The sequence below is a fragment of the Microbacterium sp. NPDC087665 genome (assembly GCF_044743285.1).
Lineage (GTDB): Bacteria > Actinomycetota > Actinomycetes > Actinomycetales > Microbacteriaceae > Microbacterium.
Window position 1 is genome coordinate 237,814 of record NZ_JBIUWD010000003.1, and the last position, 221,764, is coordinate 459,577.

At 69.5% G+C, this 221,764-nt stretch carries 224 protein-coding genes and 2 pseudogenes (1 of these 226 cut by a window edge); 132 read left to right on the top strand and 94 right to left on the bottom strand.

Going from position 1 to position 221,764, the window contains the following annotated elements; translation table 11 throughout:
- The 3 genes and pseudogenes from ACIOSY_RS07830 to ACIOSY_RS07840 all read left to right on the top strand — a co-directional run.
- A pseudogene (locus tag ACIOSY_RS07830) lies at positions 1–403 on the top strand (hypothetical protein); the annotation flags it as partial.
- Positions 404–487: 84 nt separating this feature from the next.
- Positions 488–1,930, top strand: a complete 1,443-nt coding sequence (locus tag ACIOSY_RS07835) for a phytoene desaturase family protein (RefSeq protein WP_400851632.1) — start codon at positions 488–490, stop codon at positions 1,928–1,930.
- A 537-nt stretch (positions 1,931–2,467) separates the two neighbouring features.
- Positions 2,468–2,956: a GNAT family N-acetyltransferase gene (locus ACIOSY_RS07840; protein ID WP_400851635.1), complete on the top strand. Its 489-nt coding sequence runs from the start codon at positions 2,468–2,470 to the stop codon at positions 2,954–2,956.
- Here the strand turns inward: ACIOSY_RS07840 and ACIOSY_RS07845 are convergent.
- On the bottom strand, positions 2,928–3,500 hold the full coding sequence (locus tag ACIOSY_RS07845; protein WP_400851638.1) for a GNAT family N-acetyltransferase: 573 nt from the start codon (positions 3,498–3,500) through the stop codon (positions 2,928–2,930). The two genes, ACIOSY_RS07840 and ACIOSY_RS07845, sit on opposite strands and share 29 nt — an antisense overlap.
- A 122-nt stretch (positions 3,501–3,622) precedes the next feature.
- Between ACIOSY_RS07845 and ACIOSY_RS07850 the strand changes: the two genes are divergently transcribed.
- From ACIOSY_RS07850 to ACIOSY_RS07860, 3 genes are all read left to right on the top strand, one after another.
- A complete protein-coding gene (locus ACIOSY_RS07850; protein WP_400851642.1) occupies positions 3,623–4,378 on the top strand; it encodes an SDR family NAD(P)-dependent oxidoreductase in 756 nt (251 codons plus the stop codon).
- Between the two features lie 159 nt (positions 4,379–4,537).
- Positions 4,538–4,972 carry a hypothetical protein gene (locus ACIOSY_RS07855; RefSeq protein ID WP_400851645.1) on the top strand — a complete coding sequence of 145 codons (435 nt, stop codon included), beginning with the start codon at positions 4,538–4,540 and terminating at the stop codon, positions 4,970–4,972.
- Positions 4,973–4,977: 5 nt separating this feature from the next.
- A complete protein-coding gene (locus ACIOSY_RS07860) occupies positions 4,978–5,286 on the top strand; it encodes a transcriptional regulator (protein WP_400851648.1) in 309 nt (102 codons plus the stop codon).
- Between the two features lie 6 nt (positions 5,287–5,292).
- On the opposite strand, the gene ACIOSY_RS07865 is transcribed toward ACIOSY_RS07860, so the two are convergent.
- A complete protein-coding gene (locus ACIOSY_RS07865; RefSeq protein WP_400851651.1) occupies positions 5,293–5,949 on the bottom strand; it encodes a hypothetical protein in 657 nt (218 codons plus the stop codon).
- A gap of 165 nt (positions 5,950–6,114) precedes the next feature.
- On the opposite strand from ACIOSY_RS07865, the gene ACIOSY_RS07870 reads away from it, so the two are divergent.
- Complete coding sequence (locus tag ACIOSY_RS07870; RefSeq protein ID WP_400851654.1) at positions 6,115–7,245, top strand: VanZ family protein; 1,131 nt, start codon at positions 6,115–6,117, stop codon at positions 7,243–7,245.
- 44 nt (positions 7,246–7,289) lie between these two features.
- Here ACIOSY_RS07870 and ACIOSY_RS07875 read toward each other — a convergent pair whose 3' ends face one another.
- Positions 7,290–7,874 carry a 2'-5' RNA ligase family protein gene (locus tag ACIOSY_RS07875; RefSeq protein WP_400851657.1) on the bottom strand — a complete coding sequence of 195 codons (585 nt, stop codon included), beginning with the start codon at positions 7,872–7,874 and terminating at the stop codon, positions 7,290–7,292.
- A 292-nt stretch (positions 7,875–8,166) separates the two neighbouring features.
- The gene (locus ACIOSY_RS07880) at positions 8,167–9,558 is read right to left on the bottom strand and encodes a PucR family transcriptional regulator (protein ID WP_400851660.1); all 1,392 of its coding nucleotides are present in this window, start codon (positions 9,556–9,558) and stop codon (positions 8,167–8,169) included.
- A 115-nt stretch (positions 9,559–9,673) separates the two neighbouring features.
- On the opposite strand from ACIOSY_RS07880, the gene ACIOSY_RS07885 reads away from it, so the two are divergent.
- From ACIOSY_RS07885 to ACIOSY_RS07900, 4 genes are all read left to right on the top strand, one after another.
- On the top strand, positions 9,674–10,771 hold the full coding sequence (locus tag ACIOSY_RS07885; protein ID WP_400851663.1) for an alcohol dehydrogenase catalytic domain-containing protein: 1,098 nt from the start codon (positions 9,674–9,676) through the stop codon (positions 10,769–10,771).
- Positions 10,772–10,924: 153 nt separating this feature from the next.
- Positions 10,925–12,298 carry an APC family permease gene (locus ACIOSY_RS07890; RefSeq protein ID WP_400852630.1) on the top strand — a complete coding sequence of 458 codons (1,374 nt, stop codon included), beginning with the start codon at positions 10,925–10,927 and terminating at the stop codon, positions 12,296–12,298.
- A gap of 196 nt (positions 12,299–12,494) precedes the next feature.
- Positions 12,495–13,076: a phosphatase PAP2 family protein gene (locus ACIOSY_RS07895; RefSeq protein WP_400851666.1), complete on the top strand. Its 582-nt coding sequence runs from the start codon at positions 12,495–12,497 to the stop codon at positions 13,074–13,076.
- Positions 13,076–13,579 (top strand): ClbS/DfsB family four-helix bundle protein, encoded by a 504-nt coding sequence (locus tag ACIOSY_RS07900; protein ID WP_400851669.1) that lies wholly within the window; start codon positions 13,076–13,078, stop codon positions 13,577–13,579. The genes ACIOSY_RS07895 and ACIOSY_RS07900 overlap by 1 nt, the downstream gene beginning before the upstream one ends.
- Positions 13,580–13,609: 30 nt before the next feature.
- On the opposite strand, the gene ACIOSY_RS07905 is transcribed toward ACIOSY_RS07900, so the two are convergent.
- The 6 genes from ACIOSY_RS07905 to ACIOSY_RS07930 all read right to left on the bottom strand — a co-directional run bounded on the left by ACIOSY_RS07905 (position 13,610) and on the right by ACIOSY_RS07930 (position 20,103).
- Positions 13,610–14,326, bottom strand: a complete 717-nt coding sequence (locus ACIOSY_RS07905) for an ABC transporter ATP-binding protein (RefSeq protein ID WP_400851672.1) — start codon at positions 14,324–14,326, stop codon at positions 13,610–13,612.
- 4 nt (positions 14,327–14,330) lie between these two features.
- Positions 14,331–16,664, bottom strand: a complete 2,334-nt coding sequence (locus tag ACIOSY_RS07910) for an ABC transporter permease (RefSeq protein ID WP_400851675.1) — start codon at positions 16,662–16,664, stop codon at positions 14,331–14,333.
- A complete protein-coding gene (locus ACIOSY_RS07915) occupies positions 16,661–17,353 on the bottom strand; it encodes a TetR/AcrR family transcriptional regulator (RefSeq protein WP_400851678.1) in 693 nt (230 codons plus the stop codon). The genes ACIOSY_RS07910 and ACIOSY_RS07915 overlap by 4 nt, the downstream gene beginning before the upstream one ends.
- Positions 17,350–18,117: an ABC transporter permease gene (locus ACIOSY_RS07920; RefSeq protein WP_400851681.1), complete on the bottom strand. Its 768-nt coding sequence runs from the start codon at positions 18,115–18,117 to the stop codon at positions 17,350–17,352. Before ACIOSY_RS07920 ends, ACIOSY_RS07915 begins: the two co-directional genes overlap by 4 nt.
- Positions 18,104–19,054, bottom strand: a complete 951-nt coding sequence (locus tag ACIOSY_RS07925; protein WP_400851684.1) for an ABC transporter ATP-binding protein — start codon at positions 19,052–19,054, stop codon at positions 18,104–18,106. The genes ACIOSY_RS07920 and ACIOSY_RS07925 overlap by 14 nt, the downstream gene beginning before the upstream one ends.
- 107 nt (positions 19,055–19,161) lie before the next feature.
- Positions 19,162–20,103 carry a LysR family transcriptional regulator gene (locus ACIOSY_RS07930; protein ID WP_400851687.1) on the bottom strand — a complete coding sequence of 314 codons (942 nt, stop codon included), beginning with the start codon at positions 20,101–20,103 and terminating at the stop codon, positions 19,162–19,164.
- Between the two features lie 123 nt (positions 20,104–20,226).
- Here ACIOSY_RS07930 and ACIOSY_RS07935 point away from each other — a divergent pair, with 123 nt between their 5' ends.
- Together ACIOSY_RS07935 and ACIOSY_RS07940 are read left to right on the top strand one after the other, a co-directional pair.
- Positions 20,227–21,219, top strand: a complete 993-nt coding sequence (locus ACIOSY_RS07935; RefSeq protein ID WP_400851690.1) for a putative oxygenase MesX — start codon at positions 20,227–20,229, stop codon at positions 21,217–21,219.
- A gap of 20 nt (positions 21,220–21,239) precedes the next feature.
- A complete protein-coding gene (locus ACIOSY_RS07940; protein ID WP_400851692.1) occupies positions 21,240–22,277 on the top strand; it encodes a methionine synthase in 1,038 nt (345 codons plus the stop codon).
- A gap of 25 nt (positions 22,278–22,302) precedes the next feature.
- On the opposite strand, the gene ACIOSY_RS07945 is transcribed toward ACIOSY_RS07940, so the two are convergent.
- Entirely contained in the window at positions 22,303–23,166 is an 864-nt protein-coding gene (locus tag ACIOSY_RS07945) for a DUF2510 domain-containing protein (protein ID WP_400851695.1), read from the bottom strand.
- A gap of 146 nt (positions 23,167–23,312) precedes the next feature.
- On the opposite strand from ACIOSY_RS07945, the gene ACIOSY_RS07950 reads away from it, so the two are divergent.
- The 12 genes from ACIOSY_RS07950 to ACIOSY_RS08005 all read left to right on the top strand — a co-directional run bounded on the left by ACIOSY_RS07950 (position 23,313) and on the right by ACIOSY_RS08005 (position 37,788).
- Positions 23,313–25,031: an MDR family MFS transporter gene (locus ACIOSY_RS07950; RefSeq protein ID WP_400851698.1), complete on the top strand. Its 1,719-nt coding sequence runs from the start codon at positions 23,313–23,315 to the stop codon at positions 25,029–25,031.
- 1 nt (position 25,032) lies between these two features.
- Positions 25,033–25,488 carry a MarR family winged helix-turn-helix transcriptional regulator gene (locus ACIOSY_RS07955; protein WP_400851702.1) on the top strand — a complete coding sequence of 152 codons (456 nt, stop codon included), beginning with the start codon at positions 25,033–25,035 and terminating at the stop codon, positions 25,486–25,488.
- Positions 25,489–25,558: 70 nt separating this feature from the next.
- Positions 25,559–26,044, top strand: coding sequence for a MarR family winged helix-turn-helix transcriptional regulator (locus tag ACIOSY_RS07960; RefSeq protein WP_400851705.1), 486 nt, complete (start codon positions 25,559–25,561; stop codon positions 26,042–26,044).
- Positions 26,045–26,224: 180 nt separating this feature from the next.
- On the top strand, positions 26,225–26,851 hold the full coding sequence (locus ACIOSY_RS07965) for an MSMEG_1061 family FMN-dependent PPOX-type flavoprotein (protein WP_400851708.1): 627 nt from the start codon (positions 26,225–26,227) through the stop codon (positions 26,849–26,851).
- A gap of 18 nt (positions 26,852–26,869) precedes the next feature.
- The gene (locus ACIOSY_RS07970; protein WP_400851711.1) at positions 26,870–27,796 is read left to right on the top strand and encodes a PDR/VanB family oxidoreductase; all 927 of its coding nucleotides are present in this window, start codon (positions 26,870–26,872) and stop codon (positions 27,794–27,796) included.
- 101 nt (positions 27,797–27,897) lie between these two features.
- Positions 27,898–28,503, top strand: a complete 606-nt coding sequence (locus ACIOSY_RS07975) for a hypothetical protein (protein ID WP_400851714.1) — start codon at positions 27,898–27,900, stop codon at positions 28,501–28,503.
- A gap of 145 nt (positions 28,504–28,648) precedes the next feature.
- The gene (locus tag ACIOSY_RS07980; protein ID WP_400851717.1) at positions 28,649–31,558 is read left to right on the top strand and encodes a glycoside hydrolase family 3 N-terminal domain-containing protein; all 2,910 of its coding nucleotides are present in this window, start codon (positions 28,649–28,651) and stop codon (positions 31,556–31,558) included.
- Positions 31,559–31,613: 55 nt separating this feature from the next.
- The gene (locus ACIOSY_RS07985; RefSeq protein WP_400851720.1) at positions 31,614–34,058 is read left to right on the top strand and encodes a glycoside hydrolase family 3 C-terminal domain-containing protein; all 2,445 of its coding nucleotides are present in this window, start codon (positions 31,614–31,616) and stop codon (positions 34,056–34,058) included.
- Entirely contained in the window at positions 34,058–34,675 is a 618-nt protein-coding gene (locus ACIOSY_RS07990) for a hypothetical protein (protein ID WP_400851723.1), read from the top strand. Before ACIOSY_RS07985 ends, ACIOSY_RS07990 begins: the two co-directional genes overlap by 1 nt.
- Positions 34,672–35,718 carry a glycosyltransferase family 2 protein gene (locus ACIOSY_RS07995; RefSeq protein ID WP_400851726.1) on the top strand — a complete coding sequence of 349 codons (1,047 nt, stop codon included), beginning with the start codon at positions 34,672–34,674 and terminating at the stop codon, positions 35,716–35,718. Before ACIOSY_RS07990 ends, ACIOSY_RS07995 begins: the two co-directional genes overlap by 4 nt.
- A gap of 31 nt (positions 35,719–35,749) precedes the next feature.
- Positions 35,750–36,472 (top strand): LytR/AlgR family response regulator transcription factor, encoded by a 723-nt coding sequence (locus ACIOSY_RS08000; protein WP_400851729.1) that lies wholly within the window; start codon positions 35,750–35,752, stop codon positions 36,470–36,472.
- Positions 36,469–37,788: an ATP-binding protein gene (locus tag ACIOSY_RS08005; RefSeq protein WP_400851732.1), complete on the top strand. Its 1,320-nt coding sequence runs from the start codon at positions 36,469–36,471 to the stop codon at positions 37,786–37,788. Before ACIOSY_RS08000 ends, ACIOSY_RS08005 begins: the two co-directional genes overlap by 4 nt.
- 53 nt (positions 37,789–37,841) lie before the next feature.
- Here ACIOSY_RS08005 and ACIOSY_RS08010 read toward each other — a convergent pair whose 3' ends face one another.
- A complete protein-coding gene (locus ACIOSY_RS08010; RefSeq protein WP_400851735.1) occupies positions 37,842–38,048 on the bottom strand; it encodes a hypothetical protein in 207 nt (68 codons plus the stop codon).
- Between the two features lie 76 nt (positions 38,049–38,124).
- On the opposite strand from ACIOSY_RS08010, the gene ACIOSY_RS08015 reads away from it, so the two are divergent.
- Positions 38,125–38,514, top strand: a complete 390-nt coding sequence (locus tag ACIOSY_RS08015) for a thiol-disulfide oxidoreductase DCC family protein (RefSeq protein WP_400851738.1) — start codon at positions 38,125–38,127, stop codon at positions 38,512–38,514.
- A gap of 105 nt (positions 38,515–38,619) precedes the next feature.
- Here the strand turns inward: ACIOSY_RS08015 and ACIOSY_RS08020 are convergent, their stop codons facing one another.
- Positions 38,620–39,633: a LacI family DNA-binding transcriptional regulator gene (locus ACIOSY_RS08020; RefSeq protein ID WP_400851741.1), complete on the bottom strand. Its 1,014-nt coding sequence runs from the start codon at positions 39,631–39,633 to the stop codon at positions 38,620–38,622.
- A 125-nt stretch (positions 39,634–39,758) separates the two neighbouring features.
- On the opposite strand from ACIOSY_RS08020, the gene ACIOSY_RS08025 reads away from it, so the two are divergent.
- From ACIOSY_RS08025 to ACIOSY_RS08065, 9 genes are all read left to right on the top strand, one after another.
- Entirely contained in the window at positions 39,759–40,994 is a 1,236-nt protein-coding gene (locus tag ACIOSY_RS08025; protein WP_400851744.1) for an amino acid ABC transporter substrate-binding protein, read from the top strand.
- A 10-nt stretch (positions 40,995–41,004) separates the two neighbouring features.
- A complete protein-coding gene (locus ACIOSY_RS08030; RefSeq protein WP_400851747.1) occupies positions 41,005–41,889 on the top strand; it encodes a branched-chain amino acid ABC transporter permease in 885 nt (294 codons plus the stop codon).
- Positions 41,873–43,006: a branched-chain amino acid ABC transporter permease gene (locus ACIOSY_RS08035; RefSeq protein ID WP_400851750.1), complete on the top strand. Its 1,134-nt coding sequence runs from the start codon at positions 41,873–41,875 to the stop codon at positions 43,004–43,006. Before ACIOSY_RS08030 ends, ACIOSY_RS08035 begins: the two co-directional genes overlap by 17 nt.
- Complete coding sequence (locus ACIOSY_RS08040; protein ID WP_400851753.1) at positions 43,003–43,767, top strand: ABC transporter ATP-binding protein; 765 nt, start codon at positions 43,003–43,005, stop codon at positions 43,765–43,767. Before ACIOSY_RS08035 ends, ACIOSY_RS08040 begins: the two co-directional genes overlap by 4 nt.
- Complete coding sequence (locus tag ACIOSY_RS08045) at positions 43,757–44,506, top strand: ABC transporter ATP-binding protein (protein WP_400851756.1); 750 nt, start codon at positions 43,757–43,759, stop codon at positions 44,504–44,506. The genes ACIOSY_RS08040 and ACIOSY_RS08045 overlap by 11 nt, the downstream gene beginning before the upstream one ends.
- Positions 44,507–44,625: 119 nt before the next feature.
- On the top strand, positions 44,626–45,753 hold the full coding sequence (locus ACIOSY_RS08050; RefSeq protein WP_400852632.1) for a Gfo/Idh/MocA family protein: 1,128 nt from the start codon (positions 44,626–44,628) through the stop codon (positions 45,751–45,753).
- A gap of 4 nt (positions 45,754–45,757) precedes the next feature.
- On the top strand, positions 45,758–46,960 hold the full coding sequence (locus tag ACIOSY_RS08055; RefSeq protein WP_400851759.1) for a dihydrodipicolinate synthase family protein: 1,203 nt from the start codon (positions 45,758–45,760) through the stop codon (positions 46,958–46,960).
- 47 nt (positions 46,961–47,007) lie between these two features.
- Positions 47,008–47,904 (top strand): sugar phosphate isomerase/epimerase family protein, encoded by an 897-nt coding sequence (locus ACIOSY_RS08060; RefSeq protein ID WP_400851762.1) that lies wholly within the window; start codon positions 47,008–47,010, stop codon positions 47,902–47,904.
- Between the two features lie 82 nt (positions 47,905–47,986).
- Positions 47,987–49,105, top strand: coding sequence for a glycerate kinase (locus ACIOSY_RS08065; protein WP_400851765.1), 1,119 nt, complete (start codon positions 47,987–47,989; stop codon positions 49,103–49,105).
- 10 nt (positions 49,106–49,115) lie between these two features.
- Here ACIOSY_RS08065 and ACIOSY_RS08070 read toward each other — a convergent pair whose 3' ends face one another.
- Positions 49,116–49,766 (bottom strand): hypothetical protein, encoded by a 651-nt coding sequence (locus tag ACIOSY_RS08070; RefSeq protein ID WP_400851768.1) that lies wholly within the window; start codon positions 49,764–49,766, stop codon positions 49,116–49,118.
- 149 nt (positions 49,767–49,915) lie between these two features.
- Between ACIOSY_RS08070 and ACIOSY_RS08075 the strand changes: the two genes are divergently transcribed.
- A complete protein-coding gene (locus ACIOSY_RS08075) occupies positions 49,916–50,374 on the top strand; it encodes a prevent-host-death protein (protein WP_400851771.1) in 459 nt (152 codons plus the stop codon).
- Positions 50,375–50,376: 2 nt separating this feature from the next.
- The gene (locus ACIOSY_RS08080) at positions 50,377–50,721 is read left to right on the top strand and encodes a hypothetical protein (RefSeq protein WP_400851774.1); all 345 of its coding nucleotides are present in this window, start codon (positions 50,377–50,379) and stop codon (positions 50,719–50,721) included.
- A 45-nt stretch (positions 50,722–50,766) separates the two neighbouring features.
- Here ACIOSY_RS08080 and ACIOSY_RS08085 read toward each other — a convergent pair whose 3' ends face one another.
- Both ACIOSY_RS08085 and ACIOSY_RS08090 read right to left on the bottom strand, forming a co-directional pair.
- Complete coding sequence (locus tag ACIOSY_RS08085; RefSeq protein ID WP_400851777.1) at positions 50,767–51,087, bottom strand: type II toxin-antitoxin system RelE/ParE family toxin; 321 nt, start codon at positions 51,085–51,087, stop codon at positions 50,767–50,769.
- A complete protein-coding gene (locus ACIOSY_RS08090; RefSeq protein WP_400851780.1) occupies positions 51,084–51,329 on the bottom strand; it encodes a type II toxin-antitoxin system ParD family antitoxin in 246 nt (81 codons plus the stop codon). The genes ACIOSY_RS08085 and ACIOSY_RS08090 overlap by 4 nt, the downstream gene beginning before the upstream one ends.
- Positions 51,330–51,551: 222 nt before the next feature.
- Between ACIOSY_RS08090 and ACIOSY_RS08095 the strand changes: the two genes are divergently transcribed.
- Positions 51,552–55,718: a PQQ-dependent sugar dehydrogenase gene (locus ACIOSY_RS08095; RefSeq protein ID WP_400851783.1), complete on the top strand. Its 4,167-nt coding sequence runs from the start codon at positions 51,552–51,554 to the stop codon at positions 55,716–55,718.
- Here ACIOSY_RS08095 and ACIOSY_RS08100 read toward each other — a convergent pair.
- A complete protein-coding gene (locus ACIOSY_RS08100) occupies positions 55,699–56,643 on the bottom strand; it encodes an SDR family NAD(P)-dependent oxidoreductase (protein ID WP_400851786.1) in 945 nt (314 codons plus the stop codon). The two genes, ACIOSY_RS08095 and ACIOSY_RS08100, sit on opposite strands and share 20 nt — an antisense overlap.
- 90 nt (positions 56,644–56,733) lie before the next feature.
- Here ACIOSY_RS08100 and ACIOSY_RS08105 point away from each other — a divergent pair, with 90 nt between their 5' ends.
- The 3 genes from ACIOSY_RS08105 (at position 56,734) to ACIOSY_RS08115 (ending at position 59,843) form a co-directional block, all read left to right on the top strand.
- Entirely contained in the window at positions 56,734–57,291 is a 558-nt protein-coding gene (locus ACIOSY_RS08105; RefSeq protein ID WP_400851788.1) for a TetR/AcrR family transcriptional regulator, read from the top strand.
- Positions 57,292–57,443: 152 nt separating this feature from the next.
- Positions 57,444–59,639, top strand: a complete 2,196-nt coding sequence (locus tag ACIOSY_RS08110) for a hypothetical protein (RefSeq protein WP_400851791.1) — start codon at positions 57,444–57,446, stop codon at positions 59,637–59,639.
- 12 nt (positions 59,640–59,651) lie between these two features.
- Positions 59,652–59,843 carry a hypothetical protein gene (locus ACIOSY_RS08115; RefSeq protein ID WP_400851794.1) on the top strand — a complete coding sequence of 64 codons (192 nt, stop codon included), beginning with the start codon at positions 59,652–59,654 and terminating at the stop codon, positions 59,841–59,843.
- 84 nt (positions 59,844–59,927) lie between these two features.
- Here the strand turns inward: ACIOSY_RS08115 and hxlA are convergent, their stop codons facing one another.
- Together hxlA and hxlB are read right to left on the bottom strand one after the other, a co-directional pair.
- The gene (gene hxlA / locus ACIOSY_RS08120; protein WP_400851797.1) at positions 59,928–60,551 is read right to left on the bottom strand and encodes a 3-hexulose-6-phosphate synthase; all 624 of its coding nucleotides are present in this window, start codon (positions 60,549–60,551) and stop codon (positions 59,928–59,930) included.
- Between the two features lie 56 nt (positions 60,552–60,607).
- Positions 60,608–61,189: a 6-phospho-3-hexuloisomerase gene (hxlB, locus tag ACIOSY_RS08125; protein WP_400851800.1), complete on the bottom strand. Its 582-nt coding sequence runs from the start codon at positions 61,187–61,189 to the stop codon at positions 60,608–60,610.
- A 94-nt stretch (positions 61,190–61,283) separates the two neighbouring features.
- Between hxlB and ACIOSY_RS08130 the strand changes: the two genes are divergently transcribed.
- Positions 61,284–62,111, top strand: coding sequence for a LuxR C-terminal-related transcriptional regulator (locus ACIOSY_RS08130; RefSeq protein WP_400851803.1), 828 nt, complete (start codon positions 61,284–61,286; stop codon positions 62,109–62,111).
- Between the two features lie 84 nt (positions 62,112–62,195).
- Here ACIOSY_RS08130 and ACIOSY_RS08135 read toward each other — a convergent pair whose 3' ends face one another.
- Positions 62,196–62,777 (bottom strand): helix-turn-helix domain-containing protein, encoded by a 582-nt coding sequence (locus ACIOSY_RS08135; RefSeq protein ID WP_400851806.1) that lies wholly within the window; start codon positions 62,775–62,777, stop codon positions 62,196–62,198.
- A gap of 81 nt (positions 62,778–62,858) precedes the next feature.
- Here ACIOSY_RS08135 and ACIOSY_RS08140 point away from each other — a divergent pair, with 81 nt between their 5' ends.
- Positions 62,859–63,863, top strand: a complete 1,005-nt coding sequence (locus ACIOSY_RS08140; protein ID WP_400851809.1) for an NAD(P)/FAD-dependent oxidoreductase — start codon at positions 62,859–62,861, stop codon at positions 63,861–63,863.
- On the top strand, positions 63,860–64,570 hold the full coding sequence (locus ACIOSY_RS08145; RefSeq protein ID WP_400851812.1) for an SAM-dependent methyltransferase: 711 nt from the start codon (positions 63,860–63,862) through the stop codon (positions 64,568–64,570). The genes ACIOSY_RS08140 and ACIOSY_RS08145 overlap by 4 nt, the downstream gene beginning before the upstream one ends.
- A 7-nt stretch (positions 64,571–64,577) precedes the next feature.
- On the opposite strand, the gene ACIOSY_RS08150 is transcribed toward ACIOSY_RS08145, so the two are convergent.
- From ACIOSY_RS08150 to ACIOSY_RS08165, 4 genes are all read right to left on the bottom strand, one after another.
- A complete protein-coding gene (locus ACIOSY_RS08150; protein ID WP_400851815.1) occupies positions 64,578–65,201 on the bottom strand; it encodes a hypothetical protein in 624 nt (207 codons plus the stop codon).
- Entirely contained in the window at positions 65,198–66,031 is an 834-nt protein-coding gene (locus ACIOSY_RS08155; protein ID WP_400851818.1) for an endonuclease/exonuclease/phosphatase family protein, read from the bottom strand. Before ACIOSY_RS08155 ends, ACIOSY_RS08150 begins: the two co-directional genes overlap by 4 nt.
- Positions 66,028–66,876 (bottom strand): glycosyltransferase, encoded by an 849-nt coding sequence (locus tag ACIOSY_RS08160; RefSeq protein ID WP_400851821.1) that lies wholly within the window; start codon positions 66,874–66,876, stop codon positions 66,028–66,030. The genes ACIOSY_RS08155 and ACIOSY_RS08160 overlap by 4 nt, the downstream gene beginning before the upstream one ends.
- A gap of 91 nt (positions 66,877–66,967) precedes the next feature.
- Positions 66,968–68,368, bottom strand: a complete 1,401-nt coding sequence (locus tag ACIOSY_RS08165; protein ID WP_400851824.1) for a threonine/serine exporter ThrE family protein — start codon at positions 68,366–68,368, stop codon at positions 66,968–66,970.
- 148 nt (positions 68,369–68,516) lie between these two features.
- Between ACIOSY_RS08165 and ACIOSY_RS08170 the strand changes: the two genes are divergently transcribed.
- The 10 genes from ACIOSY_RS08170 (at position 68,517) to ACIOSY_RS08215 (ending at position 73,705) form a co-directional block, all read left to right on the top strand.
- On the top strand, positions 68,517–69,005 hold the full coding sequence (locus ACIOSY_RS08170; protein WP_400851827.1) for a pyridoxamine 5'-phosphate oxidase family protein: 489 nt from the start codon (positions 68,517–68,519) through the stop codon (positions 69,003–69,005).
- A 46-nt stretch (positions 69,006–69,051) separates the two neighbouring features.
- Positions 69,052–69,366: a hypothetical protein gene (locus ACIOSY_RS08175; protein WP_400851830.1), complete on the top strand. Its 315-nt coding sequence runs from the start codon at positions 69,052–69,054 to the stop codon at positions 69,364–69,366.
- Between the two features lie 46 nt (positions 69,367–69,412).
- The gene (locus tag ACIOSY_RS08180) at positions 69,413–70,501 is read left to right on the top strand and encodes an alkene reductase (RefSeq protein ID WP_400851833.1); all 1,089 of its coding nucleotides are present in this window, start codon (positions 69,413–69,415) and stop codon (positions 70,499–70,501) included.
- A gap of 182 nt (positions 70,502–70,683) precedes the next feature.
- The gene (locus ACIOSY_RS08185) at positions 70,684–71,211 is read left to right on the top strand and encodes an Asp23/Gls24 family envelope stress response protein (RefSeq protein WP_400851836.1); all 528 of its coding nucleotides are present in this window, start codon (positions 70,684–70,686) and stop codon (positions 71,209–71,211) included.
- Positions 71,208–71,396 (top strand): DUF2273 domain-containing protein, encoded by a 189-nt coding sequence (locus ACIOSY_RS08190; RefSeq protein ID WP_400851839.1) that lies wholly within the window; start codon positions 71,208–71,210, stop codon positions 71,394–71,396. Before ACIOSY_RS08185 ends, ACIOSY_RS08190 begins: the two co-directional genes overlap by 4 nt.
- Positions 71,396–71,788 carry a hypothetical protein gene (locus ACIOSY_RS08195; RefSeq protein WP_400851842.1) on the top strand — a complete coding sequence of 131 codons (393 nt, stop codon included), beginning with the start codon at positions 71,396–71,398 and terminating at the stop codon, positions 71,786–71,788. The genes ACIOSY_RS08190 and ACIOSY_RS08195 overlap by 1 nt, the downstream gene beginning before the upstream one ends.
- The gene (locus tag ACIOSY_RS08200) at positions 71,785–72,369 is read left to right on the top strand and encodes a DUF6286 domain-containing protein (RefSeq protein WP_400851845.1); all 585 of its coding nucleotides are present in this window, start codon (positions 71,785–71,787) and stop codon (positions 72,367–72,369) included. The genes ACIOSY_RS08195 and ACIOSY_RS08200 overlap by 4 nt, the downstream gene beginning before the upstream one ends.
- Positions 72,366–72,980 (top strand): hypothetical protein, encoded by a 615-nt coding sequence (locus ACIOSY_RS08205; protein WP_400851848.1) that lies wholly within the window; start codon positions 72,366–72,368, stop codon positions 72,978–72,980. Before ACIOSY_RS08200 ends, ACIOSY_RS08205 begins: the two co-directional genes overlap by 4 nt.
- Positions 72,981–73,083: 103 nt before the next feature.
- Positions 73,084–73,257, top strand: a complete 174-nt coding sequence (locus ACIOSY_RS08210) for a CsbD family protein (protein WP_400851851.1) — start codon at positions 73,084–73,086, stop codon at positions 73,255–73,257.
- Positions 73,258–73,387: 130 nt separating this feature from the next.
- Entirely contained in the window at positions 73,388–73,705 is a 318-nt protein-coding gene (locus tag ACIOSY_RS08215) for a DUF2277 domain-containing protein (RefSeq protein WP_400851853.1), read from the top strand.
- 104 nt (positions 73,706–73,809) lie between these two features.
- On the opposite strand, the gene ACIOSY_RS08220 is transcribed toward ACIOSY_RS08215, so the two are convergent.
- Positions 73,810–74,121, bottom strand: a complete 312-nt coding sequence (locus ACIOSY_RS08220; protein WP_400851856.1) for an NIPSNAP family protein — start codon at positions 74,119–74,121, stop codon at positions 73,810–73,812.
- 120 nt (positions 74,122–74,241) lie between these two features.
- Positions 74,242–74,931, bottom strand: coding sequence for a DedA family protein (locus ACIOSY_RS08225; protein ID WP_400851859.1), 690 nt, complete (start codon positions 74,929–74,931; stop codon positions 74,242–74,244).
- A gap of 185 nt (positions 74,932–75,116) precedes the next feature.
- Between ACIOSY_RS08225 and arr the strand changes: the two genes are divergently transcribed.
- Positions 75,117–75,527: an NAD(+)--rifampin ADP-ribosyltransferase gene (gene arr, locus ACIOSY_RS08230; RefSeq protein WP_400851862.1), complete on the top strand. Its 411-nt coding sequence runs from the start codon at positions 75,117–75,119 to the stop codon at positions 75,525–75,527.
- A gap of 22 nt (positions 75,528–75,549) precedes the next feature.
- On the opposite strand, the gene ACIOSY_RS08235 is transcribed toward arr, so the two are convergent.
- The 8 genes from ACIOSY_RS08235 to ACIOSY_RS08270 form a co-directional block, all read right to left on the bottom strand.
- Positions 75,550–76,188 carry a Pr6Pr family membrane protein gene (locus ACIOSY_RS08235; protein WP_400851865.1) on the bottom strand — a complete coding sequence of 213 codons (639 nt, stop codon included), beginning with the start codon at positions 76,186–76,188 and terminating at the stop codon, positions 75,550–75,552.
- 49 nt (positions 76,189–76,237) lie between these two features.
- The gene (locus ACIOSY_RS08240) at positions 76,238–76,675 is read right to left on the bottom strand and encodes a VOC family protein (protein ID WP_400851868.1); all 438 of its coding nucleotides are present in this window, start codon (positions 76,673–76,675) and stop codon (positions 76,238–76,240) included.
- 95 nt (positions 76,676–76,770) lie between these two features.
- Positions 76,771–77,730: a sugar kinase gene (locus ACIOSY_RS08245; RefSeq protein WP_400851871.1), complete on the bottom strand. Its 960-nt coding sequence runs from the start codon at positions 77,728–77,730 to the stop codon at positions 76,771–76,773.
- Positions 77,727–78,428, bottom strand: a complete 702-nt coding sequence (locus ACIOSY_RS08250) for a bifunctional 4-hydroxy-2-oxoglutarate aldolase/2-dehydro-3-deoxy-phosphogluconate aldolase (RefSeq protein WP_400851874.1) — start codon at positions 78,426–78,428, stop codon at positions 77,727–77,729. Before ACIOSY_RS08250 ends, ACIOSY_RS08245 begins: the two co-directional genes overlap by 4 nt.
- Entirely contained in the window at positions 78,418–79,644 is a 1,227-nt protein-coding gene (gene manD / locus ACIOSY_RS08255; protein ID WP_400851877.1) for a D-mannonate dehydratase ManD, read from the bottom strand. Before manD ends, ACIOSY_RS08250 begins: the two co-directional genes overlap by 11 nt.
- Before the next feature lie 79 nt (positions 79,645–79,723).
- Positions 79,724–81,124, bottom strand: coding sequence for an MFS transporter (locus tag ACIOSY_RS08260; protein WP_400851880.1), 1,401 nt, complete (start codon positions 81,122–81,124; stop codon positions 79,724–79,726).
- Between the two features lie 108 nt (positions 81,125–81,232).
- Complete coding sequence (locus ACIOSY_RS08265; protein ID WP_400851883.1) at positions 81,233–82,237, bottom strand: L-idonate 5-dehydrogenase; 1,005 nt, start codon at positions 82,235–82,237, stop codon at positions 81,233–81,235.
- A gap of 2 nt (positions 82,238–82,239) precedes the next feature.
- Complete coding sequence (locus tag ACIOSY_RS08270) at positions 82,240–83,799, bottom strand: mannitol dehydrogenase family protein (RefSeq protein WP_400851886.1); 1,560 nt, start codon at positions 83,797–83,799, stop codon at positions 82,240–82,242.
- 113 nt (positions 83,800–83,912) lie between these two features.
- Here ACIOSY_RS08270 and ACIOSY_RS08275 point away from each other — a divergent pair, with 113 nt between their 5' ends.
- On the top strand, positions 83,913–84,857 hold the full coding sequence (locus tag ACIOSY_RS08275; protein ID WP_400851889.1) for a LacI family DNA-binding transcriptional regulator: 945 nt from the start codon (positions 83,913–83,915) through the stop codon (positions 84,855–84,857).
- A 93-nt stretch (positions 84,858–84,950) separates the two neighbouring features.
- Positions 84,951–85,160, top strand: a complete 210-nt coding sequence (locus ACIOSY_RS08280) for a DUF6458 family protein (RefSeq protein ID WP_400851892.1) — start codon at positions 84,951–84,953, stop codon at positions 85,158–85,160.
- Between the two features lie 104 nt (positions 85,161–85,264).
- Here the strand turns inward: ACIOSY_RS08280 and ACIOSY_RS08285 are convergent, their stop codons facing one another.
- Both ACIOSY_RS08285 and ACIOSY_RS08290 read right to left on the bottom strand, forming a co-directional pair.
- Positions 85,265–85,459 (bottom strand): hypothetical protein, encoded by a 195-nt coding sequence (locus ACIOSY_RS08285; protein ID WP_400851894.1) that lies wholly within the window; start codon positions 85,457–85,459, stop codon positions 85,265–85,267.
- Between the two features lie 143 nt (positions 85,460–85,602).
- Entirely contained in the window at positions 85,603–86,727 is a 1,125-nt protein-coding gene (locus tag ACIOSY_RS08290; RefSeq protein WP_400851896.1) for an epoxide hydrolase family protein, read from the bottom strand.
- Positions 86,728–86,833: 106 nt separating this feature from the next.
- Here ACIOSY_RS08290 and ACIOSY_RS08295 point away from each other — a divergent pair, with 106 nt between their 5' ends.
- Complete coding sequence (locus ACIOSY_RS08295) at positions 86,834–87,142, top strand: chorismate mutase (RefSeq protein ID WP_400851899.1); 309 nt, start codon at positions 86,834–86,836, stop codon at positions 87,140–87,142.
- Positions 87,143–87,163: 21 nt separating this feature from the next.
- On the opposite strand, the gene ACIOSY_RS08300 is transcribed toward ACIOSY_RS08295, so the two are convergent.
- A complete protein-coding gene (locus ACIOSY_RS08300; protein ID WP_400851902.1) occupies positions 87,164–87,982 on the bottom strand; it encodes an endo alpha-1,4 polygalactosaminidase in 819 nt (272 codons plus the stop codon).
- Between the two features lie 114 nt (positions 87,983–88,096).
- Here ACIOSY_RS08300 and ACIOSY_RS08305 point away from each other — a divergent pair, with 114 nt between their 5' ends.
- Positions 88,097–88,666: an NADPH-dependent FMN reductase gene (locus tag ACIOSY_RS08305; protein ID WP_400851905.1), complete on the top strand. Its 570-nt coding sequence runs from the start codon at positions 88,097–88,099 to the stop codon at positions 88,664–88,666.
- 135 nt (positions 88,667–88,801) lie between these two features.
- Positions 88,802–90,925, top strand: coding sequence for a glycoside hydrolase family 10 protein (locus ACIOSY_RS08310; protein WP_400851908.1), 2,124 nt, complete (start codon positions 88,802–88,804; stop codon positions 90,923–90,925).
- Positions 90,926–91,017: 92 nt separating this feature from the next.
- On the opposite strand, the gene ACIOSY_RS08315 is transcribed toward ACIOSY_RS08310, so the two are convergent.
- The 3 genes from ACIOSY_RS08315 to ACIOSY_RS08325 are packed head-to-tail and all read right to left on the bottom strand — an operon-like array spanning position 91,018 to position 93,897.
- A complete protein-coding gene (locus ACIOSY_RS08315; RefSeq protein ID WP_400851911.1) occupies positions 91,018–92,433 on the bottom strand; it encodes an MFS transporter in 1,416 nt (471 codons plus the stop codon).
- A gap of 48 nt (positions 92,434–92,481) precedes the next feature.
- Positions 92,482–93,621 carry a YbdK family carboxylate-amine ligase gene (locus ACIOSY_RS08320; protein ID WP_400851914.1) on the bottom strand — a complete coding sequence of 380 codons (1,140 nt, stop codon included), beginning with the start codon at positions 93,619–93,621 and terminating at the stop codon, positions 92,482–92,484.
- Between the two features lie 9 nt (positions 93,622–93,630).
- Positions 93,631–93,897, bottom strand: coding sequence for a Rho termination factor N-terminal domain-containing protein (locus ACIOSY_RS08325; protein WP_400851917.1), 267 nt, complete (start codon positions 93,895–93,897; stop codon positions 93,631–93,633).
- A 125-nt stretch (positions 93,898–94,022) separates the two neighbouring features.
- Here ACIOSY_RS08325 and ACIOSY_RS08330 point away from each other — a divergent pair, with 125 nt between their 5' ends.
- The gene (locus ACIOSY_RS08330; protein WP_400851920.1) at positions 94,023–94,187 is read left to right on the top strand and encodes a hypothetical protein; all 165 of its coding nucleotides are present in this window, start codon (positions 94,023–94,025) and stop codon (positions 94,185–94,187) included.
- A gap of 92 nt (positions 94,188–94,279) precedes the next feature.
- Here the strand turns inward: ACIOSY_RS08330 and ACIOSY_RS08335 are convergent, their stop codons facing one another.
- The gene (locus ACIOSY_RS08335) at positions 94,280–94,486 is read right to left on the bottom strand and encodes a CsbD family protein (RefSeq protein WP_400851923.1); all 207 of its coding nucleotides are present in this window, start codon (positions 94,484–94,486) and stop codon (positions 94,280–94,282) included.
- Positions 94,487–94,758: 272 nt separating this feature from the next.
- Here ACIOSY_RS08335 and solA point away from each other — a divergent pair, with 272 nt between their 5' ends.
- From solA to ACIOSY_RS08370, 7 genes are read left to right on the top strand one after another with little or no spacing between them, the layout of a single operon-like run.
- On the top strand, positions 94,759–95,919 hold the full coding sequence (solA, locus tag ACIOSY_RS08340) for an N-methyl-L-tryptophan oxidase (protein WP_400851926.1): 1,161 nt from the start codon (positions 94,759–94,761) through the stop codon (positions 95,917–95,919).
- Positions 95,920–95,935: 16 nt separating this feature from the next.
- A complete protein-coding gene (locus tag ACIOSY_RS08345; RefSeq protein WP_400851929.1) occupies positions 95,936–96,109 on the top strand; it encodes a hypothetical protein in 174 nt (57 codons plus the stop codon).
- The gene (locus ACIOSY_RS08350) at positions 96,110–97,060 is read left to right on the top strand and encodes an ABC transporter permease (protein WP_400851932.1); all 951 of its coding nucleotides are present in this window, start codon (positions 96,110–96,112) and stop codon (positions 97,058–97,060) included.
- On the top strand, positions 97,057–98,070 hold the full coding sequence (locus ACIOSY_RS08355; protein WP_400851935.1) for an ABC transporter permease: 1,014 nt from the start codon (positions 97,057–97,059) through the stop codon (positions 98,068–98,070). The genes ACIOSY_RS08350 and ACIOSY_RS08355 overlap by 4 nt, the downstream gene beginning before the upstream one ends.
- Positions 98,067–99,638 carry an ABC transporter substrate-binding protein gene (locus tag ACIOSY_RS08360; protein ID WP_400851938.1) on the top strand — a complete coding sequence of 524 codons (1,572 nt, stop codon included), beginning with the start codon at positions 98,067–98,069 and terminating at the stop codon, positions 99,636–99,638. Before ACIOSY_RS08355 ends, ACIOSY_RS08360 begins: the two co-directional genes overlap by 4 nt.
- The gene (locus ACIOSY_RS08365) at positions 99,635–100,504 is read left to right on the top strand and encodes an ABC transporter ATP-binding protein (RefSeq protein WP_400851941.1); all 870 of its coding nucleotides are present in this window, start codon (positions 99,635–99,637) and stop codon (positions 100,502–100,504) included. Before ACIOSY_RS08360 ends, ACIOSY_RS08365 begins: the two co-directional genes overlap by 4 nt.
- Entirely contained in the window at positions 100,501–101,346 is an 846-nt protein-coding gene (locus ACIOSY_RS08370) for an ATP-binding cassette domain-containing protein (RefSeq protein ID WP_400851944.1), read from the top strand. Before ACIOSY_RS08365 ends, ACIOSY_RS08370 begins: the two co-directional genes overlap by 4 nt.
- 50 nt (positions 101,347–101,396) lie before the next feature.
- Here the strand turns inward: ACIOSY_RS08370 and ACIOSY_RS08375 are convergent, their stop codons facing one another.
- Positions 101,397–101,759, bottom strand: a complete 363-nt coding sequence (locus tag ACIOSY_RS08375; RefSeq protein ID WP_400851947.1) for a VOC family protein — start codon at positions 101,757–101,759, stop codon at positions 101,397–101,399.
- 63 nt (positions 101,760–101,822) lie between these two features.
- On the opposite strand from ACIOSY_RS08375, the gene ACIOSY_RS08380 reads away from it, so the two are divergent.
- Complete coding sequence (locus tag ACIOSY_RS08380; protein WP_400851950.1) at positions 101,823–102,269, top strand: MarR family winged helix-turn-helix transcriptional regulator; 447 nt, start codon at positions 101,823–101,825, stop codon at positions 102,267–102,269.
- 156 nt (positions 102,270–102,425) lie between these two features.
- Positions 102,426–102,800, top strand: a complete 375-nt coding sequence (locus ACIOSY_RS08385; RefSeq protein WP_400851953.1) for a hypothetical protein — start codon at positions 102,426–102,428, stop codon at positions 102,798–102,800.
- Between the two features lie 63 nt (positions 102,801–102,863).
- Here the strand turns inward: ACIOSY_RS08385 and ACIOSY_RS08390 are convergent, their stop codons facing one another.
- Together ACIOSY_RS08390 and ACIOSY_RS08395 are read right to left on the bottom strand one after the other, a co-directional pair.
- On the bottom strand, positions 102,864–104,486 hold the full coding sequence (locus ACIOSY_RS08390) for a DUF222 domain-containing protein (protein ID WP_400851956.1): 1,623 nt from the start codon (positions 104,484–104,486) through the stop codon (positions 102,864–102,866).
- A 199-nt stretch (positions 104,487–104,685) separates the two neighbouring features.
- Entirely contained in the window at positions 104,686–106,692 is a 2,007-nt protein-coding gene (locus ACIOSY_RS08395) for a helix-turn-helix domain-containing protein (protein ID WP_400851959.1), read from the bottom strand.
- A gap of 194 nt (positions 106,693–106,886) precedes the next feature.
- On the opposite strand from ACIOSY_RS08395, the gene ACIOSY_RS08400 reads away from it, so the two are divergent.
- The 4 genes from ACIOSY_RS08400 to ACIOSY_RS08415 are packed head-to-tail and all read left to right on the top strand — an operon-like array spanning position 106,887 to position 111,248.
- The gene (locus ACIOSY_RS08400) at positions 106,887–108,167 is read left to right on the top strand and encodes a hydroxymethylglutaryl-CoA reductase, degradative (protein WP_400851962.1); all 1,281 of its coding nucleotides are present in this window, start codon (positions 106,887–106,889) and stop codon (positions 108,165–108,167) included.
- A complete protein-coding gene (locus ACIOSY_RS08405) occupies positions 108,164–109,147 on the top strand; it encodes a hydroxymethylglutaryl-CoA lyase (protein WP_400851965.1) in 984 nt (327 codons plus the stop codon). The genes ACIOSY_RS08400 and ACIOSY_RS08405 overlap by 4 nt, the downstream gene beginning before the upstream one ends.
- Complete coding sequence (locus ACIOSY_RS08410; RefSeq protein ID WP_400851968.1) at positions 109,144–110,397, top strand: CaiB/BaiF CoA transferase family protein; 1,254 nt, start codon at positions 109,144–109,146, stop codon at positions 110,395–110,397. The genes ACIOSY_RS08405 and ACIOSY_RS08410 overlap by 4 nt, the downstream gene beginning before the upstream one ends.
- Complete coding sequence (locus ACIOSY_RS08415) at positions 110,394–111,248, top strand: MaoC family dehydratase N-terminal domain-containing protein (RefSeq protein ID WP_400851971.1); 855 nt, start codon at positions 110,394–110,396, stop codon at positions 111,246–111,248. Before ACIOSY_RS08410 ends, ACIOSY_RS08415 begins: the two co-directional genes overlap by 4 nt.
- Positions 111,249–111,264: 16 nt before the next feature.
- On the opposite strand, the gene ACIOSY_RS08420 is transcribed toward ACIOSY_RS08415, so the two are convergent.
- The gene (locus ACIOSY_RS08420) at positions 111,265–112,155 is read right to left on the bottom strand and encodes a LysR family transcriptional regulator (RefSeq protein WP_400851974.1); all 891 of its coding nucleotides are present in this window, start codon (positions 112,153–112,155) and stop codon (positions 111,265–111,267) included.
- Positions 112,156–112,289: 134 nt separating this feature from the next.
- Here ACIOSY_RS08420 and ACIOSY_RS08425 point away from each other — a divergent pair, with 134 nt between their 5' ends.
- The 7 genes from ACIOSY_RS08425 to ACIOSY_RS08455 all read left to right on the top strand — a co-directional run bounded on the left by ACIOSY_RS08425 (position 112,290) and on the right by ACIOSY_RS08455 (position 122,500).
- On the top strand, positions 112,290–115,766 hold the full coding sequence (locus ACIOSY_RS08425; protein WP_400852634.1) for a bifunctional proline dehydrogenase/L-glutamate gamma-semialdehyde dehydrogenase: 3,477 nt from the start codon (positions 112,290–112,292) through the stop codon (positions 115,764–115,766).
- Between the two features lie 9 nt (positions 115,767–115,775).
- Complete coding sequence (locus tag ACIOSY_RS08430) at positions 115,776–116,420, top strand: FMN-binding negative transcriptional regulator (protein WP_400851977.1); 645 nt, start codon at positions 115,776–115,778, stop codon at positions 116,418–116,420.
- On the top strand, positions 116,417–117,445 hold the full coding sequence (locus tag ACIOSY_RS08435) for an ornithine cyclodeaminase (protein ID WP_400851980.1): 1,029 nt from the start codon (positions 116,417–116,419) through the stop codon (positions 117,443–117,445). Before ACIOSY_RS08430 ends, ACIOSY_RS08435 begins: the two co-directional genes overlap by 4 nt.
- A gap of 69 nt (positions 117,446–117,514) precedes the next feature.
- A complete protein-coding gene (locus tag ACIOSY_RS08440) occupies positions 117,515–118,987 on the top strand; it encodes an amidohydrolase (protein WP_400851984.1) in 1,473 nt (490 codons plus the stop codon).
- An 8-nt stretch (positions 118,988–118,995) separates the two neighbouring features.
- Positions 118,996–120,573: an amidohydrolase gene (locus ACIOSY_RS08445; RefSeq protein ID WP_400851987.1), complete on the top strand. Its 1,578-nt coding sequence runs from the start codon at positions 118,996–118,998 to the stop codon at positions 120,571–120,573.
- A complete protein-coding gene (locus ACIOSY_RS08450) occupies positions 120,573–121,757 on the top strand; it encodes a M20 family metallopeptidase (RefSeq protein WP_400851990.1) in 1,185 nt (394 codons plus the stop codon). Before ACIOSY_RS08445 ends, ACIOSY_RS08450 begins: the two co-directional genes overlap by 1 nt.
- 257 nt (positions 121,758–122,014) lie before the next feature.
- A complete protein-coding gene (locus tag ACIOSY_RS08455; RefSeq protein ID WP_400851993.1) occupies positions 122,015–122,500 on the top strand; it encodes an FBP domain-containing protein in 486 nt (161 codons plus the stop codon).
- Positions 122,501–122,517: 17 nt separating this feature from the next.
- On the opposite strand, the gene ACIOSY_RS08460 is transcribed toward ACIOSY_RS08455, so the two are convergent.
- Genes ACIOSY_RS08460 through ACIOSY_RS08475 form a run of 4 tightly spaced genes read right to left on the bottom strand, consistent with a single transcriptional unit; the run spans position 122,518 to position 126,437 of the window.
- Positions 122,518–123,363, bottom strand: a complete 846-nt coding sequence (locus ACIOSY_RS08460; protein ID WP_400851996.1) for a PaaX family transcriptional regulator C-terminal domain-containing protein — start codon at positions 123,361–123,363, stop codon at positions 122,518–122,520.
- Positions 123,360–124,574, bottom strand: coding sequence for a kynureninase (locus ACIOSY_RS08465; RefSeq protein WP_400851999.1), 1,215 nt, complete (start codon positions 124,572–124,574; stop codon positions 123,360–123,362). Before ACIOSY_RS08465 ends, ACIOSY_RS08460 begins: the two co-directional genes overlap by 4 nt.
- A gap of 1 nt (position 124,575) precedes the next feature.
- Positions 124,576–125,577 (bottom strand): hydrolase, encoded by a 1,002-nt coding sequence (locus tag ACIOSY_RS08470; protein WP_400852002.1) that lies wholly within the window; start codon positions 125,575–125,577, stop codon positions 124,576–124,578.
- Positions 125,577–126,437 (bottom strand): tryptophan 2,3-dioxygenase, encoded by an 861-nt coding sequence (locus tag ACIOSY_RS08475; RefSeq protein WP_400852005.1) that lies wholly within the window; start codon positions 126,435–126,437, stop codon positions 125,577–125,579. Before ACIOSY_RS08475 ends, ACIOSY_RS08470 begins: the two co-directional genes overlap by 1 nt.
- Before the next feature lie 190 nt (positions 126,438–126,627).
- Here ACIOSY_RS08475 and ACIOSY_RS08480 point away from each other — a divergent pair, with 190 nt between their 5' ends.
- Entirely contained in the window at positions 126,628–128,124 is a 1,497-nt protein-coding gene (locus ACIOSY_RS08480) for a glutamate-cysteine ligase family protein (RefSeq protein WP_400852008.1), read from the top strand.
- 42 nt (positions 128,125–128,166) lie between these two features.
- Here the strand turns inward: ACIOSY_RS08480 and ACIOSY_RS08485 are convergent, their stop codons facing one another.
- Together ACIOSY_RS08485 and ACIOSY_RS08490 are read right to left on the bottom strand one after the other, a co-directional pair.
- Complete coding sequence (locus ACIOSY_RS08485) at positions 128,167–129,891, bottom strand: amidase (protein ID WP_400852011.1); 1,725 nt, start codon at positions 129,889–129,891, stop codon at positions 128,167–128,169.
- On the bottom strand, positions 129,888–130,946 hold the full coding sequence (locus ACIOSY_RS08490) for an agmatine/peptidylarginine deiminase (protein ID WP_400852014.1): 1,059 nt from the start codon (positions 130,944–130,946) through the stop codon (positions 129,888–129,890). Before ACIOSY_RS08490 ends, ACIOSY_RS08485 begins: the two co-directional genes overlap by 4 nt.
- Positions 130,947–131,010: 64 nt before the next feature.
- Between ACIOSY_RS08490 and ACIOSY_RS08495 the strand changes: the two genes are divergently transcribed.
- Both ACIOSY_RS08495 and ACIOSY_RS08500 read left to right on the top strand, forming a co-directional pair.
- Complete coding sequence (locus ACIOSY_RS08495; protein WP_400852017.1) at positions 131,011–131,661, top strand: TetR/AcrR family transcriptional regulator; 651 nt, start codon at positions 131,011–131,013, stop codon at positions 131,659–131,661.
- 24 nt (positions 131,662–131,685) lie between these two features.
- Complete coding sequence (locus tag ACIOSY_RS08500; protein ID WP_400852019.1) at positions 131,686–133,062, top strand: pyridoxal phosphate-dependent decarboxylase family protein; 1,377 nt, start codon at positions 131,686–131,688, stop codon at positions 133,060–133,062.
- 36 nt (positions 133,063–133,098) lie between these two features.
- Here the strand turns inward: ACIOSY_RS08500 and ACIOSY_RS08505 are convergent, their stop codons facing one another.
- Together ACIOSY_RS08505 and ACIOSY_RS08510 are read right to left on the bottom strand one after the other, a co-directional pair.
- The gene (locus ACIOSY_RS08505; protein ID WP_400852022.1) at positions 133,099–134,154 is read right to left on the bottom strand and encodes an alpha/beta hydrolase; all 1,056 of its coding nucleotides are present in this window, start codon (positions 134,152–134,154) and stop codon (positions 133,099–133,101) included.
- Between the two features lie 118 nt (positions 134,155–134,272).
- Positions 134,273–134,797 carry a TetR/AcrR family transcriptional regulator gene (locus tag ACIOSY_RS08510; RefSeq protein WP_400852025.1) on the bottom strand — a complete coding sequence of 175 codons (525 nt, stop codon included), beginning with the start codon at positions 134,795–134,797 and terminating at the stop codon, positions 134,273–134,275.
- 94 nt (positions 134,798–134,891) lie between these two features.
- Between ACIOSY_RS08510 and ACIOSY_RS08515 the strand changes: the two genes are divergently transcribed.
- Positions 134,892–135,602, top strand: a complete 711-nt coding sequence (locus ACIOSY_RS08515) for an MBL fold metallo-hydrolase (protein WP_400852028.1) — start codon at positions 134,892–134,894, stop codon at positions 135,600–135,602.
- A gap of 17 nt (positions 135,603–135,619) precedes the next feature.
- On the opposite strand, the gene ACIOSY_RS08520 is transcribed toward ACIOSY_RS08515, so the two are convergent.
- The 4 genes from ACIOSY_RS08520 to ACIOSY_RS08535 all read right to left on the bottom strand — a co-directional run bounded on the left by ACIOSY_RS08520 (position 135,620) and on the right by ACIOSY_RS08535 (position 139,287).
- Positions 135,620–136,150 carry a cysteine hydrolase family protein gene (locus tag ACIOSY_RS08520; protein ID WP_400852636.1) on the bottom strand — a complete coding sequence of 177 codons (531 nt, stop codon included), beginning with the start codon at positions 136,148–136,150 and terminating at the stop codon, positions 135,620–135,622.
- Between the two features lie 71 nt (positions 136,151–136,221).
- Entirely contained in the window at positions 136,222–137,685 is a 1,464-nt protein-coding gene (locus ACIOSY_RS08525) for a purine-cytosine permease family protein (RefSeq protein WP_400852031.1), read from the bottom strand.
- Positions 137,686–137,733: 48 nt separating this feature from the next.
- On the bottom strand, positions 137,734–139,017 hold the full coding sequence (locus ACIOSY_RS08530; protein ID WP_400852034.1) for a M18 family aminopeptidase: 1,284 nt from the start codon (positions 139,015–139,017) through the stop codon (positions 137,734–137,736).
- 51 nt (positions 139,018–139,068) lie between these two features.
- Positions 139,069–139,287 (bottom strand): hypothetical protein, encoded by a 219-nt coding sequence (locus ACIOSY_RS08535; RefSeq protein ID WP_400852037.1) that lies wholly within the window; start codon positions 139,285–139,287, stop codon positions 139,069–139,071.
- Positions 139,288–139,529: 242 nt separating this feature from the next.
- Here ACIOSY_RS08535 and ACIOSY_RS08540 point away from each other — a divergent pair, with 242 nt between their 5' ends.
- Both ACIOSY_RS08540 and ACIOSY_RS08545 read left to right on the top strand, forming a co-directional pair.
- Positions 139,530–140,426 carry an EamA family transporter gene (locus tag ACIOSY_RS08540; protein ID WP_400852040.1) on the top strand — a complete coding sequence of 299 codons (897 nt, stop codon included), beginning with the start codon at positions 139,530–139,532 and terminating at the stop codon, positions 140,424–140,426.
- A 137-nt stretch (positions 140,427–140,563) separates the two neighbouring features.
- The gene (locus ACIOSY_RS08545; RefSeq protein WP_400852043.1) at positions 140,564–142,117 is read left to right on the top strand and encodes a DUF222 domain-containing protein; all 1,554 of its coding nucleotides are present in this window, start codon (positions 140,564–140,566) and stop codon (positions 142,115–142,117) included.
- 58 nt (positions 142,118–142,175) lie between these two features.
- Here the strand turns inward: ACIOSY_RS08545 and ACIOSY_RS08550 are convergent, their stop codons facing one another.
- Complete coding sequence (locus ACIOSY_RS08550; RefSeq protein WP_400852046.1) at positions 142,176–142,667, bottom strand: YfbM family protein; 492 nt, start codon at positions 142,665–142,667, stop codon at positions 142,176–142,178.
- Positions 142,668–142,880: 213 nt separating this feature from the next.
- On the opposite strand from ACIOSY_RS08550, the gene ACIOSY_RS08555 reads away from it, so the two are divergent.
- The gene (locus tag ACIOSY_RS08555) at positions 142,881–144,011 is read left to right on the top strand and encodes an alcohol dehydrogenase catalytic domain-containing protein (protein WP_400852049.1); all 1,131 of its coding nucleotides are present in this window, start codon (positions 142,881–142,883) and stop codon (positions 144,009–144,011) included.
- 27 nt (positions 144,012–144,038) lie between these two features.
- On the opposite strand, the gene ACIOSY_RS08560 is transcribed toward ACIOSY_RS08555, so the two are convergent.
- From ACIOSY_RS08560 to ACIOSY_RS08570, 3 genes are read right to left on the bottom strand one after another with little or no spacing between them, the layout of a single operon-like run.
- On the bottom strand, positions 144,039–144,539 hold the full coding sequence (locus tag ACIOSY_RS08560; protein ID WP_400852638.1) for a CinA family protein: 501 nt from the start codon (positions 144,537–144,539) through the stop codon (positions 144,039–144,041).
- A 5-nt stretch (positions 144,540–144,544) separates the two neighbouring features.
- Positions 144,545–144,955 carry a CBS domain-containing protein gene (locus tag ACIOSY_RS08565; RefSeq protein WP_400852052.1) on the bottom strand — a complete coding sequence of 137 codons (411 nt, stop codon included), beginning with the start codon at positions 144,953–144,955 and terminating at the stop codon, positions 144,545–144,547.
- Positions 144,952–145,527: an FHA domain-containing protein gene (locus tag ACIOSY_RS08570; protein WP_400852055.1), complete on the bottom strand. Its 576-nt coding sequence runs from the start codon at positions 145,525–145,527 to the stop codon at positions 144,952–144,954. The genes ACIOSY_RS08565 and ACIOSY_RS08570 overlap by 4 nt, the downstream gene beginning before the upstream one ends.
- A 180-nt stretch (positions 145,528–145,707) precedes the next feature.
- On the opposite strand from ACIOSY_RS08570, the gene ACIOSY_RS08575 reads away from it, so the two are divergent.
- The 3 genes from ACIOSY_RS08575 to ACIOSY_RS08585 all read left to right on the top strand — a co-directional run bounded on the left by ACIOSY_RS08575 (position 145,708) and on the right by ACIOSY_RS08585 (position 148,206).
- Positions 145,708–146,055, top strand: a complete 348-nt coding sequence (locus tag ACIOSY_RS08575) for an ATP-dependent DNA ligase (protein WP_400852058.1) — start codon at positions 145,708–145,710, stop codon at positions 146,053–146,055.
- A 217-nt stretch (positions 146,056–146,272) separates the two neighbouring features.
- Positions 146,273–147,169, top strand: a complete 897-nt coding sequence (locus ACIOSY_RS08580) for an SDR family oxidoreductase (protein WP_400852061.1) — start codon at positions 146,273–146,275, stop codon at positions 147,167–147,169.
- A gap of 77 nt (positions 147,170–147,246) precedes the next feature.
- Positions 147,247–148,206, top strand: a complete 960-nt coding sequence (locus ACIOSY_RS08585) for an EamA family transporter (protein ID WP_400852064.1) — start codon at positions 147,247–147,249, stop codon at positions 148,204–148,206.
- Here ACIOSY_RS08585 and ACIOSY_RS08590 read toward each other — a convergent pair.
- Both ACIOSY_RS08590 and ACIOSY_RS08595 read right to left on the bottom strand, forming a co-directional pair.
- On the bottom strand, positions 148,178–149,029 hold the full coding sequence (locus tag ACIOSY_RS08590; RefSeq protein WP_400852067.1) for a YidC/Oxa1 family membrane protein insertase: 852 nt from the start codon (positions 149,027–149,029) through the stop codon (positions 148,178–148,180). The two genes, ACIOSY_RS08585 and ACIOSY_RS08590, sit on opposite strands and share 29 nt — an antisense overlap.
- Positions 149,030–149,092: 63 nt before the next feature.
- Positions 149,093–149,365, bottom strand: coding sequence for a DUF6412 domain-containing protein (locus tag ACIOSY_RS08595; protein WP_400852070.1), 273 nt, complete (start codon positions 149,363–149,365; stop codon positions 149,093–149,095).
- Between the two features lie 74 nt (positions 149,366–149,439).
- Between ACIOSY_RS08595 and ACIOSY_RS08600 the strand changes: the two genes are divergently transcribed.
- Complete coding sequence (locus ACIOSY_RS08600) at positions 149,440–150,492, top strand: NAD(P)H-dependent flavin oxidoreductase (RefSeq protein ID WP_400852073.1); 1,053 nt, start codon at positions 149,440–149,442, stop codon at positions 150,490–150,492.
- 17 nt (positions 150,493–150,509) lie between these two features.
- Here the strand turns inward: ACIOSY_RS08600 and purU are convergent, their stop codons facing one another.
- Entirely contained in the window at positions 150,510–151,361 is an 852-nt protein-coding gene (gene purU / locus ACIOSY_RS08605; RefSeq protein WP_400852076.1) for a formyltetrahydrofolate deformylase, read from the bottom strand.
- A gap of 97 nt (positions 151,362–151,458) precedes the next feature.
- Here purU and ACIOSY_RS08610 point away from each other — a divergent pair, with 97 nt between their 5' ends.
- Positions 151,459–151,929: a glutaminase gene (locus ACIOSY_RS08610; RefSeq protein ID WP_400852079.1), complete on the top strand. Its 471-nt coding sequence runs from the start codon at positions 151,459–151,461 to the stop codon at positions 151,927–151,929.
- 18 nt (positions 151,930–151,947) lie between these two features.
- Here the strand turns inward: ACIOSY_RS08610 and ACIOSY_RS08615 are convergent, their stop codons facing one another.
- Complete coding sequence (locus tag ACIOSY_RS08615; protein WP_400852082.1) at positions 151,948–152,664, bottom strand: GMP synthase; 717 nt, start codon at positions 152,662–152,664, stop codon at positions 151,948–151,950.
- Positions 152,665–152,775: 111 nt separating this feature from the next.
- A complete protein-coding gene (locus ACIOSY_RS08620; RefSeq protein ID WP_400852085.1) occupies positions 152,776–153,528 on the bottom strand; it encodes a LysR family substrate-binding domain-containing protein in 753 nt (250 codons plus the stop codon).
- Positions 153,529–153,626: 98 nt separating this feature from the next.
- Between ACIOSY_RS08620 and ACIOSY_RS08625 the strand changes: the two genes are divergently transcribed.
- Positions 153,627–154,250, top strand: coding sequence for a hypothetical protein (locus ACIOSY_RS08625; RefSeq protein WP_400852088.1), 624 nt, complete (start codon positions 153,627–153,629; stop codon positions 154,248–154,250).
- 21 nt (positions 154,251–154,271) lie between these two features.
- Here the strand turns inward: ACIOSY_RS08625 and ACIOSY_RS08630 are convergent, their stop codons facing one another.
- Both ACIOSY_RS08630 and ACIOSY_RS08635 read right to left on the bottom strand, forming a co-directional pair.
- Complete coding sequence (locus ACIOSY_RS08630) at positions 154,272–154,658, bottom strand: hypothetical protein (protein WP_400852091.1); 387 nt, start codon at positions 154,656–154,658, stop codon at positions 154,272–154,274.
- Complete coding sequence (locus tag ACIOSY_RS08635; RefSeq protein ID WP_400852094.1) at positions 154,655–156,295, bottom strand: PspC domain-containing protein; 1,641 nt, start codon at positions 156,293–156,295, stop codon at positions 154,655–154,657. The genes ACIOSY_RS08630 and ACIOSY_RS08635 overlap by 4 nt, the downstream gene beginning before the upstream one ends.
- Before the next feature lie 113 nt (positions 156,296–156,408).
- Here ACIOSY_RS08635 and ACIOSY_RS08640 point away from each other — a divergent pair, with 113 nt between their 5' ends.
- Together ACIOSY_RS08640 and ACIOSY_RS08645 are read left to right on the top strand one after the other, a co-directional pair.
- Positions 156,409–157,641 (top strand): PspC domain-containing protein, encoded by a 1,233-nt coding sequence (locus tag ACIOSY_RS08640; RefSeq protein ID WP_400852097.1) that lies wholly within the window; start codon positions 156,409–156,411, stop codon positions 157,639–157,641.
- Positions 157,634–158,293: a LuxR C-terminal-related transcriptional regulator gene (locus tag ACIOSY_RS08645; protein WP_400852100.1), complete on the top strand. Its 660-nt coding sequence runs from the start codon at positions 157,634–157,636 to the stop codon at positions 158,291–158,293. Before ACIOSY_RS08640 ends, ACIOSY_RS08645 begins: the two co-directional genes overlap by 8 nt.
- Positions 158,294–158,321: 28 nt before the next feature.
- On the opposite strand, the gene ACIOSY_RS08650 is transcribed toward ACIOSY_RS08645, so the two are convergent.
- From ACIOSY_RS08650 to ACIOSY_RS08665, 4 genes are all read right to left on the bottom strand, one after another.
- Positions 158,322–158,729: a DapH/DapD/GlmU-related protein gene (locus tag ACIOSY_RS08650; protein WP_400852103.1), complete on the bottom strand. Its 408-nt coding sequence runs from the start codon at positions 158,727–158,729 to the stop codon at positions 158,322–158,324.
- An 81-nt stretch (positions 158,730–158,810) separates the two neighbouring features.
- Complete coding sequence (locus tag ACIOSY_RS08655) at positions 158,811–159,584, bottom strand: DNA-formamidopyrimidine glycosylase family protein (RefSeq protein WP_400852106.1); 774 nt, start codon at positions 159,582–159,584, stop codon at positions 158,811–158,813.
- The gene (locus ACIOSY_RS08660) at positions 159,571–160,329 is read right to left on the bottom strand and encodes an EI24 domain-containing protein (RefSeq protein WP_400852109.1); all 759 of its coding nucleotides are present in this window, start codon (positions 160,327–160,329) and stop codon (positions 159,571–159,573) included. The genes ACIOSY_RS08655 and ACIOSY_RS08660 overlap by 14 nt, the downstream gene beginning before the upstream one ends.
- Positions 160,330–160,430: 101 nt before the next feature.
- Complete coding sequence (locus ACIOSY_RS08665; RefSeq protein WP_400852112.1) at positions 160,431–165,098, bottom strand: ATP-dependent helicase; 4,668 nt, start codon at positions 165,096–165,098, stop codon at positions 160,431–160,433.
- Between the two features lie 94 nt (positions 165,099–165,192).
- Between ACIOSY_RS08665 and ACIOSY_RS08670 the strand changes: the two genes are divergently transcribed.
- Positions 165,193–165,603, top strand: a complete 411-nt coding sequence (locus tag ACIOSY_RS08670) for a DUF6157 family protein (RefSeq protein WP_400852115.1) — start codon at positions 165,193–165,195, stop codon at positions 165,601–165,603.
- 45 nt (positions 165,604–165,648) lie between these two features.
- On the top strand, positions 165,649–166,716 hold the full coding sequence (locus ACIOSY_RS08675) for a hypothetical protein (RefSeq protein ID WP_400852118.1): 1,068 nt from the start codon (positions 165,649–165,651) through the stop codon (positions 166,714–166,716).
- Positions 166,717–166,731: 15 nt separating this feature from the next.
- Here ACIOSY_RS08675 and ACIOSY_RS08680 read toward each other — a convergent pair whose 3' ends face one another.
- Both ACIOSY_RS08680 and ACIOSY_RS08685 read right to left on the bottom strand, forming a co-directional pair.
- The gene (locus tag ACIOSY_RS08680; RefSeq protein WP_400852121.1) at positions 166,732–168,408 is read right to left on the bottom strand and encodes an ABC-F family ATP-binding cassette domain-containing protein; all 1,677 of its coding nucleotides are present in this window, start codon (positions 168,406–168,408) and stop codon (positions 166,732–166,734) included.
- Between the two features lie 271 nt (positions 168,409–168,679).
- Positions 168,680–169,336 (bottom strand): alpha/beta hydrolase, encoded by a 657-nt coding sequence (locus ACIOSY_RS08685; RefSeq protein WP_400852124.1) that lies wholly within the window; start codon positions 169,334–169,336, stop codon positions 168,680–168,682.
- Positions 169,337–169,423: 87 nt separating this feature from the next.
- On the opposite strand from ACIOSY_RS08685, the gene ACIOSY_RS08690 reads away from it, so the two are divergent.
- On the top strand, positions 169,424–170,026 hold the full coding sequence (locus tag ACIOSY_RS08690) for a DUF4916 domain-containing protein (RefSeq protein WP_400852127.1): 603 nt from the start codon (positions 169,424–169,426) through the stop codon (positions 170,024–170,026).
- Between the two features lie 40 nt (positions 170,027–170,066).
- On the opposite strand, the gene ACIOSY_RS08695 is transcribed toward ACIOSY_RS08690, so the two are convergent.
- A complete protein-coding gene (locus tag ACIOSY_RS08695) occupies positions 170,067–171,131 on the bottom strand; it encodes a threonine aldolase family protein (RefSeq protein WP_400852130.1) in 1,065 nt (354 codons plus the stop codon).
- Positions 171,132–171,179: 48 nt separating this feature from the next.
- Between ACIOSY_RS08695 and ACIOSY_RS08700 the strand changes: the two genes are divergently transcribed.
- Positions 171,180–172,589, top strand: a complete 1,410-nt coding sequence (locus ACIOSY_RS08700) for an MFS transporter (RefSeq protein WP_400852133.1) — start codon at positions 171,180–171,182, stop codon at positions 172,587–172,589.
- A 53-nt stretch (positions 172,590–172,642) separates the two neighbouring features.
- Here the strand turns inward: ACIOSY_RS08700 and ACIOSY_RS08705 are convergent, their stop codons facing one another.
- Both ACIOSY_RS08705 and ACIOSY_RS08710 read right to left on the bottom strand, forming a co-directional pair.
- A complete protein-coding gene (locus ACIOSY_RS08705; protein WP_400852135.1) occupies positions 172,643–173,311 on the bottom strand; it encodes an SDR family NAD(P)-dependent oxidoreductase in 669 nt (222 codons plus the stop codon).
- A 7-nt stretch (positions 173,312–173,318) separates the two neighbouring features.
- Positions 173,319–174,758: a DUF6421 family protein gene (locus ACIOSY_RS08710; protein WP_400852138.1), complete on the bottom strand. Its 1,440-nt coding sequence runs from the start codon at positions 174,756–174,758 to the stop codon at positions 173,319–173,321.
- Between the two features lie 72 nt (positions 174,759–174,830).
- Between ACIOSY_RS08710 and ACIOSY_RS08715 the strand changes: the two genes are divergently transcribed.
- The 3 genes from ACIOSY_RS08715 (at position 174,831) to ACIOSY_RS08725 (ending at position 176,680) form a co-directional block, all read left to right on the top strand.
- A complete protein-coding gene (locus ACIOSY_RS08715; protein WP_400852141.1) occupies positions 174,831–175,280 on the top strand; it encodes an Lrp/AsnC family transcriptional regulator in 450 nt (149 codons plus the stop codon).
- 100 nt (positions 175,281–175,380) lie between these two features.
- Positions 175,381–175,671, top strand: a complete 291-nt coding sequence (locus ACIOSY_RS08720) for a DUF4287 domain-containing protein (protein ID WP_350351424.1) — start codon at positions 175,381–175,383, stop codon at positions 175,669–175,671.
- Between the two features lie 31 nt (positions 175,672–175,702).
- Positions 175,703–176,680 carry a 1,4-dihydroxy-2-naphthoate polyprenyltransferase gene (locus ACIOSY_RS08725; protein WP_400852145.1) on the top strand — a complete coding sequence of 326 codons (978 nt, stop codon included), beginning with the start codon at positions 175,703–175,705 and terminating at the stop codon, positions 176,678–176,680.
- Positions 176,681–176,726: 46 nt separating this feature from the next.
- On the opposite strand, the gene ACIOSY_RS08730 is transcribed toward ACIOSY_RS08725, so the two are convergent.
- From ACIOSY_RS08730 to ACIOSY_RS08775, 10 genes are all read right to left on the bottom strand, one after another.
- A complete protein-coding gene (locus ACIOSY_RS08730; protein ID WP_400852148.1) occupies positions 176,727–177,614 on the bottom strand; it encodes a siderophore-interacting protein in 888 nt (295 codons plus the stop codon).
- The gene (locus tag ACIOSY_RS08735) at positions 177,611–179,440 is read right to left on the bottom strand and encodes an ABC transporter ATP-binding protein (RefSeq protein ID WP_400852151.1); all 1,830 of its coding nucleotides are present in this window, start codon (positions 179,438–179,440) and stop codon (positions 177,611–177,613) included. The genes ACIOSY_RS08730 and ACIOSY_RS08735 overlap by 4 nt, the downstream gene beginning before the upstream one ends.
- Positions 179,433–181,199, bottom strand: coding sequence for an ABC transporter transmembrane domain-containing protein (locus tag ACIOSY_RS08740; RefSeq protein WP_400852154.1), 1,767 nt, complete (start codon positions 181,197–181,199; stop codon positions 179,433–179,435). Before ACIOSY_RS08740 ends, ACIOSY_RS08735 begins: the two co-directional genes overlap by 8 nt.
- Entirely contained in the window at positions 181,196–181,984 is a 789-nt protein-coding gene (locus ACIOSY_RS08745) for an ABC transporter ATP-binding protein (protein ID WP_400852157.1), read from the bottom strand. The genes ACIOSY_RS08740 and ACIOSY_RS08745 overlap by 4 nt, the downstream gene beginning before the upstream one ends.
- Before the next feature lie 11 nt (positions 181,985–181,995).
- Positions 181,996–183,126, bottom strand: coding sequence for a FecCD family ABC transporter permease (locus tag ACIOSY_RS08750; RefSeq protein WP_400852160.1), 1,131 nt, complete (start codon positions 183,124–183,126; stop codon positions 181,996–181,998).
- Complete coding sequence (locus ACIOSY_RS08755; protein ID WP_400852163.1) at positions 183,123–184,226, bottom strand: FecCD family ABC transporter permease; 1,104 nt, start codon at positions 184,224–184,226, stop codon at positions 183,123–183,125. The genes ACIOSY_RS08750 and ACIOSY_RS08755 overlap by 4 nt, the downstream gene beginning before the upstream one ends.
- Positions 184,227–184,234: 8 nt before the next feature.
- Positions 184,235–185,296, bottom strand: a complete 1,062-nt coding sequence (locus tag ACIOSY_RS08760; protein WP_400852166.1) for an ABC transporter substrate-binding protein — start codon at positions 185,294–185,296, stop codon at positions 184,235–184,237.
- Positions 185,297–185,462: 166 nt separating this feature from the next.
- Positions 185,463–186,305, bottom strand: coding sequence for a helix-turn-helix domain-containing protein (locus tag ACIOSY_RS08765; protein ID WP_400852169.1), 843 nt, complete (start codon positions 186,303–186,305; stop codon positions 185,463–185,465).
- Between the two features lie 34 nt (positions 186,306–186,339).
- Positions 186,340–186,678 (bottom strand): DUF4229 domain-containing protein, encoded by a 339-nt coding sequence (locus ACIOSY_RS08770; protein WP_400852172.1) that lies wholly within the window; start codon positions 186,676–186,678, stop codon positions 186,340–186,342.
- Between the two features lie 50 nt (positions 186,679–186,728).
- Positions 186,729–187,592 (bottom strand): hypothetical protein, encoded by an 864-nt coding sequence (locus ACIOSY_RS08775; protein ID WP_400852175.1) that lies wholly within the window; start codon positions 187,590–187,592, stop codon positions 186,729–186,731.
- A 154-nt stretch (positions 187,593–187,746) separates the two neighbouring features.
- On the opposite strand from ACIOSY_RS08775, the gene ACIOSY_RS08780 reads away from it, so the two are divergent.
- From ACIOSY_RS08780 to ACIOSY_RS08805, 6 genes and pseudogenes are all read left to right on the top strand, one after another.
- Positions 187,747–188,727: a glycosyltransferase family 2 protein gene (locus ACIOSY_RS08780; RefSeq protein WP_400852178.1), complete on the top strand. Its 981-nt coding sequence runs from the start codon at positions 187,747–187,749 to the stop codon at positions 188,725–188,727.
- Positions 188,724–190,085, top strand: a complete 1,362-nt coding sequence (locus tag ACIOSY_RS08785) for a polysialyltransferase family glycosyltransferase (RefSeq protein ID WP_400852181.1) — start codon at positions 188,724–188,726, stop codon at positions 190,083–190,085. The genes ACIOSY_RS08780 and ACIOSY_RS08785 overlap by 4 nt, the downstream gene beginning before the upstream one ends.
- Positions 190,086–190,138: 53 nt before the next feature.
- Entirely contained in the window at positions 190,139–191,350 is a 1,212-nt protein-coding gene (locus ACIOSY_RS08790) for a cytidylyltransferase domain-containing protein (RefSeq protein WP_400852184.1), read from the top strand.
- 95 nt (positions 191,351–191,445) lie between these two features.
- A complete protein-coding gene (locus tag ACIOSY_RS08795; protein WP_400852187.1) occupies positions 191,446–192,318 on the top strand; it encodes an N-acetylneuraminate synthase family protein in 873 nt (290 codons plus the stop codon).
- On the top strand, positions 192,315–193,760 hold the full coding sequence (locus tag ACIOSY_RS08800; RefSeq protein ID WP_400852190.1) for a DUF6716 putative glycosyltransferase: 1,446 nt from the start codon (positions 192,315–192,317) through the stop codon (positions 193,758–193,760). Before ACIOSY_RS08795 ends, ACIOSY_RS08800 begins: the two co-directional genes overlap by 4 nt.
- A gap of 109 nt (positions 193,761–193,869) precedes the next feature.
- Positions 193,870–193,945: pseudogene (locus ACIOSY_RS08805) on the top strand.
- A gap of 3 nt (positions 193,946–193,948) precedes the next feature.
- Here ACIOSY_RS08805 and ACIOSY_RS08810 read toward each other — a convergent pair.
- Positions 193,949–194,563: a TetR/AcrR family transcriptional regulator gene (locus ACIOSY_RS08810; protein WP_400852193.1), complete on the bottom strand. Its 615-nt coding sequence runs from the start codon at positions 194,561–194,563 to the stop codon at positions 193,949–193,951.
- Between the two features lie 70 nt (positions 194,564–194,633).
- Between ACIOSY_RS08810 and ACIOSY_RS08815 the strand changes: the two genes are divergently transcribed.
- Both ACIOSY_RS08815 and arfB read left to right on the top strand, forming a co-directional pair.
- Complete coding sequence (locus ACIOSY_RS08815; RefSeq protein WP_400852196.1) at positions 194,634–195,911, top strand: MFS transporter; 1,278 nt, start codon at positions 194,634–194,636, stop codon at positions 195,909–195,911.
- Between the two features lie 7 nt (positions 195,912–195,918).
- Positions 195,919–196,359, top strand: coding sequence for an alternative ribosome rescue aminoacyl-tRNA hydrolase ArfB (gene arfB / locus ACIOSY_RS08820; RefSeq protein ID WP_400852199.1), 441 nt, complete (start codon positions 195,919–195,921; stop codon positions 196,357–196,359).
- A gap of 629 nt (positions 196,360–196,988) precedes the next feature.
- On the opposite strand, the gene ACIOSY_RS08825 is transcribed toward arfB, so the two are convergent.
- The 3 genes from ACIOSY_RS08825 to ACIOSY_RS08835 form a co-directional block, all read right to left on the bottom strand.
- Positions 196,989–199,352 carry a bifunctional lysylphosphatidylglycerol flippase/synthetase MprF gene (locus ACIOSY_RS08825; RefSeq protein ID WP_400852202.1) on the bottom strand — a complete coding sequence of 788 codons (2,364 nt, stop codon included), beginning with the start codon at positions 199,350–199,352 and terminating at the stop codon, positions 196,989–196,991.
- A 63-nt stretch (positions 199,353–199,415) separates the two neighbouring features.
- Positions 199,416–200,069 carry a DsbA family protein gene (locus tag ACIOSY_RS08830; protein WP_400852205.1) on the bottom strand — a complete coding sequence of 218 codons (654 nt, stop codon included), beginning with the start codon at positions 200,067–200,069 and terminating at the stop codon, positions 199,416–199,418.
- A 74-nt stretch (positions 200,070–200,143) separates the two neighbouring features.
- Complete coding sequence (locus ACIOSY_RS08835; protein WP_400852208.1) at positions 200,144–200,515, bottom strand: hypothetical protein; 372 nt, start codon at positions 200,513–200,515, stop codon at positions 200,144–200,146.
- A gap of 128 nt (positions 200,516–200,643) precedes the next feature.
- Between ACIOSY_RS08835 and ACIOSY_RS08840 the strand changes: the two genes are divergently transcribed.
- The 3 genes from ACIOSY_RS08840 to ACIOSY_RS08850 are packed head-to-tail and all read left to right on the top strand — an operon-like array spanning position 200,644 to position 203,558.
- Positions 200,644–201,006 carry a PLD nuclease N-terminal domain-containing protein gene (locus tag ACIOSY_RS08840; RefSeq protein ID WP_400852211.1) on the top strand — a complete coding sequence of 121 codons (363 nt, stop codon included), beginning with the start codon at positions 200,644–200,646 and terminating at the stop codon, positions 201,004–201,006.
- Positions 201,003–202,667, top strand: a complete 1,665-nt coding sequence (gene menD, locus ACIOSY_RS08845; protein ID WP_400852214.1) for a 2-succinyl-5-enolpyruvyl-6-hydroxy-3-cyclohexene-1-carboxylic-acid synthase — start codon at positions 201,003–201,005, stop codon at positions 202,665–202,667. Before ACIOSY_RS08840 ends, menD begins: the two co-directional genes overlap by 4 nt.
- 48 nt (positions 202,668–202,715) lie before the next feature.
- Positions 202,716–203,558, top strand: coding sequence for a PPK2 family polyphosphate kinase (locus tag ACIOSY_RS08850; protein WP_400852217.1), 843 nt, complete (start codon positions 202,716–202,718; stop codon positions 203,556–203,558).
- Between the two features lie 24 nt (positions 203,559–203,582).
- Here ACIOSY_RS08850 and ACIOSY_RS08855 read toward each other — a convergent pair whose 3' ends face one another.
- On the bottom strand, positions 203,583–204,884 hold the full coding sequence (locus tag ACIOSY_RS08855; protein ID WP_400852220.1) for an isochorismate synthase MenF: 1,302 nt from the start codon (positions 204,882–204,884) through the stop codon (positions 203,583–203,585).
- A gap of 71 nt (positions 204,885–204,955) precedes the next feature.
- On the opposite strand from ACIOSY_RS08855, the gene ACIOSY_RS08860 reads away from it, so the two are divergent.
- From ACIOSY_RS08860 to ACIOSY_RS08885, 6 genes are all read left to right on the top strand, one after another.
- On the top strand, positions 204,956–205,525 hold the full coding sequence (locus tag ACIOSY_RS08860; RefSeq protein ID WP_400852223.1) for a hypothetical protein: 570 nt from the start codon (positions 204,956–204,958) through the stop codon (positions 205,523–205,525).
- Between the two features lie 4 nt (positions 205,526–205,529).
- Positions 205,530–206,249, top strand: coding sequence for a class I SAM-dependent methyltransferase (locus tag ACIOSY_RS08865; RefSeq protein ID WP_400852226.1), 720 nt, complete (start codon positions 205,530–205,532; stop codon positions 206,247–206,249).
- 46 nt (positions 206,250–206,295) lie between these two features.
- Positions 206,296–207,357: a polyprenyl synthetase family protein gene (locus ACIOSY_RS08870; RefSeq protein WP_400852229.1), complete on the top strand. Its 1,062-nt coding sequence runs from the start codon at positions 206,296–206,298 to the stop codon at positions 207,355–207,357.
- 63 nt (positions 207,358–207,420) lie between these two features.
- Positions 207,421–208,794, top strand: coding sequence for an FAD-dependent oxidoreductase (locus ACIOSY_RS08875; RefSeq protein ID WP_400852232.1), 1,374 nt, complete (start codon positions 207,421–207,423; stop codon positions 208,792–208,794).
- A gap of 92 nt (positions 208,795–208,886) precedes the next feature.
- Complete coding sequence (locus tag ACIOSY_RS08880; protein WP_400852235.1) at positions 208,887–209,918, top strand: hypothetical protein; 1,032 nt, start codon at positions 208,887–208,889, stop codon at positions 209,916–209,918.
- Positions 209,919–209,958: 40 nt separating this feature from the next.
- Positions 209,959–211,026, top strand: a complete 1,068-nt coding sequence (locus ACIOSY_RS08885) for an alpha/beta hydrolase (protein WP_400852238.1) — start codon at positions 209,959–209,961, stop codon at positions 211,024–211,026.
- A 4-nt stretch (positions 211,027–211,030) separates the two neighbouring features.
- Here ACIOSY_RS08885 and ACIOSY_RS08890 read toward each other — a convergent pair whose 3' ends face one another.
- Positions 211,031–211,663, bottom strand: coding sequence for a GntR family transcriptional regulator (locus tag ACIOSY_RS08890; RefSeq protein WP_400852241.1), 633 nt, complete (start codon positions 211,661–211,663; stop codon positions 211,031–211,033).
- Between the two features lie 181 nt (positions 211,664–211,844).
- Between ACIOSY_RS08890 and ACIOSY_RS08895 the strand changes: the two genes are divergently transcribed.
- Both ACIOSY_RS08895 and ACIOSY_RS08900 read left to right on the top strand, forming a co-directional pair.
- Positions 211,845–212,357, top strand: a complete 513-nt coding sequence (locus tag ACIOSY_RS08895; protein ID WP_400852244.1) for a GNAT family N-acetyltransferase — start codon at positions 211,845–211,847, stop codon at positions 212,355–212,357.
- 35 nt (positions 212,358–212,392) lie between these two features.
- Positions 212,393–213,064, top strand: coding sequence for a hypothetical protein (locus tag ACIOSY_RS08900; protein WP_400852247.1), 672 nt, complete (start codon positions 212,393–212,395; stop codon positions 213,062–213,064).
- On the opposite strand, the gene ACIOSY_RS08905 is transcribed toward ACIOSY_RS08900, so the two are convergent.
- Positions 213,051–213,539: a YajQ family cyclic di-GMP-binding protein gene (locus tag ACIOSY_RS08905; protein WP_400852250.1), complete on the bottom strand. Its 489-nt coding sequence runs from the start codon at positions 213,537–213,539 to the stop codon at positions 213,051–213,053. The two genes, ACIOSY_RS08900 and ACIOSY_RS08905, sit on opposite strands and share 14 nt — an antisense overlap.
- A gap of 70 nt (positions 213,540–213,609) precedes the next feature.
- Here ACIOSY_RS08905 and ACIOSY_RS08910 point away from each other — a divergent pair, with 70 nt between their 5' ends.
- The 10 genes from ACIOSY_RS08910 to tuf form a co-directional block, all read left to right on the top strand.
- Entirely contained in the window at positions 213,610–213,942 is a 333-nt protein-coding gene (locus ACIOSY_RS08910) for a PadR family transcriptional regulator (protein ID WP_400852253.1), read from the top strand.
- On the top strand, positions 213,939–214,604 hold the full coding sequence (locus ACIOSY_RS08915) for an HAAS signaling domain-containing protein (protein WP_400852256.1): 666 nt from the start codon (positions 213,939–213,941) through the stop codon (positions 214,602–214,604). The genes ACIOSY_RS08910 and ACIOSY_RS08915 overlap by 4 nt, the downstream gene beginning before the upstream one ends.
- A 68-nt stretch (positions 214,605–214,672) precedes the next feature.
- Entirely contained in the window at positions 214,673–214,825 is a 153-nt protein-coding gene (locus ACIOSY_RS08920) for a hypothetical protein (protein ID WP_400852259.1), read from the top strand.
- Positions 214,826–214,947: 122 nt separating this feature from the next.
- Positions 214,948–215,964 carry an ABC transporter gene (locus ACIOSY_RS08925; RefSeq protein ID WP_400852261.1) on the top strand — a complete coding sequence of 339 codons (1,017 nt, stop codon included), beginning with the start codon at positions 214,948–214,950 and terminating at the stop codon, positions 215,962–215,964.
- A gap of 65 nt (positions 215,965–216,029) precedes the next feature.
- On the top strand, positions 216,030–216,464 hold the full coding sequence (locus ACIOSY_RS08930) for a hypothetical protein (RefSeq protein ID WP_400852264.1): 435 nt from the start codon (positions 216,030–216,032) through the stop codon (positions 216,462–216,464).
- A gap of 58 nt (positions 216,465–216,522) precedes the next feature.
- Positions 216,523–217,170 (top strand): spermidine/putrescine ABC transporter substrate-binding protein, encoded by a 648-nt coding sequence (locus ACIOSY_RS08935; protein ID WP_400852267.1) that lies wholly within the window; start codon positions 216,523–216,525, stop codon positions 217,168–217,170.
- 210 nt (positions 217,171–217,380) lie between these two features.
- Entirely contained in the window at positions 217,381–217,749 is a 369-nt protein-coding gene (gene rpsL, locus ACIOSY_RS08940; protein WP_046013400.1) for a 30S ribosomal protein S12, read from the top strand.
- Between the two features lie 5 nt (positions 217,750–217,754).
- Positions 217,755–218,225, top strand: coding sequence for a 30S ribosomal protein S7 (rpsG, locus tag ACIOSY_RS08945; protein WP_400852270.1), 471 nt, complete (start codon positions 217,755–217,757; stop codon positions 218,223–218,225).
- Between the two features lie 85 nt (positions 218,226–218,310).
- Complete coding sequence (fusA, locus tag ACIOSY_RS08950; protein ID WP_400852273.1) at positions 218,311–220,425, top strand: elongation factor G; 2,115 nt, start codon at positions 218,311–218,313, stop codon at positions 220,423–220,425.
- A 167-nt stretch (positions 220,426–220,592) separates the two neighbouring features.
- A protein-coding gene (tuf, locus tag ACIOSY_RS08955) for an elongation factor Tu (RefSeq protein WP_400852276.1) crosses the window boundary here: on the top strand, positions 220,593–221,764 show its 5' portion. 19 nt of this gene lie beyond the right edge of the window; the window shows 1,172 of its 1,191 coding nt (coding positions 1–1,172); it begins with the start codon at positions 220,593–220,595; its stop codon lies off the right edge, out of view.

The following is a 221,764-nucleotide window of genomic DNA, read 5'->3' on the forward strand; positions in this document are numbered from 1 at the left end:
GGACTCGACGAACGCTGACGCCTCGGTGGCAGCAGACGCCGATGCTTCGACCGCTGCCCAGGCCGCCGCAACCGCGGACTCGTCTGTGGACGCATCGATGAATGTGAGCGCGGATGCGAACGTGAGCGCTGCGGCGTCGGCTTCGGCCGATCCTGCCGCGAACACGGATGCATCGGCCAACCCTGGTTCGAGCGCTTCGGCTTCCGCCGGCAGTGACGAGAACCCGGCGGCGCAGACGTCGAGCAACGGTGGTTCGAGCAAGTCTGACGGCTCGCTCGCCATCACCGGAGGCGACGCTGCGATGGCCACGGGTCTCGGCATCGGTGCAACGATGCTGACCCTGCTCGGACTGCTCGCCGCAGTTCTCGGGCGTCGCAAGAAGCGGGAGGTCGAGGCGGAGTAATCCCCTCGCACCATCCCACGGTAGGGCGGGAGTCTTCGGGCTCCCGCCCTACCCCTCTTTTCTTTCTCAGAAAGGTCTAGCCGAATGATCACCGTGACGGAGGGCGTCGCCATCGTGGTCGGCAGTGGCCCCAACGGGCTCGCCGCTGCACACGTGCTCAATGCTGCGGGCTACGACGTGACCGTCTACGAGGCGAACGACGTTCTCGGCGGGGGAGCACGCGCCTCTGAGCCACTTATCCCCGGAGTCGTGCAGGACCACTGTGCGGCGGTGCATCCGCTGGCTCTGGTCTCGCCGTACCTCGCGGAGATGGCTCCTGCCGTGCAATGGGGCCGCGCTCCGATCGAGTGCGCCCATCCGCTCGATCACGGACGCGCCGCGTTCCTCCATCAGTCGGTAGAGATGACAGCACATGGCTTGGGCGCCGGCGGTGGCGCATGGCGTCGTATGTTCGGCGGCCCGTCACGTCGATTCGATGATCTTGCGCAGGACCTGTTCGCGCCGCCAGTGCACATGCCGAAGCGTCCGTTCCTCTTCGCCCGCTTCGGCATGGTCGCTGCCGCTCCGCCGAACGCGATCGCGCGTCTCCTGCGATCCGAGTCAGCCGGAGCCCTCTACGCGGGAATCGCCGCGCACGCCTTCCAGCCGTTCTCCCGCCCCTTCGCCGGCGCCGTGGCCGCCGCGCTGCTGACCGCTGCCCACGGCGTCGGATGGCCCGTGGTCGTCGGTGGCACATCGGAGCTCACCGATGCGATCGTCGACTCGCTCCGTTCGAGAGGGGTGCGATTCGTCGCGGGGCATCGTGTGACGAATCGGGCGGATCTCCCGCCCCACGATCTCCTCCTGCTCGATGTGCACCCCGCGCAGGTGAGGGGCATCGTCGGGAAGGCTCTCCCTCGGCGCAACAGACGGCGCCTCCGTCGGTTCCGCAGCGGACCCTCCGCCTTCAAAGTGGACTTCGTCGTGGACGGTGGCGTTCCGTGGGAGCATCCGATGGTGTCCCGCGCCGGCACCGTGCATGTCGGCGGCTCGGCCTCCGAGATCGCGAGCGCGGAGGCGGAGATCGCGCGCGGCCGGATGCCCGAGCGCCCGTTCGTGCTCGTCGGCCAGCAGGATGTCGCCGACCCGACTCGCCGCGCCGGCGACTTGGCGCCCGTCTATGCGTACGCGCATGTCCCTCACGGCCACACGGGAGATGCCACGGAGGCGATCATCCAGCAGATCGAGCGGTTCGCTCCGGGGTTCCGGGAGCGCATCGTGGCGCAGCGGAGCTATTCCACCGCGGATGTCGCGAGCGAGAATCCCAACTTCGTCGGCGGTGACATCCTCACCGGGGCCAAGACCATGCAGCAGCTCCTGCTCGGCCCGGCCGCGAGAATGTCACCCTACGACGTCGGCGTCGCCGGTGTGTACCTCTGCTCCGCGGCGACGCCACCGGGGCCAGGGGTGCACGGCATGTGCGGGTACAACGCCGCACAGCATGCACTGGCGGTCGTCGCCCGCTCTCGTCCGCGTGCGTCTGCGTAGTTCTGAGTGCCGAACTGCCGGGCGGGGCAGCGACTGCAGTGGGAGAACGGGGAGGAGCGCGAGGGGTGCGCCCCTCCCCGCATGCCCGGCGACGGGGAGGACACCGGGCGCGACCTGGGAGATCGCAACGGCCGAACCGTCACTATGTATACCCGCGATGCGGCGATTCGTGACGTGCTCCTGCCGGAGGATTCCGGAATGGGCCCGAGTCGCGCGGTGACGGACGGCCTCCGCACGGCCCTGCTGAGCTGTCGTGAGGAGACGAAAGGGGGAGCAGCTGTGCTGCTCCCCCTTTCGATGGGAGGGTTTCCCTGCCGGGATGGGGCCCGCAGAGGCCCGGCGGGGAGCGCCGGACGGGTCTTGACGACTTACTTATTACACTCGGTGCTCGGACGATCGTGACGCGGATACGGAAGATTTCGGTCGCGCACCTGCGACCACGAAGGGGCTGCTTCCATCGCCGTATACCTACATTGTAGAATAATGGAGCTGGTCGTGAAGGAAAGTCGGTCGCAGTGAGCGCGGGAGGATCAACGGATGCCAGGGCAGGGGAATCGGCGCGATGGTGACTGTGCGCGCAGGATCGTGCGGCACGACTGGTCCTGGCTGAAAGTCTGGGCGCAGGACCCAGTGGTGGACCTGCGTCTCGGCCCCGTGGATGCCGAGTGGTTCGAGCACGTTCTGGGCGAGGATCAGGGGGTGGAGCTCGTCGTTGAGGACGGGCGGGGTCGGCCCATCGGACTGGTCGGCTGCGTGTGGGATCCGACTGGGGATGCACATGTGATCAGCGATCTTTGCGTTGACCCGGCGCGTCGGCGGGCCGGGCTCGGGCGCCGATCCCTGAAGGCCGCCCTGTCCTGGGCCGGGCACCCGGAGCCAAGACGGTGGATCGCCTTCATCGACGAGAAGAACGCTCCAGCCAGAGAGTTCTTTCACAGCATGGGGTGGGAAGACCAAGGAATGGATGCGTGGCTGATCCGCGTATCACTCCCTCTCGTCAGTGGCCCGGACGATCATCGGTGCTGAGAATCGACATGAGGATGGAATCCACCCAGTCGCCTTCCCAGAAGAGGGTGTGCCGTTGGCGTCCCTCGTAGCGGAAGCCCGCCTTCTCGTACGATCTCGCCGCTCGTGGATTGAACGAATACACGTCGAGCGCGACGCGGTGCAGATCGATCTCGTCGAACGCGTGATCGAGCACGGCCCCGGTGGCCTCGGTGCCGTAGCCCTGCCCGGTCCATCGCGGCATCAGAGCGATCCGGAAATTCATCGAGGCGTTCTCCTCCTCGAGTTCGTTCAGCACGATTTCGCCGACGTAGCTTCCCGTCTCGAGGTCGATGATGGCCCAGTCCAGGCGATCGTCGCGCATGGGCAACGTCGTGAGGTGCTGCGCAACGTCTGCGCGGGTGAATTCCTGGCGTGTTCCGGTCAATCGCACCGTCTCAGGATCGGCGAGTCCCGCCAGTACTTCGTCGAGGTGCTCGGGGCCCAGCGGCTCCAGCCTCAACCGTGTGGTCGTGAGAGTGGCCACGTCCAAGAAGGGCGATTCGTTGATGCTCGGCGATGTCATGATGTCTCAAAGGTACGGGGCGCGGAAGTGGTCCGCGTCGGCCCAGCGATGTATAGCGGGATCTCTGTCGTTGGTCTGGCTGCCCGTCCCAGAGCTGGCTATCGGCAGGGAGGATGTGTCGGATGAATGACCGCGTGATGTTCGTCTTTGGGGGAGCTTCAGGCATCGGTGCCGCGACGGCGGAGGCCCTTCGCGACCGCGGAAACCGCGTCGTGATCTTCGATGCCGTGGACCCGGTCCGCAGCCTCGACGGTGTGGAATACCGGATAGCGGATGTTCGAGATCCAGCAGTGGGCGCCATTATCGAGGAGGTTGCGCAGCGCACCGGTCCGCCAGCCGGACTGGTGTATGCCGTCGGCGTGATGGACAACCACGCGTTTCTCGAAGAGACGACCGACGAGCTGCTCGACGTCGTGCTCGACATCAATGTCAAAGGGGCGGTGAGGGTGGCCAGGGCGGTGGCTCCAGCGATGCGTGCCGTGCGGTACGGGCGGATCGTGTTCATCGGCTCGATCGCCGGAGTTGTGGCGGGTGCCGGCGGCCTGGCGTACACCATCTCCAAACATGCGCTGGGGGGAGTGGTGCGCAGCCTTGCCGTCGAGATGGCGCCGGACGGCGTGACGGTCAACTGCGTCGCACCTGGGGCCATCAGTGGAACGAGCATTTCGACTCGGGTCGTCGACCAGGCCAAGGCCGCGGTTCCGACAGCGCGGGGCACAGCCGACTTGTTCGGACAGTCCGCCGAGCAACTGCATCCGGTCGGTCGAATCGGCACGCCGGGCGCGGTCGTAGCGAGCATTCTCCATCTTCTGACGCCGGAATCCTGGTTCGTCACCGGATCGACGATCACTGTGGATGGCGGCTACACCGCCCGATGAGCGACGAGAACGATCCCTCCGTTGGGCGGTGATCGCGGCAGCAGCGCGAGGCGGCGGCCGTGGGACGCCGGATCGGCGTGTCGTCGGCCGCCCTAACTGGTTGCCCTTGAAGAAACTATCTGTTAGTTTCTACTCAGGAAACAAAACGAAGGAGGAGCTATGGACAGCAACGAAGCAGCGAGTCGCCTCGCCGAGGTGCATCGGATCAACCACCTGTCGGCCAGGAAGGGCGCGTGGGGTACGTCTCTCGTCGTCTCCGTCGCCGCGCTGGTGATCGGCGGGGCGCTCGATCTCGACATGGTCTATCTCTCGGGTCTCGTCGTGCTGGCGACGGTGGGGCTGTTGTCGATCCGGTCGATCCGTCCGCGGTTGACCTGGACCGACCGGGTGGGTGCGTGGATGGTCGTCGGCGGCATCGTGCTGGCCATCGCGGCATACATCGCGGTGCAGTTTCCCGTGCGCGCAGCGGGATGGATCGCCCCCAATACGATCGGAGCCCTCGCCGCAGCGGTCGTGATTCTCGTACTCTGCCGAGCCGGACTGCAGCGCCTTGCGGGCGCCTCTGCGGCGGGTGACTCCGGGAAGACCCGATGAGCGAAATGCCAGAAAGAGACGCAGCATCCCTGCGCCTCGACCCGTTGCTGCATGAGCCGGTGCGGCTGACTCTGCTGGCGGCTCTGGCGACCTCGGACTACGTCGAGTTCTCGGCTCTCCTCAGCCTCATCGGCGTGAGCAAATCGGCGTTGTCGAAGCACGTATCCGCGCTCACGGATGCCGGCATCGTCACCGTCACCAGCAGTCCTGCCGACAAGCGTGCCCGTCGCATCGCACTCAGCGATGCGGGGCGGGAGTCCTTCGACGCCTACCTTCGGCGGCTCGAAGAGATCGTTCGGTCGGCGAGAGGGTGATGCGTCTCACTCCACCGGTACCGGCCAGCGCACCCCGTCGGTCTTGTAGGCCGCTTCGCCGCCCCATTGCACGCTGACGGCGTCGAGTCCGTCGGGGATGAGGAACGTCTTGCAGCCCTGGTAGACGTCGCCGACCTCTTGGGGGAAGTCGGATGCTGCGGGCTCCCGCGGGCAGAGCTCGTCGGTCTGCGAGGGCCCCATCCCGCCGACGATGATCGGGATGTCGGCGATGGAGCCGTCGGAGAGGATCAGCTGCACGGCGCTCGCGGTCGGGTAGACGCGCTCGCCCTCGAGGAGAGCGAACTGGTAGTCAACGTAGATCGGCGTGACGGCGCCCAGCTTCGCCCGCTCCTCGTCGGGGAGATACGCGAAGTCCACCTCGAGGTCGCCGCGAGTCGCTGAGACGGGCGCGACGCCGACCGTCATCGTGGTCTGATCGGAGGGCCATTCGCGGCCGACCACGGCCCATTCGCCAGCGCCTAGAGTGCTGCCGGCGGGTGTCGTCGGTGTGGCTGCCGGAAGCGGAGAGATCGGGTCGACGAGCGACTCCAGGCGCTGCTCGGCCTGTTGCTCCTGATACCGCTCTTCCACGCTCGCCGTGGGTGTCGCCTCGGGGGGAGGGCGCAGAAGGGGAGCATCCTGCCAGAAGCGCCGCGACCGCAATCGCGGCAGCTCCCGTTCGCACGCGTTTCGTCATGACACCAGTCGTCTTCGTCGGCTCGATCATGACTCCACGCTATCCAACCCGGCGACCGCGTCCGGGCGCCCACCACCCTGACCCGCGACCCGCGCAGCTCACGTCGGCCCGACTCTCCTAGGATTGTTCGGATGACGGGGTGGACGTGGCAGGCGTGGATCGGGCTCGTCGGAGGCTCCCTGCTGTTCTTCGCGGTGCTCGGTCCGATGCTGCTCGTGCAGACGCGTCGATACGGGCGGATGTCGTTCCGCCGCCTGCTCGGCGCAGCCGCGGTCAGCGTCTATGCCGTGGCCCTCGTCGCGTACACCCTGCTGCCGCTGCCCGACATGCGGGCGAACTGCGGCGTGAGCATCGCCGGGGTGGAGTTGATCCCCGGCCATTCGATCGCCGACATCCTGGGCGAGACGCAGGGCCTTTCCCTGGTGGGCACGCTCACGAGCCGGGCGACTCTCCAGGTCGTGCTGAACGTCGCGCTCTTCGTGCCGTTCGGCATGATCGCCCGGCGCTACTGGAACCGGGGACCGGTGGTGTCGATCCTGCTCGGGGCCGGGCTGTCGCTGCTGATCGAAGCGACGCAGTTCACGGCGGTCTGGGGCCTCTACGAGTGTTCGTATCGCGTCGCCGACGTCGACGATCTGATCGCCAACACCGCGGGCGCGGCCATCGGGGTTCTGCTGGCTCCGCTTCTGCTCTCGTGGATGCCGAGTGCGCACAGCCTGCGCGCGACACGCTCGGTCGCCCGGCCGGTCACCGTGTGGCGTCGGTGGTTCGGCATGATCCTCGATGCGATCGCCGTGCAGGTGGCCATCAGCGCACTGTCGTTGGTCGTCCTGGTGCCGCGACTGATCGTCTCGGGCGGTCGGGGACCGGCAGGAGCGCAAAGCCTCGTCGAGGTCGGTCTGATCAGTGCAGGAACGGTCGTGCTCGTCATCGTGATCCCCGCGCTGCGGTCGAGTGGTGCCTCGATCGGCCAGCGGCTCGTCTGGCTCGCACCGCGGTGGCCAAACGGGCGGGCTTCTGCGGCACGTCGACTGTTCCGAGCATCCATCGTCGCGCTTCCGTACACGGTGGCGACGGTCGCACAGGAACTGCCCGGCGCCGATGTCGGGATGACGCAGACGATCGTCGGGGTGATCGGGATCGTCAGCGCGTTGATCGTGTTCATTGCGATCGTCTCGGTGCCCTTCACCCGGGGGCGCCGGGGTCTTTCGCTGCTCGTGTCCGGCGGTGACCTGCGCGACTCCCGCGACGCGAGCGCCTGACCGCAGCACCGCACCGCCTCGTCGGGTCGTGATCGGGCGGCGCCTCAGGTGCCGAGCCGGATGATTTCGGCGTGCTCCTCACCGTGCGAGTAGGACACCAGTTCCGCGTCGAGAACGATCTCGTGGGGCGGTTCGACGAGGTCCCTGGTACGCGCGGACTCGATGTCGTTCCAGGCTTCGCCCGTGAGGGTCTTCCCGTAGACGACGGACAGGTGGAACGTCCAGTCGTCGAGGTCCAGTTCGCCGAGCCGGCGGAAGTCGGAGGCGGCCAGCAACTCGGTCAGGGTCGCGTAGGCGGCCACGAGGGAAGGTGTGCGGGCGAGCCGCAGAATCAGGATCTGCCACGGCGCCGGGAATGCGTCGACGGCTTCGGCGATGATCTCGATCGGCTGCTGAGCGGCCGCCCAGGCGCGAACGAGAGAGGCGAGATCTTCCTGTCGCGTCGGTTCGTAGAAGCCGCGGAGAGTGACGTGGCCCGTATGCGGGCGCGGGAGTTCGGCCACTTCGAGCGCCGCAGGTTGCTCTGCCGTGTAGAGATCTGCGACCGCGAGCCTCGGCCGTAGCACGAGATACTGCTGGCCATCGAGAGAGGCGAGCTGTTCCGGAGTGTGCATGAACGGTCTGCGCATGTGTCGACGATACGCGGCGTCGCTCGCCCCGCTCGCCCCACTCGGCTACGGAGTCGGCTCCGGGTCAGAGCCGGAGGTAGCGCGTGCCTCGAGTTCTCGCAGCCGTTTCAGCTGTGTCCACGGCCAGAATGCGATCCAGGCGATGGAAACGATGGACGCCCCCATGATCATCGACGCGATATCCATGCTGCCCACGCTAGGGACTCATCCTGGCCGTCCGCATCCCCCATGCGACGGACCTGGCTTTCGGGTGCACGTCACAGGGGCTTCGTTCGCCTGGGGAGCCAGCCCCCTAGGCGCTCGCCCGCAACGCCAACCAGGCGGCGGCGCGGTCGTCGGCGCTCGACATCGAGAGGTCGGTGAGGTGCTCGATGCGTCTGACGCGCGCGGCGAGTGTCTGACGATGGATGCCGAGACGAGCGGATGCCGCGCCCCACGCGCCGTTCTCCGCCAGGAATCCGCGCAGGGTGTCGACGAGATCTTCGCTGCGGAGCGGCTCGAGCAGCGCGGCGAGTCTTCGCGTATCGGAGGGGGCGAGCCGGTCGAGCACGAGGTCGATGCTGGGCATGCCGCGGTAGCGGACCACGGGGCGCACCTCGGCGACCGCGACGTCGAGGGCTCGGCGCGCCTCCTCCGCCGAACCGGCGAGCGCGTCGATCGGCGCGGGCGAGCCGAGGCCGAGGTGCAGTGGAACCGAGAAGGCCGCGGTGCGCCGGGCTATCTCGTCGATGTGCTCATCGCGCGCGAAGCCGGTGACGACGCCGTGCGCGGCCGACACCAGGTGCGGGGCTCCGAGGTCTTGCAGCCAGTGGATCACCACGCGCTCGGCGTCGACGCTCGATGACCGGGGCGAGAGGGTGAACGCGGTCAGGGTGCGGTCGCGCACACCCCACTCCTTCGCCAGGGCGAGAGCGTGCGACCCGCCTTCTTCGAGGACGCGCATCATCGTGGCGCGACCGAGTCGCTCGGTGCGGCTGCCGTCGTGGGTGCGCAGCAGCAGGTCAAGGAGCGCCGCCGCCTGCGAGCTCAGGTCGCGCGCTCGACTCGTCGATCCGCTGCGGGCCGTCACGACCAGGAAGGCGGACATGTCTTCGTCGGTGCCGACCGGATGCACCTGCAGCGCGCGGCTGCGCACGCGAACGGGACGGTTGAACGCGACGGCGACGGCATCGCCGATGTGCAGCGCACCGGCCCCGGCGGAGGCGATGGGTTGCGCGTCGCGGTCGAGCAGCACCGCCCACCCGTCGAGCCGTCGGGCGAGCTCGGCGACCACACCGGCCACGCCGCTGCGGCGCGCGGCGAGCGCCAACACCTTCGTCGCGGCGAGCACGGCGCGGTCTTCGGCCGCTGCATCGGTCGCGAGCAGCGCCTGGAGCGTCGGCAGCACCACCGCAGCATCCATGTCGGGATCGATGATCGCGGTGACGCCGTCGGGTATGGGGTCGAGCCCACCCGTCACGACGGCGACGGCGTGACGCAGAGGGGTGCTTCGGTCGGAATCGTCGAGAGCGGACGCGATCTCGGCCGGGTCGCCGACGACGAGCGTCGCGAAATCCGGATGCGGCACGACCGCGAAGTCGGCGAGGGGGACGACGCTCGCGACGGGGGATCGGGCGCCCAACGGGCCGCCCTCGATCAACGTGCCGCCGATCACGCGCGCGATCGATGCCAGGTCTCGGGTCATATCCGCAGTATAAGGAATGTCGGTCTCGCGCCTCATAAATCATCAATTCGGTGAATGACACCGGAGTGCGCGCGTTCCTACGATGGGGCCGACCTACACGAACGAAGGGGGCCACATGCGGGCCATCGTATTCCGCGACACCGAGAGCCAGATCGAGCACACCGAGGTGCAGCTCGCACCGCCGGCTGCCGGAGAGGTGCGCGTGAAGATCGCCGCTGCGGGCGTCTGCCACTCCGACCTGCACGTGAAGCGCGGGGAGTGGGCGGCCCCGACGCCCATGGTGATGGGCCACGAAGGCTCCGGCGTGGTCGTGGAACTGGGCGAGGGCGTCACGTCGCTCGCCGTCGGTGACCACGTCGTGCTCAGCTGGGTGCCGCCGTGCGGCGAGTGCCGGTACTGCCGATCGGGTCACGAGGCCCGCTGCCAGAAGGTGGCGACGGTCGTCGCCCCGTTGGGTGTGCTGTTCGACGGCACCTCGCGCCTGAGCAAGGACGGCGAGACCCTGCACCACTACCTGGGCGTCTCGTCGTTCGCGGAAGAGGTCGTGGTTCCCGCCTCGGGCGCCATCAAGGTGCGCGACGACGCGCCGCTCGACGTCATCGCCGTGGTCGGATGCGCGGTCGCCACCGGCGTCGGTGCCGTGATGAACACGGCCGGCGTCGAACCCGGTGCGCTCGTGGCCGTGATCGGATGCGGCGGCGTCGGACTCAACGTGATCCAGGGCGCGCGCCTCGCCGGCGCCGAGCGGATCGTCGCCATCGACGTGCGCGAGGACAAGACCCGCCTCGCCGCGCAGTTCGGCGCCACCGACCAGATCGTCGCCCCCGACGGCGACGCCGTTGCACAGCTGCGCGCCCTCCTCCCCGACGGCGTCGACTACGCCTTCGACGCGATCGGCCGCACCATCACCACCGAGCAGTCGATCGAGATGCTCGGACTCGGCGGCGCCGCCGTGATCGTCGGCCTGCCGCCGACGGGTGCGCGTGCATCGTTCGAACCGCTCGTGCTCGCGGAAGCCGACCAGCGCATCCTCGGCTCGAACTACGGCTCGGTGCGACCCGCCATCGACATCCCGGCGCTCGTCGACCGGTACATGGACGGCCAGCTGATCCTCGATCCGCTGATCTCCTCGCGCCGCCCGCTCGCCGAGGCCGCCGAGGCCTTCGCCGAGCTCGAGTCCGGCCAGGCGCTGCGCACACTCCTCATTCCCTGATCGACCTCCCTGATCGACCTTCCTGCCCGACCCTCCCTGCCCGACTCCGACCAACCCGATGCGAAGGAGCACCCCTTGACCACGACATCCCGACAGCATCCGCCCGGCACCCCCGCGGCGCCTCTCACCGACGCCGGCCTGCGCCGGGGAGTGATGAGCGGACCCGAGCTGGCCGCCCAGGCGATCGCGAACATCGCCCCCAGCGCGGTGATCGCCTTCACCGCCGCCGCGATCTTCCTCGGCGCCGGCAACGGCACCCTCTACGCCTTCGGCCTCGCGACGATCGTGATCCTCTGCGTCGGCTACTGCGTGGTCGTCTTCGCGCGCAAGCACGCCTCGGCCGGCTCCCTGTACACGTACGTATCGAAGGGCCTCGGCCCGGCAGGTGCGTACCTCGCCGGGGCGGCACTGCTGATCGGATGCTTCGGCATCGCCGCCGCATCCCTCATGGGGTCGGTGTCGTACATGAGCCAGTTCCTGACGCTGCTCGGGGTGCCCGCTTCGAGTGTCGGCTGGAGCATCGCTCTCGCGATCGTGCTCGGCGGCCTCGCGACGCTGTTCACGATCCGCGGCATCCGCCTCTCCGCCCGCGTCTCGCTGGTGCTCGAGCTGCTGTCGGTCGCGATCATCCTCGTGCTGCTGATCTCGGCTCTCGTCTGGGCCGGCCCGGCCGCGTGGGATCCCGCGCAGCTCATCGCCGAGGGGTCGTCGTTCCAGGGCATCGCCGCCGGCATGGTGCTCGGCATCCTCGGCTTCGTCGGCTTCTCATCGGCGGACGCCCTCGGTCGTGAAGCGAAGAACCCGTACAAGGCCATCCCCCGGGCCATCATGTGGAGCGCGCTCACCGTCGGCATCCTCTACGTCTTCGCGGCCTACACGCAGATCGCCGTTCTCGGCGACGACCTGGCCACCTCGGCGAGCCCGCTGGAGAGCATGTCCGAACTCATCGGCATGCCGGCCTGGTTCGCTCCCGTGCTCACGTTCGGCGTCGCCGCGTCGTTCTTCGCTGTGGTCGTCGCGCCGCTGAACGTCATCGGCCGCATCGTCTACGTGATGGGCAAGGAGGGCGTGGTCCACGAGCGGTTCGGACGCACCCACGAGCGCCACCTCACCCCGCACCGCGTGCTGCTCGCCGCCGGCGCGCTCGCCGTGGTCGTCGACATCGTCTTCCTCGTGGCGGGTGCCGACCCCATGGAGATCCTGGTGTGGGTGAACACCTGGGGCACCTACGGCTACATGGTCGCGTACGCGCTCGTCGCGATCGCCTGCGTCGTCTACACGCAGCGGGCCGGCATGCGCAACGGTCTCGTCTGGGTCTGCGCGACGATCGCGGTGGCGACGATGGCCTACGTGTTCTTCGCGAACGTGTTCCCGGTGCCGGCGTTCCCGTTCAACGTGATCCCGTACGTGTTCGTCGTGTGCGTGCTCGCGGCCCTCAGTCGCTACTGGTACCTGAAGGCGCGTCGCCCCGAGGTGATCGCGCGCATCGGCAACACCGAGACGTCGGCGATGGATGGCGTCGGCTGATCACCAAGCCCTGCAGAGGAGCCCCCTGGGAGGACCAGGGGGCTCTTCAGTGTTCGTCGTCGGGCGACCTCGCGGCGTACGTCGCCCGGATGACGCGGTCTCGGTCTCGAGGTCGATGCGCCGGCCGGATCGGTGGCGATAGCGTCGAAGGCGTGCCCTCTCGTCTTCGTCGCGCCTTCCGTTGCTCCCCATCGCTGTGGCGAGCATCCTTGCCGTCATCCTGCTGATCGTTCCGGCCCCGGGCAGCGTCAGCGTCGTCGGAACCCGCGCGCTGTCGGCATTCGGCACCGGCATCCCGAACGTCGATCTCGTCTCCGAGATCGGGCTCGTGCTTCTGGCCGGCGCCACTCTCGCCAGCATCGTCTACGCCTGGCGCCGGCATCCCGAGCGTCGGGTGCACGTGGTGGCGGGCGCCGTCGGCGTCGTCGTCGCCTATGGCGCGAGCGAACTCGCGAAGCTCGTGTTCCTGCAACCGCGCCCGTGCACGCGGTGGCCGAGCGCATCGGACTGCCCACCGGCAGGAGACTGGTCGCTGCCGTCGAACCACGCGACGCTCGCCTTCGGCGCTGCGATCGTCATCGCCGTCGCGGCGGGGCGGACCTGGGTGGCTGCGGCCGCTCTCGTGGTTGCCGCAGGTGTCGCGATCGGGCGAGTCCTGCAGGGGGTGCACTACGTGCACGACGTCGCATTCGGTGCCGTCGTCGGAATGGCCGCGACCCTTGCGGTCATCGGCCTCGCGCGTGCGTGGCAGTCGCGCCGGTCACCGGGGAGGGTGTGATGGCGATCCCGGCGTCGAAGGAACAGCTGCTCGCGGCGATCGACGAGGAGTACGCGCGTCTGCAGAGGGAGCTCGACCGGGTGCCCTCGCATGCCGCGCGCGAGCCCGTGCTACCGGGGCACGTGCGAGGAACGATGATGAGTCCCGCGGATCTCGTCGCGTACCTGATCGGGTGGAACCAGCAGGTGCTGCGCTGGCACGAGAGCAGGGCGGCCGGGCAACCCGGCGAGTTCCCAGCCGCCGATGCCAGCTGGAGCGATCTCGGTGCGCTCGCCCAGCGCTTCTACCGTGAGCGCGAGGGCGAATCCTGGGCCGCATTGCGCGCGCACCTCGATGACGTCGAGCGAGGCATCGTAGAGCTCGTGAGCGCGCGCACCGATGAAGAACTGTACGGATCGCCCTGGTACCGCACGTGGACGCTGGGGCGCATGATCTCGCTCAACACCTCCTCGCCCTACCGGAACGCCAGCGGGCGCATCCGCCGGTGGCTCCGCGCGCTCTGAGAACGCACGACCTCGCGCACCGACGGATGCTCAATCGGCGGCGGCGGCGGTGGTCAGCTCGGGCGAGGGCGCCAGGCGGCCGTCGACGAGATGGCAGCGCGTGCGTGCGCGCCGAGCCACGGCGGGATCATGCGTGACGACGACGAGAGTCGTGCCCGCGGCGTTCAGCTCGTCGAACACGGAGAGCACCTCGTGAACGGATTCGCTGTGGAGTGCGCCTGTCGGCTCATCGGCGAAGAGGATGCGCGGCCGATTGACCAGCGCGCGGCAGATGCCGACGCGCTGTCGCTGCCCACCGGACAGTTCGTGCGGCCGGCGGCCCGCGAGGTGCGCGATATCCAGGCGCTCCATGAGGCGCATCGTGTGCGCGCGGACGTCGGCGGGGACCCGTCCTCGCCGCCCGTGGGCGGGGAGGAGGATGTTGTCGAGCACGAGCAGCTCGTCGAGGAGATCGGTGCGCTGGAAGACGAACCCCACCGTCGTGCGTCGCAGGTGCGCGAGCCGCCTGTCATCGAGCAGGGAGAGGTCTTCGCCGGCGAGACGGATGGTGCCGGACGACGGGTGGTCGAGACCGCTCAGACACGAGAGCAGCGTGGTCTTTCCGGAGCCGCTGGGGCCAGTGAGCGCGACGTAGTCGCCTTCGGCGATCTCGAGGTCGATGCCACCCAGCACGGTGGAATCTCCGGCGTCGGCCGCGAATCGTCGCACGACGCCGCGTGCGTCGAGGAGGAGTGGGGGAGGGGTCATCGGGTCAGCTTTCGTTGCGGAGCGGAGGTGCGGCGGCGGTGGCGAGGAGGGCGCCCACGACCGCGGCGATCGCCACGGCGGCACCGGGGACGACGAACGACGCGTTCGGAGCGACGAGGGCGGTGGCGCCGCCGCCGAACGAGGAGAGCGTGGCACCGAGCACGGCCGGGCCGAGAGCCTCGGTCGCGATCCATCCGAGCAGCAACCCGATCGTGGCGACGCCGGCAGCGCGCAGCAGTGCGATTCGGCGGAGCGCGGCGACGGGCCATCCGAGCAGCCGCAGCAGGCGCAGAGACGACTCATCACGCGCTGATTCGAGACGCCCCCGCAGCGCGAACACCAGGAACATCACCGTCACGGCGGCGGCCCACGCGATCAGCGAAGCCGTCCGCAGGCGATCGACGGTGTCACCGAGCGTGTAGTGCACGAAGCGATCCAGCTCGGTGAACGTCGCCGCGCTGTGCTGCTGCGCCCACGTCGAGGCCTTGGTGTTCGGATCCACCCCGCCGCGCACATCGATCATGACCGTGTGCCACAGCGCGGACCCGGCATCCTGATCGAACGAAACGGTCTTCCCCGATCGTCCGCCGTTGGTGATGTCGTGATAGATGCCGGTGACGCGGTAACGCTGCGCGGCCCCACCCGCGTTCAGCTCGACCGAGTTCCCGACGTCGACTCCGGCGCTCTGGGCGGCGAGGGTCGACAGTGTGACATCGCCGGGACGCATCGGCCCCGATCCTCGCGCGTACGTGAGAGGGAAGAGCGAGGCGTCACCGACTTCCAAGGCGATGCTCTCGGTGCTCTCGCTGCGCTCGCTTCCGACGAGGTCGACCCGGAAACTGGTCGCACGCGCGAACCGCTCGACATCCGGATCCGCCTGCAGAGACCGCTCGAGGCGCACGCTCGCGTCGTCATCGGCGCCACCGCGAATGAACGCCCGGATGTCGCTCTGGCCGACACCCATCGCCGTCACGAACTCCGGCGCCGCGATGGTCTGGGTCACGCGCCCGGGCATCGACGACAGCACCACCCCGCACGCGACCATCACGATCAGCAGTGCTGCGGTCGTGCGTCGGGTCGTCAGACCGCGGACGGCGAGACGGGCGGAGACCGGAAAAGAACGATCCCACCGGAGCCCTCGCGGTCGCCGGGTCGTCGGCGACACGCGTGGCTGAACCAGTGCGGTCAGGGGGCTGATCCCGCGCACGCGGCGGAGCAGCTGAGCGGCGAGCGCGAGCGGAAGCGCCGACGTGACGATGACGGTGAGCAGCGCGGCGAGATCGGCCGGCATCGCGTGACCGCCCGTGAGGGGCGCGCGTCCATCGCCGGCCAGGATCATCGTGATGGGGCCGACGAGGACGAGAGCGATCAGGAGGCCGGCTGCCGCATGAAGGCCGTACCCGAGAAGCAGCATCCTGGTCACCTGCCGGTGGGAGAAACCGAGCGCGCGGAGAAGGCCGATCCTGCGGACGTCTTCTTCCAGTGCGGTCAGCACCATGATGCGCAGACAGAGCATCGTGATCGCCAGGAACACGATGCTCACCAGGATGCTGAGGATCGAGACGAGCCCGTCGGTCAGAGCGCCGATCAGGCGCAGCAGTTCGCCGTCGACGGCTGCTCCGTTCGCGGGGAGATCGCCGAGACGATACGCCTCGGCGAACCGCTCACCCGCGCCGTCGGAGAGTCGGAACGTGAGGACGTGCTCCTGCGGGAGGGTGGCCGCGAGATGATTCCAGTCGGCCGCCGAGACGACGAAGCGTTTGGAATTGACCAGGCTCGGTCCCATCTGAGCATCTCGCACGATGTGCGAGACCGTGTACTCCTCGACCCCGTCTCCCACGGTGAGTTCGATCCGATCGCCGCGTTCCAGCGCGTAGGCCTGCGCGTAGTAATCCGGGACGGCGATCTCGCCCTCATCGACGACCACGGGGCGTCCGTCCGACCCGACGAGGAAGTCGAAGCGGGGGTTCTGCGTGACCAGGAGCAGATCCATGACCCCTGCGCGGGCCACGTCGGAGTCGCCGTCGATGCGGAGATCGAGATTGTCGAGCTGGAGAGCCACCTGATCCTGGTGGTCGTCGATGAGGGCGTGGTGCTCTGCGGCGAAGGCGTCGAGCTCCCGTGCATCGACCGCGCCCACGTGCATCTGCACGGCGTCGGGTGCCTTCGCCAGCGTGAAGAGCCGTTCCGTCGCGCCGACCGTCTCGACGAGGGTGGCGACACCGGCGCCCGCTGTCGCGGAACCGATTCCCATCAGCAGCATCAGCGCGATGCTGCTGAGAGGATTTCTGCGGATGCGGGCGAGGGCCATCCGCCCGGCGCTCGAGAGTGCTGTCACGGTGCGGGGCGATGTTCGAAGGGCCAGCCACGGAGGAGGGCGGTGATAGCCGTCTCGAACTGGCGTTCCGGAGACGGCACCCACCCGGCCCCGATGACGCGTCCGAGATGGGGCATCGTCGCGAGGAGGTGCTCCGCCGAGTCGTTCGCGGATTCCGGGGTCGAGTCCGCACCCGCCTCCCCAGCCGACAAATCCGCCGTCGTCTCCGAGCCCGCGGGCGCGGAGTACTCGCCCATCGCCGAGGCGACGGTGATCATGACGAGCGCATTGACGAGGTCGCCCAGGGAGGGATCGACCGGTGCGCCCAGATCGATCAGGATGCCGATGGCCTCGTCAGCCACCGCCAGCCCGGCCGGAGATGCGATCGGATGCGTCGCGACGATGGGGATGAGTCCGGAGTGCGCGGCGAGCTCTGCGCGGACGGCTCTCATCAGAAGGTGCGCATACGTGCGCCAGTCCGGCACGCCGGTGGGGGAAGGGAGCGAGAGTCCCGCCCAGAACCCATCGGCCAGCGCGGCCGCCAACTCGGCCTTTCCCGAGAAGTGACGGTAGGCGGTCATCGGATCCGCTCCCAGCGCCGTGCCGAGACGGCGCATCGTGAGATGCTCCACCCCACTCGCGTCGAGGAGTTCGCGGGCAGCCGACAGCACATCGAGTCGGGAGAACCGCTCGGGTCGGGGAGTCATCATGAGGTGCCTTTCCGTTGGCGGGCAGCGAGAACGAGCAGGGCGAGCAGGCTGAAGGCCACGGTAAACCCGAGCAGGAGCAGGATGTCTCCGAACACATCGGAGAGTTCGGCGCGGTCGAGGGTGATCGCGCTCATCGCACGCAGAGCCCAGTACGCCGGCGAGGCGGGCGCGACCGCCTGCATCCACCCGGGAAGGGTGTCGGTGGGGCCGAATGCACCGCCGATGCCGGCCATCAGCATCGCCACGACGTTGCCGATCACCAAGGCCAATTCGAGGGAGCGGGATGCCGCAACGAGGAGAAGGCCGAAGGCGACCATCGTGCCGGAGAAGGCGATGAGCACGAGGGCGAGGCCGACGATCGAGCCGGTGGGGCGGTAACCGAACAGCAGAGCGCCGCCGAGAACCACCGCCGCCACCTGCGCGAGCTGCGCGGCGAACGCCGTCAGCGACTTTCCCGCGAGAAGCTCGGAGCCCCGTGCCGGCGAGGCGCGCAGCCGCTCCCAGGTGCCCCATTGTCGTTCCCGGAAGAAGGCCGTCACCACCTGCTGCACGCAGAGCAGGGCGAACAGCACGGCGAGGCCGGGAACCGCGTACTCGATGCCCGTGGCGTTCGGGTAGCCCGCGGCGATGAGCTGTGCCCGGGCGCCCGGGGCGAAGAAGGGGACGAAGACGAGCGGTATGACCGTCATGACGAGAACCGGTGACGGATCGCGCCGCAGAATGCGCGCGTCGATGGCCGCGATCGCGAGGCTACGCCGCAGCAACGTCGGCCTCCGTGCCGGCATCGATGCGCAGGCTGTCTTCGTGGAGCAGCCGCACGTACTCGCTCTCGAGGGTGGGGCGGCGGAACTGCACATCGCAGATGCGCGACGCGCGATCGCCGAGCCCTACGACGAGACCGACGAGCATCTCGCCGGCGCTCTCGCCGGTCGCTGCGCTCACGAGCCAGTCGCCGTCACGTATCCATCCTTCGGGCGGCGCGCCCGTGTCGAGCATCCGCGCCCGCACGGCGCCGTCGCCCGTTGTCTTCATCAGGGTCGCGACGTCGCCGAGGTCGCGCAGCGTGCCGTGGTGGAGAAGCGCGATGCGCGCCGGCAACTGCTCGAGTTCGTTGAGGTAGTGCGTGGTGTAGAGCACGGCGGTACCGTCGCCGGCGATGCGTCGCACGAGGTCGAGGATCTGCTGCCGGGACTCGACATCGGCGCCGACGGTGGGCTCGTCGAGGAACAGCAGGCGAGGGGAGTGCGTGAGGGCCATCGCGAGATGCAGCCGTCGTTTCTGTCCTCCGCTCAGCTGTTCCGCGGGCACGCCCGCGGACGGTGCGAGCCCCACGCTCTCGATGACGTCGTCGCTGCGGCGCCGCAGGGCGGCTCCACGGAGGCCGTGGAGTTTGGCGAAGGCGCGCACGTTCTCTCGCAGGGTCAGCGAGGGATAGATGCCGAGGTGTTGCGGGGCATTGCCGATCAGCGCCGCGGCGACTGCGCGGTGCGTCCGCACGTCGACGCCGTCGACGGTGACCGATCCGGAATCGGGATGCAGCGACCCGCTGGCGATGGAGATGAGCGTCGACTTTCCGGCGCCGTTCGGCCCGAGAAGCCCGACGATCTCGCCGGGTTCCAGGCGCAGGCTGACGTCGGACAGCACTTCGCGCTGCCCGAATGCTCGACGGACGTTGCGCAACTCCAGACGTGCGATCTGCATGTCCACCTCCAATATCTACACTGTAGAGTATTGGAAGAGGGGCGCAAAATGCGAATGCGTGCGAGGGCTCTCAGACTCGACCGGATGGGCGACCGGCGACCTCGGTGCTAGTCGATCAGCTCGACCCCGAAGTCCGAGACCACGGCCCGCAGCTCTTCGAGATACCGCTGTGCCTGTTCGGTGAGCGGGATGGCCGAGTGGCCGATCCATCCGATCTCGATGCGCTCGTCGACGTCGAGCGGGATCGCGGCGATCTCGGGGTCGAGGTCGTCGCTGATGATGCCCGTCGAGATCGTGTAGCCGTCGAGTCCGATCATGAGGTTGAAGATGGTGGCGCGGTCCGAGACGCGGATCTCCTGCGGGGTCGACAGGGTGGAGAGGATCTCCTCTGCGAAGTAGAAGGAGTTGTTGGCGCCCTGGTCGAAGGTGAGCCGCGGGAAGCCGGCGAGATCGTCGAGGGTGACGCGGTCCCGTGCGGCGAGGGGGTTCTTGCGCGAGATGAAGATGTGCGGCTCGGCGAGGAAGAGCGGGCGGAACGCGAGCCCCGAGTCCCGGAGCAGCTTGTCGATGACGCTGCGGTTGAAGTCGTTGCGATACAGGATGCCGAGTTCGCTGCGCAGTGTGCGCACGTCTTCGATGATGTCCCACGTGCGCGTCTCGCGCAGCGAGAACTCGTACTCCGCGGCGCCGCTGGTCTTCACCATCCGCACGAACGCGTCGATCACGAACGAGTAGTGCTGCGCCGAGACGCCGAGCAGGCGCCGCGACGGGGGCCGGCCGAGGTAGCGCTGCTCGAGTAGCTCGACCTGCTCGGTGACCTGCCGTGCGTAGCCGAGGAACTCCGCGCCGTCGGCGGTGAGCGTCACCCCGCGCGCCGATCGCAGCAGCAGCGTGCGCCCCGCTCGCGACTCGAGGTCTTTCATCGCCGCCGACATGGTGGGCTGCGACACGTAGAGAAGGTCGGCGGCCGCGCTGATCGACCCCTCCGCCGCGACCTCGACGAAGTAGTGCAGCTGCTGGAGGGTGATACCGCTGGAAGACCGAGCCATAGGGAGAGCCTATATGGATGCATAGGCCTGGCGAGTTACCTGATAACTCTCGTCTGGTTGCACGATGGACGTACCGACTTCCCCGCGGCCCTCCCGGCCGATCATCCAGCAGATGGGCCGCTCATGGCGAACGACTTCACGTTCCACATCACCACCACGCGCTTCGACGAGGGCTACTCGCCGTCGAGCGACTCGCGCATCACGACGAACTTCGCGAACCTCGCGCGCGGCGAGCACCGTCAGCAGAACCTGCGCAACGCGCTGACGATGATCGACCGCCGCTTCAACGACCTCGCGCACTGGGACAACCCGACTCGCGATCGCTACACGCTCGAGCTCGACATCATCTCGGCCGGGCTGGAGTTCGAAGCGGAGGGGGAGGACAAGCGGTTCCCGCTGCTCGAGGTGCTCGACATCCAGATCGTCGACCGCGTGAGCGGCCGTCGGCACCACGGGATCGTCGGCAACAACTTCTCCTCCTACGTGCGCGACTTCGACTTCAGCGTGCTGTTGCCGGCCACCACCGAGGCCGCGGGCAAGTTCACGCTCCCCGACGACTTCGGCGGGCTGCACGGCAAGCTGTTCCGGCGCTTCCTCGCCTCGGATGCCTACCGGGAGCGCTTCACGACCTCTCCGGTCATCTGCATCAGCGTCTCGACGAGCAAGGAGTACGTCCGCTCGGAGAACCACCACCCGGTCCTCGGCGTCGAGTACCTGCAGGACGACCACTCCCTCACCGACGAGTACTTCGGGCGGATGGGTCTGCAGGTGCGGTACTTCATGCCTCCCGGGAGCGTGGCACCGCTGGCGTTCTACTTCGAGGGCGACCTGCTGAACGACTACTCGAACCTGCAGCTGATCGGCACGATCGCCACGATGGAGACGTTCCAGAAGATCTACCGTCCGGAGGTCTACAACGCGAACTCGGCGGCGGCGAGCATCTACCGTCCGAGCCTCGGCCAGAACGACTACTCGTCGACCCAGATCGCCTACGACCGCGAGGAGCGCAGCCAGCTCGCGCTCGCCCAGGGCAAGCACACGGCGGAGCACTTCATGAAGCCGCACGGCGAGGCGCTGGCCCAGTGGGCCGCCGGCTACCCGGTCGCGGCCGCATGACCGGCGGAGCATCCCCGACTATGAACACGCTTCTCCCCACGTCGATCGTCGGCAGCCTGCCGAAGCCCTCCTGGCTCGCGCAGCCCGAGACCCTCTGGTCGCCGTGGAAGCTCGAGGGCGATGAACTCGCCGAGGGCAAGCGCGATGCCCTGCGCAGCGCCGTGCAGGAGCAGAGCCGACGCGGCATCGACGTGATCAGCGACGGCGAGCAGACCCGTCAGCACTTCGTCACGACGTTCATCGAGCACCTCAGCGGTGTCGACTTCGATCAGCGCGAGACGGTCCGCATCCGTGACCGGTACGACGCGAGCGTGCCGACCGTCGTCGGTGCCGTGAGTCGCGAGAAGTCGGTGTTCGTCGACGACGCGCGATTCCTCCGCCAGCAGACCGATCAGCCGATCAAGTGGGCCCTGCCCGGCCCGATGACGATGATCGACACGCTGTCGGACCGCCACTACCGGAGCCGCGAGAAGCTGGCCTGGGAGTTCGCGACGATCCTCAACCAGGAGGCGCGCGAGCTCGAGGCCGCAGGCGTCGACGTTATCCAGTTCGACGAGCCCGCCTTCAACGTCTTCTTCGACGAGCTCAAGGACTGGGGAGTCGCGACGCTGGAGCGGGCCGCCGAGGGGCTGCGCGCCGAGACCGTCGTGCACATCTGTTACGGCTACGGCATCAAGGCGAACAACGACTGGAAGGCGACGCTCGGATCGGAGTGGCGGCAGTACGAGGAGTCGTTCCCGCTCCTGCAGCAGTCGATCATCGACACCGTCTCGCTGGAGCGAGCGAACTCGCACGTGCCGCTCGATCTCATCGAGCTGATCCGCGGCAAGAAGGTCATGCTCGGAGCGATCGATGTGTCGAGCACGACGGTCGAGACGCCGGAGCAGGTGGCCGACACCCTGCGGGATGCGCTCGCCTTCGTCGACGCCGACAAGCTGGTGCCGAGCACGAACTGCGGCATGGCGCCCGTTCCGCGTGATGTCGCCCTCGGCAAGCTGAGCGCGCTCAGCGCTGGCGCGGCCCTGCTCCGCGAGGAACTCTCCACGAACACGCGCTGATCGCGGAGCACGCCACGGGCGGGATTCAGACTCGCGGCGGCTCCGTCGGCGGGAAGAGCAGGCGGGTCTGGTGCTTGGTCATCGCGAGGACGAGGGCGCCCAGTCCGGCGAACGCTGCGCCGCCGATGGCCATGACCCAGCCGATAATCGATGCGACGTAATTCTCGGGGTTGTTCGTGCCGACGATGATGAACACGATGCCGATGATCGCGACGATCGCGGCGAGGGCGAACACGCCGATCGCGAGCCGACGGAGCGTGATCTTGGTCTGCGGGCCATGGAAGGTGGGGCGAATGCCGAACTTCGAGTTCGTGTATTGAGTCCAGCGCGCGCCGGTCCACCACCGGCTCGCGGTCGCGGAGATCGGGTACCAGCCCGCCCCGGGACCCTCCTGCTCTCCGGGCAGGGGGCGGAAGATCTCGAGCATCAGCGGGGCCGAGGTCGGGGTCGGGATCCGCAGCACGATCGAGGTCTGGATGCCGATGCTGAACCACAGCGCGGCGAGCAAGAGCGTCGGAGCTCCCACGAACGCTACCCCCGGTGAGAGGATGCCGAGCACCAGCTGCACGCAGCCCAATGCGGCGAACATCGTACCCATCGCGAAGGTCATGGGGACCGATTCGGTGGTGGACCAGTCGATCCCGGGCGTGCCGTTCTTGGTGCGCGATCCGGTCCACTTCTTCCCGTCCCACCACCGCGCCGACTCGGCACTCGTGACGTACCAGCCGGGCAGCGGTGCAGCGGCCTGGGCGAAGGGCGTCTGGGCGGGAGATGTCTGAGCGGGTGCCGGCACGGGCGCCTCACTCTCATGCTCCGTCCACTGCGTGCCGTCCCACCAGCGCACGCGCCCCGGCGTCCCCGCCTCGTACCATCCCGGTGCTGTCGTCATGACGTGTCTTCCCCTCCGCCGTCGAGGTTCGAGCGTATCCCGACGGGGGGCCATCGCCGATCGTTGAACCCGGTCAACAGTTGCACTTCCGCAACTATCGGCGTATAGTTGACGCTTATCAACTTTCTACGCTGGAGCATCCACCTGTGACAAACCCTTCCTCTTCTCTCGCACTCGAGGCGACGCGTTCGCCCCGCGAGATCTTCACCGCGATCTCCGGCCTCGTCGTCGGCATGTTCGTCGCCGTGCTCTCGGGCACCGTGGTGTCGACCTCGATGCCGGTCATCATCGCCGACCTCGGCGGCACGCAGTCCCAGTACACCTGGGTCATCACCGCGAGCCTGCTGGCCACCGCCGTCTCCACCCCGATCTGGGGCAAGCTCGCCGACCTCGTCGACCGCAAGATCCTGGTGCAGCTCTCGCTCATCATCTTCACCGTCGGCACCGTGATCGCCGGCTTCTCGACCGACACGAACATGCTCATCGCCGTTCGCGTCGTGCAGGGAATCGGCGTCGGTGGCCTCATGTCGCTGGTCATGATCGCCGTCGCCCTCATCATCTCCCCGCGTGAGCGCGGCAAGTACATGGGCGTCGTCGGCGGCATCATGGCCCTCGGCACCATCGGCGGCCCGCTGCTCGGTGGAGTCCTCACCGACGCGTGGGGCTGGCGTGCCAACTTCTTCGTCGGCGTGCCGTTCGCGCTCCTCGCGCTCGTGCTGTTGCAGTTCACCCTGCACCTGCCCAAGCCGCAGCGCGACTCGAAGGTGTCGATCGACTACTTCGGCATCGTGCTGCTCGCCGTCGGCGTCTCGACCCTGCTCATCTGGGTCTCGATGGGTGGCAGCGAGTTCGAGTGGGACTCCTCGACGAGCATCATGCTCGCCGTCATCGCCGGCGTCGCGATCGCCGGATTCATCACCGTCGAGTTCTTCGTCAAGGAACCGATCGTGCCGATGTCGCTGTTCCGCAACCGCACCTTCACGCTCTCGGTCGTCGCCTCGATCGCCATCGGCGTCTCGATGTTCGCCACGTCGGTGTTCCTCGCCCAGTACTTCCAGCTCGCCCGCGGCGCCACACCCACCGAGTCCGGCCTCATGACCATCCCGATGATCATCGGCCAGATGGGTGCGTCGATCATCATTGGCCAGCTCGTCAGCCGCTTCGGCAAGTGGAAGGGCTGGATGGTCACCGGCTCCATCCTCACCACCATCGGCGTCAGCCTGATGTCGACGCTGCGCTACGACACCCCGTTCCCGCTCGTGGCCGTCTACATGTTCGTGCTCGGCGCGGGCCTCGGCATGGTCATGCAGAACCTCACGCTCATCGTGCAGAACGACACCGCGCCGCAGCAGCTGGGCGCCGCTTCGTCGAACGTCAACTTCTTCCGCACGATCGCCGGAACCATCGGCGTCACCGTCATGGGCTCGCTGCTGTCGACCAGCGTCGCCACCTACATCACCGATGGACTCGACGGCTTCGTGCCGTCGACCCCCGAGGAGATCAGCGCGCTCGAGCACCTCGCCTCCGGTGACGTGCCGAAGGTCGGGCAGCTGCCCGACACGCTCCGCGCGATCGTTGAGGGTGCGTACGGCAACGGAATCGCGGATGCCTTCATCGTCGCGATCCCGCTCGCGGTCATCGCCATCATCGCCATCGCGTTCATCAAGAACAAGCCGTTGTCGACGAAGAACGCCGCCGAGCAGCTGCGCGACCAGGCCGAGGAGTCGATGATCGAGGTCGCCGAGGCCGAGGTGGGCGCCACGCTCTCCACCGGCACGATCCGTCTCACCGGTACCGCGTCGACGTCTCCGACCACCGGGTCGGTGACCGTGCTCGAACGCGAAGACAGGGAGTCGAGGGGCTGACATGGCTGCCTCGGAAGCGCTGGCATCCGCCGACGTCGACGGCGCGCTCGCCGACCTGCAGACGCATCTGAACCTCATCTTCGCGAGGACCCGGACGCTCTGGAAGGAGTCGGCGGCGCGCATCGACCCGGAACTGCAGGTGGGCGGCTACAAGCTGCTGACCTTCATCGACCGGGCCGGTACCGCGAATGCCCATGAGCTGGCGGAACGATTCGAGATCGACAAGTCGGTCATCAGCCGGCAGGTGCGGATGCTCGAAGAGCTTGAGCTCATCGAATCGCGGCCCGACGAACGCGACGGCCGCCTGCGGGTGCTGACGGCGACGCCGGCCGCGCGGGCGGCGCTCGCCGAGTTGCGGCGGGATCACAGCATCCGCCTGCGCACGGTCGTGCAGGAACTCACGCCCGATGAGATCCACGCCGCCTCGAAGGTCTTCCGGCTGCTCGCCGAGATCTGAACGCTCGGATGCCTGAACGAAGCCCCCGCCGTCGCTCTGACGGCGGGGGCTTCGCCGTAAGCTGGCGACCATGAGCGCCTCGACCGACGAACCCGCCCGCACGGGCGCGCCCGCCGCAGAGCCCGATGCCATCGACATCGATCAGGCCGTCTCGCGCGTCGAGCACGAGCTCGGTCGCCTGTTCGCCCGCATCCGCGTGAGCTGGCGCGAAGCGGCGACCACCGTGCATCCCGATCTGCAGCCCCTCGGCTACCAGGTGCTCACGTCGATCGCGTCGGGCACGGCAACATCGGCGGGCGCGATCATCGAGCGCCTGCAGACCGACAAGACGGCGGTGAGCCGTCACGTGCGGCAGCTGCAGGAGCTGGGGCTCGTCGAGAGCGTGCCCGATCCGGACGACCGTCGGGCCCGAGTGCTCGTCGCGACCGATCTCGCGCAGGAACGCGTGGCGCTGGCCCGCTCGCGCTACGAGGCGCGGCTCGCAGAGCGCCTGCGTCGCTGGTCGGCCGACGATCTCGATCGGTTCTCGGAGCTGCTCGCCGCCTTCGGCGACTGACGCGCATCGGGCGGAGAACTCGCCGTCGGGCGGAGAAATCGACCGCAGAGTTCCTCCCAACACCGAGAATTCCGCCCCACGGAGACGCGGGCCCCGGGTGGACTCTGAGCACAGTCGCGACCGCCGATGCTGTGCCTGCGCGACGATGACGGTGAATCGGCCGCGCAATAGCCTGAAGTGATGGAGACCTTCGACTTCCCCTCCGTCGATCTCGCGTACCTCAGATCGACACTCGGCGAGCCAGAGGCGCCCACGACGCAGAAGATCATCGATCACCTCGACGAGAACTGCCTCGCCTTCCTCGCCCACTCGCCCTTCTGCTGCCTCTCGACGGCCGACTCGGCGGGCAACTGCGATTGCTCGCCCCGCGGCGACTATCCCGGCTTCGTGCGCGCTCTCGACCCGCGCACGCTCGTGATCCCCGACCGGCTCGGCAACAAGATCGCCGACTCGATGACGAACATCCTCGACAACGGTCGCGTCGGCATGCTCTGCTTCGTACCGGGGATGACTGAGACGCTGCGCGTCAACGGAACAGCGACGGTCACCAACGATCCCTCGCTCATGGCGATGCTCGAGCAGGACCATTCCGTGCCCGATCTCGCGATCGTCGTGCGCACCGAGCAGGTGTACCTGCACTGCGGGCGCGCACTGCTGCGCGCAGGGCTCTGGGACCCCGAGATGCAGGACCTCGCCGCCGAGGTGCCCAGCTCCGGGCAGATCTGGGCGAGCACCTCGGGCTGGGACCCGACGGTCGGCGACGTGATCGACGATGCGATGGCCGGCGCCTACCGGTCGCTCTACTGAATGCGCTCCCGTGCGGGGATGCTCCCGCTCGTGGTGAGCGAGGTCATCCGACAGACACCATCGATCGTCAGTGTGCGGCTCGCGTCGCCCGACGGTGAGCCGCTGCCGCTGTGGCAACCCGGTGCGCACATCGACGTGCAGCTGATCACCCGGCACGAACGCCAGTACTCGCTGTGCGGCGACCCCGCCGATGTGCACGGCTACCGGATCGCCGTGCTGCGCGAGGAGTTCTCGCGGGGTGGTTCGCACTACATCCACTCATTCCTGCGCGTGGGCAGCCGCGTGTGGGTGCGGCCGCCGCGCAACCTCTTCACTCTGGCGGATGCCCCCGCGTATCACCTGCTCGCCGCCGGCATCGGCATCACCCCGATCCTGGCGATGGCGCGCCACCTGGCCGCCGAGGGCGTCGACTGGCAGATGACATATCTCGTGCGCCGGCGGGAAGACATCGCGTTCGCGAGTGAGCTCGCCGCCCTCGGCGACCGCGTGACCACGCACGTTGGAGCGGAGTCGGGCCGACTCGATCTCGCCGCGCTCTACGCGGGGCTCGACCCCGCGGCCGCCGTCTACGCGTGCGGTCCGCAGCGGTTCGTCGACGCGCTCGACGACCTGGCCGCGGCTCTGCCCGGTGGTGCCGCGGTGCACGTCGAGCGCTTCGAGCCCAAGCCGCGGGAGCACCGCCCCAATGAGGCGTTCACGGTGGCGTGCACGCGATCCGACGTCGTCGTTGAGGTGCCCGCCCAGCGCCCGATGCTCGAAGCGCTGCAGGGCGCAGGCGTTCCCGTCGATGGATCGTGCCTGCGGGGGATCTGCGGCTCGTGCGCGGTGACGGTTCTCGAGGGCATCCCCGAGCATCGCGACTCGCTCACCGGTGACGACGCCTCGATGACGATGTACCCGTGCGTATCGCGGTCGATCTCACCCGGGCTCGTCATCGACGCCTGAGCGACGACGCCGAGAGCGCAACAAGCGGCAGTTCGTGGGCGCAGATCGACAGATCATGCCCGGAGCGATCGAGATCATCGGGTTCTTGCTTGACTTGCGGGATGTTCCGCGCGCTCGCTCGTACCTGGAGCGACTTCGCCGTCGCCCGCCCCACTCTCGCCCAACTCGTCGTCTTCTGCCTGTTGAACGTCGGGATGACGGTGCTGCAGCTGGTGATGATGCCAGTGGTGCGGCTGTGGCTCGGTGCGACGGCGCTCGAGGATGTCTCGTTCCGCGCGGTACAGCTCGGCGACTACTTCGTCTTCGACTACCCTGCCGGCCCGGTGTCGGAGGGTGGGGGAGGGCTCGCCTACTTCCTCGCCGTGCAGATCACGCTCGCCGTCGCGCAGATCGTGAACTTCTTCGCCCAGCGAAACATCACCTTCAAGTCCAACAGCAACCCGTGGTGGGCGGGGTTCTGGTATCTGATCGCGTACGTCGTGATCACGTTCGGGGCTGCGGCGTTGCAGGGGCTGTACAAAGTGCCGATCTACGATCTGTTCATCACGGTGTGGGGGATGGGCTCGACGGGCGAAGCCATGGCGGATGGCGTCACGATGCTCATCAACGCCCTCATCTCGTGCGCGGTGTTCTTCCCGATCTTCAAGCTCATCTTCCGCCGCGACGACCTCGTTCCGGCACCGGCCGAGCACGCCCTCGCCTCGTGAGATGACAGATTGCACGCCCAAATCGACAGGTTGCGCATCCACGAAGCGGCACTCCATTCGCGCATATACAAAGGAATGAGAAGCGTGGCGTGGTGCCCGCTGAACGCATCCACCGTCGGACGCGTTGCACACAGAGGAGACAGCAGTGAACTCTCACGCGGCTAAGGCGCCGATGTCGAACAAGAAGTTCCTCGCGATCTGGATTCCCATCATCGCGGTCGTGGCCATCGTGGCCATCGGCGCGAACGTGGCGGTCGGATTGTTCCGAGGAGCGATCGAGTCCTACATGGGCGCGGGCACGTACACGATCAACAAGGCGGAGGGAACCGCCGACCTCGACACGGACTATTACACCGCCGACTACGAGTCGGGCGAAGAGGCGAAGGCTGCGTCGTCGCAGCTCGTCGAAGACATCGCCGACGAAGGCATGGTGCTGGTCAAGAACAATGGCACGCTGCCGCTCGACGCGGGTGCCATCACGCTGCTCGGTCGCGGCGCGGCCGACCCCGTGTACGGCGGCTCCGGCTCCGGTACGGCAGACACCCGCACCGCGGTCAACATCCGGCAGGGAATCGAAGGCGCCGGTTTCACGGTCAACGACACCGTGTATGCACAGCTCGCCGACTTCGCTGCGGCGAACCCGGCGTCCGAGGGCGGTCGCACCAACATCGTGATGGACAAGCCCGAGGAGTCGAACTACAACATCGGCGAGATGCCGGTGGCGGAATACTCCGCGGCGTCGCTCGACAGTTTCGCATCGTTCTCGGATGCGGCGGTGATCGTCATCGGTCGCGGCGGTGGCGAGGGCGGCGACCTGGCCACCAACATGGAGGCCTGGGACGAGAACGCCGAGTCCGGCCAGCACCAGCTCGAGCTGAACAAGGATGAGAAGGACCTGCTGGCCCTCGCCAAGCAGAACTTCGACAACGTCGTCGTCGTCGTCAACGCGTCGACCTCGATGGAACTCGGCATCCTCGAGGACGACGCCGACGTCGATGGTGTGCTGCTGGCGGGTTCGCCGGGCAACTCGGGGTTCAGCGCCCTGGGACGCATCCTCTCGGGCGAGGTCAACCCCTCGGGCAAGACGGTCGATATCTTCTCGTCCGACTTCACCGCCGACCCGAGCTTCGTCAACTTCGGCGACTTCGCGTACTCGAACATCGACGGCGGCTACTTCGTCGACTACGAGGAGGGCATCTACTCGGGCTACCGCTACTACGAGACGGCAGCCGAAGAGGGCTTCCTGGACTACGACGAAGCGGTCGTCTACCCCTTCGGCTACGGACTCAGCTACACGACGTTCGATTGGGCTCTCGCGGGCCAGGACCTCGGCGGCGTCGACGGTGAGATATCCGTCGACGTCGAGGTGACCAACACGGGAGATGTCGCGGGCAAGGACGTCGTGCAGGTGTACTACACGGCTCCCTACACCGATGGCGGCATCGAGAAGGCACACGTCGTGCTGTCCGGCTTCGCCAAGACCGGTCTGCTCGAACCCGGAGCATCCGAGACCGTGACGCTCTCGTTCGCCGTCGAGGACATGGCCTCCTACGACAGCGCCGGTGAGGGCGCGTACGTGCTCGAAGAGGGCGAGTACCAGATCAAGGTGCAGACCGACTCGCACACGCCTTCGGCGGATATCGCTCCGATCTCCTACGAGGTGGGCTCGACGGTGACCTACACCGACGGTCGAGCGAGCGACGACGTCGCCGCCACGAACCAGTTCGCCGATGTCACCGCCGAGTTCTCCGACGGAAAGCGCACCGCGTTCTCTCGCGCTGACTTCGCGGGCACGTTCCCGACGGCGCCCGAGGGCGACGACCTGGTGGCGGATGACGAGACCGTCGCGTCGTACGAGGCATGGGATGCGAAGGCCGCCGCAGACGAGTCGGATGCCGAAGCTCCCACGTGGGGCGCCGACAACGGTCTGTCTCTCATCGATCTGCGCGGTCTCCCCTGGGAGCACCCCGCGTGGCAGCAACTGCTCGACGAACTCGACCAGGACGAGGTGCTCGCGCTGTTGAACTCCGGCGCCTACAACACCGCCGCGATCGAGGACATCGGAAAGATCCGTACGAACGACCTCGATGGACCCGCCGGATTCAGCTCGTTCATCAACCCCGACCTCTGGACGGGCACGGCCTTCCCCTCGGAGTACCTGATCGCACAGACGTGGAACACCGACCTCGCCCACGACATGGGTGTCGCGATCGGCAACGAAGCGCTGACGACGGGAGCGAACGGATGGTACGCCCCGGCCGTCAATCTGCACCGATCGCCGTTCGCCGGACGCAACTTCGAGTACTACTCGGAGGATCCGTTGCTCTCCGGACGGCTCGGCACCGCGGTTGTGGATGGAGCGCTCACGAAGGGCGTCTACTCCTTCACGAAGCACTTCGCCATGAACGACCAGGAGACCAACCGCGTCAACGGCGAGGGTCTCGCCACCTGGGCGACCGAGCAGACGATCCGCGAGCTGTACCTGAAGCCGTTCGAGATCGTGATCAAGGACGCCAGTGGTGAGCTGAGCTACTTCGATGCCGACGGCGTCGAGCAGACGACCGAGATCGGGAGCACTGCGGTCATGAGCTCCTTCAACCGGATCGGGGCGACCTGGGCCGGCGGATCCGAGGCCCTCATGAACTCGGTCCTGCGGGGTGAGTGGGGCTTCCAGGGCATGGTGATCACCGACTTCAACCTCTACGGCTACATGTACCCGGATCAGGCGTGGGCTGCGCAGGGCACCGACCTGATGCTCACCTTCGAGGGGTCCAAGACCATCGAGGATTCGAAGAGCGCCTTCGCACAGCAGAACCTGCGTTTCGCGATCCACAACATCCTCTACACGGTGGTCAACTCGAACGCCGTCAACGGGATCGCACCGGGGGCATCGCTCACCTACAACCCGGCTCCCTGGGAGACCGGCGTGCTGATCGGCACGATCGTGCTGTGGGTGCTGATCGCGGCCGGCATCGCCTGGATCATCGTCCGGGTGCTGCGGCACCGTCGGCGTACCGAGACGCCCGTCGTCGTCGACGCCGATCCGGTCGACTGAACCGAACCGAGCAGTGAGTGGCCCGGGCGACCCGGCCACTCACGAAGGAGTTGAAGTGAAAGACATCGAGGCCCTGGTCGCCGACCTCAGCCTGATCGAGAAGGCCGCCCTGCTGAGTGGTGACAACGTGTGGCAGACCCGTGCCATCGAGCGGCTCGCGGTGCCTGCCGTATGGATGTCGGACGGACCGCACGGCGTGCGCAAGCAGGTCGGCTCAGCCGATCACCTCGGCCTGCACGGCTCGGAAGAGGCCACCTGCTTTCCCACCGCGGCGACGATCGCCTCGAGCTGGGACGAGGATCTCGCCGAGGAGATCGGCCACGCCCTCGGGCGCGAGGCATCCGCTCAGGGCGTCGGCGTGCTTCTCGGCCCGGGGTTGAACATCAAGCGCAGCCCGCTCGGCGGTCGCGGCTTCGAGTACTTCTCCGAAGACCCCGAGGTGGCGGGGCGTCTCGCTGCCGCCTACGTCCGCGGAATCCAGAGCGAAGGCGTGGCCGCGACACCGAAGCACTTCGCCGTGAACAGCCAGGAGCTGCGGCGCATGGTCAGCGATTCGGTGATCGATGAGCGCACCCTGCGCGAGATCTACCTCACCGCCTTCGAGATCACGGTCCGCGAGGCGCAGCCCTGGGCGATCATGTCGTCGTACAACCTGATCAATGGCGTCTACGCTCATGAGAACGCGCACTTGCTCACCGATATCCTGCGCGGCGAATGGGGCTTCGACGGAGCGGTCGTGAGCGACTGGGGTGGCGGAAACGACGCCGTCGCAGCGGTCGCGGCCGGCGGCACGATCGAGATGCCGTCTCCCGGCTGGGATTCCGTGCGCGAGATCGTCGCGGCGGTCGAGCAGGGCCGACTCGAGGTCGCCGATCTCGATGCGCGGGCTGCCGAGGTGCTCACCCTCGTGCGGCGCGTGCACGACCGCGTCGACACCGCGATCGCAGACCTCGAGGCTCATCACGCCCTCGCCAGACGGGCTGCGGCCGAATCTGCCGTGCTCCTCAAGAACGACGACGCCCTGCTGCCCCTCGCGGCGGGCACGTCCGTTGCTCTGGTCGGCGACTTCGTTCGTCGCCCGCGCTATCAGGGCGCCGGATCCTCCCTCGTCAACCCGACTCGCCTCGTGACTCTGTCCGATGCCGCTGAGGCCTCGGCGCTCACGGTCGTCGGCATCGCCGATGGGTTCCGTCGGGACGGCGCGTCCGACGCACGGTTGCAGGACGAAGCGGTCGCCCTCGCCACCCGTGCCGACGTGGTGGTCTTGGCTCTCGGTCTGCCCGAGATCGCCGAATCGGAGGGCCTCGATCGATCCTCCCTCGAGCTGCCGTCCGCACAGGTCGACCTCGTGCGCGCGGTGCACCGGGCGAACCCGCGGACGGTCGTTCTCCTGAGCGCCGGCGGTGCCGTCGAGACAGCGACCTGGGCGGATGCCGCGAACGCTCTGATCCACGGCCACCTCGGTGGGCAGGCCGGCGCCGAGGCGATGATCGATGTGATCACCGGTGCCGTCGATCCTGGAGGGCGCCTCGCGGAGACTGCGCCGATCCGCCTGGCGGACACCCCGACGGCTGGACGCTTCCCCAGCGCCCAGCGCACGGCCGAATACCGCGAGGGACCGTTCGTCGGCTATCGGTACTACGAGACGGCCGGCGTGCCCGTCGCCTTCCCGTTCGGCTTCGGACTCAGCTACACCTCGTTCGTGCTGTCCGCGGTCGAGGTCGACGAGACGGGCGTCTCCGTCACGGTCACCAACACCGGTGATCGCGCGGGCAGCGACGTCGTGCAGGTCTACATCGGACGTGTCGGCGAGAGTCGCGTGGTGCGACCGGCGAAGGAGCTCAAGGCCTTCGCGAAGGTGAGGCTCGAGGCCGGTGCGTCCGAACGCGTGCATCTGCCGTTCGGGGAGCGCGCCTTTCGGTACTTCGATGTCGCGACGGATGCGTGGCAGGTCGAGACCGGTCGTTACCGCGTCACCGTCGGTCGCCACGTGCAGGACGAGGGTCAGTCGGCCGAACTCGATATCGAGGGAACGGTCGAGGCCGGGGCGTTGCCTGCCGAGGGGGAAGCCCCGCGGTCCGCGCGGCTCTCCGAGGCGACAGACGCCGCCTTCGAACGGATGCTCGGTCGCGCCATCCCTGACTCGGAATGGAGCAACGGCCCCCTGGGGTTCAACGACCCGATCGACCGCCTCGAGGTCGCTCGGAGCGGGCTGGCGCGGTTCGCCTTCGGCATCCTCGATCGCAGACGCCGCAAATCCGAGGCGGCGGGCACACCGGACCTCAACATCCTCTTCATCGCCAACGGCCCGTTCCGGGTGATCTCGAAGATGAGTGGGGGCCTGGCGACCAGCCGTCTGACCGCTGCCGTGCTCACGCTCGTCAACGGGCAGACTCTTCGCGGGCTCGGCCGGGTCGTCTCGGCGTTCTTCGCCGGCCGGCGCGCTGAGAAGAAGACGGGCGCCGACTTCCGCGCGGCCGCCATGGAGGGGAGCAAGTGATGTTCACCTCGATCAGGAAGTGGTGGGCGAGGTTCCAGGTCAGCCGTCCGGAGCTGTCGAAGTTCGTCATGTTCTTGCTGCTGTCCAACGGTGTCACGGTACTGCAGCTGGCGCTCATGCCGCTGTCGCGCTGGTTCTTCGACACCTTCACCGACCTGACCGGCGTGGGGTTCCAGGTGCTTCCGGTCGGATCGAACGTCGACGGCGGCCAGTACTACACGTTCGACTATGCGGCCGGAGCCCTGCCCGAAGGCGGCGGGGGACTGTCGTACTTCCTCGCCGTGCAGCTGTCGCTGCTCGTGGCGCAGGTGATCAACTTCTTCCTCCAGCGCAACATCACCTTCAAATCGAACACCTCGGTGTGGGTGGCAGCGGGATGGTACGCCGCGGCGTACATCGTCATCACGTTCGTCGCGGCTGCCGCGCAGGGTTTCTACAAGGCGCCTATATACGATCTATTCATGAACATATGGGGCTGGGGTGCGACCGGCCAGGTCGCCGCCGACGTGTTGACGATGATCATCAACTCCGCGATCTCGTTCTGGGTGTTCTATCCGATCTTCAAGCTGATCTTCCGCCAGCAGGCGCCCGCGCCCGCTGAAGTGACAGCGCGATGACCTCGGCCGTGGGGTCGAACCCGGCACTCCTCACGATCGTGGTCCCCGCGTACAACGCACAGGACTATCTCCGCCGCGCCCTCGAGCCTCTTCGTGCCGCGGAGGGCGTGGAGGTCATCGTCGTCGATGACGGGTCCACCGATGCCACCGCTCGGATCGCCGACGAGTACGTCGCCCGTTGGCCGGGTCGGTACCGGGTCATCCATCAGGAGAACGCCGGCCACGGGGGTGCGATCAATGCCGGCGTCCGCGCCGCCCGCGGCACTTATCTGAAGGTGCTCGACGCCGACGACTGGCTCGACGCCAGCGCGCTCGATCGCACGCTCGGGCATTTGCGCACGGTGGAGCGCGCCGGCGGAGTGGATGTGCTCTTCACCGACTACGTGCACGAACGTCTGGGCAAGTCGACGAAGGCGATGAGGTTCGGCTCGGTGTTCCCCACCGGGCGTGTGTTCTCCTGGCAGGAGGTCGAGCGGTTCAGCCGCCGGCAGGTCCTGATGATGCACGCGATCACCTACCGCACCGAGGTGCTCCGCACGTGCGAGCTGCAGCTGCCGGAACGCACGTTCTATGTCGACAACCTGTTCGTGCTGGTTCCGCTCGTGCACGTGCGCCGGATGTCTTATCTGCCGGTCGATCTGTACCGGTACTTCATCGGTCGCGTGGACCAGTCGGTCAACCCCTCGGTGATGCTGCGGCGCGCCGATCAGCAGCTCCGGGTGAACCGCCTCGCCCTCCGTGCGCTCCCTGCGGAAGACGCCGTCGCGGCGGGCACCGTACCGCGCGAGCTCTACGCCACCCTGGTGCACTACTTCGAGGCGGTGACGGCGGTGACATCCGCCACCTTGGCCCGTGGCGGCACCCCGGAGCACCTCGCTGCACGAGACGCGTTCTGGCAGAGCATCCGGGAAGAGCGCCCACTGCTCCACGCTCGGATGCGCCGCTCGCTCATGGCCGCGAGTTCCAATCTTCCCGGGCACGCGGGCCGGCGGGTGACGACCCTCGCCTATCATGTTGCTCGGCGGGTGGTCGGGTTCAGCTGATCGCCGGTCCTGGAATCTCGGAGGTGTCGGCGTGATCCGTGTGGGCGTGGTCGAAGACGATCCGCACAGCATCGACCGTCTGCTGTCGCACCTCGATCAGTTCCAGCGCGAAGAGAGCGAGCGCTTCCATGTGGCCGCTTTCCAGGACGGCGGCGACATCATCGCCGATTACCGGCCCGACTGGGACGTGCTCTTCCTCGACATCGAGATGCCGCATGTCGATGGGATGACGGCGGCCCGGCGCATCCGTGAGGTCGACGCGCAGGTCATCATCGTCTTCGTCACCAGTTCTCCGCACTACGCCGTGAGCGGGTATCAGGTCGACGCGCTGAGCTATCTGCTCAAACCGGTGACCTACGTCGCATTCGCACAGGAGATGCGCCGCGTGCTCGTGCGGCTGCAGCAGCGGGTGCGCAGAGATCTGCTCTTCACCGCAGTGGATGGCGCGCTCCACCGTGTCGCGGTCGCGGACATCCGCTACATCGAGAGCGTGAAGCATCGCATCGAGGTGCACACCCTCGACGACGACTTCGCGGTGGTCTCGACGCTCAAGTCCGTGGAGGCCGACCTCGACGGCGAGGGCTTCATGCGCTGCCACAGCGGTCTGCTGGTCAATCTGAGGCATGTCACCGGCACGGAGGGCAACGACTGTCGGGTGCGTGGGGGCACGCGGTTGCCGATCAGTCGGCCGCGCAAGAAGGAGTTCCTCTCGGCGCTCGCCGCCCATATCGGCTCCCGCGGGATATCGACGTGAACGGCGCGGAAGACGTCATCGCCGACATCCCCCGTCACCTCACGGCGATCGCCGAATGGGGGGCCTGCCTCGTCTACATCCTGATCGTCGGTCGTCGCGCCCGCGTGCTGGGGACCATCGCGGCGGCCGTCGGCGCACTGGTCGCACTGCTCCTCGTGCAGGCATGGGCGGGAACGCTGCCGCTGGCGCTGTGGATCCCGGGGATGCTGGTCGCCGCAGCGGTCATGTACGCCGTGCTCTTCGCCGTGTTGAAAGTCAGCCCGCTCGCGGCCGGGTACCTCGCCGCGAGGGCTTTCGTGCTCGGCGAGTTCGCGGCATCCGTCTACTGGCAGCTCGATCGTTTCTACGCGGCGGAACTCTCGCCGATCATCCAGACGCTGCTCTGCCTCGGCACCTACGCCATTGTGCTCACGATCGCCTGGTGGGCGGAGCGAGGCTCTTTCTCACGGGTGGATGTGCTGCGGATCGAGCCGCGCGAGCTCGTCGGCGCCGTCGCCATCACGGTCGCCACCTTCGCGATCTCGAACCTCAGCTTCATCAGTGCCAGCACCCCCTTCAGTGCGCGGTTCGGTACGGAGGTCTTCTACATCCGCACGCTCGTGGACTTCGCGGGTTTCATCGCCCTCTACGTGCAGCACCGCGTGCACAACGAGGCGGTCGTGCGGCGCGACGCCGATGCGATGACGCATCTGCTGCGCAGCCAGCACGAGCAGTACGAGCTCACGCGGCGATCGATCGACGACGTCAACCGCAAGTACCACGATATGAAGCATCACCTCGATGCCCTGCGCGCCGAGCAGGATGCCCCTACGCGGGCCCGCATGGTCGATGAGCTCGAGGACTCGATCCGCGGATACGGCACGGTCGTCTACACCGGCAATCATGTGCTCGACGCGGTGCTGACGGCGAAGCGCGCATACGCCGCCGAGAACCAGGTCGAACTCTCTCACGTCGCCGATGGCTCGCTGCTGGACTTTCTGCGTCCGCTGGATCTGACGGCGATCGTCGGAAATGCGCTCGACAACGCCGTGCAGGCGGCTGCGCGTCTCTCGTCACCGGATCAACGACTGGTGCGATTCGCGCTCTTCGCCCAGGACGACTTCGTGATGCTGCGCGTGGAGAACGCCTACGACGGTGTTCTCCTTCGCGAGGGCGAGCGCATCGTGTCGCGACAGAACGCGGAGGGCCATGGCTATGGTCTGCGCAATATCGACACGGCGGCGACGGCCTATGACGGCGCTGTGTCGATCTCCTCGGATGAGGCGTGGTTCTCGCTACGCATCCTGTTCCCCAAGAACGCCTCGCGCGCGGAGTGAAGTGACGCGCCCGTGCGCGTCACCGTTCCGGTAGCGAGACGTCGGAACGAACGTCAGCGCGACGTCGGCGGGAGCTTGTCGACGCCGTGCCGGTTCGGCTTGCCGGGCTCGGCCGCCGTTTCGGGGGAGACGTTGCCGTGCTCGGTCGGCGCTTCGGAGGTCGGGTAGCTGGGCTCCTCGACCTCGACGGCCTTGTCGCGCTCGTCGAGCGGAGGCAGGTGGTCGAGGGGCTGTTTGATGTCGTCGGGGTTGTGACTCATGCCCTCAGGCTGCAACGTCGGCGGCCGCGAGGCCAGGGGGTTGAGAACTCGTCGCGCCTGTGGTGGGGTCGGGTTCATGCGTCCTCAGCCCCTGCTCGTCTTCGATGGTGACTGCGCCTTCTGCACCACCTGGGTGCGTCGGCTCGAGAGGGTGCTCGACCGTTTCCCCAACGCTCAGCCGTGGCAGTGGCTCGATCTCGACGAACTCGACCTGAGCGCCCACGACGCGACGCACTACGTGTGGCTTCTCGCGGGAGACCACCGTTTCCGCGGTCATGCCGCCTTCGCCGCGTTGCTGCAGATGCAGCCGCAGTACGGCACTCGCGTGATCGGACGGATGCTGGTGACCCCGCCGTTCTCGTGGGCAGCGGCCCTCGGCTACGCCCTGATCGCGCGGTTCCGGCACCGCCTGCCGGGTGGCACGGCGGCGTGCGCGATGCCGAGCGGCACCGCCCCCACGGGCTGAGAGCGACGCGTTGGGCGGAAAACTCCGTGATGGGCGGAAGGAATGCGGCGAAGCATCCGCCCATCGCCGAGAATTCCGCCCGACGAGGGTCGGCAGACCCCGAAATCAGCCCTTCGGCGGGCCCGACGACGCGCGCACGATCAGCTCGTGCGTGGTCGTGATCGTGCGGGCCTCGTCGCTCGCCGGGCGCAGGATGAGCGCGACGGCGTGCTGGCCCATCTCGAACATGGGGATGCGGGCGGTCGTGAGCGCGGGGGCGACGTCGGCGGCGACGGCGATGTCGTCGAAGCCGACGACCGAGATGTCGTCGGGAACGCGGATGCCGTGCTGGCGCAGTTCGCTCAGGATGCCGATCGCCATCGCGTCGTTCAGACCGACGATGGCGGTGAGGTCGCGGCCGATCAGCTCGCGCGCACCGGCGATGCCGCCCTCGCGCGTGAACTCCTTCGACACGATGGTCAGCTCGATGTCGGCGTCGTGCGTTCCCTCCCGGAGGCCGGCGATGCGGTCGGCGACGGTGTTGAGCTCGAGGGGTCCGGCGACCACGCCGATGCGACGGTGTCCGAGGTCGGCGAGGTGCTTTCCGACCGAGACGCCCGCGAGGTGGTTGTCGGGGAGCACGGCATCGATGGGGAGATAGTGCCGCCCGATCACGGCCGCGCGCCCGCCGGCGAGGGCGAAGTCTGCGAGCGCCTGCGTCATCTTCTGCTCATGCCCGGGATCGGAGTACCCCGAGCCCGCGATGATGATCGAGCCGACGCGCTGGCGCAGCAGCGCCTGCACCTGGGCGAGTTCGCTGTCGGGGGTGCGATCGGCCTGGGCGATCTGCACCGAGCGGTTCTCGAGGGTGGCGCTGCGGATCACCCCGCTGGCGATCTCGGAGAAGTACGGGTCGCCGATCTCGTGCACGACGAGACCGATCGTGGGCACGAGTCCACCGGCCAACCCGCGCGCGTGCAGGTTGGGTTCGTAGCCGAGTTCCAGCGCGATGCGGCGCACGTGCGCCGCGACCTCGGGCGATATTCCGCTGCCGCCGCTCATGGCGCGCGAGGCGCTCGCCAAGGAGACACCCGCGGCCTCGGCCACGTCAACGAGTCGTGGCGTACCGGTACGCTTCACGAAAACCTCCCCCTGGAGCAAAATCGACGCTGATCGCGCTGTGGGTTGCTCTCGTTCTTCTCCGCAAGTATAGTGGCGGAAGCGCTTACGAAAGCGCTTTCGCTACGATGACGTAGGAGACTCGGATGACTGCACGCCGACAAGGTCGACGGATTGCTGCAGCGATCGGAACGTTGACGATCGCCGCCCTCACGGTTTCGGCCTGTTCCGGAACCGGAGATCAGCCGGAAGGGGGTGGCTCCGACGATCCGATCGTCATCGGCATCTCGCTGCCGCTCACGGGCGACTTCTCAGAGCCGGGTAAGGGTGTCGAGCGGGGCTATGAAGCCTGGCGCGACATCATCAACGAGAACGGCGGCCTGCTGGGTCGCCAGGTCGAACTCAAGATCCTCGACGACCAGTCCAATGCCGACCGCGTCGTCTCGGACTACGAGTCGCTGATCGCGCAGGACCAGGTCGACCTCGTGTTCGGCCCGTTCTCCACCCGCCTGGTCGTGCCCTCCGCACGCGTGGCGCAGGAGTACGGGATGCTGTTCGTCGAACCGGCCGGTGCTGCCGAAGAGGTCTTCGAACAGGGCTTCGACAACCTCTTCTACGCCGCCCCCGCGATCGCGAACGATCACTACAACAACCTCGCGGACTACCTTCTCGCACTGCCGGAGGGTGAGCGTCCGGAGACGGCCGCCGTCGCCGCCATGGACGACCCGTTCGCCCAGGGCACCGCCTACGGCCTGCGCGACAAGCTCGAAGAGGCCGGCGTCGAGATCCTCGTCGACGAGGTCTACCCGCCGAACACCACGGACTTCTCGACCATCGCGGCGAAGATCGCGCAGTCGGATGCCGACATCGTGATCGGTGGAACGCAGTATCAGGATGCCGTCAACCTGATCATCGCCCTGCAGCAGCTCAACTACCAGCCCGAGCTGGCCGCCTTCTCGACCGCCCCGACCAACCCGGAGTTCGCCGCGGCGATCGGGGGAGCGACCGAAGGCATCCTGGCCCCCACGGGCTACTCGCCGAAGTCGCAGTTCCCCAGCAACATCGAGTTCGTCGAGAAGTACACCGAGATGCACGGCAACCCGCCCTCGGAAGACGAGGCGAACGCCTACACGACCGGCCAGGTCGTGGCCGCCGCCGTCGAAGCCGTCGGCTGCGCCGAGCAGGGCGAATGCCAGCAGAAGCTCATCGACTGGCTGCGCGACAACGAGGTCGAGACCGTGGTCGGGCCCCTCAGCTGGGACGAGACGGGCAAGCCCACCGGCGCCCACCTCATCCAGCAGTGGATCGACGGCGAGATCCTGATCGTCCTCCCCGAGGACGTCAAGGAGAGCGACTTCCTCTTCCCGAAGCCGGCCTGGTGATCTGCACATCGTGAGTGGAGCACTTCTTCTTCAAAGTCTGATTCTCGGCGTGCTGCTGGGAGGGCTCTACGCCCTCCTGGCAGCGGGCCTCACCCTCTACTTCGGCATCATGCGCGTCGTCATGATCGCGCACTCCGCCTTCCTGATCCTCGCCGCGTACCTCGCGTGGTGGTTCAACAAGGAGACGGGACTCGACCCCCTGCTGTCGCTCGTGGTCACCGTGCCCCTGTTCTTCCTGACCGGCGTCGTGATGCAGCGGCTGCTCGTCTCGCGACTCAAGCCGCTCACGCTGACCATGATGTCGGTGCTGCTCACCTTCGCGGTGGCACTCGTCATCGAGGGGGCGCTCGGGTTCTTCTTCACCGGAACCCAACGCCGCATCCCGCTGCCGTATGCGAGTGCCAGCCTCGAGTTCTTCGGCGCGCAGGTGCCCGTCGTGAAGCTGATCGCCTTCGGGCTCGCCGCTCTCGCGCTCGCCCTGCTGTTCGTGCTGCTGAAGTACACGAAGTTCGGGCAGGCGCTGCGAGCGACCATCCAGCATCCCGAAGCCGCACGCCTGGTCGGCATCAACACCGACCGCGTCGCGGGATACGGATTCGGTCTGGGCCTCGCCACGGCGGCGATCGGCGGTACCGCGCTCTCGCTGGATGCCACGATCTACCCGTCGTTGCACTGGCACTGGATCGGCCCGCTCATGGCGATCATCGTCGTCGGCGGCCTCGGCAGCATCCCCGGCGCGGCCATCGCCGCACTCGTGCTCGGGGTCGCGCAGAGCCTGCTCCAACTCCCCCTCGGAGCGACGTGGGCGCAGACGGTGTTCTACGTCGCGCTGTTCGCCACGCTCATGTTCCGCCCGCAAGGATTCTTCGGAGGTCGTCTTGCCCAGCGTTTCTAGCAGAGAGCCGATCGCCACCGAGACGGTGGTGATCGCGCCGCCCGCCCCTCGCAGACGGCCCGCAGCGAAGTGGGTGAGCCTCGTGCTCATCGTCGTCGGCGCCGCCCTCATCCTGTCGTTCCCCCTCATCGCGCCGAACCCGTACATCCTGTCGGCGGGCGTGGTCATCCTCAACTACGCCGTGCTGTCGACGGGGTGGAACTTCATGGGCGGGTTCACGGGATACATCTCCCTCGGCCACGCCGCCTACTTCGGGCTCGGCGCCTACGGCACCGCGCTCCTGATCAAGTACCTGGCGCTTCCCGGCTTCGTCGCCTGGATCGTCGCGGCGATCCTCGTCTCGATCATCGCCATCCCGATCGGCATCGCCGCCCTCCGGGTGCGCGGGGCCTCGTTCGTGATCGTCTCGATCGCCTTCGTGCTGATCATGCTGCTGGTGTTCCAGAGCTGGCGCGACGTCACGGGCGGGTCGGAGGGACTCAACGTCCCGCGTCCGTTCCCCGACATGCTGCGCCCGGAGCACCACCGTGTGTTCTTCTACCTGTTCGCGGGGCTGCTCGCCTTCGCGCTGCTGGTGTGGTGGATCATCGACCGGTCGAAGTTCGGCACCGCGCTGAAGTCGGTCCGTGAAGACGAGGACAAGGCGCAGGCGCTCGGCGTGCCGACCACCCGGTACAAGCTCATCGCCTACATCCTGTCGGCGCTGTTCGTCTCGCTCGGCGGCGGCCTGTACGCCCTCTGGTTCGGCGACCTCGACCCGATCTTCCAGTTCTCGATCCTCATCGGCTCGTACATGGTGCTCATGGCCCTGCTCGGCGGCGTGCGCAACCTCTTCGGTCCGCTGCTGGGAGCCGTGGTGGTGGGCGTCGCGCTGGAGTACTTCAAGCTCGAGTTCGGCGACACGCAGTTCCACCTCATCGCCACCGGCATCCTGCTCGGCATCGTCGTGCTGTTCATGCCCGACGGCATCATCCCGGCGGTGAAGGGACTCTTCACCCGTTCGTCGAACGCGGCATCGATCCGCGAGGTCACCGCCGGCGAACTGCTGGAGGAGAACGAAAAGCGAACAGCGGATGCCTCGACGAAGGATGCCTCGACGAAGGAGACGTCATCATGAACGCCCGCTCCGCACACGCCACAGACACCCTCGAGAGTCTGAGCACCATCGAGATGACGAAGTCGTTCGGCGGAGTCACCGCCGTCGACGCCGCCTCGGTGACGTTCCAGGCGGGTAAGGTGAACGGTCTGATCGGACCCAACGGTTCCGGCAAGACCACCTTCTTCAACTGCGTCACCGGCATGATCAAGCCGGACTCCGGCCAGGTCATGTACCAGGGGCGCGCCATCACCCGGCAGTCTCCCGATCGCATCGCCCGCACCGGCATCGGCCGCAGCTTCCAGCTGTGCCGGGTCTTCCCGCGGATGACGGTGATCGAGAACCTGCTCGTGGCGGTGCGCAGCACGAGCATCCGCCAGCAGCTGCGTTCGGCGAACGATCCCAGCGAGCTCGAACGGGCGCGCGGATGGCTGCGCCGTGTCGGCATCGATCACCTCGAGCACGCCGAGGCGCGCAACCTCAGCTACGGGCAGCAGAAGCTGCTGGAGCTTGCGGGCGTGCTGATGGGCGAGCCCGACACGATCATGCTCGACGAGCCAGCGGGCGGGGTGAACCCTGCGCTCATCGGGCGCATCGCCACCCTCGTGCGCGAACTCAACGCCGAGGGCAAGACCTTCATCATCGTCGAGCACAACATGGAGATGGTCATGAGCCTGTGCGACCACGTCGTCGTCTTCGACCGCGGCCGTCCGATCGCCGAGGGCACTCCCGAGATCATCCAGCAAGACCCGCGAGTCCTGGAGGCCTACCTTGGAGTCTGAATCGAAGAACCTGCTCGAGCTGAACGACATCGAGGCGGGCTACGGGCGCGCGGCTCTCGTGCTGCGCGGGCTCACGGTCGTGGTGCCACCGGCATCCGTCGTCTGCCTCGTCGGCCCCAACGGCGCCGGCAAGTCGACGGTGCTGAAGGTCGCGAGCGGCATGCTGAAACCGCGATCGGGCAGCATCCGCATCGACGGCAAGGACGTCACCGGTGACGGGCCGCAGCGGATGCTGGAGAACGGCCTCGCGCACGTGCTCCAGGGGCACAGTGTGTTCCGGGAGATGACCGTCGGTGAGAACGTGATGCTCGGCGCCTTCACCCTCAAAGACCAGAAGGTCATCCAGGAGCGGGTCGAGTTCGTGCAGAACCTGTTCCCGATCGTGGGGGAGCGGTGGAAGCAGCTCGCGGGTCTCCTCTCCGGAGGCCAGCAGAAGCAGGTCGAGTTCGCGCGCTCGCTGATGGTGAGCCCGAAGGTCGTGCTGCTCGACGAGCCGTCGATGGGACTCGATCCCAAGACGACGGCGAAGGTCTTCGAGCAGGTCGCCCGCATGCGGGATGCCGGCACGGCGGTGCTGCTCGTCGAGCAGAATGCCCGACGAGCGCTCGAGACCGCCGACATCGGCTGCGTGCTCGACCTCGGCCGCGTGCACATCTCGGGTCCCGCGCCCGAACTGCTCGCCGACCCCACCCTGGCGGCGCTCTACCTGGGCGGCAAGCCCGCAGCGGCCGGAAACTGACGGCCATGACCAGCACTGTGACGGAAGAACGGAACGAGATGTCCCTCACCACCACCGCCTCGACCGAGGCTCCCTCTCCCGCATCATCTTCGGCGAAGACGCGCGAGATCGGCATCATCATGAACGGCGTCTCCGGGCGCATGGGTTACCGTCAGCACCTCGTGCGCTCGATCCTCGCGATCCGCGACCAGGGCGGCATCGAGCTCTCCGACGGCACGAAGGTGACCGTCAAGCCGCTGCTCGTCGGACGCAGCGAGGCCAAGCTCGCCGAGCTCGCCGAGCGCCACGGCATCGCCGACTACACGACCGACCTCGACGCCGCGCTGGCCGACCCGCAGTGGGAGATCTACGCGGACTTCCTCGTGACGAAGGCCCGCGCGAGCGCGCTGCGCAAGGCGATCGCGGCAGGCAAGACCATCTACACCGAGAAGCCGACCGCCGAGTCGGTCGAGGAGTCGCTGGAACTCGCCCGCCTCGCCCGCGAAGCCGGGGTGAAGACCGGCGTGGTGCACGACAAGCTGTACCTGCCGGGGCTGCAGAAGCTCAAGCGGCTCATCGACTCCGGCTTCTTCGGCCGCATCCTCTCGGTGCGCGGCGAGTTCGGGTACTGGGTGTTCGAGGGCGACTGGCAGCCGGCGCAGCGCCCGAGCTGGAACTACCGCACCGCCGACGGCGGCGGCATCATCGTCGACATGTTCCCGCACTGGAACTACGTGCTCGAGAACCTCTTCGGCACGGTCGAGACCGTGTACGCGCAGGCCTCGGTGCACATCGCCGACCGGTGGGACGAGAACGGCGAGCCCTACACGGCCACCGCCGAAGACGCCGCCTACGGCATTTTCGAGCTGGAGGGCGGAGTGGTCGCGCAGATCAACTCCTCGTGGACCGTGCGCGTGAACCGCGACGAACTCGTCGAGTTCCACGTCGACGGCACCCTCGGCTCGGCCGTGGTCGGGCTGTTCGGCGCGAAGATCCAGCACCGCAACGCCACCCCGAAGCCGGTGTGGAACCCCGACCTCGCCGACGATCACGACTACGACGCCGACTGGGCGGATGTTCCCACGAACGACGTGTTCCAGAACGGCTTCCGTCAGCAGTGGGAGGAGTTCCTCGAGTCGTACGTGCTCGGCACCGACTACGCGTTCGATCTGCTCGCGGGCGCCCGCGGCGTGCAGCTGGCCGAGGCCGGACTCGAGTCGGCGCGCGAGGGACGCAAGATCGCGCTGACCCCGCTCGCGCTGGAGTGACGGCATGGCCGGTCTGATACTGCTCGCTCCCGACGGCACGACGTCGTCGGCGGAGCTCGCCGAGACGCCGGGGTACACCCGGCCCGCCGGGGCGCTGCGCAGCAGGGTGGCCTATGCCGCCGCGCACGTCGTGCCGAAAGCATCCGGAGACAACACCCCCGGCCGCCCCGCCGACGTGGATTGGGATGCGACCCTCGCCTTCCGTCGCCACGCCTACGCGTGGGGTCTGGGCGTCGCCGATGCGATGGACACCGCGCAGCGCAACATGGGACTCGACGCCGCCGCCACCCGCGAACTCATCACCCGCTCGGCGCAGGTCGCGCGGGAAGAGGGCGGGTCGGTCGTGGTCGGGGTGAACACCGACCACGTCGACGACGAGCAGATCACGGTGGATGCCGTCATCGACGCCTACAAGACGCAGCTGCACTTCACCGAGGAGCAGGGGGCAGGTCCGGTGCTGATGGCGTCGCGCCATCTGGCCCGCGCGGCGCGGTCGGCCGACGACTACCGTCGCGTGTATGGCGAGGTGCTGGGCTCTGCCACGACCCCGGTCGTGCTGCACTGGCTCGGCACCGCCTTCGACCCGCAGCTGCAGGGGTACTTCGGCTCGGACGACTGGCGTGCCGCCTCCGACGTGCTGCTCGAGATCATCGGCGAGAACCCCGACCGCGTGGCCGGGGTGAAGATGAGCCTGCTCGATGCGGCATCCGAGGTCGCGGTGCGCGACCGCCTGCCCGACGGCGTGCGCATGTTCACCGGCGACGACTTCAACTACGTGGGACTCATCGGCGGGGCGGATGTTCCGGATGCCGCGCAGCCGGTGAGCGAGTCCGCGCAGCCGCGTCGGCACTCCGATGCGCTGCTCGGCGCGTTCGCGGCGCTGACGACGTCGGCCTCCGCCGCGATCCAGGCGCTGGATGCCGGTGACCCCGACCGCTACCTCGAGATCCTCGGACCGACCGAAGCGCTGAGTCGTCAGATCTTCGCCGCGCCCACCTTCTACTACAAGACCGGTGTCGCCTTCGTGTCGTGGCTGAACGGTCACCAGTCGGCCTTCCAGATGGTCGGCGGCCTGCACTCCGCGCGCAGCCTGCCGCACCTCTCGCGCATCGTCGAGCTCGCCAACGCGGCCCGAGCCCTGGAACAGCCCGAGCTGGCGGCGGAGCGCTGGCACGGGATGCTGCGCCTGAACGGAGTCGTTTCATGAACGGAGTCGTTTCATGAACGGAGTCGTCTCATGAACGGAGTGATCTCATGACCGCCCCCGATCCGCGCCTGTCGATCAACCAGGCGACGATCAAGTACGCCGATCTCCGCACCGCGCTCGATGTGACCCGCGATGCCGGCATCGAGGCGATCGGCCTGTGGCGCGAACCCGTGCAGGCGGTGGGCCTCGCCACCGCGGCGTCGATGCTCACCGACTCGGGTCTGCGCTTCACCACGCACTGCCGGGGCGGGTTCTTCACCCTGCCCGACGGCGCGGCGCGGCAGGCGTCGCTCGACGACAACCGCGTCGCGATCGACGAGACCGCGGCGCTCGCCGCGGCGGGCGCGCACGGCTCGACCGCCGTGCTCGTGCTCGTGGCCGGCGGGCTCCCCGAGGGCTCGCGCGACATCGCCGGCGCCCGCGAGCGCGTGCGCGACGCGATCGGCGACCTGGCGCCCTACGCCGCGGCCGCGGGAGTGACGCTCGCGATCGAGCCGCTGCATCCGATGTTCGCGACTGACCGCTGCGTCGTCTCGACTCTGGGGCAGGCGCTCGACATCGCCGCCGACTTCGACGCCGACGTCGTGGGCGCCGCCGTCGACACGTTCCACATCTTCTGGGACCCCGATGTGCTCACCCAGATCGCCCGAGCCGGGCGCGAAGGGCGCATCGCCACCTATCAGGTGTGCGACTGGAAGACGCCTCTCCCGGCCGACGTGCTGCTCAGCCGGCACTATCCGGGTGAGGGCGTGATCGACCTGCGCACCCTCACCGAGGCGGTGGTCGCCACCGGGTACGACCGCGACGTCGAGGTCGAGATCTTCCACGCCGACATCTGGGCCGACGACCCCGCGAACGTCGTGCGCCGCACGGCCGAGACGTTCGGTGCGAGCGTGTCGCCGTTCCTCGCGCCCGAGACGGCGCCCGCCACGGCCCGCGCATGACCGATGCCGTGGCGGGCCGAGCGCGTGCGAGCCCTCGCTGCGCCGGGGCGCGCAGCATCCGGCCCCGCGTAGTGTCGTGAGCGTGACCCCTGTCGTCTTCGCCCCCGACAGCTTCAAGGGCTCGATCGGGGCCGCCGACGCCGCCGCGGCGCTCGCCGCGGGGTGGGCCTCGGTGCGTCCGGATGACCGCGCGGTGCTGCGGCCCATGGCCGACGGGGGCGAGGGCACGGTCGATGCATTCGCCGCGGCGATCGACGGGGCCGTGCGCGTGCCCGTCACGGTCACGGGTCCCGATGGGGCGGCGGCGGATGCTTCCTGGCTGCGGTTGCCGGCGACCGCCGATGCCCCACGGGGCACGGGTGTGGTCGAGCTGGCGTCGACCAGCGGCATCGAGCTTCTCGGCGAGCGGCGCGTGGGGGAGGACGCCCACACGCTCGGATTCGGAGAGGCCATCGCTGCCGCGCTCGACGCGGGCGTCTCTCGCCTGGTGCTCGGCATCGGGTCGAGCGCGTCGACCGACGGCGGCACGGGGCTCCTCACGGCGCTCGGCGCGCGCTTCCTCGATGCCTCCGGCTCGCCGATCGCGCGCGGAGCGCGAGGGCTGGCCGCCCTGGCTGCCGTCGACCTGAGCGCTCTGCGTGCGCTACCCGAGGGTGGCGTGATCGTGCTCAGCGACGTCACCCATCCGCTGCTCGGCGCCCGGGGTGCGGCGGCGGTGTTCGGCCCGCAGAAGGGCCTCGATGCGCAGGCCGTGGCGCGCGCAGACGCCGGTCTCGCCCGCCTCGCCGCCCTGCTGCCCGCTGATCCCGCCACCGAGGGTGCCGGTGCCGCCGGCGGCACCGGGTTCGGGCTGCTGGCCTGGGGTGCACGGCTCGTGGCCGGGTCGAGCGAGGTCGGCGAGCTCGTGGGTCTCGCCGAGGCGCTCGCCGGCGCATCCGTCGTCGTGACCGGGGAGGGTTCGTTCGACGGGCAGTCCGCGGCAGGCAAGGTGCCGACGTACGTCGCCGCTTCTGCCGCCACCGCCGGCGTCGCCGCTCTCCTCGTCGCGGGCCGCATCTCGGAGGATGCCGACGTCTCGGCGTTCGCCGCGTGCGCGTCGCTCTCGGAGCTCGCAGGCTCGGGCGAGGCGGCGATGGGTGATCCCGCCCGCTGGCTGCACGCCGCCGGGGCCGCGCTCGCGCGAGAAATCGGCGGGCTCTGACAGCCTCGACTCAACTGCTCCGAAGGAAGTCCTCGACCATCGAAGAAAAGTCTTCGTGGTCCTGAGGACGATGGTCGTGGCCGCGAAGATGACGATGAATCGCTCCCTGCCGGGAGAGTACCCCGGCGATGACTTCGTACTCGGCGTTCCAGTCGCCGGTCACTACGAGGGTCGGAATAGCGCCGATCGCGGATGCATCGACCGAGAAGCCCCACGGGGGTTGCTTCGCTTCGAAGCGTGCCGCTGTCTCGCGCTCCTGGCTCCAGTTCGAAAGCTCAGCCGCGCCTCCGAACATCAGTGGCCGAACGACTGACCAATAGCCGAAGAGATCGCCTGACGACGACAAAGCGCGCGCCCTCTCTATCGCTTCGATGTGGCGCTCGATCGCGGCGTCACCCCGTGCGAGGTCGTAGAGACCCGGCTCGACAAGGACGAGTGACCGAGGGGCGATCGACCCCGCTTGCACACAAAGAGCAACGGGCACGGCGCCCGCAGAATGGGCGAAAACCACGGAGTCGGCGGGGACACCCGCGCCGAGCTGCGCGACGTTCTCACGCATTGGCAATGAGAGATCGAAACCTACGTAGACCGCGTCTTCATCCGAGAGTCCAGGCCACGCATCACGGCCATCTCGTCCTGCTCCATGAACGTGAACGTGCATCGGGTCATCTTAGCGAGGCGACAGAACGCCCCTTTGGTGGCGCTCGCCGCCTCCGAGGCGGCGATGGGCGACCCGACCCGGTGGCTGCACGATGCCGGAGCCGCGCTTGCGCGGTCGACTTCCGAACACATTCCGAATACAGTGGAGGAATGACCCTTCTTCGAGACGTCCGCACGACGACACGGCGCTCATCTGATTTGAGCAAGCACTCGGCAGACGTCTTCGCCGAGGCGGAAGACCACCCGGTTCAGGTGACCCGTCGTGACGGAGAGCCGCTGGTCTTGATGTCGCAGCGAGAGGCCGACGAGAGAGCCCAGCTGCTGCAGCTCGCCGCTGATCTCATCACCGTCGCTCTCGATGAGCAGGGCGCCCTGGCCTCCCGAATGGCCCGCAAGTTCGAGTGGATGCATGCCCTGAGCGCGGCTGATCAGGCCGCGTGCGCTCAGGAACTCGTCGACGCCGCTCGGGCTTCGTTCTCGACGGGGCAAGCTCATCTCGCCGTGGTCGAGCTCACGTCCTGGCGTGAGACGGCCACCGCGATTGCGGCTGGTCTCGCATCGTCCCCGGTCGACTGGATCGAGTCGACCGTGACCGTCGAGCGCCCCTGACTGTGGCGAAGGACGACCTGGTATCCAGGCCGACGAAGAAGGCGGAGTACTCGATTCGATTCGCGACGGTCGGCGCGCAGAAGGGGTGGCGTGATCTTCGCGCGATGATTCTCGGACCGCTCGCGGATACGTGGGATTTCCTCACGCGAACGCCGACGGAGCGCACTGCGACCAACTATCCGCTCAAGGGCGAAGTGCTGGGCGTGATCATGCGCGGGGGCAAGAACCACGTGCGCTGGCAGCACAAGCCGACGGCTCAGGGTGACGCCCGTATCTGGTTCTACGTCGAGGGGCAGACGGTGTACCTCGAGCAGGTTCACACCCGGCATCCAAACCAGACGAAGTAGGCGGACGGGGCTTCTCACAGTCAGGTCGAATCTGCCGTCTGCATCTCAGCGGCCGGAGAGTGTCGCGGGGATGTCTCTGCTGGTGTGCAGCAGCCGGTGAACCCGAACAGCGTCATCGTCGTCGGTATAGAACATGACGTAGTCGAACCGCTTCATTGCGATGTCGCGCAGTCCGGGGATGTGGGTTTCGAGTGCGAAGCGGGATGAGCCGATCGAGGGGAATTCGGCAAGTAGGTCGCGGAGGAGCTGCAGCTCGTCGATGAATGCCCGAACCGTCTCAGGGCGCCCTGCGAGGAGGAGGTACTCCAGCGCTGACTCGATGTCGTCGTCCGCCTGGCGCGAGGTGACGACCCGACGGGCGGTCACTCCGAGGGTGATTCGTTCGAGCGAGCTCGCTCTCGCAGGCGCTCGAAGTAGGCATCATCCAGTTCCGAGCCCGGTCCCGAACTCACCCCGGCGATGATCAGCGACCGCAGACGGGTCCGATCCTGCTCGCTGCGGATCAGGTCGCGGACGAACTCGCTGCTCGTGCCGAAACCGCGCTCGACCACCTGCTCTTCGACGAAGTCCTTCAGAGGAGCGGGGAGCGAGATGTTCATGGTGGTCATGCATCCACGGTACGACTGTTGACAAACTTTGCCAACCCTTGCCCCTCCTCAAGTCACACGATACATTGCTACGAAAGCGGTTGCGAAAGCGCTTACGTGTGCGCGGATGCTCCGCCGATCGCCCTCCCCTCTGCAGTGCCGCCCCGGGGAGGAGCGCGACACCACACCGGCACGACACCACACGACGATGACGTTGAGAGGTCTCTGATGCAGAAGCGAAGCATGCGGTCCCCGAGTGCGAACGGACGGATGGATGCCGTTCCGCCCGGAGCGCGACGACACCGGAAAGCGACGGCCGCCGTCATCGCGACGACCATGATCGGGGCGCTGTTCGCTGCGGCTCCCGCGGTCGCCGACGAGCCGTTCACCGAGGTGCTCGACATCGAGCAGTACGAGCGCACGGCGCTGAACGGGCAAGACGGCTGGACGGCATCCGCCGCCGTGAAGGTGGTCGCCGATCCGCTCAACGGCAACAACCAGGTGATCGAATCTGTCGGTGGGGGCCAGCAGGCCTACCGCGAGATTCCGGCCATCGCCGAGGGCACCACCGGCACCCTCTTCTTCCGGTTCCTGCGCGCGGGCAGCGTCGACACGTCGTTCGGTCTCACCGATGTGGATGCCCCGAACGACTACGCGAACAGCCGCGCCTACGTGAACAACCAGAACGACGACGTGCTGCGCGTGCGCGACGGCGGGGCATTCAAGCCCGCGGGCGTCTGGTCGAAGGATGCCTGGCAGTGCGTGTGGATCGTCGCCGACAACGCCACCGACAAGGTCACCGTCTACAGCCAGGGCGGGGCGTACGACGAGATCACGCGCCTTCCCGAGGGGACCGAGCAGCAGTTCGGCTTCCGCCAGGCGGTGAACGGATCGCTCGACCGCTTCTTCTGGAAGAACGGCGCGACGAGCACCGGGCGCCTGCTGCTCGACGACGTCGCCGTCGACACCACCGGCGAGAACCTCGCGATCGCCACGGGCAACGCGGGCGACTGCGCGCCGGGTGGCACCTCCAGCGAACCGCTGCTCAACCCGCTGCCCGACCCCGAGCTCGCAACCCTCGGCATCGAGGTGACCGAGCTCGCGCAGCTGCCGGAGTCGCAGACCACGCCGGCAACGCAGGACCAGCGCCTCGTGCGGCACAACCGCATCACGCACCTCGACGAGGTGCCCGACGACTCGGGTCGGCTGATGGTGCCCGACAACAACGACATCCTCTACCTCGTCGACAAGGAGTCGGGGGAGTACGTGCCGTACCTGAACGTGCGCAACGAGTTCATCGACAACTTCCACAACAGCGCCGGTCTCGGAACCGGCCTGGGCGCGGCCGAGTTCCATCCCGACTTCGCCGAGAACGGCCTGTTCTATACGGTCCACACCGAGGGTGGCACGGCTCTGACCGAGGACACCCCCGATTTCCCGGCCTACGGGAACACGCAGTTCCACAGCGTGATCACCGAGTGGAAAGCATCCGATCCGTCGGCCGAGACCTTCTCGGGCACGCACCGCGAGGTCATGCGCATCCCGTTCGGCGGGCGCGTGCACACGGTGCAGCAGATCGCGTTCAACCCGACGGCCGCAGAGGGCAGTGCCGAGCACGGCATCCTGTACGTGCTCGTGGGCGACGGCGGCAACGGCGTCGGCAACGGCAACCCGCAGGATCTGGCAACGCCGCAGGGCAAGATCCTGCGCATCGATCCGACCGGCGACGACAGCGAGAACGGCGCGTACGGCGTACCCGCCGACAACCCCTTCGTCGACGAGGCGGGCGCACTGCCCGAGATCTACGCCGTCGGCATGCGCGACCCGCACCGCATCAGCTGGGACCCCGAGGGCGACCACACCATGTACCTCGCGCACATCGGCGAGTGGCAGGTCGAGTCGATCTACGCGGTCGAAGCCGGAGACAACTTCGGCTGGTCGGTGCGCGAAGGATCGTTCCTGGCCGACAACCGTCAGATCTTCCCGCTGCCGGCCGACGACGCCGACAACGGCTTCACGTATCCGGTGGCGGCCTACGACCACAACCGCGACCCCGGTCAGACCGGAGACGCGGGGGTCGCGGTCAACGGCGGCTTCGTCTACCGCGGCGAGATCGAGGCGCTGCAGGGACGCTATCTGTTCACCGATCTGGTGCGCGGCTGGGTGCTGTCGACCGACGCCGAGGAGATGGTCCGCAACGCGGGTGCCGTCGCCGACCTCGCCACGATCGAGGAGCTGCGGGTGTTCCACGACGGCGTCGAGACGACGTTCCAGGAGCTGGTCGGCGACACGCGCGTCGACCTGCGATTCGGATCGGATGCCGACGGCGAGCTGTATCTCGTGTCGAAGGCGAACGGGAAGATCTGGAAGGTCACCGGTGCTCGTGAGGCGGGCGCCGCCTCGCCGTTCGTGCTCCCGGAGCTCGCACCGAACCTCGTCACGCACTACGACTTCGACCACGCCGATGCGGCCGACGCGACGATCGAGTCCGACCAGGGGCTGTCGGGCACGGACATCGGGCTCGTCAACGGCGGCGTCGAGATGCGTGTCGCCGACCGTGCCTACCCGGGTGCCGGCACGGCGCTGCAGACGCAGCAGATGAGCCCGCTCACCGCCTCGAACGACGACTGGAAGGCCGGTGTCTACGACGCGGGCGGGGTCGAGTCGCTCGATGCGCTGCGCGGCGCCGACGAGGTCTCGGTCATGGGCTGGTTCAAACCGACCGGCGATCATCCGGCGCTGAACTCGGGCACCGCCAACCCCGACGACCGGTACAACGCGATCGGTCTGGCCGGTGTGCTCACCGGCACCTCCGACGGGCACGCGGTGCGCGCCCTGCTCGAGGTCATCACGGTCGACGGCGAGCTCAAGCTGGTCGCCCTCGGGCGGCGTCTCGACGGTGCGGGGTCGTGGACGTTCGCGGCCGACCTGCCGTGGGACGAGATCCTGAAGAAGGGGCAGTGGGTGCATCTCGCCGCCACCTTCGACTTCACCGCGGGCGAGATGAAGCTGTTCATGAACGGCGAGGAGCTGGCGGGCGAGTACACCGCAGCCAACCCGTGGGGCGAGGGGCCGACGTCGGACTCGACGCCGGCCGGCATCAAGATCGGCGGCAGCTTTCCGCAGAACACCCGCGAGGCCAACCCGTTCAACGGACGGATGGACGACGTGATGCTGCTCGACACGGTTCCCACCCCCGAGCAGATCGCCGCGCAGTACGCACTGTTCGCCGCCCCGCCGGTGGAGCCGCCGGCACCCGCCGCCTGCACCCCCGACGGTGAGGTGATCACCGACGTGAACGGCGGCGAGAACTGGGCACCGCGCACGCCCGCCAAGTGGGACTTCCCCGGCAGCGAGGTCGTGCTCACCGAGGCGGGCACCAACCCGAACGACGGCATCCGCCGACCGTTCGAGTACGCCGTACTCACCGCGGGGCCGGAGCTCGGGTCGTTCGACCTCGAGGCGCAGGTGCGGCTCGATGAGAAGGCGTCCGTGAACAACCGCGACGTCATCATCGTCTTCGGCTGGCAGTCCGACACGGAGTACTACTACGCGCACCTCTCGAAGGACAACACGATCTACCCGCACAACGGCATCTTCAAGGTGAACAACGCCGACCGCGAGCGGATCGACCTGCAGTGGGACGGCACCCTCGGCGCACCGCCGGCCGTGACCGACGAGGAGTGGCACGACGTGCGCGTCGTGCGGTGCGCCGACACCGGTGACATCGCCGTGTACGTCGACGGGCTCGATGCGCCGCTGATGACCGCGAAGGACACGACGTTCCCCGAGGGTCGGGTGGGCTTCGGCTCGTTCGACAACTTCGGGCGTCTGCGTGATCTCACGGTCACCGCCGCCGCGACCGACACCACGGCTCCGACCGTGACGGTCAAGACGGATGCCGGTGCGACGGTCGGTCGCGACGGCGTCTACTCGACCGTGTCGTTCAAGCTGAACGACGCCGAGAAGGTCAGCCGGCTCACGCTCAACGGCGTCGAGAAGGATCTGACGGATGCCGTCTGGTCGGATCTCAACGGTGTGGTTCCGGGGTCGTTCGGGGCCGTCGCCGGGGAGAACACGCTCGTCGTCTACGACGTGGCGGGCAACGCCACGACGGTGCGCTTCACCCTCGACGTCACCGCGCCGACGGTGACGGTGAAGGTGGGGCCCCAGCTCACGATCGGCGCCGACGGCACCTACAGCCGGGTGTCGTTCAAACTGAACGACACGGGCAAGGTCGACCGGGTGGCGGTCAACGGTGTCGTGACCGACCTGACCGACAACGTGTGGTCGGATCTCAACGGCGTGACACCGGGCTCGTTCGGCGCCGTGCTCGGTGAGAACACGCTGGTGGTCTACGACGTGGCGGGCAATGCCACCGCGCTGAGGTTCACGCTCGTGGCACCGTAACCGGCATCCGCACTCCGGCGAGCCGCTCCACCTGCTCCCACACCGATTCCGCGATTCCAGCGGCGGGCGTGTGGGTGTGGGGGAGCGGCTCGACGCGTACCGGCAGCCCGCGCACTCGGCCGGCGGGTCCGTAGTACTCGCCGCTCTGCGCCGTCGGATCGGTGAGCGCGCGCACCGCCGACCACGCCGCGGTGTCTTTGCCCTGCGCCCACGGCGTGTAGGGGTTGCGCTGGTAGGGCGTGGTGGCGTCGCGGATGCCGGCGCGCTCGGGTGTCTTCGCATCGACTCCGACGCCGGGGCGCACGACGAGCGAGGCGACGGGCAGGCCGCTCGCGCGCAGGCGGCGGTCGAGTTCGAAGGCGAACACCTCGGTGACGGTCTTGGCTTTCGTGTAGGCGCTGATCGCCAGGCGGGGCACGGCGCTGATGTCGTCGACGGCGAAGGGGAACAGCTTCACGAATCCGGTGGAGGTGTGCACGATGCGGCTCGGGGCCGCGTGCGCGTGGCCCGTCGCGACGAGGGCGGGCAGGATGCCGGCGAGCAGGCGCGCGTTCGCGACGACGTGGGTGCCGAGCAGCAGCGGCAGGCCATCGGTCGTCGGGGCGCCCCGCCACCCCGTCATCGCTCCGCCGTTGAGGAGCACGCCGTCGAGGCGGGGGAGCGCCGTCAATTCGTCGGCGGCGCGATCGACCGAGTCGAGCGAGGCGAGGTCGATCACGACGCGGCGCACGGAGGCGCCGGGAACGCGATCGCGGATGGATGCCTCGGCCACACGCAGCTTGCTCTCTGACCGTGAGGCGAGCACGACGTCGGCGCCGGCCGCGGCGAGCTGTTCGGCGGCGAAGTAGCCGATCCCGGCGGTGGCACCGGTGACGACGAGCGTGCGACCGGTCTGGTCGGGGAGGCGGGTGGGGTTCCAGGTCATGGTCGGGTCCTCGGGTATAAGCGGATGAGTTATCCGGTTGACCATAACACAAGCGGATGGGCTATCCGCTTACGGTGTTACGCTGGACCCATGCGACAGATACGTGCGGATGCCGCGCGCAGCCGGGCCCGGATCCTCGAGGTCGCGCGCGCGCAGGACGCGGGCGCCCTGAGCCTGAACGGCGTCGCACGCGACGCAGGCCTCGGGGTCGGCACCGTCTACCGGCACTTCCCCACCGTGCACGCGCTCGTCGAAGCTCTCTCCGTGGAGACCCTCGAGCGCATGCTGGGCATCGCCCGCGCGGCCGTTCAGAACTCCGACACGCAGGCCGCGCTCGTCGCCTTCCTCGACAACGCGCTGGCCCTGCAGCTGGAAGACGGCGGCCTCCAGGCGGTGCTGCTCTCACCCGACGACGAAGAGGAGTCGGTGCGGGCCATGAAGATCGAGATCTTCACTGCCTTCGAAGACGTGCTGCAGCGCGCTCGCCGCGCGGGCATCGTGCGCGACGACCTGTCGATCACACAGCTCGAACGCCTCATCTGCGGCATCGAGCACGCCGTGCGCATCGGCGAGGCGGGCGACCGGCAGCTGTTCCTCGACATCATGCTCGCCGGCATCCGTCCTCCCGTGCCCACCGTGGCGGTCTGACCCGGCCTCGACCGTGCTCCCGGGCGGAGGGTGGGTAGTTCTCACCGTCGCCCGGCTTCCGTGCCCTCGATAGGTTGGAGGGGCACCCCGCCGATCCGGCCGGGTGTGAACGAGCGGGGGGCGATGTGCAGGATTCGGTGAACACGCGACGGATGTTCGGGCCGCCAAGAGCCGTCTCGCTCGCGTTCGCGGAACCGGCGCCGCTGATCGCTTACGCGGTTCCGTTCTCGATCGCCTGGATCGTCGTCGGGGCCCCGCTGATGACGCTGCTCGCTCCCGAGCTCGTGATCGTGAACGGCGCCGTCTCCGCGCTCGGCACGAGCACGACCCAGCTGACGGCCATCGCGATCGGCACCGTCGTCATCGCGATCGCCCACGGCTTCGCGCTCACCGCCGCGACGCTGGCGATCGCCGCTCGGGTCGACGGGCGCCCACTGTGCGCGCGGGATGCCTGGGCGACAGCGCTGCGCCGCCCCGGCTCCGTCGCCCTCGCGACGATCGTGTCGCTCGCCGGTGCCGCGATCGGTCTGGTGATCGCCGTGTTCATCGGCGTGCAGCCGATCGCCGGCATCGCCGCCGCGATCGCTCTCGGCATCGGGGGGATCGTCCTCGCCCCGCTCCTGCTCGCGTGGCCGCTGGTCGTCGTGAGGCGGCAGTCGCTCGGCTCGGCGCTGGCTGCGGCCTGGCGCTCGCCGCGGGAGTTCCAGGGTCAGGGCGCCGAGCCTCTCGGCAGCCCGCGCTTCGCCGTGGTCTTCACGGTCATCGCGACCGGGATCATCGTCGTCGTGATCCGTCTGCTGGGCGCACTCGTTCCGCTCGGCTGGTGGACCCCGGTCGTCGGCGTCGCGCTCGTGCTCGTGCCGACCGCGCTGGTGCAGGTGCTCCTCGCCGCCGTCGCCGTGCGCGGTGCGGCGCTGCGGGTGAAGGGGCCGCTCGACGTGACGGTGGAGGGTGCGGCGGCCGAGGCATCCGATTCTGCCGTCTCGGAGCCCGCCGAATCCCGATCTGCGCGCGCCCCTCGCGGTGGTGCGCTCGCCGGAATCGCCGTGCTGCTCGTGCCGGCTCTCGCAGCCGGGGCGGTCCTCGCCGTCAACCCGTGGCACGTGCCGGCGTACGACGCGGCCGACCTGCCGCGGGTGTGGAGGTCGTCGCAGATCGTTCCGTGGCAGAACGGTGCCGTGCTGCTCTCGCGTCTGGGCGGTGAGGACGCGAGTGCGTCGCTGTGCGACGGAGCGACCTGCGGTCCGGCGCACGACATGCGCACGATCCTTCCGACGGCGGTGGCGCCCGCCGACGACGGTGGGATGCTCTCGGCATCCTGGTATCCGGTCGAGGGTGCCGATTCGAGTTCGGGGAGCTTCGAACTGCGCGTCACGCACAGCACACCCGACGCGCTCGCGCACTGGTCGGACCCGCGCGACGAGGATGCTCCCGACGAAGAGCCGGGCGACTGGGCCGGGTTCCCCGGCGAGGAGCGCGTGCTCGGCAGCGTCGACTCGGCCTTCGAGCGCGGCGACTCGGTGTTCGCGCGCATGCATGAATCGCGCATGGCCGTCGCCATCGACACGAGCGGGCCGGCCCCGGTGATCGCCTCGGTCATCGGGCCGAGGGGCACCGATGCGACACTCGCGATCGACTTCTGCGCGGATTCCGCCTGCACCGACAGTACGCGCACGACGCAGGAACTCGAGTGGGCCATCGGCCTCTCGAACGCGACCACGATCGACATCGTGTCCACGGACGACGGAGACTCGGCCGTGGTAACTCTGACGCAGAAGGAGTCCGACGGCTACGGCGCCCCGCTGCGTGTCTTCACCGCCACGGCCGACGGCGACTGGACGACCGAGACGCTCGACGCCGACGTGCCGGGCCCTGTGGCAGAAGACGACGGAGACTTCGCCTTCGGCGCGCAGGTCGAGCGGGGTGCCGACGGGATGCCCGTCATCCTCTTCCGCGCGGCCGACCGCTCCGGCCTCCGTCTGTTCTCGTGCGCCGACATCGCGTGCGCAGAGGGGGAGATCACCGACATCACCCCCGAGACCGACCTGCTCGCCGCCCCGGCGCTCGCGATCGACGAGAGCGGTCGACCGCTCATCGGCACGTTCGACCGGGCGCAGAACATCGCCCTGATCTCCTGCGACGATGCCGCGTGCACCGACCGCACCCTCGTGCCGATCGCCGCGGTCGCGCCGACCGAGGCCGGTTTCTCGAACGGCTACGCGCTCTCGGTCGACGACGAGGGCCGCCCGCTGATCGCGGTGGGGATGCGTCGTGCCGGATCGACGGCCAAGGCGACGTTCAACGGCACGGTCTTCAACTGCATCGCCGCGCGCTGCGGCGCGAACTGAGACGGGGTCGACATGGTCACGGAGCATCCGGAGAGTGAAGAGCGGCGGCTGCGCGCCCGACTGTCGGAGCTGGAACGTCAGCGCTCAGAACTCTGGCGACTGGGCATGAGTCTCGGCGGGAGCGCCGTCGTGCACCTGCAGCAGACGCAGATCGACGACGAGGAGCGCGCAATCCGCGCGCGCCTGGACGAGTTGGCTCCGTAGAGAACGCGCCGAGACCCACCACCCCGTGCGTCGGGGTGGTGGGTCTCGGCATCCGTCCGTCGCTCAAGACGGGGCGCGCGTGCGTCAGGCGATCGCGGCGCGCAGCTGCGCGGCGGCGTCACCGACGTTGTCGGCGCTGTAGATCGCGCTGCCGGCGACCGCGATCTGCGCGCCGGATGCCTGGACGGCGCCGATGCTCGACACATTCACGCCGCCGGCGACCGAGAACGCGACACCGGATGCCTCGCCGTCGCTGAGGAGGCTGTCGAGGGAGTATCCCTCCTGCGCCTGCTCGTCGAGACCGGCGTGCATCTCGACGAACTCCGCGCCGAGGCCGATGACCTGCTGGGCGCGTGCGGCCTTATCGGCGACGCCGATCAGGTCGACCACGATGCCCTTGCCGTGCTTCTTCGCGGCCTTCACCGCGCCCGCGATGGTGCTGTCGTCGGCGGCGCCGAGAACGGTGACGAGGTCGGCGCCGGCGCCGAAGGCGATGTCGGCTTCGAGCTCACCGGCATCCATCGTCTTGAGGTCGGCGAAGATCACCTTGTCGGGGTGGGCGTTCTTGAGGGCCGTGATCGCCGACAGGCCCTCGCTCTTGATGAGCGGGGTGCCGAGCTCGAGGATGTCGACGTGGGGCGCGGCGGCCGCGGCCAGCTCCAGCGCCTTCTCGGTGGTGAGGGTGTCGATGGCGAACTGCAGTTTCATTCGTGTTCCTTCGTGGTGAGGGGTCGTGTCGAGGGGTGGGGTGGGAGAGGGGCGGGTCACTCGAGGTTCGCGTGACGCGGCCAGAGGTCGTCGGCGCTGGTGCCCTGGCGCTGCCAGAGCGCGTGGAAGAGTCCGTCGCCGATGACGACGACGACCTGTTCGAAGAGGCTGGCGGCGTACTGGGCGGATGCTTCGGCCGATCGGTCGAGCTTCTGAGCGGCGGGAACCCGCACGCGCACATCGGCGATATCGGCGAGGGGCGACGAATCCGCGGTGGTGATCAGGCCCACGCGGGCGCCGAGCGACGCGGCGCGTTCGGCCGCGCGGACGATCGACTCCGTGGTTCCCGAGCCGCTGGCGGTGAGCAGAACGTCGCCGGCGGCGATCGCGGGTGCGGTGGTGTCGCCGACCACGTGCACGTCGAGGCCGAGGTGCATGAGGCGCATCGCCGTCATCCGCAGGGCGAGGCCCGACCGGCCGGCGCCGTAGACGAACACGCGCTCGGCATCGTCGAGCAGGTCGGCGAGCTGGTCGAGCTGGCGCGCGTTGGCGACGCTCGTGCGCTCGGCGGCGTGCAGCAGTTCGTTCGCGACGAGGGAGATGGCCGCTCCCGGGGAGATGGTGGCGGTGGTGGGCATGGTGCCAGTCTCGCCACGATCTCGGCCACGGGCGCTCCTGCCTCGGGACCGTTCCCCCTACCCGAAAGGAGGGGGCGGCATAGAGTAGGTGTCCATGAGTACGGATGACCACACCCCGACGACGCCGTCCCGACGAATGGCCGCCGATCACGCCCGTGCGCTCGCGGAACAGCGCGACCGCTACGCCCTGACGCTGGAGTCGTTGTTGGCGACGCTGCGCTCGCAGCGGCTCGACGATCGGGCGGCGCGCACGATCGCGGTCGACGTCGCCGCCGGGGCGCTCGTCGGGCTGCGCACGCTCAACGACGAACAGGGGGCGGGCCTCGAACCCGTGATCGGGGCATTCGAGCGATTGCGGGGCGACCTGCGTCCGTTGGTCCGGTACAGCGAGCTCGACGTGCAGTTCGTGGAGCCGCCGGCGAACGGCCGCGCCCTGCCCGGCGTCATCGCCCACTCGGCGCGCGCGATCGTGCGCAGCACGGTGCTCGCGATCGTCGACCGCGGCGAGACGCGCCGGGTGCGCATCCAGTGGGACTGCGACGGGCTGAATCTGCTGATCGCCATTCGCGACGACGGCAGCGGCGAGCTCACCACGCACGACGACGCCCTCCGCACGATCGCCGAGCAGGTGTCGGCGCTGGCCGGCGACCTCTCGGTGTCATCGACGCCCGGCTGGGGCTCCGAGGTCGGCATCCGTCTGCCGCTCGATCCGCCCGCCGACGCGGGCGGTCTGCCCGACGCGATCGACGCGAGTCCCCGCGAGCGCGACGTGCTGCGCCTCATCGCCGCCGGCCGTCGCAATCGCGAGATCGCGGAAGCGCTGAACGTGAGCGAGAACACCGTCAAGTTCCACGTCTCGAACCTGCTGCGCAAGTCGGGAGCGACGTCGCGGGTCGAGCTGGCCACCGTGACGCGCGGCTGACCCACCCGGACGGGGAGGGGCGGGCCTGTCCAAAAGGATGTGTGAGCGGTGTCGCTCCGCGTGTAGGTCGTGGCGCGCTGGGCGCTACGCGCGCCCCACCGGCCGGGCGCGCAGGTGGATGCGCTTGCCCTCCTTGCTGAAGATCGACAGGATCTCGGTCGGCTTGGCGCCCACGGCGCTCAGCCAGTGCGGGATGCGGGTGTCGAACTCGGCGGCCTCGCCGGCGCCGAGCGTCACGTCCTGCTCGCCGAGCACGAGCCGCAGTCGGCCCGACAGCACGTACAGCCACTCCTGGCCGTCGTGCACCTTGCGCTGAGGGATGGCGGTCGCGCCGGCCGGGTCCGCGGGGAACGTGACCTTGTAGGTCTGCACGGGGCTCGACTCGGGCGAGAGCGTCTCGTACCAGACATCATCGGTGCGCTTTGTCGTGCGCACCACGCGCGGGTCGGGCGCCTTGCGCGGCACGATGTCGTCGAGCTCCAGCCGGAGCGCGCGGGCGATCGGCACCACCAGCTCGAGGTTCGGAGCGCGCTTACCCGCCTCGAGGCGGGACAGGGTGCTCGAGGAGATGCCGGTGGCCTCCGACAGGTCGGCGAGCGTCATGCTGCGCTTCTCGCGCCAACTGCGCAGGCGGGGTCCGATGAGGGCCACGGATTCGTCGGGCATCGCATTCCTCGCACTCGGACGGCATTTGCCAATTCGGCATCGTTATTTGCCGCAACTGTATCAGTCGCACATCCTGGATCCATGACCCGCGCACCCGAAACCCGCACCGAAACCCGCACTGCACCCCTCGACCGCGAGACCTGGGACGTCATCATCCTCGGCGGTGGTGCCGCCGGCCTCAGCGCCGCCCTGATCCTCGCCCGTGCTCGCCGCCGGGTACTCGTGCTCGACGCGCAGCACCCTCGCAACCGCTTCGCGCCCCACATGCACGGCGTGCTGAGCCGCGACGGCTACTCGCCGCTCGACCTCGTCGCCGACGGACGCCGCGAGGTGCGGGCCGTTGACGGTGTGATCGCGGATGCTCGTGCCGTCGAAGCCCGCGCGACCGCCGACGGCTTCGAGGTCGTCACCGACGCCGGGGTGCGCGTGTCGGGCCGCCGTCTCATCGTCGCCACCGGCGCCCGCGACGCGCTTCCCGAGATTCCCGGGCTCGCCGAGCACTGGGGACGCGGAGTCGTGGCGTGCCCGTACTGCGACGGGTACGAAGCATCCGGACGCGCCATCGGCGTGCTGCTGGGGTCGGCCACCGGCGCGCACAAGGCGCACATGCTGCGGTCGTACTCGAGCGACATCACCGTCTTCACCGGCCTCGTCGGCCCGTTGCCGGAGGAGGAGCGCCGGGTGCTCGAACAGCGGGGGATCACGGTCGAGGATCGTGCGGTGACCGGCGTCGTCACCGACGGCGATCGGCTCACCGGGCTGACTCTCGCCGACGGCTCCACTGTCGACATCGACGTGGTGTTCGCAGAACCGCAGATCGTGCCACTGGACGACCCGCTCCAGCAGCTCGGCGCCGCCCTCGCGGAGGGCCCGATGGGCCGGTGGACCGCTGTGGATGCTTTCGGCCGCACGAGTGTTGCGGGCGTCTGGGCCGTGGGCAACTCCGCCAACCCGGGTGCGCTCGTGCCCATCGCCATGGGGTCGGGCGCCACCGCGGCCCTGACGATCAACGGCGAGATGATCGCCGAAGAGGTCGCTGCCGCGACCGCCGCGCTCACCGCAGGTGCGGCAGGGGCGACGGCATGACCCACGCGTCAGGGCACGCGTCAGGGCACGCGTCAGAACACGCGTCAGAACACGCGTCAGAGCACGGGGTCGCGGATGCCGCTGCATTCTGGGAGGAGCGGTACCTCACGCACCGAGACGAGAGCGGCCAGATGTGGAGCGGACGCGTGAACCCGGCGGTGGCTCGCGAGGTGGCGGAGTTGACGCCCGGCACCGCGCTGGAGCTCGGCAGCGGAGAGGGTGCAGACGCCCTCTGGATCGCGGCTCGGGGCTGGACGGTCACGGCGCTCGACATCTCGCCTGCGGCCCTCGCGGTGGGGGCGAAGGAGGCTGCCGCGCGCGGCCTCGCCGACCGGATCGCCTGGGTGCAGGAAGATCTCGTCGTCTGGCGCCCGACGGCCGAATACGACCTCGTCACGTCTGCCTTCTTCCACTCCCCGTTCGACTTCCCTCGGGAGCAGATCCTGCGCCGCGCGGCCGGCGCCGTCGCTCCGGGCGGACGGCTTCTCGTCGTCGGGCATGGCGCACCCCCGCCCGGCTCGAACCACGATCACGCCATGCAGGGGCCGCCGTTGCCGACATCCGACGAGGTGCTGGCATCGCTCGAACTCCCGACGGACTGGGTGGTCGAGACGAACACGCTCCTCGAGCGCGCGGTGATGCTTCCCGACGGCACGGAGACGGCGGTGACCGACACGGTGCTGAGAGTGCGCCGTCCGTCGCGATGAGTTCGGTTCAGCGGCGGTCCTGCGCGTGCGAGCGGGGCGGCGCAGCATCCGCCCCCACCCGCTCGCGCTCGACGCCCACGAACGCCAGCACCACCCCGGCGGCGATGCCGCCGAGCCCGCCGAACACCATGTCGCCGATCGTGTCCTGGTAGGTGACGAAGATCTTGTCGCTGACGTAGGTCTTTCCCAGCCACTCGATCATCTCCCACAGGGCACTGATGGCGAGGGCCATGATCGGCAGCAGCACGAGCGGTGCGCGTGCGGGGGCGCCGGCGTCGCGCGTCACGGCGACCACGCCGGTGCGGCTCAGTACGAGGGCGGCAACGACGGCCAGCACGCCGGTGCAGGCGAAGTGCAGCAGCAGATCCCATCCCGGAACCGAGGTGTAGAGATCGAAGACGTTGCTCCACGCGGCGGCGAGCACGATCAGGCAGGCCGTGACGTCGAACCACGGCCGCAGGCCGAGCATGCGCGGCAGCATGAGAGCCGGCAGCGCGAGCGCGGCGATCCCGGCATCCGTCGGCTGCAACCAGATGGCCGCGGCGACGACGCCGAGCACGCCGATCAGGCGCAGCGCATCGGCGGTCCACTCCGCGAGCGTGCGGGGTGGGCGCAGGAAGTCCTCTTTCACGACGGTTCCTTCCCGAGACGCAGGATGCTCTGCACCGCCAGGTGGTCGGACGGCCGGCGTCCTCCGAACCTCCGGGCGTTGAGGCCGATGGCGCGAACGCGCACGTCGGCGGTCACGACGATCCAGTCGATGCGTCGACCGCCTCGGCGCGGGCGCCCATAGCCCGGGTAGGTTCCCCACATCGGGGTCGCCGTGCGCTCGGCGATCCGCCAGGCATCGACGGGGTCGCCGTCGCCGAGCAGGCCGCGCACCGCGCCCGAGCCTTCGCCGGCATTCAGGTCGCCCATCACCACCGCGGGCAGCGCCCGCTCGCGCACCAGCTGGCGGATGCTCTCGACCGAGCGCCGTCGCGACCGCGCCGAGAGGTGGTCGAGGTGCGTGTTCACGGCGAGGAAGGGGCGGCCGGTCGCGCGGTCGACGAACTCTGCCCAGACCAGGATGCGGGGGATGAGGTTGCCCCAGCCGAGGGATCCCGGCCGATCGGGCGTCGGGGAGAGTGCGCGCTGGCCCGACTGCCGCAGCTCGAGGCGGGCGGAGTCGTACAGCAGCGGAGTGCCTTCGCCGGATCCCCGAGCCCCTCGCCCGTGACCCACTCGGCGGTAGCGGGAGCCGAGCGCTCGGTGCACCACCGGCAGCACCCGCGGGAGTGCTTCCTGCAACCCGAGCAGCGTCGGGCGCTCCGTGGCGAGCAGCGCGCTCACCGCGGGGGCGCGGGTGCTCCACCGGTCGCGGCGCGGTCGGAGGATTCCCTCCATCGCACGACGGATGTTGAGCGACATCACCGAGAGGTCGGGGGCGTCGACGGGGCCGAGGAGAGGAGCATCCATCATCGCGACGGCCTCTTCCCGACCGGCGAGTGAACACCGGGCGCGTGGTCGGAGATCGGGCGCCGACGGGTGCGCTGCGCGATCAGCCGCGTCCACCGCAGCGGCGGGAAGTCGCGCGGCCAGTGCACGAGCACACTGCGGAAGCCCCGGTGCACGCGCCGACCGAACCGCCCCGCGGTAAACGGACGCATCGACATGCCCATCGATGCCCCCGGGAGCAGGCGGATGCTGTGGGACTCGCCGAGATGGAACGAGAGGTCGAGGTCGTCGTGCACCTCGGGATCGCCCCGGTGCACCTCGTCGCGCACGGCCAGCCACGCGTCACGGCGGAAGGCGAGGTTCGACCCGAAGAGCGGTCGGTGGCCGAGCGTGAGCCCGGTGATCGCGGTGTAGGCGCCGAGGTAGAGCGAGGCGAGCGGCGCACGCAGCGCGGGCGGCCCGTCGGTGAAGTGCGCGCGGCCGGTGAAGGCGGCCACGCCGGTCGCACCCGCGAAGGCCGACACGACCTCGGCGATCCACTCCGCTTCCGGCACGCAGTCGGCGTCGAGCCGCAGGATCACATCGAATCGCGCCGCGTCGTAGCCGGTCGCGGCGGCCGCGCCGATGCCCGGCTCGGCGCAGTCGATCACGCGTGCGCCTGCGGCGCGGGCGATCGCCGCCGAATCATCCGAGGAGCCGTTGTCGACGACGATGATCTCGTCGGCGGGCAGACTCTGGCGGGCGAGCGCATCGAGGCAGAGCGCGAGCAGAGCGGCGTCGTCTTTGACCGGGATGACCACCGACGTCGTCGGCAGGGGGCGTGCGCGGTCGGCCGTGGTCGAGAGTCGGGCGCCGGTTCCGTCGTGCATTCTCCCACGCTAAGAGACGCAGCGAACCGCGACCACCCGGTTGACGGTGCTGCCCCGCGGCGCTAGCGGATGGGTGCCCCGCATCCGCGTCTCACCGCCGCACGCGCGCCCGTGTCTTCGTGACGCTGCCGAGCGTCGCGCGCACCGGGGTGCCGAGGTAGAGGCCGAGCGACGCACCCGAGGCGAGCCCGACGCCGATGACGGCGGCGAACACGAGCGAGCTGCCCGCTCCCACCACCGCGGTGGCGGATCCGTCGGTGTGCACCATCTCGAGCAGACCCTGGAACACCGCCACACCGGGCACGAGCGGCACGATGGCGGCGGTCGTCACGGCCACCGACGGCACGTGCAGGTTGTGGGCGATCAGCACGCCGATGAAGCTCGCGAGCAGCGCCCCGATGGCGCTCGCCGCCGCGGGGTGCAGGTGCAGGGCGATCGCGCCCGTGTAGGCCCCGATGGTGATGGCGCTGAGCAGCGCGCTCACGAGGATGATGCGGATGCCGGCGCCGTTGAAGACCGCGACGGCGACGGCGATGATGATCGCGCCCGCGAACTGGCTGGGGAGGGGGCCGAAGGGGGCGGGGTCGTCGGGAAGCTCCATCGTGAAACCGAGCACGCTGCCGAGCTCGAGACCGACGAGGATGCCGATCACCACGCCGAGGGTCTGCATCGTGAGGTCGAGGATGCGCCCGCCCGCGGTGAGCGCGAACCCGTCGATCGCGTCCTGCGCGGCGCCGACGACGGTGAGGCCGGCGAGCATGAGCACGATGCCCGAGGCGACGATGATCGACGGACGGATGCCCACGAACGGCTCGAGCCCTGCGGCGCCGAGCGCCGACACCACGACGGCGACGATCGTGGTCACGAACCCACCGGCGATCTGGCTGAAGAACAGGGGCACGCGCACACGCGCCAGCCCGGCCTGGGTGAGCGCCGCGCAGAGTGCGGCGATGAACGTGAGCCCGACGATGATCGGTGAGGCGCCGAGCATGATGCTCACGCCGACCGCGAGCAGGGCGCGGGCGACGATGACCACGGGTTGCTGGTAGCGGAAGGGCACGCGGCGGATCGCGCGGAAGGTGGTGCGCGCCGATTCCAGGTCGAGTCCGCTGCGGATGTCGGAGACGAGCGCCTGCACCCGCTGCAGCTTGGCGTGGTCGGGGGCGGTCACCCGCACCACGCGCACGAGGGTCTCGGGCCAGACCTCGCCGCTGAGGTGGAACGAGACGGTGATCGAGTTGTAGGTGACGTCGACCTGCACGCCGAGCAGGCCGTAGGCGTCGCAGACGCGGGTGATGGCGAGCGTGACCTCGTGGGCGGATGCTCCGACCGCGAACATCGCCTCACCGATACGGGTCGACAGATCGAGCACCCGCGGAACGGTGCGTTCGTCGATGACGGGCAGCGCCTCGGTGGGGGCGACGGTGGCGGGGTCGGTGTGCACGATCCTGCGCATGGAGGCGAGCAGTCGCCGGTGGGGGGTCGGGGACATGCCTCTATTCTCCCCGGCGCCGACGGTCGACACGCTCACGGCGCCCTCTAACCGGGCATCCTGCACATCGCAACCCCCTGGGCGCGACCGAATGATCGGGGGATGCTGTCACCGACGCCGCTCGACCGCGGCGAAGAAGGGATGACTCATGACTGACACCACTCCCGTGCAGCGGGTCGCAGAACTGATCAAGGACTTCCGCTTCGCGATGTTCACCACGCGCAACGCCGAGGACCGGCTCGTGGCGCATCCGCTGACCGTGCAGGAGGCCGAGTTCGACGGCGACCTCTGGTTCCTCGTCTCGCGCAGCGCGACGTTCGTCATCGACATCCGTCGCGATGACCGCGTGGGCGTCGCGCTCAGCTCGAACGACTCCTGGGTCTCGCTGTCGGGCAGGGCCGAACTCGTCGAGGACCCCGCGAAGGTCCGCGAGCTCTGGAGCCCCACGGTCGAGGCCTGGTTCACGAACGGCCCCGACGACCCCGACGTCGGACTGCTGAAGTTCTCGGCCGAGTCGGCGGAGTACTGGGACAGCCCCGGCGGCAAGATCGCCTCGATCTTCAGCTTCGTGAAGTCGAAGATCACCGGCGAGCCCCTCGACGCCGAGAACGAGAAGGTCGAACTCCCCGATCGTTGAACGTCGTCCGGCGCGGGGAAGACCCCGCGCCGGATATGGTTTCTCCATGGGAACCATTCAGTACGGCGCGGGCACCGAGCCGGTCCACATCGAGGACCGGGCGCTGGCGCACCTCAAGGTCGTCATCGCGACCAAGCTGCGCCGCAACGAGAGCTTCACGCTGTCGTGGAAGCACGCGGAGGGCGACCCGGTCGGTCGTTCGACGATCTGGCTGCACCCCTCGATCCCGCTGCGATTCACCTTCGACGATGTCGAAGCTCCGCAGTTGAACCTGAAGTGGATCGAGCAGTTGATGCACACGGCCGGGTCCACCGCCGGCATCCAACTCGTCGACGAGGTGCTCGAAACTCCGGCGGAGTGAGAAACCTGAGGGAATACGGCATCCGATCCGACGCTTACCCCTCACTGTGAGTCTTTACGAGCCCGCCGTCTTCGGCGCCCTGCAGCTGTCCAACCGTGTCGTCATGGCACCCCTCACCCGCACCCGGGCCGATGAGGCCGGCGTGCCCACCACGACGATGGTGGAGTACTACCGGCAGCGGGCGGGCCAGGGACTCATCATCTCGGAGGGCGTCTGGCCGGCGCCCGAGGGCAAGTCGTATCCCGGGCAGCCGGGCATCGTGACCCGCGCGCAGATCGCGGGATGGCGACGCGTCGCAGATGCCGTGCACGAGGCCGGCGGCACGATTGTGATGCAGCTCATGCACGGTGGCCGGGTGTCGCACCCGGCGATCTCGGGCCAGCCGCGGGTCGTCGCGCCGAGTGCTCTCGCCGCCCCCGGACAGACGCGCACCCCCGAGGGCAAAGCCGACCTGCCCGTGGCGCACGCCCTCACGCTCAACGAGATCCCGGCCGTGGTCGAGCAGTTCGCCCAGGCCGCGCGCAACGCCATCGCCGCCGGGTTCGACGGCGTCGAGGTGCACGGCGCGAACGGATACCTCGTGCACGAGTTCCTGTCGCCGGTGTCGAACATCCGCGAAGACCAGTACGGCGGGTCGCCCGAGAACCGTGCCCGTTTCGCGATCGAGGTCGCGGGTGCGGTCGCCGCGGCGGTGGGCGCCGATCGCACCGGCATCCGTCTGTCGCCGCAGCACGACATCCAGGGCGTGATCGAGTCGGACGACGCCGACGTGCTCGCCACCTACACGGCCATCGCCGAGGGTCTCGCTCCCCTCGGGCTCGCCTTCGTCGACGTGCTCAACGCGGCGCCGACGGGCGACCTCGTGCAGCACATCCGCCGCACGGCCGGTGCTCCGCTGATCATCAACTCGGGCTTCGCCGCTCCCACGAGCCGTGAGGAGGCCGAGTCGCTCGTCGCCGACGGATGGGCGGATGCCGTCGCCGCCGGGCGCCCCGTGATCGCGAACCCCGACCTCGTCGAGCGGTGGCAGCAGGGTGCCGAGCTCAACGAGCCGCGCCCGGAGCTGTTCTACGGCAGCACGGCCGAGGGGTACACCGACTACCCGTCGCTCGCGGAGGTTCGCGCCGGGGTCTGACTCCCGCGCACCTCGTTCTGTCCTCGCCGGAACACCCCGCGACCCCTCGGTCGCGGGGTGTTCTGTCTTTTTTGTGACGAATCCGTGCGCCGGCACGTCCTACCTGTGAGCGACCGAAACGCTCCCGGTCGAGACGGCACCGTCTCATCGCCGGCCATCGAGTTGAGACAAGAGGACGAGCCATGGCAAACCAGGATCAGAACACCCCCGCCACCCCCGCCGAGTCGGAGCTGGCGCAGGCCACCCCGAAGAAGGCCGCGGCGCAGGCATCCGCCTCCCGCGTCGACCGCTCGTCGGCGTTCTCCGCATCGAGCGTGCGCCCCGACGTGCACGCGGCGGGCAAGACCACCATCGCCGACGGTGTGGTCGCCAAGGTCGCCGGCATCGCCGCCCGTGAGATCCCCGGCGTCTACGCGCTCGGCGGCGGCGGAGCACGCGCCTTCGGCGCCATCCGCAACGTCGTGAACGCCACCGACCTCGCACAGGGTGTGAAGGTCGAGGTCGGCGAGACGCAGGCCGCCGCCGATCTGACCATCGTCGTCGAGTACCCGGCCCCCATCCAAGAGGTCGCCGATCGCGTCCGTGCGGCCGTCGCCGGTGCGATCACCCGCCTCGTGGGTCTCGAGGTCGTCGAGGTCAACGTCGAGGTCGACGACGTGCACGTGCCCGGCGACGACAGCGACCAGAACGAGGAGTCGCGCGTCTCATGACCCCCACCGCCACCGGCGCCCTGATCGGCGCCCTCCTCGCTCTCGCCGCCCTGCTGTTCGGGTTCTGGGGATTCCTCCTCATGGCCCTGTTCGCCGGCATCGGCGCGATCATCGGACGCATCGCGTCCGGCAAGCTCGACGTTCGCGGGCTCGCCGACGCCTTCACCGGGCGGCGTACCTCCTGATGCGCGCCGACCCGCACGTCACTGCCGGCGGCTCCCTCGCGGACGCCGCCGGCGGGACCCCCGTTCCCGGTCGCGTCGCTGTGAAAGAGCGCGTGTACCGCACGGTCACCGAGCAGGCATCCGCGACGTTGATCGGCGTGCCCCGCGGTGACGTGAAGGTCGAAGTCGCCGAGCACGCGGGCGGCCTCGTCGTCCGCATCGCCACCCCCCTCCCCGTTCCGTCGCTCGACGACTCCGCGGCGATCGCGCAGATCGTGCCGGTTCTCGAACGGGCAGGACAGCTGCAGCACGCGTTGCAGCAGCGTCTGACCGGGATCCTCGGCCGCGACGTCACCCGCATCAACCTGACCATCACCGGCGCCACCACGCCGGAAAGGAGACGAGTGCGATGAGTACTCCCGCGCTCCGCCGCGTCGTCCGTCGCGAGACCCACTCGCCGCGCACGGTCGCCGTGTTCGTCGCCGTGATCCTGCTCGTGCTCGCCCTGGCGTACATCGGGCTGGAGATCACGCTCAGCCTCGCTTCCCAGCCCGCGCTCCTGCTGGGGCCCGCGGCAGGGTGGGCCTGGCTGGTCGGTCTGCCCACCGCGCAACCGGCCGGACTCGTCATCGCCGGCAGCGTCGTGCTGGCGCTCATCGGACTCGTGTTCGTGTGGCAGGCGGTCGCCCCCGGGCGACTGCCCAAGCACGTGCTCGACGCCGGGGATCGCGCGGTCGTCGTCGACAACGGCGTTATCGCCAGCGCGCTCGCCCAGCATCTGACGGAAGAGACCGGCATCGCCCGCGAGAACATCACCGTCGGCGTCGGCCACCGCAGCGTCGACGTCACCGTGCGCCCCGGCGCCGGCATCCCGCTCGACCGGAGCGACGTGCAGGCGGCCGCCGAGGCCGAGCTCGCGACCTACCGACTGGCCCGACCCGTGCGCACCCGGGTGCGCATCGAAACCCCCACCGAAAAGGAGGGCGAGCTGTGAACAACACGAACCGTGCGCTCAACCGCATCCTGCTCCTGGTCATCGGACTCCTGTTCCTCGGACTCGGCGCAGTCGGCATCGCGATCATGGCGTGGCCCACCGCGACCGACACGTGGAAGACGGCGGGCGCGGGCGCAGAGTCCTGGCTCGACCAGGCCTTCGCCTCGACGCAGATCGCCGGCGGCCAGGCCACCTGGCTCGGGATCGCCGCCGTCGCCGCGATCGTGCTCGTGATCGTGCTGCTGATCCTCGCGCTCACCAGCGTCGCCGGTCGCCGCTCGAAGACCGTCCTGCGGTCCTCCGGTGCGCAGAACCCCCTCGGCCGCGTCACCGTGACGGAGTCGTTCGTGTCGGATGCCGTGAAGAAGTCGCTCGCCGACCGCGACGAGATCCTCACGGCGCACGTCACGGCCAACGACATCCGCCGGCACCCGGTGCTGCACGTCGCGGTCACCCCGCGCCAGAACACCGACCCGCGCCTGCTCGTCGACCACGTGGATCGACTGCTCGACAACCTCGCGACCCTGACCGGACGCGACACCGATGCCTACATCTCCCTCCACACCGGCCTGCGTGCTCGGTTGGCCCACGACCAGCGCCGACTGTCGTGAACGACCGGCGCGAACCACTTATCGACGGGTGCGCGAGCATCCGACGATGAGCCGGCGGGAGCATCCCGCCATCCCCCCATCACCACCACGAAAGGACACCGACATGGGACTCGACGACAAGATCAAGAACGCCGCTCAGGACGTCGCCGGCAAGGCGAAGGAAGCCATCGGCAACGCCACCGACAACGACAAGCTCGCAGCCGAGGGCAAGGCCGACCAGGCCAAGGCCGACGTCAAGAAGGCCGGCGAGAACGTCAAGGACGCCTTCAAGAACTGAGCGTCCGGGAGCCGGGTGGAGCGCAGACCGCGCCCACCCGGCTCTTTCGTGCGCGGGGGCGGGGCGGGGTCAGACGCAGGGTCTGCCGTAGGTCTGGAAGCGCGGCGTTCGGCGGTCTACCCTGGCAGGCATGTGCCGCAACATCGTGCCCCTGAACAACCTCGAGCCGCCGGCGACCGACGCGGAATGCCACGACGCCGCGCTGCAGTTCGTGCGCAAGATCTCCGGCGCCAACGCGCCGTCGCGGGCGAACCAGGCGGCGTTCGACGGCGCCGTCGACGAGATCGCGCTCGTCGTGCGACGACTGCTCGACGATCTCGTCACCTCGGCCCCGCCGAAGAACCGTCTGGAGCAGGCGCAGAAGCGCCAGGCGCGCTCGGCCGAGAGGTACGAGGCCATCCGGGCCTTCCAGGAGGCGAAGCGCGCGGCCCGCGCATCGGGCGACTAGGCGTGTGGACGGCGGGTTGATCGGTGCGAAATGTCTCTGAAGCGGGCTCGTAAACGACGTTTCGCACCGATCAACGCCCCGGCAACGCCGGCCGGCTGCGCGTGTCAGGCCCCGTCGAACACCGGTGTCAGGAAGCGGCGCTCGTACCGGCGGATGCACCCGGTGCGACGGGCGAGCTCGAACGCGGTCTGGCACTCGGGATCGGTCTTCGACGCCTCGCGGTATTTCTCGTACTCGGCCAGCGAGGGGAACGTGAAGAGCGCGAACGCCTCGTCGCTGTCGCCCTCGCTCGGCAGGAAGTACCCGTGGTGGGTGCCGCCGAGCCTGTTCACGAGCGTGATCCACGCCCGCCCGTACTCGGCGAACACGTCGAGCTGGTCGGCGTCGATCTCGTAGCGGAGGTGGATGGTGATCATCGGCGGTCGTTCCCTCAGGTAGCGATGTACGGGTTTTCCCGTACAGACATCATTCACTCATGCGCCTAGGCTTGCCGACCATGACTGACGCCACGGAAGCCGAAGAGGCCTCGTCGACCGTCAGTCGGCGTCGGGCTGCACCAGTCGGCGTGCCGATGACTCGCGCAGGCGCCGCAGCATCCGCGTGAAGATGAAGATCAACACGATCAGGGCGATGATCGCGACCGCGGCGTTCGAGATGAGCCCGCTCCACTCCTCGAGGATCGGCTTGATCGCGGGGCCGAAGGCGAAGCCGAGCCCGATCCAGATGCCGTTCCAGACGCCCGATCCGAGGGCGGTGAAGAACGTGAACTTCCACAGCGTCATGCGTTCGATGCCCGCGGGGATCGAGATGAACGAGCGCACCAGCGGCACGCAGCGCCCGAAGAGCACGGCGCCCGCACCCCAGCGCGCGAAGAAGGCCTCGGCCTTATCGAAGTCTTCGTAGTCGAGGAGCGGGATGCGTCCGACGACGCGTCGTGTGCGCTCGCGTCCGACGGCGGCCCCGATCGCGTACCAGATCCACGCGCCGATCAGCACGCCGCCCGTCGCCGCGGCCCACGCGCCCCAGGCGCTCATGCGGCCTTCGTAGGCGAGGAATCCGGCGACCGGGAGGATGGCCTCCGAGGGGATCGGGGGCACGAAGGTCTCGATGAGGATCGCGAGTCCGACGCCCACCTCCCCGAGCGATTCGATGAGGCTGAGCACCCAGCCGACGAATCCGTCGTACTCGGCGGGGGCGGTCTGGAGGGGCAGGCTGACGTGGCGCATCGTGTCCTCAGGAGTCGGGGATCGCGGTGGTCGGTCGGAGGGAATCGGCCCTGTGCGACGGACATGCCGCCGACGAGTCGATTCCCCCGCACCCTACCGTTCTGACCTGAGGTGATGCCGGGTGCTCACTCCATGCGGCCGAGCGAGAGCTTTCGGTGCCGGATGCTCCGTCCTAGGCTGTCGAGATGAGCGACGCACTCGACGACGGACCGTTCTTCCACGGCACGAAGGCCGACCTGCGGCCGGGTGATCTGCTCACGGCCGGGTTCTCCTCGAACTATCGCCCCGAGGTCGTGATGAACCACATCTACTTCACGGCGGTGGCCGATGGGGCCGGGCTCGCCGCCGAGCTCGCGCCCGGCGACCGCGAGCCGCGCGTGTACGAGGTCGAACCCACCGGCCCGTTCGAGAACGACCCGAACGTGACCGACAAGAAGTTCCCGGGCAACCCGACGCGCTCCTATCGCAGCGCCGCAGCGCTGCGCGTGGTGCGCGAAGTGTCCGACTGGACGCGGCTGACGCCCGAAGCGCTCGCCGCATGGCAGGAGCGCCTCGTCGCCCTGCGCGCCGACGAGCGCGGAGAGATCATCAACTGAGCCGGATGCTCGGCCCCACGTCTCAGGCGGTGCGAGCGTCGAGGCTGCGGTGGCGCAGGTTGCCCACCCAGCGCACGAGCACCGCGAGCACGAAGAACGCGAACACGAGGGCGAGGCACCACAGCGCCACTCCGCCGTATCCGCCCGACACGTTCGGGTTGAAGAACGGGTACGGGTAGAAGCCGTCGACGGCTCCGCGGGCCACCGAGAAGATCGCGTAGAACGCGGGCCAGATCATCCACCACAGCACCACCCGGAACGGGAGACGGCGGCGCGGGGCCCAGATGAGCCAGTCCAGCACGCCGGCGATGGGCACGATCATGTGCACGATGACGTTGACCCAGGGGATGAGCTCGCCCAGGTCGGTGTCGGCGAGGATCGTGTTGAACACGATGCCGACGAACGCGATGTAGACGACGATGCCGCCGCGGATCGCCACATCGGACTCGGAGGCATCTTTGCGGGCGGAGATCAGCCGCAGCGCACTCACGATGAACACGATCGAGATCATGATGTTCGACAGGTTCGTGAAGTAGCAGAAGAAGTTCAGGATGCTGTGGCCCTGGGGGATCGTCACCGCGAAGAACTGCACCGCGACCGCCGTGAGCGAGAGCGCGGCGAACACGAGCCGGAAGACGATGGCGGCAACCCGAGAATCCATGAGTTCAACTTAGCGGTGCGGGGCTCCCGGTCCCCAGATGCCGCGTCGCTCACTTCGGCTGCAGTGCCTGGGCGAACATCACGATGATGCCGCTGGGGCCGCGCAGGTACGTGAGCTTGTAGACGCCCTGGTAGTTCGCGACTCCCCGCAGGGGGAAGCATCCGTGTCGCGCCGCGATCGCGAGTGCCTCGTCGATGTCGTCGACCGAGAAGGCGACGCGGTGCATGCCGATCTCGTTCGGCAGGGTGGGCTCGGTCTCGATCGCCGCCGGGTGGATGTACTCGAAGAACTCCAGCTGGCCGTGGCCGTCGGGTGTCTGCAGCACGGCGATCTTGGCGTGGTTGCCGTCGAGGCCGACGGCGGTGTCGGCCCACTCACCGCTCACCTCGTCGCGGCCGACGACCGTGAGTCCGAGATCGGTGAAGAACGCGATGGTCGCGTCGAGGTCGCGCACAGCGATGCCGACGTTCTCGAGTGCGATGGCCATGTGTCGCATGTTACCCAGCGCGGTGCGCCCCCGATAGAGCGATCGCGTCAGCAGTGCATTGCGTCAGTGCTGCACAGGCTCAGTGCTGCACAGGCTCAGCGCTGCACCGGGTCGCCGCCGCCGTCGAGGAAGCGTTCGAGCTCGCGCCGCGTGGGAGCGGCCTCCCAGTCCCCGGGCACGAGGCAGGCCATCGCGCCGCAGGCGTTCGCGCGCCGCAGCGTGGCGTCGAGGTCGAGGCCGTCGAGTCGCGCGCTGAGGTATCCCGCCACGAAGGCATCCCCGGCGCCGACCGTGTCGACGACGTCGATCGTGAAGCCGGCCGCCTCGACCACATCGGCGTCGGCGAACACCGCCGCCCCGTCGGGACCCCGCTTGACGACCACCTCCGCGCAGCCGGCGACGCGCAGCGCGGCGGCGGCCTCGGCGGGCGACGCATCCGGATACAGCACCGCGAACTCGTCGGCGCCGCCGAACACGAGGTCTGCGCGCTCGGCGATCTCGCGCAGGATGGGTCCGGCCGAGGCAGGAGATGCCAGGGCCGACCGGTAGTTGATGTCGAAGCTCACGATGACGCCCGCGGCGGTGGCGCGATCGGCCGCGACCAGCACGGCTTCGCGGGCGGACGCCGACAGCAGCGGCGTGATGCCGGTGAGGTGCAGGATCGCGGCGCCCTCGACCCAGCCCTCCGGCAGGTCGGCGGCACTGAGCCGCGAGCCGGCGGATCCCGCGCGGTAGTAGTGCACGGCGGTGGAGGCGGCCGAAGGGCGCTCCTTCACCATGAGGCCGGTCGCGGCATCCGCATCGACGATGCCGTGCACGTCGACGCCCTCGCCACGGATCTCGCGCCGCACGCGCTCGCCGAGCGAGTCGTCGCCGACGCGACCGAGCCACGAGGCGGATGCTCCGAGCCGGCGCAGTCCGATCGCGACGTTGCTCTCGGCGCCGCCGATGCCGAACGCCAGGCTGTGCGCGTGGCGCAGCGAACCGATCTCGACCGTGCGCACGAGCGCCATGGTCTCGCCGAAGGTGACGACCGAGCCGTTCGGGCCGGTCACGCGGCGTTCCGGGCGCAGACCTCGACGAAGGCGGCGGCGCGGTCGCGCAGCGCGCCGAGGTCTCCACCGCGGAACGCATCGCCGAGCAGGGGGCCGCCGACGCTCACCGCGACGGCGCCCGCCGCGAGCCAGGCTTCGGCTTCGGCGAGGTCGACGCCGCCCGAGGGCACGGCGACGAGGTCGGGGAACGGTCCGCGCAGGTCCTTCAGGTACGCCGGGCCGACCTGGCCCGCGGGGAAGATCTTCACGGCGGATGCTCCGGCCGACCACGATGCGAACAGTTCGGTCGGCGTGAGGCCGCCCGGCACGATCGGCACACCGGCATCCGTCGCCTGCGCGACGAAGGCGGTCGACGTGATCGGCGTGACGAGGTAGCGGGCTCCCGCGTCGACCGCGCGCGCCAGGTCGACGCCGTTCGTCACGGTGCCCACGCCCAGATCGGCGACGCCGTCGTAGCGGGCGAGCAGGTCGGGCAGGTGATCGAACGTGCCCGGGGTCGTGAGCGTGAGCTCGACGCTGCGGATGCCCGCCTCGATCAGCACGTCGAGCACGGGCGCGTAGTCCTCGGCGCGCTGCGCGCGGGCGACGACGATCAGGCGGGACTCGACGGTGCGGGCGGGAAGAGCGACGCGCTCACCAGTCAGTGCCGTTTCACCAGTCAGTGCCGTCTCACCAGGCAGTGTCTTCTCACCAGTCATGGACGGTCCCGTCGAGCAGGCGGTTCACCGGCAGGTAGGCCTTGGTGTAGTCGTAGCCGGCCGCGGCATCCTCGTCGAGCTCGACACCGAGACCCGGCTTGTCGCCCGGGTGCAGGAAGCCCTTGTCGAAGGTGAACGACGTCTGGAAGACCTCGAGCGTCTGCTCGTTGTGCGGCATGTACTCCTGGATCCCGAAGTTGTGGATCGCGAGGTCGAGGTGCAGGGCAGCGGCCATGCCGACGGGCGAGATGTCGGTGGGGCCGTGGATGCCCGACTTGATGCCGTAGATCGCGGCGAAGTCGAGCAACTTCTTCATCGCGGTGATGCCGCCCGTGTGGGTGACGGCCGAGCGCACGTAGTCGATCAGGCGTTCGGTGATGAGGGTCTGGTAGTCGTAGACCGAGTTGAAGACCTCGCCGATCGCGAGGGGTGTCGTGGAGTGCTGGCGCACGAGACGCAGCGCCGACTGGTCTTCACCGGGGGTGCAGTCCTCGAGCCAGAACAGGTCGTAGGGCTCGATGTCCTTCGCGAAGCGGGCTGCTTCGATCGGCGACATGCGGTGGTGGCCGTCGTGCAGGATGCGCAGGTCGGTGCCGAAGTCCTCGCGGATGCTCGCGAACACCCCGGGCATGTGGTTCAGGTAGGTGCGGGTGTCCCACCGCTCCTCGCTGGGGCGGTCGCCCGAACGCTTGGCGGGCTCGTAGTCGTAGCGCACGCCGGGGCCGGCCGCCGAGACGCCGTAGATCTGGCCGAGTCCGGGCACGCCGGTCTGCACGCGCACGGCGGTGTAGCCGAGCTCTTCGTAGCCGGTGATCGCGTTCTTGAGCGCCGCGTAGTCGGTGCCCGAGGCGTGCGCGTAGACGCGGACGCCCTCGCGGCTGGCGCCACCGAGAAGCTGGTAGAGCGGCATCCCGGCCTTCTTGGCTTTGATGTCCCACAGCGCCATGTCGACCGCGGCGATCGCCGCCATCGTGACCGGGCCGCGGCGCCAGTACGGGCCGCGGTAGAGGTACTGCCAGGTGTCTTCGATGCGGTCCTCGTCGCGGCCGACGAGCATCGAGGCGACGTGGTCGGCGAGGTACGAGGCCACCGCGAGCTCGCGACCGTTGAGCGTGGCGTCCCCCCACCCGACGATGCCGTCGGAGGTCGTGATCTTGAGCGTGACGAAGTTGCGTCCGGGGCTGGTGATGTTGACGTCGACGAGATCGATGGTCATGTCGGGATTCCTCGTTCTGGTGGGTGCGGCCGCCGGTGGGGCGACCGCACCCGGATGGAGATGTGCGGATGGGGCCGTGTCACATGGCGGCGCGCGGATCGGTGAGATCGCGCCCCGTCCACTCGGGGGCCCAGATGGCGGCGGCGAGAGCGGATGCCGTGAAGACACCCATCAGGATCATCACCGGGACGATGCTGCCCGTGGTCGCCGAGACCCAGGCCGCGACGACGACCGGACCGACACCGGTGGCGATGATGGCGGCGATCTCGCGCACCATGGCGGTGAGCGTGTATCGGTTGCGGGCGCCGAAGATCTCGGGGATCGAGATGTTCTCCATCGACGCGAGGCCGAGCACCGAGATGTTGTGGATCAGCGCGTAGCCGACGAAGACCCAGACGAGCTCTCCGGTGTTGATCATGAGCAGCGTCGGGACGATGATCACGAGCGACAGCGACGTCATGATGATGTACATCCGGCGACGGCCGAACCGGTCACCGAGGAAGCCCATGAGCGGGATCGTGAGGAACCCGATCAGCGACGAGACGATGACGACCTCGGGGCCGACCTCCTTCGACATCGCGAGGGTGATCGTGATGAACGAGATGAGGTACGTCTGCACCATGCCCGAGTTGCCGGCCTGGCCGAAGCGCAGGAAGAACGACACGATGATCGCCTTGATCGGCTTGCGCTCGAGCGACTCGAGCGTGCGGATGTCGTTGGTCTCGGTGGCGAGCTTGACCATGTCGTCGCGCGAGAGGGCCTTGCCGTCGACGACGTCGGTGCGCTCCTCGAAGACCGGGCTCTCCTTGAGGTTGAGTCGCACCCACAGGGCGAAGAACATGATGACCGCGCTGCCGATGAACGGGATGCGCCAGCCCCACTCGATGACGTCGCTCTCGAGCATGACGGCGAGCAGGACGGCCCAGATCGCCGAGGCGAACAGGGTGCCGCAGTTCGTGCCGAGCGCGACCAGCGACGCGATGATGCCGCGACGGTTGGTCGGTGCGTACTCGGAGAGCATGACGCCCGCGCCCGAGATCTCGGCGCCGGCGCCGAAGCCCTGGGCGAGACGCAGTACGACGAGCAGGATCGGAGCCAGGATGCCGACCTGCGCGTAGGTCGGCAGGAAACCGATCAGCGTGGTCGCCGCACCCATGAGCAGGATCGTGTAGAACAGCACCTTGCGGCGGCCGACGCGGTCGCCGATGCGGGCGAACACGAACGCACCGATCGGGCGGGCGATGTAGCCGACGCCGTAGGTGGCCATCGCGAGCACGACTGCCATGGCGGGGTCGTCACCGGCGAAGAACAGCTGGCTGAAGACCAGGGCTGCCGCGAGCGAGTAGAGCTGGAAGTCCATGAACTCGAGGGCGGTGCCGAGCCAGCCGGAGACGGCGGCGCGCACGAGGTCGCCCATCGAGCGCTTGGCGGTGGGGGGCGGCGCGGGTGCGTCCACTCCGGGGATGGCGGAACTGCTCATCGGAGTACTCCTTTGTAGTGATGTGCTTCGTGATGTGTTGTGTCGTGAGGTGCGTTGCGGTGATGCGCTGTGCGCGAAGGGGCGCGGGGCGGTGGGACGGGCGTCTGCTCAGAGGGAGAGCAGCACCTTCGCCGAGGCGGACGAGTCGCGAGCGAGCTCGAACGCCCGGACGGCGTCGGTGGCGGGGATGACGTGCGAGATGACGGGGTCGAGAGCATCCGACTCGGCGAGCATCGCGACGGCGTCGTCGATCTCGGTCGAGAAGCGGAAGGCGCCGCGGATCGTCAGCTCTTTGGCGAGCAGCGGGGCGAGGTTCACGCCGATCTCGGCGTTCGCGAGCATGCCGACCTGCACGATCGTGCCCGCACGGCGCGCCGCGCGCACCGCCTGGGTCAGGGCCACACCGACGCCGGAGCATTCGAAGACGACGTCGTACGACTCGTTCTCGATCGTGTCGCGGCCGACGAGGGCGAGCTCGGTGGCACCGAGGGACTGTGCGCGGTCGAGGGGTTCTGCGCGCACGTCGCTCGCGCCGACGACGGCGGCGCCCGCGTGCACGGCGGCCGCGACCACGAGCAGGCCGATGGGACCCGCGCCGATCACGAGAACCCGGCGGCCGGTGATGTCGCCCGCGAGGCTCACGGCGTGCAGCGCGACGGCGAGCGGCTCGGCGAGGGCAGCACGCTCGAGGGGCAGACCCTCGGGGAGCACGCGCACCATATGGTCTTCGACGATGAGCAGTTCGGATGCTCCGCCCTGACGATGCGGGTCGGCGGCGGCGCTGCCGAGGTAGTCGCCGCCGGCGCGCAGGTGCGGGCGGTCTTCGAGGCCGGGCACGGAGGCGCCGTAGCGGGCCGGGTGCACGGTCACGGGGGTGCCCGGTGCCAGGCGGCCGGAGGGGTCGAGGTCGACGACGCCGGAGAGCTCGTGACCGGGGGTCAGCGGCTCGCGGATCGTGTATTCGCCGTTGGCGCCGTGGAAGTAGTAGTGCAGGTCGGATCCGCAGATGCCGACGAAGCCGACGCGCAGCCGCACCTCTCCGTCGCGGGGCTCGGGGGCCTCGCGGTCTTCCCAGCGGATGTCTTCCTTGCCGTGGATGGCGAGCGACTTCATGGTCAGCCCTCCTTCGTGTGTAGGGCGGTGGGTGTGGAGGTGGCTGTCGTGAGCTCGGACGAGCCCGCCTGCGCGGCCGAGACCGCGTCGGCGATGGCGGCGTCGACGCCGCGGCGCTGGATGATGTCTGCGAGTTCGCCCACTCGCACGATGAAAGCATCCTGATGCGCCAGGTCGGTGCCGAACAGCTGCAGGTCGGTGATGACGCGGCGGGCGAGTTCGCCGCCGTCGCGCACGGTGGCCGCGATCGTTGCGAGGCGCTCGCGCGCCGCGTCGGTCATCGCGGCGGCATGCGCGCCGGGGTCGAAGCCGGGGAGGGGCGCGAGGCACGAGAGGTATCCGGCGACGGTGAGGGCGATGAGGTGCGGCATCTGCCCGCGGCTCAGGGCCTGCATCGCGGGCTCGGGGATGCGCTGGCGCAGCTTCACCGACCCGTCGGTGCCGACCTGGCTGGTGCGGTGGCCGAGGGCGCTGTTGCCCCAGCGCTCGAACAGCTGCGTCTCGTAGTCGCGGATGTCGACGCCGGAGGGCACCTCGACCGACGGCTCGTATTCGCTGCGCATGACGGTGCGCGCAGCATCCTCGATCTCGCCCAGGCCGATGGCCTCGGGGATCGTCGCGACGCCGCGGAGCGCGCCCAGGTAGGCGATGAGCGAGTGCGTGCCGTTGAGCAGACGCACCTTCATCTGCTCGTAGCGGCCGACCTCGTTCGTGAAGACGGCGCCGCCGGCCTCCCAGGTGGGGCGTCCGCCGGCGAACCGGTCTTCGATGGCCCACATCGTGAACGGTTCGCCGGGAACGGGGATGCCGTCGCGGGCGCCGAGCAGCGTCGCGACCTCGTCGCGCAGCTGCGCGGTGGTCGACGGCACGATGCGATCGACCATGCTCGACGGGAAGGTCACCTCCCGGTCGAGGTAGGCGAGGGTGTCGGATGCTTCGCCGCCGGGCAGAGCCGAGAGGAACTCGCGCACGAGCTTCTCGGTGTGGGCGCCGTTGGCGGAGAGGTTGTCGCAGCTGAGGATCGAGAGGGGCTCTCCGCCGGCGGCGGAGCGCGCCTGCAGACCGCGGGCGAGCTGACCGATCGTCGAGCGCGGGGCGCCGCCCGCGAGGTCGGCGCGCACGATCGGGTCGTCGAGGTCGAGGTGCTGGGTGGCGGGGGAGTAGCTGTAGCCGTTCTCGGTGACGGTGAGGGTGACGATGCGGATGCCCGGGGCGGCGAGGTGGGTGACCACGCGTTCGGGCTGGTCGGCGGCGACGAAGGCGTCGGTGTGCACGCCGGGGATCGCGAGCGAGGTGCCGGCCGGGGAGATGGTGGCGACCGAGTAGAGGAAGTCCTGGGCGTGCATCGCGTCGACGACGGTGCGCGAGCGGGAGGCGACACCGATGATGCCCCAGTCTCCGCCGTTCTGCTCGATGGCGGCGGCGGTGTACATGGCCTGGTGCGCACGGTGGAAGCTGCCGAGTCCGAGGTGCAGGATGCCGGCACCAGAGGGGGTGACCTGCGGGGTCGTGGCTGCGGGGGTGGCGCGGCTCAGGATCCGGAGATCGGCGTTGATCGTCATGTAAAGCAGTGTGTATGAGTTGTACAAACTTGTCAAGCCACTTTCAGGTGGGGTGGGGTGTCATAGGATTGCGGCGAAGCGGGAGGGCGAACGTGGCAGCGACATTGACAGACGTGGCGAAGCGCGCAGGCGTGTCGATCGCCACGGCATCCCGCGCCTTCGGCGAACCCGACCGTCTCGCCCCCAGCACCCTCTCGCGCGTGCTCGAAGCGGCGACCGACATGGGCTACGCCAACCCGCAGGCCGGCACCGCCACCCGCACCATCGGCGTCATGGTGCCCGACGTCGCGAACCCCGTCTACGGCATGCTCCTCAAGGCGATCCAGGGGCAGGCCTGGCACGGACGCCACCGCATCGTGCTCTTCGACGCCGACGAAGATCTGCGCCGCGAGCGCGAGCAGATCGAACAGGCGCGCAAGCTCGACGGCATGCTGCTGTGCTCGCCCCGCCTGCCCGATGACGAGGTGATCGCCCTGATCGGCGGCACCCCCGCCGTCGTCGTCAACCGTCAGATCGACGGCGTGCCCTGCGTGCTCATGGATGCCGAGCACGGTCCGAGTCAGGCCATCGAGCACCTCGTCGCCCTCGGACACCAGCACATCGCCTACGCTTCCGGCCCCCGCGGCTCCTGGGCCGACGCGCGACGATTCGACACGATCGCTGCGGCGTGCGAGCGCCACGGCATCCGCCTCACCCGCCTCAGCCATCACGCGGCATCCATCCAGGGCGGGCGGGCCGCCGCCGCGCTCGCCGCAGCCAGTGGTGCCACGGCCGTCGTCGCCTACAACGACCTCGTCGCCCTCGGCCTCGAAGCCGGCATGCTCGAACTCGGACGCACCTGCCCCGACGACATCAGCCTCGTCGGCATCGACGACATCGACCTCGCAGGCGCCGTCACCCCCGGGCTCACCACCGTGCAGATGCCCATCGAACGCAGTGGAGCCCTCGGTGTCGACCTGCTGCTGCAGGCCATCTCGGGCGTGGTGATCGGCGAGGTCGCGACGCTCGGCTCGCAGCTGATCGTGCGCGCGTCGACCGCGGCGCCGCGCGCGAGCTGACGACGCCCGACGCTGTCAAGCCCTTCCCGCGCGCCCGTGTTTCCGGGATCATGAGGCGGGACGGCGTCATCGGATGCCGGAAGGAGCACACGCATGAGCATCGGAACCGGAATCTTCTTGTTCGTGGTCGGCGCGATCCTCACCTTCGCGCTCGAGGTGAAGCTCGACTGGATCGATCTCGACCTCGTCGGCTACATCCTCATGGCCGCGGGCGTCGTGATCTTCTTGATCGGCATCATCATGCTGATCACGCGCCGCAGCCGCGCGCGCAGCACGACGGTCGTCGAGGACGACCGGATCTGACCGCGCCGCGTTTCACGACGTTCACCTGCAGGGAGAGAACCCACCTGCAGGGAGGTCTCATCGAGAACTCCCTGCCCGTGGGTTTTCTCCCTGCAGGGTGAGGGTCAGTTCGAGATGCCCATATCGGGGTCGACGTTCGTCTCGTCGCCCTGCTCGAGCGGGTCGAGTTCTTCACCCTCGCGGTCGTCGGCGTCGTGGTCTTCGCCGTCGTCGGCGGTGAATACCTTCTCGCCGGGGGCCGTGGCGGCGGCCGCGTCGAAGGGGCCCGAGTCGTCGGGGTAGGTCTGGGGGTCGCTCATGGTGAGTCCTCTCGGTCGGATGCTCGGTTCACGAGCACTTCGGTCCAGGCGGATGCTCGGCCCGAGGGTTTCCAGCATCGCGCCGTTCGCCCGGAAGCGCCTGCCCATTGACAGGTGTGACGCTGGCAGGTCTGCGGGGCGGCCTACAGGGTCGCGAGAAACGCCGAGATGTCGTCGGCGAGCAGGGCTGGTTCCTCGTGTGGTGCGAAATGCCCGCCGCGCGGCATGACCGTGTAGCGCGTCACGGCATAGCTGCGCTCGGCCCAGCTTCGGGGTGGCGAGGCGAGGTCGTGCGGGAAGAGGGCGACCGCCGTCGGCACGGTCACCTGGGCGACGCGCGTCGTGAATCCGGCTGCGTACTCGTAGTACGGGCGGAACGACGTGCCGATCGCGTTCGTGAACCAGTAGACCGACGCGAGCGTCAGCAGGTAGTCGTCGCTGAATCGTGTCGAGACGTCGCCCTCGCAGTCGCTCCAGGCGCGATGCTTCTCGAAGATCCAGGACAGGAGGCCCGCGGGGGAATCGGATACCGCGGGAGCGAGCGTGAGGGGCCGGGTCTGCTGCTCGTGCTGGTAGCCTCCCTCTGCCGCGATCCATGTCTGCGTACGCTCGAGGTGAGCCTGCTCCTCCGGACTGAGCGTCGACGCGTCCAGGTGCAGCGGGGCCGCGACCGATAGCAGGTGGATGCCGGCGACGGAGTCCGGGTAGGCCTGCGCGAGCCGCGAGGTGATGCCTGCGCCGAGGTCGCCGCCGTGCGCGGCGAATCGCGAGAACCCCAGACGCTCGGTCATGAGTCGATGCCAGAGATCGTGCGTCTCGTCGGCGAGTGACGGACGCTGGGGTGAGAACGGCAGTCCCGGGAGGGCGGGAACGATCACGGTGGACCCCTGTGTCGCATCGCCGCCGAACATCGACGGCGTCGACAGCCGCCGCGCGACCTCGACCAGTTCGAGAGCGGTGCTCGGCCATCCGTTCGTCAGAACGATCGGCAGACCAGTACCCGAGGGTTCGGCGTCGAATCGCAGGTAGGCGAGCGGTGTGCCGTCGATATCGGCCCAGTGCCACGGAAGCGCCTCGATCTGCTCCTGCTGAGCTGCCCAATCGAAGTCATCGGCCCAGTAGTCGACGAGGCGCCGCAGCTCGGTGAGGTCGGTGCCGGCCTCCCAAGTCGTCTCCGGCCATGCCGCGGGCCAGCGTGTGTCGCGCAGCCGGCGCCGCAGGTCGGTGAGGTCGTCCGCGGTGACGGGGAAGGGGGAGTGGTCGGGCACGGTGTCGCCTCCGGAAGGATCGAGATGTCGTTTCGACGCTATCCGTGAATCGTCGGTCGTAGGCGGTGCTGCGCAGATTTGGAAGGAAGGGCCCTACGCTGAGGCGATGTCCGAGCAACCCGCCACCTCACCCGGCGCCTCGCCCACGCTGGACGACCTCCGCGAACGGATCGATTCCGTGGATCGACGAATGGTCGAACTCATCGCCGAGCGTCAGGATCTCGTCATCGCCGCCGGGGCGCTCAAGCGTGATGAGGACGCGGTGCGCGCGCCGGTTCGTGTCGAGCAGGTGATCGCGAAGGTCCGGTCGCTCGCGCAGGATGCGGGCGCGTCTCCGGATGTCGTGGAGCGCACGTACCGAGCGCTGATCGCGGCGTTCATCGATCTCGAACTCGAGCGCCATCGCGCCGGCTGAGTTCACCGGGCATACCGGTCGTCAGCCCGCGCACACCTCGAAGACGTACTCCTCGTCGTCGGGCGTGACCAGGTCGCGGTCGCGCAGCACCATCGACGCGGGCGAGTCGGGGTTGGCGCACATCTCGGCGAACGACCGCGGCAGCTCGTCGGCGTACTCGATGTCGATCACGGCGTCGCCGTAGACGTCGGTGAAGGCGGCGCACTCCTCGTAGGCCGCGCACTCCTCGGTGACGGCGAAGTCGAATCCGGCCTCGTCGCGCAGTACCGCGGCGTCCTCCGCGGCGTTCTTCTGGCCGGCGGCGATACCGGCGGTGTGCGCCGCGTCGACGAGCATCGCGGCGAGGGCGAGGTTGTCGTCGAGTGCGAGTGCTCCGTCGGATCGCGTGTACGAATCGAGGTTGTCGAACTCGATCGCGTCGAATCCGGCATCCGCGCATCCTTCGATCCAGGGTGTGACGAGCGCGGCGATGCGCTCCCGCCGATCCGCGGTCGAGGTGTCGACGAGGACTTCGTCGGGCCAGTCCGGGTCGAACACGGGCGCGCCGTCGCGCTGCAGCAGCAGGTCGTCGTCCCACAGGTCGAGTTCGCCCGGCTGCGTCTGGAATCCGTTCACGTAGCAGATCGAGTACACGCCCTCGGCGGGGTCGGCCGCGCGGTCGCGCCCGACGACCCCCACTGCGGATGCCGGGGCGTACGCGCCGCCCAGCTGATAGTCGGGCACGGCGCCGGCGGGCGGCGCGGTCCAGGAGACGGATGCCGGGGCATCCGTTCCTCCTGTCCCCGTGCATCCCGCGAGCAGCAGGGGGATCGCGAGGACGGAGAGGAGGCGAGCGCGCATTCCAGCAACCTACCCGCAGACCTCGCCCCGAAGAACTTCGGGGCGACGGGAATGCGGATGCCGCGTGCACGGTTCGTCTACATGCAATTGCATGTAACTCCGGAAGGATCACCCATGACCACCACCTATGACGTCGGCTTCCTCGTCGGCAGCATCTCGTCGACCTCGATCAACCGCCGCCTGTCGAAGGCCCTCGTGAAGCTCGCGCCGCAGGCCGGCCTGAACCTCACCGAGATCCCCCTCGCCGATCTGCCGTTCTACTCGGCCGACAACGACGGGGCGATCCCGGCCGAGGCCGCGACGTTCAAGAAGGCGATCGAGGCGTCCGACGCGATCATCGTGATCACGCCCGAGTACAACCGCTCGGTGCCCGGCGTGCTGAAGAACGCCCTCGACACGGCGAGCCGCCCCTGGGGGCAGAACAGCTTCGCCGGCAAGCCGTCGGCCGTCATCGGTGCCTCGGTCGGCGCCATCGGCACCGCCGTCGCCCAGCAGCACCTGCGCTCGATCCTCTCGTTCCTCGCGTCGCCCGAGCTCTCGCAGCCGGAGGCCTACGTGCACCTGCGCGAGGGCCTGATCACCGACGACGGCGAGGTCACCGACGAGTCGACGACCGAGTTCCTCCTGTCGTGGCTCACCGCCGTGCACACGCACATCGCGAAGACGCTCAGCCCCGTCAGCTGATCCCGTCGTCTCGAAAGGGCCTGTGACCGTCGGTCGCAGGCCCTTCCCTCATTCGGGGCTGGTCATCGCGCGGACGGTGTGGCACGCTGTTAGTTAGTTCCACTAACAATGCTCGTGGTGGAAATAGTTATCACCGTGAACGCCGAAGTGAACGAGGACTCGATGTTGAGAAGATCCACCGCCGCCGCGACCGCCGCCCTGTTGATGCTCGCCCTCCCGGCGACGGCCGCCGCGGCCGCTCCCGACGAGGAGCCCCTGTACAAGTTCGTCAAGGATGCGGCAGGAGCCTACGGCTACGGCACCGACGCGGTCGAGACCTACCCCGCCTCGGGGGAGCAGGTCTCGATCCCGACCACGCTGGAACCCGAGAACCGGCGCTTCTCGAGCGCCTGGGTGGGCACCATCGGCAACCTCAACTTCGGCAAGCCCGCGGATGCCGCCGACTTCGACGCGAAGTACGCCACCGTGCTCGACGACTTCGAGTCGTGGAACATGAACGCGGTGATCTTCCAGGTGCGCCCGCTGCTCGACTCCTACTACCCGTCGGCGCTCAACCCCTGGTCGGAGTTCCTCGGGGGTCCCCAGGGCACCGACCCCGGATACGACCCGCTGCAGAAGATGGTCGACGCGACGCACGAGCGCGGCATGGAGTTCCACGCGTGGCTCAACCCGTACCGCGTGACCAACACCAAGATGACGGCCGCCTCGACGCTCACCGCCCTCGGGCTCACGGCCGAGCAGGTGAAGGCGCTGACGATTCCCGAGTACATCGCGGCGCTCAACACGGCCGGCATCCTCGCCGACGACAACTTCGCGGTGCAGCACCCCGACTGGGTGCTCTCGTTCGAGGAGAAGCTCTTCCTCGACCCCGGCCAGCCCGAGGTGCCCGCGTACGTGGCCGCATCCGTCGCCGAGATCGTCGAGAACTATGACGTCGACGCGATCCACTTCGACGACTACTTCTACCCGTACCGGATCACGGTCGACGGCGTGAACGTCTTCTTCGGAGCGCAGGGAGAAGACCGCGCGACCTTCGAGGAGTTCGGCCTCACCGCCGGCTACCCCGACACCCAGGCCGGTATCGAGGCCTGGCGCCGTGACAACATCACGGGGCTCGTGACGCAGGTCGGCGATGTGATCGACACGCACAATGCGGATGCCGGCACCGCCGTGCAGCTGGGCATCAGCCCCTTCGGCATCTGGGAGCACAAGGCCCTCGACCCGGCCGGGTCGAACACCCCCATCGGGTCGTCGCAGACGTACAGCAACGCCGTGTTCGCCGACACCCGCGGCTGGGTGCAGGACGAGATCATCGACTACCTCACCCCGCAGATCTACTGGAGCTTCGACCAGGCCGCCGCGCCCTACGGTGAGCTCGCGCAGTGGTGGAGCGACACGGTCGCCGACAGCCGCACCCAGGTCTACGTGGGGCATGCGCTCTACAAGCACGTCAACAACGGCGGCTGGGAAGCCGCGTGGATGAACCCCGAAGAGGTGCCCAACCAGATCCGCTTCAACCAGAAGCTCGACGGCATCGACGGCAGCGTGCTCTTCAGCTACAACGACATGAAGGCGAGCGATCTCGCCGCACTGCCGGCCGATCAGCAGCCGCGCCACCAGGCGAAGAACACCGCGATCGACCTGTTGAAGGCCGAGGCGTTCGCGCACCCGACGATCGTCCCGGCGAAGCCGTGGCTGTCCGACGGCGAGGTTGCGGCGCCCATCGACCTGGCGGTCAAGGACGGACGCCTCACCTGGCAGGCGGGCGACACCGACGAGGCGCGTCAGTACGCGATCTACCGCGGCACCGGAACGGCTGACGAGATCGTGGCCGCACCCGGTTCGCTCGTCGACACGGTCTGGGCCGGCGGCTCTGCGGAGCTCGGGTACGACATTCCGGCGGCGGCGGATGCGCCGGCGGATGCCGCGGCTCGCGCCGCGGGTGACACCTGGGTCGTGACGGCGCTCGACGCCGCAGCGGTCGAGAGCTCCGCGGTCGCCGTCGCCGCACCGGTGGATCCGGTGGATCCGGTCGACCCCGTGGACCCGGTCGACCCGGGGACGCCCGGAACCGGCAACGGTTCGGGTTCGGGTTCGGGTTCGGGCGGAGCATCCGCCCCCAACGCCCAGGACGGGCTCGCGACGACCGGCGGGGACGTGCCGGCTGTCGCCCTGTTCCTGGCCGGCGGAATGCTCGCCGCCGGTGCCGCGATGGCGGGTGCAGCTGCACTGCGCCGCCGTCACCGCACCACGGACTGAGCGCTCCGCCCCGCTGCGGGATCGATATGTCACGCCCGGAGACCCGGGAACGTGACATATCGATCCCGCAGGATTCCTAGCCCGCGGGATTCTCAGGCGGCGGGGGGAGCGTCGGGCGCCGGAGCTGCGGCTTCGGGAGCGACGCCGTCTTCGACCTCGACCGGGTTGCGGCGGATGCCGATCCACGACACGACCGCACCGAGCACCAGGAGCGCCGCAGTGACCCAGGCCGCGCTGTGGAATCCGTCGAGGTCGAGTGCGCCGCCGACGATCGTCGACAGCATCGCGACGACCAGTAGCCCGGCCACGCGAGCGACCGCGTTGTTGACGGCCGAGGCGATGCCGGAGTGCTCCTGGTCGATCGCACCGAGGATCGCCGCGGTCAGCGGGGCGACCGTGAGCGAGAGGCCGAGGCCCATCACGATCATCGCCGGCAGCACCTGCCACCAGTAGTCGAAGTTCTCGCCCACCGACAGCAGCATGAGCGCACCGCCCGCCATGATCGCGGGCCCGATCGTCATGAAGATGCGGGGACCCCACTTGCCGGCCCAGGCACCCGCGCGGGAGCTGACCAGGATCATGAGGATCGTCATCGGCAGGCTCGCGAGCCCGGCCGCTGTGGCGGTGAGTCCGGCGCCCTGCTGCAGGTACACGCCCACGACGAAGCCGTTGAGCGAGAGCGCGGCGTAGACGAAGAGGGTGGCCAGGTTGCCCCAGGCGAAGTCGCGCGCCCGGAACAGCGACAGCGGCATGAGGGGTGCGGGTGAGGTGCGCTGCCGCAGCAGGAAGAACACGAACAGTGCGGCCCCCGCGATGCCGGGGATCCAGATGGCGGGCGATGCCCAGCCGAGGTTCGGCTGCTCGATGAGGGCGAAGACGACGGCGCCGAGGCCGATCGCGCACAGCGCCCCGCTGAACCAGTCGACACGGCGGCCGCTCGGATGCTCGGGCAGACGCAGCCGCGCCAGCAGGATGAGCGTCACCGCGATCGGGAAGACGTTGATGAGGAACACGAACCGCCACGACAGGTAGTCGACGAACAGACCGCCGAGAAGGGGCCCGACCAGCTGGGCGGCCGTGGTGAAGGCCGTCCACACGCCGATCGCCCGCGACTGCACGTCGGAGCGCATGGTCGCGGTGATGAGCGCGAGCGAACTGGGCACGAGCAGCGCTCCGGCGGCTCCCTGCGCGGCGCGGGCGATGATGAGCACGAGGGGGTCGGGCGCCGCCGCCACGGCGATCGACGCGATGCCGAAGGCGATGAGTCCCACGCGCATCACGAGCACACGGCCGTAAGCGTCGGACACCGATCCGGCCAGCAGGATCAGCGCGCTCAGCGTGATCAGGTAGGCGTCGACGACCCACTGCTGCGTGGTGATGCCCCCGCCGAGTTCGCGGCTGATCGCGGGCAGCGCCACGTTGACCACGGTGCCGTCGAGGAACGTGACGAACGACGCGAGCACCGCGATGGTGATGACGAGGCGTTGGAGCGGGGCGAAACGGGGCACAGGCTGACATTACTCCCGGCCACGGACGCGCGGGTCGGATGCCGGAACTCAGGCGAGAGCGTCGGTCTCCGGGGCCACCGCCGCAGCCACCGCCGCCGGATCCGTGCTCGTGCGATACAGCGCGCTCAGACCCGGCAGGCCGTGCTGCGCGTAGGCGCGCTCCTGCCGCTGCGCCCCGGTGCCCTCGGCCCGGATGCGTGCGAGACGATCGGCCACGAACTCCGCGTCGCCGTGCTGTTGCAGCACCGGTCCCGCGACGTCGAGCAGCCGCGCGACGACGGCCCAGGCATCCGCCACCTCTCCCGTCGTGGGGTCGAGGAGCCGAGCGTCCATCCCGCGTCGAGCGGCCGTCCACAGCGAGGCGTCGATCGCGTCGACAGTGCTCGCACCGGCACTGCGTGAGTCGACCCCGTCCGCGACCCCGAGCCCGTCGCCGAGTACCGCCGCGCGCACGAGCGCGGCCAGCAGAAGGATGTCGTCGACGTCGAGCTGCGCATCGCAGATGCGCACCTCGACCGTCGGGAAGCGCTCCGAGATGCGCACGCCCCACGACAGCGACGAGGGGTCGGTGATCGCGCCGACCGCGATCAGCTGCTCCACCTGCGCGCGGTAGTCGTCGAGGTCGTGGAAGTGCGGCGGGGTCCACGAGGCGGGCAGACGCCGGATCAGGATGCTCCGCCAGCTCGCGAAGCCCGAGGGCAGCCCCTCGGCGAACGGGCTGTTGCCCGAGAGGGCGAGGAGGGCGGGAAGCCAGCCGCGCACCCGGTTGAGCGCGCGCACCCGCTCTTCGGCGTCGGGAACCTCGACGTGCACGTGCAGGCCGTTCACGACGTGCCCGCGGGTGATGTGCGCGAGCTGCGCGGCGACGGCGTCGTAGTGCGCAGACGACGAGACGGCGAGGGAGCGGGTGGTGGCCAGCGGCGTGCCCGTCGACGCGACCACGGCGTGCAGCGGAGCGGCATGCGCGCCGAGAGAGGCCCGCAGATCGTGCAGTTGGGCGGCGGCATCCGCTCTCGTGTCGACCGGACCGGTCGCGCACTCGAGCTGGCACGTGAGGAACTCGGGCATCACCTGACCGATGCTGTGCGGCGCGGTGATGCGTGAGACGGTCTCTGCACTCATCGCGAGCGGAACCAGGGTGTCCTCGTCGAGCAGAACGAACTCCTCCTCGATCCCGATGCGCGCCACCGTCGTCGCCTAGTGGTTTCGCAACAGGGAGATGAGGTCGGCTTTGCGCTTGCCGCTGTAGCCGGTGAGTCCGAGTTCCTTCGCGCGGGCGCGCAGCTCGGCGACGGTCCAGTCCTCGTAGTCGCCGTGCTCTCCGCCCCGGCGTCCGACAGCGCTGCGTCCTTCTCTGGCCGCGGCGTTCGAGATGCGGGCGGCCTTCTCCTTCGAGGCGCCGTCGTCTCGCAGCTTCTCGTAGAGCGCGGGATCTTTCAGCGAATTATTAGCTCTTCCGGGCATGATTCTCTCCTCGCCATGGCATCACGGAGGTGTCCGCGTCAACCCCCTCCGGTGCAAACGCCCTGTTCGCTACGTTGGGTATACCGACAATGGGGCGCCCCAGCCCCGAACAGAAGGGAAGACGGATGAACATCCTCCTCATCATCGTCATCGTCATCGCCGTGATCCTCGCGATCACCGGTGGACTCGTTAACTCGTTGCAGTTCCTGCTCTGGGTGGGACTCGTCCTGCTCGCGATCGCCGTGATCGCCTGGTTGATCCGATCGATCACCGGCAGCCGCCGCAGCTGATCCAGTAGCTGAGATACAGAGAAGGCCCGCCCGAGTGGCGGGCCTTCTCTGTGTGCGGGAACCGCGCCCGAAAGCGTCAGCTTCCCGACGGATCAGTTCTTGCCGAACGCATCCTTGATGCTCTCGCCGGCCTTCTGGGCGGCATCCTTCACGTTCTCGCCCGCCTGCTTGGCGGAGGCCTTGACCTGGTCGGACTGGCCCTCTGCTTCGAGCTCTTCGTTGTCCGTGGCCTTGCCCAGGCCTTCCTTGACCTTCCCGGTCGCCTTCTCGGCGGAGTTGTTGATATCTGCGGCGCTCATAGCGTCATTCCTCTCGTCTGGGGGTCGATGAGGATGCCACCATCCCACCGCGCGCGGGGTACGGCCACGGGATTGACAACCGCCCCCGAACGTGGCATCTCCCGGGCCGGCCATCGCCGGTCCGAACCCGACGTCCGCGCCCCTCGGCCGAACGACCCGCCGTGCGCACCGCACATTCATGTCGTCCCGGCATGGACCGATGACACATGGTCGTGCCTCGTCCGCGCTGTCCACACTGAGCTATCGCACACAACACGACAGATCGGGTGGTCATGGAGAACTTCGAGGTGGCAGTGGTCGGAATGGGCGCGTTGGGCAGTGCTGCCGCGTACCACCTGGCCCGGCGCGGAGCGAACGTCGTGGCCTTCGAGCAGTACGAGCTCGGCCACGTGCGCGGCGCCTCGCACGACACCTCCCGCATCGTGCGCACCTCCTACGGCGCCCCCGAATATGTGCGCCTCGCGCAGTCCGCCTACCGCGACTGGGCCGACCTCGAGCAGGAGTCCGGCGAGCGCCTGCTGACCATCACCGGCGGCGTCATCTTCATCCCCACCGACGGTCCGTACTCGGCCTCCGACTTCACCGCCGCGCTCACCGAGTGCGACGTGCCCCACGAACTGCTCACCCCCGCCGAGGTGCACGCCCGCTGGCCGCAGTTCCGCCTGCCCGAGAACGTCGAGACCGTCTACACGCCCGACTCCGGCATCGCGCACGCCTCGCGCACCGTCGCGACGCTGCAGCTGCGTGCCCGCGCCCTGGGCGCCGACATCCGCGACCGCACCGCCGTCGAGGCGCTGATCCCCGATGGCGACGCCGTGATCGTGCGCACCGCGAACGGCGACGTGCGGGCGAAGAAGGTCGTGCTGGCGGCGGATGCCTGGGCCAACACGCTCCTCGAGCCGCTCGGCGCGGCGATCCCGCTCGACATCATGCAGGAGCAGGTCACCTACTTCCACCCCGAGGACCCCGCCCCGCTGGGCACCGACACCCTGCCGGTGTGGATCTGGGAGGACGACGAGTGCTACTACGGCTTCCCGACCTTCGGCGAACCGACGGTCAAGGCCGCGCGCGACGTCTCCGAGAACCGGATGACCCCCGAGAACCGCACGTTCGTGCCCTCGCGCAAGCTCGCCGACGAGCTCGGCGAGTTCGTGAACGGTCTGCTGCCGGGCGCCGGACCCGAGCTGCGCACCGTGACCTGCCAGTACGCGCTCACGCCCGACCGCCGCTTCGTGCTCGGACCCCTGCCGGAGCATCCTGACGTGATCGTGGCGCTCTCGGCCGGCCACGGCTTCAAGTTCACCCCCGCGTTCGGCCGCATCCTCGCCGAGCTCGCGCTCGACGGCGAGACGACCGACGACATCGCATCGTTCGCCGTACCCGGCTCGCGCGACGAGCCCCTCGTGGGCGCCGGGCCCATCCCGACGCACTGACCCGAGCCCCGCACGCATGATCCCGCTCGGCATCTCGCTCGACATGATCCCGCTCGACATCCCGCTCGACATCCCGCTCGACATGGAGGTTCCACCCATGACGCACCCGATTCCCTGGGTCGAAGCACCGTTATCGGTCGCGCGCCGCGTGGGTACCGTGACCCCTATGTCATCGAAGACGAGCTGCTGAATGGCGCGCTACATCCTCACGAGGGTGCTCTCCTCGCTCTTCGTCCTCTTCGTCCTCTCGGTCATCGTCTTCTCGATGGTCCGCATCATTCCCGGTGACCCGCTCGCGGCCTTCGCCGATCCGGCCAACCCCGACCCCGTGGCGCTCGAAGCCCTGCGCCACAAGCTGGGCCTCGACCAGCCGGCGATCACGCAGTACTTCGTGTGGCTCGGAGGCGTGCTCCGCGGCGACTTCGGCGCGGCGATCACGGTTCCCGGTCAGGTGTCGAACATGATCGCGACGCGCCTGCCCCTGAGCCTCTCGCTCGCGGTCATGGCGACGATCTTCGGCGTCGTGCTGGGCCTCCCCGCCGGTGTGCTCGCCGCGACCCGCTGGCGTCGACCGAGCGACCACATCGTGCGCGGCACCTCGTTCGTGCTGCTCGCCACCCCGCCCTTCGTGCTCGGTGCGGTGCTGATCCTGGTGAACTCCCTCACCCTCAAGCTCCCGCTCGTCGGATATGCGGGGGCAGCGGGCAACCCGCTCCGCGCCATCGGCGTGCTCATCCTGCCCTCGCTGCTCATCGGCGTCGTGCTCGCGGCGATCATCGCCCGCTACACGCGGGGCACGCTGCTCGACACGCTCGGTCAGGACTTCGTGCGCACCGCCCGCGCCAAGGGCGCCTCGCCCTCGCGTCTCGTCGGGCGGCATGCGCTGCGCAACGCGCTCATCCCCGTCACGACGGTGGTGGGCATCGAGCTCGCCGCTCTCGTCGGCGGCACCGTCGTGATCGAGCAGGTGTTCTCGCTCCCCGGCATGGGGCAGCTGCTGCTCACCGGCATCCGCAGTTCCGACTATCCGATCATCCAGGCGACCGTCCTGCTGATCGGTGCCGTCTACGTCGCCATCAACTTCATCGTCGATCTGATCTATCCGCTGATCGACCCCCGAGTGAGGGTACACACGCGATGACTGTCACCCGCGAACTCGCCCTGGCCGCCACGGCCGGCACCCGTCGTCGGCGCCCGAAGCTCGGCCCCTCGTTCTGGGCCGGAGCCGGCATCCTCGCCGGCATCCTCCTGCTCGCCGGGTGGATGAGCCTGTGGCCGCCGTACGATCCGCTGGCCACGGCCGGACCGCCCATGTCGGGGCCGACGGCCCAGAACTGGCTCGGCACCGACAACCTCGGTCGTGACACGTTCACGCGCCTCGCGCTCGCCGCCCGCACCAGCCTGCTGATCTCGGGAGCCGGCGCCCTGCTCGGCGCCGTGGTCGGAACCACGCTCGGCCTCATCGCCGGATACGTGGGCGGATGGGTGGATGCCGTCATCATGCGCATCGTCGACGCCCTGCTGGCGCTCCCCGCGATCCTCGTCGCCCTCGTCGTCGGCGTCGTGATCGGCAACGGCGCAGGCCCGCTGATCCTGGCGCTCGGTCTCGTCTTCGCCCCCGGATTCGCCCGGGTCATGCGGGCGCCGGTGATCGCGATGCGCGACCGCGATTTCGTGCTCGCCGCCCGCCTCTCGGGCGTGCGGGGCAGCCGCATCGTCGTGGAGCACCTGCTGCCGAACGTGCTCACCCCGCTGTTCGTGCAGTTCGCCTCGGTGGCCTCGCAGATCGTGCTGATCGAGGCGGCGCTCAGCTACCTCGGCCAGGGCGTGCAGGCCCCCGAGCCCTCGGCCGGTCGCATGATCAGCGAGTTCACCCGCTTCATGCAGATCCAGCCCCTCCTGATCATCCTGCCGTCGCTGGTCATCATCCTGCTCTCCGCCGCGTGGAACCTCCTCGCCGACGGCCTGCAGGACTGGCTCGCCCCGCGGCGGGAACCCGCCTTCTCGCTCGGTCGGCGCCCTGCCGATCGCGCGGCGAAGAACGCACCGAAGAACTCAGCACCGAAGAACTCAGCACCGAAGACAGCACTGCAATCAGACACGAACGTCACTACCCGAGGCACTATCCACACAGAAGAGAGTCAGCTATGAAGAAGCCAATTCTTATGGGCGCGGCGGTCATCGTCGCCGGCGCCCTGGCGCTCACCGGATGCTCCACCGGAGGCGATACCCCGAGCGACGTCGCCGAGGGCGAACCCGTCGCCGGTGGCACCCTGACCTGGGGTGTTCCCGCCGAACCCTCCGCCGGTGGCATCGACCCGATGGTCGCCTCCGCGATCGCAGCGGAGATCATCGACTCGATCGCCTACGACACGCTGCTCACCCGCGAGAATGACGGCACCGTGAACCCGGCGCTCGCCACCGAGTGGACGCAGACCGACGAGCTCACCTGGGTCTTCGAGCTGCGCGACGACGTCGAATTCGCCGACGGCAGCCCCTTCGACGCCTCCGACGTCGTCTACTCGTTCGAGACGCGCAAGGACGGCGGCACGAACGCCACCTACCTCGCCAACATGGAGAGCGTCGAGGCCACGGGAGACCACGAGGTCACGTTCCACTTCAGCCAGCCCGACGGCACGTTCCTCGACGCCGTCTCGGCGCGTCAGACCTTCTTCATCGTCAGCGAGGAGGGCTACGGCGCCGCCTCCGAAGAGGAGCGTCAGACGCAGACGTTCGGCACCGGTGCCTTCCAGGTGACCGAGTGGTCGCAGGGCGTCAGCGTCACGATGGACAAGAACGACAAGTACTGGGGCGAGGCGCCGAACCTCGACTCGATCGTCTTCGAGCTGTACCCCGACGAGAGCACCCTGCTCGCCGCCGTGCAGCAGGGCAGCGTGCAGGCCGCGTCGTTCATCGACGGCAGCCTCGCTGGCCAGGCCGAGTCGGCCGGATTCACCCTCGGTGACCCGCCCTTCCGTCAGAACCTCGCGATCTACATCAACCCGGAGACGGGCCCGCTGGCAGACGTCAACGTGCGTCGTGCGTTCTCGCTCGCGCTCGACCGCCAGGCGCTCGTCGACACCGCGATGCTCGGAAACGCCGGTATCTCGTTCGTGCCGCCGGCCGGTGACCCGGGTTCGCCCGACGCCGCCGACCTGCCGTACTACACGCGCGACGTCGACGAGGCCAAGAAGCTCCTCGCCGAGGCCGGTCAGCCCAACCCCGAGATCACGCTCAGCTACATGGGTGACGTGGCGCAGTCGCACCACCCGGTCTACGAGATGATGCAGCAGCAGCTGGCCGAGGCCGGCATCACGCTGAACCTCGAGGCGACGCCGCTGTCGGAGATCGCCCCGATCTTCACCACCGGTGAGTCGTGGACCGACCTGGTCGCCATCCCCGGCAGCCCGCGTGCATCCGCCGCGTTCTACATGCAGCCCGTGCTGCTCGAGGGTGGCGTCTACAACCACTGGGACGGCAACCCCGACGCCGACAAGGCCCGTGACCTGCTGAACCAGGCTCTGGCCGCTCCGTCGCCCGAGGAGTACAACGAGCTCATCGGTCAGCTGGCCGAGGAAGCCGCCTCGCAGGTTCTCGAGGTCGTGCCCGCCGCGGTGCCGGTGTACTTCGAAGTCTGGGACTCGAACAAGCTGCACGGTTACGAGAGCGACGCGTTCTACTCCCGTTACAAGCTCGACTCGGCCTGGTTGACCGAATGAGCACCGACGTCGACGCTCTCCGGGTCGAAGACCTGTCCATCGCCTACGGGGGTGCCGCACCCTCGGTGTCCGAGGTGTCGCTCCGCGTGCGCGCGGGGGAGATCGTCGGCGTCATCGGTGAGTCGGGCAGCGGTAAGTCCAGCATCGCCCTGGCGATGATGGGGCTGCTGCCCGACTCCGCGACGGTCACCGCGCAGGCGATGACCGTCGCGGGATCCGAGATGAAGGATGCTTCGGAGCGCGACTGGGGAACCGTGCGGGGCGTGCGCGCCTCGATGGTGTTCCAGGAGCCGATGTCGGCACTGAATCCGTGCATGCGGATCGGTGCGCAGATCGCCGAGGTGCTGCTCATCCACGGCCTCGCCGACAAGAAGGCGGCGCAGGCCAAGGCCCTCGACATCTTGAAACTCGTGCGGATGCCCGATCCCGAGCGCCGCATGAAGTACTACCCCCATCAGCTCTCGGGCGGGCAGCGGCAGCGCGTGGTCATCGCGATCGCCGTCGCCGCCGATCCGACGCTGCTGGTGGCCGACGAGCCCACCACGGCACTCGATGTCACCGTGCAGGCGCAGATCCTCGATCTGATCCGCACGCTGCGTGACGAGACCGGCATGGGGGTGCTGTTCATCAGCCACGACCTCGGTGTCATCGGTCAGCTCTGCGAACGCATCGCGGTGATGTACCGCGGCCGCATCGTCGAGTCGGGGACGACGCAGCGGGTGCTCGAGAATCCGCAGCATCCGTACACGCGAGCGCTGCTCGAGAGCATCCCTCGACCGTCTGTTCCGGCGCGCTCGGCGCTGGCGGTCATTCCGGCCGACAACGACTTCGACCGTGTTCCGGCAGTTCTGGAGGAGGCCTCGTGAGCGGTGTCGCAGGTTCTGGAGTGGACGGTTCTGGTGTCGACGGTTCTGGTGTCGACGGATCCGGTCGGTCGGGCGATGACGTGCTGCGCGTGACGAACCTCACGCAGCGCTTCGGTCATGGCGACAATGCGATGGTGGCGCTCGACGACGTGAGTCTGAACGTGCGTCGCGGCGAGACGCTGGGACTCGTGGGCGAGTCGGGGTCGGGCAAGAGCACGCTGGCTCGCGCCATCCTGCTCATGCGCAAGCCGACGGCGGGCAGCATCGAGTTCGACGGCGGCGACGTGACCGGGTTGCGCGGGTCCGCGCTGCGGCGGCATCGTCGGCGGGTGCAGATGGTCTTCCAGGACCCGAACGACTCGCTCGATCCGCGATTCGCGATCGGGCGGTCGGTGGCGGAGCCGCTGGTCGCCGCCGGGATGTCGGCGACGGATCGGCGGATGCGCGTGTTCGAGTCTCTCGAGCAGGTCGGCATTCCCGCGGATGCCGTGAACCGCTACCCCCATGAATTCTCGGGCGGACAGCGTCAGCGCATCGCGATCGCGCGGGCCATGGCGGCCGACCCCGAGTTCATCGTGCTCGACGAGCCCACGTCGGCGCTCGACGTGTCGGTTCAGGCGCAGGTGCTGAATCTGCTCGTGCGGCTGCAGGAGCGCACCGGAGTGACGTACCTCTTCATCACGCACAACCTCGCCGTCGTGCACCACATCGCGCATCGCGTGGCGGTGATGCACAACGGCAAGATCGTGGAAGAGGGCACCGGCGAGCAGGTCATGAATGCGCCGGAGCATCCGTACACGCGCACGCTGCTCGAGTCGATGCCGGTGCTGTACCGCACGTAGGCTGGCGCTCTTTCTCAGGCGGTCGGGGAGCTCAGGCGCGGTCGGGGAACTCAGGCGCGGTCGTGGAGCGTGATGAGGTATCCGTCGGGGTCGACGAGGGTGAACGTGTAGCCGAAGGGGCCCTGGACCGGGTCGACGGCGATGGTCACGCCGTCGGCGACCAGTGCGCTGTGGACGGTTTCGGCTTCAGGGGCGTGCATCCAGACGCCGATGCCGCGTCCGAGCGGGGCCTCGTCGAGGTCGACGCCGGGGAGCGGGCCGCGCACGGCGAAGGCGGCCGGCTTCGTGTCGAAGACGACGGCGTGCGGCGGGCCCGCCTGGCGGGTGAAGCCGAGGTGCTTCTCGTAGAACGCTGCCGCGCGGTCGATGTCGCGCACCTGCAGGGAGATGAAGCCGGGGCCGGAGACGGTCATGTGATCCTCCAAGATCTGTGTGTCAGTTAGCTGACATCGGAAACTGTATGTCAGACTACTGACATGAGTCAAGCCGCATCGGGAATCGAGTTGGCGACCTCGCCCGGATACCTGCTGAAGATGGCGTCGAGCGCCTTGAGGTCGGCGATGGAGGATGTGCTGCGCCCCCTCGGGATGACGATCACGCATTACTCGTGTCTCGAGTTGCTCGCGCAGCGGCCGGGACTCTCGAACTCGGAGCTCGCCCGCGGGACCTTCGTCACGCGGCAGTCCATGAACGTGCTGTTGCAGGCGTTGCAGCGCGAGGGGCTCGTGTCGCGGCCGGATCAGCCCGCCAGCGGTCGGGCGCTGCCCGCCGAACTCACTGACGCCGGGCGTCGCCAGCTTGCGACGGCCAGCGCCGCCGTTCGCGCCGTGGAGGTGCGGATGCTGTCGGGGATGGACGACGCCGACGCCGAGAGGCTCACCCATCTGCTGAGGAGTTGTGTGATGGCTCTCACCACGACCTGACCGCGGCATCTGCGCGATGCGCGGGCCGTCGGGTCGGGGCCGGCAGGTCTCAGCGGTCGCGGATGTAGGCAACGCGGTCGCCCTGCTTGCTTGCTTGCTTGCTCTGCGGCTCGTCGGTGTGATCCTCGCCGCTTTACGACTCCGTACGATGAGCCAATGGATGCGCCAGCGGTACTTACGAACCTCATGCTCGCGATCGACGAGCGCCGGTGGTCTGACCTCGTGCAGTTTCTGCACCCGGAGTTCGAGTGTCGCTACGTGCATACGGGGGAGATTTTCGATCGAGACCAATGGATTCGTCTGAACGCGGAGTATCCAGGATTCGATCGTCTCCTGTTGCAGGAAGTCGTCGGAGACGTGCGCGCGGCGGCCAGCCGGTCGCATGTCACGGGCGTCGGTGAGAACGGGCTCGAACACTTCGAATGTGCGACCTTCGTGCGTGTGAGAGATGATGGCCGCATCGACGTGATGACCGAAGTGCGGACTGGCACCGCGCAATCGGCACCCGCGGGAACGCGAGGCGAGGCATAGGCCACCTTCCTGCGGTCTCGTCTCGTCATCCTCAGATCCTCAGATCCTCAGATCCTCAGATCCTCAGATCCGCAGTTCCACTCCTTCATGCGCTCGTGCGCGATCACGATGCGGCGGGCGTTCACCTGACGGTCGGGGTTGTCGCCATTTTCGGTGGGGGTCCCACCAGGCGGGGCCACGCACTTGGGGTATCCCGTTCTGCATGCGGATCTCCCATCCGGAGGTGTCGAGGGTGCGGTGGTGGTGCCAACACAGGGCGACACCGTTGTCGGTGCTGGTGGGTCCGCCGCGGGCGTGCTCCTCGACGTGGTGTATCTCGCACCACGCGGCGGGAACGTGGCACCCGGGGATGAGGCACTCCCGGTCGCGGAGGGCGATGGCGCGGCGTTGGGGTGTGGTGAAGATGCGGTCGGTGGTGCCGATGCCGATGATCCTGCCCTCGGGGTCGAACAGCACCCGCTGGACGCTGCCACCGCAGGCGGAGTGCCGGGCGGTGGTGATCGGCACGGGTGTGTCGATTCCCTCTACGTGCGCCCACCCACGGCCGGTCGCATAATCCTCCGCCGTGACCGAGATCACGAGGGTGGGGGCCGCGCCACCGAGGCGGGGCATGTCGTCGTGGCGTGCGGCGATGTTGAGGGCTGCGGCGAGGGCGTCGTGTTGTTTCTGTGGGCGGGTGCGCGTATCGATCATCTGCCCGGGGTCACCGCTCGGGAGGAACGCGTGGTCGGCGCGGGACGCGGAATCATGCGCATCGCCCGCATCGCCAACGACGTGACGGTGCGCATCGAGCGCATCGCCAACGACCTGACGGTGCGCATCGAGCGCGTCGCCAACCGCACTACGGTGCCCATCGCCGTGACCATCAGAAGGCACGAAGTGCACGCCGGGCAACGGTGGCCCGTCGACTTTGGGGTTGAGGTACGCGTCGCAAATGCGCTGCAGCTGCCCAGCCGCCTCGGGAAGTAGCGCACCGCGGATCGGGATGACTCCGTCTTTCGCACGCCCGAGTGTGATCCCGCGGGCGCGCATCGCCCGCTCCTCGGCGGGCTCGGCGCCGTCGGGGTCGAGGTACGCGACGATCGCCTGCGCGAGGAAGCGGAGGTCGTCCGGTGTCGCCGGGGGTGCAGCCTCGTCGCCACCCGGGCCAGCCTCGTCGACCGCGGCCAGCCCGCGTGCGTACCCGGCGAGTTCCGCATCGGCCGCCCACCGGTCCGCTGCCCCGACCCGGGGTCCTGCCTGGTCGATCGGCGTCGTCGCGGCCAACAACCCCGCGATCCCGATCGCCCCGCCCAGCATCGCTTCCCGCAGCGCGGGCCACCGCGCAGGCAGCGGCGTCCCGGACGACAGCTCCACATCGCGGTGCACGATCTTCGCGGCCTTCACGATTCGCGCGGCCCCGGCGGCATCGGTGCGCAGTACGCGTTGGAGGAGTTCGTTCATCGTGCGGCATCCGAATCCTCCCGCGAACGTCACCTCTCCCGCCCCGACCGGACGCGAATCGACGGACGCGACCGTCTCGACGATCACCGCATCGACGCGCCGCTGCACCTCACCCGCGACGCGAAGAACCCGCATCGCCTCGGCATCCGACAACCCCACAAGTCCTGCGGAAACCCCGTCCGCGCACAGCAGCAGATCGAGGTCGGCGACGACCCGATCCAGCACATCCGCGGCGTTCTTCATACCCCGAAGTCAACCCGCAACCACCGACATTCCGATCCGCAAACCCCAGATCAGAAACGATATCCCCACAAACCGTGGACAACCCCGAAACGACCCCCACCCGTGCAGAAAGAGTGCTTCCCCAACAGGCCCGACCGAACGGACCCGCTCGAACTGCCCCGAACAGACTCGCCCCACAAGGCCGCCCTCACAGGCCACCTCAGGAAGAGCGCCCACCCGCACGCACAACCCGAGCGCCCCACCCTCGCCCCACCCGCAACCGGTCCCGCAGCTCGTCGAGCCGCACGGCGATGCCGATGCGGAACATGCGTTCGTCGTCGCGCCACGACGCCCCGAGCACGTGGTCGAGCCGGTCGAGGCGCTGCAGGATCGTGTTGGTGTGGAAGTTGAGCGCCCGCGCCGTGCGCGTGGGGCTGGCGTTGTTGCGCACGAACGCCCGCAGCGTGCCGAGCAGGTCGGCGTTGCGCTCCGCGTCGTACTGCCGCACCGCTCCGATCGTGTCGCGCAGGAATGCGCTGAGCGCCCGCACATCCGTGTCGAGGATCGCCGAGTAGGGGAGGAAGTCGTCGACGTGCGCGGTGACGTCGACCAGTTCGAGAGCCGTGATCAGCCGCGCCGTGCGCATCGCGGTCTGGAACACCTCGGGCAGCGCCCCGGACGCCGGGCGCGGCACGATCACCGACACCGGATGCTGGATCGCCGAGGTCACCTGCCGGCGCAGCCGTTCGACGTCGACCGATCCGCGGCTGGCGGCGAACGCGGCGACCACGAATCCGCGGTACTCGCCCACGAGCGCGCGGTCGTCGAGCTGACGACTCAGCTCTCGGGCGGCGGCGGTCTGCTGGTCGCCGGGCACCGAGAGCAGCAGCAACGAGTCGAGCACCTGCAGGTCGACGCCGAGGCGGCGGGCGCGGCGTTCGACGTCGGCACGGCGTTCGGGAACATCGTCGAGCAGGTCGGCCATGAGTTCGCTGCGGATGCGCAGGTCGGCTCCGGATGCCGCTTCCTGCTGCAGCTCGAGCAGCGCCCCGACCTGGGCGGCACGCTCGACGGTGCGGAAGTCGACGGCGCCGAGCTCGAATGCTCCGTCGCCGAGCAGCATCGCCCCGAAGTGCCGGCTGCCCGCGGTGAGGGCGGCGACGGCGCGCACCCCTCCTTCGGCAACCGCGACGCAGTGCCCGGATCGGCGGCTCTCGGCGATGGCTTCGCGCACCGGGTCGGCGAGAGCGAGCATCGCGGGGTCGAGGGGGAGTCCGGCCGCGGCGATGAGCTGATCCTGCGCGTCGACGATGGCGACGGCGCGGCCGAGGGCCGAGGCGAGGGTCTCGGCGACCGGGGCGAATCCGCCACCGGCGAGCACGGCCTGCACCAACTCCTGGTGCACCGTGTTGGCGCGGTCGCGCTCGACGAGGTGGGCGGTGAGGGTGGCGAGGTTGGTGCGGCTCTCGTCTTCGGACTCCTGCAGGTCGCGCAGTGTCTGCGTGGTCTGCAGGATGATCGAGGCGTGGTCGGCGACGGCCGTGAGCAGCGCGACCTGCTCGGGGGAGAAGCTCTTCTCCTCGCGGTTCGCGACGAACAGCACGCCCAGCACGTCGTCGTAGGTGACCATGGGCACGCCGAGCAGCGACACGAGTCCCTCGGCCGAGACGGCGTCGTCGATGCCGGAGTCGTGGCGCTCCATGGCGTAGGCGGAGTAGTTCGCGACCCAGTGCGGCATGCGCGACTCGACGACCACGCTGGCGAGACCCCGGCCGGGCGGCACGCGCAGCGTCTGGAACGAGGCGCTCACCGATCCGCTGGTCTCGCGCACGCGCAGCTCGCGGGTGTCGGGGTCGAACTCCGACAGGTAGGCGAGGTCGACGCCCATCATCTCGTGTGCGCGCTGCACGAGGCGGGCGAGCACGGCGTCGCTGTCGCGCAGTTCGGCGAGCTCGCGCGCGCTGGAGAACAGTGCCGACAGCTCGTGCTCGCGGCGGCGCAGGCGCGACAGTTCGCGCTGCGACCGGTGCACGCGCTCGGCGATCTCGCCGGCGTCGTGATCGGATGCTCCGAGCGCGGTGAGTGCGTCGCTGACGGCCGTCGGGCCGACGAGGTCGCTGTCGTGGGCGGCGTCGAGCAGGGTGGCGATCGCCTGAGCTTTGCGCTTCATCGGCGCTCCTTCCGCGGTCGGGGGTCCGGGGATGCTGCTGACCTCAGTGTCGAGCATGGGCGCATCCTCCACCAACTCGGGGCGCGCTGTGAGTCTACGTCCGGTGCCCCACCCGGCGGATGTGTCAATCGCATACACCGCGCCGTGTTCGCTGAGTGATCCGCCCATCGTCGGCGGCGGATGCCGCTTCTAGTGTCGTCGTAGAACCGCGGCGCCGAGGATCCGGCGACCGCCCGTAGGAAAGGTCGCCGATGCCGATCAACAGCCGAATCTCAGGTCTGCGCGACCACACCCCGGTCGAGCGCCTCGCCCTCGTCGCCGACGGTGCGGGTCTGGACCCCACCGCTCTCGCGGCGCTGCACCCCGAGTCCGGTCTCTCGCTCGCCCAGGCCGACCACATGGTCGAGAACGTCGTCGGGCTGATCAGCATCCCCGTCGGCGTCGCCACGAACTTCACGATCGACGGCATCGACCGTCTGATCCCGATGGCGACCGAGGAGCCGAGCGTCGTCGCCGCGGCCTCCAACGCCGCCCGCATGGCCCGCGGGCACGGCGGCTTCACCACCTCGTACACGGGCGACGTCATGATCGCCCAGATCCAGGTGCTGGATGCCGTCGACCCGCACGGCACCCGCTTCGCCGTGCTCGAGGCCCGCGACGAGCTGCTCGCCCTCGCCAACGAGCAGGATCCGATGCTCGTCTCTCTCGGCGGCGGCGCCTTCGACATCTCGGTGCGCGTGCTGCCGACCCGCGCCGGCACCCAGGTGATCGTGCACCTGCACGTCGATGTGCGCGACGCCATGGGAGCCAACGCGGTCAATACGATGGCCGAGGCGATCGCGCCGCGCATCGCCGAGGTCGCCGGCACCCGCACGCTGCTGCGCATCCTCACCAACAAGGCCGAGCTGCGCCTCACCCGTGCCCGGGCCGTGTTCGACGCCGAACTGCTCGGCGGCCCCCAGGTGGTCGCCGACATCGTCGCCGCGAGCGCCTTCGCCGAGGCCGACGCCTACCGCGCCGCCACCCACAACAAGGGCATCATGAACGGCATCACGGCCGTCGTGCTCGCGACCGGCAACGACACCCGCGCCGTCGAGTCGGGCTGCCACTCGCACGCGGCCCGCAGCGGTGGCTACACCGCGCTGTCGCAGTTCGAGCAGGATGCCGACGGCAACCTGGTCGGCACGCTCGAGGTGCCGCTCGCGGTCGGCCTCGTCGGTGGCGCGACCCGCGCGCATCCGACCGCGCAGGCCGGCGTCAAGATGCTCGGCGTCGAGACGGCGCGCGAGCTCGCCAGCGTGATCGCGGCGGTCGGTCTCGCCCAGAACCTCGCCGCCTGCCGTGCGCTCGCGGCCGAGGGCATCCAGCGCGGACACATGACGCTGCACGCCCGGACGATCGCGGCCAGCGCCGGGGCGGAGGTCGACGAGATCGGCGAGGTCGCGGCACGCATCGTGGCCGCCCGTCGCATCCGCGTCGAGTACGCCCGCGAGGTGCTCGCCGAGCTGCGCGCCGAGACCCCCGGCGCATGACCCTCTCGGCTCCCACCCCGCGCGTGCAGCCCGAGCCGGGGCTGCCCGCCCGTGTCACCGTCTACGAGGTCGGCCCCCGCGACGGGCTGCAGGCCGAGACCGACATCATCCCCAGCTCGATCAAGGCCGAGCTGTGCCGCCGCCTCTACGTCGCGGGGACGACGAACCTCGAGGTGACGAGCTTCGTGTCGCCGGCGTGGATCCCTCAGCTCGCCGACGCGGCCGAGGTCGTCGCCGCGGTCGAGGTGCCCTCAGGCGCCCGTGCGGTCGCGCTCGTCCCGAACCTGCGCGGCCTGCAGCGTGCGGTGGATGCCGGCATCCGCGAGGTCGCGGTCGTCGTCAGCGCCACCGAGTCGTTCGCCAAAGCCAACCTCAACAACACCCGCGCCGGTGCCATCGACCGAGCGGTCGAGGTGATCGCCGCGGCATCCGCCCAGGGCATCCCCGTGCGCGGCTACGTCTCGATGGCGTTCGGCGACCCGTGGGAGGGCGCGGTCGCGACCGACGCCGTGACCGCGGCCGCCGCCGAGCTGCACGCCGCCGGTGCCCGCACGATCGCGCTCGGCGACACGATCGGGGTCGCCACCCCCGGCCTCACCACCCGCGTCGTGACCGAGACGCTGGCGGCGGGCATCCCGCTCGACGCGGTCGCACTGCACCTGCACGACACGTACGGGCAGTCGCTCGCCAACGTGCACGCCGCCCTGCGCCTCGGGGTCGCCGAGTTCGATGCCGCGGTCGGCGGACTCGGTCGCTGCCCCTACGCCAAGGGCGCGACCGGTAACCTCGCGACAGAGGACTTGGTGTGGATGCTGCACGGTCTCGGCATAGAGACCGGCCTCGATCTCCGGGCCCTCGCGGCGACGACCGAGTGGCTCTCCCGGGCCCGCGGCATCCGCGCTCCGTCGAACGTGGCACGGGCGCTCGCCGCCGCAGGACTCGACACCCCCGACACCGCACTGGAGGCATCGCAGGCATGACCGACTCCCCGCTCCCCGGCACGATTCCCGGCACCCTCCCGGCCCCCGGCTCCCTCACCGGGGTCACCGTGCTCGACCTGTCGCGCGTGCTCGCCGGACCCTATGCCGCGCAGATGCTCGCCGACCTCGGGGCGACGGTCGTCAAGATCGAGAACCCGCGCGACCCCGATGTCTCGCGCGGCTTCCCGCCCTACCTGACCCACGGCGACGAGGAGTTCAGCGCCTACTACGCGCAGTACAACCGCGGAAAGCTCGGCGTCGGTCTCGACCTCTCGTCACCCGAGGGCGTCGAGGTGCTGAAGGATCTGGTGCGCTCGGCCGACGTGCTCGTCGAGAACTTCCGCCCCGGCACGATGACGAAGCTCGGCGTCGGGTGGGACGTGCTGCACGAGATCAACCCGAAGCTCGTGTACACCGCCATCTCGGGCTACGGCCACACCGGCGCGAACACGCGTCGCCCCGCCTTCGACAACACGGCGCAGGCGGCCGGCGGACTCTGGTCGATGAACGGCTACGCCGATCAGCCTCCCGTGCGCGTGGGCGTCACGATCGGTGACGTCTCGGCCACGCTGTTCGCCGTCATCGGCACCCTCGCGGCCCTGCGGCACGCCGAGTCCACGGGCGAGGGTCAGCTCGTCGATGTGGCCCAGGTCGACAGCATCCTGGCGCTCACCGAGACCGCCGTCGTCGACTACACCGTCACCGGCAAGGTCGCGACCCCCGCGGGCAACGAGCACGCCTGGGTGCGCCCCTACGAGCTGTTCGACTGCGCCGACGGGCAGGTGTTCTTCGGCGCGTACACCGACAAGCTCTGGAACGCGAGCTGCGACCTGTTCGGCACCCCCGAGTACAAGGCCGACCCCGAGATCGACACCATGCGCAAGCGGCTCGACCAGGAGGTGTACGAGCGGCGCGTGAAGCCGATCGTCGCCGCGTGGCTCGCCGACCGCACGAAGGCAGAGCTCGAAGCGCTCGCCGGAGACGTCGTGCCGCTGACCGCCGTGAAGACGATCGCCGAGGTGGTCGACGACCCCAACACGGCCGACCGCGACATGATCGTCAGCGCCGACTACGGCGACCTCGGCGTGCTGCGCATGTTCGGTCAGCCGATCAAGCTCTCGGCCACTCCCGCGAACCCCGGCCGCACGGCCAACCGACTCGGCGAGCACGCCGACCAGGTGCTCGCCGACCTCGCAGGCTACGACGCCGACCGCATCGCCGCCCTGCGCGCCGCGGGTGTGCTGCCGTGAGCGTCGTTCGCACGGAGCACCTCTCACCCGCGACGGTCGAGGCCTATCGGGGCACGTTCGCGGCCTCCGAACCCGTGGTGCCGGCGGATGCTCCGCTCCCCGCCGCCTGGGAGGGCGTGTTCTTCCCCTTCGATGCCCCCCTCGCCGACCTGCGCCCCGACGGCACGCCCGCGCGCGACGGCGTGATCCCCGAGATCGACCTTCCGCGGCGCATGTACGCGGGCGAGACGACCGAGTTCCTACGGCCGCTGCGGCTGGGCGACGAGGTCGTGCAGACCACGCGTCTCGGCTCGGTGCTCGAGAAGACCGGCTCCCGCGGACGCCTCGTGTTCGTCGACGTCGAGCGGGAGTACGCGGTCGCCGGTATCGACGGTGCAGCCGACGGCGAGGTCGCGATCCGCAGCGTGTGGCACGACGTGTTCCTCGAAGCGGGGGATCCGGATGCTCCGGCCCGCCCGCCCCGCCCGGATCCGGATGCCGCGGCCCGCGCCGACTGGATCGACGAGGTCGTGCTCGATGCGCGCCAGCTCTTCCGGTTCTCGGCCCTCACCTTCAACACCCACCTCATCCACTACGACCGCGCCTGGGCGCGTGACGTGGAGGGCCTTCCCGATCTGCTCGTGCACGGGCCGCTCACCCGCATCCTGCTCATGGATGCCGCGCGCCGTCACGCTCCCGACCGCGTCGTCACCCGCCTCGACGTGCGGGCGATCGCCCCCGTGCTCGTGGACCGGCCGGTTCGGCTGTGCGGGAGGACGGAGGGCGGGAAGACGGATAACGCAACGACCGTCGTGACCGCGCTGGACGCCGACGATGTCGTGCTCGCCACGGCGGAGATCGTCTGGGGCTGACGCGATGCTCGGGATGTCAGCGGGGCTCGTGCGCCGCGAGGGCTTCGGCCAGCGCGTCGCGCACGGCCGTGACGGCGGCGTTGTCCCGCGACGACGAGCGGGTGGCGGCGAAGATCTCGCGCACCGGCGAGCCCGGCAGCTGACGCAGGCTCACGGTCGAGCGTCCGCCCGTCCACACCAGATCCGGCAGCATCGCCACGGCGTGACCGGCGGCCACCAGCCGCGCATGCGACACGAGGTCGGTGGCTTCGAACCGCACATCGGGTTCGAAGCCCGCCGCCCGGCACTGCTGCACGGCCCAGCGCCGCACCGCCGCCCCCTGCGGCTCGAGCACCCAGGCGCGGTCGCGCAGATCGGCGAGCCCGGTCGCCGGGTCGTCTTTCGGCACCGCGAGGCGGATCGGGTCGCGGCCGAGCAGCGTGCGATCGATCCCGTCGCTGACCTCGCGCGTGTGACCGGGGTACTGCTCGGCGACGACCAGGTCGAACGCCCGGGTCTGCAGCTCGAACAGCGCCACCTCGGGGGCGAGTTCGACCATGTCGAGTCGGAGGTCGGGCATCCGCTCCGCGAGCAGCGTCAGCGCCGGAGGCACCAGCGCCTCGGCGGCGGTCGGCATCACGGCGATGCGCACGCGCGCCGGGGCATCCTGCGAATGCGACAGCTCGGCGCGAGCCGCCTCGTCGAGTTCGAGCGCCCGTGCGGCGTGCGCGGCGAGCAGGCGTCCCTGCGCGGTGAGGCGCACCCGGCGACCATCGGGTTCGAGGAGCGCGACGCCCGCATCGCGCTCCAGCTGGGCGAGCTGCTGCGAGACCGTCGAGGGGCTGAACGACAGCGCCGCGGCGACGTCGGCGATGGTGCCGCGCAGCCCGAGCTCGTGCAGCAGACGCAGTCGGCGGAGCTCGAACATGGCACCCTTCCCAAGCATCGACAGAACCGAACAGTATCCATCGTAAAGGTTCGCTTTTCACGAACGGTAATGGGGTCTCACACTGAGAGCAGGACGCGCGTCCCGCACGCGCTCGTGAGTGAGGACCCCCAGTGATGCAGACCACCCCGCAGAGCATGCCGCAGAGCACCCCCATCCCGACCGGCAACGCCGAGCTCGCAGAGCTCGCCGATGACGCGGTCGCCCTCGTGCAGCGCTGGCTCGTCGAGAGTCGCGAGGTGCCGGCCGACACCGCCGCCAAGCGCCTCGCCGGCGTACTGAGCGACCCGAACGGCCTCGACTTCACCGTCGGATTCGTCGACGGCGTCGTGCGCCCCGAAGACCTGAAGGTCGCAGCATCCAACCTGCACGACCTCGTGCCGCTGACCCCCGCGTTCCTGCCCGCGCCGCTGCGCGGCCTGATCAAGCTCGGCGGCGCACTCGCCCCCGCCTTCCCCGGCATCGTCGTGCCGATCAGCCGTCGCGTGCTGCGCGGCATGGTGCGCCACCTCATCGTCGACGCCACCGACGCGCGCCTGGGCAAGGCCATCCGCCGCATCAAGGCGACCGAGGGCGTGCACCTCAACGTGAACCTGCTCGGTGAGGCGATCCTCGGTGAGGAAGAGGCCACGCGTCGCCTCGCCGGCACCCGTCGCCTGCTCGAGCGCAGCGACGTCGACTACGTGTCGATCAAGGTCTCCTCGACCGTCGCCCCGCACAGCCCCTGGGCCTTCGATGACGCCGTCGCGCACGCCGTCGAAGCGCTCGCCCCGCTGTACCGCATCGCCGTGAAGCGCGGCAAGTTCATCAACCTCGACATGGAGGAGTACAAGGACCTCGACCTCACGATCGCCGTCTTCACGACGATCCTCGAGCGCGAGGAGTTCCGCTCGCTCGAGGGCGGCATCGTGCTGCAGGCCTACCTGCCCGATGCCCTGAGCGCCATGATCCGCCTGCAGGAGTGGGCCGCCGTGCGCGTCGCCGACGGCGGCGCCCCGATCAAGGTGCGTGTCGTCAAGGGCGCGAACCTGCCCATGGAGCGGGTCGACGCCGAGACCCACGACTGGCCGCTCGCCACCTGGCACAGCAAGGAAGCATCGGATGCTTCGTACAAGGCCGTGCTCGACTACGCCCTGCACCCCGACCGCATCGGCAACGTGCGCATCGGCATCGCCGGTCACAACCTGTTCGACATCGCCCTCGCCTGGCTGCTCGCGAACCGTCGCGGAACGACCGAGGGGATCGAGTTCGAGATGCTGCTCGGCATGGCGTCGGCGCAGGCCACGGTCGTGCGCCGCACCGTCGGCTCGCTGCTGCTCTACACGCCGGTCGTGCACCCGGCCGAGTTCGACGTCGCGATCGCCTACCTGATCCGCCGCCTCGAAGAGGGCGCCTCGGTCGACAACTTCATGTCGGCCGTGTTCGACCTCGACACGCACCCCGAGCTGTTCGCCCGTGAGCGCGACCGTTTCCTCGCGTCGATCGCGTCGATGCCCACCGATGTTCCCGCGTCGAACCGCGTGCAGGACCGCACGCAGGCGCCGGCCGCCGCCTCGCGCGACAGCTTCGTGAACACCCCCGACACCGACCCGAGCCTCGCGGCCAACCGCGCGTGGGGCGACGGCATCCGCTCGCGCATCGCGACGTCGACGCTGGGTGAGGAGACCGTGCGCACGCACACGCTGTCGGATGCCGCGGCCCTCGACACCGTGATCGCCGAAGCCACCGCGGCCGGCGAGGCCTGGCGCGCGCTCGGCGCCGCCGGGCGCGCCGAGATCCTGCACCGCGCGGGCGACGTGCTCGAAGCACGCCGCGCCGACCTGCTCGAGGTCATGGGCTCCGAGGCCGGCAAGGTGCTCGAACAGGGCGACCCCGAGGTCTCCGAGGCCATCGACTTCGCTCACTACTACGCCGAGAGCGCGAAGCGCGCCGAGCAGATCCCCGGCGCCGCGCACCGCCCGGTCGGGCTCACCGTGGTCACCCCGCCGTGGAACTTCCCCGTCGCGATCCCCGCAGGCTCCACGCTCGCGGCGCTCGCCGCCGGCTCCCCGGTCATCATCAAGCCCGCCCGTCAGGCCCGCCGCTCCGGCGCGGTCATGGTCGAGGCGCTGTGGGAGGCGGGCGTGCCCCGCGAGGTGCTGCAGTACGTGCAGCTCGACGGGCGCGAGCTCGGAAAGCAGCTCGTCAGCGACCCCGCCGTCGAGCGCGTCATCCTCACGGGCGGCTACGAGACGGCCGAGCTGTTCCGCAGCTTCCGCCCCGACCTGCCCCTGCTCGCCGAGACCAGCGGCAAGAACGCCATCATCGTCACGCCCAGCGCCGACCTCGATCTCGCCGCGAAGGACGTCGCCTACTCGGCGTTCGGCCACGCGGGGCAGAAGTGCTCTGCCGCCTCGCTCGTGATCCTCGTGGGCACGGTCGCCGACAGCGAGCGGTTCCGCCGCCAGCTCGTCGACGCCGTCGGCTCGTACAAGGTCGGCGAGCCCAGTGACGGCTCCAGCCGCATCGGACCGCTCATCGGACCGGCCGAGGGCAAGTTGCTCCACGCCCTCACCACGCTCGAGCCCGGCGAGAACTGGGTCATGAAGCCCCAGAAGCTCGACGACGAAGGAAAGTTCTGGCGTCCCGGCATCCGCGCAGGCGTCGCCGCCGGCAGCCCCTTCCACCTGACCGAGTACTTCGGACCGGTGCTCGGCATCATGACCGCCAAGACGCTGGAGGAGGCCACCGCCCTCGTCAACGCGATCGACTACGGCCTCACCTCGGGGCTGCACTCGCTCGATGAAGACGAGATCGCCCAGTGGCTCGCCACCGTGCAGGCCGGCAACCTCTACGTCAACCGCGGCACCACGGGTGCGATCGTGCAGCGTCAGCCGTTCGGCGGCTGGAAGAAGGCGGCCGTCGGCGCCGGCACCAAGGCCGGAGGCCCCAGCTACTTGATCGGCCTGTCCGACTGGGTCGACGCCCCCATCGCGGCGGATGCCCCCACCGACGCCGTGTCGAAGGCGGCGCTCGCCGCAGCCGCCGACCTCTCCGGCGCCGACGTGTCGTGGCTCGAAGGAGCACTCTCGACCGATGTCGCCGCCTGGGCCGCCGAGTTCGGTGCCGTCGCCGACGACACGGGTCTCGAGACCGAGCAGAACGTGCTGCGCTACCAGGCCGTGCCCGTCACGGTGCGCGTCGAGGGTTCGGCTCTCGACACCGGCGAGATCGTGCGTGCGATCCGCGTGCTCGCCGCCGGCATCCGCACCGGGTCGACCGTCACCGTCAGCGCGGCGCAGGAGCTGCCGGCATCCGTCGCCTCCTGGCTGCGTCGTGCCGGCGTCACCGTCGCTGTCGAGAACGACACCGCCTGGACCGCCCGTGCCGCACGCCTGGCCTCCACCGGCGGGCGCATCCGCCTCGTGGGAGGCAGCGCCACCGACACCGCCGCCCGCACCGGCGGCTCGCCGGCCGTCGCCATCTACAGCGGAGACGTCGTCACAGCGGGCAGGATCGAGATGCTGCCCTACCTGCGCGAGCAGGCCGTGTCGGTCTCGGCCCACCGCTTCGGCACCCCGCACCGCTACGAGATCGCCGCTCTGACGGCATAGGAGACACCGATGAGGCCCAACCCCGACTACGCGTTCGACGACGCCCCTGGCATTCGCGACCTGATCCGCGAGAACCCGTGGGGCACGATCGTCAGCTTCGTGCCGGGGAAGGGCCTCGTCGCCTCCCACTACCCACTGCTCCTCGAAGAGGACGGCGACGCCGACGGCATCGTGCTCGTCAGCCACGTGGGGCGCCCCGACGAGCGCCTGCACGAGCTCGGCGCGCACGAGGTCATGGTGATCGTCTACGGTCCGCAGGGCTACGTGTCGCCCGGATGGTACGAGACCTCGCCGGCCGTGCCCACCTGGAACTTCGCGGTCGCGCACCTGCACGGCACGCCCGAACTGCTGACGGATGCCGAGAACCTGCAGGTGCTCGACCGTCTCGTCGCGCACTTCGAGAAGCCGCTGCCCGAGCCGTTCCTCATGCACCAGTCGCTGGAGAACACCGCCTACGCCGAGCGCATCGTGCACGGCACGGTCGGCTTCCGCCTGCGCGTCGACCGGTTCGAGGCGAAAGAGAAGATGAGCCAGGACAAGCCCGCCGAGGTCGTCGACCGCGTGATCGCGCATCTCGGCCAGCCCGGTCCCTACAACAATCCCCCGCTCGCGGCCCGCATGGCCCAGGTACACGGAAGAGAGGTGGGCGCATGACCGCGTTCGTCGGAGTCGCAGACATGGTGACGTGGATCGCCCGGCACGGTGCCGAGAAGATCATGGCCGAGATGGCCGACACGATCGAGGCCGACTTCCGTCGGTGGGAGTCGTTCGACAAGAGCGAGCGGGTCGCCAACCACACCCCGTTCGGGGTGATCGAGCTCATGCCGATCAGCGACCCCGACCTGTACGCCTTCAAGTACGTCAACGGCCACCCGTTCAACCCGGTGCGCGGCTTCCAGACCGTCACCGCGTTCGGCGTGCTCGCCGACGTGCACAACGGCTACCCGGTGTTCCTCGCCGAGATGACGATGCTCACGGCGCTGCGCACCGCAGCGACCTCGGCCATGGTCGCCCGAAAGCTCGCCCGCCCCGACTCCGAGGTCATGGCGATGATCGGCGCGGGCAGCCAGGCCGAATTCCAGGCGCTCGCGTTCCGTGCGGTGCTCGGCATCTCCCGTCTGCGCGTGTTTGACGTCGACGAGGCCGCCTCGGCCAAGCTGCTGCGCAACCTCGCGCCGCTCGGATTCGATGTCACGGTGTGCGCCTCGGCATCCGACGCCGCATCCGGTGCCGACATCGTCACCACCTGCACGGCCGACAAGGCCGTGGCCCAGGTGCTCACCGATGCCGACGTCGCCCCCGGCATGCACATCAACACGATCGGCGGCGACTGCCCGGGCAAGACCGAGCTCGACCCGCGCATCCTCGAACGCGGCCCCGTGTTCGTGGAGTACCCGCCGCAGACGCGCATCGAGGGCGAGATCCAGAACGTCGCCGCCGACTTCCCCGTGGTCGAGTTCTGGCGTGTGCTCAACGGCCTCGCCGAGGGGCGCACCTCGCCCGAGCAGGTCACGATCTTCGACTCCGTGGGCTTCGCGATCGAGGACTACTCGGCGCTCCGTCACCTGCGCGACAGCGTGGCCGGCACCGACCTCGGCCGCGAGATCGACCTGGTCGCCGCCCCGCAGGACCCGAAGGACCTCTTCGGATTCGCGACCTCGCCGGTCCCCGTCGCCTGAATCGTCGCCTGAACCCGTTCACCGAACAGCCGCCTCTTATCGCCGCGTGATCCGACCACCGGGAGCACCATGAGCACCGTCGCCCTCACCCTCCAGAACGTCCGCCCGTACGACGGCGGCGCACCCGTCGACGTCGTCATCCGCGACGGGGTGATCGGCGAGATCGCGCCCGCCGGCACGGTCTCCGCCGAGGGGGAGACCGTCGACGGAGGCGGGCGCTGGATCGGCCCGGGGCTGTGGGACGCGCACGTGCACTTCACCCAGCACGTGGTGCGCCGCCGCCGCATCGACCTGACCGAGACGCACAGCGCCGCCGACGTGCTCGACGTGGTGCGTCGCGCGCGCGCCGAGGGCGCCCCGCTGATCGACGGGATGCTGATGGGCTACGGGTTCCGCGACGGCCTGTGGCCGGTGCCCGCCTCGCTCGAGGCGTTGGATGCGACGGTCTCCGACATTCCGGTCGTGCTCGTGAGCGGCGACCTGCACTGCGGATGGATGAACCGCGCCGCGGCCTCTCGCCTCGGCATCGAGCTCGACGAGACCGGGCTGCTGCGCGAGGGTCCGTGGATCGAGCTGCAGCACTCGTTCGACCAGAGCGGGGCGCTGCCCTTCGACGCCTATCAGGATGCCGCGAACGCCGCGGCCGCCCGTGGTGTGGTCGGCGTGGTCGAGTACGAGAAGACCGACAACATCACCGAGTGGTCGGAGCGCACGGCCCGCGGGCTCGACGCCCTCCGCGTCGACATCGCCGTGTGGCCCGACCTGCTCGAGAGCGTGATCGCCCGGGGCGTGCGCACGGGCGACATCGTCGACGAGCGCGGCCTCATCGAGTTCGGCCGCCTGAAGGTCGTCGTCGACGGTTCGCTGAACACACGCACCGCCTGGTGCTGGGACCCGTACCCCGGCATGGACCCCGGCCACCCGCACGCGTGCGGGCTCGAGAGCGTGCCGATCCCCGAACTGCGCCGCCTGCTCACGATCGCCCGCGCCGGCGGCATCGAGGCCGCCGTGCACGCGATCGGCGACCGCGCCAACACCGAGGTGCTCGACACCTTCGAGGCGCTCGACATGCGCGGTGTGATCGAGCACGCGCAGCTCGTGCGCGACGAGGACTTCGCCCGTTTCGCGCAGCTCGGACTCATCGCGAGCGTGCAGCCCGAGCACGCGATGGACGACCGCGACGTCGCCGACCACCACTGGGCGGGCCGCACCGGCCGCGCCTTCGCCTTCGGTTCCCTGCACCGTGCGGGTGCCGCCCTGCGGTTGGGATCGGATGCTCCGGTCGCCCCGCTCGACCCGTGGGTCTCGCTCAGCGCCGCCACCGCGCGCAGCCGGGGCGACCGCGACGCCTGGCACCCCGAGCAGCGCCTTCCGCTCGACGTCGCGCTCGCGGCATCCGCCCGCAGCACGCTCGCCGTCGGCCAGCCCGCCGATCTCGTCATCACCGACGGCGACCCCTATGCCGCCGACCGCGACGAGCTGCGCGAGATGCCGGTCGCGGCCACCCTGCTCGCCGGCCGGTTCACCTGGCGCCAGATCTGAGGAGCGACATGACGACCACCCTGTTCACGAACGCGAAGGTCTTCACGGGCGAGTCCGAGACGGCGTTCGCCTCGGCCTTCCGCATCACCGACGGCCTCATCGACTGGGTCGGCGACGCCGCCGACGTCGCGGGCGAGGCATCGACCGACCTCGGCGGACGCACCGTGCTGCCGGGACTGATCGACAGCCACACGCACCCCGCCCTGATCGCGGGAACCGCTGCGGCGGCCGAGTGCTTCCCGCCCGCGGTCACCTCGCCCGATGACCTCGTGGCGGTGCTGCGCGCGCACGCCGAGTCGGTCACGGCACCGGATGCCTGGATCCTCGGGCGCGGCTTCGACGACACGAAGTTCCCCGGCGGACTCATGCCGACCGCCGCCGACCTCGACCGGGTAAGCACCGACCGCCCCGTGCTCGTGTGGCGCTGCGACGCGCACTCCGCCGTCTGCAACACCAAGGCCCTGGAGATCGCCGGCATCACGGCGGCGACCATCGACCCCGACGGTGCGCGGTTCGAACGCGACGCCGACGGCACCCCGAACGGCGTGCTCACCGAGATCGCCGCGGTTGGCGAGGTCGCCGCGTTCATCCCGACGCCGACGCGCGACGACCAGATCGCCGCCATCCTCGCGATCGGCGACGAGCTCGCCTCGCGCGGCATCGTGGCGGTCTGCGACCTGCTCTCGACCCGCATCGACGACCCGCTCGGCACCTTCCGCGCGGCCGTCGAACGCGGACTCCGCACCCGGGTGGCCCTGTACCCGGGCTGGGATCCCGCCGCACCCCTCGCCGACCTCGGCCCGGGCGACCGCGACGGGCAGATCCGCGTCGGTGGCGTCAAGGTCGTGCTCGACGGCGCCTACTCCAACCGCACCGCGTGGGTGCACGAGCCCTACCCGGAATCGTGCGACCACGGCCTGCGCCTCGTCGACGACGCCGACGTGCTCGCGGCCGGCGACTGGGCGCGCCGCAACGGCGTGCAGCTGGCCGTGCACGCCATGGGCGACCGCGCGCTCGACTGGGTGGTCGAACTGTTCGCCGACCAGGAGCCCTGGCTCGACGGCGTCCCCTCGGTGCGCATCGAGCACGCGACGATCGTGAGCGACGACTACCTCGCGCGCCTGCGCACCGCACGCATGACGTTCGGCATCGCCACGCACACGGTGTTCTTCTTCGCCGAGTACGACGGGTACGAGAAGGCGCTGCGCGCCGAGCAGGTGACGGATGCCTATCCCATCGCGCGTCTGTACGCGGGGCTCGAACCGCTCGCGCTGTCGTCGGATCGCCCCGCGACCGCGTGGAGCGGCGCCGACGACGTGATGCTCTCGGTCGAGGCCGCCGTGCGCCGCCGCACCTACAACGGCATCGACTTCGGCCCCGAGGCGGCGATCACCGTCGCGCAGTCGCTGCTGCTGTACACCGGCCGCGCCCGCCTGCTCTCGCCGCTCGAGGGCGTCGGACTGCTCGCCCCCGGATTCGACGGCAGCTTCGCCGTGCTCGAACGCGACGTGTTCACGGTGCCGGCCGACGAGATCGCCGCCGTGCGCGTCGCCGAGACGTGGATCCGCGGCGAGCGGGTGCGGTGATGACTTCCCGATTCGACAGCGCTGCCGCAGCGCTCCAGAGCGACCTCGTCGCGGTGCGGCGCGAGCTGCACGGCGCCGTCGAGGTGGGGCTCGACCTGCCCGAGACGCAGCGCATCATCCTGCGCGAACTCGACGGCCTCGGGCTGGAGGTCACGCGCGGCACCGCCCTCTCGTCGGTCACCGCCGTGCTGCGTGGCGGTCGACCGGGGCCCGTCGTGCTGCTGCGCGGCGACATGGACGGGTTGCCCATCGCCGAAGCATCCGGCCTCGACTTCGCTGCCACCTCCGGAGCCATGCACGCCTGCGGCCACGACCTACACATGGCGGGGCTGCTCGGTGCCGCACGTCTGCTCGCGGCGCACCGCGACGAGCTCGCAGGCTCGGTCGTCTTCATGTTCCAGCCGGGCGAAGAGGGGCAGGGCGGCGCGCGCGTCATGATCGACGAGGGCGTGCTGGATGCCGCGGGCGAGCGCCCCGTGGCCGCCTACGCGATCCACATGGACAGCGCCGTACCGAGCGGGCAGCTCGTCGCGCGCGAGGGCGCGATGATGGCGAGTGCCAGCGGGCTGCAGATGGTGGTGCGCGGCACGGGCGGTCATGCCGCCTTCCCGCACCTGGCGATCGACCCGGTGCCCGTGGCGGCGCAGTTGATCCTCGCCGTGCAGACCTTCGCCGCCCGCCGGCTGCCCGCCACCGACCAGGCGGTGCTGTCGGTCACGACCCTGTCGAGCGACTCCGAAGCGAGCAACATCCTCGCCGCGACCGTGAGCCTCGGCGTGAACATCCGCACTCTCTCGATGGCCACGCTCGACACCGTGCGCACCGAACTGCCCGCCCTGCTGCGCGGCATCGCCGAGGCCAACGGCTGCACGCTCGACACCGACTTCATCGCCTCGTACCCGGTGACCTACAACGACCCCGCCGAGACGCGCGAGGTGCTCACGGTGCTCGACGACATCGTCGGCCCCGAGCGCGTCACCCGCCTCGAGGCGCCGTACATGGCCTCGGAGGACTTCTCGTACGTGCTGCACGAGGTGCCGGGCACGCTCGTCTTCGTGGGGGCGGCGCCCGAAGGCCGTCCGAAGCCGTTGCACTCCGACGACGCGATCTTCGACGACGGCGTGCTCGCGCTGCAGGCGACCGTGCTCGCCGAACTCGCCTGGCGCCGCCTCGCCCGCGCCTGAGCCCGCGAAGCTGCGGGCCGGAGCCGGCCGGCGCTGCCGGGTGTAGCCTTTCGAGGTGATGATTTCGAGGAGCGCCCGTGCGGCGCTGAAGGGAGCCGCAGGCGCGCACAGCGCCGGTGGCAGAGGCTGACGATCAGCCGGAGGCGGATGCCCGTCCCCGGTGTTGCGTCGTACCCGGTGTCCGCTCGGACCCCGCCTCACCTTCTTCTCCTCCGCTCGACCGTCGCGTCGAGCCCCTCACGAAAGCATCCATTCCCATGCGTCCCATCGACGAGCGCGCCATCCGCGCCTCCTTCCGCAACGCCTCCCGCAAAGAGGTCTCCGACCTGCGCCTGCCCGCAGACTTCGCCGACATCGACTTCGACCGGATCGACTACCTCGGCTGGTCAGACCCGAAGGCGCCGCGTCGCGCCTACGTGGTCACCGAGATCGACGACCAGCCGGTCGGCGCGATGCTGCAGCAGGCCGAGCAGCGCGTGATCGCACGCGCCCAGTGCTCGTGGTGCGACGACATCACCCTGCGCAACGACGTGCAGCTGTTCACCGCCCGCAAGGCGGGCGCGGCCGGCCGCAAGGGCGACACCATCGGCACGCTCGTGTGCGCGAACTTCGCCTGCTCCGCGAACGTGCGCCGGCTTCCTCCGCTCGCCTATGAGGGCTTCGACCGCGAACTCGCGCGAGAGATGCGCATCGTTCGCCTCGGCGAGCAGGTGCGGGCGTTCCTCGGTGCGCTCGAAGCCTGACGCTCGAGACCTGAGGCTCAGTCCTCGACGTTCCCCGTCACCGTCCGCACATGGGCGGTGGCGGGGCCGGCGAGCGTGTCGGAGAGCCAGGCGAACTCGGTGAAGCTGCGGTGGCCCGGCCAATCGGCGGGCAGCATCGCCGGCGGCAGCCCCGGGTCGAGATACGGCAGGGTGCGCCAGCGGTCGATGAGCTGCACGTAGGCGGCGAACGGCTCCGCGGGCAGCGCGGTCAGCGACTCCTGGAATCGCCGGTGCTCGTCGGCGAGAGCATCCAGATCCCACCACTCGGCCGCGGCGGCGTCGAGGGTGCCCGAGGTCACCGGCATCCCCGCGGGGAACAGCGTGACCCAGCGCCGGGCGTCGACCTCGTCGATGATCTGCTCGACCTCGCCCTGCAGGTGTCCGGGGCAGATCCAGAGCGCGGGCGAGACGACTCCCGCGCCGATCCAGTGCAGACGTCGGCGCAGCTGGTGGCGCACGCTGCGCTCGGACTCGGGCATCGAGAACGAGATGAGGCACCAGGGGTCGGTGTCGTCCATCTGCCGCATCGCGAAGATGCGGCGGTCACCGCGCTGCAGCATCGGGAGGGCGGCCGGATTCAGCCGGTACCCGATCGCTCCCTCGCGTTCGGCGAGCAGCAGTCCCTTCTGCTTGAGGCGGGCGATGCCGGTCCGCGCCTGCGCGGGTGCGATGCCCAGATCGCCCGCGAGGGCGACCAGGTCGGCGGCGGAGATCCATCCGCCGAGCGGCCGCAGGAACAGTCCGACGACCGTGCGCAGCAGCGAGGCGGTGCTGCCGGGCCGCGCATCGATGTCGTCGAGCACGGCACCATCGAGCACGGCGCTCTGAGCGGCGGCAGTCATCCGCGCAGTGCGTCGCGCACCGCGATCACACCGGTGAGCGTCTCGACGTGCGAGGTGCTCAGCGGCGACAGACCCAGGCGGATGCCGTCGGGGAACCGGAAGTCGGGAATGACGCCCTCCGCCCACAGCCGCTGCGTGACGGCGCGGAAGTCGGGGTGACCGATCGTGACGTGCCCGCCGCGCAGATCCGCGTCGCGCGGGCTCAGCAGGCGCACACCGAGCGGGGCGAGTTCCTCGTCGAACGCCCGCACCGCGAAGTCGGTCAGCGTCTGCGACTTCGCCCGCACGGCGTCGATGCCCGACTGCTCGATGAGGTCGAGCATCCCCTGCATCGCCAGCATCGAGGTGACCGGCGGAGTACCGCTGAGCAGCTGACGGATGTCGGCGGACGGCACGTACTCGGGTCCCATCGCGAAGATGTCCGCGGCGCTCCACCACCCCTGGATCGGCTGGCGCAGTGTGCCCTGGTGGGCGTGGTTGAGGTACGCGAACGCGGGGGATCCCGGCCCGCCGTTGAGGTACTTGTACGTGCAACCGACGGCCATGTCGACGCCCCACGCGTCGAGCTGCATCGGGATCACGCCCGCCGAGTGGCAGAGATCCCACATCATCAGCGCACCCGAGGCGTGCACGGCATCCGTGATCGCGGGCATGTCGGCCAGCGCGCCGGAGCGGTAGTCGACGTGGCTCAACGACACGAGGGCGGTGCGCTCCGAGACGACCGCGACGACATCGGCGACGCTCACCCCGAGCACGGGGTCGGGCTCGATCCAGCGCAGCGTCATCCCGGTCTCGGCGGCGACGCCCTCGGCCAGGAAGCGGTCGGTGGGGAAATTGCCCGCCTCGATGACCAGCTCGGTGCGGGTGGCATCCGCCGCGGCGGCCGCGCGCATGAGCTTGTAGATCAGCACGCTCGTCGAGTCGGCGACGACGGTCTGACCGGATGCCGCGCCCAGCGCGACTCGACCGATGCGGTCGCCGAGCTCCATGGGCAGAGCCATCCACTGCTCGTCCCACGAGCGGATGAGGCGCGTGCCCCAGTCGTCGCGCACGAACGCCGCGAGCTTCTCGGGGATGTCGCGCAGCGGTCGGCCGAGCGAGTTGCCGTCGAGGTAGGCGTCGACGCCCGGCGCCTCGGCGAAGGCATCGAGGTGGGCGCGCAGCGGGTCGGCGGCGTCGAGGGCGCGGGCGGCTTCGAGGAGGTCGGACATGTCACACCTTCAGATCGGTCGGGGCGAGGCGGCGGGCGCGCAGGGGCTGCGCGGTCGCCGGGGATTCGCCGGGGAAGAACAGCAGCGAGGTGGCGGGATCGAGCGGATCGGCGGGGGCGAGAGCCCGCAGCACGGCGTCGTCGTCGAGTCCGGCCGCGTGCAGTGCCGCGACCTCGCTCGGGTTGAGGCCGACCGGGGTCGGGCCGTTGCCCATGTCCGTGCCGTAGAGCACGGTGCCCCCGGCCGCGTGAAAGCGCCGGACGTTGTCGAGCGCGATGGCGCGGGTATCGCCGTCGTGGATCGCGAGCGTCGAGATCCACGCGACGGATGCCGCCTGCTCGACGATCTCGTCATCGCTCAGCCGTTCGGTGAACGGCGCGTGGGCGAGGCGGGCGGCACCGAGGCGGGCGGCGCGCTGCGCCTCGCCCGGCCCCTCGGCATGTGCCACCACGCTCAGCCCGCGGGAGGCGGCGAGGGTGACGATCGTGCGGAACAGGTCGTCACCGAACACCGGCCCCGCGGTCGTGTTGGTGGCGATCTTGATGCTGTGCGCACCGGCATCCGCCATCTCGTCGACCGCGCGGGCGGCCTGCGCGGTGTCGCCGATCTCGCGGAACGACCCGTCGGGAGCCCACGTGCGGTCGGCCGGGTAGCCGCCGGGCGCCGTGAGGAAGGCACCGGCGAAATCGACGGCGATACCGGCGCCGGCGCCGGCACCGTCGGCGGCGTCGTCGGCGTCGGCGGCGAGAGCCTCGGCGAGCCGGGAGATCGCGGTGACGTTCGCGCCGAGGTCGACCACCCGGCCGAGCGTCGAGGCCGCGAGGCCCGCGACGTCGACCAGCTGCAGGTGCACGTGGTGATCGGTGAAACCGCCCGTGACGACACCGTCGAGGCGGGGGAGGCCGTCGGCCGGGGGTTCGTCGCGCAGGAGCATCCGTCCGTCGACGAGGTCGACCACGCCCTCGCGCCACTCCTCGCCGTCGAAGAAGGTCGCGGAGTTCATCAGCTGCCGAGCTCGGTGCGCACCGTGTACAGCTCGGGGAAGAACGTCAGGTCGAGGGCCCGCTGCAGGAAGCCGACGCCGCTCGAACCGCCGGTGCCGACCTTCATGCCGATCGTGCGGGCGACGGTCTTGAGGTGGCGGAAGCGCCAGAACTGGAAGTTGTCCTCGAGGTCGACGAGGTCTTCGCACGCCTCGTAGAGATCCCAGTAGCGGCTCGGGTCGACGTAGATCTCGCGGATCGCGGGCACCAGTGCGGCGGTCTCGCGGTAGGGCTCGCGCACGTCGCGGTCGAGGATCTCGACCGGGATCGGCAGGCCGCGGCGCGAGGCGTAGCGCAGGAACTCGTCGTAGAGGGTCGGCTTCTCCCACTCGGCGGTGAGGAGGGCGAGGTTCGCGGGGTGGTCGCGGAAGACGCTGAGCATCTTCTCGTTCTTGTTGCCGAGGGCGAACTCGACCGCGCGGTACTGCACCGACTGGAAGCCGGACGAGTTGCCCAGCGCACCGCGGAACTGCGCGTACTCGGTGGGGGTGAGGGTGGCGAGCACCGACCACTGCTGGGTCATGACGTCTTGGATGCGCTTGACGCGCGCGACCCGCTTGAGGGCTTCGCGCAGGTCGTCGCTGGCGAGCAGCTCGCGCGCCGACGAGAGCTCGTGCAGCAGCTGCTTGAGCCAGAGCTCGGTGGTCTGGTGCTGGATGATGAACAGCAGCTCGTCGTGGTGCTCGGGGACGCTCACCGGATTCTGCGCCGTGAGCAGCTGGTCGAGCGACAGGTACGACCCGTAGGTCATGCGCCCGGACAGGTCGGTGACGATGCCCGCTTCGAGTGCGCGCTCGTTCTCGGTGTGATCCGTGCTCATGGCGGGGTGTCCTCTGGCCTCGGGTGATTCGGTTCGTGCTCGGGTGCTCGCCTCGTGCTCGGTGGGTTCCGATGTCTTCCGATGCGTGCGGCGAGTCCGATAAATATATAACAATCGTGCCGCCCGTCACAATGGTGAAATGTTCGCGCGTGCGTTCGGTGGGGGAGCCGGGCGCCGGTACCGTCGGGGTATGGGTGACAGCATCGATGCGCGTTCTTTCACGCGCCAGGACCGCACGCAATTCCGAGCCAAGACTCAGCGCTGCCTCGATGCTCTCGGAGTGATGCTCGCCGACGGCGACTTCGAGGTCGAGGCCCCGCAGCTCGGTCTCGAGATCGAACTCAACGTCGTCGATGAGCGCGGCGACCCCGCCATGGCGAACGACGCCGTGCTCGAGGCCATCGCATCGCCGGCGTTCCAGACCGAGCTCGGCCGGTTCAACGTCGAGATCAACGTCGCTCCGCGGCCGATCGACGGCATGCACATGCAGGAACTCGAGGCGTCGTTGCGCTCCGCGTTCGCTGCGGCCGACGAGCGCACACGCACGACCGGATGCCGTCTCGCGATGATCGGGATGCTGTCGACGCTGAACGAGCACCACTTCACCGAGCGGTGGTTCTCGGAGGACCCCCGCTACAGCCTGTTGGGGCAGCAGATCCTCGCCGCACGCGGGGAGGACATCGAGCTGCGGCTCGAGGGGGCGCCCCTCGCCGAGGGGATGAGTGCGGAGAATCTCGACATGGTGTGCGAGACGATCCTTCCGGAGGCGGCGTGCACCTCGGTGCAGCTGCACCTGCAGGTGGCGCCGGAGTCGTTCTCCTCCTACTGGAATGCGGCCCAGGCGATCGCCGGCGTGCAGGTGGCGCTCGCCGCGAACTCGCCGTTCTTCGCGGGCAAGGCGCTCTGGCACGAGACGCGCATTCCGATGTTCGAGCAGGCGACCGACACGCGGCCGCTCGAGCTGAAGAACCAGGGCGTGCGCCCGCGGGTGTGGTTCGGCGAGCGCTGGGTGACGTCGATCTTCGACCTGTTCGAGGAGAACTCGCGGTACTTCCCGGCCCTGCTGCCGGCCGTGTCCGACGAAGACCCGTTCGAGGCGCTGGCTGCGGGGGTCGCGCCGTCGCTGTCGGAGCTGCGCATGCACAACGGCACCGTGTACCGCTGGAACCGCCCGATCTACGACACGGTCGGCGATCGCCCGCACCTGCGGTTGGAGAACCGGGTGCTCCCCGCGGGGCCGAGCATGATCGACGTGCTCGCGGATGCGGCGTTCTACTACGGGCTCGTCCGCACGCTCGCCGAGGCCGAGCGGCCGCTGTGGACGCAGATGTCGTTCGATGCCGCGCGCGAGAACCTCTCCGTTGCTGCCCGCGACGGCATCGAAGCGCGGCTGTACTGGCCGGAGCTCGGGTGGATCAGCCCGCGCGAGCTCGTGCTGCGCCGGTTGCTTCCGGCCGCGGCCGAGGGGTTGGATGCGTACGGCGTCGATCCGTCGGTGCGCGACCGGTACCTCGGCATCATCGAGCAGCGTTGCCTGACCGGCCGCAACGGCGCGGTCTGGCAGCGCGAAGACGTCGTGGCGCGCGAGCGGGCGGGCGCGACGCGCACGGAGGCGCTGCACGGCATGCTCGAGGCCTATCTCGAACGGATGCACGCGGGCGAACCCGTGCACACCTGGGAGCACTGACCCCGGCGGTGCCCACCGGCGCGGTGCTCAGAGTCGTCGCGCTCACAGGCGTGGTGCGCGCGGCGGGGGAGTGCGGCGGGTGCCGGGGGTGCCGGATGCCTCGAACGCCGCCGCGAGCTGCAGCAGCCGGGTGTCGTCGTAGGCGCGACCGGCGAAGGTGAGCCCGATGGGCATGCCGATGTCGGAGAGGAGCCCCATCGGCACGGTGACGGTCGGGATGCCGAGGTGCCGGATGGCGAGGTTGCCGTTGGCGATCCACGTGCCGTTGCGCCAGCCCAGGTCGGCCGAGGCCGGGTTCACGTCCATGTCGGCGGGCCCGATGTCGGCGACCGCGGGGAAGACGATCGCGTCGAGGCCGAGCACGTCCATCCACTGCTCCAGGTCGACGTGCCGCGTCTGTTCGAGGCCACGGAGTCCCTCGGGCAGTTCGGGCATGCCGTCGATTCGCGCGTCGGGGTGCGCGCGCACCCAGTCGGGGTATTCGGCGATGTCGTCGTCGAAGCCGGTGTAGCGGTCGGGCAGCGCCCCGTCGGGGTGGGGGAAGATCGTCGCCCCATCGATATCGGCCAGCGTGTGCAGGGCCGGGTCGCCGTTCGCCTGCAGGAAGTCCTCCCACGCCCAGGCCGACAGATCGACGATCTCGCGACGCAGGTAGTCGGGCGAGACGATTCCGCGGGTGGCGATCGTCGGGGCGCCCGGACGATCGCCCTCGTAGTTCGAGACGACGGGGAAGGGCACCTCGAAGACGGTTGCCCCCGATGCTTCGAGGTCGCGCCGCGCCGCCTCCCACCGCTCGATGACCGATGCGCGAGTCTCGATGCGCTGCCCGGTCGGCCCCCCGACGCCCGGGTGCTCACCGGTGCCGGCGTCGGGGTCGGCGTTGATGTACATGCGCGGGATGCCGATGCGGGCGCCCGCGAGCGCCCCCGGGCTCGCACCGGACGTGCGGACGAGGGTCGGATACGACGGCGGGCGCACGGCGGATACCGCGGGGAGTTCGACCCACGGCTGGGTGCGCCAGAAGTCGCCGCGGGTCTCGGGGTCGTCGGCGACGATCACGTCGAGCACTTCGAGCAGGTCGGCCATCGTGCGCGTGTGGGGCACGACGACGTCCATCGTGGGCACGAGGGGCCAGTTGCCGCGCACCGAGATCACGCCGCGCGAGGGGGTGTAGGCGCACAGCGCGTTGTTGGTCGCGGGGCCCCGGCCGCTCGACCAGGTCTCTTCGCCGAGGCCGAAGGCGGCGAAGCTCGCGGCGGTGGCGGTGCCCGAGCCGTTCGACGACCCGGAAGCGAAGGGTGCGGTCAGCCAGTCGGCGTCGTACGGACTCTCAGCGCGGCCGTACACCCCGCGCTGCATCCCCCCGTTCGCCATCGGGGGCATGTTGGTGAGTCCGAGGCAGATCGCCCCTCCCGCGCGCAGGCGCTCGATCGTGAAGGCGTCGCGCTGTGCGGTGAGATCGGCGAAGGCCGGGCTGCCCGCCGCGGCGGTGAGGCTGCGCACGAGGTAGCTGTCCTTCGCGGTGTAGGGGATGCCGTCGAGCGGTCCCCGCACCGCGCCGCGGGCGCGGCGCTCGTCGGATGCAGCGGCTTCGGCGCGAGCATCCGGATTCGCCACGACGATCGCGTGGAGCGCCGTCGCCGTGCCGGGAGCGTCGTAGGCGGCGATACGGGCGAGGTAGGCGTCGACGAGTTCGACGGCCGTGGCCGTTCCGTTCTCGAGCGCCCGCCGCAGCTCGGCGATCGACGCCTCGACGACGTCGATCATGCGCGCGTGCCGGTCGCGCTCGCCGTCGGGAGAGCGGGCTGCTGCTGCGTGATGCAGTGGATGCCGCCGCCCCGGTCGAACAGCGGACGCGCGTCGACCGTGACCACGCGGCGCCCGGGATAGGCCTCGGCGAGGATCTCCCGGGCCGCGGCGTCTGCGCTGTCGTCGCCGAACCCGCACGCGACGACGCCGTCGTTGGTGACGAGGTGGTTGACGTAGCTCCAGTCGACGAAGCCCTCGTCGTCGCGCAGGGTGGAGGGCGCGGGCAGGCCGATGACCTCGAAGCGACGGCCCGCGGCATCGGTCTGCTGCTCGAGGAGAGCGCGGAGGTCACGCGTCACCGCGTGATCGGGGTGCTCGGGGTTCTGCTGGTCGTGCAGCAGCAGCCGGCCGGGGGAGACGATCGTCGCGACGATGTCGACGTGCCCGTTGGTGCCGAAGTCGTCGTAGTCGCGCGTGAGTCCGCGCGGCAGCCAGACGGCTTTCGTCGCGCCGATCGTGCGCAGCATCTCGGCCTCGACGCGCTGCCGGTCGGCGTAGGGGTTGCGTCGCGGATCGAGCTGCACGGTCTCGGTGAGCAGCACCGTGCCCTCGCCATCGACGTGGATGCCGCCGCCCTCGTTCACCAGGGCGGAGCTGACGAGCTCGGCGCCGACCGCTCCGGCCACCAGGCGAGCGTGCTGGCCGGCGTGCGTCCACTCCGACCACGCGGGGGCGCCCCAGCCGTTGAAGATCCAGTCGACCGCGCCGAGGACTCCCGGGCGCTCGTCGTCGATCACGAACGTGGGGCCGGAGTCGCGCATCCAGAACTCGTCGACCGGCGCCTCGACGATCTCGACCGCGCTGCCGAGCATGCGGCGGGCGCGCTCGCGCTCGGAGGGATCGACGACCATCGTGACCGGCTCGAACTCGGCGACGGCGTGCGCGACGGCCGTCCAGGTGGCGTAGCCTTCCTCGCGTTCGGCCGCGCTCTCGCCGAGAGTCTGCCCCTCGACGGGGAACGCCATCCAGGTGCGGTCGTGGCGGGCGGTCTCAGCAGGCATGCGCCAGGTCATCGAGATCTCCTTGCGGTGGATCGGTTATTGAACATGCGATCAATAGGTGTTACGGTAACTCCTGATGAACACCACGTCAAGAGCCACGAGTCCCCGACGCATGTCGCCGGAGCAGCGCGATCGCTCGATCCTCGAGGGGGCGATCGGCCTGGCCCGCGAGAGCGGCCTCGAGAGCCTCAGCGTGCGCGCGGTGGCCGCCAAGGTGGGGGTTACTCCGGCTCTCGTTGCCCACTACCGCCCGGGCATGGACACGTTCCTCGCCGAGGTCTTCGGCGTGATCGTCGCGGCCGAGCGCGACGAGGTGCTCGCCGACTTCGATCCCGCGCTCGGGGTGCGCGCCAATCTGCTCCGCATGGTCGAGACGCTCCTCGACGGCGAACGGCACGACGTCACGCTCGTGTGGGTGCAGGCGTGGGCGCTGGGCACCCGCAACGAGGCGCTCGCCGCGCGCGTGCGCTCCGAGATGGACCTCTGGCAGAGCGCCATCGAAGAGCACCTCGCCCGCGCGGTCGCCGCGGGTGAGCTCGCCTCCTCGCGCACCGACACGGCGGCCTGGCTCCTGCTCGCGATGATCGACGGCATGAACGCCCATTCGCTCGTCAAATGGGCACCGCACGACCGGGTCGAGCTCGCACGCCGCACGCTCTCCGCGGCGCTCGACCTGCCCACCGAAGCATCCGAAGCATCCGAATCCTCCTCCCTCTCCCACACATAAGCCTCCCGAAAGTTAGGAACGCCCATGGATGCTGTGCGCATGCACGCGGCTTCGCCCGAATCCTCCGCGATCGTCGATGCGGTGCTCGAATACTCGCGTCGGCGCATGCTCGCCGCCGACGTGCCGCTCGACAAGCCGCAGACCGAGGCCGAGCTCAAGCGTCTCCTGGGCGGCGCGACGATCACCGACGCCGGGCTCGGCGCTCCGCGTGCGCTGAGCGTGTTCGAGCACATCCTGGCGCCGGCGTGCCTCACCACCAGCCATCCGCTGTATCTGTCGTTCATCCCGACGGCGCCGACCACCGCGGCGATCGCGTTCGATCTGGTCGTCTCGGCATCCGGCCTCTACGGCGGCAGCTGGCTCGAAGGCGCGGGAGCCGTGCACGCCGAGAACGAGGTGCTTTCGTTCCTCGCCGCCGAATTCGGCATGCCGGCCAGTGCGGGTGGCGTGTTCGTGCAGGGCGGCACGATCGGCAACCTGTCGGCACTGGTGGCCGCCCGCGAAGCTGCGAAGGCGCGCCTGCTCGACGCGGGCAAAGAGCTGCCGCGGCGCTGGAAGATCGTCTGCAGCGTCGAGGCGCACTCGTCGAACAAGTCCGCCGCGAAGGTCATGGATGCCGACGTGCTCCTGGTGCCCGCGGGTGACGACGGGGTGCTGCGGGCCGATGCGGTGCGCGAAGCCCTGGCCGAGCACGGCGACGAGATCTGCGCGGTCGTGGCGACGGGCGGGTCGACGAACTTCGGCATCGTTGACGACATCGCCGGCATCGCGGCGCTGAAAGACGAGTTCGAGTTCTGGCTGCACATCGACGGCGCCTACGGTCTCACCGCAATGCTGTCGCCCGAGGCCCGGTCGATCTTCGCGGGCGTCGAGCGTGCCGACTCCGTGATCGTCGACCCGCACAAGTGGCTGTTCGCCCCGTTCGACTGCTGCGCCCTGATCTACCGCGAGCCCGAGGCCGGGCGACGCGCGCACACGCAGCACGCCGAATACCTCGACACGCTCACCGACGGCGACGACTTCAGCCCGTCGGACTACTCGATCCAGCTCACGCGGCGCCCGCGCGGCCTGCCGCTGTGGTTCTCGCTCGCCACCTACGGCGTCACCGCCTACCGCGAGGCCGTCGGTGCCACCATGGCGCTCACGCAGCGCATCGCCGAAGAGATCCGCTCCCGCCCCGAGCTCACCCTCGTGCGCGATCCGCAGCTGTCGGTCGTCGTGTTCGAGCGCGACGGCTGGGAGCGCGCCGATTACGACCGCTGGTCGGCAGCCCTTCTCGATACGCAGCAGGCCTTCGTGGTGCCGAGTTCGCATCGGGGCCGCCCGAACACGCGCTTCGCGATCCTCAACCCGCTCACGACGTTCGAAGACCTCGTCGGCATCCTCGACACGATGGTGTGAGTCAGGACTGCTCGCGGTCGCGCCGGCCACCAACCCTCAGCGCGTGGTGTGCGCGTCCAAGAACTCGATGGTCTTCTGCAGCGCGGTCTGAGCATCCGGCAGGTCGAGGTGGAACTGATACTCGTGCGGCAGCTGGGGTTCGTGCGGTGCCGGCCAGAACTGGGTCGTCACGTCGACGCCGAGTTCGTCGAGGCGCTGTGCCATCGGGATCGACTGCAGCCAGGTGAGGCCGTCGCCGTTGCCGCCCGAGATGTACGTCGTCGGGAAGTCGGCCGTCACCCAGTCGACGGTCGACATGGTCGCGCCGGTCGAATCCTCGGCCCACGTCTTGGTGCCCGAGTACGCCCACATGGCCGACTTGAATCCCCAGCCGGCGATGCCGTCGAGCTGGGCGAGAGCGGCCAGGTCGTAGACGCCGCAGTTGAGCACGGTCGCGATCAGCTGGTCCGCCTTCAGCGAGGGCGTGATGTCCATGATCTCGGCGTAGTCGGAGCTGGAGATGAGGGTGGCCATCTGGCTGGCGAGCTGCGCTCCGGCCGAGTCGCCCGCGAGCACGATCTGCGTGGGATCGACGCCCAGTTCATCGGCGTGCTCGTCGATGTAGGCGAGGGCGTCGTTGAGCTGGTTCACGGCCAGGGGGTACACGCCCTCCGGGCCGATCGTGTAGTTCACGCCGATGGTGGTGTAGCCCTCGGCGGCGAGGATGCGCAGGTACGGGTCGACGTTCTCCTTTGACCCCGAGATCCAGGCGCCGCCGTGGATCCAGACGATGGTCGGCAGGGGGGCGGTGGCGGATGCCGGCGAGAAGACGTCCATCGTGGTGTCGGCTCCGCTGTCGCCGTACGCGACATCGAGCTGCTCGGTGAGCTTCGTGTCGGTGACGTACTTGTCCATCTCGGCGGCAGTCTCGTCACCGCCCTTGGTGAACACCGCGCGGATGAGCATCGCCGAGGGCCAGGGGGTGATCGATCCGATGATCGCGACGATCGCGGCCACCCCCACGACGCAGGCGACGGCGACCTTCGTGCGGTGCCACGGACGTCGGGCCTTCTTGGTGCGGTGCAGCTCGGCCTCTGGTTCGCGCGCGGTCATATCGCCCCTCTCTCTGCGCACCAGTGTGGCAGTATTCCGGTCGCCGCCGCACGCGGGGGACATCATCGAGTGGTTCGCGCGCACCGGTGCGGCACTCCGCCGTCTGCATGGCCTGGACTCAGTCCGACAGCCCGGCGATGAGACGGCGCAGGCCGTAGTCGAACGCCTGACCGACGTCTCCGCCCAGGCGGAACGCTCCCGCGAGTTCCATCTGCAGGAATCCGGTGGCCCAGGCGGTGAAAAGGCGGGCGGCGTCGAGCGCGTGATCCTCACCGACGAGCTCGGCCGTGGCGCGCAGGATCGGCGCCGACGAGCGGTTCAGCGATTCCTGCGAGACGGATGCCGTGAACAGCAGTCGGAAGCCGTGCGGATGCTCGTGCGCGAAGGCGCGATACACCGCGGCGAGCTCTGCGAGGTCGGTACCCGCGGCGCCGAGTCGGGCGGTGAGGTCGTCGACCGATGCCTCCGCGACGGCGGAGAGGAGTGCGTCGCGGTCGCGGACGCGCTTGTAGAGCGACGGGGCGCGCACGCCGACCCGGGTGGCGACGGCCTGCATGGTGAGGCCCGCGGGGCCGGCGGTCTCGAGGATCTCGCGCCCTGCGGCGACGATCTCCTCGGTCGAGGTGCGCTCGGGTGTCGGCATGCCGTCTCCTTGATAGCTATTGACAATAGCCATGATAGCTACGTATCGTAGCCAACGCAAGGCTAGCCAATGCAACGCCTCGAAAGGACATCCCATGAAGCTCGCGCCGCACCTGCACCGCCTGGGCAACGACATCGTCGCCTCGTATCTCGTCGACCTGCCCGAGGGCATCACGCTCGTCGACGCCGGGCTGCCGGGCCACTGGCGCGACCTGCACCGCACGCTCGATGAGATCGGCCGGCCGCTGTCCGACGTGCGCGGGCTCGTGCTCACCCACGGCGACGGCGACCACATCGGCTTCGCCGAGCGGCTGCGGCGCGAGACCGGCGTACCGGTGTTCATCCACGCGGCCGATGCCCACCGGGTGCGCACGGGAGAGAAGCCGAAGACCCCGATGGGGCCGGCCCGCGTGGGGCCCACCCTCGGCTTCTTCGCCTACGGCATCCGCAAGAACGCCCTGCGGACCCCGCACGTGGCCGAGGTGCGCGAGGTCGCAGACGGCGATGTTCTCGACCTGCCCGGCGCACCCGTCGTGATCGCGATGCCGGGGCATTCGCCGGGCAGTATCGCCGTGCACATCCCCGCGGCCGACGCCGTGTTCGTCGGCGACGCCCTCACCACCCGCCATGTGCTCACCGGTCGTGTCGGCGCGCAGCCGGCTCCGTTCACCGACGAGCCGGCCGAGGCGCTCGCATCGCTCGACAGGCTCGCCGCCGTCACCGCGTCGTGGGTGCTGCCCGGGCACGGCGCACCCTGGCACGGGTCTCCCGCCGACATCGCGGCGGCTGTCCGGGCATCCGCCTGACGACTCAGGCTCGACCCTCAGCGCCCCGCCAGCACCGTGGCCGTGTCGCTGATCGTGATCTGGGGCGGATAGAGCCCCATCACCTGGATCGCCGCGGCATGATTCTCGGCCGTCGATCCCGCGCAGGCGTCGGCGGCGACGGTCACGTGCGCCCCGGCATCCGCGGCGGCCAGGGCGGTCGAGATCACGCAGCAGTCGGTCGAGACTCCGGCGAGCACGACGTGCGCGCCGCGTCCGACGGTCCGCTCGATCTCGGCGCCCCACTTGCCGAACGTGGGCAGATCGAGGGTCGGATGCGGCGACAGGTCAACCGCGCCGGGCGCCAGGTCGAACAGCGGATCGCTCGGTGGCTGGTCGGCGAACGGCCACGCGGCGAAGTAGGCGCCCCACGATGTCGAGCGATCGGCGGTCGGCATCCAGCGGGTGACGAGCACGCGCTCGCCGAACGCCTCGGCGAGAGTGCGGATGTGCGGCATCGCGTCATCGAAGAACGGCGAGCCCCAGGCCGAGTCGGGCGAAGCGAAGATCGCCTGCGGGTCGATCACCACCAGCCACGGCTCGGTCCCGGAGTCGTCCTCGGTCCCTGAGCCGTCCTCGGTCCCTGAGCTTGCCGAAGGGCTCACGCCTGCTCCTGCCGCCGGATCTTGCCCGCCCGCGCGAAGTACGTCACCACGAACGACAGCACGAGGGCGAAGAAGACGCCGAGGTTGGCGTAGGCCCAGTCGCCGTCGGTGCCGCCGACGAGGAACAGCAGGTAGCCCTGCCAGTTGTTCCACGGGGCGGCGTCGGCGAAGCCGTTGAGCACGAGGCCCCAGCCGATGACGCTGGTGACGACCATTGTTGCGATCGAGATCCAGTCCCAGGAGCCGTAGCGTCCGTTCGCGTCGAACAGCGCCTCTTCGTCGTAGTCCTTCTTGCGGCGTAGGATGTCGGCGATCAGGATGCCCGCCCACGACGCCAGCGGCACGCCCAGGGTGATCAGGAAGCTCTGGAACGGGCCGAGGAAGTCGGTCGCGAAGAACACAACGAAGATCGTGCCGATGGTGAGGATGACCCCGTCGATCGCGGCCGCCGACGGGCGGGGGATGCGGATGCCGAGGCTGAGCAGGGTGAGACCCGACGAGTAGATGCCGAGCACGGCGCCCGAGACGAGGGCGAGCACCGCGGTCAGCAGGAACGGCACCAGCACCCACCCCGGGAGGATGGTGGCGAGCGCGCCGATCGGGTCGGCCTGAACGGCGGCGAAGAGGTCGTCGTTGGAACCTGCGAGCAGCAGGCCGAACACCACGAGGATGACGGGGGCGACCGAGCCGCCGATCGTGTTCCAGGCGACGATCGCTCCGTCGGATGCCGTGCGCTTCTGATAGCGCGACCAGTCGGCGGCGATGTTGATCCAGCCGAGGCCGAATCCTGTCATCACCATCACGAGGGCGCCGATCACCTGGCCGATGCCGCCGTCGGGGCGGGCCAGCACGGCGGCGATGTCGATGCTGGGGGCGGCGAGTATCACGTAGAGGATCGTCACGGCGCCGGTGAGCCAGGTGAGCACCGACTGCATCTTCATGATCGTGTGATAGCCGAGCACGGACGCGGCGACGATGAGCACCGCGACGATGATGGTCGCGATGATCTTGAGCGCGATGCTGTCGCCGTCGCCGCCGAGCTGCGTGATGACGGTGGCCGTGGCCAGCACCGCCATGATCGCCAGGAACGTCTCCCAGCCGATCGACGTCAGCCACGAGACGATGCCCGGGACCTTCTGCCCGTGCACGCCGAACGCCGCTCGTGAGAGCACCATGGTCGGTGCGGATCCGCGCTTGCCAGCGATCGCGATGAGGCCGCAGAGCAGGAACGACACGACGATGCCGATGACCGAGACGAGAGTCGCCTGCCAGAACGAGATGCCGAAGCCCAGCACGAACGACCCGTACGACATGCCGAACACCGACACGTTCGCCGCGAACCACGGCCAGAACAGGTCTCGCGGCTTGGCGGTGCGGTCGGATTCGGGGATGATCTCGATGCCAGCGCGCTCGATGAGACCCGGCTTGTGCTCGACGAGATCGGTCTTGCTCTGTGTCATTCCCTCATCCTGGCACCAGCGGCCGCCGGACGGGCGGAAAAAGACGCCTCAGGCGCGGAAGAACGCCTCCGCCGTGCGGGTCAGGTCGTGCAGGTCCGAGACGCCGGCGAGCTCGCGTGCGGAGTGCATCGACAGGATCGGGATGCCGACATCGACCGTGCGGATGCCGAGGCGGGTCGCCGTGATCGGCCCGATCGTCGAGCCGCACGGCACGGTGTTGTTCGACACGAACTCCTGCGTGCGCACGCCGGCCCGCTCGCACCAGGCGTGCCAGGCGGCGGTGCCGAGAGCATCCGTGGCGTAGCGCTGGTTGGCGTTGAGCTTGAGGATCGGGCCCGAACCGAGCACCGGCTGAACGACCGGATCGTGCTTGGCCGCGTAGTTCGGGTGCACGGAGTGGCCGACGTCGCTCGAGAGGCACCACGACGAGGCGAACGCCCGGCGGCGCTCGGAGGCGTCGGCGCCCAGGCCGTCGGAGATGCGGCCGAGGATGTCTTCGAGGAAGGGGCCACCGGCGCCGGATCGCGAGTTCGAGCCGAGTTCCTCGTGGTCGAAGGCGGCGAGCACCGCGATCGGGGCGCCGGCTTCGGGCTGGTGCGCGGCGAGGGCCACGACGCCCGCGTGCACCGAGGCGAGGTCGTCGAGACGGCCCGAGGCGAAGAACGCGTCGTCCTTGCCGAAGACGGCGCCGCGCGCGGTGTCGGCGATCACGACGTCGTAGCCGCGGATGTCGGCGGCATCGACGTCGGCGGATGCTGCGAGCTCGCCGAGCACGTCGGCCTCGCTCGGATCGCCGAGACCCCAGACCGGCTGCGTCTCGACCTGCTTGTCGAGGGCGAGGCCGCTGTTGGCGTTGCGGTCGAGGTGGATCGCCAGTTGGGGGAGCCGCAGGAGTGCGCCGGTGTCGGCGAGGACGACGCGGCCCTCGGTCAACGCCAGGCGACCGGCGAGACGCAGCTCGCGGTCGAGCCACGAGTTCAGCAGGGGTCCGCCGTAGACCTCCACGGCCGCCTGCAGCCAGCCGCGCGAACCGGTGGTCGGCTGCGGCTTGAGCTTGAATCCGGGGGAGTCGGTGTGTGCGCCGAAGATGTGCGCGGGAGTGGTGGGCGAAGCATCCGCCGGCACGATCCATGCGATCGCGGCGCCGTCGCGCACCACGACGTAGCGGCCACCGGGCTGCGCAGGCCACGCGTCTTCCTCGTTCAGGCGCGTGAAACCGGAGTCTTCGAGGCGGCGGGCGATCTCGGCAGCGGCGTGGTAGCTCGAGGGGGAGACGGCGACGAAATCAGCGAGGTCCTCGGCGTGAGCGAGTGCGACCGGAGTGACGGGCATGGGGGCCTTCCTGCAGACGGGCGTCCTTCGAGCGTACCCGCGCCGCGGGGCTCAGCCTGCCGGAGGGGCGCCGTGCGGCGTCTGGTTGTCGTGTTGGCTGTGGTCTTCGTGTTGGCTGTGGTCTTCGGTGTCGGGTTCCGCCCGCGCGAGGTCGGCGGCCTCTTCCTCCGGGCGCGGCGGGATGGTCTCGTCGACCTCGAGTTCGGGGATCGTGGGGTCGTCGGCGCTCGGCTGGTAGTCGTGAGCGGCCTGCTGATCGGATGAAGACACGGAGGCTCCTTCTGTCGGATGCTTTCTCTGTCGGATGCTGTCGCCAGCCTAGGCCGGGCGTGGTGGCCAATCGTTCACATCGTGGGGGTAGGGTGCGAGGCGATAGCGCCTAGGGTTCCGGGGTTCGCCCGACTGGTCCGAGCGGCGCCACGGTCCGCCTCCGCAGGCGAGCCGTCATCTGACAGGACAAAAGCCCGGAGGAACCCGTTCGACGCGCCCGCGTCGGACCGAAGGGTTCCCGCATGTCCACTCTCGCCTTCGCCCTCGTCATGGGGGCCGCCCTCGCGCACGCCGGGTGGAACATCATCGCCCACGGCATCAGTCGCGCGGGCATGCCGTTCCTGTGGTGGGGCGCGGTGAGCAGCACGGTCGTGTGGGTGGGGGTGATTCCCTTCACCGGGGGGGGGGGGGGGGGGCTGGGCCGGGCGGACGTGGGGTCGTTCCTGCTCGGGGTCGGAGTCTCGGCGGTGCTGCACGTCGTCTACATGTTCGTGCTGCAGCGCGGATATCAAGAGGGCAACCTCTCGACCGTCTACGCGACGGCCCGTGGCACGGGGCCGTTCCTGTCAGTGCTGATCGCCGTGCTGCTGCTCGGCGAGCGGCCGTCGATGCTGGCCCTGATCGGCGTCGCCGCGGTGATCGCGGGTGTCGTCGCGATCGGGTTGGTGGATCGGGGGCGGGGCGGTTCGTCGCGGCGACGTCTCGACCCCGGACTGGTCTTCGGAGTGCTGACGGGCATCGCGATCGCGATCTACACGATCTGGGACCCCCATGCGGTGCGCACCTGGGGTCTGTCGCCGGTGGCGTTCATGGTCGGGACGACTCTGCTGCAGGTGCCGTTCTACTCGGCGGCCGTCGGGTTCGGTGCCGGTGCCTCGGATCGTTGGGCGGCGGTGCGGATGCTCGGGCGCACCCAATGGCGCAGGATTCTGGCATTCGGGGTGCTGTCGCCGCTGTCGTACATCCTCGTGCTCACGGCGATCCAGCTCGCGCCCGTTGCTCTCGTCGCGCCGTTGCGCGAGGTGAGCGTGGTGCTCGTGAGCCTATTCGGGGTGGTGGTGCTGCGGGAATCGCGTCCGGGGTGGCGGGTGGCGGCATCGTTGGTCGTCGTGGGCGGGATCGTGCTGCTGGCTGTGTGAGGGGGCTTGCGGCGTGGGCTGGACTGTTTCTGCACGGGTGGGGGTCGTTTCGGGGTTGTCCACTGTTTGTGGGGATATCGTTTCTGACCTGGGGTTTGCAGGTCGGAATGTCGGTGGTTGCGTGTTGACTTCGGGGTATGAAGAACGTCGCGGATGTGCTGGGTCGGATCGTCGCCGACCTCGATCTGCTGCTGCGCGCGGATGCTTCGTCGGCGGGGTTTTCGGATGCCGAGGCGATGCGGGTTCTTCGTGTCGCGGGTGAGGTGCAGCGGCGCGTCGATGCGGTGATCGTCGAGACGGTCGCATCCGTCGATTCGCGTCCGGTCGGGGCGGGAGAGGTGACGTTCGCGGGAGGATTCGGATGCCGCACGATGAACGAACTCCTCCAACGCGTGCTGCGGACCGATGCCGCCGGGGCCGCGCGAGTCGTGAAGGCCGCGAAGATCGTGCACCGCGATGTGGAGCTGTCGTCGGGCGCGCATCTGCCGGCGCGGTGGCCCGCGCTGCGGGAAGCGATGCTGGGCGGGGCGATCGGGGTGGCGGGGTTGTTGGCCGCGACCGGGCCGATCGACCAGGCGGGGCCACGGGTGGTGGCCGCGGACCGGCTACGGGCGGATGCGGAACTGGCCGGGTATGCGCGCGGCTGCGTCGCCGTTGATGATGATGCGGATGCGGATGCGGATGCGGATGCGGATGCGGATGATGGTGTCGCGCCCCCGGCGACACCGGAGGATCTCCGATTCCTCGCGCAGGCGATCGTCGCGTATCTCGATCCCGACGGTGCGGAACCGGCGGAGGAGAGGGCGATGCGGGCGCGCGGGATCACCCTCGGGCGTGCGAAGGACGGGGTCATCCCGATCCGCGGTGCGCTACTTCCCGAGGCGGCTGGGCAGCTGCAGCGCATTTGCGACGCGTACCTCAACCCCAAAGTCGACGGGCCACCGTTGCCCGGCGTTCGATTCGTGCCCTCCGAGCGCTCCAGCAATGCGGTCGATGCGGTCGATGACAGTGTTTCCGCGTCTCGCGCCGACCACGCGTTCTTGCCCAGCGGTGACCCCGGGCAGATGATCGATACGCGCACCCGTCCACAGAAGCAGCACGACGCCCTCGCCGCCGCGCTAAACATCGCCGCACGCCACGACGACATGCCCCGCCTCGGTGGCGCGGCCCCCACCCTCGTGATCTCGGTCACGGCGGAGGATTATGCGACCGGCCGTGGGTGGGCGCACGTAGAGGGAATCGACACACCCGTGCCGATCACCACCGCCCGGCACTCCGCCTGCGGTGGCAGCGTCCAGCGGGTGCTGTTCGACCCCGAGGGCGGGATCATCGGCATCGGCACCACCGACCGCATCTTCACCACCCACCAACGCCGCGCCATCGCCCTCCGCGATGCCGAGTGCCTCATCCCCGGGTGCCACGTTCCCGCCGCGTGGTGCGAGATACACCACGTCGAGGAGCACGCCCGCGGCGGACCCACCAGCACCGACAACGGTGTCGCCCTGTGTTGGCACCACCACCGCACCCTCGACACCTCCGGATGGGAGATCCGCATGCAGAACGGGATACCCCAAGTGCGTGGCCCCGCCTGGTGGGACCCCCACCGAAAATGGCGACAACCCCGACCGATGAGGCGTGGGAACTCTCACGCGGCCGCGGGTGCGCGCGGGTCAGCGAGTCCTGGTCGGTGAGTCCTGGTCGGTAGTGCCGGTCAGCAGGCGCGGGTGCGCGTCGGTCAGTGAGCGCCGGTCAGTAGATGCTGATCAGCAGGTGCTGCCCGGCCTCGACGGCGCGCTCGTGCACGGCGCGCACTTCGGCGAAAGCATCCGCGAGTTCCGTGCGCAGCTGTGCCGGATCGTCGGCCCAGATATTCGGGTAGATGCCGGCATCCGTGAACGTCGTGAAGTCCGCGCGATCCAACGCCGCTCGCAGATCGACCGCATCGAGGGCGTCGATGATCGCGGGCAGCTCGTCGTGCTCGGTGCATCCGACGAAGTCGTCCCCGCCGAACACATGCACGCCGACGACGGCTTCACTCAGCGGATCGTCCTCGCGCGGTGCCTCCGCCGAGACGCCGGTGAGCAGGAAGTGCAGCCCGTCCCACATCTTCTCGATGTGCGTCGTCGGGGCACCCGACGATTCGAGCTCCTCCAGCGTCGAGACGAGAACCTCGGGCGACAAAGAAACCAGCCGATCCAGAGTCGACTCATCCACGAACATGTACGCCGCACTCACACCCATCCGAACCCTCCCCGTCCGTCGCGGTACCGCTCCCAGCCTAGACGGACGGCGCCCGACGACCGGTTCGTCGCATTCGGTCCGGCGGCATGCACTCGAGGTGAACACACGCTGAACACTCGCGCGGGCGAACATCGCGTCCGTGGCTGCCTGACAGAGTCGTCAGTGGAAGAGCATCCCGACGAGGGATCCCGATCTCCTGAGGATGTGAGCGACATGGGGACGATGCTGACCCGCCCGCCCGGTCATCGACGAGACGTCGCGCTGCGCCCTGCCGCCACGGCGATGGTGTTCATCGGCGAAGGCCAGGCGCACGAGATGATCGCCGTCCCGGGCGTCTCGCTCGCCGACGGCGACGTGCTTGTCGCGATCGAGCTTTCGACCGTCTGCGGCTCCGACGTGCACACCGTGCAGGGGCGGCGTCCGGCTCCGGTGCCGCTCGTGCTCGGGCATGAGAGCGTCGGTCGCGTCATCGCGATCGGTGACGCGGGAGCGCTCGCCGTCGACGGGAGCGCTCTGCGCATCGGCGACCGCGTCGTGTGGTCGATCACCGTGTCGTGCGCGAGCTGCGACCGCTGCCTGTGCGGCATGCCGCAGAAGTGCCGCACCCTCACGAAGTACGGTCACGACCGCATCGGCGCGCACGGTGAACTCACCGGCGCCTTCGGCAGCCACATGCAGCTGCGTCAGGGCACAGCGATCGTGCGGGTGCCCGAGACGCTCCCGGCATCCGTGCTCGCGCCGGCCTCGTGCGCGACCGCGACCGCCTGGGCGGCCGTCGCCCGCGCCGCACGTCATCGCGATCTCGAGGGCGCGCGCGTTCGTGTCCACGGCGCAGGGCTGGTCGGTCTCTCCGCCGCGGCCATCGCCGCCGAACAGGGCGCGCACGTCGAGGTGCTCGACCCGAACCCGCAGCGACGAGCGCTCGCCGCACGCTGGCTCGGACACGGCAGGGGCGACGCGCCCGCGCCCGCATCCGCACCCGCATCCGCCCCCGCATCCGAGCCGGATGTCGTGATCGAGGCATCCGGCCATGCCGTCGCCGATGCTCTCGACGGCGTCGCGACCGGGGGCATCGTCGTGCTCGTGGGCAGCGTGTTCCCGGCCGATCGTGTCCCCCTCGACGCGGAGAGCATCGTACGGCGACTCGTGACCGTCGCGGGCGTGCACAACTACACCGGCATCGAGCTGGCCGAGGCGGTCGGCTTCCTCGCCGGGCGCGGGCGCGCCTATCCGTTCGCGGATGCCGTGGGCGGCGTGCGCCCGTTGGCCGCAGTCGATGAGGCGCTCGCCGAGGCATCCGCTCCGGGGGCACCGCTGCGCATCGGACTCCAGCCCGGGACGTGACGCCCCGGGCGAGCCGAACGGATGCCGTCAGGCGCTGACGCTCGTGCGGCGCGGCCCCGCGGGCTGCGCTTCTTCGGCATGCAGCGAGAGCATGCGCACCGCAGCGGCGACCGTCGCCTCCATGACCTCGATCGGGTCTCCGGTGAGAGACAGCATCCGATGTCCCACGCCATCGGCCGTCGCCCAGCCCAGATAGACGGTTCCGGGCGGGTGGCCGTTGTCGTCGGGGCCCGGTCCGCCGACCCCCGTCGTGGCGACGCAGAGGTCGGCGTCGAACAGGCGGCGGCCGCCCTCGGCGAGTTGCTCCGCGCACTCCGCGGAGCACGGATCGAGGCCGGGTGTGACGCCGAGGATGCGTTCCTTCTCCGCCGACTGGTAGGCGACCACGCCGCCACCGAACCAGCTTCCCGCATCGTCACCGCCGCCGACCGCGCTCGCCAGGCGTCCCGACGTCAACGATTCGACGACGCTGAGACGCAGGCCGCGTTCGCGGGCGATCTCGCTGAGGCGCTGCAGACCGTCGCTCATCGCCGTCACAGCGAGATGCTGGGCACGGGACGCGCGGCCTGCAGAGCCAGTGCGCGCACGATGTCGCCCTGACTGATGATGCCCACGAGCATGCGCTTGGCCATCACGGGCAGACGACGCACGTTGTGCTTCTGCATCCGATCCAGCGCGACGCTGATCTCCTCGTCGGCCTTCACCGTCACGGGCTTGCCCTGCGCGAGCCTGCTCGCCGGCGTCGTCTCCAGATCCATGCCCGCAGCGACCGCTCCGACCACGATGTCGCGATCGGTGAGCATGCCCTTGAGCTTGCTGTCCTCGCCGCAGATCGGCAGCACCCCGATATCGAGGTCGGCCATCAGCGACGCCGCGATGCGCAGGGAGTCGTTGACTCCGATGCACCGGGGGTCGTGCGTCATGATCTCCCCGGCGGTCGTCATGACTCGCTCCGGGTGTCCTCCTGGGCGGAGTCGTCCGGACCAGGGGTGCCCGCTGCGGGCCCCGACGGTGCGGGCGCGACGTGAGGATCGGGCGCCGCATCGGTGCCGGCCGCGTCATCGGAGTAGTCGGGGCGCGGCGGCTGCAGCTCCTGATCGTCGTACTCGCCGCCCTTGCGCCCGCCGAAGGGGCGGCCGTGATCGGCGAACTCCTCACGGGCGAACACCAGGGTCCACGGACCGGCCGTGAAGTGCGCGCCGGTGCGCAGCGTCTCCATGTTCTCGCCGGGGTGGGTGCCGTCGGCGCCCGAGCTGGCGTTCATCTCACCCTCGCCGTGCAGCGTGAGAACGTACTCGTCGCGCTCGTCGTGGGTGATCGTGGCGTGCACGGGATCGGTGTCGCTCAGGCGCAGTTCATTGCCCTCGGCCGAGCCGACGCGCACGACATCGGCCTCGAGCCGGAACTCGGTGCGCTCGTCATCGCGGCTGATGCGCAGACGCGGTTCTCCCGCGCCCCATTCCGCGTGGGTGGTGGTGGGGGTGTATCCCTGCTCCGGGGTCTGCTGATCGTCCATTCCTCATCGCCTCCTCGGCTGCTCAGATCCCCGACACTAGGTCCGGCGGGGGCGTGCGGCAGAGGGGGTTGACTTCACTCTCGTGCGTTGTAGTGAATCGCCCGAAGACGGAATACGATACGAAGGGTGCGACGGTGATGGGCCGATCGCGCCATGGGCGATGAAAGAGGGGAGACTCGCATGGGCAAGTTCATCTACGAAGGTGGAGTGAAGACCGAGATCGAGGACCGCGCACTCACGCACCTCCAGCTCGTCATCACCGCGAAGCTGCGTCGAGGGGAGCCGTTCCCGTTCAGCTGGCGTGAAGACGCCAGCGTCGGCGGTGGCCGCACGACCGTGTGGATCCACCCCGGAAGCTCGCTGGTCTTCAAGTACTTCGGCAGCCGTCAGCCGTCGATCAACCGCGCGTGGATCGAAGCGCTCGCTTTCACCTCGAACGCCCCCAGCGGTCTCTACCTCGCACCCGAGCCGGCCGAGGGCACCGACCCGGTCGGCGTTCCCGACGTGCCGGTCTCCGCGCCGGCCTGACCGTCTCGCCGGCACTGACCGTCTCGCCGGCACTGACCGTCTCGCCGGCACTGACCGTCTCGGCCGCACTGATCGTCTCGGTCGCACCGGCCTGACGCGGGCATCCGCCTGTCAACCCCCTGGGGAAGCGCAGTCTCCTGCGGCACCATCGACATCTCGCCATACGAGCGCGATCCGATCGCGGTACGAGACAGCGACACGAGACAGAGGTGGACAGATGACCGACCACACCAGCGACCCCACGACCGATCCCCGTCACGCGCACCGCGACGAGGGCTTCCCCGACCAGCAGCAGGACCAGCCCGGGCTCACCGACCGCACGACGCCCACGCCCGACCACGGCGAGGAGAGCTATGTCGGCCACGGCCGACTCGAGGGGCGCCGCGCGCTGATCACCGGGGGCGACTCCGGCATCGGGCGTGCGGCGGCGATCGCCTTCGCCCGCGAGGGCGCCGACGTCGCGATCGCGCACCTGCCGGAGGAACAGGCGGATGCCGATGACACGATCTCCCTCGTCCGCGAGGCGGGACGGCAGGGCCTGAGCCTCGCGGGCGATCTGCGCAACGAGGAGTTCGCGACGGCCATCGTCGCCGAGACCCGGCGCACGCTCGGCGGACTCGACATCCTCGTGCTCAACGCCGCGTATCAGCATGACATCGAGAGCTTCGACGCCCTCAGCACCGAGCGGTTCAAGCGGGTCTTCGAGACGAACCTCGACGGGATGCTGTACACGGCGCGCGCCGCGTACCCCGACCTGGAACCCGGTGCGAGCATCATCGTCACCGCATCCGTCCAGGCGTACAACCCGTCGCCGGGGCTCATCGACTACGCGATGACGAAGGCTGCGCAGGTGGCTTTCGTGCAGGCGCTCGCCGAAGAGGCCGGAGCTCGTGGCATCCGTGTGAACGCCGTCGCCCCCGGTCCCATCTGGACGCCGCTGATCCCCGCCACGGGGTGGGATGCGGAGCGGCTCGCGACCTTCGGGCAGGACACCCCGCTGGAGCGCGCCGGGCAGCCGGCGGAGCTCGCCGGTGCCTACGTGTACCTCGCCTCGGACGAGTCGTCGTACACCTCGGGCACCGTTCTCGCGGTCACCGGGGGCAAGCACCTCTGAGCCGGGGAACGACGCAGGGCGACGCGCGGTGCGCGCCGAGTGGACGCGGCAGGTGCTGATGCCCCACGCTGGATGACGTGCAGCAATCCGCGTCGTCCCGGCCCCTCGTGGGCGTCGCCCTCGTCATCGGCTCGTGCCTGTCGTTGCCCTTCGGCGCGGCCGTCGCGGCGCAGCTGTTCCCGGTGCTCGGGCCGTGGGGTGTGACATCGCTGCGCGTCGCCATCGCCGCCCTGCTGCTCGTCGTGATCGTACGTCCGCGTCCGCGGCGATGGACGCGCGAGCAATGGGTGGCCGCCCTCCTGTTCGGGCTCTCGCTGGCGGCGATGAACGGGTTCTTCTACGCCGCGATCGACCGCATCCCGTTGGGCCCGGCCGTCGCGATCGAGTTCCTCGGTCCGCTCGTGCTCGCCGCGATCCTCACCCGGCGCCTCTCCGATGCCGTGTGGGTGGGCGTCGCCGTGCTCGGCATGGCGCTGCTGTTCGTCGACGGCATCGTCGGCTCCGAGCCGCTCGATCCGCTCGGCGTCGTGTTCATCCTGATCGCGGCCGGGTTCTGGGCCATGTACATCCGCACCAGTGCGCGCGTCGGGGCGATGATCCCCGGCAGCGGCGGCCTGGCCATGGGTCTCGTCGTCGCCGCCGTGCTGCTGCTGCCCGTCGGCATCCCGACCGCCACGGTCGTCGCCGCTGATCCGCAGCTGCTACTGCTCGCGGGGATCACCGCCGTGCTGTCGTCGGTGATCCCCTACAGCTTCGAACTGGCGGCCCTCCGGCGCTTGCCGCAGCGCGTCTTCGGGGTGCTGCTCAGCCTCGAGCCCGCGTTCGCGACGCTCGCGGGTTGGCTCGTGCTCGGCCAGAACGCGACGCCGCTGCGCATGCTCGCGATCGCCCTGGTCGTCACCGCCAGCGTCGGAACGACCCTCGGCATCCGCCGTCAGCGGCGCCGTGACAACGAGCGCGACAGCCGGCGCGAGCGCGACGACCGGCGCGACGAACCCGACGGCGTGTTCACCGGGCCGATCCCGCTGCCGGACTGACCGCGCCCTTCTTCGAGGGCTTCGCCGCGGGCGTCGTCGTCGTGGCGGGGCTCTTCGTCGCCGTCACTGCCGCACCCGTCGGCGCGGGCAGCGGGTAACGGCGGCGCAGCAGCACCCGCTGCACGAGCGTCCAGACGACCGTGACCGTCAGATACAGCGCGGCGGCCAGCGGCACGAACACCGCGAACACCGCGGTCAGGTAGTGCAGTACCCCGAACGCCCGCTGCATGCCCGCGGAGTTCAGGGGGGAGTCGCCCTCGACCGGAGCAGGGCGGAAGACCCGCCGGGTGACCTCGGCCGTGACGATGATCACGAGCAGCAGGGCGCCGAACACCCACCACGTCGATGCCGTCGCGGTGCCGCCGAACACCGCCGAGACCAGGCTGGTGCCCAACGGCGCCCCGAACAGGTCGTGCGTCAGCAGGTCGTTGGGATGACCGGCGATCTCCGGGCGGATGAACAGCGTGTAGAGCAGGCCGACGACCGGCGCCTGCGCGAGCACCGGCAGCATGCCCGCGAACGGCGACGTGTTCTCGTCGCGGTACAGCGCGAGCATCTCGCGCTGCAGCTTCTCGGGGTTCTTCTTGTACCGGCGCTGCAGTTCGCGCAGCTTCGGGGCGAGTCGCGCTCTGGTCTGCTCGGCCTTGGCCTGCGAGAAGCCGACGGGGATGAGCAGGGAGCGCACGAGCAGGGTGACCAGCACCACCGCGAGGGCGGCGGCGGATGCCCCGGCGAGGGGGTCGAGCAGGGTGGAGAGTCCGGCGAGGGCGCCGTAGGCGGCGTCGAGGAGTGCGGCGAGGGGTGGGAAGGCGAAGATGTCCATGAGGGTCCGTTCAAGAGGTCGGGAAGGGTCGGCGAAAGCCGCGCAGTCCCGTACTCGGACGGACTACGCGGGGATCGCGACTCCCGGCGCTCGCGGACGCGGGTGACCCGCCGCATCCGGATCGCTCTGCGCGAGCAGTGCAGACGCATCGATGGCCCGCAACGGATGCGGGGAACCGGCATCGGCCAGCGGTCGCACGCTGAGAACCACGGCGACGACCAGCGTGGCGACCGCGACGAGGGCGATCGCGAGACCGAGGGCCGCGGCATCCGGCACCGAGACGAGTCCGAGCGCGGCGAGCATCACGCTCAGCACCTGCCCGAACCACTCGCCCATCGCACCGTTCCTCTCGGTCTTCTGCCGAGATTACCACCGGAGCCCAGGGCCGCGGGCGCGCGTAGGGTCGGAGGATGAGTGAACTGCGTGGCCTTCTCGGTGTCGAGCATCCGATCGTGCAGGGGCCGTTCGGCGGCCTGTCATTCGTTGCTCTCGCGGCCGCGGTGAGCGAGGCCGGGGGCCTCGGGTCGTTCGGCCTGTACGGCTACGACGCCGAGCGCATCCGCGCGGTCGGCGCGCAGCTGCATGCCGCCACCTCGCAGCCGTTCGCCCTCAACATCTGGCTGCCGACGGGCGACGAGGTCGAGCCGAACGCGCAGCACATGATCTTCGCGCAGGCGCTCGCGCCCTTCTACGGGGCGGTCGGCGTCGAGATGCCCGCCCGCCCCGACCGCTACATCCCGCCGCTCGACGAGCAGCTCGATGCGGTGTGGGAGGTCGCGCCCGCCGTGCTCAGCGTCGTGTTCGGCGTGCCGAGCGCCGCGGTGATCGACGAGGCGCATCGCCGGGGCATCCGCGTGGTGGGCACCGCCACCACTGTCGCCGAGGCCGTCGCGCTCGCCGAGGGCGGCGTCGACGCGATCGTCGCGACCGGGATGGAGGCCGCGGGGCACCGGGTGTCGTTCCTGCGACCCGCCGAGGACTCGCTCGTGGGAACCTTCGCGCTGATCCCGCAGGTCGTCGACGCGGTGTCGGTACCGGTGATCGCCGCCGGGGGCATCGCCGACCGCCGTGGAGTCGCAGCCGCCTTCGCACTGGGAGCCTCGGGCGTGCAGGTCGGTACCGCGTTCCTCGCTACGACCGAGTCGGCCGCGACATCGGCGCACCGGGAGGCGATCCGCACCACCGCCGCCGACGAGACGGTGCTGACCCGGGCCATGAGCGGCAGGCTCGCGCGCGGCGCCCGCAACCGCGCCGTGCGGGCCATCGAGGCCAGCGGCACCATCGCCCCGTTCCCGATGCAGAACTGGCTCACGGGGAAGTTCCGCACTCCTGCCGGTGAGCAGGATCTCGGCGCGTTGCAGTCGCTGTGGATGGGGCAGGCCGCTCCGCTCGCGCGGTACGACACCGCGGCCGAGGTGTTCGCCGAACTGGCGGCCGGAGTGCCCGGGGCGCCCGCTGCCTGACTAGAGGATCACCGTCGTCAGAGGATCACCGTCGAGCGCCCGTGCACGATGACGCGGTCTTCGGCATGCCACTTCACCGCCCGCGCCAGCACCAGGCGTTCGACGTCGGCGCCGCGGCTCTGCAGGTCGGCCGCGGACTCGCCGTGCGTGACGCGCGTGACGTCCTGCTCGATGATCGGTCCCTCGTCGAGGTCGGCCGTCGCATAGTGCGCGGTCGCGCCGATCAGCTTCACGCCGCGGTCCTTCGCGCGGGCGTAGGGGTTCGCCCCGATGAACGCGGGCAGGAACGAGTGGTGGATGTTGATGACCGGGGCGCCGAGGCGGCCGATGAAGTCGTCGGTGAGGATCTGCATGTAGCGCGCGAGCACGACCAGGTCGACGTTGCCCTGCAGCAGGTCGAGCTGGCGGGCCTCCATCGTCGCCTTGTCGCCGGAGGGGATGTGCACGAACGGCACGCCGAACGATCGCACCGACTCGGCGAGATCGGGGTGGTTGGAGATGACCATCGTGATGTCGATCTCGAGCTGTCCGCGCTGTGTGCGCCACAGCAGCTCCATCAGGCAGTGGTCGTACTTCGAGACGAAGATCGCCACCCGCTTGCGGCGGGCCACGTCGTGCAGCGACCACTCCATCGAGAAGCGTTCGGCGACGGCGGCGATGCTCGCCTCCAGCGCGGGGCGTGCCGCGGCCAGGCCCTCGAGGTGGATGACGGTGCGCTGGAAGAAGCGCCCGCCCTCGGCATCCGTCGAGTGCTGATCGAGGGAGATGATGTTCGCACCGTGCTCGGCCAGCACGTTCGCGACCGCCGCGACGATGCCGGGCTGGTCGTCGCACGCGATCAGAAGGCGAGCGGTATCGGGCTGTGACATGGAGTCTCCTCGGGGGTGTGCATCGATTCTGCCGTGCGACCGGCCCCGGCGGCGAATCGCCCGCGCCCGGTCTGCTGCGGGTCGATAGCCTGGAGGGATGCAGACGACGGCGGCGGATCTCCTGAACCGGGCGGTCAGCGACCTCGCCGGGGCCCCGAAGGAGGGACTCGGAGAAGAGCGCGACTCGCGCTGGCGCGGGCGCCGCATCGTGCGCGTGGGCGAAGCCTGGCACCTGGGTGTGCTGCTGCTCACCGAGACGCATGCGCTGGCGACGGCCGAAGTTCTGCGCGCCGCCGACCCCGGGCGACGCGGGTACACCGCAGAATCCGCCCGCGAACGGGCGACCCGGCGCGAAGAGGCTCTGCGCGGCGGATTCGGCGAGGGCGAAGTCGCGCACGTCGGCTGGAGCGAGATCGACGTGCGGGCGGTCGATGCGGGCGGAGCATCCGGTCCGCTGGCGCTGATCGACGGTGTCCCCTCGGTGCGATGGAGTGCCGCCGGAGGCTACATGCCGTTGGAGGCATACCTGCGCGAGCGGGTTGATCTGCTGCGCGGGCTGTCGGCCTGAGCGGGCCGGAACTGTCGCTCAGCCGAAGTTCTCGGCGAAGCGGTGCAGCAGCGCCGCACCCTCGGTGACGGATGCCGACAGCACCTGCCCCTGCACGAGGTCGAACTCTTCCGGATCGAAGTAGCCGGTCGTGCGGTAGAACGTCATGCGGTCGGCGAAGTCCCGCGGCGTGGGCTCGGGGTGGAACTGCGCCGTGTACAGGTGCGTGCCGACGCGGTACGCCTGCACCGGGCAGACATCGTTCGTGGCCAGCAGTGTCGCGCCGGTCGGAAGGGCGAGCGCGCTCTCCTTATGGGCGGTGAAGACGGTGAGCGCGGGAGCGCTCGGGCCGAAGATCGGGTCGGATGCTCCGGCCTCGGTCGTGCGGATCACCGTCGCGCTCGCGGACTCCGGCGTCTGGGTGGTGACCGCGCCGCCCAGCATGCGTGTGACGACGCCGATGCTGAAGCAGGTGAAGAACACGGCGATGCGGGCATCGATCGCGCGGTGCGCGAGGTACTCGAGGTCGGCCTCGACACGCAACTGCGCGGGGGACTTCTCGGTGTCGGTCACGTTGAACGGCGAGCCGCCCACGACCACGCCCCGGTAGCCGGCGAGGCGTGCGGGGTCGAGCGGCTCGTCGAGCAGATCGAGGCGGTCCACGACGTCGACGCCGAGCGCCCGGCGGAACGAGGCGTGCTCGGCATCCGCCGCCCCCACCTCGGGCCGCACGCAGACGTAGAGAAGCGAGGACATCAGGAAATTCTAACGAGAACGCGGGGGTGCTCTGTGCGGGGTGGTTTGGGTGGGGTGGTTTGGGTGGGGGGTCTGTGCGGCCCGTCGGTGACGTCGCGGCCGGCCGAGAGGTCAGCGTGAGGAGTTGGCGGTGCGACCGCGCACGATGCCGACGAACGTCTCGATGTCGGGTGTGGTGCGCTCGCGCGGCCAGACGAGGGCGACCGTCGAGGTCGGGCCGTCGGTCAGCGGGCGGTAGTCGGCGTCTTTGCGGTGGTGCGCACGGGCGAGGGACATCGGGACGATGACGATGCCGACACCGGATGCCGCGGTCTGGATGGCGTCGGCGGTCGACAGGGGCTTGATCGTCGCCGCGACCGTGCCGGGGAGATCGAAAGCGGGGAGGGCGCCGTCGGTGAGGGACAGCACGACCTCGCCGGCGAGGTCGTCGATCTTGAGCTCTTCGACCGCGAGGAGGGGGGAGTCGATCGCCGCGACGACCACGGGCACCTCGTCGTAGAGGGGGATGACGTGGAGCGCGGAATCATCGAGCGGCAGGCGGACGAGCGCAGCGTCGACCCCGTCGAGAGCGCTGCTCTGGTCGGTGACGTCGACGGGGATGATCTCGAGCGGAACCTTCGGCATCCGCTGCTTCCAGGCATCGATCCATCGTCCGGGCGTCGCGCCGGCGACCACACCGAGCCGGAAGGTGCGCGGCTCATCGGATTCGGGAGTCGCCGCATCGAAGACGACGGGTGCCGCGTTCTTCTTCTTGCCCTGGCCGGTCTTGTTCTGGCCGGTCTTCTTGCCGGCGGCCGATGTGTTCCGGCGCACGGGCCCGCCCGCGCTGGCACGTCGCTGTGGTCGTCGCCCGGGGGTAGCCATGGGATCCAGAGTATCGCTCGCCTCTCGCCCGATACTGCGCGGAGGTGCGAACATGGCCACGGACGCTCATTGGGGCGTGGTCGTCAAGGGAGGCCTCTGTGAAGCGCTACGTCGGCTTCGGCATCATGTTGCTGATCCTGGCCGGTGTCTTCCTGCTGTTCGCGGCGATCGCGTTCGGACTCGCCGGGGGCGACCTCTTCGCGGACGTCGAGTACACGATTCCCCGCAAGCGTCGGCGGGGGGATCCGAGCGTGGTCGTTTATCCCGCCTTCGTGACGATCTCGGCGGCGCTGTCGTACGCCGTCGCGATCGCTCTCTCCGGCATTGCGCACATCCGCGGATCGAAGGCGATTCTCGTCCTGTCGTCGGTGGTCGGCGTCGTGGCGGCGGTAGCGGCGATCGTGACCGCCTTCGTCGCCGGGGTCGACACCGGATCCCGCACATTCGCCGTCTTCTTCGCGGTCGTGGCGATTGCCCTTGCGCTCTACGTGAGCATCAAGACGCTGCGCGACGCGCGAAAGGACGTCGTCCCGGCCGCGGGGGATCATCGCCTGGGACCGTTTCTTTCCGGGCCCCGGTCGCCGCGACGGATGCCTCCGGGACCGGTGCCTCCGGGACCGGTGCCTCCGGGACGGGTGCCTCCGGGACGGATGCCTCCGGGATCGGTGCTTCCGGGACGGATGCCTCCGGGACCGGTGCCTCCCGGACCGATGCCTCGCTGACAGCGGCCCCGGTCGGTGCTGTCACGTGCGGCTGGCGGCGTACCGGCGTTGCGCATGGCGGATGAGCCCGACGGCGCCCGTCGCGAGCACGAGTACTCCTGCCACCAGTACCGCGAGGCCCCCGAGCGTCGATGGTGTCAGCTCCATCACCCAGTCGGCGATGCCGGACTGGCGTTGCGCGTCGGTGAGAAGCCAGATCCCGGCGCCGGCGATCGCGGCGAACAGCAGCCCCCAGATGACCGCCGCCCAGCGTGTGCGCGGAGGGGTGGCGACCAGAGGCGTGGCGACCAGAGGGGTGGCGACCAGAGGGGCTCCGGTCGCCGCAGGGTCGACGGATTCATCGAGTGCCGAGGCCAATGTCGAGGTGACGGCTGCCGGTAGGGCTGCGGGATTCTGCTCGGTGCTCATTCCTGCTCCTCGCGTGCTTCGTAGATGGTGATTTCGACGTCGCCGTCGTCTTGCGTGAGCGTGACGGTCTGGCGAGTGATGATGGGCGTACCTTCCGCCGTGGCGGTCTCGGCGACCGAGCGCCCGCCGTCTGGCGTGGTGGTGCCGGACCAGGTGCCCGAATCGATGAGTCGTTGGGACGACTGGTCGCGACGCTCCCAGGTGATCGTGCCCGAGCCGACGGTCGCCTGCAGGTCGAGTTCGACGCCCGGTTGCACCGTGATCGAGGTGTCTCCCTGACCCTTCTCGATCACGAAGGGCGGGGGAGAGCCATCCTGGGTCCTCATATCGACCGCGAGTGATCCGAACGGCTGCCGCACGTGCTCGGGCGCATCGTTCGACAGGTAGGTCCACCCGAAGGTGAGATCGTCGACGGCCGAGAAGCCGCCGGCTGTGACGCCCCCGGCGAGGACGAGAGCGGTGACGAAGGCGAGGAACCCGCTGCGACGTCGCAGCAGCCCCGCCATGATCATGCCGACGGCGAGCACCAGGGCGGCGACGAGCAGGCCCAGCGCACCTGCGGAGGTGCCGCCCGCGAGGGCGACGAACGCGCCGAGGGCGAGTGCGAGTCCGATGACCGAGGCGACGTAGGCGAAGCTCGCCCGAGGGTTCGATGCCCGACGGATGCGCCGTCGCTCGGCAGCCTCGGCGGAGAAGGCGGCGGCGACCTCCTGACGTTCCCGACGCAACTGGTCGCGGGCGGCCCGCTCTGCGTCTTGCTGCTGTCGACGCCAGGCCTGGTCCTGTTCCTTCCACGCCGCATGCTGAGCGCGCCAGGCGGCGAGGTCTTCCGGTGTGTGCGGCCCCTCGGCGAGGGGGGCGGGCGGTGCGGGCGGCGCCGAGTGCGGCGCGACGGCGTTCGGGTCGGCGGCGTTCGGATCGAGGGCGTTCGGGTCGAGGGAGTTCGGATCGAGGGAGTTCGGGTCGGTGACCGCGTCGTGCGGAGCCGCGGCGGACGCGGCATCCGAAGAGTTCACGTCCGCACCCTCGGCGGTACCCGAACCGCCGAGGGTGTCGGACGCGCCCGGGGCGGCGGAGTCGACGGAAGCCACCGTCGTCCTCGACGCGGAGGCGCCCGGGGTGCGGCGTGCAGCGCGCACGATCAGGAAGAGCAGGATGCCGGCGAGCACCAGTCCGACGATCCAGCTCAGCGCCGACAGCGTCGACCAGCTGTCGTAGCCGAGGCCGAACAGACGACCTGCCAGCGGTGCGGTCGGGATCAGACCCACGATCGCCGTTCCGAGGATGCCGAGTTGCACGGGATCGAAGGCGCGGTTCAGCAGGTCGCGGGCATGGACGCGCCCCTCGGAGTCGGGGAGCAGGGCCCAGGCGACCGCGTAGAGGAAGATCACCGGCAGGCCGAACAGTGCGGCCACCACGAGAACGCCCCGCACGATCAAGGGATCGATGCGCAGGCGAGCGGCGACGCCGGCCGCCACCCCGCCGAGCCAGCCGTCGGATCGCGCGACGCCGAGGCCGGCGACCCAGAGGAAGAAGCGCTCGGCGCGGAGCGAAGCGGTCGTCGGCGTGGTCGCCGCACCTGCGGCAGGCGGAGGTGCCGTCGGGGGCACCGAGGGAGGCGCTGTCGGAATCGTCATATGTCGATCCTGTCGACCGCGCGGCGGAGCGGCCATGGGGTGATCCCCTGAGTGAACCCTGATCTTCGTCGGGGGAGTCCCCTCGGCACGCCACCGGATGATTGGATGGCGACATGCCTTCTTCGGCCCCCTCCGTTCCCGTGCCTGCGCGCCCCGCTCCCGCGGCCGCGCTCGCCGGGTCGTCGGTGCGCCCGGCCATCGTCCGTGATCGCGACTGCCTGGTCTCCGGCGTGAGCGCGGGCCTCGCGCGTCATCTCGGTGCGCCGGTGTGGATGGTGCGGGCGCTGTTCATCGTGCTGACGCTGTGCGGGGGCGCGGGCGTGCTCCTCTACGCCTGGTGCTGGGTCTTCACGCCGTGGGCCGAGGGCGAGGTCGCACCGTCGCGCCGGGTTCCCGTCGCCTGGATCCTGCTCGTCCCCGCCGCGATCGGCACCCTGTTCGTGTGGTCGTGGGTGGTGAGCAACGCCGGGTGGGGCACGGGCACGATCGCGCTCGAGGGCCCGGGCGCCCTGGTGCTCGCCGTGACCGCGGTCTGCGCGACCGAGGCCGGACTCTGGGCGACGCTCATCGATCGCACCGACACGGCGCGGGGGCCGCGTCATACGACCGTCATCCGCATCCTCTCGGTGGCGCTGCTCGCGCTGCTGTTCGCGGTGCTGCTGTCGTTCGGAGCCGGGCCGTCGGGGCTCGTGCTGGCGCTCCTGCCGCTCGCAGGCGCGCTGGCCGTGGCCGCCTCGACGTTCGTGCATCGTTGGCGAGAACTCGCGGGCGAGCGCATCCGGCGCATCCGTGAGGAGCAGCGCAGCGAGATGGCCGCGCACCTGCACGACTCGGTGCTGCAGACCCTCGCGCTCATCCAGAACCGGGCCGGGGCGTCGAGTGAAGCAGCTCGTCTGGCCCGCGCCCAGGAGCGCGAGCTGCGCGCCTGGCTGTACGACGGAGATGCTCCGGCCGACAGCGACCTGCCCACCGACCTGCGCGACTTCGCCGGGGCGCTCGAGCTCGACTACGCGGTGCGCATCGAGGTCGTCTCGGCGGGCTTGTCGACCGAGCGCGCGAGCGGAGACCTGGCCGCGGCGGCACGGGAGGCGATGCTGAATGCTGCTCGCCATGCCGGCGGCGAGATCGCGGTGTACATCGAGGGTCGGGTGTCGGGCGTCGACGTGTTCATCCGCGATCGCGGACCGGGCTTCGACCTCGACGACGTTCCGAGCGACCGCCTCGGCGTGCGGGAGTCGATCATCGGCCGCATGCGCCGGGCGGGCGGCACCGGCGCCGTGCGCAGCGACGGAAACGGCACCGAGGTGCGGCTGAGCATCGAGACGACAGGAGATACCCGTGGCTGACGGCATCCGCGTGGTGGTCGTCGACGACCACTCGATCTTCCGCTCCGGCTTGCGCGCCGACCTCGACGCGAGCGTCGATGTGGTCGGCGAAGCGGCCGACGTACCCTCGGCGATCGCGATGATCCGCGAGACCCAGCCCGATGTCGTCCTGCTCGATGTACATCTGCCGGGCGGATCGGGCGAGGATGCGACGGGCGGGGAATCGGTGATCCGAGGCTGCGCGCCCACGTCATCGCGATTCCTCGCGCTGAGCGTGTCGGATGCCGCCGCCGATGTCGTACGGGTGATCCGCGCGGGCGCCCGCGGCTACATCACCAAGGGGTCGTCGGGCACCGAGGTGAGCCGCGCCGTGCATGCCGTGGCCGACGGTGACGCCGTGTTCTCGCCCCGCCTCGCCGGATTCGTGCTCGATGCGTTCGGCGCGGTGTCGGGGGAGACCGCGACCGCGAGCGACGAGCTCGACCGGCTGTCGACGCGCGAGCAGGAGGTCATGCGTCTGATCGCGCGCGGCTACGCGTACAAAGAGGTCGCGGCCGAGCTGTTCATCTCGATCAAGACGGTCGAGACGCATGTCTCCGCCGTGCTGCGCAAGCTGCAGCTCTCGTCGCGCCACGAACTCACGGTCTGGGCCACGGAGCGGCGGCTGCTCTAGCCTTCACCCGCCGCGCGGCCCGCGCGCATCAGGCTGCGAGCCAGAGCCCCTTGGGGTTGGTCGACACCGTGAGGCCCGCGGCGACGGTCTCGTCGTCGCCGATGCGAGCGCCGCGGACGATGCGCGCCCCGGCTCCGACATCCGTACGAACACCGACGTGCGCGTTGTCGCCGACTGCGGCACCCTGTCCGATGTGTGCGTGGGCATCGATGTGCGCGCCGTCGCCGATCACGGCATCCGGTTCGATCCAGGCGCCGCGTGCGATCGTCGCACCGGCGCCGATGCGCGCACCGGGTTCGATGTACGCACCTGCCTCGATGTGCGCTTTGGGGTGGACCTTCGCGCCGTGCGCGACGAGGCCCCGACCATTGGCGTGTTTGCGATACCGCAGCGTCGCGCCCTGGTCGTTCTCGATGTCGACGTAGTTCTTACCCACGATTCCTCCCGTGCTCCGGAGTTCCCCGGATATAGCAATAACCACGGGGGTACGGGATTCATTCCCGCGCGGGGATGGGCCTCATCGCTGGCACGACGGACACCAGAAAGTGATGCGCTCGCGGGTCGGATCCGCGCCCTGCGTGTCACGTCGGATCAGCGTTCCACAGCGCCGGCACGGACGCCCGGCGCGGCCGTAGACCCAGGTTCCCTGCCCCGGGCGATCGATGCCGGTGAAGGTGCGGTGGCGGCGGTCGCGGTTCGCGCGGATCGTGCGCGTGCCCAGCTCGAGAAGGGCGGCGACATCGACCTCCGGTGTCGGTGTCGTGGGCAGGATTCCGCGCAGGAACAGGAGTTCTGCCGCGTACTCGTTGCCGAAGCCGGCGACGTTGCGCTGGTCGAGGAGGGCGACGTGGATGCTGCGGGCATCCGCTTCGAGTCGTCGCACCGCTTCGGCGGGATCCCACTCCGCGGCGAGCGGATCGGGTCCGAGGTAGCCGACGAGTTCGTCTTCGTCGCGGGTGGGAACGACCTCGATCTCGGCGAGGTCGACGCCGACGGCTTCGTGCTGCGCGGTACCGACGATCGCCCGCACCTTGAACGCCGGATGCCGCCATTTCTCGCCCGGTCGATAGATGAACCAGGCGCCGTCCATGCGCAGGTGCGAATGCAGCGTGCTGTCGCCGATGCGCAGCAGGAGATGTTTGCCGCGCGGCGCGGCGCCGTGGATCGGCTGACCGGTGAGATCGACGGTGGCGAAGCGGGGAACCCGCAGGTCGAAGCGGGTGACTGTCGCCCCGGCCAGCGCCTCGTCGAGACGCCGGGCCGTGCGGAAGACGGTGTCACCCTCGGGCATCGGGGGTCCGCATCAGAACACGTTCCTGCATGCTGCGTGCGAGCAGGGTCGACCCGGCGACGGCGGCCGGCATCACGGCGACGGCACCGCCGGGGATCAGGAAGAACAGCTGGGTGGCGACGCCGAATCCGAGCACGCGTGCCCGGCTGCCCCCGAACAGGGCGGCGCGGTCGAGGGGACTCAGGTCGCGCGCGTCGAACGCGCGACCGGTCAGTTCGCGGGCCAGGAGACGGCCCGAAAGGGCCACGCCCAGCACCGGGCCGACGAATCCACCGACGAGCGGCAGGAATCCGGCGAGGAGGACGAGGAGGGCGATCAGGATGCCGAGCACGATGAGGCGAATGCCCTCGCCGAGCGTCGTCCAGAAGCTGCCGCCGTCGGCCGGGGGAGCGTCGCCGAGATCGAGTTCCACCGCATGCCAGATGCGCTGGTAGAACGGGTCGCCGATCGTGAGGGTGAGAGCGCTGAAAACCGAACTCGCGAGCGCGAGAGCGGCGGCGACGATCACGAACCCGATCGCGGTGCGGAACAGCCCGCGCCAGGGCTCGATCCATCCGTCGGCGAACGGCGTCGCCCATGTCGAGATCGGACCCATGTTGAGCACGAGCGGGATCAGCGCCATGCCGAGCACCAGCAGGGTGATCAGAGCGGGGATGAGCCCGAGGTTCATGAGCCCGGGGCGGGTGCGCCAGAGCGCGAAGCCGCGGAAGAGGAGCCGGACGCCGGCGCTGAACTCTCGGATCATGGCTTCAGCGTACGGGGAGCGGGAGGAGGTGAGCAGGCGGACGGCGGGCGGCCAGGTGGCGGACGGGCAGGCGGGGGGACAAGCGGTGCGAGGGCATCCGGTCAGACCGCCTTGCGCAGGGTGTAGCCCCGCGGGGTGGCCACGAAGCCCGCCTCTTGCAGCGCGATGGCGAGCGGGGTGCCGTAGACGCCGTCGCCGTTGACCTTCTCGACCGTGAGAGTGTCGAGGCGCCGTGCGCGGGCGGTCGACGACAGGTCGGATGCCGCGGCCTTCAGCAGCTCGGGCTCATCGCTGAAGGCGAGGACGGTGCGACCGCCGCGTTCCAGATAGAGCACGAGGGCGCCGTCGACCAGCACGACGAGTCCGCCGGCCTTGCGGCCCGGGCGATGCGAGACGCCGTCGCGTTTCGGCCACCCGAGCGCCGCGCCGTAGGGGTTCGCGGGGTCGGTCGCCGCGAGAGTCACGGCGGCGAGCGGGGGCGGGTCGGCGAGCCCGGCGAAAGTGCGCAGGCGATCGACCGTGCCGGATGCGGCGAACTGCGCCGCCCCCAGTTTCTCGATCACGTAGCCGCGGCGGCAGTGCCCCGCCTCTTCGAAGCCGGCGAGAACGCGATACGCCTGCGCGAAACCGCCCGGCACACCCTCGGCCTGCACAGCACCGCGGGTGACGACGCCGTAGCGGTCGAGCAGGAGGCCCGCGGTGACGGTGGCGCGTCGGGCGGCGTCGGTCTCGGCCGTCGGCAGCAGCGACCAGCGTCCGCCGATCGCGGTGGGTCGCGGAGCGGTGCGGGCGAGCGACATGCCCCGGTAGGTGCGGGTGCGCGGTGCCCGACGCGTGACCCGGTGCGCCTGCGAACCCCCGCCGAGCAGCGATCGGATCGGGGCGAACGTGTCATTGGTGACGTACCCCGACCAGGTCAGCGACCACAGGGCTTCGAGCACGGACTGCTCGTTCTCGGCCGATGCCATCTCTTTCAGCTGCGCCGCGAAATACGCGCCTCCGGGTTGCAGCGCGGCGAGGAGGCGGGCCTCGAGGGAGTCGGCGCCGATCTCGGCATCCGGCTCGGGCAGCGTGAAGGGCGCGAGGTCGGCGGGATGCAGCGACACCCAGCCGTCGCGTCCGGGGAGCGTGCCGTGACCCGACCAGACGACCTCGCCGGACGAAGTGAGCTCGTCGAGCATCCCCGGGGTATAATCGCGCACCCGGGAGGGGAGCACGAGCGACTCCCAGGCGCTCGCGGGGATCGGCACCCCGGCGAACTGCTCGATGACCGCGACCACCCCGTCGAGCCCTTCGAGCGGACGCTGCACGTGCTGCCACTCCGGCAGGAACCGGGCGTACGCCTCGGGCGAGACCGGTTCGACGCTGCCGCGGATCGCGGCGAGCGACCGCATGCGCAGCCGCCGCAGCACCTCGGTGTCGCACCATTCGAGGTCACCGCCGGGGTGATTGCCCGCCCCGGTCGACGGGTCGGGCAGGAAGTAGCCGCTGGTGAGACGCCCGGCGGTGTCGAGCCGTTGCAGGGTGTGCCGGGCGACGGCGGCGCCGAGCCCGAAGCGCGTGGCGACGGCATCTGTCGTGAAGGGTCCGTGCGTGCGTGCGAAGCGCGCGACGAGATCTCCGAGCGGATCGGCGAGGGGCTCGAGGAACGCGACCGGGATGCCGGTGGGAAGCGCGGCGCCGAGGGCGTCGCGCAGGCGGCCGGCGTCTTCGATCGCAGCGATGCGGGGCGTGCCGGCGATGGTCACCGGGATCGCGCGGCGCGCGAGCACCAGCGCATCGAGATGGGCGGATGCCGTGGCCACGAGATCGGCGTCGGGAACGTCGTCGTCGGGCTGCAGTCGTTCGGCGACCTCGGCGGCGTCGAGCGGTCCGAGGAGCCGGAGCAGGTCGGCGACGCCCTCGAGGCCGCGCGCGCGGCGCTCGGGGTCGAGCCGCTGTGCTTCGCGTTCGAACTGCGCGATGACCTCGGGATCGAGCAGTTCGCGCAGCTCGACCGTGCCCAGCAGTTCGCCGAGCAGCGCCGGATCGACCGACAGCGCGGCCGCGCGCCGCTCGGCGAGCGGGGAATCGCCCTCGTACATGAACGCGCCGACGTAACCGAACAGCAGGTCGCGGGCGAACGGGGAGGGCTGCGAGGGCTGCGTCTCGACGAGGCGGATGCGCCGGTCGGCGATGGAGACCGCGAGCCGGCGCAGCGAGGGCAGGTCGTAGACGTCTTGCAGCACCTCGCGCAGCGTCTCGAGGATCACCGGGAACGTCGGGTGACGTCGGGCGACCTCGAGCAGCTGCGCCGACCTCTGCCGCTGCTGCCAGAGCGGGGTGCGTCGGTTCGGGTTGGTGCGCGGCATGAGCAGCGCGCGGGCGGCACACTCGCGGAACCGGGAGGCGAACAGCGCGGAGCCGCCCACCTCTTCGGTGACGAGGTGCTCCAGCTCGTCGGGGTCGAACACGAACAGTTCGGCGCCCGGCGGTTCGGCCTCGGCATCCGGGATGCGCACGATGATGCCGTCGTCGCTCGCCACCGCCGACCCTTCGACACCGAGACGCTCGCGCACACGGGCGTTGATCGCCAGTGCCCACGGGGCGTGCACCTTCATGCCGTAGGGGGAGTGCAGGATGACGCGCCAGTCGCCGACCTCGTCACGACCACGCTCGACCGTCAGGGTGCGATCGGTGGGCAGGGTGCCGGTGGCTTCACGCTGCTCGGTGAGGTGGGCCATCAGGTTGGCGCGCGCCTGCTCGTCGAGCCCGGCGTCGATGAGCCGCTGCGCCGCCTTCTCGGGCGTCGCCGCCGAGACCTCGCGCGAGAAGGCGCCCAGCGCCTCGCCGAGTTCGAACGGTCGACCGATGCCGTCGCCGTGCCAGAACGGCACCTTGCCGGGTTGCCCGTACGCGGGGATCACGTTCACGCGGTCGTGCGTGATCTCGGCGATGCGCCAACTGGTGGTGCCGAGCGTGAAGACGTCGCCCACTCGCGACTCGTAGACCATCTCTTCGTCGAGCTCGCCGACGCGCGCACCCGTCGACTCGCCCGCCACGAACACGCCGAAGAGCCCGCGGTCGGGGATCGTGCCGCCGCTCGTCACCGCGATGCGCTGCGCGCCGGGGCGACCGGTGAGGGTGCCGGCATCGCGATCCCACACCAGGCGTGGGCGCAGCTCGGCGAACTCATCGGACGGGAAGCGCCCGGCGAGCAGGTCGAGCGTGGCCTCGTAGGCCGATCGCGGCAGCGAGTGGAACGGGGCGGAGCGGCGCACGGTCTCGAACCACTCCTCGACGCTGATGGCGCCGAGTGCGCTCGCGGCCACGGTCTGTTGGGCGAGGATGTCGAGCGGGTTGCGCGGCACCTGGATCGCCTCGATCTTGCCCGCCAGCATCCGCTCGGTGACGATCGCCGTGTGCAGCACATCGCCGCGGTGCTTGGGGAACAGAGCGGCCCGGCTGATCTCGCCGACCTGGTGCCCGGCACGACCCACGCGCTGCAGCCCGGAGGCGGCCGACGGCGGGGCCTCGACCTGGATGACGAGGTCGACGGCACCCATGTCGATGCCCAGTTCGAGGCTGCTCGTCGCGACGACGCACCGCAGCACGCCCGACTTGAGCTCTTCTTCGACCTGGGCCCGCTGCTCTTTCGACACGGAACCGTGATGCGCCTTCGCGAGCACGGGGTCGGCACCCGCCGTCGCTCCCGCCTGCGCCATCATCTGTGCGGGCACCGTCGCGTCTGGAAGAGGAGCGCCGATGCGCTCGGAGTAGATCTCGTTGAGCCGCCCGGTGAGCCGCTCGGCCAGCCGACGCGAGTTCGCGAAGACGATCGTCGACTTGTTCTGCAGCACCCGATCGACGATCGCCTCTTCGACATGCGGCCACACCGATCCGGTCACCTCGGTGTACTCGGCATCGCCGTCGGAAGGATCCGGGGCGCCCGGAGGTGCCGGCGGATTGGTCATGTCGTCCATCGGCACTACCACGCCGAGTTCGAAGGTCTTGGATGCCGGCGGCGCCACGATCTCGACGGGGGCGGCGCCGCCCAGGAAGCGGGCAACCTCGTCGATCGGCCGCACGGTCGCCGACAGACCGATGCGCTGCGCGGGAGTCTCGGCGCCGTAGCCGGCACGCAGCGCGTCGAGGCGCTCCAGGCTCACGGCGAGGTGGGCGCCGCGCTTGGTCGCGGCCACCGCGTGCACCTCGTCGATGATCACGGTGTGCACGCCGCGCAGCGTCTCGCCGGCGCGGCTGGTGAGCATGAGATAGAGCGACTCGGGGGTCGTGATGAGGATGTCGGGAGGGTCGGAGACGAGCTTGCGGCGGTCGCTCGACGTCGTGTCGCCCGACCGCACGCCGACCGTCACCGAGGGCGACGGCACCCCGAGGCGTCGCGCGGACTGGCCGATGCCCACGAGAGGCGACCGCAGGTTGCGCTCGACGTCGACGCCGAGCGCCTTCAACGGCGAGATATAGAGGATGCGCGTGCGCGGAGCATCGTTCTTCGGAGGCGTCGTCTTCGGAGGCGTCGTCTTCGGAGGCGTCGTCGGTGCCTTCTCGGGCAGCTGCTGCGCCTCGACCATGCGCTCGCGGAACACGCTGTCGATCGCATAGAGGAATGCCGAGAGCGTCTTGCCGGAACCGGTGGGAGCGACGACGAGGGCGTTCTTGCCCGCGGAGACCGCGTTCCACGCGCCCTCCTGCGCCGGGGTGGGTGCGGGGAACGCGCCCCGGAACCAGTCTTGCGTGGCCGGGGTGAAGCGCTCGAGCACATCACTCATACGTCCATCTTCGTCGAGACCACCGACATCGGCTCCGATGACGGTCTCACGACGGGGAGGTGACGATGTCGGAGGCAGGGTGGATGCTGGTGGCATGGCGCACCACACGACGAACTACCTGACCACGTTCATCGAGGTCGCCGACGACTGTCCGACCGACCACGCCGTCGAGCCGCCGGCCTCCGAGAAGCCCACGATCGCGGCCCTGCACTACCGGCTCATCGCCGAGCAGCCGTACGCGCGCACCTCCGACGACGTCATCTTCGAGACCTACGCGCAGCGCAACGGCGTCGCCCTCGACGACACCGCGGCCCGCGACGCGTTCTTCTCGAAGGGACAACCGTGCCTGCGGTCCTCGCCGCTCGGCAAGCGCTACGGGTGGGGTCTGCACCACGACGATGAGGGGCGGGTCGCGCTGGTCGCGCGCGACTCCGAGCAGTACGCGCTGCTCGCCGCCGACCCGGCGATCGCGCATACGCGAGCGATGCGGGGTCGGCGGGCCTGACCGGGCGCCCGCTACGGTGGGGTGAAGATCGACCAGGGGGAGCACATGACCGATCCATCCGCGCCGCACCAGGGCTTCCATCCCGCGATGCCGCCGCAGCAGTGGCCATCACAGCCGCAGCCACCCCAGCCGGCACCGCCTGCCCGGTCGACGAAGGGCCGCACGGTCATCTGGATCGTCGTGGCAGCAGCTGTGCTCGTCGCCCTGATCGTCGGTGGCCTGGTCGTCGTGAACACCGTCACCCGCGGTCCGTCCGCGCAGGAGGTCGCCGAGGAGTACCTCGCGCACATCTCCGACGGCGATGCCGCGGCCGCGGCGGAGCTCGTCGCCGCGCAACCGGAAGAGACCGAAGGGCTCAGCGATCCGTCGCTGCTGACCGACGAGGTGCTCGGCGCCGCGGTCGAGCGGATCAGCGGGGTCGTCGTCGAGCCGGCATCCGGTTCCGACGACGCGCAGACCTTCGCGACCTTCGACGTCAGCTACACGCTCGCTGGTGAGACCTACGAGACCTCGCTCTCGCTCGTCCGCGGCGAAGGGGAGGGACTCGCTCCCGGCAGCTGGCAGATCCGGAGGGCGATGACCGATCTCTTCATCGTCACGCAGGGCGACCCGCCGTTCCTGCTGAGCGGCGTCGAGATGCAGACCGTGGAGTCGGGAGAGTTCCTTCCCCTGGCGCTGTATCCCGCGGTCTACCCCATCTCCGCCGTTGACCCCACATTCTTCGAGACCGACCGCGACGAGCTCGTGATCACCGGCGGCTCAACGATGCCCGAAAAGGTCTCCCTCGTCCCGAACCAGCACTTCACCGACGAGGTTCAGCGACAGGTCGACGCCTTCCTCGACGACTGCACGACGCAGACGACCTGGCGGCCCGAGGGATGCCCGTTCGATGCGCCGCTGGATGCCAGGACCGTCGAGGTGCAGTGGACCATCGAGACGTACCCGACGGTCGAGCTCCTGCTCGACGGCGAGATGTTCGACGCCGACGGCGGCAGCATCCGCGCCGTCTACACGCCGCCCGGCGCGACCGAGCCCGTCACTGTCGAGGATGAACTCGGCACGGGCGGAACGATCGAGATCGACGGGAGCGCGCTCAGCCTGACCTTCCCCTGAGCGCGCTCCGATCGCTCACACCTCCTGCAGCATCCCCTCGGCATCGATCTCGAGTGTCAGATCGAGGTCGAGGCGAGCGAGGAAGGCATCGTCGTGACTGACGACGAGCACGGCCCCGCGATACGCGCGCAACGCCTCGACGAGCTGATCGACCGTGTCGAGGTCGAGGTTGTTCGTCGGCTCGTCGAGCACCACCAGCTGCGGCGCCGGATCCGACAGAAGCAGAGTCGCCAGCGCCACGCGGAAGCGCTCGCCGCCCGAGAGGGCTGAGACCGCGCGGTCGGCGGTCGCCCCGCGGATCAGGAATCGCGCGAGCCGATTGCGCAGCTCCTTCTCGGGAACCTGCGGCGCATGCTCGGCGATGTTCGCGAAGACCGAACGCGTCTCGTCGAGCCCGTCGACGCGCTGGGGCAGGTATCCGATGTGCTCGACGTGCGCCTCGGCGCGGAGCGCGGCCCGACCACAACTCAGGACATCTGAGCCGGATTCGAGCATTTCGAGCGAATCGCCCGAAAGATGCTCCGTCTGTCCTGAGTTGTGGCCAGCTCCCGTCACCAACCGCTCCAGCAGCGTCGTCTTGCCGGCCCCGTTGCGGCCGATCAGCGCCACGCGCTCCGGCCCCTGCACGACCCACGACCGTTCCGCGTCGCCGATCGTGGCGATCCGGCGCGCCCGCGAGACCCCCGGATCCGGCAGCTCGATCTTCATCGAGTCCTCCGAGCGCACCCGCCGCCCGGCCTCGTCGAGCAGCGAGCGCGCCGCATCCTCCTTCGCGCCGACCTCGATGCGCAGTTTGCCCGCCGACACCTCGGCCGCCATCTTGCGACCGTGCGCGACGATCTTCGGCACCCGCTTCTCGACCTCCGCCTTCTTCGCGGTGCGCGCGCGATGGGCGAGCTTGGTCTCGGCCTCGATGCGCTGGCGTTTCTCCTTGCGCACCGTCTGGGCGGCATCGCGGACGGCCTGCATCGCGGCGTCCTGCTCGGCATCCAACCAGGCACGCCACTCGGAGTACGGACCCCCGAACACGCTCAGCGTCTGACCGAACAGCTCGGCGGTGTCGTCCATGAGCTCGAGCAACGAGACGTCGTGACTGACCACGACGAGCGTCCCCTTCCAGTTCGAGACCATCACGGCGAGCTTCGCCCGGGCGTCGCGGTCGAGGTTGTTGGTCGGTTCGTCGAGGAGCGTGATCGGGGCCCGGCGCAGACGGATGCCCGCGATGGCCACGAGCACGGCCTCACCGCCCGACAGCTCGCCGACCCGCCGGTCGAGGAACGCGGGCGAAAGGCCCGCTTCGGCGAGGGATGCCTCGGCACGCGCCTCGATGTCCCAGTCGTCACCGACCGTGTCGAAGTGCGCCGGGTCGACGTCGCCCGCGGAGATCGCTCGAACCGCATCGAGGGGTGCGGCGACGCCGAGCAGTTCGACGACGCGGCGATCGACGTCGAGCGTGAGCTGCTGCGGGAGGTAGGCGACCTCGCCCGTGACCGTGAGCACACCCGAGGTGGGGGCGAGGTCGCCGGCGATCAGGCGCAGGAGCGTCGATTTGCCGGCGCCGTTGCGGCCGACGAGCCCGGTGCGCCCGGTGCCGAACGAACCCGACACGGCGGTCAGTGCGGAAGACCCGTCGGGCCAGGTGAAGGTGAGTCGGTCGAGGGTGACCGAGGCGTGGAGGGTGGGTGATGACATGGGGTGTCTCCTGTCGAGTGCGAGGGTGCACTGACACCGGTCCTTCCCTCGGCTCCGAAGAGGAGACGTTCGACGCGGAGCGTGCTCGAGAAAGAGAGAGCAGCGCCCTCGCGGAACGGGAGGGAGGCGAGCCGTGTGAGTCGGCGATCGTCGGGTCAGCGCGCGGAAAGAGAGGCGCGGAGGCGACGGATCAGATCAAAGGACTTCCAGACACGGCGGACAGGACTCCACGACGATACCCGGGCGTGTCGCCGGGGCGCAACCCCGGGATCTACTGCGGGGCGATTCCGTCGACCCAGGTCGTCAGGAACTGGTGCACGTCGGCGAGCTCGTCTTCCGAGATGCTGTGCGTGAGCCCCGTATACACCCGGCCCGACAGCTCGGAGTGGTCGGGCAGCCACTGCGCCGTGTAGGCGATGCGCTCGGGAGGGATGACATCGTCGTGCGTGCCGCGCCCCCAGAAGACCGGCGGCCGCAGCTCGCGCAGCGCCTCGTCGTCGGGCAGATCGCCGGTCGCGACGTAGCCGCTCAGGGCGACGACGGCACCTAAGCGTTCGGGAGCGAGTCGGAGCGCCTGCAGCGAGACGGCCGCGCCCTGCGAGAACCCGAGCAGCGCGATCGAGGGAGCATCGGGTGCCACCGCATCGAGCCACTGCAGCACCGCGCGGGCGGCCGCGGTCACCGTGTCGGCACTGCGTCCGTCGAGACCCTCGATCGGGTACCACGAGCGCCCGGGCATCGGCCAGGGCGGGGTCAGCGGGGCGGCGACGGATGCCACGGCGATGCCGGTCGGAAGGTGCGGCAGAAGGCCGATGAGGTCGTTCTCGTCGGCGCCGTAGCCGTGCAGGAGCACCAGCAGCGGCAATCCGGTGCGCTCGCCGGAGTTCCAGAGGGTGGCGGAGTCGTCGATGGTCAGGTTCTCGGTCACCCCACCATCCTGCCAGCGGCCGCCGACACGCGGTCGGCTCGGCGTGCGCCCGTATCGGACGTCGGATGCTGCTGGTAGAAAGGACACATGGCGGTTCGCACACCTGATCCCGAGCCCGAGCCCGACGACGGCATCGGCGGCTTCGATGACGGGCAGCGTCCCGCCCCTGATGCGAACCCCGGCTGGCTGAGCGAATTCGAGCTCGCCGAGGCCCGCCGCCACCTCCCGATGCTCTACGTCGAGGCCATCCCCGTGCGCACCGATGGTTCCGGTCAGGTGACCGAGATCGGCATCCTGCTGCGCTCCACCCCGATGGGTGAGATGACGCGCACCATCGTGTCGGGGCGGGTCCGCTTCGGCGAGACCATCCGCGATGCGCTCTTCCGCCACGTCGAGAACGACCTCGGACCGATGGCCTTCCCGCTGCTGCCGCCGCAGCCGCTGCCGTTCACCGTCGCCGAGTACTTCCCGATCCCGGGTGTCAGCGCGTACCACGACGATCGGCAGCATGCCGTGTCGCTCGCGTTCGTGATCCCGGTCACCGGCACCTGCGAGCCGCGTCAAGACGCGCTCGAGGTCACCTGGTTCTCGCCGGAGGCCGCCGCCTCCGACGCAGTCTCGGCCGAGATGGAGGGCGGCCGCGGCACGCTCATCCGCCTCGCCCTCGCGAACCTGGGTCTGCTGCGCTGAGTCGCTGAGGTGCGGAGCCCGGCCGGCGCCGGGCCCGCGCTCAGGCCGTCAGACGTGCGAGTTCGGCGACGAACGCGTCGACGTCGTCTTCGTGGGTGTCGAAGCTGCACATCCACCGCACCTCGTTGCGCGCGGCATCCCAGTCGTAGAAGCGGAACGACTCCCGCAGGGCGTCGGCGACGCCGTCGGGGACCGTCGCGAAGACGCCGTTCGACTGCGTCGGCTGCGTGAACGCGACGCCGTTGATGGTGCCGGCGGCGATGCCCTGCTCGATCTCGGTGCGCAGACGTGCGGCCATCGCGTTCGCGTGACGTGCGTTGCGCAGCCACAGGTCGCCCTCGAGCAGCGCGATGAGCTGCGCCGACACGAAACGCATCTTCGACGAGAGCTGCATGTTGAACTTGCGCGAGTAGACGAGCCCGTCGGATGCCGCGGGGTTGAGCACCACGACGGCCTCACCGAGCATGGCGCCGTTCTTGGTGCCGCCGAAGCTGAGCACGTCGACGCCGGCATCGCGGGTGAATGCGGCGAGGGGCAGATCGAGGGCGGCGGCCGCGTTCGAGAGGCGGGCGCCGTCGAGGTGCAGCTTCATGCCGTGCCCGTGCGCGTGGTCGGCGATCGTGCGGATCTCGTCGGCCGTGTACAGCGTGCCCAGCTCGGTCGACTGCGTGATCGAGACCACCAGCGGCTGCGCGCGGTGCTCGTCGCCCCAGCCCCAGGCCTCGCGGTCGATCAGCTCGGGGGTGAGCTTGCCGTCGTCGGTGGGGACCGTGAGCAGCTTGAACCCGCCGATCTTCTCGGGCGCACCACCCTCGTCGACGTTGATGTGCGCGGTCGACGCGGCGATCACCGCGCCCCAGCGGGGGAGCATCGACTGCAGTCCGGTGACGTTGGCGCCGGTGCCGTTGAAGACGGGGAACGCCTCGGCGCCCTCACCGAAGTGCGTCTGCACGACCTCCTGCAGACGGGCGGTGTACGCGTCGCTGCCGTAGGCGCCCTGATGGCCGTCGTTCGCGGTCGCGATGGCGGCCAGGACCTCGGGGTGGATGCCGGAATAGTTGTCGCTGGCGAAGCCCCGGATCGCGGGGTCATGCTGGATGGTCACCGCATAAGCCTATGTCCAATGTCCCCGGTCCTGAGTACCCTCGAACCCATGCAGCAGACCGCAGCGAAGTCGGCGTTCATCAACGTCCTCGTCAACACGCTGATCGCCAACGTGACGACCAGCTTCCTCTGGTTCGCGCTCACCTTCTGGGTCTACATCGAGACGCAGTCGGTGCTGGCCACCGGCATCATCGGTGGTGCGTACATGCTGTTCGTGGCGTTCTTCGCGATGATGTTCGGCACGATCGTCGACCGCAATCGCAAGCACACGGTCATGCTGCTCTCGAGCGTCATCTCCGCGGTCGCGTTCCTGCTGGCCGGGGTCGTCTACATCTCGCAGCCCGAGACGGCTCTGCTCGACCTCGGCGGGCCCTGGTTCTGGCTGTTCTCCGGGGTGATCCTGTTCGGCGGGGTCATCGAGCAACTGCGCAACATCGCGCTGTCGACCACGGTCACGCTGCTGGTGCCCGAAGAGAAGCGCGCCAACGCCAACGGTCTCGTCGGCACGGTGCAGGGCATCGCGTTCCTCGTCACGAGCGTGTTCTCGGGGCTGTCGATCGGGTTCCTCGGCATGGGATGGACGCTCGCGATCGCGATCGGCGCGATGGCGCTCACGTTCGCCCATCTGCTGTTCATCCGCATCCCCGAGGGAGCGCCCGAGCCCGATCCCGACGCGAAGAACGCGATGGACTTCCGCGGCAGCGTGCGGGCGATCCGCCTTGCTCCCGGGCTGTTCGCGCTGATCATCTTCTCGACGTTCAACAACCTCATCGGCGGCGTCTACATGGCATTGATGGATCCCTACGGGCTCACGCTCTTCGACGCCCAGACGTGGGGCTTCGCGCTGGCGTTCGCCTCGACGGGCTTCCTCATCGGCGGAGGACTGGTGGCGAAGTTCGGGCTCGGCAAGAACCCGATGCGCACCATGCTGCTCGTCGTGATCGCGATGGGGCTCCTCGGCGCGGTGTTCATGCTGCGCGAGTGGTGGTGGTTGTACGTGCTGGGCATGTGGGCGTACATGGCCCTGGTGCCGCCGGTCGAAGCCGCCGAGCAGACCGTGATCCAGAAGGTGGTCCCGTTCGAGCGTCAGGGACGCGTCTTCGGCGTGGCCGCCGCGATGGAGGCAGCAGCCGCCCCGATCACGGCGTTCCTCATCGCCCCGATCGCCGAGTTCCTGATCATCCCCTTCATGAAGACCGACGAGGGGCGGCAGCAGTGGGGGTGGCTGGTCGGCGAAGGCGAGGCCCGGGGCATCGCGCTCATCTGCCTGTTCGCGGGACTCATCATGGTGATCGCAGCGACGCTGGCCTTCTTCACGAAGTCCTACCGCAAGCTCACCGACCTCTACGCGCATGCGCCGGCACAGCAGATCCCCGATGGCGCTTCCGACCCGGAGACTGCCCAGGGCGCCGAGACGCCCGAGGCGCCGCCGATCGTTCCGGGCGCGTCTCAGCTCTGAACGGGCCCCGGTTCGAACAGTCGAGGCCTGAATTGCCGAGGCAGCCGACCTCGTCAGTCGAGGTCGATGATGCGGTCGTTGAGGTCCACGGCATCCGCGTCCCACAACGCGACGATGCGGGGCGCCAACGACTCCGGATCGAGCGCCTTCGCGCGGAACACGACGGATGCCGCGCGCAGTGTCTCTCCGGAATCCCGCGCCGACTTCGCGAACCCCTGCGCGACGGCGCGGGTCCATGCTTCGCTCGCGGCCTTGACCGCCGCATAGTTCGCACCGCCCGCGAGCGGGCGGCCGACGGCGGTCGACGAGACGATCGCGAAGCGGCCGGCCGTCGACGCGCGCAGAGCGGCATCGAACGCCCGGCTCGTCGCCCGGACGGCGTGCAATGCCGGAAGCAGGGCGGCGAAGTCGTCGTCCGACTGCCCGGCGAGGCCGCCGCCTCCGCGCCACCCGCCGACGAGCGGCACGAGGGCGTCGACGGTGATGTCGGCGTCAGCGAGACGGGCGGCGAGCGCGGTCATCTCGTCGAGCGAGGTCGCATCCGCCACCTCGACCTGCGCCCCGGCATCCGCCAACGCCTGCAGGCGCTCGGCAGAGCGCCCGGTCGCGACCACGCGCGCACCCGCATCGAGCAGGGTGCGCGCGAGGGCGAGACCGGACGCACTGGTCGCTCCGGCGAGCACGACGGTGCGACCGCCGATGCCGTTCAGGAGAGACGTCATGCCGGCCTCAGTCGTCGGTGCCGCGGATGCCGACGGTCGACTCGATGACCGTCTTCATCTTCTTGTCGAGCGCCTCGAAGAACATCGACAGCGGGAACTCGTCGTCCAGCACCGCGTCGGTGTACCTCTTGGGGGCGCCGGCGAGGATCTCGTCCGACAGGCCACGCGCCCAGGCCGACACCGGGTGCGGCGTCACGACGCTGCGAACCAGGTCGTAGGCGGCGAGCCAGTGCGCCGTCTTCGGGCGGTCGATCGAGTGCCAGTACAGGTCGTCGATCGCATCGCCGAGGGCGACGACCGCATCGGGCACGCCCTCCCAGTCGAAGGCGAGAGCGGTGTCGGTCCAGTGCAGCACGCCGCGCTGGTGCAGCCACGCGAACAGCAGCTGCCCGCCGAGACCGTCGTAGTTGCGCACGCGCGAGCCGGTGATGGCGAAGCGGAAGATCCGGTCGAAGATCACCGCGTACTGCACGAGCGGCGCGTGATCGAGCATCTCCTGCTCGGTCTGCTCGAGCTTCTCGCCCGACTCGGCGCGTGCCGAGAGGGTGCGCTGGATCTTCACGGACTCGCGGAACGCGGTCAGGTCGCACCGCAGCTCTTCGAGCGAGTACAGGAAGAACGGCATCCGCTGCTTGATCATGAACGGGTCGAACGGCAGGTCGCCGCGCATGTGCGTGCGGTCGTGGATGATGTCCCACATCACGAACACGCGCTCGGTGAGTGCCTGGTCGTCGAGCATCTCGGCGGCGTTCTCGGGCAGATCGAGCTTCGTGATCTCCGCCGCCGCGCGCGTGACGCGGCGGTAGCGGGCGGCCTCGCGGTCCTGGAAGATCGCGCCCCACGTGAAAGACGGGATCTCCCGCATCGCGACCGTCTCGGGGAACAGCACGGCCGAGTTGGTGTCGTAGCCGGGGGTGAAGTCGACCAGGCGCAGCGAGACGAACAGCTTGTTGCCGTAGTCGCCGGCCTCGAGGGCTGCGATGAACTCGGGCCAGATCGCCTCGACGATCAGGGCCTCGACCAGGCGGTCGCTCGAGCCGTTCTGCGTGTACATCGGGAAGACGACGAGGTGGCGGATGCCGTCGACGCGGTGCTCCTGCGGCTGGAAGGTCATGAGTGAGTCGAGGAAGTCCGGCACGCCGAAGTCTTCGGATGCCCACCGGTCGAAGTCGATGACGGCCGCGGCGAGGTACTCGGCGTCGTGCGGGAAGGCGGGCGCGAGGGCGTGGATGCCCGCGGTGATCGCACCGACGAGTTCGCGGGCGGCGGCGTGGTGCCCGGCATCCGGGATCGAACCGTCCTTGATCTGCATCTCGCGGATCGCGATCGCGGCGTCCTTGAGCTGCGCCCAGGCGGCGGAATCCTCTGCGGTCGATGCATCCTCGACGACCTCGGGTTCGCCGACGATGGCCTGAACAGCGGAACTGTTGGCGGAAATGATGGACATCGGGACCTCCGATCGGAGAAACAACAGGAAACTTTCCTGCGGAAACGGAAAGCTAACGATATTCTTACATGCATGGATGACTCTGTCGACCGCGCGATCCTTACCGAGATCTCTCGCGACGGGCGTGCCACGCTCTCGCAACTGTCGGATGCCGTCGGACTCTCGGTCTCGGCCGTGCAGTCGCGTCTGCGCCGACTCGAGACCCGGGGTGTGATCAGCGGATATCGCGCGATCCTCGACCCCGAACAGGTGGGCACGCCGCTGTCGGCGTTCATCGAGATCACTCCGCTCGATCCCGCCCAGCCCGACAACGCCCCCGAGCTCCTCGAGCACCTCGAGGCGATCGAGGCGTGCCACTCGATCGCCGGCGACGCGAGCTACATGCTGTTCGTGCGCGTGCCCTCTCCGCGCGCGCTCGAAGAGCTGGTGCGCGACATCCGCCATGCGGCGTCCGTCAGCACCCGCACCACCGTGGTGCTGCAGACGTACTACGAGAACCGGCCGATCATTCCGGTCGCCTAGGACTCCGCGGAGGACTTTCGCCGACAAACCCCGTTCGCGGGGATTGTCATTGTCGGGGGCCGGCGGCATGATGGCAGTCGCATCATGAACAGGAGACGCCATGTCCTTCCAGGCATATCTCGACAAGGTCGAGACCCAGACCGGCCTCACCCCGCGGCAGTTCATCGCCCTCGCGAAGGAGCAGGGCTTCGACGAGACCACCAAGTCGACCGTCGTGCTGAACTGGCTCAAAGAGGAATACAGCCTCGGGCACGGCCACGCGCAGGCGATGGTGCACGTCATCCTCAAGGGGCCGAAGATCAGCGACAAGCACGTCGGCAAGGGCGGGGCGCACGGAGATGCCTCCGACACCCTGTGGCTCGACGGCAAGGACTCGAACCCGAACCCGTAAGGGCATCGTCGCGCCGGATAGGATTCCCTGCGTGGCAGCATCCTCGAAGCGCAAGAAGAATCCGACCCGTGTGAGCGGCAATCCCGCGAAGCGGGCGACCGGCAATCCGGCCCACCGGGCCGCCGTCGAAGCCGGTCCCGTGACACTCGGCGACTGGATCGGTGCCGCGAGGCTGCGCACTCTTCCGCTCGCCATCGCGCCCGTGCTGATCGGCACCGGCGCCGCGCGCAGCACCAGCCCGGAGTTCCACTGGGTCATCGCCCTCGCGTGCCTCGCGGTCGCGGTGCTGCTGCAGATCGGCGTGAACTTCACCAACGACTACAGCGACGGCGTGCGGGGCACCGATGCCGTGCGCGTGGGCCCTGCCCGCCTCACGGCTTCCGGCCGGGTGAAGCCGCGCACCGTGCTCATCATCGGGCTCGTGTTCTTCGCCCTCGCCGCGGCCGTCGGTCTCGCGATCGTCGTGCGCACCGAGCAGTGGTGGATGCTCGGCGTCGGCGCCGCATGCATCGTCGCGGCCTGGTTCTACACCGGCGGCAAGCGCCCCTACGGCTACGCCGGACTCGGCGAGGTCTTCGTCTTCGTCTTCTTCGGTCTCGTCGCGACCCTCGGCACCACGTGGGTGCAGATCTTCGACCTGCCGCAGCAGGCCTGGCTCGGTGCGATCGCTGCGGGTCTCTTCGCCTGCGCGGTGCTGCTCGCCAACAACCTGCGCGACATCGATCAGGATCGCGCGGTCGGCAAGCGCACCCTCACCGTGCTGATCGGCCGCCGCGCGACGCAGGTGCTGTTCACCCTGTTCGTGCTCGCGCCGTTCGCGATCGCCGTCATCATCGCCCTGCTGTTCCCCGTGGCGTGGCTGTCGCTGCTGGCGCTGCTGGCGGGCCTTCCGGCCATCCTGATCGTCTGGACGTACCGGCAACCGAAGGAGCTGGTGATCGCGCTCGCGCTCACCTCGCTCACCTCGCTCCTCTACGCCGGCGCCCTGTTCTGGGCGTTCATCGCCTGACGCAGAGGAACCATCGCCTGACGCAGAGGAGCGAGCGGGCGCGCGGTCAAAGCCCGAGCTGGTCGAGGCGCTCTTCGAACCGCACCTGCACGTCTTCGGGTTCGTCATCGGGACGCTCGGTCCAGATGGCATCGAGTTCGCGCTGCACCGCTGCGGGGAGCGCGGCGAACTTCGAGTCCCAGGCGTCGATCGGGGTCCAGTAGCCGACGACCTTGAAGCGGGTGGCGGGCAGGCCGAGCTCGCGGCGCAGGTACTTGCGCACATCGCGCAGGGCGACGGTCTCACCCGCGACCCAGACGTACCCCTCGTCGAGCGGGAGCCGCTCATCGACGATGCGGCGCACGAGCTGCCCGAGCGCGCTGGGGCCGTGGCCGTTGCCTCCGGTCACCCACGTGACCTCCACGTGCGCGCCGCAGTCGAACGCGATCCGGTCCGTCTCATCGGGCACCTCCAGCACGATGCGGGTGCGCACGTTCTCCGGAGCATCTGCGGCGATGCGCGCCACCGCGGGAAGGCCGGTCAGATCGGCCACGAGCACCTGCCATGTGATGCCGGGCGGGGGAGAGTACAGACCCGTCGGCGAGTTGAGCCCGACCACATGGCCGGGTTCGGCGCGCGCGGCCCAGGGGCCCGCGACGCCGGCCTGATGGATCACGAAGTCGATGTCGAGCTCATCGACGTCGGGCCGCACGCCGCTGATCGTGTAGGTGCGCATCGGCGCCTCGGGAGCGCCCTCGGGCGTCTCCCACCAGTCGCCGGCGGGAACGGGGAGCGACACGTCGGTCGGGTCGTCGCCGTGCGGGAAGAACACGCGCACGTACTCGTCGCCGATGCCGGTGCTCAAGAACTCGGAGATGCCCTCGCCGCCGAGAGTGATGCGTACCAGGGTGGGGGTGAGGGGGGTGGTCTTGCTGACGATTCCGCGGTGGATCATCTCGGGGTCTCCATGTCTTCGGTGCTGTCGGGAAAGTCGGTGTGGTGGGTGCCGCCGGGGGCGCTCGTGCGGGCGTCGGCCTGGGCGAGCCAGAAGCTGCGGTACAGCCCGTCGCGGCCGACCAGATCGTCGTGCGTGCCCTGCTGGGCCGTGAGGCCATCGGCGAAGACGACGATCTGATCGGCGGTGGATGCCGGTTCCAACCGGTGCGCGATGAGCACGGTCGTGCGTCCGGCGCGGAGAGCCACGATGGCCTCCTCGACGGCATCGCGGTGATGCAGGCCGACATCGGCGGTCGCCTCGTCGAGGATCACGATCTCGGGATCGGCCAGCAGAGCACGGGCGATGGCGAGCTGCTGGATGCGTCCTTCGTCGAGGGGTGTCTCCGTGGGAGCCGACATCGCGGAGACCGCCCACTGCGCCCCGACGGCCTCCAGGGCGGCGGCGATCTCGTCGTCGCTCGCGGCGGGCGCGACCAACCGCATGTTGTCGGCGATGCTGCCGCGGAACTGGTGCAGCTCCTGCGAGACGTAGTACGGCGCAGGGGCGTCGGCTCCGAGGTGGAGCGTGCCCGACGTGGGCGGGTGATGCCCCGCGATGACCCGGGCGAGCGTGCTCTTGCCCGATCCCGAGGCGCCGACCAGCGCGGCCGTGGTGCCCGACTCGATCCGCAGCGTGACGTCACTCACGCCGCGACCCGTCGTCGGGTAGTGGAAGCTGAGATCGTTCAGTTCGATCGCGGTGCGCCGGGGCGGAGCATCCGCCGCCGCACTCTGGTCACGCGACGAGACGTGGCCGCCGGACGCGACCGGCGGCAGGGTCGGGGCGAGATCGATCACACCGACCAGGCGTGCGAGACCGATCGCCGCCCGCTGGATGTCGTCGAGGCTGAAGATGAGCTGCCCGATCGGACCGAACAGGCGATGGAAGACCAGGGCCGCCGTCGTGACCATGCCGACGGTGATGGCGCCGTTCGACTGCAGGAAGAAACCGGTCGTGAGGAGCGCGGCCAGGCCGACGAGCTCGCCGCCGTTGATCCAGCGGAAGAGACGGTTGCGCAGCCGCACGCCCTCGATCTGCACGCGGATCGACTGCTCGGCGCGTACCCGCACCCGGGCGAGCGCGTGCCCCTGTTCGTTGAGGGCCGTGAGCGTCTCGAGGCCCTCGACCGCTTCGAGCACGGCCTGGCTGCGTGCGGCTTCGCGTACGCGCACCTCGCGGAACACCACGCGCGAGCGCCGCAGGAAGGCGCGGGTGCCCAGCACGTAGAACGGCACGGAGGCGATGCCCGCGAGGGCGAGCCACGGGTCGAGCGCGGTGAGCGCCACCAGCGAGACGCCGATCGCGAAGGCGGCCGACAGGAGCCCGGGAACGACGTTGCCACCGGCCTCGGCCACGGCATCGACGTCTCCGGTCACGCGGGAGAGCAGATCGGAGGTCTCGCCGTCGTCGACCGTGCTCACGGGGAGGCGCATCGCGGCGGCGAACACGTCTTCGCGCAGCTCGGCGAGGGCGTCCTGCACGAGCGCGGTCAGCACCCGCATCGCCCACAGCATCACCAGGGCGGCGCCGATCGCACCGGCGCCGGCGCCCCCGACCCATCCGGCGACGACCGGGAACCCGGCATCGGTCGACACCGCATCGACGATGCGTCCCAGGCACGCGGGCAGGACGATGCCGAGAGCCGAGGCGGCGAGGAACAGCACGGCCACCGCCAGAGTTCGGCCGGGATGCCGGCGCAGCAGGCGCATCATGACGGCGCGCACCTGCGCGCCGGTCGCGATCGGGAGCGTGGTCGAGGGGGTCTCGACGGAGGCGTCAGACATGGGGTTCCTCCTGCTCCGGAGCGCGCAGTTCGACGACCCGATCGCAGGCCCCGAGCAGCACGGCCGAGGTGCTGATGACGATCGTGGTGCGGTCGTGCGTCGCGAGCGCACGGGCGATGTGCGCCTCGGTGATCGCGTCGACGGCCGAGGTCGGCTCGTCGAGCACGAGCACGTCGGCGTCGGTGTGCAGTCCCCGGGCGATGCCGATGCGCTGCCGTTGTCCACCCGAGAGGCGTCGGCCGGCCTCGCCCACCTCGGCCGCCCACCCGCCGACCTGGTCGATGGTGTCGTGGAGAGCGGCGATCTCGACGAGCTCCGGGCGCGGATCGCTCGCGCCCGTCGAGTCCGCAGCGCCGGGGGTAGCGCCGGGACCGCGCACCGCCTCGCGCAGAGTGCCGCTGATGATCGTCTGCCGATGGGGCAGCGCGACCACACGGCGCCGGTACTCCACCGGGTCGAGATCGCGCAGATCGATGTGCTCGCCATCGAGCACCATCGAGACGCGGTCGGGTTCGGGGCGCGACCTCAGACCGAGCAGACGGGAGAGAGCGCGGGCCTCGTCGCTGTCGGAGGGGCGGATGCCGAGCAGTTCGCCGCGCCGCACCTCGACGCGTGCCGAGTCGTCGGCCCCCGCGCGGAAGGTCAGCACGACATCGCCAGGGGCATCCGCACCGGAAGCATCCGCACCGGGAGCATCCGCCCTGCTGCGCAGAGTGATGCCCGCGTGCGGTGCATCGAGCAGATCGTCGGTGTTGATCATCTCGGCGAGCCGCTTCGCGGACGCGAGCTTGTGGATCCAGTTCGAGGGGAACGAGCCCGCGTAGGCGAGCGATCCGCTCACGAACTGGGCCAGCCCCAGCACGGTCACGAGCTCGCCGATGCTGATCTGCCCCTCGGAGGCGAACCACGCCGAGAGCCCGGCGAGAACGGTCGTGGCGACGGCCGCGAGCGTGCCGCTCACCGCCTCGTATGCGGCGAGCGAGCGTCCGGCCGCGGTCGCCGCGATGCGCGAGACATTGCTGGCCGCGACGTACCGTCGCACGGCCTCTTCGCGGGCGCCGATGCCGACCAGCACCCGGAACCCGCTCATGAAGTCGGCTGCGACCGCGCCGGCCTCGGTCGCGGCGTGCTGCTCGGCGAAGCCCCGGCGTTCGAGCGGTCGCGACACGGCCCGCATCGCGATCATCATCGCGATCGTCGACACGAACACGACGATCGTCGCGAGGGGCGAGATGACGAGCATCGCCAGCGCCGCGCCCACGATCGCGGCGAGCGTGGCGCACTGCTGCGCCACCGACCACGCCACTCCCGCCACCCGGTACGTGTCGGAGGTGACGAACGTCAACGCCTCGCCGGGCGTGACCGAGCGTTGCGAGAGGCGGGGGCGGAGCATCCGCGAGAGGGTCAGGTGGCGCAGCGCCTGCTCGCCGTATCCGTAGATCGTCACCATCAGACGCGAGGCCGCCTGGTAGCTCGTGGTCAGCACGAGGAAGGTGCCGATGAGTACGCCGATCCAGAGGGCGAGCGCGCGGGTGTCGGCGGGGAGCACGGCGTGGTCGATCGTCGCACCGATGATGACGGGGATCGCGGCCTCGGCGAGCGAGTGCACCACGAGCAGGGTCGTCGCGCCGGCCAGGGCCACACCTCGTCCTTCCCTGGCGAGTGCGATGCCGAAGAGCCGCCCCGGGGTGGCGGGCAGGGATGCCGTGGGCACGGATGCCGTGGGCACGGATGCCGCCGACGCGGATGCCGCCATCATGGTCTGCGCCGTCCGAGCGGGAGCACGAGCGGGGTGCCGGCGACGGGATCGACGATCACCCGGCACGGCAGGTCGTACACGGCTTCGACGAGCTCGGCCGTGATGATCTCGCGGGGGTCACCCTGGGCGACGATGGCTCCGTCGCGCATCGCGACGAGGTGCGTTGCGTAGCGGGCGGCGTGGTTCAGGTCATGGAGCACGGCGACCAGGGTGGTGCCCTGGCGGTGCAGGTCGGCGAACAGCTCCATCAGATCGATCTGGTGGGCGATGTCGAGGAAGGTCGTCGGTTCGTCGAGCAGCAGGTGCTTGGTCTGCTGGGCGAGGGCCATCGCCACCCAGACGCGCTGGCGCTGACCACCCGAGAGCTCGTCGACGAGCCGTCGCGACAGGTCGGTGACCCCGGTCGCCGCCATCGCCTCGGCGACCGCGCGCTCGTCGGTGCTGCTCCAGGTGCGCATCGCGCTCTGATGCGGGAACCGGCCGCGACCCACGAGGTCGGCGACGGTGATGCCATCGGGGGCGAGCGACGACTGGGGCAGCAGCCCCAGCTTGCGCGCGGCCTCTTTCGACTTGAGGGTGCGCAGCTCGACGCCGTCGAGCAGCACGGTGCCCGTCGTCGGCTTCAGCAGCCGCGCGAATCCGCGCAGCAGGGTCGACTTCCCACAGGCGTTCGGCCCGATGATGATCGTGAACGATCCGTCGGGCACCTGCAGCGACAGGTCGGAGATGATGGGGGTGTCTCCGTACCCGAGGGTGATGTCGCGGGCGAGCAGCGAAGCGGTCATGGGTGTTCCTTTCAGGCGCGGCGCGCGTATTGCGCGGCGAGCAGCCAGGCGAGATAGATGCCGCCGACCGAGACCGTGACGACGCCGACGGGCACGGCCACGAGCTGCGCGACGGCATCGGAGACGACGACGAGGGCGGCGCCGGTGAGCATCACGGGCACGGTTCCCATCGGCGTGTTCGAGCGGGTGAGGCGCTGCGAGATCTGGGGAGCGGCGAGGGCGATGAACGAGATCGGTCCGGCCGCGGCGGTGACCAGCGCGACGAGGGCGACGCCGAACACCATCGCCGCGAGTCGGGTGCGCCGGGGGCTGACGCCCAGTGCCGTCGCCGCGTCATCGCCCATCTCGAGCACCGGGAGGGTGCGGTTCAGCGGCAGGGAGCCGAGCATCACGATCAGGAAGACGACCGTCGCGGGGAGCAGCTGGTCGAAGCCGAGCGAGGCGAGCGAGCCCGCCCCCCAGGTCGCCGCCATCATGGCCTTCTCGACGCTGACCGAGATGAGGATCCACGAGGTGAGCGATCCGAGTCCGGCCGAGACGCCGATGCCCACGATGATCAGGCGGAACGACGACATCGAGTTCTTGCTCGCCAGCGCGTAGACGAGCACGGCGGTGAGCAGGCCCCCGACGAGGGCGCCCGCGGCCTTGAACATGTAGGTGTTCAGCTCGAGCACGACCATCATCAGCGTCACGCCGAACTGCGCACCCACGCCGAAGCCGATGATGTCGGGCGAGCCGAGCGGGTTGCGGGTCAGTGACTGGAAGATGCCGCCGGCGAGGGCGAGCGCCGCACCGCACAGCACGGCGAACAGCACGCGGGGCAGTCGCCACTCGTAGACCACCTGGCGGATGTCGGGGTCGAACGACGGGTCGACGAGTGCGCGCAGCACGGTGCCGAAGTCGACGTCGTAGGCGCCGATCGTCATCGAGAACAGGCCCGCGGCGATGATTACGACGACGAGCACGGCGCTCACGACGATCGAGCGCACCGAGATGCGGGCCGAGAGTCGGGCGGTGTCGATGCGCAGGTGGCGACGGCCGTGATCGACCGGCGGCAGGTCGACGGTCGGGTCGACGGCGGGCAGGTCGACGGGCGGGTCGACGGCGGGCGGATGCTGCGGCCGACGCTGATCGATGCTCACAGTCCGCTCACCCGCTTGCGGCGCACGAGGGCGACGAGGATCGGCGCTCCGAGGAGCGCGGTGACGATGCCGACGCGCAGTTCGCCGCTGGGCAGCACGATGCGTCCGAGGATGTCGGCGAGCAGCAGGAACGCGGGGCCGATGATCATCGAGTAGGTGAGCACCCAGCGCTGGTCGGGGCCGGTGAACCAGCGCACGATGTGCGGGATCATGAGGCCGACGAAGGCGATGGGACCGGCGGCCGCGACGCTGGTGCCGGCGAGCAGGGTGACCGCGATGATGACCATGATGCGGGTCACGCCGACGCGGGCCCCGAGCGCCTGAGCGAGGTCGTCGCCGAGGGCGAGGGCGTTGAGCGATCGGGCGCAGAGCAGGCCGATCACGAGGCCGAGTCCGATCAGGGGAGCGGCCCAGGCGAGCTGGTCGAGCGTGCGGCCGCCGATCGATCCCACACCCCAGAAGCGCATGACCTGCAGGGTGCTCGTGTCGTGCAGCACGATCGCGGTCGTGAAGCCGGTGAAGGCGGCGCCCAGGGCGACGCCGGCGAGCGTGAGCTTCATGGGGGTCGCGCCGGATGCTCCGAATGAGCCGAGCGTGTAGACGAGCAGCGTCAGCACGAAGGCGCCACCCAGGGCGAAGGGCACGTAGGCGCCGGGGGTGGTGAGTCCGAGCACGCCGACGGCGAAGGTGACGGCGAACGAGGCGCCCGCGTTCACCCCGAGGATGCCGGGGTCGGCGAGCGGATTGCGGGTGAAGGCCTGGATGAGCCCGCCGCACACGGCGAGAGCGGCACCCACGACGATGCCGAGCAGCGTGCGCGGCACGCGCAGCTGCATGATCATCAGGTGGAGGGGGTTCTCGTCGTCGTACGCGGTGAGCGAGCGCAGCACGGTGAGCGGGTCGATCGCGCGGTTGCCGACCGCGAGCGACGCGATGATGCAGAGCACGAGCACCACCGCGGACACGACCAGACCGGCTGCGAGCACACCGGTGCGGTGCGGGGAGGCGTCGCTGTCGCGACGACCCCCTGCACCGGCATCCGAGGTGTCGTCGCCGTCTTGCGTCTCCCGCGGGAGGGGGAGCGAAGTCGGCTGGGACATCTCCGGGGTCACTCTCCGGCGATGGTCGGCTCGCCCTGCAGTGCGGCCGCGAGGTCGTCGACGTACTTCGGCAGGATGTACTTCAGCGAGAGCACGGTCGGGGCGCTGATGGCGGATGCTTCGGCGTCGTCGGCGTAGATCACGTACGAGCCGTTCGCGATGGGGTTCCAGCGCGAGACGATCGCGTTCTCGACCGTGTACTCGCCCTCTTCTGCACTGCCGCCCCAGGCGGCGAACAGGTCGGCGTCGACGTCGTAGAGCTGTTCGAGGCTGACGCCGGTGTACCAGTTGTCGCCCTCGGCGCTCGCGAGGAAGCTGTCCATCGCCGAGGTCGACGTGAAGCCGAGAGCCTCGGTGATGCGCACGCGGGGGTCGTACTCGAGGTACACGCCGAGGTCGGTGCCGCCCTCGTTGAGGGTGAGGCCCCAGACGAACGTCTTGTCGTCGAACTCGGGGTGCTCGTCGGCGAGGGTGGTGATGAGTTCTTCGGTCTCGCCGATGAGCTCTTCGGCCTTGTCGTCTTCGTACATCGCCGCGCCCACGGTGCGGGTCATCGCTTCCCAGGTGCTGGGGTTCCAGGGGCCCTCGATGTAGGGGATCGTCGGTGCGATCTCGCTGAGGCGCTCGTACTCGACGTCGGAGACTCCCGAGTAGAGGCTGAGGATGAGGTCGGGCTTGAGTTCCTTGATGGCCTCGTAGTTGGGGCCGTCGTCGAGGAAGGGGATGATCTCGGGGGTCTCGCCGTACTCCTCGGTGACGAAGTCTTCGAACCAGGGCTGGTAGCCGCTCTCGTCGGCGCCCCAGACCTCTTCGATGCCGACCGGGTTGGTGCCGAGGGCGGCGACGATGTCGGGCGTCATCCAGCCGAGGGCGACGATGCGCTGGGGCTTCTCGGGGATCACGGTCGAGCCGTGGCCGTGCTCGATGACCACTCCGTCTCCCGCGGCGGCGGGTTGTTCGGATGCTTCGCCGGTGGCAGCGCATCCGGCGAGGGCGAGGGCGGCGGCGACGGCCGCGGCGACGAGGGCGGAGCCTCGACGGATCTTCGGGCGCGCGAGAGCGTGCAACATGATTCTCCTTCAGAGAAAGGGGGGAGGGTATGCCGCGTCGACGCGGCGAGAAGTTAGGTAAACCTGCCCTAACACATCGATGCTAGAACGCATTCAAGAGGCCGAGTGTTCAGAAACCGACGACTTGTGTCGCGAAACCGTCAGTTCTCGATGAACCTCGGGCGCGTCATCGCCAGTACAGCTGGTGCGCGGGGTCGCCCTGCACGCGGGCGACGTGCTCTCGCGGCGTGATGCCGAAGCGGGACTTGAACGCCGCCGAGAAGGCGCTCGTGGTGGCGTAGCCGCAGCGGTGCGCGGCGGCGCCGATGGGGGTGCCGTCGACGATCAACCGCGCCGCCAGCGTCATGCGCACGCCGGTGCGCCACTGGCTGAAGCTCATACCGATGTCGTGGTGGAACACACGCAGCACCGTGCGCTCGTGCAGGCCGTGCGCGAGGAACAGCTGCGTCGCGCTCTGCGCGTCACCCGGATCGGCGAGCACGGCCTGCACGAGGGGCTGCACCCTCTCGTCGGTCGGCATCGGCACTTCGCCCCAACCGTCGGCGGCTTCGGCGGTCGGCTGCTGCAGCATCTCGATGAGCACCGCCTGAATGCGTACCCGCAGGTCGGTGGGCATGTCGTTGATGCCGAGGTGCAGCAGCATCTCCTGCACGGCACGGGGCACGAGCACCTGGGTGACGCTGTCGATCGGGGTGATCAGCGACGGGTCGGGGATGTAGGTGTAGCAGCCGGTCGAATCGCGCTCGTGACGGCTGGTGTGCGGGGTGTGCGGCGGGATCCACACTCCCTGCCCGGGGAAGAGGCGCCACATCGCCTCTTCCAGATACACCCAGACCGTGCCGCGGTAGCACCACGCGAGCATCGCATCCGGATGCGCGTGCGGCGGGGAGACGGGGCGGGTGCCGACATCGTCGCCCGTGACGACCCCGGTGCCCATCAGGTACGGCTCGACGACCGTCGACGGATGCGTGGGACTCGCGTCCCAATCGGTCTGCCGGTAGGAGTTCATGGTGAGGGATCGTGCGGCCGCCGCCGCGCCGAGGTCAGCTCTTGACGTCGGTCTCGTCGGTCGGGGCTGCCTCGTCGGTCGGGGCGGCCTCGTCGACCTGGGCTGCTTCGTCGATCACGGCGTCTTCGGCGTCGGCATCCTCCTGGCCGGCCGAGGCGCGCTCCTGGCGGCGCTCGTAGATCGTCGTGGATGCTTCCGACAGCGGTCGCCGCAGGAACAGCAGCGAGATGCTGGTGCCGATGAGCGCGGCGAAGATCGCGGCGAGCCACCAGAACTCCCGGAAGATCGGGAAGAAGAACCAGAGGATCGCGAGGGGAACGAGGAACGCCAGCAACCGCAGCACGGAGTAGACGAAGAGGGGTGCAGGCTTCACCCCTCAAGTCTACGAGCGATTCGCCGGGGGCGATTCTCAGAGCCCGATTCTCAGAGCCCGATGCTGCCGAACGGGATGCCCCGCACGACCCGATGCCGGGGGTGCTCGCCGAGCGACCACAGCATGCGCCCCTCGGGATCGAGCGCGAGGTCTTCGCACCCGACGGGAAGGGGCACCGCGTGACGGGTCAGCGCATCGCGACGTCCCGTCCACAGCCGCCCCGGGTTCATCAGCGACGACTGCGAGACGAAGAACCGCTCGCCCCAGCGCACGGCGCCCTGCATGCGGGGGATGCCGGGGGCGAAGACGTCGTGCGGCTCGAAGACGTCGTCGGATGCTTCGGGGATCGAGTACTCGCCGATGCGCCCGGTGTCATTGCGCAGGTACTCGCCGATGAGCACGCGCCGCAGCGGGGTGCCGTCGGCGTCGAAGGCGCGGCCGATGAACGAGCAGCGCAGGTCGACCGGGTGCACGCGCGAGCGCACGGCGACGAGGGCGGTGCGCGGCAGCAGTCCGCGGCCGCTCATGCCCCGCAGCCGGCGTGCGAGCCGACCCCGCACGCGGCGGACGTCGGACAGATCGAACTCCCAGATGCCCTGACCCGTGGCGGCGGCGAACAGGCGGTCCTCGAACCAGGCGAGTCCGCCGGTGTGGATCTGCGCCGGCATCAGCTCGCCGTGCTCGTCTTCGATCGCGAGGGCGATGTCGATGTGGCGGGCGCGGTCGTGATCGATCAGCACGACCCGCGAGGCGAGGTGCTTTCCCGTCGGATCCTGTCGGAACCAGCTGACGGCGAGCGTGCGACGGCCGTCGCGGATCCCGACGTCGATGCCCTGCGGATACCAGCGCGTGGTCCACGCCCGCGCCGAGAGCCAACGCAGATCGTCATGGGTGTCACGGCGGCGCCGGAGCATCCGACGTCCGTTCGACCTGCGAGACCAGAGCATTCCTCCATCGTCGCCCATCCGCCGACGGTCGCGCGCCAGGACACCCGGCGTTCACCTCGGAGATGCCCGGCGTCCACGATCGCCTGAGACGATGCGGGCACCGTCCACCACCGGGAGTTCCGTGCGCAGTCCCCTCGTCACCGCCATCCTTCCTGCGAAGGATGCGGGTGCGTACATCGCGACGACGCTCGAGACCCTGGCGCGCCAGTTCGACGACCCCGCAGTCCTCAAGCTCGTGGCGATCGACGACGGCTCGCGCGACGACACCGGGGCGCTCATGCGCCGTCACGCCGCACGCTTTCCCCACGCCGAGGTGCTCGTCAACGCCGAGCCCCGCGGGCTGGCGAGCGCGCGCAATCAGGGCCTCGCGCACGTCGAGGGCGAGGCGTTCTGCTTCGTCGACGGCGACGATTGGATGCAGCCGCAGCGGCTCGCCGTGCTCGCCCGACGACTGCGCGAACTCGACGCCGACTACCTGCGCACCGATCACGTGACGGTGACGGCCGGTGAGCGCAGCCTGGTACGGGCGCCGCATCCGTGGCGCGAGGTCGTCGCGTCGCCCCGCGACGCCATCCTGCCCGCGACCGAGACGACCATGGTCGACTATCCGTTCGCCTGGGCGGGCATCTTCCATCGCCGGATCATCGATCGCGGCCTCGCCGAGTTCCCCGCGGGGCTCTTCACGGCCGAGGATCGCCCCTGGATCTGGCGCCTGCACCTGCAGGCCGCGTCGTTCGCCGTCGTCGACGCACCCGCGCTGCTGTACCGGCGCGGTGTGACGACGTCGCTCACGCAGGTGCGCGACCGGCGCCAGCTCGACTTCGTGCGGGCCATGCGCGAGGTGGTCGAGATCGTCGAGGCGGATGCCGAGGCCGAACGGTTCCTCCCCAAGGCAGTGTGGTCATCTCTCGCCCTCAGCGCGCACCACCTGGTGCGCGCCCGACGCATGCCGCGGGCCCTCCGCGCCGAGATGCGCACGGGTATCGTCGGCCTGCTGCGCGCTCTGCCCGGCGGCGAGGTCGCGGCGGCGGTGCGCCACCTCGACGGCCCCCGACGCCGGGTGCTCGCGCGGGCGCTGCGAGAGTCGGGGCACGGCGCATGACCCAGCTCTTCGCCCTGCACAGCGCCTACGGTCTCGCGACCGCGGTCGCGGCCATCGACGAGGGCTTGCTCGCCCACGACGGCGACAGCCTGCTCGTGCCCTTCGTGTCGGCACGCATCCCCGAGACGGTCGTCGGGATCGCCGCCGACCCCGCACTGCACGCGCTGCGGGCACGGTTCGATCGGATCGAAGATCTCGATGCGCTGCTGGGGCCGCGGCATCCGAGCGCGTGGGACCCGGCACCCGAAGACCGTGCCGTGCTGGAGCGTCTGCTCGTGCGGGCCTGGGCTCTCGACGCGGACGACCTCGAACTCGTCGTGCAGAGCCCGCAGGTCGCGCCCGCGCGCACACTGATGTCGATCTTCCCGCGTGCACGCCTCACGATCGTGGGCGACGGACTCATGACCTACTCGCCGATGCGCGTGGCGCTCGGGCACACCGTCGCGAGCCGCATCACCCGGGTCGTGCACGCCGACGTCGTGCCGGGGGTCGTGCCTCTGGTCGGCGCGCCGGGTGCGGCATCCGTCGCCGTTCCGGCCGAGGCCTTCCGACGCGTGCTGCTCGAGACCGACGCGGGAGAAGCCGTCGCCGACGAGGCGGGGCGCACCCTCGACGACGCCACCCCCACGGTTCTCGTGCTCGGCCAGTACCTCTCGGCCCTCGGCCTGATCTCGGAGCGCGAGGAGATCGCTCTGCAGCGCGATCTGATCGACCGCGCGGCCGCGTGGTCGCCCGAGCGCATCGTCTTCAAGCCGCACCCCGCAGCCCCGCCGCTGCGGATCGACGCCGTGCGCGAGCGGGCGCTCCTGCACGGCATCGAGTTCGTCGAGTACCGGGGTGCGCTCGCCGCCGAACTGCTCGCGCAGCGCCTCGACGCGCGCGCCGTGGTCGCCGCCTTCTCGACCGCCCTGCCCACCGTGCGCGCTCTGTTCGGCACCGAGATCGGTGCCGCGGGAACCGCGATGCTACTGGCGCGGCTCGCCCCGTACGAGAACAGCAATCGCGTGCCGCTGACGATCGTCGACGCCCTCACCCGGCCGGATTCGCCCTACGCCGATCCGACCCATCTGCAAGAGCTGATCGACGCGGTCGGTTACGCGATGCAGCCCGAGATCGCCGGTCACCTGCGCCACCGGGCCGAGGCACTGTTGCGCACGCTGCCCGCGGAGGAACGTGACCGGTACTTCTCGCCCGAGCGGCTCGCGGCGCTGCGCCTTCCCGGCGCCCCGGCGGAAGGCCGGTTGCGGGCCGCGCTCCGCCCCGCGGGCGGCACCGGCCGTGTCGAGGAGTTGCGGCTCACGGCGCTCGGTGCGCGGCGCCGGGCCGCACGCGCCTGGCGGGCGCTCAGAGGGCGCTGAGGCAGGCGATGATGCAGACGCGAGATCAGCGATGATGACGAGGATGAGTGACGATGGATGCTGTGACTGACGCAGAACCGACGACCGCGGCGAGGTGCGTGGCGATCATTCCCGCGCGCGGCGGATCGAAGGGCGTGCCGCGCAAGAACCTCCAACGGGTCGGAGGGGTGGCACTCGTCGCGCGAGCGATCCGGGCCGCCCGGGCATCCGCCGGCATCGATCTGATCGTCGTCTCGACCGATGACGACGAGATCGCCGCCGTGGGCGATGCGGCCGGGGCGCTCGTCATCCGTCGCCCGGCGGAGATCTCTGGCGACGAGGCGTCGTCGGAGAGCGCGATCCTGCACGCCCTCGACGAGCTCGAGCGGCGCGGCGAGAACATCGACGTCGTGGCGTTCCTGCAGGCGACCTCGCCCTTCATCCCGAGCGACGCGCTCGCCGACGCCGTGCGCATGGTGCGTGCGGGCGAGGCCGACAGCGTGTTCTCGGCGCACGAGACCTACGGATTCCTCTGGCGCCGCAGCGACGGCGCCGGCGATGACGGTGTTGGCGAGGGCAGTGGCGCCGCCGAGGCGATCAACCACGACGCGGCGCACCGGCCGCGCCGGCAGGACCGCGCACCGCACCACCTCGAGACCGGCGCGTTCTACGTGTTCGGCGCCGAGGGTTTCCGCGCCCGCAGGCACCGGTTCTTCGGGCGCATCCGCATCGCCGAGGTTCCCGAGTGGACGGCCATCGAGATCGACGACGAGCACCAGCTGCGCGTCGCGCGGGCGCTCGCCGCCGTGCACGATCTGCCCGAACCCATCGTGGTGAAAGCCGTCGTGACCGATTTCGACGGGGTGCACACCGACGACACCGCGATCATCGACACCGACGGGCGCGAGCGGGTGCGGGTGAGTCGCGAAGACGGCATGGGCGTCTCGCTGCTGCGCAAGGCCGGCCTGCCCATGCTCATCCTCTCGACCGAGGTCAACCCGATCGTGCGCGCGCGTGCCGAGAAGCTGCGGGTCCCGGTGCTGCACGGCATCGACGACAAGGAATCGGCGCTACGGGGCTGGGCCGAAGAGATCGGCGTGGCGCTCGACGACATCGCGTACCTCGGCAACGACGTCAACGATCTGCCGGCGATGCGCATCGTCGGCTGGCCGGTCGCGGTCGCCGACGCGCATCCGCTCGTCCTCGACGAGGCCCGCGTCGTGCTGTCGCGCACCGGCGGAAAAGGGGCCGTCCGCGAGCTGATCGAACGGGTGTTGTCGAGCTGACCGGCTCCGGTAACCCTCCGGTCGCTCCCCGTTCATGATCGGGGCGTAGCCAGGAGGGGCGGGGGTTTTTCCACCGCTCGACGACCGGAGGAACCATGACTGTCAGCATCGGCTCGCGGGTGATCGGCGGCGGTCGACCCGCCTATGTGATCGCAGAGATCGGCCTGAACCACAACGGCGACGTCGACATCGCGAAGCGTCTCATCGACGTCGCGGCGAAGGCCGGGGCCGACGCGGTGAAGTTCCAGAAGCGCACGCCCGAGATCTCCACGCCGGCGCACATGCGCGACGTGCCGCGCGAGACGCCGTGGGGCACCATGAGCTACCTCGACTACCGTCGCCGCGTCGAGTTCGGCCGCGACGAGTACATCGCGATCGGCGATCACGCCACGATGCAGGGTCTCGACTGGTTCGCGTCGCCGTGGGATGTTCCCAGCGTCGAGTTCCTCGAAGACCTGAACGTCGTCGCCCACAAGGTCGCCTCCGCGAGCCTCACCGACACCGAGCTGCTGATCGCTCTGCGCGAGACCGGCAAGCCCGTCATCCTCTCCACCGGAATGTCGACGATCGCGCAGATCGACCGAGCCCTCGACACGCTCGGCACCGACCGGGTGGTGCTGATGCACGCCACCTCCACCTACCCGCTCGAACCCGAAGAGGCCAACCTCCGCGCCATCGCCACGCTGCGCGACCGCTACGCCGGAATCCCGGTCGGATACTCCGGCCACGAGCGCGGTCTGCAGATCTCGCTCGCCGCGGTCGCGATCGGCGCGGTCGCGGTCGAACGTCACATCACGCTCGACCGCACCATGTGGGGCTCCGACCACGCCGCCTCCCTCGAGCCGACGGGACTCGAGCACCTCGTGCGCGACATCCGCGTGATCGAGACGGCTCTCGGCGACGGCGTGAAGCGCGTGTTCGACAGCGAGCGTGCGCCGATGGCGAAGCTGCGCCGCATCTCGGCATGAGCGCAACGCGCGTGGGGAGCGGGGGAGGCGACACGGGCCTCCGCGTCATCGCGATCGCCGATGCCGACTCGTTCGTGAAGTGGGCGGCATCCTTGCTCGCCTCGGTGCCCGGCATCCGTCCGCGATTGCTGCTGGTGCGCACTCCGCTGAGTGCGAGTGCGGCGCAGGAGCGCACGGCGCTCGCGGGCACCGGCATCCGCCCCGACGATGTCGCGCGCGTGGCTTTCCGCGATGCGGAGCGTTGGCTGGCGCAGCAGCGGCCCGACGTCGTGCTGCTCGCCGGGCGCGGACCGTTCGTGCGGCTGATGGGGCGCGTGATCGATGCGCTGCCGCAGCGTCCCGTCACCGTGTCGGGCATGCCCGGTATGGCGATCCCCGCGCAGCGCGGCGCCCTCGATTACCGGCGTCACACCGATCTGCTGGTCGTCCACTCGCACCGTGAGCAGCGGGCGTTCGCCGAGCTCGGCCGACGCATCGGCGTGAGTGTGCCCACCGGCCTCGCGACCCTGCCGTTCGCCCGGGGACGGGAGCGGATGCTCGCACCCGACCGCGCCCGCCGGATCACTGTCGAGTCGGCTGCCGAGCGCGCGTCGGGTGGCGGGGCCGCCGCGAGCGTCGCGGTCGCCGAGCGTCCGCCCGCACCGCAGGCGCCCGCGGCCAGCCGTCCGCGCGCGACCGATGTCGTCTTCGCCGCGCAGGCCATGGTGCCGATCGGTCGCCCCGAGCGCGAGAAGATCGCGGAGCTGCTCATCCGCGCCGCAGACGTCGACCCGCAGCGGCGCATCGTCGTGAAGCTGCGTTCGCGCCCCGGAGAGGTCGAGACGCACCTCGAGCACGACCCCTACACCGAGCTGCTCGGCGATCGCCGCCCCGACAACCTCGTCGTCTCGTACGCGTCGATGGCCGAGGCCCTCGAGACCGCAGCGGGACTCGTGACGGTGAGTTCCACGGCCGCGATCGAAGCGGTCGCGCTGGGGGTTCCGGTGATCGCGCTCGATTCGTTCGGGGTCACCAAGCCGCTGCTCAACACGGTGTTCGTCGGGTCGGGACTGCTGGGCGGCGGACGCGAGGTCGTCGCGGGTCGCTTCCGTCAGCCGCACCCCGACTGGCTGCGCGACAACTACTTCCATCCCGCCCGCGAGTCGACCTGGTGGGATCGGGTCGAAGAGCTCGTCGCACTGCGCCGGGCGGGCGGTCTGCCCGCGCGCCGGGTGCCGGCTCCCCGCGGCGGGCGGCTGCACGAGGCGTGGCACCGGGCGAGCGTGCTGGGTCGGGAAGACCGTTCGCTGAGCGGAGCCGTGGCGCTGGCGGTCGGCGTGCCGGCGACACGGATGCTCGCGCTGCGTCAGCGCGGTGGCCCGATCGGTGGCCGCACCTGGGCCGACGCCTCGACCGACTTCACGCTCGAACCCAGTCCGCATCGGGACTCGATCCGGCGGTGAGGCATCCGCTCCGACATATCGGGGCGGATGCCGTCATCCGGCGACACGAGGTGTCACTGCGAGGAATTTCCTCGCTTTGCCGATCACGGCCGGGTAACGTCATCCCCATCGCGGCGATCCGGGCGGTCCCGGGCCTCAGCTCATATCTGACGGCGTTGCGGGTTCGACTCCCGCCGTCGCGTCCACTCTTACTCTTCGGTGACGGCGAGGCGCTTCTCGATGCGGTCCCACCCGCCGTCGAGCACGACGAACCCGGCTTCGAGCGTGGCGAGCTGATCGTCGTTGTCGTTGACGAGCAGTTGCAGCTGCAGCACGAAGCGGGAGTACACGCGGATCTCGGCGGTCGGCTCGACCAGCCCGAGCTCGTCGGCGATCGCCTCGGACAGGGCGTCTTCGTGACGCAGCCACATCTTGGCCGCGTAGTCGCTCAGCGCCGGCGTCTCATTGAGGAAGCGGATGAAGATGCGGGTGACGTCGTTGCCGTGTTCATCGACGTTGGCTCTGATCTCGGCGGCGTAGAAGTCGTGGATCGCCTGATTGATCGTGACGCCCGCCGGCCGCTCGCGCACAGCCCCGACGAGGCGGTCGCGCTGCTCGTCGTCTTCGTCGAAGACGAGCGCCTCCTTCTGCGGGAAGTGCGCGAAGACCGTCGTGGGCGAGACGTCGGCGGCATCGGCCACCTCGCGGATGCTCACGTTGTCGAAGCCGCGCTCGAGGAACATCATCGTCGCGACGTCGGAGATCGCTTTGCGGGTCGCAGCCTTCTTGCGCTCGCGCCGTCCGAGGGGTTCCGTATCCGCCATGCGAACAGCTTACCGTGAACTCGATACAAAACTGGCTTGACACCAAAACTGGTATGGATACACTTTCGGTATGACTTCACCCATTACCTCGGTGCGCGGCCTGAACCGCGCCTGGATCATGCTCATCGTCTTGACGATGCTGACCGTCATCGGCATGACGGTCGTCCTCCCGGTTCTGCCTTTCGTCGTGCTGCAGTACGTCTCCGAAGAGAAGGACCTCGCCATCTGGGTCGGCATCCTCGAGGCGATCAACGGCCTCTGCGCGTTCCTCGTGGCCCCCTTCCTCGGCCGGCTCTCCGATCGCTTCGGCCGTCGCCCCGTGATCATCGCGGCGGCGTTCGGCGCGGCGTTCTCGATGGCGCTGTTCGGTATCGGCGGAGCCCTCTGGGTGCTCGTGCTCGCCCGCGTCATCCAGGGCCTCACCGCCGGGGACATGCCGGCCCTCTTCGCCTACCTCGCCGACATCACCCCGCCCGAGCAGCGTGCGCGACGCTTCGGCCTGCTCGGTGCGCTCTCCGGCATCGGCATGATGGTCGGACCGGCCATCGGCGGTCTGCTCGCCGCGATCAGCCTGCAACTGCCGGTCTTCCTCACCGCGGCCGTCGGTCTCACGATCGCGATCCTCAGCATCTTCCTGCTCCCTGAGAGCCTCAAGCCCGAGAACCGCATCGAGAAGATCGCCGTGCGCGACATCCAACCGTTCGCCGTGTTCAAGAACGCCTTCGGTCGCAAGGAGCTGCGGGGCCTGCTGATCGCCTTCGGTCTTCTCGCCCTGCCGTTCGGATTCTTCGTCAACAACTTCAGCGTGCTGGCACTCGATGCCATCCAATGGGGACCGACGCAGATCGGTCTGCTCACGGCCGGCGTCGGCATCATCGACATCGTCATCCAGGGCGTGCTGCTGGGCATCCTGCTTCCGCGCATCGGCGAGCGCGGTGTGATCATCAGCGGCATCGTGGCGCAGATGATCGGGCTCATCGGCCTCGCCGTGGTCGCCTCGGTCTTCGCCCAGCCGTGGGTGTTCATCGTGGGTGCGCTCATGCTCGCTGCAGGTCAGGGCGCATCGACGGCCGCGATAGACGGTGCCATGTCGAATGCGGTCGGCGACGACGAGCAGGGCTGGCTCGGTGGGGCTACGCAGTCGCTCAACGCCGCGATGGGCACCGCCGCCCCCCTCATCGCCGGTGCCCTCTACGCCCTGGTCAGCCACGCCGCTCCCTACTGGCTCGGCGCCGCCCTCATGGTCGTCGCGGTGATCGTCGTTGCCCGAGCGCACATCGCCAACACGGCCAAGAAGGAGTCGGCCGACACCACGACGGATGCCCCGCTCGCGCTGACCGGGGCATGATGGAGGCATGCCTGCCGCTCATCGTCCCGGTCTTCGGGTGACCTCGGGGATCACGATCCCCGAGTCCGAGCTGTCGTGGCGATTCTCGCGGTCGTCGGGACCGGGCGGGCAGGGCGTGAACACCGCCGACTCCCGTGTGGAGTTGGTGTGGGATGCCGCAAACTCCGCCGCTCTTTCATCGGTGCAGCGCGAGCGGCTGATGGAGCAAATGGGTGTCCGGTTGGTGAACGGTGTGCTGACGATCGCGGCCTCCGAGCATCGGGCGCAGCTGCGCAACCGCGAGGCGGCGCGCGAGCGCCTCGCGGGCCTTGTCGCCGATGCGCTGCGACCGCCGGCACCGTCGCGCCGGGCGACGAAACCGAGCCGCGGTTCGAAGGAGCGGCGGCTTAAGGCCAAGCAGCGTCGTACCGATGTGAAGCAGCTGCGTCAGCGGCCGCGCGACAACTGAGCGCGGCGGTGCGGCGCTCGGAGGCATGACAAGATGGTCGCTGGTCCGCTCAGGGGGAGCGGTCCCGACCGGAGGAGTCACAATGACCGATGCGAACGACGCCGTCCAGCCGCCTCTGCCGCCCGAGGTGCCCAGTGGGTATCAGGCTCCGCCCGCTCAGGGCGCGTACCCGGTTCCTCCCGCCCAGGGTGGGTACCAGGCCCCCGCGGCGAACGGCTACCCCGCACCGTCGGCTCCCGCAGGCTACCCGCAGCCGAACGCGCAGGGCGCGTACGGGAACCCGCAGGCCCCGGCCGGTTACCCGCAGGCCCCGGCCGGTTACCCGCAGGCTCCGGCCGGTTACCCCCAGGCTCCGGCCGGTTACCCCCAGGCCCCCGGCTACCCGGCACAGGCGCCGTACGGTTACGCCCCGTACGGGTTCGCACCGCCCAGCGGTCGTAAGTTCTGGGCGCTGCAGTTCATGGTCTACATCCCGTACGTGGGTGCGCTGGTCGTCGCGATCGTCGCGCTCGTGCAGAGGAACTCGGCGCAGAGTTCACCCCACGGAATCGTGCGGGAGAACGCCCGGTGGGCGGCGAACTGGGCCATGAGCTACCTGCTCTACCTGATCGTGCTCGTCGCGCTGCTCATCATGATCGGGGTCGGGACGTCTCGCCCCTCCTACAGCGCGTACGACTCCTACGGCAGCTACAGCGACGACTCTCCCGCCTGGTTCTTCGGAGTGCCGGTGATCCTGCTCTTCGGTATCGGCATCTACTGGCTGGTGACGGTGATCCGCGGCACGGTGGTCTCCGATCGCGTCGTGCATCGCCCGGCGCTCGCCATCCCGTTCTTCCGGGCCTGAGCCCTCGCACCCCTGACGTCAGAAGACGCGGGCCGATTCTCGGCCCGCGTCTTCTCGCGTCTCGGTCCTTCCCGCCGCGCACGAGCTCGAGCCCGGCGCCGGCGAACTGCCGCAGCGTCGCGTCGGGTAGGAATGCGCGGGTGAGCGCTCCGCCGATGCGGGTGAGGTCGCTCTCGTCGCGGAACAGCAGGTACATCGTCTCGTAGCGCGGGTGGAACTTCTGCTTGAAGCGGTGCAGCGATCCGAACCCGTAGACCGGCTCGAGCGCTTCGGCGAGACGGTCGCTCAGCGCGGCGATCATGCCGGCGTCCGGCGGGTAGTCGTGGGCGAGGGGCGCACCCGAGAGCGACATGATCTGCGCGCCCTCGTCGGAGAACTGCCGCGCGGACTGCCCGATCAGGTACTCCATCACCGGCGCGAATCCGCCGTCGCGGCGCCGCATGAGATCGAGCGTCCACCCGCGCACCGTGCCCTCGTCGCCGTACACGGGCAGCCACGACAGGAATCCGTCGACGTCGCCGTTGGGAGCGAGGGCGAGGGCGAGCCGCACCTCGGGGTCTTCGGCCTCGTCGAGCGTGCCGAGCGTGAAGCGCATCTCCGGCAGGTCTTTGTCGCCGACCCACGCCTCCGAGATCGCACGCAGCTGCTGCTTCACGCCCCACGACTCGTCGCCGAGGCGGGTCATCCGGAACGTCATGTCTTCGCGACCGGCGCGGTTGAGCGAGGTGCGCACCGAGTTCCATCGCTTTCCGGTGAACTCGAGTCCCGGCAGGTCGACGATCGTGTCATCGGCGACCACGATGCTCCGCCACGACGACGGCACGGCGGCGAGCGTCGCGGCGTCGGCGCTGAAGAAGCACGGTACGAGGCCCGCGTGCTCGGCCGCGGCGATGAATCCGGTGACGGCCTCGGCCCGAGCATCCGCTGGTCCGATCGGGTCCGCCAGCGCCAGCGCGACCCCGTTGCGTCGCTGATACGCCACGACCCCGCCGGGCACGCGGGCGTAGCTGTTGCCGTCCCACGTCGTCATCCACGACAGCGTCCCGCCGCCGTGCGTGCGCAACTCGGCCTTGACGTCGTCGACGGTCGGAGCGGGTGAGATGCCGAGGGGCGAGCGGCGCTTCGCGCGGAACGCGCGCCGCACCCACACCAGGTAGATGAGCACGACCAGCCAGAGGAATCCGTTGGCGAGGGCGAGTTCGGTCTCGCCGTCCCAGCGGATGTCGAGCTCGGCCTGGCTGGTGAGGATGATGAGCGCCAGCACGAGGGCGGCGACCAGCACGTTGAAGATGCCCAGCAGCAGGGCGATCACCCAGGTCCAGCGGCGTCCGCGGCGCAGGCCGTTGACGAGCACGAGGATCACGACGACGTCGATCGCCAGGTCGATGAATCCGCCGGATGCCGGTTCCGTCGGTCCGAAGGGTCCGTCGGTCGGTACGAGCACGGTGATGATCTCGACCGCGCCGAGCACGAGCACCGCCATCACGGCGATGAGGCGCTGTTCGCGCACGGTGGTGTGCCGCACGCGCAGGGTGCGATCGACGACGAGGATCAGCAGCACGGCGAGCAGATGCTCGAGATCGGCGAGCTTGCCCCAGAACAACATCGCGACGAACACGAATCCCAGCAGGATCAACCAGCCGCGCACCCGCCAGGGCGGACGGAACAGACCGACGGCGGCGGCGATGCAGGCCATGGTCCCACCGGATGCTCCGACGTCGAGCGCCTGCGCCTGCGCGGTCGCCCACGCCCACGGAACCTGCGAGAACAGCAGCAGCACGAGCGCGGTGGCGAAGATGGCGAACAGCTGGCCGATCGCGTAATAGGCGAGGGCCACCCGCGAGCCGCGCCGGTACTCGAGGTAGCCCATGCCCCAGAAGCCCGAAATGGTGAAGATGTAGACCCACGGCTGGTTGACGAAGAACGTGCCGGTGATCGGCGTCCACCACTTGCCGTCGGTGAACTGGGGGAGTCCGTAGGCGACGGTCTTGAACAGCGCGGTGTCTTCGAACGGGGTCCACAGCCCCTGCCAGATGACCCCGACGACGAGGATGATCCCGATGAAGGTCAGCGTCGCCGGCATCCGCCGTGCGACGGCGAGCACGGGGTGGGGCACGGAGTGTGGCGTATCCGTTCGCTCTGCCTGCATGCGCTCAGCGTAGCGAGCGGCGCGGCCCAGGTCTTCCTGTTCTTCGCGCCCGCCCCGCGGGGATCAGCCGTTCACAGCCTTCGCGATGGCCTCTTCGACGTCGTCCCATTTCTCGAGCTGCACGTACACGCCGTCGACGAAGAACGACGGCGTGCTCGTGATGCCGAGCGCCTCGCCGTCCTTCTTGTCCGCCTCGATGCGCGCGAGAGTGGCGGGGTCGGCGATCGCGGCGTCGTAGGCGGCCATGTCGAGCCCGAGCTCCTCGGCGAAAGTGCGGAAGACCTCGGGCGTCTCGACGTCGGAGTGACTCCACTCCGTCTGCGCGCCGAGCAGGCGGTGGTACATGTCCTCGAAGCGGTCCTGCTGCGCGGCTGCCTCGGCCGCCAACGCCGCCTGCGTGGAGTTCACGTGCCCGGGCAGCGGGAAGTACCGCACGACGTAGGTGATGTCGCCCGAGAACTGCGCGCGCAGGTCTTCCACGATCGGGTAGAACGCGCCGCACGCCTCGCATTCGAAGTCGAGGAACTCGACGACGGTCACGGCATCCGCCCCGCCCTCGTCGAGCACGTGCGAATCGGGGCGCACGGTCTGCAGCGAGCCGTCGTCGGCGACATCGGGGGCGGGCGCCCGTTGGGTGAGGGCGAAGACGATGCCGACGACCAGCAGCACGACGGCGACGGCGATGGCGATCAGGGTCGCCTTGACAGAGGTTTTCATGGGGTCTCCAGACACAGGGGTACGACAAACGGGAGGGATGCCGCGCGGAGCGGCTCGATCGACGCGTCGTCGTCTCAGGTGCGGAAGACGGAGAGCTCGGTGAGGGAGAGAAAGCTGTGCGCGGGCGAGGGCCCGGCGCGGGGAGTCTGCGCGGTGAGCGGAAGGCGGGGGAGCAGGATGCCGCGATCGCGCCGCAGCATCCGCACGAACAGCAGCAGGAGTGCGAAGAACCACAGCACCGCGAAACCGCCGACGGCGGCATCCGATGTGAGCACGTCGACGGCGGTGACCTCGTCGTGGTGACCGGTGCCCGCTCCGGCGTCGGCGGCGGAGACGCCCGGCGCAAGGCACAGCGACGCATGCACATCGGCCTCGCCGTGCGAGTTCGACCATGCCCCCACGACCAGCAGGAGAGCGAGGCCGACGGCCGTGATGACCTTCGCCATCAGCATCCGTTCGGGCCGCACTCGCGAGGGGAGTCTCGACGCGGAAGGCAGCATGGTGCGGGCAGTCTAGCAATCCGTCCTCTGTGCTCGACCGGCCGGGTGTCGGCCGACCCGCATAGACTGAAGGGGTGACGAGATTCCTGCTCATCGGCGGCGTCCTTGCCGCCGCATTCTGGGTGTTCAGCATCGTCGACTGCGCTCTGCAGCCGGCGACGCGGCACCGCGGCGTGCGCAAGGGCATCTGGATCCTCATCGTCGTGCTGCTCCCCGTCATCGGCGGCATCCTCTGGTTCGCGATCGGCCGGCGGCGCGCGGGCGACCCGGGGCCGACCCCTCAGGTCCACCCCGACGACGACCCCGTGTTCCTGCGCGGCATCAGCAAGACCGAGCAGGATGCCCGCATCGCCCGGCTCGAAGAAGAACTCGCGCGCCTCGACGACGAGACCGATGAAGGACCGAACCCCGGGGCCACGCCCGAGCCCCGCCCGTGACCTCGTCACCGGCGTCGGATGCCGCGGCATCCTTCCTCGCTGACCTGATCGCGCACGGCGTGCGCGACCTCGTGCTCTCACCCGGTTCGCGTTCGCAGGCTCTCGCGCTCGCCGCGGTGCGCCTCGCGGCCACGGGCGACCTGCGCGTGCACGTGCGCATCGACGAGCGCGTCGCCGGATTCACCGCTCTCGGCCTCGCCCGCGAGACCGGAGTTCCCGCCGCGGTGGTGTGCACCTCCGGCACGGCGGCCGCGAACCTGCTGCCGGCCGCCATGGAGGCCTTCCACTCGGGGGTGCCGCTGCTGCTGCTGACAGCCGATCGCCCACCCGAGCTGCGTGGCATCGGTGCGAACCAGGCCACCACGCAGCCCGGCATGTTCGCGCCGTGGGCGCGCGAGCAGATCGACGCCCCGGTGCCCGGTGAGGGCGACTGGACGGGTCTCGCGCTGCGGGCGGTCGAGATCGCGATGGGCGCGGATGCTCCACACGGCCACGCCGGCGTCGCAGGGCCCGTGCACCTGAACCTGCCGTTCCGCGAGCCGCTGTCCGGAGAGCCGCCCGCCCTCGCGATCGCCCGCGGCGATGCGCCGCTGCCCGTGCCGGGCGCCCCTCTTCTTCTCGATCGGGGACCGCGCACCGTCGTGATCGCGGGAGCCGATGCCGGCCCCGCCGCCGAAGAGCTCGCGCACGAGGGTTCCTGGCCGCTCATCGCCGAGATCGTCTCGGGGGCGCGGTTCGGCCGCCACCTCGTGCACGGCTATCGCGCGCTGCTGCGCCGCGATGAGCTGGGCGGCGCGGTCGAGCGCGCCGTCGTGTTCGGGCATCCGACGCTCAGCCGCGAGGTCGCCGCGTTGCTCGCGCGGACCGACGTCGATGTGATCGCCGTTCGCCGCGGGGGTGAAGACCTCGATCTCAACCACCGCACGCGCGCCGCGGCATCCGTCACCGTCGCCGAGGGCGCGCCCGATCGCGCCTGGCTCGGTGCCTGGCTCGAAGCATCCGCCGCCGAGGCCATCGACCTCAGCGAGCGGGCGCCCGACACTGAGGCGCTCGCGTCGACCGACTTCGCCACCCGCCGCGATGCGATCAAGGTCGAACTCAGCGCCGTGCGACGCACCCTCGACCGCCAGCTCCTGGTCGACGCGGTGTGGCGGGCCACCTGGCCGCACGACCGCCTGATGTTCGGTTCGTCGCGCCTCGTGCGCGTGGCTGACGGGGTGCTCGGCGGCAAGAAGGTGCCGGTGCACGCCAATCGCGGGCTCGCGGGCATCGACGGCACGATCGCCACCGCCATCGGCATCGCCGTGGCGAGTCAGGCCGACGGATCCCCGGGCGTCACCCGCGTGCTCCTGGGCGACCTCGCCTTCCTGCACGACGTCGGGGCGCTGCTGCTGCCTCCCGACGAGACCGAACCCCGGCTGCAGGTGATCGTCGGCAACGACGGCGGCGGCACGATCTTCGACGGGCTCGAGGTCGCGGGAACGGCCCCCGCCGCCGATCTCGACCGGGCCTTCTACACGCCGCACTCGGTACGTCTCGAGCAGCTCGCCCTCGCCTACGGCTGGGAGTACCAGCGCGTCACCACGCGCGCCGCGCTCGAGCAGGTGCTCACCCGATCGATCGGTGGGCGGCAGCTGATCGAAGTCCCTCTCGCACGCTGACCGGCGCGAATGCGTGCACAACGGGCCGCGAGTGGGCAGGATGAGCACATGAACGCGCACCAGTGGACCGAGGCCCTCCGCGTCGGCGAAGGATTCCGTCTCGCCGACGTCGACCCCGACAGCACACCCGGGTATCACGGGCACAAGGCTGACGGCGTCCGCGACCTCACCGAAGGTCTCGTCGCACTGAACACCCTGCAGGAACGGCTCTTCGCCGAGAGCCGCACCGGCATCGCGAAAGATGCCGTGCTGCTGGTGCTGCAGGCCATGGACTCCGCGGGCAAGGGCGGCATCGTGCGGCACGTGGTGGGCGGCGTCGACCCGCAGGGGGTGTCGCTCGCGGCATTCAAGGCACCGACGGCCGAAGAGCGCGCGCACGACTTCCTCTGGCGCATCGAGAAGCGCCTTCCCGACCCGGGATTCATCGGCGTCTTCGATCGTTCGCACTACGAAGACGTGCTGATCGGGCGGGTGCGCGCGCTGGCCGAGCCCGATGAGATCGAGCGTCGCTACGGCGCCATCAACGCCTTCGAGGCGGATGCTGCGGCGTCGGGCATCCGCATCGTCAAGGTCATGCTGCACATCTCGCCCGACGAGCAGAAGGCGCGGCTGATGGAACGCCTCGAGAGGCCCGACAAGCACTGGAAGTACAACCCCGGCGATGTCGACGAACGCCTCGTCTGGCCCGAGTACATGCAGGCCTACCAGACGGTCTTCGACCGCACCTCGACCGAGGCGGCGCCGTGGCACGTGGTTCCCGCGAACCGCAAGTGGTACGCGCGCCTCGCCGTGCAGGAGCTGCTGCTCGCCGCGTTGGAAGACATCGATCCGCAGTGGCCGCTCGCCGACTTCGACGTCGAGGCCGAGAAGAAGCGCCTCGCGGCGAGCTGAGCCGGCCCGGCTGCTGTCGGCCGCTCAGGCGAGCGCGTCGACCAGCGGGCGGAACTTCACGCGCGTTTCGAGCAGCTCCGATTCGGGATCGGAGCCCGCGACGATGCCCGCTCCCGCATACGCGGTGACGGCGATCGCGTCGTCGGTGGCGGTGAACTGCGCGCAGCGCAGCGCGATGGCCCACTCGCCGTTGCCCGCCGCGTCGACCCACCCGACGGGGCCCGCGTAGCGCCCGCGGTCGAAGGGCTCGAGCTCGCGGATCACGCCGATCGCGATCGTCGTCGGGGTGCCGGCGACGGCGGCGGTCGGATGCAGCGCGCCGATGAGATCGAGCGCCGATTCGCCCTCGGCGAGTTCGCCCTCGACGTCGGTGGCGAGATGGAACAGGTTCGGGAGCTTGAGCAGGAACGGCTGCTCGCTCGCCGCCAGTGCCCGGGTGTGCGGGCGCAGTGAGGCGAGAACGCTCTGCACCGCGTACTGGTGCTCGTCGAGATCTTTCGGGCTCGACGCCAGGGCGCTCGACGCGGCGGTGTCGGCATCGGCGTCGGCTCCACGGCCCGCGGTGCCCGCGAGCACTCGCGCGGTCACCGTGCGCTCGTGCACGGTGACGAGCGTCTCGGGGCTCGCGCCGATCAGGCCGTCGACGGCAAAGGCCCAGGTGTCGGGGTAGCCGCTCGACAGCGCCCGCACGAGGCGGCGCAGATCCGACCCTGCGGGGATGCTGCCGGTGAGGTCGCGCGCCAGCACGACCTTGCTCAGCTCGCCCTGGGCGATGCGCCCGAGAGCCTGGCGCACCGATTCCTGATAGCCCTGCGGGCTCTGCGCGCCCGGGCCGACGGTGCCGGCCCAGTGGGGGCCGTAGGGCTGGTCTTCGAGCGCAGCGTCGGTATGGTCTTCGAGCGCAGCGTCGGTATGGTCTTCGAGCGCAGCGTCGGCGGGAGCATCTGTCCCGGCGAAGCGGATGCTCGTGCGCCAGAACCGGTTGCCGTGCCGGCCGATCACCTGCGAGGGGATCACGAGCACACTGTCGGCGGCGGAGCGTTCGTCGAAGGCGAGTGCACCGAACGCGACGAGCCCGGTGCCCGGGAGGCCGACGGTGTCGTCGATCTGCGCGGTCGACGCGAGGCGCCGCCAGGCCGTGGCGAGGGCGGCGCTGCGCAGCGAGGGGGAGCCCGCCTTCGCCCGGAGTTCGCGCAGCGGTTCGCCCACTGCGACGATGCCGTCTCCGCGACGCAGCCAGGCCAGTGGTCGGGCGGGGTCAGCGGCAGCCAGAAGGTCTTCGACCGGATCGATCTCTCGGGTCTTCACGACCAGCGCGCTGCTCACCGCACCAGCCTACGTCGGGGCTCCGTGCACGGTGCACCACGGCGCACAGCGCGTCGTCCTAGGCTGTGCGCATGAATGACGCACGACCCGCCCCCGGCAGCGAGATGATCATCCAATGGCGCAAGTGGGACGGGTCGCCGCACTGGCGTCACGAGAGCGTGTATCTCGGTGCGGACGAGTGGGGCGACTGGGTGGGGCAGCCCACGGGATGGCGCAGCGAGCGGCCCGGCCGGGAGTTCCTCGCCCCGGGGCCCAACGTCACGCTCATCCCGCGTCAGACGGATTTCGCCCTCACGGTGAACCGCGCGCATCCGAAGCAGGTGCGCGTCTACATCGATCTCGGATGGGACGTGCGCTGGACCGACGATCCGTTCCTCGCGACGGGCATCGACATGGACCTCGACGTTGTGCGCGTCGAGGGCGAGCGGGGAACGTGGGTCGACGATCGCGACGAGTGGGCCGAGCACAGCGTTCGCTACGGATACCCGGCCGAGGTGATGGCGCACCTCGAGGAACTCACCCTCGATCTGGAGCGGCGGGTGCGGGCGCAGCTGGCCCCGTTCGACGACGCGACGGCGGATGCATGGCTCGACCGGCTCGAGGCGCTGGGCCTCGAACGTCTGACCGGACACCTACACTGATCAGGTGACCCCGAACGAGCCCAATCGCGCCGATCTCGGCAAGGACCCCGACCGCGTCAGCGGCATGTTCGACCAGGTCGCGGCCGGATACGACCGCACCAACACGGCGATGACCTTCGGCAACGACGTGCTGTGGCGCGCGGCCACCACACGTGCCGTCGCTCCGAAGCCGGGGGAGCGCATCCTCGATCTCGGGGCCGGAACCGCGTCGTCGTCGGCATCCCTCGCCCGCAGCGGCGCCCAGGTGGTCGCTGCCGACTTCTCGCCCGGCATGCTGGCCGAGGGCGAGCGCCGGCACGGAGCGATGCGCAACCTGTCGTTCGTGCAGGCCGATGCGACCGATCTGCCGTTCGCCGATGCCGAGTTCGACGCGGTGACCATGTCGTATGCGCTCCGCAACGTGAACGACCCGAAGAAGGCTCTGCGCGAGCTCTTCCGGGTGACGAAGCCCGGCGGGCGTCTCGTGATCAACGAGTTCTCGACCCCTCCGGGCGGGCTGTTCCGCAGTGCCTACCGGTTCTACAACGCGCAGGTGCTGCCGCGCGTGGCTCGCGTGGCCGGCACCAACGGCGACGCCTACGACTATCTGAACGAGTCGATCCGCGACTGGCCCGACCAGAAACGGCTCTCGGGGTGGATCCGCGACGCGGGCTGGACAGACGTCGCGTACCGCAACCTCACCTTCGGCATCGTCGCCCTCCACCGCGCACGCAAGCCCGAGTGATGAACGCCGAGCAGATGGCCCTGCGAGACGAAGGTAGGCTGAGACCGTGACTTCGAGCCCCGTTGCCCCGGGTTCGCGACTGGCGAGCCGTCTGGGTTTCAGCGACCGTGTCTTCATCGGCCCGGCTGCGCGGCGCGTCGCGCGCGCGATCGAAGACGGGCTCGAGCTCGTCGAGACCGGATTGGCCGAAGACGTCCGCGTCGCCGACCCGCTCGCCGATGCCGCCAGCCGCTACCTCTACGAGGCGGGCGGCAAGCGCATCCGCCCGGTTCTCACGCTCCTCGCCGCTCAGCTCGGCGACGGCAACACCGACGAGGTGATCGATGTCGCGAAGGCGCTCGAGATCACGCATCTCGGCTCGCTCTACCACGACGACGTCATGGACGGTGCCGACCGCCGCCGCGGGGTCCCCGCTGCGCACGCGGTGTGGGGCAACAACATCGCGATCCTCACCGGCGACATTCTCTTCTCCCGTGCGAGCCAGCTCATGTCGCGCCTCGGTGAGCGGGCGATCCGCCTGCAGGCCGACACGTTCGAGCGACTCGTGCTCGGGCAGATGCACGAAACGCTCGGTGCGCAGCCCGACGACGACCCGATCGCGTTCTACATCCAGGTGCTCGCCGACAAGACCGGCTCGCTGATCGCCGCGGCCACGCAGGGCGGTGTGATCTTCTCGAACGCTCCGTCCGAGTACGAAGAGCCGCTGCGCGTCTACGGCGAGAAGATCGGCGTCGCCTTCCAGCTCCTCGACGACGTGATCGACCTGTCGGCGAAGCCCGAAGACACCGGAAAGGTGCCCGGCACCGATCTGCGCGCCGGGGTTCCGACCATGCCGTACCTGCTGCTGAAGGCACGCACCGAGGCCGACGCCACAGGTCTCGCCGCCCGCATCGACGAGGGTGTCGCGCTCATCGCCGACGGCGCCGACCCGGCGATCCTCGACGGCCCGCTGGCCGAGCTGCGCGATCACGATGCCACGAAGCAGACGCTCGACCTTGCGCTCCGGTGGACGCAGGACGCGATCGACGCGCTCGCTCCGCTGCCGCGAGGCACCGTGCGCGAGGCGCTCACGCGCTTCGCCGAGACTCTCGCCGAACGCTCCAGCTGAGACAGCTGCGGGCCCGGACAGACGCGGCCGCGCGGGAACGCGACGGCATACGAAAGGACCTCCATGACCAAGCTCAGACTGGCCATCGTCGGTGCAGGCCCCGCAGGAATCTACGCGGCCGACATCCTGCTGAAGGCCGAGCGCAAGTTCGACGTGTCGATCGATCTCTTCGAGCAGCTGCCGGCACCGTATGGTCTGGTCCGCTATGGCGTCGCGCCCGACCACCCGCGTATCAAGGGCATCATCAACGCCCTGCGCGATGTGCTCGACCGCGGTGACATCCGTCTGTTCGGCAACGTGCGCTTCGGAGAGGACATCACTCTCGAAGATCTCAAGAAGCACTACAACGCGGTGATCTTCGCCACCGGCGCCATCCGCGACACCTCCATGGACATCCCCGGTGTCGACGCGATCGGTTCGTACGGCGCGGCCGACTACGTCAGCTGGTTCGACGGTCACCCCGACGTGCCGCGCGAGTGGCCGCTGGATGCCGCCTCGGTCGCGGTCATCGGCAACGGCAACGTCGCGCTCGACGTCTCGCGCATGCTCGCGAAGCACGCCGACGACCTGCTCGTCACCGAGGTTCCCGAGAACGTGTACGAGGGAATGAAGGCCAGCGCCGTCACCGACGTGCACGTCTTCGGGCGCCGCGGGCCGGCCCAGGTGAAGTTCACACCGCTCGAACTGCGTGAGCTCGGTGAGCTCCGCGATGTCGACATGGTCGTCTACGACGAGGACTTCGATTACGACGAGGCGTCGAAGGATGCTGTCGCCAGCAACAAGCAGGTCATGGTCATCGACCGCATCCTGCAGTCGTGGCGCAAGCGCGATTCGGTCAACAACGCAGGCGGCACGGCTTCGCGTCGCCTGCACCTGCACTTCTGGGCGCGCCCGGTCGAGGTGCGCAAAGACGAGAACGGTCGCGTGGCGGCGATCGTCTACGAGCGCACGCAGCCCGATGGGCAGGGCGGCGCCGTGGGGACGGGCGAGATGCGCGAGCTGCCGATCCAGGCCATCTACCGCGCGATCGGCTACTTCGGCTCCCCGCTGCCGGATGTGCCGTTCGACAAGAAGCACGGCGTCATCCCGAACCGCGAGGGTCAGGTGCTCGAGAAGGACTCGAACCACCAGGTCTCGGGCATCTACGCCACCGGATGGATCAAGCGCGGCCCGGTCGGCCTCATCGGTCACACCAAGTCCGACGCGATGGAGACCGTGCGTCACATCATCAACGACCAGGGTTCCTGGTGGCATCCGGAAGACCCCTCGGAAGAGGCGATCCCGGCTCTGCTGCAGGAGCGTGACGTGAAGTGGACCGACCTCGACGGCTGGCACCGTCTCGACGAGCACGAAGTCGCGCTGGGTGCCCCGCATGAGCGTGCGCGCGTGAAGGTCGTTCCGCGCGACGAGATGGTGCGCGTCTCCCGCGGGGAGTGACGACGTTCGGGTGAGGCTCTCGACGAGCGCCGTCACCCGATCGTTGCGCGGGGCTCCCGGTGTGCCGCAGGCCACGCTCCTAGGCTGAGGGCATGCGCCTCCGTTCCGTGTCCGTCGTCATCGCCGCCGCCGTCGTCGCGCTCTCGGTCGCCGGGTGCGCCCCGGAACCCGAACCGACGCCCACGCCCACTGCGGTGACCGATCCGACGCCGTCGGCGACCCCGACGGCAGATCCCGCGGGCGCCCCGGAGGCCGCGTTCGATGTGACGTGCGCCGATGTGGCCGCCGTGATGTCCGCACTCGTGGGTGAGACCGATGGGCCTGTCGAGGAGCGGTTGAGCCTCGTGTCGTCGCCCAGTTGGTATCCCGGGCCGGCGCAGTACATGATGCAGCGCGCGAACGGGATCGCCTGTTCGTCTGGCGGGCAGGACCGCAACTGGACGGTGACGATCGTGCCGGGCGCGCAGGTGCTCCTCGACGGCGCGATCGCGCAGGGAGCGGATGCGACTGTCGGAGCACGCTGCACCGACTACGGATGCTTCGCCGACCTCCAGTTCGGCGACGTGTTGCTCAGCGCTTCGATCGCGGCGTCGGGATTCACCGAAGCCGACGGCCCGCGCGTCGAGACGGAGCTGACGTCACTGGCGTCTTCGGCGGCGGATTCGCTGCACGACGTGACCGACGTCCCGAGCGCGATCACGGGAATCGACTGTGCGACGCTGCTGTCGCCCGAGGCGCTCGGAGAGCAGCTGGCCACGAATATCGAGCTCGTCGAGCTGTCGGTGCTGGGCGGATGGAGCATTCCCGCGGAGGTGTACTTCGTCGCCAACGGTTCTCCGTACTGCCTGTACGCAGCGGGGCAGGACATCTACCGAGATCAGAACTACCTCACGGTCACCGCCCTGCCGGCGGGCGCGTGGGCGTTCGATCGGATCGACGAGGCGACGCCCATCGAGGTCGATGGGGCGGCAGCGGCACGGACGAGCGTCGATTCGTACGATCGGCCCGTCCTCGATCTGAAGGTGGGCGCCGACTGGATCCGCCTGACGACGTTCGACGGTGAGGGCGCACCGGACCTCGGGCCGCTCGCGGCGCAGATCGTGGAGAGTCTCACCGCCGGGTAGGCGCCGGGGCAGAACCCGGGGCCTCGGCTAGCCTGGCGGCATGGCTGTTGAGGGTGGAGCTGTTGAGGGCGGGGCTGCTGCAGGCGGGGCCGGGACGAGTGGGACCGAGTGGATCCCGGATGTCCTCGGTGACGAGTTCGAGCAGCTGACACTCGAACTCGCCGACGACGATCAGGGGCCGGTCGTGGCGACCCTCGTGCGTGCGCTGCCCGAGGAGATCGGCTGGTGGGACCGCGTGCGCGGGTGGGTTCCCGAACTCCACGACGTCGACGTGCTCTACGTGCACGGCTGGTCGGACTACTTCTTCCAGAAGCGACTCGCGCGGTTCTGGACGGCGCGGGGCGCCCGCTTCTTCGCCCTCGACCTGCGCAAGTACGGTCGCAGCCTGCGCGACGGACAGACGCCCGGCTACATCACCGATCTCGCGACCTATGACGAAGACATCGCCGCCGCGCTCGACGCCATGGGTCAGGGAGACGACGGCGAGGCATCCGCCCGACGTCTGGTGCTGCTGGGCCATTCCACGGGCGGGCTGACGCTGAGCCTGTGGGCGTCACGGCATCCGGGAGCGGCGGATGCCGTCATCCTGAACAGTCCCTGGCTGGAGTTCCAGGTGGCGTCCGCCCGCGCCGCGCTCGCGCCCATGGTGGAACTGCAGGCACGCCTGCGGCCGCTGGATGTCGCCCCGCAGGTCGATCTCGGGTTCTACACGCGTGCGCAGCAAGAGGTGGCGGACCCCGACGATCCGATGGGCATCGATCTGCGGTGGCGCCCCGCGCAGACCATGGCGGTGCACGCCGGCTGGTTGCACGCGATCCTCTCGGGACACCGCACCGTCGCCGCCGGTCTCGCCATCACGGCGCCGGTGTGCGTGCTGCTCTCGGCGCGGTTCGCGGCACCGGCCCGCTGGTCGGACGATCTCACGCGGGCCGACACCGTGCTGGTGGTCGACGACATCGCGCGTGCGGCGCTGCGTCTCGGTCCCTCGGTCACCGTCGAGCGGATCGACGGTGCTCTGCACGACGTGTTCCTCTCCGCGCACGGCGCGCGAGAAGAGGCCTATCGGCGGCTCGATCGCTGGGTGACCGGCTGGCGAGCCGCCGACTGACTCGTCACACGTAGTGCATGGCGCGGGCGTGACGCTCCGCGTCGTCGCCGTCGCCGCGCAGCACCGCATCGCGGAAGTCGGCGTAGACCTGACGCATTCGCGCGCGGTCCTCTACCGGCACGACCCAGCCGCGCAGGTTGCGGAACACGGCGATGCTCGAATCGGTCACGAGTCCGGCGTGCTGGGAGTTCTGGCTGCGATTGCTGAGATACGAGAACACCGCCCAGCGCCGCTCCGACGTCACGGGACCGTCATCGAGAGAGGTGTACATCTGCTCGACGAGGCCCGCCAGGTACTCCCGCTCCGAGGCGGTCAGGCGCGGGACGCCGAGTCGTGCGGACACCCCCGCCTGATATCCCGCGAACTCCAGCGTCTCGCGAACGATCTCCGGGGTGACCATGGTCACTTCGGTGTATCGGCTCGGGTACATCGTCACCAAGCCGAGTCGTTCGAGGCGTTGCAGCGCCTCTCGTACCGGTGTTCTCGACACGTGCAGTTCGTCGGCGACGATCACATCGCGGATGCGATGCCCCGGCTCGAGGACTCCATCTATGATCTGCTGGCCGATGTGGTGGAAAACCTCATCAGCCAGGAGTTGTTTGCTTTCGCCGACGTTTTTGGTCTCGATGTTCAGCATCGACCTGACCCCCAGTTGTATTCCGTTGTACTTCACTTCTCCCCGGAAACGCCCCATTCGCTCCCGGGAGGAAACTACATCATGCACCTTGGAGTTCGCGGTGCCAAGATCTCTCCGGTGGTCCGACCATTCGTGTCGTGCGAACGGTCGGAGTGTCGGCGCCGTCTGGCAACATGGCGCGATGGACACACTCTCGCTTCGGCCGTGGGGGTCCGGTGACCTTCCGCTCCTGCAGCGCGCGAACGCGCCCACGATGACGGCACACCTCAACGGTTCCGAGACCGAAGAGCAGCTCGTCGCCCGGCACGAGCGCTACCTGCGGCTGAACGCGAGCGGCGAGGCGCGCATGTTCGTGGTGCTGGCCGCGGAGCATCCGGTCGGATCCATCGGGTACTGGCGGGTGCGCTGGCGCGAGCACGATGCCCTCGAGGCCGGGTGGTTCGTGCTCCCCGAGGCGCAGGGGCACCGCGTGGCGGCGCGGGCGCTCGCGCTTCTCCTCGATGACGCCCGAGGGCATGCGGGCGACAGACGGATGCTCGTCGCGTTCCCGGCGGTCGACAATCCCGCTTCGAACGCCGTGTGCCGTCGTGCCGGGTTCGAGCTCGTCGGCACGACGACCGAGACGTTCCGCGAGGCTGAGCTCACGATCAACGAATGGGTGTTCGACCTGGATCGGGTCGGCGAAGGCCCGTAGCCGTCCACCGGAGCACGGGGCGATAGTGTGGCGCCGTGCGCGTGCGAAATCTCAGAGACCTGGCTCGGTCGACCACCGTCTTCGCTTGGGAAGCGAGCCCCGGCCCCGTTCGCATCTGGCGGGCCCTCATGTGGCCTGCACTCTTCGCGTTCGGCGCGATCTACATGGCTCGGGGTGAGCTGCATCTCACGGCGGATCGGAACGGCACGTTCGCCTTTTACCATCGCACGGGCCGAGCAGCGTTGCTTCTGGTCGTCTGGTTCTTGGTCGGCCTCGTGAGCGCCATGGTCCCCTACGCCCTGCTTTTGCTCTACGCGCCGGTCATCGCACTTCTTTCGGAAATCATCGTCGGCGGATGGATCGCGATGTCGTTGGTCGGCTTCGTCGTCCTCGCGCTTTCGCCCGGGACCGATTTCGTGCTCAGTGACGTCGGCCGGGAGACTCCGCGCGGCGATCGGTGGAGTTTCGATGCGTCGGCTCAGGTTCCCGGTACTTCGTCTGGCCTTGTGGATGCGATCTTGGAACGGATTGCAATGCTGCCGGCGGGATCGATCGTTGCGGGCATGGCGTCGGACGAGTTGCGTCAAGAGCTCCTGACGCGCGGCGGTTTCACCGCCGGGGGTGGGTTGAGGCTCTACCGGGTCCTCGGGCCTACGGGGCCCGAGGACACCGAGATGATGTCGGAGGGCCGGCTCAGCGGTAGTTGATGAACTGGAGGTCGAGGTCGAGGTCGGAGTTCTTGAGGAGCGCGATCACGGCCTGGAGGTCGTCGCGGTTCTTGGACTGCACGCGAAGCTCGTCGCCCTGGATCTGGCTCTTGACGCCCTTGGGACCCTCATCGCGGATGATCTTGCCGATCTTCTTCGCGTTCTCCGACGAGATGCCGTCCTTGAGCGTGGAGACGATCCGGAACTCCTTGCCGCTGGCGAACGGGTCGCCTGACTCGAGGCTCTTCAACGAGATGCCGCGCTTGATGAGCTTCGTCTGGAAGACATCGAGCACTGCCTTCGCGCGCTCCTCGGTGCTGGCGATGATCAGGATCTGCTCGCCGCTCCAGGCGATCGATGCGCCGGTGCCCTTGAAGTCGTAGCGCTGCTCGACCTCTTTCCGAGCCTGGTTGAGGGCGTTCTCGGCCTCTTGGTGATCCACTTTCGAGACGATGTCAAAGGAACTGTCAGCCATACAGGGAGTGTACCGAGCCTGTCGGGTCTTCGCCCGGGACTCACCTGCATCGCATGCTACCTTGTGACGCATGACAGCGGATATCGGAGCGCAGATGCGCAAGGGGGTCGTCGAGTACTGCGTGCTCGGACTCCTGGCGCGCGAGCCGATGTACGGCTGGCAGCTGTCGGAAGAGCTGACCGGCGCCGGACTCATCGCGAGCATCGGCACCCTCTATCCGCTGCTGGGCAGGCTCCGCGACAACGGGTGGGTGAGCACCTTCGACCAGCCGTCCGGCAGCGGACCGGTGCGCAGGTACTACCGCCTCACCGACGTGGGAATCGAGCAGCTCGAGCGCTTCCGAGCGCAGTGGGCACCGTTCGCCCGTGTCGTCACGGGCATCACAGGAGAGGGGCGACCATGACCGAGAGCTTCAGCGCCGACCCGCGCGAGGAGTACCTCGCCCGACTCGACGACGCTATGCGCGATCTTCCGCACGGCGTCGCCGCCGACATCCGTTCCGGCATCGCCGAAGAGTTCCACGGGCTGGGCCCCGACGGCGTCGCCGCGCGCATCGCCCAGCTGGGAGACCCCGCGGAGATCGCCCGGCGGGCGCGCGAGGAACTGCCCTCCGGTGCATACCCCGCTGCGGCGCCTTCCCTCCCCGCGCCGGTCGCCCCGCGGCCGTCCTCGACGACGACGCGAGGATTCGCGATCGCCGCCGCCCTCACCCTGAGCATCGGGGGATTCGTGGTTCCCGTGGTCGGCTGGTTCGTCGGCGCCGTGCTCGTGAGTCTCAGTCCGCTGTGGAAGACGGGGGAGAAGGTCATCGCGATCGTCGTCCCGTTCGTGCTCGCGGTGACCACCGGCATCCTCGTCTCGGGCATGGGCTTCCTCGCTTTCGAGACGGGCGGCGAATCGAGTGGCGGCTCCGGTGGTTCCGGCCCGGCCGAGGCCGTGAACAATCCGCTCGTGCCCACCGGCTACGACATGTTCTGGAGCGGACTGATGGTCCTCGGAGTCGTGCTGATCCCGCTGTCGGGGCTGTGGCTGCTGTGGCGGATGCGGGGGCGCACGGCGCGCTGATGCGACACGCATCACGCCGATCGGCGTTGCTCCGACGGCCGGGGTGTCTTCGGTCGTAGCGTGGAGCCATGGCACGAGTGGGGGGACGCAACCTCGCGATGAGCTGGATCGCGGGTGTGATCTGCACGGCGGTCATCGGCGCGTTGATCTGGTTCTCGATGCCGATGATGCCGGTGCTCGCCGCGTTCGCCGGCGACGCTCTGCGGTCGATCCTTCCCTGAGTCGCAGGGGGCCGTCTTGCCGCGTGATCCAGGCGAATGGCGACACGTCGGCACGCCTCCCGGAGGGTGTCGGTGCGCAGAGGTAACCTCGCACTGCACACTTCCGATGAGAGGCGCACCCCATGAGTGACCCCGAGGTCCCCCAGCCCGAGCAGCCGAACGACGTCGATCACGTCGTCGACAGCGCGAACGCTGGTCTCGACGCCGCCGCTGCCGCGGGTGCTGACGTACCCGTCGCGGCAGAGCCCACCGCCGCGCCCGCGGTCGACCCCGACCTCGCCGCCTTCGAGGCCGCCGAGAAGGACTACCCCGGCGTCTTCTCGTCGCCCGCCGCCGCTTCCGCGGCCGACGAGGCGGAGACCGCTCGAGTCGACGCGGTGATCATCGACGATGCGAAAGCCGATGCCGCCCGCATCGACGCCGAGAGCACCACCGCCTTCACCGCGCCGGTCGTGCGCGATACCGATGACTACTCGCTCGCCGACGACGCCTATGCGCCGTCGAGCGACAACGTCGAGACCACCATCGTCCCGGCAGAGCCCGCCATCATCGCCGCCGCGGCGCCGGTGCACCCGCAGCCGATCTTCGTGCAGGCTCCCGAGCCGCCCCGTGACCGCGGCAACCGCGGCACGGCGGGCGCGATCGGCCTGCTCGCGACCCTCGCCTTCGCCATCCTGTACCTGGGGGCGACGATCGGTCTGGGTGCGATCGCGGGCGACGTCACGGGCGAGAACATCGGCGAAGCACTGCTCGCCCCGCTGACGACCGCCGGCTTCTGGACTCCGGTCGTGGTGTTCTTCCTCGGCTTCTGGCTGCTCGGCGCCGTCATCAACCGCGGCCGCTGGGGGCTCTGGGTCGTGTTCGGCATCATCGTCGGCGTCATCGCCTACGGCGGTCACATCCTCGGGCAGCTCTTCGCGGCGCCGTTCTGGGAGATCAGCGCCTCCACGGGCCGCGAGCTCGTCGGCGAGCAACTGCTCGCACCCCTTGCCATCGCCGCATTCGTGTTCGCTCGCGAGCTGACCATCTGGTTCGGCGCCTGGGTCGCCCGCAGCGGCGCGCGCAAGACCGAACTCAACCTCGAGGCGCAGCGCGAGTACGAGCGCACGCTCGAGGCCGGCCCGACGCTGTCGAGGTAATCACGAACGCCACCACGCCCAACCCCCGCGGACCCGAGTCCGCGGGGGTTTCGCCTGTCCTGGCCGTGGTCCTCTCGACGGTCGGCTTCTTCGCTCTCGCGGTCTTCGGGCTCGGCGGAGTGAGCGTGCTCACCGATTCCGACCTCATCGCCATCCCGGGCCTGGGCCCGCTGCCCGGCGTCGGAGGGATGCTCGTCGCCGTCGTCACCTTCGCCCTCCTGCTCTGGCTCACCGTGCGGCGGGAGCATCCGTCGTTCTGGTCGGCCGTCGTGATCGCCGTGGCGACCGCGCTCGCCCACCTCGTCGCCGTCTGGGTCGGCGTGCTCGTCGGCACGAGCGATCTGGTGATCTCGACGGCCGTCGCCGGTGACCTGGTGCGCGGGGGAGCGAGCGCCGTGATGCTGCTCGCCGCCGCGATCGGAGCGTGGAGTGGGATCGCCCTGCGGCGCACCCGCGCACAGCATCCGCAATGGCCCTGGGAGCGCGACGACGAGGAGTGACGCGCCGGTGCGGTCGGATAGCCGCTGAGGCGGGCGCCCGCACGCGTACCCTGAAGGGGTGGAGCGCTCATTGGAGACGCAGGTCGACCAGGCCGTCGAGGCCTGGTTGCGCTGGGTGCCGCGCTGGGAGCCGGCCACCCACCGCGGTCGGGTCGCGCCCTGCCGCCGTTGCCTGGGGTCGCCCTTGCTCTCCGCGGCGGGCATCGGCGCGAACGTTCCGCACGGGGTGCAGCACGGGCTGTCGACCCGTCTCAAGACCATCGTCGATCATGCCGTCGCCGAGTACACGGCCCGCAACCTCCCCATGCTGCAGCGCGAGCTCGACCAGCAGACGGCCCGCAACAGGGCGCGCAGCTATCGGCCGGCCGAGAACCTCGATCCGGAGTTCGACGGGCTCCCGCTCGACCCCGATCCCGTTCCCGGGGCGCCATTCCTCTTCACGATCGCCGAGCTGGCCGACGACGCGACCGCGTCGCTGCCACCGCTGCCGCCGCTGAGCGACGAGGCCAAAGTGGCGCTGCGCCAGGAGGTCGCCCTCGCCGACGAGTACGCGAACATGGTCGGCCGCGAGATCTGCGGTCTGCTGCTGCGCCACCGCATCTACATCCAGGCGGCGATCTCGCAGCATGTCGAGCCGCAGATCGAGGCGCTGCTCGCCGAACTCACGCAGTCGCTGGACTCGCCCTTCGATCCGGACCTGTCGTAGCATCCGACGCCCATTTGACCGTCACGTTACGCGGCATTACACTTGATCAGGTGTGTGCACGTCTCGACGTGTGCGCTGGGCGCCGGCCCCATGGCCGGTCCGCCCCCACGGCATACCCACCACACCAAAAGCGCGTCGATTCCGGCGTGCCGGTGGGGCATGATGTGAAACCCATCACGCTGTCACCGTGCAGCACTATGAGGAGAGAACGTGCCAACCATTCAGCAGTTGGTTCGCAAGGGTCGCTCGCCGAAGGTCACCAAGACCAAGACGCCCGCCCTGAAGTCGAACCCGCAGCAGGCCGGGGTATGCACCCGCGTCTACACCACCACCCCGAAGAAGCCGAACTCGGCGATGCGCAAGGTCGCTCGTGTGAAGCTGCGCAACGGCGCCGAGGTCACCGCGTACATCCCCGGTGAGGGTCACAACCTGCAGGAGCACTCCCTGGTGCTCGTCCGTGGCGGTCGTGTGAAGGACCTCCCCGGTGTGCGTTACAAGATCGTCCGCGGCGCCCTGGACACCCAGGCTGTCAAGAACCGTAAGCAGGCTCGTTCCCGCTACGGCGCGAAGAAGGGTTGAGTTAGATGCCTCGTAAGGGTCCCGCCCCTAAGCGCCCCGTCGTCAACGACCCGGTATACGGCGCTCCGATCGTCACCTCGCTGGTGAACAAGATCCTCGTCGACGGCAAGAAGTCGCTGGCCGAGTCGATCGTCTACGGTGCCCTCAGCGGCGTCGAGGCGAAGAACGGTCAGGATGCCGTCGCCACCCTGAAGAAGGCGCTCGACAACGTGCGCCCGACCCTCGAGGTCCGCAGCCGCCGCGTCGGCGGTTCGACCTACCAGGTGCCGATCGAAGTCAAGCCGCACCGTGCGAACACTCTCGCGCTGCGCTGGCTCGTCAGCTACGCCAAGGGTCGTCGTGAGAAGACGATGACCGAGCGTCTGCAGAACGAGATCCTCGACGCATCGAACGGCCTGGGCGCCGCGGTCAAGCGCCGCGAAGACACGCACAAGATGGCCGAGTCGAACCGCGCGTTCGCTCACTACCGCTGGTAAACAGCTTCGCCCGCCCCCGGCTCCCGGTCGGGGGCGGGCACCCCCCTCTTCGCAGTACGACTGCCAGAAAGAAAAGGACACCCCCGTGGCACAAGACGTGCTCACCGACCTGAGCAAGGTCCGCAACATCGGCATCATGGCGCACATCGATGCTGGCAAGACCACCACGACGGAGCGCATCCTGTTCTACACGGGTGTCAACCACAAGCTGGGCGAGACGCACGATGGTGCGTCGACGACCGACTGGATGGAGCAGGAGAAGGAGCGCGGCATCACGATCACGTCTGCCGCCGTGACCTGCTACTGGAACAAGAACCAGATCAACATCATCGACACCCCCGGTCACGTGGACTTCACGGTCGAGGTGGAGCGCTCGCTCCGCGTCCTCGACGGTGCTGTCGCCGTCTTCGACGGCAAGGAGGGCGTCGAGCCCCAGTCCGAGACCGTCTGGCGTCAGGCCGACAAGTACAACGTCCCGCGCATCTGCTTCGTCAACAAGATGGACAAGCTCGGCGCCGACTTCTACTTCACGGTCGACACGATCATCAACCGCCTGGGCGCGAAGCCGCTGGTCATCCAGCTTCCGATCGGTGCCGAGAACGACTTCGTCGGTGTCATCGACCTGGTCGAGATGCGTGCGCTGGTCTGGGCCGGTGACTCCAAGGGTGACGTCACCATGGGTGCCTCGTACGAGGTCCAGGAGATTCCCGCCGACCTCAAGGAGAAGGCAGACGAGTACCGTCAGCAGCTCCTCGAGACCGTCGCCGAGACCGACGACGCTCTCCTCGAGAAGTTCTTCGGTGGCGAAGAGCTCACCGTCGCCGAGATCAAGGGTGCGATCCGCAAGCTGACCGTCGCCTCCGAGATCTACCCCGTGCTGTGCGGCTCCGCGTTCAAGAACCGCGGCGTCCAGCCGATGCTCGACGCGGTCGTCGACTACCTGCCGAACCCGCTCGACGTGGGTTCCATCGAGGCGCACGACCCCAAGGACTACGACACGATCATCGAGCGTCACCCCGACGCGAACGACCCCTTCGCGGCTCTCGCGTTCAAGGTCGCGGTGCACCCGTTCTTCGGTCGCCTCACCTACATCCGCGTCTACTCGGGCCAGCTCGAGTCGGGTTCGGCGGTCATCAACTCGACCAAGGGCAAGAAGGAGCGCATCGGGAAGATCTTCCAGATGCACGCCAACAAGGAGATCCCGGTCCCCGCGGTCACCGCCGGCAACATCTACGCGGTCATCGGCCTGAAGGACACCACCACCGGTGACACCCTGACCGACCCGACGTCGCCGGTCGTCCTCGAGTCGATGACGTTCCCGGAGCCGGTGATCGAGGTCGCCATCGAGCCGAAGACCAAGGCCGACCAGGAGAAGCTGGGTGTCGCCATCCAGAAGCTCGCTGAAGAGGACCCGACCTTCCGCACGGAGCTCAACCCCGAGACCGGTCAGACGACCATCAAGGGCATGGGCGAGCTGCACCTCGACATCCTCGTCGACCGCATGAAGCGCGAGTTCAACGTCGAGGCCAACGTCGGCAAGCCGCAGGTCGCGTACCGCGAGACGATCCGCAAGGGCGTCGAGAAGCACGACTACACGCACAAGAAGCAGACGGGTGGATCGGGTCAGTTCGCGAAGATCCAGTTCAACATCGAGCCCCTCGACCTCGACGGCGAGAAGACCTACGAGTTCGTGAACGCCGTCACCGGTGGTCGCATCCCTCGTGAGTACATCGGCTCGATCGATGCTGGTTTCCAGGACTCGATGAACGTCGGCGTGCTCGCCGGCTACCCCATCGTGGGTGTCAAGGCGACCATCGTCGATGGTGCGGCGCACGACGTCGACTCCTCGGAGATGGCGTTCAAGATCGCTGGATCCATGGGCATGAAGGAAGCTCTCCGTCGGGCCAACCCCGTTCTCCTCGAGCCGCTGATGGCGGTCGAGGTGCGTACTCCTGAGGAGTACATGGGTGACGTCATCGGTGACCTGAACTCGCGTCGTGGTCAGATCCAGTCGATGGAAGACGCTGCCGGCGTCAAGGTCGTCCGTGCACACGTCCCGCTGTCCGAGATGTTCGGATACATCGGTGACCTGCGCTCGAAGACCTCGGGTCGCGCCGTCTACTCGATGGAGTTCCACTCCTACGCGGAGGTCCCCCGGGCCGTCGCCGACGAGATCGTCCAGAAGACCAAGGGCGAGTAAGCCCTTTCTGGGTTCCCCGGGTTGCTGAGCCCAGCGACGCACCCGGGGCACCCAGGCCTCTTACAACTTCACATTCCCTCTCTACTAAACTGAGATTCACACCCGTAGAGAACCGGTCACAATCCAGTGCCCGGCATCCTCTACACGAACGTCCTGAGGAGGACCCAGTGGCTAAGGCCAAGTTCGAGCGCACCAAGCCGCACGTCAACATCGGTACGATCGGTCACGTTGACCACGGCAAGACCACGCTCACCGCAGCGATCTCCAAGGTTCTTGCTGACAAGTACCCGTCGGCGACCAACGTCCAGCGCGACTTCGCGTCGATCGACTCCGCTCCTGAAGAGCGTCAGCGCGGCATCACGATCAACATCTCGCACGTCGAGTACGAGACCCCGAAGCGTCACTACGCTCACGTCGATGCTCCCGGTCACGCCGACTACATCAAGAACATGATCACCGGCGCCGCTCAGATGGACGGTGCGATCCTCGTGGTCGCCGCCACTGACGGTCCGATGGCTCAGACCCGCGAGCACGTCCTGCTCGCCAAGCAGGTCGGCGTTCCGTACCTGCTCGTCGCGCTGAACAAGAGCGACATGGTCGACGACGAGGAGATCCTGGAGCTCGTCGAGCTCGAGGTCTCCGAGCTGCTCGCCTCGCAGGGCTTCGCTGAGGACGCTCCTGTCGTCCGCGTCTCCGCTCTCAAGGCCCTCGAGGGCGACGAGAAGTGGGTCCAGTCGATCCTCGACCTCATGGAGGCCGTCGACTCGAACGTTCCCGACCCGGTGCGCGACAAGGACAAGCCGTTCCTCATGCCCGTCGAGGACGTCTTCACCATCACCGGCCGTGGAACGGTCGTCACGGGTCGCGCCGAGCGTGGCACCCTGGCCATCAACTCCGAGGTCGAGATCGTCGGCATCCGCCCGACGCAGAAGACCACGGTCACGGGTATCGAGATGTTCCACAAGCAGCTCGACGAGGCATGGGCCGGCGAGAACTGTGGTCTCCTGCTCCGTGGTCTCAAGCGTGAAGACGTTGAGCGCGGCCAGGTCGTCGTCAAGCCGGGTTCGGTTACGCCGCACACCGACTTCGAGGGCACCGCGTACATCCTCTCCAAGGACGAGGGTGGCCGTCACAACCCGTTCTACACGAACTACCGCCCGCAGTTCTACTTCCGCACCACCGACGTCACCGGCGTCATCTCGCTGCCCGAGGGCACCGAGATGGTCATGCCTGGTGACACCACCGACATGACGGTCGCGCTGATCCAGCCGATCGCCATGGAAGAGGGCCTCGGCTTCGCCATCCGTGAGGGTGGACGCACCGTCGGCGCTGGTACGGT

Excerpts from the sequence above, each read along its gene's own strand:
- ACIOSY_RS07835 (WP_400851632.1), top strand. The coding sequence starts at position 488 with ATGATCACCGTGACGGAGGGCGTCGCCATCGTGGTCGGCAGTGGCCCC.
- ACIOSY_RS07840 (WP_400851635.1), top strand. The coding sequence starts at position 2,468 with ATGCCAGGGCAGGGGAATCGGCGCGATGGTGACTGTGCGCGCAGGATC.
- ACIOSY_RS07845 (WP_400851638.1), bottom strand. The coding sequence starts at position 3,500 with ATGACATCGCCGAGCATCAACGAATCGCCCTTCTTGGACGTGGCCACT.
- ACIOSY_RS07850 (WP_400851642.1), top strand. The coding sequence starts at position 3,623 with ATGAATGACCGCGTGATGTTCGTCTTTGGGGGAGCTTCAGGCATCGGT.
- ACIOSY_RS07855 (WP_400851645.1), top strand. The coding sequence starts at position 4,538 with ATGGACAGCAACGAAGCAGCGAGTCGCCTCGCCGAGGTGCATCGGATC.
- ACIOSY_RS07860 (WP_400851648.1), top strand. The coding sequence starts at position 4,978 with ATGCCAGAAAGAGACGCAGCATCCCTGCGCCTCGACCCGTTGCTGCAT.
- ACIOSY_RS07870 (WP_400851654.1), top strand. The coding sequence starts at position 6,115 with ATGACGGGGTGGACGTGGCAGGCGTGGATCGGGCTCGTCGGAGGCTCC.
- ACIOSY_RS07875 (WP_400851657.1), bottom strand. The coding sequence starts at position 7,874 with ATGCGCAGACCGTTCATGCACACTCCGGAACAGCTCGCCTCTCTCGAT.
- ACIOSY_RS07880 (WP_400851660.1), bottom strand. The coding sequence starts at position 9,558 with ATGACCCGAGACCTGGCATCGATCGCGCGCGTGATCGGCGGCACGTTG.
- ACIOSY_RS07885 (WP_400851663.1), top strand. The coding sequence starts at position 9,674 with ATGCGGGCCATCGTATTCCGCGACACCGAGAGCCAGATCGAGCACACC.
- ACIOSY_RS07890 (WP_400852630.1), top strand. The coding sequence starts at position 10,925 with ATGAGCGGACCCGAGCTGGCCGCCCAGGCGATCGCGAACATCGCCCCC.
- ACIOSY_RS07900 (WP_400851669.1), top strand. The coding sequence starts at position 13,076 with ATGGCGATCCCGGCGTCGAAGGAACAGCTGCTCGCGGCGATCGACGAG.
- ACIOSY_RS07905 (WP_400851672.1), bottom strand. The coding sequence starts at position 14,326 with ATGACCCCTCCCCCACTCCTCCTCGACGCACGCGGCGTCGTGCGACGA.
- ACIOSY_RS07915 (WP_400851678.1), bottom strand. The coding sequence starts at position 17,353 with ATGATGACTCCCCGACCCGAGCGGTTCTCCCGACTCGATGTGCTGTCG.
- ACIOSY_RS07925 (WP_400851684.1), bottom strand. The coding sequence starts at position 19,054 with ATGCAGATCGCACGTCTGGAGTTGCGCAACGTCCGTCGAGCATTCGGG.
- ACIOSY_RS07930 (WP_400851687.1), bottom strand. The coding sequence starts at position 20,103 with ATGGCTCGGTCTTCCAGCGGTATCACCCTCCAGCAGCTGCACTACTTC.
- ACIOSY_RS07935 (WP_400851690.1), top strand. The coding sequence starts at position 20,227 with ATGGCGAACGACTTCACGTTCCACATCACCACCACGCGCTTCGACGAG.
- ACIOSY_RS07940 (WP_400851692.1), top strand. The coding sequence starts at position 21,240 with ATGAACACGCTTCTCCCCACGTCGATCGTCGGCAGCCTGCCGAAGCCC.
- ACIOSY_RS07945 (WP_400851695.1), bottom strand. The coding sequence starts at position 23,166 with ATGACGACAGCACCGGGATGGTACGAGGCGGGGACGCCGGGGCGCGTG.
- ACIOSY_RS07955 (WP_400851702.1), top strand. The coding sequence starts at position 25,033 with ATGGCTGCCTCGGAAGCGCTGGCATCCGCCGACGTCGACGGCGCGCTC.
- ACIOSY_RS07960 (WP_400851705.1), top strand. The coding sequence starts at position 25,559 with ATGAGCGCCTCGACCGACGAACCCGCCCGCACGGGCGCGCCCGCCGCA.
- ACIOSY_RS07965 (WP_400851708.1), top strand. The coding sequence starts at position 26,225 with ATGGAGACCTTCGACTTCCCCTCCGTCGATCTCGCGTACCTCAGATCG.
- ACIOSY_RS07970 (WP_400851711.1), top strand. The coding sequence starts at position 26,870 with ATGCTCCCGCTCGTGGTGAGCGAGGTCATCCGACAGACACCATCGATC.
- ACIOSY_RS07975 (WP_400851714.1), top strand. The coding sequence starts at position 27,898 with ATGTTCCGCGCGCTCGCTCGTACCTGGAGCGACTTCGCCGTCGCCCGC.
- ACIOSY_RS07990 (WP_400851723.1), top strand. The coding sequence starts at position 34,058 with ATGTTCACCTCGATCAGGAAGTGGTGGGCGAGGTTCCAGGTCAGCCGT.
- ACIOSY_RS07995 (WP_400851726.1), top strand. The coding sequence starts at position 34,672 with ATGACCTCGGCCGTGGGGTCGAACCCGGCACTCCTCACGATCGTGGTC.
- ACIOSY_RS08010 (WP_400851735.1), bottom strand. The coding sequence starts at position 38,048 with ATGAGTCACAACCCCGACGACATCAAACAGCCCCTCGACCACCTGCCT.
- ACIOSY_RS08015 (WP_400851738.1), top strand. The coding sequence starts at position 38,125 with ATGCGTCCTCAGCCCCTGCTCGTCTTCGATGGTGACTGCGCCTTCTGC.
- ACIOSY_RS08025 (WP_400851744.1), top strand. The coding sequence starts at position 39,759 with ATGACTGCACGCCGACAAGGTCGACGGATTGCTGCAGCGATCGGAACG.
- ACIOSY_RS08040 (WP_400851753.1), top strand. The coding sequence starts at position 43,003 with ATGAACGCCCGCTCCGCACACGCCACAGACACCCTCGAGAGTCTGAGC.
- ACIOSY_RS08050 (WP_400852632.1), top strand. The coding sequence starts at position 44,626 with ATGAACGGCGTCTCCGGGCGCATGGGTTACCGTCAGCACCTCGTGCGC.
- ACIOSY_RS08055 (WP_400851759.1), top strand. The coding sequence starts at position 45,758 with ATGGCCGGTCTGATACTGCTCGCTCCCGACGGCACGACGTCGTCGGCG.
- ACIOSY_RS08060 (WP_400851762.1), top strand. The coding sequence starts at position 47,008 with ATGACCGCCCCCGATCCGCGCCTGTCGATCAACCAGGCGACGATCAAG.
- ACIOSY_RS08070 (WP_400851768.1), bottom strand. The coding sequence starts at position 49,766 with ATGCACGTTCACGTTCATGGAGCAGGACGAGATGGCCGTGATGCGTGG.
- ACIOSY_RS08075 (WP_400851771.1), top strand. The coding sequence starts at position 49,916 with ATGACCCTTCTTCGAGACGTCCGCACGACGACACGGCGCTCATCTGAT.
- ACIOSY_RS08090 (WP_400851780.1), bottom strand. The coding sequence starts at position 51,329 with ATGACCACCATGAACATCTCGCTCCCCGCTCCTCTGAAGGACTTCGTC.
- ACIOSY_RS08095 (WP_400851783.1), top strand. The coding sequence starts at position 51,552 with ATGCGGTCCCCGAGTGCGAACGGACGGATGGATGCCGTTCCGCCCGGA.
- ACIOSY_RS08100 (WP_400851786.1), bottom strand. The coding sequence starts at position 56,643 with ATGACCTGGAACCCCACCCGCCTCCCCGACCAGACCGGTCGCACGCTC.
- ACIOSY_RS08105 (WP_400851788.1), top strand. The coding sequence starts at position 56,734 with ATGCGACAGATACGTGCGGATGCCGCGCGCAGCCGGGCCCGGATCCTC.
- ACIOSY_RS08110 (WP_400851791.1), top strand. The coding sequence starts at position 57,444 with ATGTTCGGGCCGCCAAGAGCCGTCTCGCTCGCGTTCGCGGAACCGGCG.
- ACIOSY_RS08115 (WP_400851794.1), top strand. The coding sequence starts at position 59,652 with ATGGTCACGGAGCATCCGGAGAGTGAAGAGCGGCGGCTGCGCGCCCGA.
- hxlA (WP_400851797.1), bottom strand. The coding sequence starts at position 60,551 with ATGAAACTGCAGTTCGCCATCGACACCCTCACCACCGAGAAGGCGCTG.
- hxlB (WP_400851800.1), bottom strand. The coding sequence starts at position 61,189 with ATGCCCACCACCGCCACCATCTCCCCGGGAGCGGCCATCTCCCTCGTC.
- ACIOSY_RS08130 (WP_400851803.1), top strand. The coding sequence starts at position 61,284 with ATGAGTACGGATGACCACACCCCGACGACGCCGTCCCGACGAATGGCC.
- ACIOSY_RS08135 (WP_400851806.1), bottom strand. The coding sequence starts at position 62,777 with ATGCCCGACGAATCCGTGGCCCTCATCGGACCCCGCCTGCGCAGTTGG.
- ACIOSY_RS08140 (WP_400851809.1), top strand. The coding sequence starts at position 62,859 with ATGACCCGCGCACCCGAAACCCGCACCGAAACCCGCACTGCACCCCTC.
- ACIOSY_RS08145 (WP_400851812.1), top strand. The coding sequence starts at position 63,860 with ATGACCCACGCGTCAGGGCACGCGTCAGGGCACGCGTCAGAACACGCG.
- ACIOSY_RS08155 (WP_400851818.1), bottom strand. The coding sequence starts at position 66,031 with ATGATGGATGCTCCTCTCCTCGGCCCCGTCGACGCCCCCGACCTCTCG.
- ACIOSY_RS08160 (WP_400851821.1), bottom strand. The coding sequence starts at position 66,876 with ATGCACGACGGAACCGGCGCCCGACTCTCGACCACGGCCGACCGCGCA.
- ACIOSY_RS08165 (WP_400851824.1), bottom strand. The coding sequence starts at position 68,368 with ATGTCCCCGACCCCCCACCGGCGACTGCTCGCCTCCATGCGCAGGATC.
- ACIOSY_RS08170 (WP_400851827.1), top strand. The coding sequence starts at position 68,517 with ATGACTGACACCACTCCCGTGCAGCGGGTCGCAGAACTGATCAAGGAC.
- ACIOSY_RS08175 (WP_400851830.1), top strand. The coding sequence starts at position 69,052 with ATGGGAACCATTCAGTACGGCGCGGGCACCGAGCCGGTCCACATCGAG.
- ACIOSY_RS08185 (WP_400851836.1), top strand. The coding sequence starts at position 70,684 with ATGGCAAACCAGGATCAGAACACCCCCGCCACCCCCGCCGAGTCGGAG.
- ACIOSY_RS08190 (WP_400851839.1), top strand. The coding sequence starts at position 71,208 with ATGACCCCCACCGCCACCGGCGCCCTGATCGGCGCCCTCCTCGCTCTC.
- ACIOSY_RS08195 (WP_400851842.1), top strand. The coding sequence starts at position 71,396 with ATGCGCGCCGACCCGCACGTCACTGCCGGCGGCTCCCTCGCGGACGCC.
- ACIOSY_RS08200 (WP_400851845.1), top strand. The coding sequence starts at position 71,785 with ATGAGTACTCCCGCGCTCCGCCGCGTCGTCCGTCGCGAGACCCACTCG.
- ACIOSY_RS08210 (WP_400851851.1), top strand. The coding sequence starts at position 73,084 with ATGGGACTCGACGACAAGATCAAGAACGCCGCTCAGGACGTCGCCGGC.
- ACIOSY_RS08215 (WP_400851853.1), top strand. The coding sequence starts at position 73,388 with ATGTGCCGCAACATCGTGCCCCTGAACAACCTCGAGCCGCCGGCGACC.
- ACIOSY_RS08220 (WP_400851856.1), bottom strand. The coding sequence starts at position 74,121 with ATGATCACCATCCACCTCCGCTACGAGATCGACGCCGACCAGCTCGAC.
- ACIOSY_RS08225 (WP_400851859.1), bottom strand. The coding sequence starts at position 74,931 with ATGCGCCACGTCAGCCTGCCCCTCCAGACCGCCCCCGCCGAGTACGAC.
- arr (WP_400851862.1), top strand. The coding sequence starts at position 75,117 with ATGAGCGACGCACTCGACGACGGACCGTTCTTCCACGGCACGAAGGCC.
- ACIOSY_RS08235 (WP_400851865.1), bottom strand. The coding sequence starts at position 76,188 with ATGGATTCTCGGGTTGCCGCCATCGTCTTCCGGCTCGTGTTCGCCGCG.
- ACIOSY_RS08240 (WP_400851868.1), bottom strand. The coding sequence starts at position 76,675 with ATGGCCATCGCACTCGAGAACGTCGGCATCGCTGTGCGCGACCTCGAC.
- ACIOSY_RS08250 (WP_400851874.1), bottom strand. The coding sequence starts at position 78,428 with ATGACTGGTGAGAAGACACTGCCTGGTGAGACGGCACTGACTGGTGAA.
- manD (WP_400851877.1), bottom strand. The coding sequence starts at position 79,644 with ATGACCATCGATCTCGTCGACGTCAACATCACCAGCCCCGGACGCAAC.
- ACIOSY_RS08260 (WP_400851880.1), bottom strand. The coding sequence starts at position 81,124 with ATGAGCAGTTCCGCCATCCCCGGAGTGGACGCACCCGCGCCGCCCCCC.
- ACIOSY_RS08265 (WP_400851883.1), bottom strand. The coding sequence starts at position 82,237 with ATGAAGTCGCTCGCCATCCACGGCAAGGAAGACATCCGCTGGGAAGAC.
- ACIOSY_RS08270 (WP_400851886.1), bottom strand. The coding sequence starts at position 83,799 with ATGACGATCAACGCCGATCTCCGGATCCTGAGCCGCGCCACCCCCGCA.
- ACIOSY_RS08280 (WP_400851892.1), top strand. The coding sequence starts at position 84,951 with ATGAGCATCGGAACCGGAATCTTCTTGTTCGTGGTCGGCGCGATCCTC.
- ACIOSY_RS08285 (WP_400851894.1), bottom strand. The coding sequence starts at position 85,459 with ATGAGCGACCCCCAGACCTACCCCGACGACTCGGGCCCCTTCGACGCG.
- ACIOSY_RS08295 (WP_400851899.1), top strand. The coding sequence starts at position 86,834 with ATGTCCGAGCAACCCGCCACCTCACCCGGCGCCTCGCCCACGCTGGAC.
- ACIOSY_RS08300 (WP_400851902.1), bottom strand. The coding sequence starts at position 87,982 with ATGCGCGCTCGCCTCCTCTCCGTCCTCGCGATCCCCCTGCTGCTCGCG.
- ACIOSY_RS08305 (WP_400851905.1), top strand. The coding sequence starts at position 88,097 with ATGACCACCACCTATGACGTCGGCTTCCTCGTCGGCAGCATCTCGTCG.
- ACIOSY_RS08325 (WP_400851917.1), bottom strand. The coding sequence starts at position 93,897 with ATGCCCGGAAGAGCTAATAATTCGCTGAAAGATCCCGCGCTCTACGAG.
- ACIOSY_RS08330 (WP_400851920.1), top strand. The coding sequence starts at position 94,023 with ATGAACATCCTCCTCATCATCGTCATCGTCATCGCCGTGATCCTCGCG.
- ACIOSY_RS08335 (WP_400851923.1), bottom strand. The coding sequence starts at position 94,486 with ATGAGCGCCGCAGATATCAACAACTCCGCCGAGAAGGCGACCGGGAAG.
- solA (WP_400851926.1), top strand. The coding sequence starts at position 94,759 with ATGGAGAACTTCGAGGTGGCAGTGGTCGGAATGGGCGCGTTGGGCAGT.
- ACIOSY_RS08345 (WP_400851929.1), top strand. The coding sequence starts at position 95,936 with ATGATCCCGCTCGGCATCTCGCTCGACATGATCCCGCTCGACATCCCG.
- ACIOSY_RS08350 (WP_400851932.1), top strand. The coding sequence starts at position 96,110 with ATGGCGCGCTACATCCTCACGAGGGTGCTCTCCTCGCTCTTCGTCCTC.
- ACIOSY_RS08355 (WP_400851935.1), top strand. The coding sequence starts at position 97,057 with ATGACTGTCACCCGCGAACTCGCCCTGGCCGCCACGGCCGGCACCCGT.
- ACIOSY_RS08360 (WP_400851938.1), top strand. The coding sequence starts at position 98,067 with ATGAAGAAGCCAATTCTTATGGGCGCGGCGGTCATCGTCGCCGGCGCC.
- ACIOSY_RS08365 (WP_400851941.1), top strand. The coding sequence starts at position 99,635 with ATGAGCACCGACGTCGACGCTCTCCGGGTCGAAGACCTGTCCATCGCC.
- ACIOSY_RS08375 (WP_400851947.1), bottom strand. The coding sequence starts at position 101,759 with ATGACCGTCTCCGGCCCCGGCTTCATCTCCCTGCAGGTGCGCGACATC.
- ACIOSY_RS08380 (WP_400851950.1), top strand. The coding sequence starts at position 101,823 with ATGAGTCAAGCCGCATCGGGAATCGAGTTGGCGACCTCGCCCGGATAC.
- ACIOSY_RS08385 (WP_400851953.1), top strand. The coding sequence starts at position 102,426 with ATGGATGCGCCAGCGGTACTTACGAACCTCATGCTCGCGATCGACGAG.
- ACIOSY_RS08390 (WP_400851956.1), bottom strand. The coding sequence starts at position 104,486 with ATGAAGAACGCCGCGGATGTGCTGGATCGGGTCGTCGCCGACCTCGAT.
- ACIOSY_RS08395 (WP_400851959.1), bottom strand. The coding sequence starts at position 106,692 with ATGCTCGACACTGAGGTCAGCAGCATCCCCGGACCCCCGACCGCGGAA.
- ACIOSY_RS08400 (WP_400851962.1), top strand. The coding sequence starts at position 106,887 with ATGCCGATCAACAGCCGAATCTCAGGTCTGCGCGACCACACCCCGGTC.
- ACIOSY_RS08405 (WP_400851965.1), top strand. The coding sequence starts at position 108,164 with ATGACCCTCTCGGCTCCCACCCCGCGCGTGCAGCCCGAGCCGGGGCTG.
- ACIOSY_RS08410 (WP_400851968.1), top strand. The coding sequence starts at position 109,144 with ATGACCGACTCCCCGCTCCCCGGCACGATTCCCGGCACCCTCCCGGCC.
- ACIOSY_RS08420 (WP_400851974.1), bottom strand. The coding sequence starts at position 112,155 with ATGTTCGAGCTCCGCCGACTGCGTCTGCTGCACGAGCTCGGGCTGCGC.
- ACIOSY_RS08425 (WP_400852634.1), top strand. The coding sequence starts at position 112,290 with ATGCAGACCACCCCGCAGAGCATGCCGCAGAGCACCCCCATCCCGACC.
- ACIOSY_RS08430 (WP_400851977.1), top strand. The coding sequence starts at position 115,776 with ATGAGGCCCAACCCCGACTACGCGTTCGACGACGCCCCTGGCATTCGC.
- ACIOSY_RS08435 (WP_400851980.1), top strand. The coding sequence starts at position 116,417 with ATGACCGCGTTCGTCGGAGTCGCAGACATGGTGACGTGGATCGCCCGG.
- ACIOSY_RS08440 (WP_400851984.1), top strand. The coding sequence starts at position 117,515 with ATGAGCACCGTCGCCCTCACCCTCCAGAACGTCCGCCCGTACGACGGC.
- ACIOSY_RS08445 (WP_400851987.1), top strand. The coding sequence starts at position 118,996 with ATGACGACCACCCTGTTCACGAACGCGAAGGTCTTCACGGGCGAGTCC.
- ACIOSY_RS08450 (WP_400851990.1), top strand. The coding sequence starts at position 120,573 with ATGACTTCCCGATTCGACAGCGCTGCCGCAGCGCTCCAGAGCGACCTC.
- ACIOSY_RS08455 (WP_400851993.1), top strand. The coding sequence starts at position 122,015 with ATGCGTCCCATCGACGAGCGCGCCATCCGCGCCTCCTTCCGCAACGCC.
- ACIOSY_RS08460 (WP_400851996.1), bottom strand. The coding sequence starts at position 123,363 with ATGACTGCCGCCGCTCAGAGCGCCGTGCTCGATGGTGCCGTGCTCGAC.
- ACIOSY_RS08465 (WP_400851999.1), bottom strand. The coding sequence starts at position 124,574 with ATGTCCGACCTCCTCGAAGCCGCCCGCGCCCTCGACGCCGCCGACCCG.
- ACIOSY_RS08470 (WP_400852002.1), bottom strand. The coding sequence starts at position 125,577 with ATGAACTCCGCGACCTTCTTCGACGGCGAGGAGTGGCGCGAGGGCGTG.
- ACIOSY_RS08475 (WP_400852005.1), bottom strand. The coding sequence starts at position 126,437 with ATGAGCACGGATCACACCGAGAACGAGCGCGCACTCGAAGCGGGCATC.
- ACIOSY_RS08480 (WP_400852008.1), top strand. The coding sequence starts at position 126,628 with ATGGGTGACAGCATCGATGCGCGTTCTTTCACGCGCCAGGACCGCACG.
- ACIOSY_RS08485 (WP_400852011.1), bottom strand. The coding sequence starts at position 129,891 with ATGATCGACGTCGTCGAGGCGTCGATCGCCGAGCTGCGGCGGGCGCTC.
- ACIOSY_RS08490 (WP_400852014.1), bottom strand. The coding sequence starts at position 130,946 with ATGACCTGGCGCATGCCTGCTGAGACCGCCCGCCACGACCGCACCTGG.
- ACIOSY_RS08495 (WP_400852017.1), top strand. The coding sequence starts at position 131,011 with ATGAACACCACGTCAAGAGCCACGAGTCCCCGACGCATGTCGCCGGAG.
- ACIOSY_RS08500 (WP_400852019.1), top strand. The coding sequence starts at position 131,686 with ATGGATGCTGTGCGCATGCACGCGGCTTCGCCCGAATCCTCCGCGATC.
- ACIOSY_RS08505 (WP_400852022.1), bottom strand. The coding sequence starts at position 134,154 with ATGACCGCGCGCGAACCAGAGGCCGAGCTGCACCGCACCAAGAAGGCC.
- ACIOSY_RS08510 (WP_400852025.1), bottom strand. The coding sequence starts at position 134,797 with ATGCCGACACCCGAGCGCACCTCGACCGAGGAGATCGTCGCCGCAGGG.
- ACIOSY_RS08515 (WP_400852028.1), top strand. The coding sequence starts at position 134,892 with ATGAAGCTCGCGCCGCACCTGCACCGCCTGGGCAACGACATCGTCGCC.
- ACIOSY_RS08525 (WP_400852031.1), bottom strand. The coding sequence starts at position 137,685 with ATGACACAGAGCAAGACCGATCTCGTCGAGCACAAGCCGGGTCTCATC.
- ACIOSY_RS08530 (WP_400852034.1), bottom strand. The coding sequence starts at position 139,017 with ATGCCCGTCACTCCGGTCGCACTCGCTCACGCCGAGGACCTCGCTGAT.
- ACIOSY_RS08540 (WP_400852040.1), top strand. The coding sequence starts at position 139,530 with ATGTCCACTCTCGCCTTCGCCCTCGTCATGGGGGCCGCCCTCGCGCAC.
- ACIOSY_RS08545 (WP_400852043.1), top strand. The coding sequence starts at position 140,564 with ATGAAGAACGTCGCGGATGTGCTGGGTCGGATCGTCGCCGACCTCGAT.
- ACIOSY_RS08550 (WP_400852046.1), bottom strand. The coding sequence starts at position 142,667 with ATGGGTGTGAGTGCGGCGTACATGTTCGTGGATGAGTCGACTCTGGAT.
- ACIOSY_RS08555 (WP_400852049.1), top strand. The coding sequence starts at position 142,881 with ATGGGGACGATGCTGACCCGCCCGCCCGGTCATCGACGAGACGTCGCG.
- ACIOSY_RS08560 (WP_400852638.1), bottom strand. The coding sequence starts at position 144,539 with ATGAGCGACGGTCTGCAGCGCCTCAGCGAGATCGCCCGCGAACGCGGC.
- ACIOSY_RS08565 (WP_400852052.1), bottom strand. The coding sequence starts at position 144,955 with ATGACGACCGCCGGGGAGATCATGACGCACGACCCCCGGTGCATCGGA.
- ACIOSY_RS08570 (WP_400852055.1), bottom strand. The coding sequence starts at position 145,527 with ATGGACGATCAGCAGACCCCGGAGCAGGGATACACCCCCACCACCACC.
- ACIOSY_RS08575 (WP_400852058.1), top strand. The coding sequence starts at position 145,708 with ATGGGCAAGTTCATCTACGAAGGTGGAGTGAAGACCGAGATCGAGGAC.
- ACIOSY_RS08580 (WP_400852061.1), top strand. The coding sequence starts at position 146,273 with ATGACCGACCACACCAGCGACCCCACGACCGATCCCCGTCACGCGCAC.
- ACIOSY_RS08590 (WP_400852067.1), bottom strand. The coding sequence starts at position 149,029 with ATGGACATCTTCGCCTTCCCACCCCTCGCCGCACTCCTCGACGCCGCC.
- ACIOSY_RS08595 (WP_400852070.1), bottom strand. The coding sequence starts at position 149,365 with ATGGGCGAGTGGTTCGGGCAGGTGCTGAGCGTGATGCTCGCCGCGCTC.
- ACIOSY_RS08600 (WP_400852073.1), top strand. The coding sequence starts at position 149,440 with ATGAGTGAACTGCGTGGCCTTCTCGGTGTCGAGCATCCGATCGTGCAG.
- purU (WP_400852076.1), bottom strand. The coding sequence starts at position 151,361 with ATGTCACAGCCCGATACCGCTCGCCTTCTGATCGCGTGCGACGACCAG.
- ACIOSY_RS08610 (WP_400852079.1), top strand. The coding sequence starts at position 151,459 with ATGCAGACGACGGCGGCGGATCTCCTGAACCGGGCGGTCAGCGACCTC.
- ACIOSY_RS08615 (WP_400852082.1), bottom strand. The coding sequence starts at position 152,664 with ATGTCCTCGCTTCTCTACGTCTGCGTGCGGCCCGAGGTGGGGGCGGCG.
- ACIOSY_RS08620 (WP_400852085.1), bottom strand. The coding sequence starts at position 153,528 with ATGGCTACCCCCGGGCGACGACCACAGCGACGTGCCAGCGCGGGCGGG.
- ACIOSY_RS08630 (WP_400852091.1), bottom strand. The coding sequence starts at position 154,658 with ATGAGCACCGAGCAGAATCCCGCAGCCCTACCGGCAGCCGTCACCTCG.
- ACIOSY_RS08635 (WP_400852094.1), bottom strand. The coding sequence starts at position 156,295 with ATGACGATTCCGACAGCGCCTCCCTCGGTGCCCCCGACGGCACCTCCG.
- ACIOSY_RS08640 (WP_400852097.1), top strand. The coding sequence starts at position 156,409 with ATGCCTTCTTCGGCCCCCTCCGTTCCCGTGCCTGCGCGCCCCGCTCCC.
- ACIOSY_RS08655 (WP_400852106.1), bottom strand. The coding sequence starts at position 159,584 with ATGCCCGAGGGTGACACCGTCTTCCGCACGGCCCGGCGTCTCGACGAG.
- ACIOSY_RS08660 (WP_400852109.1), bottom strand. The coding sequence starts at position 160,329 with ATGATCCGAGAGTTCAGCGCCGGCGTCCGGCTCCTCTTCCGCGGCTTC.
- ACIOSY_RS08665 (WP_400852112.1), bottom strand. The coding sequence starts at position 165,098 with ATGAGTGATGTGCTCGAGCGCTTCACCCCGGCCACGCAAGACTGGTTC.
- ACIOSY_RS08670 (WP_400852115.1), top strand. The coding sequence starts at position 165,193 with ATGGCGCACCACACGACGAACTACCTGACCACGTTCATCGAGGTCGCC.
- ACIOSY_RS08675 (WP_400852118.1), top strand. The coding sequence starts at position 165,649 with ATGACCGATCCATCCGCGCCGCACCAGGGCTTCCATCCCGCGATGCCG.
- ACIOSY_RS08680 (WP_400852121.1), bottom strand. The coding sequence starts at position 168,408 with ATGTCATCACCCACCCTCCACGCCTCGGTCACCCTCGACCGACTCACC.
- ACIOSY_RS08690 (WP_400852127.1), top strand. The coding sequence starts at position 169,424 with ATGGCGGTTCGCACACCTGATCCCGAGCCCGAGCCCGACGACGGCATC.
- ACIOSY_RS08700 (WP_400852133.1), top strand. The coding sequence starts at position 171,180 with ATGCAGCAGACCGCAGCGAAGTCGGCGTTCATCAACGTCCTCGTCAAC.
- ACIOSY_RS08705 (WP_400852135.1), bottom strand. The coding sequence starts at position 173,311 with ATGACGTCTCTCCTGAACGGCATCGGCGGTCGCACCGTCGTGCTCGCC.
- ACIOSY_RS08710 (WP_400852138.1), bottom strand. The coding sequence starts at position 174,758 with ATGTCCATCATTTCCGCCAACAGTTCCGCTGTTCAGGCCATCGTCGGC.
- ACIOSY_RS08715 (WP_400852141.1), top strand. The coding sequence starts at position 174,831 with ATGGATGACTCTGTCGACCGCGCGATCCTTACCGAGATCTCTCGCGAC.
- ACIOSY_RS08720 (WP_350351424.1), top strand. The coding sequence starts at position 175,381 with ATGTCCTTCCAGGCATATCTCGACAAGGTCGAGACCCAGACCGGCCTC.
- ACIOSY_RS08730 (WP_400852148.1), bottom strand. The coding sequence starts at position 177,614 with ATGATCCACCGCGGAATCGTCAGCAAGACCACCCCCCTCACCCCCACC.
- ACIOSY_RS08735 (WP_400852151.1), bottom strand. The coding sequence starts at position 179,440 with ATGTCTGACGCCTCCGTCGAGACCCCCTCGACCACGCTCCCGATCGCG.
- ACIOSY_RS08740 (WP_400852154.1), bottom strand. The coding sequence starts at position 181,199 with ATGATGGCGGCATCCGCGTCGGCGGCATCCGTGCCCACGGCATCCGTG.
- ACIOSY_RS08745 (WP_400852157.1), bottom strand. The coding sequence starts at position 181,984 with ATGACCGCTTCGCTGCTCGCCCGCGACATCACCCTCGGGTACGGAGAC.
- ACIOSY_RS08755 (WP_400852163.1), bottom strand. The coding sequence starts at position 184,226 with ATGTCCCAGCCGACTTCGCTCCCCCTCCCGCGGGAGACGCAAGACGGC.
- ACIOSY_RS08760 (WP_400852166.1), bottom strand. The coding sequence starts at position 185,296 with ATGTTGCACGCTCTCGCGCGCCCGAAGATCCGTCGAGGCTCCGCCCTC.
- ACIOSY_RS08765 (WP_400852169.1), bottom strand. The coding sequence starts at position 186,305 with ATGAACTCCTACCGGCAGACCGATTGGGACGCGAGTCCCACGCATCCG.
- ACIOSY_RS08775 (WP_400852175.1), bottom strand. The coding sequence starts at position 187,592 with ATGCTCCGGCGCCGCCGTGACACCCATGACGATCTGCGTTGGCTCTCG.
- ACIOSY_RS08785 (WP_400852181.1), top strand. The coding sequence starts at position 188,724 with ATGACCCAGCTCTTCGCCCTGCACAGCGCCTACGGTCTCGCGACCGCG.
- ACIOSY_RS08790 (WP_400852184.1), top strand. The coding sequence starts at position 190,139 with ATGGATGCTGTGACTGACGCAGAACCGACGACCGCGGCGAGGTGCGTG.
- ACIOSY_RS08795 (WP_400852187.1), top strand. The coding sequence starts at position 191,446 with ATGACTGTCAGCATCGGCTCGCGGGTGATCGGCGGCGGTCGACCCGCC.
- ACIOSY_RS08800 (WP_400852190.1), top strand. The coding sequence starts at position 192,315 with ATGAGCGCAACGCGCGTGGGGAGCGGGGGAGGCGACACGGGCCTCCGC.
- ACIOSY_RS08810 (WP_400852193.1), bottom strand. The coding sequence starts at position 194,563 with ATGGCGGATACGGAACCCCTCGGACGGCGCGAGCGCAAGAAGGCTGCG.
- ACIOSY_RS08815 (WP_400852196.1), top strand. The coding sequence starts at position 194,634 with ATGACTTCACCCATTACCTCGGTGCGCGGCCTGAACCGCGCCTGGATC.
- arfB (WP_400852199.1), top strand. The coding sequence starts at position 195,919 with ATGCCTGCCGCTCATCGTCCCGGTCTTCGGGTGACCTCGGGGATCACG.
- ACIOSY_RS08825 (WP_400852202.1), bottom strand. The coding sequence starts at position 199,352 with ATGCAGGCAGAGCGAACGGATACGCCACACTCCGTGCCCCACCCCGTG.
- ACIOSY_RS08830 (WP_400852205.1), bottom strand. The coding sequence starts at position 200,069 with ATGAAAACCTCTGTCAAGGCGACCCTGATCGCCATCGCCGTCGCCGTC.
- ACIOSY_RS08835 (WP_400852208.1), bottom strand. The coding sequence starts at position 200,515 with ATGGCGAAGGTCATCACGGCCGTCGGCCTCGCTCTCCTGCTGGTCGTG.
- ACIOSY_RS08850 (WP_400852217.1), top strand. The coding sequence starts at position 202,716 with ATGAACGCGCACCAGTGGACCGAGGCCCTCCGCGTCGGCGAAGGATTC.
- ACIOSY_RS08860 (WP_400852223.1), top strand. The coding sequence starts at position 204,956 with ATGAATGACGCACGACCCGCCCCCGGCAGCGAGATGATCATCCAATGG.
- ACIOSY_RS08875 (WP_400852232.1), top strand. The coding sequence starts at position 207,421 with ATGACCAAGCTCAGACTGGCCATCGTCGGTGCAGGCCCCGCAGGAATC.
- ACIOSY_RS08880 (WP_400852235.1), top strand. The coding sequence starts at position 208,887 with ATGCGCCTCCGTTCCGTGTCCGTCGTCATCGCCGCCGCCGTCGTCGCG.
- ACIOSY_RS08885 (WP_400852238.1), top strand. The coding sequence starts at position 209,959 with ATGGCTGTTGAGGGTGGAGCTGTTGAGGGCGGGGCTGCTGCAGGCGGG.
- ACIOSY_RS08890 (WP_400852241.1), bottom strand. The coding sequence starts at position 211,663 with ATGCTGAACATCGAGACCAAAAACGTCGGCGAAAGCAAACAACTCCTG.
- ACIOSY_RS08895 (WP_400852244.1), top strand. The coding sequence starts at position 211,845 with ATGGACACACTCTCGCTTCGGCCGTGGGGGTCCGGTGACCTTCCGCTC.
- ACIOSY_RS08905 (WP_400852250.1), bottom strand. The coding sequence starts at position 213,539 with ATGGCTGACAGTTCCTTTGACATCGTCTCGAAAGTGGATCACCAAGAG.
- ACIOSY_RS08910 (WP_400852253.1), top strand. The coding sequence starts at position 213,610 with ATGACAGCGGATATCGGAGCGCAGATGCGCAAGGGGGTCGTCGAGTAC.
- ACIOSY_RS08915 (WP_400852256.1), top strand. The coding sequence starts at position 213,939 with ATGACCGAGAGCTTCAGCGCCGACCCGCGCGAGGAGTACCTCGCCCGA.
- ACIOSY_RS08920 (WP_400852259.1), top strand. The coding sequence starts at position 214,673 with ATGGCACGAGTGGGGGGACGCAACCTCGCGATGAGCTGGATCGCGGGT.
- ACIOSY_RS08925 (WP_400852261.1), top strand. The coding sequence starts at position 214,948 with ATGAGTGACCCCGAGGTCCCCCAGCCCGAGCAGCCGAACGACGTCGAT.
- rpsG (WP_400852270.1), top strand. The coding sequence starts at position 217,755 with ATGCCTCGTAAGGGTCCCGCCCCTAAGCGCCCCGTCGTCAACGACCCG.